This is a genomic window from Oceanobacter mangrovi (assembly GCF_019740315.1).
In the GTDB taxonomy this organism is placed as follows: Bacteria; Pseudomonadota; Gammaproteobacteria; order Pseudomonadales; family Oceanobacteraceae; genus Oceanobacter; species Oceanobacter mangrovi.
Window position 1 is genome coordinate 57,672 of record NZ_JAHXZR010000007.1, and the last position, 211,567, is coordinate 269,238.

At 54.2% G+C, this 211,567-nt stretch carries 195 protein-coding genes, 1 tRNA gene, 1 other RNA gene and 1 pseudogene (1 of these 198 running past the window's edge); 69 read left to right on the plus strand and 129 right to left on the minus strand.

Translation table 11 applies throughout. The features are described 5' to 3' along the window. The 6 genes from lepA to rpoE form a co-directional block, all read right to left on the minus strand. Positions 1 to 1,430, minus strand: the 5' portion of a protein-coding gene (gene lepA, locus K6123_RS14840; protein ID WP_221799083.1) for a translation elongation factor 4. Its footprint begins 370 nt before the window's first position; 1,430 of the gene's 1,800 nt are visible here — the first part of the coding sequence; it begins with the start codon at positions 1,428 to 1,430; the stop codon falls past the left edge of the window. Between the two features lie 185 nt (positions 1,431 to 1,615). After that, positions 1,616 to 3,019, minus strand: coding sequence for a DegQ family serine endoprotease (locus tag K6123_RS14845; RefSeq protein WP_221799085.1), 1,404 nt, complete (start codon positions 3,017 to 3,019; stop codon positions 1,616 to 1,618). Positions 3,020 to 3,067: 48 nt separating this feature from the next. After that, positions 3,068 to 3,481, minus strand: a complete 414-nt coding sequence (locus K6123_RS14850; protein WP_221799087.1) for a SoxR reducing system RseC family protein — start codon at positions 3,479 to 3,481, stop codon at positions 3,068 to 3,070. A gap of 18 nt (positions 3,482 to 3,499) precedes the next feature. Next, positions 3,500 to 4,567, minus strand: coding sequence for a MucB/RseB C-terminal domain-containing protein (locus K6123_RS14855; RefSeq protein WP_221799089.1), 1,068 nt, complete (start codon positions 4,565 to 4,567; stop codon positions 3,500 to 3,502). Then, on the minus strand, positions 4,564 to 5,250 hold the full coding sequence (locus K6123_RS14860; protein WP_221799091.1) for a sigma-E factor negative regulatory protein: 687 nt from the start codon (positions 5,248 to 5,250) through the stop codon (positions 4,564 to 4,566). The genes K6123_RS14855 and K6123_RS14860 overlap by 4 nt, the downstream gene beginning before the upstream one ends. A 20-nt stretch (positions 5,251 to 5,270) precedes the next feature. Further along, positions 5,271 to 5,858: an RNA polymerase sigma factor RpoE gene (gene rpoE / locus K6123_RS14865; protein WP_221799093.1), complete on the minus strand. Its 588-nt coding sequence runs from the start codon at positions 5,856 to 5,858 to the stop codon at positions 5,271 to 5,273. Between the two features lie 191 nt (positions 5,859 to 6,049). On the opposite strand from rpoE, the gene nadB reads away from it, so the two are divergent. After that, positions 6,050 to 7,675, plus strand: a complete 1,626-nt coding sequence (gene nadB, locus K6123_RS14870; RefSeq protein ID WP_221799094.1) for an L-aspartate oxidase — start codon at positions 6,050 to 6,052, stop codon at positions 7,673 to 7,675. Between the two features lies 1 nt (position 7,676). On the opposite strand, the gene K6123_RS14875 is transcribed toward nadB, so the two are convergent. Together K6123_RS14875 and K6123_RS14880 are read right to left on the minus strand one after the other, a co-directional pair. Further along, complete coding sequence (locus K6123_RS14875) at positions 7,677 to 8,096, minus strand: hypothetical protein (protein WP_221799095.1); 420 nt, start codon at positions 8,094 to 8,096, stop codon at positions 7,677 to 7,679. Next, complete coding sequence (locus K6123_RS14880) at positions 8,071 to 8,334, minus strand: FAD assembly factor SdhE (RefSeq protein ID WP_221799096.1); 264 nt, start codon at positions 8,332 to 8,334, stop codon at positions 8,071 to 8,073. Before K6123_RS14880 ends, K6123_RS14875 begins: the two co-directional genes overlap by 26 nt. Positions 8,335 to 8,459: 125 nt before the next feature. Between K6123_RS14880 and ygfZ the strand changes: the two genes are divergently transcribed. Continuing rightward, the gene (ygfZ, locus tag K6123_RS14885) at positions 8,460 to 9,329 is read left to right on the plus strand and encodes a CAF17-like 4Fe-4S cluster assembly/insertion protein YgfZ (RefSeq protein ID WP_221799099.1); all 870 of its coding nucleotides are present in this window, start codon (positions 8,460 to 8,462) and stop codon (positions 9,327 to 9,329) included. Between the two features lie 7 nt (positions 9,330 to 9,336). On the opposite strand, the gene K6123_RS14890 is transcribed toward ygfZ, so the two are convergent. After that, positions 9,337 to 10,452, minus strand: a complete 1,116-nt coding sequence (locus K6123_RS14890) for an enoyl-CoA hydratase/isomerase family protein (protein WP_221799101.1) — start codon at positions 10,450 to 10,452, stop codon at positions 9,337 to 9,339. 75 nt (positions 10,453 to 10,527) lie between these two features. Here K6123_RS14890 and K6123_RS14895 point away from each other — a divergent pair, with 75 nt between their 5' ends. Further along, positions 10,528 to 11,202 (plus strand): hypothetical protein, encoded by a 675-nt coding sequence (locus K6123_RS14895; RefSeq protein WP_221799103.1) that lies wholly within the window; start codon positions 10,528 to 10,530, stop codon positions 11,200 to 11,202. Between the two features lie 250 nt (positions 11,203 to 11,452). On the opposite strand, the gene K6123_RS14900 is transcribed toward K6123_RS14895, so the two are convergent. The 9 genes from K6123_RS14900 to K6123_RS14940 all read right to left on the minus strand — a co-directional run bounded on the left by K6123_RS14900 (position 11,453) and on the right by K6123_RS14940 (position 22,803). Next, the gene (locus K6123_RS14900; RefSeq protein WP_221799105.1) at positions 11,453 to 12,751 is read right to left on the minus strand and encodes a tetratricopeptide repeat protein; all 1,299 of its coding nucleotides are present in this window, start codon (positions 12,749 to 12,751) and stop codon (positions 11,453 to 11,455) included. A 1-nt stretch (position 12,752) separates the two neighbouring features. Next, positions 12,753 to 13,382, minus strand: coding sequence for an energy transducer TonB (locus K6123_RS14905; protein ID WP_221799107.1), 630 nt, complete (start codon positions 13,380 to 13,382; stop codon positions 12,753 to 12,755). A 1-nt stretch (position 13,383) separates the two neighbouring features. Continuing rightward, entirely contained in the window at positions 13,384 to 13,794 is a 411-nt protein-coding gene (locus K6123_RS14910; protein WP_221799109.1) for an ExbD/TolR family protein, read from the minus strand. A 17-nt stretch (positions 13,795 to 13,811) separates the two neighbouring features. Then, a complete protein-coding gene (locus tag K6123_RS14915; RefSeq protein WP_221799111.1) occupies positions 13,812 to 14,333 on the minus strand; it encodes a MotA/TolQ/ExbB proton channel family protein in 522 nt (173 codons plus the stop codon). A gap of 5 nt (positions 14,334 to 14,338) precedes the next feature. Further along, positions 14,339 to 15,709 (minus strand): MotA/TolQ/ExbB proton channel family protein, encoded by a 1,371-nt coding sequence (locus K6123_RS14920; RefSeq protein ID WP_221799113.1) that lies wholly within the window; start codon positions 15,707 to 15,709, stop codon positions 14,339 to 14,341. Then, positions 15,709 to 16,467, minus strand: coding sequence for a DUF3450 domain-containing protein (locus tag K6123_RS14925; protein WP_221799115.1), 759 nt, complete (start codon positions 16,465 to 16,467; stop codon positions 15,709 to 15,711). Before K6123_RS14925 ends, K6123_RS14920 begins: the two co-directional genes overlap by 1 nt. 230 nt (positions 16,468 to 16,697) lie before the next feature. Continuing rightward, entirely contained in the window at positions 16,698 to 18,278 is a 1,581-nt protein-coding gene (locus tag K6123_RS14930) for a hypothetical protein (RefSeq protein WP_221799118.1), read from the minus strand. A gap of 87 nt (positions 18,279 to 18,365) precedes the next feature. Continuing rightward, positions 18,366 to 21,440, minus strand: coding sequence for a TonB-dependent receptor (locus K6123_RS14935; protein WP_221799120.1), 3,075 nt, complete (start codon positions 21,438 to 21,440; stop codon positions 18,366 to 18,368). A 310-nt stretch (positions 21,441 to 21,750) separates the two neighbouring features. Further along, positions 21,751 to 22,803 carry a DUF2333 family protein gene (locus K6123_RS14940; RefSeq protein ID WP_221799122.1) on the minus strand — a complete coding sequence of 351 codons (1,053 nt, stop codon included), beginning with the start codon at positions 22,801 to 22,803 and terminating at the stop codon, positions 21,751 to 21,753. Between the two features lie 143 nt (positions 22,804 to 22,946). Here K6123_RS14940 and tsaA point away from each other — a divergent pair, with 143 nt between their 5' ends. From tsaA to K6123_RS14955, 3 genes are all read left to right on the plus strand, one after another. After that, entirely contained in the window at positions 22,947 to 23,684 is a 738-nt protein-coding gene (tsaA, locus tag K6123_RS14945) for a tRNA (N6-threonylcarbamoyladenosine(37)-N6)-methyltransferase TrmO (protein WP_221799124.1), read from the plus strand. Further along, the gene (locus K6123_RS14950) at positions 23,599 to 26,115 is read left to right on the plus strand and encodes a putative bifunctional diguanylate cyclase/phosphodiesterase (RefSeq protein WP_221799126.1); all 2,517 of its coding nucleotides are present in this window, start codon (positions 23,599 to 23,601) and stop codon (positions 26,113 to 26,115) included. Before tsaA ends, K6123_RS14950 begins: the two co-directional genes overlap by 86 nt. A 70-nt stretch (positions 26,116 to 26,185) precedes the next feature. Then, positions 26,186 to 27,505 carry an RsmB/NOP family class I SAM-dependent RNA methyltransferase gene (locus tag K6123_RS14955; protein ID WP_221799128.1) on the plus strand — a complete coding sequence of 440 codons (1,320 nt, stop codon included), beginning with the start codon at positions 26,186 to 26,188 and terminating at the stop codon, positions 27,503 to 27,505. Between the two features lie 209 nt (positions 27,506 to 27,714). Here K6123_RS14955 and K6123_RS14960 read toward each other — a convergent pair whose 3' ends face one another. Beyond that, positions 27,715 to 28,878, minus strand: coding sequence for a type III PLP-dependent enzyme (locus K6123_RS14960; protein ID WP_221799130.1), 1,164 nt, complete (start codon positions 28,876 to 28,878; stop codon positions 27,715 to 27,717). 337 nt (positions 28,879 to 29,215) lie between these two features. Here K6123_RS14960 and K6123_RS14965 point away from each other — a divergent pair, with 337 nt between their 5' ends. Further along, positions 29,216 to 30,535 (plus strand): acetyl-CoA hydrolase/transferase family protein, encoded by a 1,320-nt coding sequence (locus K6123_RS14965; RefSeq protein ID WP_221799132.1) that lies wholly within the window; start codon positions 29,216 to 29,218, stop codon positions 30,533 to 30,535. Positions 30,536 to 30,695: 160 nt separating this feature from the next. Here the strand turns inward: K6123_RS14965 and K6123_RS14970 are convergent, their stop codons facing one another. Beyond that, entirely contained in the window at positions 30,696 to 31,964 is a 1,269-nt protein-coding gene (locus K6123_RS14970) for a gallate dioxygenase (protein WP_221799134.1), read from the minus strand. Positions 31,965 to 32,187: 223 nt separating this feature from the next. Here K6123_RS14970 and K6123_RS14975 point away from each other — a divergent pair, with 223 nt between their 5' ends. Then, positions 32,188 to 33,111 (plus strand): LysR family transcriptional regulator, encoded by a 924-nt coding sequence (locus K6123_RS14975; RefSeq protein WP_221799136.1) that lies wholly within the window; start codon positions 32,188 to 32,190, stop codon positions 33,109 to 33,111. 110 nt (positions 33,112 to 33,221) lie between these two features. Further along, positions 33,222 to 35,066, plus strand: coding sequence for an ABC transporter ATP-binding protein (locus K6123_RS14980; RefSeq protein WP_221799449.1), 1,845 nt, complete (start codon positions 33,222 to 33,224; stop codon positions 35,064 to 35,066). A 61-nt stretch (positions 35,067 to 35,127) separates the two neighbouring features. On the opposite strand, the gene K6123_RS14985 is transcribed toward K6123_RS14980, so the two are convergent. From K6123_RS14985 to hemH, 3 genes are all read right to left on the minus strand, one after another. Next, positions 35,128 to 35,952 (minus strand): crotonase/enoyl-CoA hydratase family protein, encoded by an 825-nt coding sequence (locus tag K6123_RS14985; RefSeq protein ID WP_221799138.1) that lies wholly within the window; start codon positions 35,950 to 35,952, stop codon positions 35,128 to 35,130. Between the two features lie 155 nt (positions 35,953 to 36,107). Then, complete coding sequence (locus tag K6123_RS14990) at positions 36,108 to 36,383, minus strand: RNA recognition motif domain-containing protein (RefSeq protein ID WP_221799140.1); 276 nt, start codon at positions 36,381 to 36,383, stop codon at positions 36,108 to 36,110. A 217-nt stretch (positions 36,384 to 36,600) separates the two neighbouring features. Further along, positions 36,601 to 37,596: a ferrochelatase gene (gene hemH, locus K6123_RS14995; RefSeq protein ID WP_221799142.1), complete on the minus strand. Its 996-nt coding sequence runs from the start codon at positions 37,594 to 37,596 to the stop codon at positions 36,601 to 36,603. A gap of 293 nt (positions 37,597 to 37,889) precedes the next feature. Here hemH and K6123_RS15000 point away from each other — a divergent pair, with 293 nt between their 5' ends. Beyond that, complete coding sequence (locus K6123_RS15000) at positions 37,890 to 38,633, plus strand: proteasome-type protease (RefSeq protein WP_221799146.1); 744 nt, start codon at positions 37,890 to 37,892, stop codon at positions 38,631 to 38,633. Between the two features lie 649 nt (positions 38,634 to 39,282). Here the strand turns inward: K6123_RS15000 and K6123_RS15005 are convergent. The 7 genes and pseudogenes from K6123_RS15005 to rsmI all read right to left on the minus strand — a co-directional run bounded on the left by K6123_RS15005 (position 39,283) and on the right by rsmI (position 44,570). Next, a complete protein-coding gene (locus K6123_RS15005) occupies positions 39,283 to 39,837 on the minus strand; it encodes a hypothetical protein (protein ID WP_221799148.1) in 555 nt (184 codons plus the stop codon). Between the two features lie 356 nt (positions 39,838 to 40,193). Beyond that, entirely contained in the window at positions 40,194 to 40,739 is a 546-nt protein-coding gene (locus K6123_RS15010; RefSeq protein ID WP_221799150.1) for a recombinase family protein, read from the minus strand. Positions 40,740 to 40,792: 53 nt separating this feature from the next. Beyond that, the gene (locus K6123_RS15015) at positions 40,793 to 41,350 is read right to left on the minus strand and encodes a hypothetical protein (protein ID WP_221799151.1); all 558 of its coding nucleotides are present in this window, start codon (positions 41,348 to 41,350) and stop codon (positions 40,793 to 40,795) included. Between the two features lie 246 nt (positions 41,351 to 41,596). Continuing rightward, positions 41,597 to 43,024, minus strand: coding sequence for a tyrosine-type recombinase/integrase (locus tag K6123_RS15020; protein WP_221799153.1), 1,428 nt, complete (start codon positions 43,022 to 43,024; stop codon positions 41,597 to 41,599). Positions 43,025 to 43,075: 51 nt separating this feature from the next. Next, a pseudogene (locus tag K6123_RS23510) lies at positions 43,076 to 43,204 on the minus strand (DUF6538 domain-containing protein); the annotation flags it as partial. A gap of 69 nt (positions 43,205 to 43,273) precedes the next feature. Then, positions 43,274 to 43,628, minus strand: an RNA gene (gene rnpB, locus K6123_RS15025) — RNase P RNA component class A. Positions 43,629 to 43,709: 81 nt separating this feature from the next. Further along, on the minus strand, positions 43,710 to 44,570 hold the full coding sequence (rsmI, locus tag K6123_RS15030) for a 16S rRNA (cytidine(1402)-2'-O)-methyltransferase (RefSeq protein WP_221799156.1): 861 nt from the start codon (positions 44,568 to 44,570) through the stop codon (positions 43,710 to 43,712). 37 nt (positions 44,571 to 44,607) lie between these two features. Between rsmI and K6123_RS15035 the strand changes: the two genes are divergently transcribed. The 3 genes from K6123_RS15035 (at position 44,608) to K6123_RS15045 (ending at position 47,486) form a co-directional block, all read left to right on the plus strand. Then, complete coding sequence (locus tag K6123_RS15035) at positions 44,608 to 46,404, plus strand: penicillin-binding protein activator (RefSeq protein WP_221799158.1); 1,797 nt, start codon at positions 44,608 to 44,610, stop codon at positions 46,402 to 46,404. A 36-nt stretch (positions 46,405 to 46,440) separates the two neighbouring features. After that, the gene (locus tag K6123_RS15040; protein ID WP_221799160.1) at positions 46,441 to 46,815 is read left to right on the plus strand and encodes a YraN family protein; all 375 of its coding nucleotides are present in this window, start codon (positions 46,441 to 46,443) and stop codon (positions 46,813 to 46,815) included. Positions 46,816 to 46,901: 86 nt separating this feature from the next. Beyond that, positions 46,902 to 47,486 (plus strand): phosphoheptose isomerase, encoded by a 585-nt coding sequence (locus K6123_RS15045; protein WP_221799162.1) that lies wholly within the window; start codon positions 46,902 to 46,904, stop codon positions 47,484 to 47,486. 295 nt (positions 47,487 to 47,781) lie between these two features. On the opposite strand, the gene K6123_RS15050 is transcribed toward K6123_RS15045, so the two are convergent. The 5 genes from K6123_RS15050 to hemA form a co-directional block, all read right to left on the minus strand. Then, the gene (locus K6123_RS15050; protein ID WP_221799164.1) at positions 47,782 to 49,065 is read right to left on the minus strand and encodes an NAD(P)/FAD-dependent oxidoreductase; all 1,284 of its coding nucleotides are present in this window, start codon (positions 49,063 to 49,065) and stop codon (positions 47,782 to 47,784) included. Positions 49,066 to 49,275: 210 nt separating this feature from the next. Continuing rightward, the gene (locus K6123_RS15055; RefSeq protein ID WP_221799166.1) at positions 49,276 to 50,040 is read right to left on the minus strand and encodes a HesA/MoeB/ThiF family protein; all 765 of its coding nucleotides are present in this window, start codon (positions 50,038 to 50,040) and stop codon (positions 49,276 to 49,278) included. A 10-nt stretch (positions 50,041 to 50,050) separates the two neighbouring features. Then, a complete protein-coding gene (prmC, locus tag K6123_RS15060; RefSeq protein ID WP_343224003.1) occupies positions 50,051 to 50,911 on the minus strand; it encodes a peptide chain release factor N(5)-glutamine methyltransferase in 861 nt (286 codons plus the stop codon). Further along, positions 50,901 to 51,989 (minus strand): peptide chain release factor 1, encoded by a 1,089-nt coding sequence (gene prfA, locus K6123_RS15065; RefSeq protein ID WP_221799168.1) that lies wholly within the window; start codon positions 51,987 to 51,989, stop codon positions 50,901 to 50,903. The genes prmC and prfA overlap by 11 nt, the downstream gene beginning before the upstream one ends. Positions 51,990 to 51,992: 3 nt before the next feature. After that, positions 51,993 to 53,273 carry a glutamyl-tRNA reductase gene (gene hemA, locus K6123_RS15070; RefSeq protein ID WP_221799170.1) on the minus strand — a complete coding sequence of 427 codons (1,281 nt, stop codon included), beginning with the start codon at positions 53,271 to 53,273 and terminating at the stop codon, positions 51,993 to 51,995. A gap of 197 nt (positions 53,274 to 53,470) precedes the next feature. On the opposite strand from hemA, the gene K6123_RS15075 reads away from it, so the two are divergent. From K6123_RS15075 to K6123_RS15120, 10 genes are all read left to right on the plus strand, one after another. Next, positions 53,471 to 55,258: a tetratricopeptide repeat protein gene (locus K6123_RS15075; RefSeq protein ID WP_221799172.1), complete on the plus strand. Its 1,788-nt coding sequence runs from the start codon at positions 53,471 to 53,473 to the stop codon at positions 55,256 to 55,258. A gap of 1 nt (position 55,259) precedes the next feature. Beyond that, on the plus strand, positions 55,260 to 55,829 hold the full coding sequence (lolB, locus tag K6123_RS15080; RefSeq protein ID WP_221799174.1) for a lipoprotein insertase outer membrane protein LolB: 570 nt from the start codon (positions 55,260 to 55,262) through the stop codon (positions 55,827 to 55,829). Next, positions 55,822 to 56,700, plus strand: coding sequence for a 4-(cytidine 5'-diphospho)-2-C-methyl-D-erythritol kinase (ispE, locus tag K6123_RS15085; protein ID WP_221799176.1), 879 nt, complete (start codon positions 55,822 to 55,824; stop codon positions 56,698 to 56,700). Before lolB ends, ispE begins: the two co-directional genes overlap by 8 nt. A gap of 3 nt (positions 56,701 to 56,703) precedes the next feature. Then, positions 56,704 to 56,778: transfer RNA gene (locus K6123_RS15090), tRNA-Gln, on the plus strand. 51 nt (positions 56,779 to 56,829) lie between these two features. Next, positions 56,830 to 57,771, plus strand: coding sequence for a ribose-phosphate pyrophosphokinase (locus tag K6123_RS15095; RefSeq protein WP_221799177.1), 942 nt, complete (start codon positions 56,830 to 56,832; stop codon positions 57,769 to 57,771). A 112-nt stretch (positions 57,772 to 57,883) separates the two neighbouring features. Further along, positions 57,884 to 58,486, plus strand: coding sequence for a 50S ribosomal protein L25/general stress protein Ctc (locus K6123_RS15100; protein ID WP_221799179.1), 603 nt, complete (start codon positions 57,884 to 57,886; stop codon positions 58,484 to 58,486). Between the two features lie 137 nt (positions 58,487 to 58,623). Next, positions 58,624 to 59,211 carry an aminoacyl-tRNA hydrolase gene (pth, locus tag K6123_RS15105; RefSeq protein ID WP_221799181.1) on the plus strand — a complete coding sequence of 196 codons (588 nt, stop codon included), beginning with the start codon at positions 58,624 to 58,626 and terminating at the stop codon, positions 59,209 to 59,211. A gap of 41 nt (positions 59,212 to 59,252) precedes the next feature. Further along, the gene (ychF, locus tag K6123_RS15110; protein ID WP_221799183.1) at positions 59,253 to 60,344 is read left to right on the plus strand and encodes a redox-regulated ATPase YchF; all 1,092 of its coding nucleotides are present in this window, start codon (positions 59,253 to 59,255) and stop codon (positions 60,342 to 60,344) included. A gap of 307 nt (positions 60,345 to 60,651) precedes the next feature. After that, positions 60,652 to 61,221 (plus strand): TetR/AcrR family transcriptional regulator, encoded by a 570-nt coding sequence (locus tag K6123_RS15115; protein ID WP_221799185.1) that lies wholly within the window; start codon positions 60,652 to 60,654, stop codon positions 61,219 to 61,221. Between the two features lie 26 nt (positions 61,222 to 61,247). Continuing rightward, positions 61,248 to 61,439: a hypothetical protein gene (locus K6123_RS15120; RefSeq protein WP_221799187.1), complete on the plus strand. Its 192-nt coding sequence runs from the start codon at positions 61,248 to 61,250 to the stop codon at positions 61,437 to 61,439. 36 nt (positions 61,440 to 61,475) lie between these two features. Here K6123_RS15120 and K6123_RS15125 read toward each other — a convergent pair whose 3' ends face one another. Together K6123_RS15125 and K6123_RS15130 are read right to left on the minus strand one after the other, a co-directional pair. Beyond that, positions 61,476 to 62,072: a hypothetical protein gene (locus K6123_RS15125; RefSeq protein ID WP_221799188.1), complete on the minus strand. Its 597-nt coding sequence runs from the start codon at positions 62,070 to 62,072 to the stop codon at positions 61,476 to 61,478. Between the two features lie 152 nt (positions 62,073 to 62,224). Next, a complete protein-coding gene (locus K6123_RS15130; RefSeq protein ID WP_221799190.1) occupies positions 62,225 to 62,563 on the minus strand; it encodes a DUF1820 family protein in 339 nt (112 codons plus the stop codon). A gap of 126 nt (positions 62,564 to 62,689) precedes the next feature. On the opposite strand from K6123_RS15130, the gene miaB reads away from it, so the two are divergent. From miaB to K6123_RS15160, 6 genes are read left to right on the plus strand one after another with little or no spacing between them, the layout of a single operon-like run. Next, positions 62,690 to 64,051 (plus strand): tRNA (N6-isopentenyl adenosine(37)-C2)-methylthiotransferase MiaB, encoded by a 1,362-nt coding sequence (miaB, locus tag K6123_RS15135; RefSeq protein WP_221799192.1) that lies wholly within the window; start codon positions 62,690 to 62,692, stop codon positions 64,049 to 64,051. A 48-nt stretch (positions 64,052 to 64,099) separates the two neighbouring features. Then, positions 64,100 to 65,215, plus strand: a complete 1,116-nt coding sequence (locus K6123_RS15140; protein ID WP_221799453.1) for a PhoH family protein — start codon at positions 64,100 to 64,102, stop codon at positions 65,213 to 65,215. Next, positions 65,215 to 65,691: an rRNA maturation RNase YbeY gene (gene ybeY / locus K6123_RS15145; RefSeq protein ID WP_221799194.1), complete on the plus strand. Its 477-nt coding sequence runs from the start codon at positions 65,215 to 65,217 to the stop codon at positions 65,689 to 65,691. Before K6123_RS15140 ends, ybeY begins: the two co-directional genes overlap by 1 nt. Then, positions 65,688 to 66,524 (plus strand): CorC family transporter, encoded by an 837-nt coding sequence (locus K6123_RS15150; protein ID WP_221799196.1) that lies wholly within the window; start codon positions 65,688 to 65,690, stop codon positions 66,522 to 66,524. Before ybeY ends, K6123_RS15150 begins: the two co-directional genes overlap by 4 nt. Positions 66,525 to 66,553: 29 nt before the next feature. Then, entirely contained in the window at positions 66,554 to 68,089 is a 1,536-nt protein-coding gene (lnt, locus tag K6123_RS15155) for an apolipoprotein N-acyltransferase (RefSeq protein ID WP_221799198.1), read from the plus strand. Continuing rightward, the gene (locus K6123_RS15160; RefSeq protein ID WP_221799200.1) at positions 68,089 to 68,427 is read left to right on the plus strand and encodes a DUF6164 family protein; all 339 of its coding nucleotides are present in this window, start codon (positions 68,089 to 68,091) and stop codon (positions 68,425 to 68,427) included. Before lnt ends, K6123_RS15160 begins: the two co-directional genes overlap by 1 nt. A gap of 10 nt (positions 68,428 to 68,437) precedes the next feature. On the opposite strand, the gene mutT is transcribed toward K6123_RS15160, so the two are convergent. The 20 genes from mutT to mraZ form a co-directional block, all read right to left on the minus strand. Further along, on the minus strand, positions 68,438 to 68,848 hold the full coding sequence (gene mutT, locus K6123_RS15165) for an 8-oxo-dGTP diphosphatase MutT (RefSeq protein ID WP_221799202.1): 411 nt from the start codon (positions 68,846 to 68,848) through the stop codon (positions 68,438 to 68,440). Then, on the minus strand, positions 68,848 to 70,065 hold the full coding sequence (gene argJ / locus K6123_RS15170) for a bifunctional glutamate N-acetyltransferase/amino-acid acetyltransferase ArgJ (protein ID WP_221799204.1): 1,218 nt from the start codon (positions 70,063 to 70,065) through the stop codon (positions 68,848 to 68,850). The genes mutT and argJ overlap by 1 nt, the downstream gene beginning before the upstream one ends. 19 nt (positions 70,066 to 70,084) lie before the next feature. Next, entirely contained in the window at positions 70,085 to 72,814 is a 2,730-nt protein-coding gene (gene secA, locus K6123_RS15175) for a preprotein translocase subunit SecA (protein ID WP_221799206.1), read from the minus strand. 107 nt (positions 72,815 to 72,921) lie between these two features. Next, on the minus strand, positions 72,922 to 73,851 hold the full coding sequence (locus K6123_RS15180) for a M23 family metallopeptidase (RefSeq protein WP_221799208.1): 930 nt from the start codon (positions 73,849 to 73,851) through the stop codon (positions 72,922 to 72,924). Positions 73,852 to 74,065: 214 nt separating this feature from the next. Then, the gene (gene lpxC, locus K6123_RS15185; RefSeq protein ID WP_221799210.1) at positions 74,066 to 74,980 is read right to left on the minus strand and encodes a UDP-3-O-acyl-N-acetylglucosamine deacetylase; all 915 of its coding nucleotides are present in this window, start codon (positions 74,978 to 74,980) and stop codon (positions 74,066 to 74,068) included. Positions 74,981 to 75,078: 98 nt separating this feature from the next. Then, on the minus strand, positions 75,079 to 76,254 hold the full coding sequence (gene ftsZ / locus K6123_RS15190; RefSeq protein ID WP_221799455.1) for a cell division protein FtsZ: 1,176 nt from the start codon (positions 76,252 to 76,254) through the stop codon (positions 75,079 to 75,081). 60 nt (positions 76,255 to 76,314) lie between these two features. Then, positions 76,315 to 77,550, minus strand: coding sequence for a cell division protein FtsA (gene ftsA / locus K6123_RS15195; RefSeq protein WP_221799212.1), 1,236 nt, complete (start codon positions 77,548 to 77,550; stop codon positions 76,315 to 76,317). Then, complete coding sequence (locus K6123_RS15200; protein WP_221799215.1) at positions 77,550 to 78,326, minus strand: cell division protein FtsQ/DivIB; 777 nt, start codon at positions 78,324 to 78,326, stop codon at positions 77,550 to 77,552. The genes ftsA and K6123_RS15200 overlap by 1 nt, the downstream gene beginning before the upstream one ends. Continuing rightward, positions 78,313 to 79,248, minus strand: coding sequence for a D-alanine--D-alanine ligase (locus tag K6123_RS15205; protein ID WP_221799217.1), 936 nt, complete (start codon positions 79,246 to 79,248; stop codon positions 78,313 to 78,315). Before K6123_RS15205 ends, K6123_RS15200 begins: the two co-directional genes overlap by 14 nt. Then, positions 79,241 to 80,671: a UDP-N-acetylmuramate--L-alanine ligase gene (gene murC, locus K6123_RS15210; RefSeq protein ID WP_221799457.1), complete on the minus strand. Its 1,431-nt coding sequence runs from the start codon at positions 80,669 to 80,671 to the stop codon at positions 79,241 to 79,243. The genes K6123_RS15205 and murC overlap by 8 nt, the downstream gene beginning before the upstream one ends. A 34-nt stretch (positions 80,672 to 80,705) precedes the next feature. Next, on the minus strand, positions 80,706 to 81,794 hold the full coding sequence (gene murG, locus K6123_RS15215; protein ID WP_221799218.1) for an undecaprenyldiphospho-muramoylpentapeptide beta-N-acetylglucosaminyltransferase: 1,089 nt from the start codon (positions 81,792 to 81,794) through the stop codon (positions 80,706 to 80,708). Beyond that, positions 81,791 to 82,999, minus strand: coding sequence for a putative lipid II flippase FtsW (gene ftsW, locus K6123_RS15220; RefSeq protein WP_221799220.1), 1,209 nt, complete (start codon positions 82,997 to 82,999; stop codon positions 81,791 to 81,793). Before ftsW ends, murG begins: the two co-directional genes overlap by 4 nt. Further along, positions 82,996 to 84,369, minus strand: a complete 1,374-nt coding sequence (murD, locus tag K6123_RS15225) for a UDP-N-acetylmuramoyl-L-alanine--D-glutamate ligase (RefSeq protein WP_221799222.1) — start codon at positions 84,367 to 84,369, stop codon at positions 82,996 to 82,998. The genes ftsW and murD overlap by 4 nt, the downstream gene beginning before the upstream one ends. Positions 84,370 to 84,385: 16 nt before the next feature. Further along, on the minus strand, positions 84,386 to 85,468 hold the full coding sequence (mraY, locus tag K6123_RS15230; RefSeq protein ID WP_221799224.1) for a phospho-N-acetylmuramoyl-pentapeptide-transferase: 1,083 nt from the start codon (positions 85,466 to 85,468) through the stop codon (positions 84,386 to 84,388). Between the two features lie 6 nt (positions 85,469 to 85,474). Continuing rightward, positions 85,475 to 86,866, minus strand: a complete 1,392-nt coding sequence (locus K6123_RS15235) for a UDP-N-acetylmuramoyl-tripeptide--D-alanyl-D-alanine ligase (RefSeq protein WP_221799226.1) — start codon at positions 86,864 to 86,866, stop codon at positions 85,475 to 85,477. After that, positions 86,856 to 88,373: a UDP-N-acetylmuramoyl-L-alanyl-D-glutamate--2,6-diaminopimelate ligase gene (locus K6123_RS15240; protein ID WP_221799228.1), complete on the minus strand. Its 1,518-nt coding sequence runs from the start codon at positions 88,371 to 88,373 to the stop codon at positions 86,856 to 86,858. Before K6123_RS15240 ends, K6123_RS15235 begins: the two co-directional genes overlap by 11 nt. Then, positions 88,370 to 90,094, minus strand: coding sequence for a peptidoglycan D,D-transpeptidase FtsI family protein (locus K6123_RS15245; protein ID WP_221799230.1), 1,725 nt, complete (start codon positions 90,092 to 90,094; stop codon positions 88,370 to 88,372). The genes K6123_RS15240 and K6123_RS15245 overlap by 4 nt, the downstream gene beginning before the upstream one ends. Continuing rightward, entirely contained in the window at positions 90,091 to 90,345 is a 255-nt protein-coding gene (gene ftsL, locus K6123_RS15250) for a cell division protein FtsL (RefSeq protein WP_221799231.1), read from the minus strand. Before ftsL ends, K6123_RS15245 begins: the two co-directional genes overlap by 4 nt. Continuing rightward, complete coding sequence (gene rsmH / locus K6123_RS15255) at positions 90,342 to 91,277, minus strand: 16S rRNA (cytosine(1402)-N(4))-methyltransferase RsmH (protein WP_221799233.1); 936 nt, start codon at positions 91,275 to 91,277, stop codon at positions 90,342 to 90,344. Before rsmH ends, ftsL begins: the two co-directional genes overlap by 4 nt. Next, on the minus strand, positions 91,274 to 91,729 hold the full coding sequence (gene mraZ / locus K6123_RS15260) for a division/cell wall cluster transcriptional repressor MraZ (protein ID WP_221799235.1): 456 nt from the start codon (positions 91,727 to 91,729) through the stop codon (positions 91,274 to 91,276). Before mraZ ends, rsmH begins: the two co-directional genes overlap by 4 nt. A gap of 871 nt (positions 91,730 to 92,600) precedes the next feature. Here mraZ and K6123_RS15265 point away from each other — a divergent pair. The 8 genes from K6123_RS15265 to K6123_RS15300 all read left to right on the plus strand — a co-directional run bounded on the left by K6123_RS15265 (position 92,601) and on the right by K6123_RS15300 (position 98,532). Further along, positions 92,601 to 93,575: a hypothetical protein gene (locus tag K6123_RS15265; protein WP_221799237.1), complete on the plus strand. Its 975-nt coding sequence runs from the start codon at positions 92,601 to 92,603 to the stop codon at positions 93,573 to 93,575. Next, complete coding sequence (locus tag K6123_RS15270) at positions 93,572 to 94,111, plus strand: GTP-binding protein (RefSeq protein ID WP_221799239.1); 540 nt, start codon at positions 93,572 to 93,574, stop codon at positions 94,109 to 94,111. Before K6123_RS15265 ends, K6123_RS15270 begins: the two co-directional genes overlap by 4 nt. Continuing rightward, positions 94,104 to 94,526 (plus strand): roadblock/LC7 domain-containing protein, encoded by a 423-nt coding sequence (locus tag K6123_RS15275; protein WP_221799241.1) that lies wholly within the window; start codon positions 94,104 to 94,106, stop codon positions 94,524 to 94,526. Before K6123_RS15270 ends, K6123_RS15275 begins: the two co-directional genes overlap by 8 nt. Before the next feature lie 21 nt (positions 94,527 to 94,547). Continuing rightward, positions 94,548 to 94,907: a hypothetical protein gene (locus tag K6123_RS15280; protein WP_221799243.1), complete on the plus strand. Its 360-nt coding sequence runs from the start codon at positions 94,548 to 94,550 to the stop codon at positions 94,905 to 94,907. Positions 94,908 to 95,009: 102 nt separating this feature from the next. After that, a complete protein-coding gene (locus K6123_RS15285; protein WP_221799245.1) occupies positions 95,010 to 95,843 on the plus strand; it encodes an ion transporter in 834 nt (277 codons plus the stop codon). Between the two features lie 18 nt (positions 95,844 to 95,861). Then, positions 95,862 to 96,491 carry a DUF502 domain-containing protein gene (locus K6123_RS15290; RefSeq protein ID WP_221799247.1) on the plus strand — a complete coding sequence of 210 codons (630 nt, stop codon included), beginning with the start codon at positions 95,862 to 95,864 and terminating at the stop codon, positions 96,489 to 96,491. Positions 96,492 to 96,610: 119 nt separating this feature from the next. Further along, positions 96,611 to 97,603 (plus strand): cyclic nucleotide-binding domain-containing protein, encoded by a 993-nt coding sequence (locus tag K6123_RS15295; protein ID WP_221799249.1) that lies wholly within the window; start codon positions 96,611 to 96,613, stop codon positions 97,601 to 97,603. A gap of 140 nt (positions 97,604 to 97,743) precedes the next feature. After that, positions 97,744 to 98,532, plus strand: coding sequence for a transglutaminase-like domain-containing protein (locus K6123_RS15300; protein ID WP_221799251.1), 789 nt, complete (start codon positions 97,744 to 97,746; stop codon positions 98,530 to 98,532). 31 nt (positions 98,533 to 98,563) lie between these two features. Here K6123_RS15300 and flhB read toward each other — a convergent pair whose 3' ends face one another. The 35 genes from flhB to K6123_RS15475 form a co-directional block, all read right to left on the minus strand. After that, positions 98,564 to 99,706: a flagellar biosynthesis protein FlhB gene (gene flhB / locus K6123_RS15305; RefSeq protein ID WP_221799253.1), complete on the minus strand. Its 1,143-nt coding sequence runs from the start codon at positions 99,704 to 99,706 to the stop codon at positions 98,564 to 98,566. Positions 99,707 to 99,713: 7 nt separating this feature from the next. Next, positions 99,714 to 100,490 carry a flagellar biosynthetic protein FliR gene (fliR, locus tag K6123_RS15310; protein WP_221799255.1) on the minus strand — a complete coding sequence of 259 codons (777 nt, stop codon included), beginning with the start codon at positions 100,488 to 100,490 and terminating at the stop codon, positions 99,714 to 99,716. A gap of 93 nt (positions 100,491 to 100,583) precedes the next feature. Continuing rightward, the gene (fliQ, locus tag K6123_RS15315; RefSeq protein WP_221799257.1) at positions 100,584 to 100,853 is read right to left on the minus strand and encodes a flagellar biosynthesis protein FliQ; all 270 of its coding nucleotides are present in this window, start codon (positions 100,851 to 100,853) and stop codon (positions 100,584 to 100,586) included. Positions 100,854 to 100,867: 14 nt separating this feature from the next. After that, positions 100,868 to 101,677 carry a flagellar type III secretion system pore protein FliP gene (gene fliP / locus K6123_RS15320; protein WP_246624825.1) on the minus strand — a complete coding sequence of 270 codons (810 nt, stop codon included), beginning with the start codon at positions 101,675 to 101,677 and terminating at the stop codon, positions 100,868 to 100,870. Continuing rightward, positions 101,674 to 102,126, minus strand: coding sequence for a flagellar biosynthetic protein FliO (gene fliO, locus K6123_RS15325; protein WP_221799259.1), 453 nt, complete (start codon positions 102,124 to 102,126; stop codon positions 101,674 to 101,676). The genes fliP and fliO overlap by 4 nt, the downstream gene beginning before the upstream one ends. Then, positions 102,101 to 102,583: a flagellar motor switch protein FliN gene (gene fliN / locus K6123_RS15330; protein WP_221799261.1), complete on the minus strand. Its 483-nt coding sequence runs from the start codon at positions 102,581 to 102,583 to the stop codon at positions 102,101 to 102,103. The genes fliO and fliN overlap by 26 nt, the downstream gene beginning before the upstream one ends. 37 nt (positions 102,584 to 102,620) lie before the next feature. After that, positions 102,621 to 103,589 carry a flagellar motor switch protein FliM gene (gene fliM / locus K6123_RS15335; protein ID WP_221799263.1) on the minus strand — a complete coding sequence of 323 codons (969 nt, stop codon included), beginning with the start codon at positions 103,587 to 103,589 and terminating at the stop codon, positions 102,621 to 102,623. 9 nt (positions 103,590 to 103,598) lie between these two features. After that, positions 103,599 to 104,138: a flagellar basal body-associated FliL family protein gene (locus tag K6123_RS15340; RefSeq protein ID WP_221799265.1), complete on the minus strand. Its 540-nt coding sequence runs from the start codon at positions 104,136 to 104,138 to the stop codon at positions 103,599 to 103,601. Between the two features lie 396 nt (positions 104,139 to 104,534). Continuing rightward, on the minus strand, positions 104,535 to 105,815 hold the full coding sequence (locus K6123_RS15345) for a flagellar hook-length control protein FliK (protein ID WP_221799268.1): 1,281 nt from the start codon (positions 105,813 to 105,815) through the stop codon (positions 104,535 to 104,537). A 133-nt stretch (positions 105,816 to 105,948) separates the two neighbouring features. Further along, a complete protein-coding gene (locus tag K6123_RS15350; protein ID WP_221799270.1) occupies positions 105,949 to 106,308 on the minus strand; it encodes an Hpt domain-containing protein in 360 nt (119 codons plus the stop codon). Between the two features lie 38 nt (positions 106,309 to 106,346). Further along, complete coding sequence (locus K6123_RS15355; RefSeq protein WP_221799273.1) at positions 106,347 to 108,074, minus strand: ATP-binding SpoIIE family protein phosphatase; 1,728 nt, start codon at positions 108,072 to 108,074, stop codon at positions 106,347 to 106,349. 22 nt (positions 108,075 to 108,096) lie between these two features. Then, positions 108,097 to 108,402, minus strand: coding sequence for an STAS domain-containing protein (locus K6123_RS15360; RefSeq protein WP_221799274.1), 306 nt, complete (start codon positions 108,400 to 108,402; stop codon positions 108,097 to 108,099). A 149-nt stretch (positions 108,403 to 108,551) separates the two neighbouring features. Next, complete coding sequence (locus K6123_RS15365) at positions 108,552 to 109,592, minus strand: protein-glutamate methylesterase/protein-glutamine glutaminase (RefSeq protein WP_221799276.1); 1,041 nt, start codon at positions 109,590 to 109,592, stop codon at positions 108,552 to 108,554. 48 nt (positions 109,593 to 109,640) lie between these two features. After that, a complete protein-coding gene (gene cheD / locus K6123_RS15370) occupies positions 109,641 to 110,288 on the minus strand; it encodes a chemoreceptor glutamine deamidase CheD (RefSeq protein WP_221799278.1) in 648 nt (215 codons plus the stop codon). Continuing rightward, the gene (locus tag K6123_RS15375; RefSeq protein WP_246624826.1) at positions 110,288 to 111,142 is read right to left on the minus strand and encodes a CheR family methyltransferase; all 855 of its coding nucleotides are present in this window, start codon (positions 111,140 to 111,142) and stop codon (positions 110,288 to 110,290) included. Before K6123_RS15375 ends, cheD begins: the two co-directional genes overlap by 1 nt. 24 nt (positions 111,143 to 111,166) lie before the next feature. Then, a complete protein-coding gene (locus tag K6123_RS23395; RefSeq protein WP_221799280.1) occupies positions 111,167 to 113,542 on the minus strand; it encodes a methyl-accepting chemotaxis protein in 2,376 nt (791 codons plus the stop codon). A gap of 36 nt (positions 113,543 to 113,578) precedes the next feature. Further along, positions 113,579 to 114,067, minus strand: a complete 489-nt coding sequence (locus tag K6123_RS15385; RefSeq protein WP_221799282.1) for a chemotaxis protein CheW — start codon at positions 114,065 to 114,067, stop codon at positions 113,579 to 113,581. Positions 114,068 to 114,069: 2 nt separating this feature from the next. Beyond that, positions 114,070 to 116,313 (minus strand): chemotaxis protein CheA, encoded by a 2,244-nt coding sequence (locus K6123_RS15390; protein WP_221799284.1) that lies wholly within the window; start codon positions 116,311 to 116,313, stop codon positions 114,070 to 114,072. 6 nt (positions 116,314 to 116,319) lie between these two features. Next, entirely contained in the window at positions 116,320 to 116,682 is a 363-nt protein-coding gene (locus tag K6123_RS15395; protein ID WP_221799285.1) for a response regulator, read from the minus strand. 77 nt (positions 116,683 to 116,759) lie between these two features. Then, positions 116,760 to 117,044, minus strand: a complete 285-nt coding sequence (locus tag K6123_RS15400; RefSeq protein WP_221799287.1) for an STAS domain-containing protein — start codon at positions 117,042 to 117,044, stop codon at positions 116,760 to 116,762. Positions 117,045 to 117,886: 842 nt separating this feature from the next. Continuing rightward, positions 117,887 to 118,357, minus strand: a complete 471-nt coding sequence (locus K6123_RS15405) for a flagellar export protein FliJ (RefSeq protein ID WP_221799289.1) — start codon at positions 118,355 to 118,357, stop codon at positions 117,887 to 117,889. A gap of 15 nt (positions 118,358 to 118,372) precedes the next feature. Further along, positions 118,373 to 119,707, minus strand: coding sequence for a flagellar protein export ATPase FliI (fliI, locus tag K6123_RS15410; RefSeq protein ID WP_221799291.1), 1,335 nt, complete (start codon positions 119,705 to 119,707; stop codon positions 118,373 to 118,375). Then, positions 119,694 to 120,950: a FliH/SctL family protein gene (locus tag K6123_RS15415; RefSeq protein WP_221799293.1), complete on the minus strand. Its 1,257-nt coding sequence runs from the start codon at positions 120,948 to 120,950 to the stop codon at positions 119,694 to 119,696. Before K6123_RS15415 ends, fliI begins: the two co-directional genes overlap by 14 nt. Before the next feature lie 169 nt (positions 120,951 to 121,119). Beyond that, positions 121,120 to 122,130 (minus strand): flagellar motor switch protein FliG, encoded by a 1,011-nt coding sequence (gene fliG, locus K6123_RS15420; RefSeq protein ID WP_221799295.1) that lies wholly within the window; start codon positions 122,128 to 122,130, stop codon positions 121,120 to 121,122. Then, positions 122,120 to 123,817 (minus strand): flagellar basal-body MS-ring/collar protein FliF, encoded by a 1,698-nt coding sequence (gene fliF / locus K6123_RS15425; protein ID WP_221799297.1) that lies wholly within the window; start codon positions 123,815 to 123,817, stop codon positions 122,120 to 122,122. The genes fliG and fliF overlap by 11 nt, the downstream gene beginning before the upstream one ends. A gap of 62 nt (positions 123,818 to 123,879) precedes the next feature. Next, entirely contained in the window at positions 123,880 to 124,116 is a 237-nt protein-coding gene (gene fliE / locus K6123_RS23555; protein ID WP_246624847.1) for a flagellar hook-basal body complex protein FliE, read from the minus strand. 1,053 nt (positions 124,117 to 125,169) lie between these two features. Beyond that, entirely contained in the window at positions 125,170 to 125,907 is a 738-nt protein-coding gene (locus tag K6123_RS15435) for an alpha/beta hydrolase (RefSeq protein ID WP_246624827.1), read from the minus strand. Positions 125,908 to 126,010: 103 nt separating this feature from the next. Beyond that, on the minus strand, positions 126,011 to 126,361 hold the full coding sequence (locus tag K6123_RS15440; RefSeq protein ID WP_221799299.1) for a hypothetical protein: 351 nt from the start codon (positions 126,359 to 126,361) through the stop codon (positions 126,011 to 126,013). Between the two features lie 140 nt (positions 126,362 to 126,501). Continuing rightward, positions 126,502 to 126,966, minus strand: a complete 465-nt coding sequence (locus tag K6123_RS15445; RefSeq protein ID WP_221799301.1) for a hypothetical protein — start codon at positions 126,964 to 126,966, stop codon at positions 126,502 to 126,504. 76 nt (positions 126,967 to 127,042) lie between these two features. Further along, entirely contained in the window at positions 127,043 to 127,588 is a 546-nt protein-coding gene (locus K6123_RS15450; RefSeq protein WP_221799303.1) for a hypothetical protein, read from the minus strand. Between the two features lie 94 nt (positions 127,589 to 127,682). Continuing rightward, complete coding sequence (locus K6123_RS15455) at positions 127,683 to 128,486, minus strand: hypothetical protein (RefSeq protein ID WP_246624828.1); 804 nt, start codon at positions 128,484 to 128,486, stop codon at positions 127,683 to 127,685. A 1,029-nt stretch (positions 128,487 to 129,515) separates the two neighbouring features. Continuing rightward, positions 129,516 to 131,195, minus strand: coding sequence for a group II intron reverse transcriptase/maturase (ltrA, locus tag K6123_RS15460; protein WP_221799305.1), 1,680 nt, complete (start codon positions 131,193 to 131,195; stop codon positions 129,516 to 129,518). A gap of 994 nt (positions 131,196 to 132,189) precedes the next feature. Then, complete coding sequence (gene groL / locus K6123_RS15465) at positions 132,190 to 133,830, minus strand: chaperonin GroEL (protein ID WP_221799306.1); 1,641 nt, start codon at positions 133,828 to 133,830, stop codon at positions 132,190 to 132,192. Positions 133,831 to 133,884: 54 nt separating this feature from the next. Beyond that, entirely contained in the window at positions 133,885 to 134,178 is a 294-nt protein-coding gene (locus tag K6123_RS15470) for a co-chaperone GroES (RefSeq protein ID WP_221799308.1), read from the minus strand. A 200-nt stretch (positions 134,179 to 134,378) separates the two neighbouring features. Then, a complete protein-coding gene (locus K6123_RS15475) occupies positions 134,379 to 134,864 on the minus strand; it encodes an FxsA family protein (RefSeq protein ID WP_221799310.1) in 486 nt (161 codons plus the stop codon). 418 nt (positions 134,865 to 135,282) lie between these two features. Here K6123_RS15475 and K6123_RS15480 point away from each other — a divergent pair, with 418 nt between their 5' ends. The 4 genes from K6123_RS15480 to K6123_RS15495 all read left to right on the plus strand — a co-directional run bounded on the left by K6123_RS15480 (position 135,283) and on the right by K6123_RS15495 (position 138,464). Next, positions 135,283 to 136,041: an SDR family oxidoreductase gene (locus K6123_RS15480; protein WP_221799312.1), complete on the plus strand. Its 759-nt coding sequence runs from the start codon at positions 135,283 to 135,285 to the stop codon at positions 136,039 to 136,041. A gap of 115 nt (positions 136,042 to 136,156) precedes the next feature. Further along, complete coding sequence (locus K6123_RS15485) at positions 136,157 to 136,492, plus strand: MGMT family protein (protein ID WP_221799314.1); 336 nt, start codon at positions 136,157 to 136,159, stop codon at positions 136,490 to 136,492. A gap of 47 nt (positions 136,493 to 136,539) precedes the next feature. Beyond that, complete coding sequence (locus K6123_RS15490) at positions 136,540 to 137,103, plus strand: NUDIX hydrolase (protein ID WP_221799316.1); 564 nt, start codon at positions 136,540 to 136,542, stop codon at positions 137,101 to 137,103. A gap of 551 nt (positions 137,104 to 137,654) precedes the next feature. Continuing rightward, a complete protein-coding gene (locus K6123_RS15495) occupies positions 137,655 to 138,464 on the plus strand; it encodes a hypothetical protein (RefSeq protein ID WP_221799318.1) in 810 nt (269 codons plus the stop codon). A 3-nt stretch (positions 138,465 to 138,467) separates the two neighbouring features. Here K6123_RS15495 and K6123_RS15500 read toward each other — a convergent pair whose 3' ends face one another. From K6123_RS15500 to fliS, 4 genes are all read right to left on the minus strand, one after another. After that, positions 138,468 to 139,874, minus strand: a complete 1,407-nt coding sequence (locus K6123_RS15500; RefSeq protein ID WP_221799320.1) for a sigma-54-dependent transcriptional regulator — start codon at positions 139,872 to 139,874, stop codon at positions 138,468 to 138,470. Between the two features lie 26 nt (positions 139,875 to 139,900). After that, a complete protein-coding gene (locus K6123_RS15505; RefSeq protein WP_246624829.1) occupies positions 139,901 to 141,187 on the minus strand; it encodes a sensor histidine kinase in 1,287 nt (428 codons plus the stop codon). Between the two features lie 223 nt (positions 141,188 to 141,410). Next, positions 141,411 to 142,895, minus strand: a complete 1,485-nt coding sequence (locus K6123_RS15510) for a sigma-54 dependent transcriptional regulator (RefSeq protein ID WP_221799322.1) — start codon at positions 142,893 to 142,895, stop codon at positions 141,411 to 141,413. A 388-nt stretch (positions 142,896 to 143,283) separates the two neighbouring features. Next, entirely contained in the window at positions 143,284 to 143,733 is a 450-nt protein-coding gene (gene fliS, locus K6123_RS15515) for a flagellar export chaperone FliS (protein ID WP_221799324.1), read from the minus strand. A gap of 350 nt (positions 143,734 to 144,083) precedes the next feature. Between fliS and K6123_RS15520 the strand changes: the two genes are divergently transcribed. Further along, complete coding sequence (locus K6123_RS15520; RefSeq protein ID WP_221799325.1) at positions 144,084 to 146,174, plus strand: class I SAM-dependent methyltransferase; 2,091 nt, start codon at positions 144,084 to 144,086, stop codon at positions 146,172 to 146,174. 605 nt (positions 146,175 to 146,779) lie between these two features. Then, positions 146,780 to 148,261, plus strand: a complete 1,482-nt coding sequence (gene mqo / locus K6123_RS15525; RefSeq protein ID WP_221799327.1) for a malate dehydrogenase (quinone) — start codon at positions 146,780 to 146,782, stop codon at positions 148,259 to 148,261. Positions 148,262 to 148,341: 80 nt separating this feature from the next. Here mqo and K6123_RS15530 read toward each other — a convergent pair whose 3' ends face one another. The 4 genes from K6123_RS15530 to K6123_RS15545 form a co-directional block, all read right to left on the minus strand. Continuing rightward, a complete protein-coding gene (locus K6123_RS15530) occupies positions 148,342 to 149,697 on the minus strand; it encodes an APC family permease (RefSeq protein ID WP_221799329.1) in 1,356 nt (451 codons plus the stop codon). A 165-nt stretch (positions 149,698 to 149,862) separates the two neighbouring features. Further along, the gene (locus tag K6123_RS15535; RefSeq protein ID WP_221799331.1) at positions 149,863 to 151,050 is read right to left on the minus strand and encodes a sodium ion-translocating decarboxylase subunit beta; all 1,188 of its coding nucleotides are present in this window, start codon (positions 151,048 to 151,050) and stop codon (positions 149,863 to 149,865) included. Positions 151,051 to 151,061: 11 nt separating this feature from the next. Next, complete coding sequence (gene oadA / locus K6123_RS15540; RefSeq protein WP_221799333.1) at positions 151,062 to 152,825, minus strand: sodium-extruding oxaloacetate decarboxylase subunit alpha; 1,764 nt, start codon at positions 152,823 to 152,825, stop codon at positions 151,062 to 151,064. A gap of 62 nt (positions 152,826 to 152,887) precedes the next feature. Then, positions 152,888 to 153,139 (minus strand): OadG family protein, encoded by a 252-nt coding sequence (locus tag K6123_RS15545; RefSeq protein ID WP_221799335.1) that lies wholly within the window; start codon positions 153,137 to 153,139, stop codon positions 152,888 to 152,890. A gap of 355 nt (positions 153,140 to 153,494) precedes the next feature. Here K6123_RS15545 and K6123_RS15550 point away from each other — a divergent pair, with 355 nt between their 5' ends. After that, complete coding sequence (locus K6123_RS15550; RefSeq protein ID WP_221799337.1) at positions 153,495 to 154,505, plus strand: tRNA dihydrouridine synthase; 1,011 nt, start codon at positions 153,495 to 153,497, stop codon at positions 154,503 to 154,505. Positions 154,506 to 154,526: 21 nt separating this feature from the next. Here the strand turns inward: K6123_RS15550 and K6123_RS15555 are convergent, their stop codons facing one another. Then, positions 154,527 to 156,425 (minus strand): putative bifunctional diguanylate cyclase/phosphodiesterase, encoded by a 1,899-nt coding sequence (locus tag K6123_RS15555; protein WP_221799339.1) that lies wholly within the window; start codon positions 156,423 to 156,425, stop codon positions 154,527 to 154,529. A 390-nt stretch (positions 156,426 to 156,815) separates the two neighbouring features. Here K6123_RS15555 and K6123_RS15560 point away from each other — a divergent pair, with 390 nt between their 5' ends. The 5 genes from K6123_RS15560 to K6123_RS15580 all read left to right on the plus strand — a co-directional run bounded on the left by K6123_RS15560 (position 156,816) and on the right by K6123_RS15580 (position 160,705). Beyond that, positions 156,816 to 158,060, plus strand: coding sequence for a hypothetical protein (locus K6123_RS15560; RefSeq protein ID WP_221799342.1), 1,245 nt, complete (start codon positions 156,816 to 156,818; stop codon positions 158,058 to 158,060). Then, positions 158,060 to 158,485: a hypothetical protein gene (locus K6123_RS15565; protein ID WP_221799343.1), complete on the plus strand. Its 426-nt coding sequence runs from the start codon at positions 158,060 to 158,062 to the stop codon at positions 158,483 to 158,485. Before K6123_RS15560 ends, K6123_RS15565 begins: the two co-directional genes overlap by 1 nt. A gap of 379 nt (positions 158,486 to 158,864) precedes the next feature. After that, positions 158,865 to 159,338, plus strand: a complete 474-nt coding sequence (locus K6123_RS15570; RefSeq protein ID WP_221799346.1) for a Dps family protein — start codon at positions 158,865 to 158,867, stop codon at positions 159,336 to 159,338. 509 nt (positions 159,339 to 159,847) lie between these two features. Beyond that, positions 159,848 to 160,243 carry a globin gene (locus tag K6123_RS15575; RefSeq protein ID WP_221799348.1) on the plus strand — a complete coding sequence of 132 codons (396 nt, stop codon included), beginning with the start codon at positions 159,848 to 159,850 and terminating at the stop codon, positions 160,241 to 160,243. A gap of 120 nt (positions 160,244 to 160,363) precedes the next feature. Continuing rightward, positions 160,364 to 160,705, plus strand: coding sequence for a PilZ domain-containing protein (locus K6123_RS15580; RefSeq protein WP_221799350.1), 342 nt, complete (start codon positions 160,364 to 160,366; stop codon positions 160,703 to 160,705). A gap of 85 nt (positions 160,706 to 160,790) precedes the next feature. Here the strand turns inward: K6123_RS15580 and ampE are convergent, their stop codons facing one another. Then, positions 160,791 to 161,765, minus strand: coding sequence for a regulatory signaling modulator protein AmpE (gene ampE, locus K6123_RS15585; RefSeq protein ID WP_221799352.1), 975 nt, complete (start codon positions 161,763 to 161,765; stop codon positions 160,791 to 160,793). Further along, positions 161,762 to 162,316, minus strand: coding sequence for a 1,6-anhydro-N-acetylmuramyl-L-alanine amidase AmpD (ampD, locus tag K6123_RS15590; protein WP_221799354.1), 555 nt, complete (start codon positions 162,314 to 162,316; stop codon positions 161,762 to 161,764). The genes ampE and ampD overlap by 4 nt, the downstream gene beginning before the upstream one ends. Before the next feature lie 242 nt (positions 162,317 to 162,558). Here ampD and nadC point away from each other — a divergent pair, with 242 nt between their 5' ends. After that, positions 162,559 to 163,422, plus strand: a complete 864-nt coding sequence (gene nadC, locus K6123_RS15595; protein ID WP_221799356.1) for a carboxylating nicotinate-nucleotide diphosphorylase — start codon at positions 162,559 to 162,561, stop codon at positions 163,420 to 163,422. 55 nt (positions 163,423 to 163,477) lie between these two features. Further along, positions 163,478 to 164,143: a hypothetical protein gene (locus K6123_RS15600; protein WP_221799358.1), complete on the plus strand. Its 666-nt coding sequence runs from the start codon at positions 163,478 to 163,480 to the stop codon at positions 164,141 to 164,143. 57 nt (positions 164,144 to 164,200) lie between these two features. Here K6123_RS15600 and cmoB read toward each other — a convergent pair whose 3' ends face one another. The 3 genes from cmoB to K6123_RS15615 all read right to left on the minus strand — a co-directional run bounded on the left by cmoB (position 164,201) and on the right by K6123_RS15615 (position 166,534). Then, the gene (cmoB, locus tag K6123_RS15605) at positions 164,201 to 165,247 is read right to left on the minus strand and encodes a tRNA 5-methoxyuridine(34)/uridine 5-oxyacetic acid(34) synthase CmoB (RefSeq protein ID WP_221799360.1); all 1,047 of its coding nucleotides are present in this window, start codon (positions 165,245 to 165,247) and stop codon (positions 164,201 to 164,203) included. A gap of 35 nt (positions 165,248 to 165,282) precedes the next feature. Next, positions 165,283 to 166,023 carry a carboxy-S-adenosyl-L-methionine synthase CmoA gene (gene cmoA / locus K6123_RS15610; RefSeq protein WP_221799362.1) on the minus strand — a complete coding sequence of 247 codons (741 nt, stop codon included), beginning with the start codon at positions 166,021 to 166,023 and terminating at the stop codon, positions 165,283 to 165,285. Positions 166,024 to 166,111: 88 nt separating this feature from the next. Beyond that, positions 166,112 to 166,534, minus strand: coding sequence for a GlcG/HbpS family heme-binding protein (locus K6123_RS15615; RefSeq protein ID WP_221799364.1), 423 nt, complete (start codon positions 166,532 to 166,534; stop codon positions 166,112 to 166,114). A gap of 482 nt (positions 166,535 to 167,016) precedes the next feature. Between K6123_RS15615 and K6123_RS15620 the strand changes: the two genes are divergently transcribed. Further along, positions 167,017 to 167,955, plus strand: coding sequence for a DUF808 domain-containing protein (locus tag K6123_RS15620; protein WP_221799366.1), 939 nt, complete (start codon positions 167,017 to 167,019; stop codon positions 167,953 to 167,955). An 89-nt stretch (positions 167,956 to 168,044) separates the two neighbouring features. Here K6123_RS15620 and K6123_RS15625 read toward each other — a convergent pair whose 3' ends face one another. The 4 genes from K6123_RS15625 to K6123_RS15640 all read right to left on the minus strand — a co-directional run bounded on the left by K6123_RS15625 (position 168,045) and on the right by K6123_RS15640 (position 172,502). Next, entirely contained in the window at positions 168,045 to 169,271 is a 1,227-nt protein-coding gene (locus K6123_RS15625) for an RDD family protein (protein ID WP_221799368.1), read from the minus strand. An 8-nt stretch (positions 169,272 to 169,279) separates the two neighbouring features. Then, the gene (locus K6123_RS15630; RefSeq protein WP_221799370.1) at positions 169,280 to 170,980 is read right to left on the minus strand and encodes an Hsp70 family protein; all 1,701 of its coding nucleotides are present in this window, start codon (positions 170,978 to 170,980) and stop codon (positions 169,280 to 169,282) included. 135 nt (positions 170,981 to 171,115) lie between these two features. Beyond that, positions 171,116 to 171,517, minus strand: a complete 402-nt coding sequence (locus tag K6123_RS15635) for an acyl-CoA thioesterase (protein ID WP_221799372.1) — start codon at positions 171,515 to 171,517, stop codon at positions 171,116 to 171,118. Positions 171,518 to 171,617: 100 nt separating this feature from the next. Beyond that, positions 171,618 to 172,502 carry a LysR family transcriptional regulator gene (locus tag K6123_RS15640; RefSeq protein ID WP_221799375.1) on the minus strand — a complete coding sequence of 295 codons (885 nt, stop codon included), beginning with the start codon at positions 172,500 to 172,502 and terminating at the stop codon, positions 171,618 to 171,620. Between the two features lie 165 nt (positions 172,503 to 172,667). On the opposite strand from K6123_RS15640, the gene K6123_RS15645 reads away from it, so the two are divergent. The 6 genes from K6123_RS15645 to K6123_RS15670 all read left to right on the plus strand — a co-directional run bounded on the left by K6123_RS15645 (position 172,668) and on the right by K6123_RS15670 (position 180,254). Then, positions 172,668 to 174,104 carry a coniferyl aldehyde dehydrogenase gene (locus K6123_RS15645; protein WP_221799377.1) on the plus strand — a complete coding sequence of 479 codons (1,437 nt, stop codon included), beginning with the start codon at positions 172,668 to 172,670 and terminating at the stop codon, positions 174,102 to 174,104. A gap of 38 nt (positions 174,105 to 174,142) precedes the next feature. Beyond that, positions 174,143 to 175,048 carry an HlyD family secretion protein gene (locus K6123_RS15650; protein ID WP_221799379.1) on the plus strand — a complete coding sequence of 302 codons (906 nt, stop codon included), beginning with the start codon at positions 174,143 to 174,145 and terminating at the stop codon, positions 175,046 to 175,048. Then, positions 175,048 to 176,046 (plus strand): DUF2955 domain-containing protein, encoded by a 999-nt coding sequence (locus K6123_RS15655; RefSeq protein ID WP_221799381.1) that lies wholly within the window; start codon positions 175,048 to 175,050, stop codon positions 176,044 to 176,046. The genes K6123_RS15650 and K6123_RS15655 overlap by 1 nt, the downstream gene beginning before the upstream one ends. 174 nt (positions 176,047 to 176,220) lie before the next feature. After that, positions 176,221 to 176,703: a hypothetical protein gene (locus K6123_RS15660; RefSeq protein WP_221799383.1), complete on the plus strand. Its 483-nt coding sequence runs from the start codon at positions 176,221 to 176,223 to the stop codon at positions 176,701 to 176,703. Further along, positions 176,687 to 177,901: a leucine-rich repeat-containing protein kinase family protein gene (locus K6123_RS15665; RefSeq protein WP_246624830.1), complete on the plus strand. Its 1,215-nt coding sequence runs from the start codon at positions 176,687 to 176,689 to the stop codon at positions 177,899 to 177,901. Before K6123_RS15660 ends, K6123_RS15665 begins: the two co-directional genes overlap by 17 nt. Positions 177,902 to 178,040: 139 nt before the next feature. Continuing rightward, entirely contained in the window at positions 178,041 to 180,254 is a 2,214-nt protein-coding gene (locus K6123_RS15670) for an OsmC domain/YcaO domain-containing protein (RefSeq protein ID WP_221799385.1), read from the plus strand. Positions 180,255 to 180,328: 74 nt separating this feature from the next. Here the strand turns inward: K6123_RS15670 and K6123_RS15675 are convergent, their stop codons facing one another. The 6 genes from K6123_RS15675 to rpe form a co-directional block, all read right to left on the minus strand. Further along, positions 180,329 to 181,858, minus strand: coding sequence for a cryptochrome/photolyase family protein (locus tag K6123_RS15675; RefSeq protein WP_221799387.1), 1,530 nt, complete (start codon positions 181,856 to 181,858; stop codon positions 180,329 to 180,331). A 55-nt stretch (positions 181,859 to 181,913) separates the two neighbouring features. Then, complete coding sequence (locus tag K6123_RS15680; protein WP_221799389.1) at positions 181,914 to 183,764, minus strand: GGDEF domain-containing protein; 1,851 nt, start codon at positions 183,762 to 183,764, stop codon at positions 181,914 to 181,916. 143 nt (positions 183,765 to 183,907) lie between these two features. Continuing rightward, positions 183,908 to 185,413 carry a DNA recombination protein RmuC gene (locus K6123_RS15685; protein WP_246624831.1) on the minus strand — a complete coding sequence of 502 codons (1,506 nt, stop codon included), beginning with the start codon at positions 185,411 to 185,413 and terminating at the stop codon, positions 183,908 to 183,910. Further along, complete coding sequence (locus tag K6123_RS15690; protein WP_221799391.1) at positions 185,413 to 186,072, minus strand: hypothetical protein; 660 nt, start codon at positions 186,070 to 186,072, stop codon at positions 185,413 to 185,415. The genes K6123_RS15685 and K6123_RS15690 overlap by 1 nt, the downstream gene beginning before the upstream one ends. A 35-nt stretch (positions 186,073 to 186,107) precedes the next feature. Further along, positions 186,108 to 186,830: a phosphoglycolate phosphatase gene (locus tag K6123_RS15695; protein WP_221799393.1), complete on the minus strand. Its 723-nt coding sequence runs from the start codon at positions 186,828 to 186,830 to the stop codon at positions 186,108 to 186,110. A gap of 43 nt (positions 186,831 to 186,873) precedes the next feature. Then, positions 186,874 to 187,557, minus strand: coding sequence for a ribulose-phosphate 3-epimerase (gene rpe, locus K6123_RS15700; protein ID WP_221799394.1), 684 nt, complete (start codon positions 187,555 to 187,557; stop codon positions 186,874 to 186,876). A gap of 106 nt (positions 187,558 to 187,663) precedes the next feature. Here rpe and K6123_RS15705 point away from each other — a divergent pair, with 106 nt between their 5' ends. From K6123_RS15705 to K6123_RS15725, 5 genes are all read left to right on the plus strand, one after another. Next, positions 187,664 to 188,860, plus strand: coding sequence for a DUF3530 family protein (locus K6123_RS15705; RefSeq protein ID WP_221799395.1), 1,197 nt, complete (start codon positions 187,664 to 187,666; stop codon positions 188,858 to 188,860). A gap of 115 nt (positions 188,861 to 188,975) precedes the next feature. Continuing rightward, on the plus strand, positions 188,976 to 189,566 hold the full coding sequence (locus K6123_RS15710; protein ID WP_221799398.1) for a hypothetical protein: 591 nt from the start codon (positions 188,976 to 188,978) through the stop codon (positions 189,564 to 189,566). A 40-nt stretch (positions 189,567 to 189,606) separates the two neighbouring features. Beyond that, entirely contained in the window at positions 189,607 to 190,341 is a 735-nt protein-coding gene (locus K6123_RS15715) for an oxygen-binding di-iron domain-containing protein (RefSeq protein WP_221799400.1), read from the plus strand. A gap of 174 nt (positions 190,342 to 190,515) precedes the next feature. Continuing rightward, the gene (locus K6123_RS15720; RefSeq protein WP_221799402.1) at positions 190,516 to 191,706 is read left to right on the plus strand and encodes an MFS transporter; all 1,191 of its coding nucleotides are present in this window, start codon (positions 190,516 to 190,518) and stop codon (positions 191,704 to 191,706) included. A 193-nt stretch (positions 191,707 to 191,899) separates the two neighbouring features. Continuing rightward, entirely contained in the window at positions 191,900 to 192,802 is a 903-nt protein-coding gene (locus K6123_RS15725; protein ID WP_221799404.1) for a methylated-DNA--[protein]-cysteine S-methyltransferase, read from the plus strand. Here the strand turns inward: K6123_RS15725 and K6123_RS15730 are convergent. Further along, positions 192,791 to 193,327 (minus strand): DUF924 family protein, encoded by a 537-nt coding sequence (locus K6123_RS15730; protein ID WP_425517711.1) that lies wholly within the window; start codon positions 193,325 to 193,327, stop codon positions 192,791 to 192,793. The genes K6123_RS15725 and K6123_RS15730 overlap by 12 nt on opposite strands. A 386-nt stretch (positions 193,328 to 193,713) precedes the next feature. On the opposite strand from K6123_RS15730, the gene K6123_RS15735 reads away from it, so the two are divergent. Next, entirely contained in the window at positions 193,714 to 194,334 is a 621-nt protein-coding gene (locus K6123_RS15735; RefSeq protein ID WP_221799406.1) for a cyclic nucleotide-binding domain-containing protein, read from the plus strand. Positions 194,335 to 194,577: 243 nt separating this feature from the next. Then, on the plus strand, positions 194,578 to 195,834 hold the full coding sequence (nhaD, locus tag K6123_RS15740) for a sodium:proton antiporter NhaD (RefSeq protein ID WP_221799408.1): 1,257 nt from the start codon (positions 194,578 to 194,580) through the stop codon (positions 195,832 to 195,834). A 48-nt stretch (positions 195,835 to 195,882) separates the two neighbouring features. On the opposite strand, the gene K6123_RS15745 is transcribed toward nhaD, so the two are convergent. The 3 genes from K6123_RS15745 to dnaE all read right to left on the minus strand — a co-directional run bounded on the left by K6123_RS15745 (position 195,883) and on the right by dnaE (position 201,800). After that, the gene (locus K6123_RS15745) at positions 195,883 to 196,599 is read right to left on the minus strand and encodes a hypothetical protein (protein WP_221799410.1); all 717 of its coding nucleotides are present in this window, start codon (positions 196,597 to 196,599) and stop codon (positions 195,883 to 195,885) included. A gap of 113 nt (positions 196,600 to 196,712) precedes the next feature. Then, positions 196,713 to 198,284 (minus strand): tRNA lysidine(34) synthetase TilS, encoded by a 1,572-nt coding sequence (gene tilS, locus K6123_RS15750; protein WP_221799412.1) that lies wholly within the window; start codon positions 198,282 to 198,284, stop codon positions 196,713 to 196,715. A gap of 15 nt (positions 198,285 to 198,299) precedes the next feature. Then, complete coding sequence (dnaE, locus tag K6123_RS15755) at positions 198,300 to 201,800, minus strand: DNA polymerase III subunit alpha (protein ID WP_221799414.1); 3,501 nt, start codon at positions 201,798 to 201,800, stop codon at positions 198,300 to 198,302. A 172-nt stretch (positions 201,801 to 201,972) separates the two neighbouring features. On the opposite strand from dnaE, the gene K6123_RS15760 reads away from it, so the two are divergent. Beyond that, the gene (locus K6123_RS15760; RefSeq protein ID WP_221799416.1) at positions 201,973 to 203,040 is read left to right on the plus strand and encodes a hypothetical protein; all 1,068 of its coding nucleotides are present in this window, start codon (positions 201,973 to 201,975) and stop codon (positions 203,038 to 203,040) included. A gap of 20 nt (positions 203,041 to 203,060) precedes the next feature. Here K6123_RS15760 and K6123_RS15765 read toward each other — a convergent pair whose 3' ends face one another. From K6123_RS15765 to K6123_RS15790, 6 genes are all read right to left on the minus strand, one after another. Beyond that, positions 203,061 to 203,510 (minus strand): DUF3106 domain-containing protein, encoded by a 450-nt coding sequence (locus K6123_RS15765; RefSeq protein ID WP_221799417.1) that lies wholly within the window; start codon positions 203,508 to 203,510, stop codon positions 203,061 to 203,063. 73 nt (positions 203,511 to 203,583) lie between these two features. After that, entirely contained in the window at positions 203,584 to 203,889 is a 306-nt protein-coding gene (locus K6123_RS15770; RefSeq protein WP_221799419.1) for a hypothetical protein, read from the minus strand. A gap of 1 nt (position 203,890) precedes the next feature. Next, positions 203,891 to 204,367: a hypothetical protein gene (locus K6123_RS15775; protein WP_221799421.1), complete on the minus strand. Its 477-nt coding sequence runs from the start codon at positions 204,365 to 204,367 to the stop codon at positions 203,891 to 203,893. Beyond that, entirely contained in the window at positions 204,357 to 204,902 is a 546-nt protein-coding gene (locus K6123_RS15780; RefSeq protein ID WP_221799423.1) for an RNA polymerase sigma factor, read from the minus strand. Before K6123_RS15780 ends, K6123_RS15775 begins: the two co-directional genes overlap by 11 nt. Next, entirely contained in the window at positions 204,835 to 205,656 is an 822-nt protein-coding gene (locus K6123_RS15785; RefSeq protein WP_221799425.1) for a hypothetical protein, read from the minus strand. The genes K6123_RS15780 and K6123_RS15785 overlap by 68 nt, the downstream gene beginning before the upstream one ends. 194 nt (positions 205,657 to 205,850) lie before the next feature. Further along, a complete protein-coding gene (locus tag K6123_RS15790; RefSeq protein WP_221799427.1) occupies positions 205,851 to 206,948 on the minus strand; it encodes a cation diffusion facilitator family transporter in 1,098 nt (365 codons plus the stop codon). A gap of 174 nt (positions 206,949 to 207,122) precedes the next feature. Between K6123_RS15790 and K6123_RS15795 the strand changes: the two genes are divergently transcribed. Beyond that, complete coding sequence (locus tag K6123_RS15795) at positions 207,123 to 208,178, plus strand: succinylglutamate desuccinylase/aspartoacylase family protein (RefSeq protein WP_221799429.1); 1,056 nt, start codon at positions 207,123 to 207,125, stop codon at positions 208,176 to 208,178. Between the two features lie 108 nt (positions 208,179 to 208,286). Continuing rightward, entirely contained in the window at positions 208,287 to 208,838 is a 552-nt protein-coding gene (locus tag K6123_RS15800; RefSeq protein WP_221799431.1) for a mechanosensitive ion channel family protein, read from the plus strand. A gap of 46 nt (positions 208,839 to 208,884) precedes the next feature. Here the strand turns inward: K6123_RS15800 and K6123_RS15805 are convergent, their stop codons facing one another. Further along, complete coding sequence (locus tag K6123_RS15805) at positions 208,885 to 209,898, minus strand: YeiH family protein (RefSeq protein ID WP_221799433.1); 1,014 nt, start codon at positions 209,896 to 209,898, stop codon at positions 208,885 to 208,887. A gap of 279 nt (positions 209,899 to 210,177) precedes the next feature. Here K6123_RS15805 and K6123_RS15810 point away from each other — a divergent pair, with 279 nt between their 5' ends. Continuing rightward, positions 210,178 to 210,474: a hypothetical protein gene (locus K6123_RS15810; RefSeq protein ID WP_221799435.1), complete on the plus strand. Its 297-nt coding sequence runs from the start codon at positions 210,178 to 210,180 to the stop codon at positions 210,472 to 210,474. A gap of 269 nt (positions 210,475 to 210,743) precedes the next feature. Here K6123_RS15810 and K6123_RS15815 read toward each other — a convergent pair whose 3' ends face one another. Both K6123_RS15815 and K6123_RS15820 read right to left on the minus strand, forming a co-directional pair. Beyond that, positions 210,744 to 211,172, minus strand: coding sequence for a hypothetical protein (locus K6123_RS15815; protein WP_221799437.1), 429 nt, complete (start codon positions 211,170 to 211,172; stop codon positions 210,744 to 210,746). Between the two features lie 207 nt (positions 211,173 to 211,379). Beyond that, the coding region (locus tag K6123_RS15820) for a 4Fe-4S dicluster domain-containing protein (RefSeq protein WP_221799439.1) at positions 211,380 to 211,567 on the minus strand (188 nt) is incomplete at its 5' end.

Here is a 211,567-nt window from a genome sequence, read left to right on the forward strand (position 1 = left end):
CGCTTGAAGTTGTAGTCCAGCGAGGCAAAACCACGGCTGCAGGATTTCAGACGGTCGAAGAAGTCCATCACCACTTCAGCCATCGGGATTTCATAACGCAGGGAAACCTGGCTGCCGGTATATTGCATATCCATCTGCACGCCACGCTTTTCGATACAGAGGGTAATCACGTTACCCAGGTATTCCTGTGGCACCAGAATATTACATTCGGCAATCGGCTCATGCATTTCGTCGATACTGCCAATATCCGGCAGTTTTGACGGGTTATCCACACTGAGGGTCTCACCCTTGCGGGTAACTACTTCGTAGATAACCGTCGGGGCCGTGGTAATCAGGTCGAGATCGTATTCACGCTCCAGGCGTTCCTGAATGATTTCCATGTGCAGCATGCCAAGGAAGCCACAGCGGAAACCAAAGCCCAGGGCGTCGGAATTTTCCGGTTCGTAGAACAGCGAGGCATCGTTCAGTGACAGCTTTTCCAACGCATCACGGAAATCTTCAAAGTCATCCGAGCTGACCGGGAACAAACCGGCATAAACCTGCGGCTTGACCTTCTGGAAGCCAGGCAGCGGGGCAGTATCAGGAAACTTGCTGGAAACAATGGTATCGCCCACTGGCGCACCATGAATGTCCTTGATACCGGCAACCATGTAGCCCACTTCACCGGTACGCAGTTCGGTTTTTTCATGGCGTTTGGGTGTAAAGATACCCACACCATCAACGATATGATCCTTGCCGGTACTCTTGATACGAATCTTGTCACCCTTGCGAATCACACCATTCTTGACCCGGATAAGAGAAACAACGCCCAGATAGGAGTCAAACCAGGAGTCAATAATCAGTGCCTGCAGCGGGCCATCCACTTCACCTTCCGGTGCTGGAATGTTGGCCACCAGATCTTCCAGTACATCTTCGATATTGAGGCCACTCTTGGCGCTGCAACGTACGGCAGTAGTGGCATCCAGGCCGATAATCTCTTCGATTTCCTGAGCAACCTTATCCGGATCGGCCTGAGGCAGGTCCATCTTGTTGAGTACCGGACGTACTTCCAGCCCTTGCTCAATGGCGGTGTAGCAGTTGGCAACCGACTGAGCTTCAACACCCTGAGCCGCATCCACCACCAGCAGCGCACCTTCACAGGCTGACAACGAACGGGATACCTCATAGCTGAAGTCAACGTGCCCCGGCGTATCAATAAAGTTCAGCTGGTAGGTCTTGCCGTCCCGGGCCTTGTAATCCAGCGTCACGCTCTGGGCCTTGATCGTAATACCCCGCTCCCGCTCGATATCCATGGAATCCAGCACTTGTTGCTGCATCTCACGATCGCTGAGACCACCACAGGTCTGGATAAAACGATCCGACAAGGTGGATTTACCATGGTCGATGTGGGCAATGATTGAGAAATTACGGATATGGTCCAGGTGACTCACAGAAATATTTCCAGGAGAACAAATAAAATGGCCGAAAATTCTACTCGAATCGGCCTGCCAAAGCTAACGCCAACTGGATAACAAATGGCCAAACAGTAAAAAAGCGGCCGAAGCCGCTTTTCTGTTAACAATCTGATTGCCAGCCTGGCTGGCATTGTCAGTGCTGTTGTTCGTGCTCTCGCAGCTTACTTGGGAATCCTCAGCGGGATAAACAGCGCTGAGCCACGACGAACGATGCGCATCGGCACGCTACGATCGGTCGGCAGCTTGCCGACAGCGGCCTTGAAGTCATCAATACTGCTGATGGTTTCACCATGAATCATGGTAATCACGTCGCCTTTCAGCAGACCGGAAACCGCTGCCGGACCGTCAGTCACGTCCTGCACCACCACTCCGTCAAAGCCCAGTTTACGACGCTGCGTATCATCCAGATTGGATACCACAACACCCATTCGATCGCTGGCGTATTCATTTGGCGGCAGTGTTGACGCCAACGCCTGGGAATCGTCGTCTGCCAAGGTGCCAATAGTGACATCCAGACGCTTGCGTTTACCGTTACGTACCAGATCTATTTTGGCAGTTTCACCCGGTTTCACCCGGCCAACCTGATGCGGCAGGTCGGATGACAGGTAAATGGGTTCGCCATTGAAAGCGGTAATAATGTCACCGTTTTTCAGGCCCGCCTTGTCAGCGGGAGAATCCGGTACCACCTGGGCAACCAGTGCTCCGGCGGCCTTATCGAGACCAAAGGACTCAGCCAGGTCCTTGTTTACTTCCTGAATCACGACACCTAACCAGCCACGGGCAACCTTGCCGTTCACTTTCAACTGGTCAGCGACATCCAGCGCTACATTGATCGGAATCGCAAAGGAAACCCCCATGAAACCACCGGAGCGGGTATAGATTTGCGAGTTGATACCAACCACCTTGCCATCCAGATTAAACAGTGGACCACCCGAGTTACCCGGGTTAATCGCAACGTCAGTCTGGATAAAAGGTACATAGTTTTCGTTTGGCAGGCTGCGACCCTTGGCACTGACAATACCGGCCGTCACTGAGTAATCAAAACCGAACGGCGAACCAATGGCAACCACCCACTCCCCTACTTCCAGCTTGTCGGAATCGCCCAGTTCAACGATTGGCAGATTACTGGCTTCGACTTTCAACAGCGCCAGGTCGGTGGATTCATCTGCACCAATCACCTTGGCATCGAGTTCACGGCGGTCATTCAGACGCACCACAATTTCGTCGGCATCGGCGATGACGTGGTTATTGGTGAGAATATAACCATCTTTGGAAATGATAAAACCGGAGCCCAGCGAGGTTTTTTCCTGTTCGGCCCCACCGCCACCGTGCGGAGAAGGCATTGGTGTACCAAAAAAGTGACGGAAGATTTCAGGCATGTCTTCTGGCAAACCATAACGTTCCGAATAGGCCGTAGCCTGAACATGCTGCACCGTGCTGATATTCACCACCGCCGGCGAGGTTTCTTTCACCAGATCACGAAAATCCGGCAGGCTGGCATTCGCCAGAGAAGCAGTAATCACCAGCACCAGGCTGATCAGATATTTGGAATATTTGTTGTTCATTGGCAACCCTTCAGAGACTCCAAGGTTGTAATCAAATACGGACGTCACTCAATACACGGTTACAATGACTGGCGACCAGCGCTTGCGGTAACGATTGGAGAACCAACGGGCTGCTGCAAAACCGAACAACAGACCACCGCCCCCAATCAGCATAGACGCCGTTTCACCACCTGCTGCCTGGCCGACGACTGCGCCTCCAATCAGGCCTGCCAGCGGCAAGCCGTAAAGCGTCATCGAACTCAGCAACAAACTGCCTTCCGGCAGGTCCAGTACCACCCGCTGGCCAACAGCCAGGGATTCTGTGGTATCAACCCACAGCCGCACAGGACGACCAATCTTTTCCAATGCTGACTGACCGCAGCCAGACTTTGCCTGACAGCCGCCACAGGAGGATTTCTGTTCGGATTCAACCCAGACTCCACCTTCGCCAACATCTGCTACTAGGACAGTTTCTTGCGCCACCAGCTCACTCCGGATTCGTCATTTTTTGTCACGGTAATTGACCGACCAGGCAATCTTTTTGGCCGTTGCCATAGGAACTTCACCCACCACAGTAATACGCATATTGCGGTCGCCATGCTGCTGATGCCTTACCACTGCAGAGGTTGCCCCCCAGCGCTTGCTGAAGTCGGGCATGGAATCTTTTTCGATATAATCGATAAACAAGGTGTAGGCAGACAAGCCATCGCTGTACATCAGCGCCTGCCCTTGTTCGAGTAATTCAGGATGATCGGTTTTGGCAAAACCTGGAGGCGTCCAGTCAGCCTGCCAGCCGCCGACCATATCTGTCGTCTGTTCAGCATCTGTCGCCTGGGCCGTCGCAGCGGTCACAGGCACTGAGTCAACATGAGCTGCCAACGCAGCCGTTTCAGAGGGTAATTTGAATTCCGGCAGCGGCACCGGCTTGCCAATATCGATCTGGGCAAACTGGTAGCGCTCCAGCACCTTGCCATTACGGTCAACCACGTCTGACCGCAACAACAGCCCGGAGTCTTCATCAAGCCAGAGATTCTGGCCAAAACGGTAGTCATCCAGTGGCTGTAAACGAATCTTGCGACAGCCATGACCGGCAATACGATCACGTCCGGCAAGCCGCAGGTCATAAAATTGTTCCAGCAGGGAAGTATCCGGAGTGACACCGGCGAGCATTTTCTTGGCCGGATCCACCAGCGCCGCCGGGCCACTATTGCCCGCTTCAGCCAGCGGACCACTGCGAATCAGTTCTTTGGGACGGCCGGTGAGGTGAGAAATTTTTTCATATTCCATACCATCCAGCGCGGTGTGGCTGATGGTCAGCGTGTGCCAGTTGTCTTCATCGCCAAACACCAGCACGCCCTGATAGCTGGTTTGGCGAATCGCCCTGGCCATACGTTGCAGCCACTGCTGGGGAGTTGCTTGCGCACCAGCAGAGCCTTCTTGAGAATTCTCGGGCGGTAACTGCGGCGAAGCAGAATTCGCCGCCTGATCGTCTCTTGGTTGGTTCCCGGCCTGCACTGTCGTGGCCTGCAACAACACCCACAAGGTACAACAGAGCCAGGCTAATCTCACTGCTGAGCTTCTCCTTCCTGCTCAAAGCTGGTCACCCGGGCATACGGCATCAGACCACGACCATTGTTAAGAGAGGCATTTTCACTGTGTTGCAGCACATATTCCTGCAACCGCTGCTGGGCATCGCGCAGCTCGGATTCAGACAACTGGCTGTCAGCCATCGCTGCTGAGTCAGAGTTAGCCGCAACCAATTCAGCAGGCGCACTGGCTACCGTTGACATAACGGGCGCTGCCGCCGGAGCTGCATTGATCGTCACAGCACTGGCAACTTCGGTACCACCGGCAATCATGGATTCGTCAACAACCCGCACACCCAGCAAGACAGCCAGGGTCACGGATGCAGCAACCGCTCCAGAAGCAATCCAGCCATTTTTCCAGGAGGCCGAAATCTTGCGCTCTTCATCAGCAACGGCCGGTACTACGTCGGTTCCGACGACGGCAGCGGAGGAACGAGCCGGGACTTCGTCCATCGGTTCACCATCGATAGCTTGCATGATGCCCTTTGACAGATCGACCGTCATGGCTTGCTCATCACGCAGCAAGGCCCCCATCAGCTGATAACGAGACCAACGCTCACGCAGCTCATCGTCTTCCTCAATCTGATTCAGAACACGGCGGACTTCCAGTTCGTCGGCTTCGCCGTCTACCAGAGCCGACAGGGATTCATTCATACGATCATTCATCACTGTTACCTTTCCGACCGTCAAGCTGTAGCCACCAGCAGTGGCTGCATTTTTTTGTCTATCGCCTCACGCGCCCGGAAAATACGGGAGCGCACCGTGCCAATAGGACAGTCCATCGCCTCGGCAATTTCTTCGTAACTCAGGCCGTCCATCTCACGCAGGGTGATGGCCATACGCAAATCTTCCGGCAAATCCTCGATTGCCTTGAACACCACCGCCTGCAGCTGGTCACGCTGCAGCAAGCCGTCCGGTGTATCAATATCCTTCATCGGGCTGTAGTCGCCAAAATACTCAGCATCGTCTGGATCAATGTCCTGGGTCGGGGTTTTACGTCCGCGACTGACAAGATGGTTTTTGGCGGTATTGACCGCAATACGGTACATCCAGGTATAAAACGCACTTTCGCCACGGAAATTAGGCAGTGCCTTGTATGCCTTGACGAAGGCTTCCTGGGTAACGTCCTGAGCTTCTGCGAAATCAGAAATGAAACGACCAACCAGAGACAGAATTCGATGCTGATATTTCAGCACCAACAGATCAAAGGCACGCCGATCACCCTTCTGAACTCTTGCGACCAGTTGTCGATCCGTATTTGTGTGATCTGTCATGCCTTGTTCCGACGCCTTTGTAGGCTGATTCTTCAATATTGCTGCGCTGGTCACTTTGCAGGCCCTCCATTGTGGCTTCAAAGTTTCAGACTGCAACCCCGTTGAAAAGTTCAGCGAATTTCCACAGTCATTGTTTCCGGGTGTGGTTGGCTGGCATTATAAGACGAATTATCAGCAAACATCCTACAATCATGAGCGAACACCTGACCTACGACGTCCTTATTATCGGCAGCGGTGCTGCTGGCCTGACACTGGCGCTGTCGCTGCCGGAGCACTGGCAGATTGCCGTGATCAGCAAGGAGCGACTCGACAGCGGTTCAACCCGCTGGGCCCAGGGCGGTGTTGCAGGTGTACTGGATGAAACCGACAGTATTGATGCCCACGTCAACGACACCCTGGTGGCCGGTGCTGGCCTGTGTACGGAAAGCGCGGTGCGCTTTACCGTCGAAAACTCCGCCTCGGCCATCCAGTGGCTGATCGACATGGGCGTTCCCTTCACGCTGGACGGCATTGCCGAACAGGGTGGCGATCATCGTTATCATCTGACCCGCGAAGGCGGCCATAGTGCCCGTCGCATTATCCATGCTGCTGATGCCACCGGGCTGGCCATTTCGGCCACTTTGATTGAGCGTGCCAAAGAGCGTCCGAACCTGCATTTGCTGCATCAATATATCGCCGTCGACCTGATCACTCGCGACAAACTCGGGTTGGATGGCCAGGGTTGTGTTGGCGCTTATTTCCTCGATAAAACCACCCAGCAAGTGGTTTCCATCACCGCCCGCGCCACCGCGCTGGCAACCGGTGGTGCCAGCAAGGTTTACCTCTACACCACCAACCCTGACACCGCTTCCGGTGACGGTATTGCGATGGCCTGGCGGGCGGGCTGCCGGGTCGCCAACATGGAATTCAACCAGTTCCATCCGACCTGTCTGTATCACCCGGTAACCAGTCCGTTCCTGATCAGCGAAGCGGTACGTGGTGAAGGCGGCAAGCTGCTGTTGCCGAATGGCGAACGTTTTATGGATGAGTTTGACGCCCGTGGGGAACTGGCCCCGCGCGACATCGTCGCCCGTGCCATCGACCATGAAATGAAACGTCTGGGGGCTGACTGTCTGTATCTGGATATCAGCCACAAACCGGCCGAATTTATTACCCAGCATTTCCCGACCATTCACGAGCACTGTTTGCAGCTCGGCATTGATATCACCAAGGAACCGATTCCGATCGTCCCAGCATCTCACTACACCTGCGGTGGCGTCGTAACGGACAACTTTGGCCGAACGGATATTCAGGGTCTCTATGCAGTTGGCGAAACCGCCTGTACAGGTTTGCATGGTGCCAACCGCCTGGCGTCCAACTCGTTGCTGGAATGTCTGGTGTACGCTCGTTCGGCCGCAGCCCACATCAATGAAATGCTCGACTCTGCCAAGCCGATTCCAGACGTACCTCCCTGGGATGCCAGCCTGGTAACGGACTCCGACGAAGACGTGGTGATTTCCCACAACTGGGAAGAATTACGCCGCTTTATGTGGGACTACGTTGGTATCGTACGCACCACCAAACGCTTGCTGCGCGCCCAGCACAGAGCCCAGTTGCTGCGTCAGGAAATCCAGGAGTTCTATCGTAATTACCGCATCACTGCGGACTTGCTGGAGTTACGGAATCTGGTTGATGTTGCCGATATCATTATTCGATCAGCACTGACCCGCAAGGAAAGCCGCGGCCTCCACTACAGCCGCGATTACCCGGATGCGCTGCCACGGGCCTTTGATACCGTCATGACCACCAAGCGCCAGAATGAATTGGGCGAACTCTGATTCAAACCTCACCATATAAGGCACGTTTGAGCGCCTTGAAATGTGCAGCCGAAACACAACTGGCCTGGCGAATCAGCAGTATTTGCCAGGGCCAGTGACCATACCGCAACAGCAACAGGTGCTGCCGCCGAACACTGCCCGCGCGCCAAACCACATTGCGTACACGGCCATTGGCCCATTGTAATTGCCACAGCGGCCGGGATGGTTCCGAGGGGTCCGGCAACAACCGGATCATGATGATTTGACGTTGGACAGATTGATAAAAAACGCCAGCCATTAACGGCAAAGCCAGCAGCCATGCCCAACTGCCGAAGCAATAAAGCAATATCAGCTCAACCAGGAACAAGGCAGCCAGATCCAGTCCAAACTGACCGGCAGACTGCCACAAGCGCCACTCAGGTGCGTTTGGTTGATCGGGCATGCTCCAGCACCAGATTGACGATCCGTTGCAGATCGGCGTTATCCGGTACTACACGCTCCAGAAACCAGGCGAACAAATCCGTATCTTCTTCTTCCAGCAACTGCTGGTAACGCTGTTTGTCCGCTTCGTCCAGACCGCTATAAGCCTGTTCAACAAAGGGCACCAGCAACACGTCCAGCTCCAGCATGCCACGGCGGCTGTGCCACCAGAGTTTCTTTACTTCAGTATTTTCGCTCACAGGGGTCTCCTCTCGATGGCGGCATTATAGCGCGACAAGTGGTTGAATTTAATCCGCTCAGGGCATATATGGGGTAACAGAGGGGATGAGACACAATCGCAACGGCTTAAGCCATCGGAGACATTATGACTATTCCAGCGACACAGGAAGCATTTGGCTTACTGGTCATCAAGGGCCCGGACGCCAGCAAACTGCTGCAAGGCCAGTTCACCTGTAACGTTAACAGCATGACCAACGAACAGTGGCAACTGGGTGCCTGCTGCACTGCTAAAGGCCGTATGGTGTCCAACTTCGTCATCGCCCGCCACGACGACTGCTTTTACCTGCGCCTGAGCCAGAGCGTGCTGCCAATCCTGCAAAAGCACCTGGCCAAATACGCCGTTTTCTACAAGGTCAATATCGAAGCCAGCAGCAGCCCGGTGTGCCTGATTGCACGCCCGGCTCTGTCCGGGACTGAACAGGCGTTTGAGTGGAAGGAACAATCTGCCACCCTCTATTGGCCAGATGGTCTGGCCGAATACTGGGCTTTCGACGGCCAGCTGCCAGCGGAGCCGCAACTGAGCGCTGACGACTGGCAGCAGGCCGACATCAAGGCTGGCCGGGTGTGGGTTTGTGAGGCTACCAGTGAACACTGGATTCCGCAGCATGTTGGCTGGGACAAGGCCGGTGGTGTCAGCTTTAACAAAGGCTGCTACACAGGTCAGGAAGTGGTTGCGCGGGTGCAATACCTTGGCAAAGCCAAAAAACAGCTGGTGCTGTTATCCAGTGCCGCTGCCCCAGCCAGCGCTCCCGAATTATTGGCCGCAGTGACCAGCCCGACCACCGCCAAAGCGGTTGGCGAACTGGCCAGCTGGAATGGTCAGACCGGTCTGGCGGTGTTTAACAATGCGCCGGAAGAAACCAGCGCTGCGTTCAGCGTTGCCGAACAGGCGTTCGAAGTTGCAGTAGAAGCGCTTGAAGAAACGGCCGAAGCCGCTGCCGAAACAGAAGCCTGATCGTTGCTTATCCCTTCTCAAGATCCGCCAGCGGATGATGGTCCGCCCGCCACGGCGACGCCATCAGCTGATCCAGCCAGTGTTGAGGCACACTGGCCGGGTTGGCATGTTGCCACACCGGCTGGCGGTCCTTGTCGATTACCATGGCGCGAATGCCTTCAATCAAATCCGGATGCCGACAAGCCTGCCAGGCCATGTCCAGATCCATCCGGGTAACTTCATAAATGGTCATATTGGCTCCCAGCGCCAGCTGCTTTTCAGCCAACCGGACCGTTGCCGGGCAACCCTGATGAAAACTGTCCAGCCCTTGCTGAATCCAGCCAATACCTGCCTGGCACGGCAAACTCAGGTGTTCGTCAAACTCTTCCATCAAAGCGCGGATCTCAGTACGTGACGACTGCCAGTCACTGACGGGCATTTCACTTTCCGGCAGCTGGGCCGCCCGCAGCAACTGACGTACCTTGAGATGATTGGCAGGCAGATGTTCAGACCAATCCTGCTGACGCAACTGTTGCAATAACTCCGGCCACTGCGACTGACCAACACAATAATCAGCCAGCCCCTGTGGAATAGCGTCGGTGGCGTTAAGCGGTGAGCCGGTAATCGCCAACCAATGACCTAACGGCTGTTCCATGCGAGCCAGATACCAGGCCCCCAATACATCCGGAAACAGACCAATTTTGACTTCAGGCCAGGCCAGTTTGGCGGATGTACAAACCACCCGGTGGCTACCAGTCAGAAACAGCCCTAGTCCACCGCCCATGATCAGGCCATGACCCAGAGTAATCAGCGGCTTGCCAAATTTATGCAGCTCGGTATTGGAACGATACTCCTGCTCGAAATAGTCATCAGCACCAGCAACACCACTATCCGTTTGGCCGGTAATACTCTGGTAGAGGTCTCGAATATCGCCGCCACAACTGAAACAACGGCCACTGCCTTGCACCACCACCGCAGCAATCTTTGGACTTTGCTGCCAGCGCCGCAGCCGCTGACGAATGGATTTCACCATCTCAAAGTTGAGCGCGTTGAGCGCAGCATCACGATCAAGCGTGATCAGGCCTATGCGATAGCCCTTGCGGGCAGACAACAATTCAAACGTCACCAGGTCGGACTGTTTCAAACCTTTTCCCCAAAGCCAGCTAACAAAACGCCCTGATGGTACACTCGTCAGCAATCTGACACAGCCTACCTTGATATGATTTATCTGTTCACGCTTCTGATTGTAGTTGGCGCCACTGCGGCTCTCTGGTGGTTGCTGACGGTAACCCAAAGCCCGCGCGGACGAGCCTTACGGCAATTGGCCGACCAGCTGGGGGCCGAGTATCGGCAATATGCGGCGCTGGATCTGGACGTCCGTCAGGCCGGTTTTGATCTGGTGCACCAGAGCCAGATCCGTCATGGCCGTCACCAGTTGCATGGACTACAACAGCAGCGGACTTTCAAGATCCTTGATCTGCCGACGATTGAGCAGCAAGGCATTCTGGAGCAAACATTGATCATTCTGGATTGCCAACAATCCCATTGTGGCGATTTCAGCCTGCAGGTCCGCAAGCGGCGTAATCGGTCCGATCATTTTGTGGATGAGCAACCAACCGCTCTGAAAGATATTCTCCGGCAGGAGTTGCCAGCGGAACTTAATGGTTATCGGGTACGGGCCGCCAAGCCCCATGCACTGGAGATTCAATTACTGCGACCTTTGGCGGAATGGCTGCAACAGCATCCGGATACCTGTATCGAGCTGCGCCACCCGCTGCTGCTGATCTACAAACCAGCCACCCTGCTGGAACCCGATAGCCTGCTATATGCGCTGCAGCAATCCATCACGCTGGCCGAGCGAATTGAACATCACGCTCATAATCATGCGGAATAAATCACGAGTAATAAAAAAGCCGCTCACCGGGAGAAATGTCAGTCAGTTAAGAAGAAATCGTTGAAAATAACGTCGTTCCGGACGAGCCTGCGAGATCCAGAATCCATACGGCGATGAAAAATTCACCGCCGGATGGATCCTGCATCGCTGCGCGTCCAGGATGACCAATTATATTCGTCGACACCTTAACTGACCGGCATTACTCACAAGGAGCGGCTTTCGATTGCCGGATCAGCCAATCTTTACGTCTTCAGGAAGAAGCAGCCATGTATTCACGACGCTTTTCTTCACCTTCGATGTAATCGATCCACTGAGATGAAGTCTTGGAGGCTTCATCGTATTTGCCAGCCTGAGCGAAGGCTGCCTTGGCATCCTTCAGCTCATTCATGTTGAACAACACCAGTCCCTTGAGGATCAGCGCCGAAGATTCCTTCGTCAGCCCGCCTTTGGCAATCGCATGGTTGACGTTCTTCAGTGCCAGATCCCATTCCTGTCGTTCGGTGTGGATCTGTGCCAGCTTGAAGTAGTCACTGCCCTTGCCGGACAGTTCGGCGGCCTTGGTCATTACCACAATCGCCTTGTCGTACTCTTTCGCCAGCATCCAGGCATCACCCAACAGCGACATATTGCGAGCGTCTTCCTTGATCACTCCCTGCTTGATACCGCCTTCAATGATATCGGCCGCCTTGTAGGGAATTTCCTGGCCCAACAACGCCTGGGCGTAGTTCACCAGTTCACTTTCCTTGGTCAGCATATGCTGTTCAAAAGCGGTTTCCAGGGTTGCCAGCTCACGCTTTGGCTGACCCAGTTCGGAATACACGGCTGCCAGCTGGACCCAGTACTGGGACTTCGGATACAGGGTTGCCAGGTCTTGCAGACAGCGCGCCAGATTGTTGAAGTCCTTGTTCTGGTAATACACCGCCCGTTCCAGCATCAGCCAGTTTTCACGCGGTACATTGCCCTGCTTTTTGACCATCGCAATGGCCGTCTTCACATCCGGCAAGGCCTTGTTGTATTGCTCGATCTGGAAGTATATCTGGGCACGCAGCACGTAGGCTTCGGCACCCGGCTCTTCCACAATGGCAAACCACTTGTTCAGAGGAACCAGTGCCTGCTTGTAGTTTTCCTGGATCAGGTACAACTTGGCCAGACTGTACAGCGTGGTCTGCTCCAGGCTTTCCGGGATATTCTCGACTTTCAGAACTTCCTCATACGCCTTGGCAGCCCCCTTGTAGTCTTCCTGATTGAAGTGGACGTAGGCGACCATATTGTAGGTCATCGCCGTTTCGTAAGAGTTACGACGAATCTTTTCCATGTCCTGCAGGGCTTCCATCGCCTCTGCATACTTCTTCTGGTCCGCCAGTTCGCGAGCAGCATCCAGCTTTTTGTAGATCTGCGGGCGCATGGTCGCCGAGCGCTTTACCCGTTTATTGTCAGTGGCAGACGAGTCCGGCTTGTCCGCCGCCTGCGCTGACTGGGCACCCGGTCCAATGCAGGACAACGTGAATACCATCAGGCTGGCACTCAACATAGCCATTGGTTTTTTCATGTTATCTCCCGGAGTTCTTTTCGAGCTCAAAGCGGATAATGTTACGAACACCCGATACTTCAACCGGCTTGCCGTTCACGATCTTGGGTTTGTACTTGAACTTCTTCACCGCAGCCAGGGCTTCACGATCGAAGATACTCGGTGGTGCCGCTTCAATAACTACCGGGTTTGTTACTGTACCCAGCGTTGTTACTGTGAACTCAACCACGACATAACCTTCGATACCCTTCTGGGCCGCTCGACGTGGATAGTTCGGCGCAACCTTGACGATTGGCAGGTATTCACCGTCGCCACCGCCACCCGACAAACCGGCATCGACGTTGAGGTCGGCACCAATATCAAAGCCACCCACATCAAAACCTTCGGTATTGGCCTTGGCCACTTCCGGTTTTGGCATTTCTGGTTTTGGTGGTTCCTTCTGGGCCACCGGAGGCTTCTCTGGCTTGCGTTCCTTGGTCTGCACCTCGTCATCCGGCTTGTCCATAACAAAGCTCTGGAGACGGCCGTAGTCCTGCTCGTTCAGTACAGAGCCGCCACTGTTAATGAGGCTCTGCATGACCCAGAACACTGCAAAGGTCGCAACCGCGGCAACTGCCAGTGCACCACTCCAGCGTAGCAGGGATGGAAACATATCAGCGCTCCTGTGTTGACAGGGATACGTCGTATACACCCGCTGCACGGGCTGCATCCATAACGGCGACCAGGGTTTTGGTTCTGGCTTCCTGGTCTGCCTGAATCACCACAGTACCCTGTGGGTTTTCGGCATGCATACGTTCGATGTTGGCGCGTACCTGACTTTCATCAACCCGACGCTTGTCGATCCAGATCTCGTTGGTATCACTGATGGCAATCAGGATATTGGCGCGAGGCTTGGCCGATGACGTACTGGCATCCGGACGATTCACTTCAATACCGGTCTCTTTCACGAAAGAGGCGGTAACAATGAAGAAGATCAGCATGATGAACACCACGTCCAGCATTGGCGTGATGTCGATTTCGCCTTCCTCGGCTTGTGGAGTCAGATTTGAAAAACCGCGTCTCATAGCAATCTTCTCTTGTATTAGTGATCGAAGGTCAGCTGGTCTTCGATTCGGATCTTTTCCCGCTTGATATAACGATCAAGCAGCGATTGTGCAAATACACCGGTAATCGCACCTACCATCCCGGCCATGGTCGGAATCGTGGCTTTGGAAATACCGGACGCCATGGCTTTCGGGCTACCACTGCCGAGAAAGGCCATCACGTCGAACACTTCAATCATGCCGTATACGGTACCCAGCAGGCCGAACAACGGCGCCAGACCAATCAGCATCTTGATGGTGCTCATGTTGGAAGACAGTTCGTAGGACAGCGTGCTCAACAGATCCTGACGGATCTGGTGCGCTGCCCAGGAACGACGTTCGCTACGAGCTTCCCATTCAGCCACCGCCGCCTTGACGTACGAACGGTGCACAAACAGAAAGTAACCAACGCGCTCCAGAACCAGCAACCACAGAATAAATACCAGCCCGAGGATGGCGTAGAGGACTTCGCCCCCACGCTCCATGAACAGGTAAACAGGTTCGTAGAGTTGCCCAAACATAGTGATCAGGCCGCTTTAGCGTGAGACTGTTCAGACTGACGCGCCAGGATACCAGTCGCGCGTTCTTCCAGAATCATCAGCAGTTCACGGCTACGGTTGTTGGTCAGGGTATGCAGGAACACACATGGAATCGCTGCCACCAGACCCAGAACGGTCGTCACCAGAGCCTGGGAAATACCACCAGCCATCAGTTTTGGATCACCAGTACCAAACAGGGACATGGTTTCGAACACGTCGATCATACCGGTTACCGTACCCAGCAGACCCAGCAGCGGGGCAACCACGGAGATGATCTTGATCCAGCCGATAGCGCGGGTCAGACGTGGGATTTCGGCTGAGATCGCTTCACCCAGGTGCAGTTCCAGCGTTTCGATATCGGCATCCTTGTTAGCCTGGAATACCGCCATCACACGGCCCAGAGCATTGTCTTCACGTGGAGTTTCAGAAGCCATCTGCTTGCGGATCTTCATGCTTTCCAGCTGCAGTACAAACATACGCCACAGGGCAACCACGATACCGATCGCACCCAGTACCAGAATGATGTAACCAACCACACCGCCCTGATCCACACGCTCGCTCATTTCAGGAGACTGGCCCAGAATCTTCAGCAGCTGACCACGTGCAGGGTCGATCCAGAAGTTGGTCAGGGTTGCACCAGAAGCGGATTCCAGCTGCACAATCGGGTCGGTGTAACGGGAGCCAGGTTGCTTGTCGAGTTCAACCAGACGGCCGGATTCCAGATCCCAGTTCAGGTACTTGCCATCGGATACCGCGTTGAAACCACCAATACGAACAACTTTCTTCTGTACAGTGTCACCGGAAGGTACCACTACGTCAGCAGTGTATTCAGAAACACGGCCGCTGTAGGTTGCTTCGCGCTGCATTTCAAACCACAGCTGTTCCAGCTGGTCGATAGAAGGCAGTTTGGAAGAAGAACCGGCAGTCACAATCAGATCACGCAGGAATTCGTTACGGCCTGGCAGCTCGGAGCTGACCACAGAACCTTCGAATACCGCGCTGGTGTCGCCCGCAACCTGTTGCAGCACACCAAACAGTTCTTTCAGGGAGCCCATACGCTCGGTCAGACGCGCCTGCTCTTCAGCGATTTTGGCGTCGTTATCGGCGAATTTGGCTTCCTTGGTTTCACTTTCCTTGATCAGGCTGTCGCGCTCATTAATCGCGGCAGTGAGCATTTTTTGCTGCTCAACCTTGTCAGAGTTGAAACGCTTCAGACGCTGCTGGAACTCCGCGTTATCACGGGCCTGACCCTGTTTCACCAGGTTCAGCAGATCGTCGACAGACAGAGTGTCCGCGGCGGAAGCTGTGTTAAAACCGAACGCCAGTGCAGCGGACAGTACAATAGCCTTGAATTTCATTATTTGGACTCCTGTGGGGCTGCAACGGGTACCTGAATCAGAGCAGGAGCAGCCTGCTCACGAGCAATACGGATACCGGCGATCAGCTTGCCCTTCATACCCTGGTCGAGAGCATCCCACTGCTTGCTGGTGCTGTTCCAGACACCCAGGCTGTTGCCATCAAGAGATTGGTACATCAGCGAAATACGACCAACGCGCAGGAAGTCCACTTCGCGGCCTTCCAGCGTGCCGCGATAGGATTCGATAGTACGGCCGTAATCAATCTCGGCCTGGTAAGCTTCCATTACCTTGCGGTATTTTTCCGCCACAGTAACGTCTGAACGGCCCATCAGGGACTTCAGGTTTTCAACACGCTTGCTACGCTCTTCAACCAGGAAAGGCACGTCGGCTTTCACAAACTGGTCGATGGAGTCGATCATGCGCAGCATCAGCGGGGTGATCTGACGTTCAACCAGAGTCACCTTGTCGATGCTATCCTGAATGGAAGTCAGCTCGTCTTCCTGCGCAGCCAGCTGCTTGTCCAGCTGCTCAATGTATACTTTCAGACCGTCGGCTTCTTTAACCACGCCACGGTATTCACGCTCAGCGGCACGAATGCTGTTGTCGATGGAATCAATCTTCTGCTGTGATTCCTGAGCCTTGTTCACGCGGCTCACGCCCTTGTCGATGGCAGTGTTCACATCAGCTGCATTTACACCAGAAACGGCACCAACGCCGATGATGGCAGCAGCCAGCAGATTTCGAGTTCGCAGTAGCATATTCTTTACCTGTTAGACTCCGATTTGCCTGTGTTTCTGCAGGCCCTCAATAATGAGCCCGCACATTACTTCAATCTCATGACACCTTTGTTACAGGGTTTCCATGGATTTTTCCATACCAAATGATAAAAAATCTCAATTTCATTAAGTTTTTTGCGGAACTCTCTGTCCCAAAACGCAAAACGGCGCCCGAAGGCGCCGTTTTAGGCTAACACCGTTAAATCCGGCTATTACTCAGTGATAATAGTCTTGGATTCGATGGTGTAAGCAGTTGCAGGAGTTGCAGTCAAAGCCAGGTTGGAGTTGACAACGACATAGGTAGAGTCATTGGTCAGCTTGTCTTCAACACCGTCATACAGAGACTCGGTTACACCACTGGCAAAAGTCAGAGTAGTGTCAGTTGAGCAGTAGATACCATTGAATGCATCAGCGCGATCGTCGTATGAAGTTTCGACGTAATCGTCTTTGATGTAAGCACAGGCGTTGATATCACCAGCCATGAAGATGTTGAAGAACTGACCTTCAGTACCTTCTTTCAGCATGATGCCGTTGCTCTGGGAACCGCCAGTCTGACGAGAAGTGAAGGCAGTTACGTTAGCAACAGTTGGGTTGGACTCCAGGTAGGCAGACTCATAGTCGTCACCACGGGTATCCAGCTCGAACACTTCGTTAGAAGTAGCGTCAGAAGACTGGGACCAGGTTTGAACAATCAGAGCGTACTGGATGTTACCAACGAAGCCTTCGTCCCAGTCGATGCTGTCGTCTTTGGCGCCGGTGATTACCAGGTGAGTTACGTCTGGCGCACCACCGAAGAATTCAACACCATCGTCATAGTTGTTGTTGATCTGGATGTAATCCAGAGTAGTACCGTAACCAACGGACTGGAAGCTGATACCGTTCAGCTCATCACCGTCTGCACCAGTTTGAGCACCGGCTTCGGTCACGATCACATACTTCAGGGTACCAGTGCTGTCAGAGTTGTCGTAACCACCGAAGTAGCCCGCATCACCTTCACCAACCAGGTTACAGTAATCGTTCTCAGAAGAATCGCCACACTTGTTGTTGTAGGCGTAACCTTGCAGAACCAGACCACCCCATTCGCCGTCGCCACCAAAGTCTTCGGAACCAGCGAAGGTTTCAGTTGCATCACCAGAGAAGATGATTGGCTGATCAGCAGTACCTACAGCATTAATGGAGCTGCCACGAGTAACGGTCAGGGACGCACCGGAATCACTCATGAAGATGGTGCCAGCTGGAATGGTCAGAGTGGCGTTATCAACAGTGTTATCAGAAGAAGTCAGCTTCTTGTTGCCATCGCCAACGTAAACCTGACCGGCCAGGTTCCAGATAACGTCGTTGGTCAGTTCGGTATCTTCATCGATAGAGCCAGACAGACGACACTTGATGAAATCCTGACCATCCAGAGTAACAGTTTCGCCGGTGTCGAAAACGTTACCAGAAGCCAGAGAAGGACATTCAGTAGCTGCAGTGATGCCATCCATGTTTGGAGTGAAATCTTCAGCGATAGAATCCTGCCAGTTGGTAACTACGGCACCACCTGAAACGATGTCAGTAGCAGCCGGAATAGAACCAGCCAGTGCAAAGGAGTACCAGGCATCAGTTGCAGATGGGTCTACAGCACCAACATAGGTAGTCTGATCGAAAGTGAAGTCAGGGTTGGAGCTCAGACTTTTGGTTGCAGAAGTAGAATCAGAGCTACCACCGCTGCTGCTGCTACCGCCACCACAAGCAGCCAGAGAAGCCGCAGCAATTGCCAGAGGCAGTACTTTATACAGGGTTTTCAATTCCATGTTGTCCTCGACACATCGTTTTAAAAGAGACCTGACTAAAATAATCAGGTCTCATTACATTGATATTACATTCAGATAATATTTTGATTAGAACTGGTAACCGAGGCCGATATTAAATTCACGACCTGGATAATAGCTACGAGTCAAACGGCCACCCTGTTCCTGACGAATTTCAGAATCTGTCAGGTTTTTAATAGAGGCACTAATTGTCATATCTTCAATAAGAGGATATTTGGCATTGATATCTACCACAGCCCTTGCAAGACGTTTCTCATCCGGCTTGTTAGCCTGATCTTCCGGAATTGCGTAGAGGGACTCACCGGTATAATTCATTACCAGAGTGGCTTCCAGGCCGCTTTCGTAATCATCAAATGCGACCTGCAAGTTAGCCAGGCTGGACGGCTGTCCCTGCATGTCGCGACGACGAATGACACGACCAGAGCTGTTCATCTGTTCAACCTGAGTGCTGAATACAGAGAAGTTACCCGACAAACGCAGACCGTAGTCCATACCCAGTTCAAAGTCCTTCGCCGCACTCATTTCAACACCTTTGGCAACAGCATCGCCGGAGTTGTCATAGCTGTACACAAAGTCTTCAGATGAACCAGCAACAACAGAAGTTACACGCTCAATGGCATTGTCAATCGCCTTGTGGAATACCCCCAGGCTGACACTTTCACTATCAGAGAAGTAGTACTCAGCACGGGCATCAATGCTGGTGACATCTGCCGCAGTCAGATTTTCGTTACCGATATAAAGTTCGCCGGTTGAGCTGTCGCGGAACTGGGCTGGAGAAATTTCACGGAAGTCCGGACGGTTCACTGATTTGTAGTAAGACAGACGGAACTGGGTATCTTCCAATGCCATCACAGTGACGTTCACACTTGGATAGAAATCGTCATCCTTAACTTCAGCAGATACCTGACTGCCCGTGGACTGATCCTTGTCAGTCTCAACACTCAAAGTACTGCTCTCGTAACGGCCACCGGCCTCGACCTTGACCACATCAAACAGTTCAAAGGACGGCATCAGATAAAAAGCAGAGTAATCCCAATCACCTGTGTAGCTGGCCTTGTAATCCGAGTTGGAAGACAGACTGAAGGTACCGCTATCAAATGCAGACTGCAGCAGAATATCAGACAAGTCGCGCTGGTAAGCGAGACTGTCGGAAACAACACCGGTAGTACCATAGCTGTATGAATAGCTGTTGGAATCACGTGAACGAGTCATCAACGACAGACCCGCAGCAACGTTCAGTACATAGCTATCGGCTTGCAACGGAGAGATTTTGCCGTCCAGAGTGAAGTTTGCAGCGCTGTCATCCATTTCCAGCCACTCACGGGTCGGCTCGTCATTGGAGAAGAAACGCAATCCATCGGAATAATCATTTGCCAATGGATTAAATGAGTTATCTGCAGCAACCTGGTTAATAGAGTCCGGGTTATAACGGCTATATGAAATAGCATCCGGCATATCCAGGCTGGCATCGGAATAAGTTACACCCCAGTTAACCACAGCATCCATGAATTCCGGAAAATCGATATCACCGGTAAACTGCTGCATAAAGAACTGACGTTCCTGCCAGCTGTAGCGATATTTCTCTTCAAATGTACGGTTTTCACCAAACAAACCTGTCTGAATATCACTTTCGTTCTGGGTATTGCGCAACAGCATGGTATTTGAAGTAACAGAATAATCACTTCCGGACAGGGTAAATACCAGAGCACCGCTCAAATCAATGTTATTGGTTACGCGAACATCTTCAAATTCAGACTGTTCAGACAGTTCACCCGCTGCAAGTGCGTAACTTTCACGATCCTGATCCTGACGGTCCCACTTGTTGCTGTAACGTACCGTCGCCTTATAAGACAGATCGCCAAAAGAATACTCACCCAACAGGTCGCCGAAAGAACCTTCCAGAGAAAGGTTTGGCTTGGCTGTCGTATTGTCTGCTTCCAGTTGACCAAGATCCAGCATTTCGCCCGCTTCGGAGCCAGAAACGCTGGCACTGGAAGAAGAGCCGAATGATTTGGCAGATCCACTCAGGTCACGATCCGATGAACCGATACCCAGCAGTTCCAACCCGGAGGTTTTCTGCATCCGTACAGTTTCACCAGTCGTACCAGACTTGTAACCGATCGACAGCTTCAGACTGCCTTCACGTTCAGGCTCTGCGTCTTTCGACAGGATATTGATGGTTGCACCAGCTGCATCACTTGGCAGATTGGCAGAGCCGGTCTTGGCAACATTGAGGGAAGAAATGACCGCCGACGGGAAAATGTCCAGTGGTACCACCCGACGGGTTGGATCCGGGCTTGGCATCATTGCACCGTTCATCAGTACGGTGGTGTAACGTTCGTTCAGACCACGTACCACCGCATACTTGCCACCGGAAATGGTAACACCAGCAACACGCTTCAGGGCTGAGGCCGCATCAGAGTCGCCGAAACGGGAAAATTGCTCAGAGCCAATCGCATCCAGTACGCCAGAGGCATCACGCTGCTGTGCGGTAGTGGTGTTCGGGATATAAGAACCAACAGCGACCACTTCTTCGATCACGCCGTTGCCAGACATACCCAGAGTCAGGTTAACACCAGTGTTGACGTTAGACATCACGCGTACGCCCTTGATGTCTTGCTTACCGTAGTTCGGGTGAGCAATGGACACTTCGTACTGGCCACGTGGCAGTTCAAACGCAAAATAGCCTTCAGCATCGGTTACCACCGCCATGTCGGTACCAACAATGGAGATGCTGGCGCCAGCAACCGGGCCACCGGTTTCTTCTGACTGCAGATAGCCAGAAATCTGGCCAACGGCTGGCGCTTCTTCCTGACCCGGGGTGTAAACCAGCACGTCTTCCAGCGCTTCGCCGCCAACCACTTCTACCTGGATCTCGGCATTCTGGGCACCGTTGTCGGTGTTGAACTGGAACTCACCCAGCCACTCGCCGTATTTGGACAGTTCAACCGAGTGGTTGCCAGCATCGATGTTGAAGCTGACAAAGCCGGTGTTACCAATCAACTGCTTCTGACCGTCTACGCTGACCGCGACGTCGCGCATGGAAGCGCCATCTTCGGTGATGTAGAACACGGCTTCACCAGCCATAACCTGAGAAACGAAAAGAGTAGACGCTGCGGTGAGCATGACTCGTGTCGGTTTCATTGAGCCCCCTGGAAGGAAATGAAAATATTGTTGGTGGCTGATGAACGACACTCCGGGTCCCCAGACCCCGACGCACTGGCGTGAGAGATTTGTCATCAACCACCGGCACCAAACTTAGGGGGGGCAGTATGTTTCTGAAATGTGACAAGCCGGTTGCCACTAGGTGACAGATATATGACAAGCTTTTACACAGTCGCAGGAACTCTGTAAGAAGTTGAAAATTCAGGGATTTAGATCGACTCCCCGAACAGTCATGTGCATGACTGGCGGGGACAGAAGAAGAACGTCAGGCGAGACTTGCAGGGCTGGATCAGCCCTGCGAAAGCAGGATACGCAGGTCAGAAATCGCCGCATTGGCACGGGAAATATAAGACGCCATCACCAGTGAATGGTTGGCGAACAGGCCGAAGCCACTGCCATTCAGAATCACTGGCGACCACACAGCCTCCTGGGTGCCATCCAGCTCGCGAATAATCTGCCGCAGGCTGACCAATGCTGCTTTTTTCTCCAGCACATCGTGGAAGTCGATCTCGATTGCCCGCAGCAAGTGTGCCAGCGCCCAGGCCGATCCACGCGCTTCATAGAACACATCATCAACCTGATTCCACGGTGTTTTCACTTCCTTGTCGGCATCGTTGGGGGTCGATTGACGGGCACTGCTGTCGCCAGCCAGATCCGTATTGAGGCGCCGTTTGCCTACCGAAGCACTGAGGCGCTGCGACAAACTGCCAAGGCGGGTTTCGACGTCCATCAGCCATTGTTGCAGGTTGTCAGAGCGGGCATAAAACTGGGCATCGGTTTGTGTCGGATCTGCCAGCCGCTTCAGATAGCGCTGCAGTGCTTCGACACCACGACGGTATTCCGACTCAGATGAGGGAATCGCCCAGCTGTTGCTATCGAAATGGAACTGCGGCTCGGCAATCGCCAGATCCTTGTCTTCCGTAGACTGACTCTGGGAACGGCTGAAGTCCTTGCGCAGCGCACGGCTGAAATCACGCACCTGAACCAGCACGCCGAATTCCCAGTTGGGAATATCATCCAGCCAGACACCCGGCGGGAAAACGTCGTTGGAAAGATAGCCGCCCGGCTTGTTCATCAGGGTATCAGCTACCTTGATCAGGGTCGCAGTGGTGGTAAAACCCGTCACAGGCTTGACACCGAGGCTTTCGGCCTGGGCTGCAGCGTTATCACGAATCGAAAACTCAGCCGGTTCACTGCTCCAGAGAAACCCCATCACCAGTGACACCAGCAGATAAACCAGCAGGATCACCACCAGTCCGGTTCCTATCAGGCCGGATTCACTCCAGCGATCACGAAAATTTTCCTTCATGGTTTGCCAACGATTGCCACCGTCCTGAGCCATAACTTTACATCCTCACCAATATTGAACTGTCTGTAGCACAGCATATGACTGCAACTATGCCATGAGCCTGTGCCGAGTTCAGCAACTTGCGCGGTTCAGTTGTATCATTCGCTCACATTTACAGGCCAGCCGACCCGCAAACCATGAACGACTTTGAACCAACCAGCTTTACGCTGAACACCATCGCCATCGCCCATACGCCGTTTCAGGAAAAATTTGCGGTGCCCCGGCAGCCGCGCCTGGCCCCTGCCGCCACCGGTTATATTGAATTATTGCCGCCCTACGATTCAGCGGAAGCCTTGCAGGGACTGGAGCAGGTGTCTCATCTGTGGCTGGTGTTTATGTTTCATCAGGCGCTGCCCGACCCCGACCAGCCTCCGCGCCTGCGGGTACGGCCACCGCGTTTGGGCGGTAACACCCGCCTTGGCGTATTTGCGACCCGCAGCAGCCATCGCCCCAATGGTCTGGGCCAGTCATTGGTCAAAATCGAAGGAATCGAAGGCTGTCGTGTACGAGTGTCCGGGCTTGATTTGGTCAATGGCACGCCAATTGTGGATATCAAGCCCTATGTGCCCTACGCTGATTGTGTCAGCGATGCCCGGAATGCGATTGCCAGTGAAGCGCCGGAGCCGGTGGTGGTTGAATGGCAGGATGATGTCTATCAGCAAGCGGAGCTGATTCAGCAAGCCGACGAGCTTGAGCTGATCGCGCTGGTCGAACAGTGCCTGGCACAGGATCCCAAACCGGCCTATCAGACACCATCACCGGAGCGTCAGTACGGCACTCGTTTCTGGCATGTTGATGTGGGCTGGCATTACCCGGAACCCGGGCGTATTTGTATTAATCGTATCGGGCGTGATTCCGACAGCAGAAAGTCATAGGCAGTCGACGTATGGTTGCCAGCCTGTTGCTGGCTGCTTCCCGGGCCAGGAAACGGACCTTCCAATCGCCGGAGAAACTTTTATCAAGCATTTCTTCCTCAAGCTGCTGACCTTCACCCGTCAGCCCAATACAGTCACTTCCGAACCCGCTGACGACATCGAGCAGGAAGACCGTCTGCGTGCCCGTCGACTGCTGGCAATAACCGCCATGACGCCCGCCAATACCATTGGCTCTATCCTCAACCTGCTGTTGACCATGCTCGTCACCGATGGGCTGGTCAATCGCTGGCTGGCCGCCATCTGGGTTATATCAACCGGCTTGCTGATGCTGATGGCGGTACTCAGCTGGTTGCGTATTTTACAGCGACCGAGTCTGCCGGAGCGCACCCCAGCGCGAGTTGAGCGCCGCGCTGTCGCCCATGCTGCGCTGCTGGCCCTGTGCTGGTCGTTGCCTTCGTTATCACTGTTTAATATCGCTGCCCCTGAGCAACAATTATTTATCGCTACTATTACGGCAGGCATGATTTGCGCCGGTGGTTTTACTCTTTATACCCTGCCTCGGGCAGCACTGACGTTCGTCGGGATTCTTGGCACCGGCTCAGCAATCACCCTGCTGCTATCCGACCTCGAATCGGCTAAATACCTGCTGATGTTGCTGCTGGTATACCTGTCCATTTTAATGATCAGCATTGTCCACGCTTCGGAGTCATTCAAAGCCCAGGTGATCGCCGAAATCGTCTCCGAGCAGCAAAAACAGGTCATCAGCCTGCTGCTCAACGACTTTGAGCAAAGCACCGCTGATGTCTTGTGGGAAACCGATCAGCAACTCACGCTGCGCCGCTCTACTGTACGGATGTCAGAAACCCTGGGCGATCCGGCTGCCGATTTCAGCGGCCAGAATCTGCTTGAACTGATTTTGCAGAGTCAGCGCCAACTGCCCGATGAGATGCAGGAGCTGGCCCAGCGGCACTTTGATGAACTGCAGCAACGCCTGCAGGATGGCAAGCCATTCCGCGACCTCGAAATCCCCTTGTGGGTCAACCGCCAGCAAACCTGGTGGACGCTGACAGCCAAGCCGGTCGAGGCCGGTTGGCGTGGCGTTATTTCCGATATCACTCAAACCCAGCAAGCCCGCCAGCAAGTCTGGCGCCTGGCTCACGAGGATACCGTCACCGGCCTGGCCAACCGCCGCCACTTCCAGAATGAACTGGGCCTGGCACTGAAAAAAACCGAGCGTCAAAAGGGCCTGCTGAAGGCACTGCTGTTTATCGATCTTGACCGCTTCAAGGCGGTTAATGACACCTTCGGCCACGACGCCGGTGACCGCTTGCTGGCGATTATTGCCGAACGCCTGAAAACCAATATTCGTCCGAAAGATCTGGTCGCCCGCATGGGTGGTGACGAATTTGCCGTCTTGCTACGTAAGCTCGACAGTGAGCAACAGGCACTGGAGATTGCCGACCGCCTGATCAGCAGTCTGCAGCAACCTTGTGATCTGGGTAACGCCACCGCCAGCGTCGGTGCCAGTATTGGCATCGCCTTTATCCCAACTGATGGGCTGCGTACCGAAACCCTGATGAAGCACGCCGATCTGGCGCTTTATCGAGCCAAGGGCAATGGCCGCGGTCAGGCCGTCACCTTCCAGCGTCAGATGGCGGAAAATGCCAGAACCAGCTCGCGCATAGAACAGGCGTTAGCCAACGCCTTGCGCGGCGGCCGCATCAACCTGGCATATCAGCCCCAATGCAACCTCGATGGCGGTCAGATCATTGGTCTTGAGGTACTGGCACGCTGGACTGATGACGAACTTGGCAGTATTCCTCCAACACGCTTTATCAAGATAGCGGAGGAGACCGGTATGATTCACGAACTGGGTAAGCAGGTGCTGCAGCAAGCCTGCTTGCAAGCCAGACTCTGGTCGGCGGACATCACCATGGCCGTCAATATTTCGCCGATTCAGCTGGCCAGCCCAGGCATTGTTGATGAAATTGCCGATGTGCTGCGCAGCTACCGCATTGATCCTTCCCGTATCGAACTGGAGATCACCGAAACCGCCTTGCTCGACGACAGTTTTTCTATTCAGGACAAACTGATGCAGCTGAAAGAGCTTGGCGTCCGCATCTCACTGGATGACTTTGGCACCGGCTACTCCTCACTGGCCTACTTGCGCAACCTGCCATTTGACAAGATCAAGATCGACCAGTCGTTTGTGCAGCAAATTTGCAGCGATCCGAAAGCGGAAATTATGGTCAAGACCGTCATTGATATGGCCAATGCCCTGAAAATCCAGGTGGTTGCCGAAGGCATTGAAGACCAACCGACACTGGATCGGCTACGTCAGATGGGTTGCGACACCGGCCAGGGTTTCCATCTGTTTATGCCAATGACCCCGGAGCAGTTCGGCAGCCTGCTGGTCCACAAGCAGGCCTGACTGTAAACAGCCAAGCCAGCCAGCTGGCTTTACGCTAGAATAATGCCCTTTGAACCACAGCAAGCAGACCATGAGCCAAGCCCTGATAACCTACTCCGATCTGATCACCGTCTGGCAGGAGTGGCTGGACGCCCCGGCCAACACCGCCCTTGACCGCTGGCTGAAGCTGCGCGCCAAGGCCAACAAGCGCCTGCAAGGCCGTTACCGCATGGCCCTCGACAACGCCATGATGGACGCCTTGCGCTATATGCAGCTGGCTGACGCACTGGAAAAAAGTTTTCAGGACCCGGATTTCGACGACTGGCCGGGATGGGATCGCCAGTGGCAGCCAGACCAACCCCGGCTGGCGGCACCACAGCACTTCTGGTTCTGGATTCAGCTGCGCACCCAATCGGAATGGCGCAGCGGCGACATCGTTCAGCAAAAAGCCCGCGAAAGCCACTTTGCTGCCTTCAGTCAGCAACTGGAAGCCGCTGACAGCAACAGCCTGCTGATGCTCTGGCACGGCCTGCGTCCCGGGTTTGAAAAATCCCTCTGGCAACGAGCCGAATTGTCTGGCTGGAGCGATGAGCAGGTACGTCACTGGGTTGAGCAGCAAAGCCAGCGGCCACCACTGTGGTTGCGTGCCTGTGGCGAGAGTTCTCTGGAAACATTACATCAGCAACTGTCTGACGAAGGCGTTCGCAGTCGCCTGATCAAGGTAACCGAACAACAACCACCGTTACTGGCAGCGCTGGGCGGCACCGACGTTACCCGCAGCCAGGCCTGGAGCAAGGGCGAACTGGAAGTTCAGGACGCGGCCAGCCAGCTGATCTGCCAGCTGGTCGATGCCCAGCCGGGTAACAAAATCTGGGATGCCTGTGCCGGTGCTGGCGGCAAGACCCTGACGCTGTCTGCCATGCTGGGTAAAAAAGGTTCAGTTACCGCCACCGACCTGCACCAGTACAAACTGGATGAACTCAAGCGTCGCGCCAAACGCGCCGCTGCGCTGAACATTCGCAATTTTGTCTGGGATGGTGAAGCAGAACTGCGCTTGCCAAAAGAAATCGCCCAGCAACAGGGCTTCGACCGCATTCTGGTCGATGCTCCCTGCACCAATGCCGGTACCTGGCGCCGCAACCCGGATGCGCGCTGGAAACTGACTCCAGCTAACACCCGTGAGCTGGCTGCCCTGCAGCTGAAATTACTGACCCTGAGTTCTGCCGCCCTGCGCCAGAATGGCAAGCTGGTATACGCCACCTGCAGCTGGCAGGTAGCCGAAAACGAAGCAGTGATAGAAGCCTTCCTGCAACAGCAACCAGGTTTTGAGCTGGTTAGCCAGACCATTCTGGGTGCCCCACTGCTCGACAGCGACACCATGTTCTGCGCCGTCCTGCAGCGTAAGAGCTGAGCCAACGACAGAAACGAAAAAGCCACCTTTGCGGTGGCTTTTTACTGCTTGTCGAACGGCAGGAACCGGGTTGCCCGGCAACTGGGTCTTGAAGCGATACCTGCAGAGCGGTACCGATGGGAAGCCTGTATCGGGAGGCAGAGCCTCCCGTTTGTTCAAGACGGCAACTGGTCCATCAGGACCCCACCTTCAGCGAAGCTGGACGGCCGTCAGATACAATAGCTTTTCAGCGGCGGGAAGCCGTTGAATTCCACAGCACTGTAAGTGGTGGTGTAGGCACCGGTTGAGAACCAGTACAGACGGTCACCCATCGCCAGGTTCAGTGGCAGCTCGTACTTGTAGTTTTCGTACAGAATATCCGCGCTGTCACAGGTCGGGCCTGCAATCACACACTCTTCACCTTCACCATTTTTCTCCACGTACAGTGGGTACTTGATGGCCTCGTCCATGGTTTCAATGAAACCACCGAACTTGCCGATATCAGTGTACACCCAGCGATGCAGACCAAAACGGGTCTTGCGGCTGATCAGCACCACTTCGCTCACCAGTACACCGGCATTGGCTGCCAGTGAACGGCCAGGTTCCAGAATCACTTCCGGGAAATCGTCACCGAAGTCTTCCTGCAGGTAGCGGGTAATTTCTTCCGCATAGGTTTCCAGGTCATTGGTACGGCTGATGTAACTGGCCGGGAATCCACCGCCCATGTTGATCATCTTCAGGTCGATACCATCTTCTTCCTGCAAACGTTCGAAAATCCACTTCACCTTGGCAATAGCAGAGTCCCAGGTACCAATTTCACGCTGCTGTGAGCCAACGTGGAAAGAAATACCGTAAGGCACCAGACCGAGATCACGAGCCAGAATACACAGGTCCAGCGCCATGTCAGTCTGACAGCCGAACTTGCGTGACAGAGGCCAGTCAGCGGTTTGTGCACCTTCAGTCAGGATGCGTACAAACACGCGGGCACCAGGCGCAGCACGGGCAATGTTGCGCAGGTCTGCTTCGCTGTCGGTGGCAAACAGGGTGACACCTTTTTCAAAGAAGTAACGGATGTCCGCTGACTTTTTGATGGTGTTGCCATAGCTGATGCGGTCGCCGGTTACGCCCTGCGCCATCACCTTGTCCAGTTCGTAGCGCGAGGCCACATCGAAATTACAGCCACGGTCATTCAGAATATCCAACAGTTCTGGAGCCGGGTTCGCCTTCACCGCGTAATAGGTCTTGGCGTACGGAAAACAATTTATCAGGGCATCGAGCTGCTTCGCAAACAGCTGTTTATCGATAATCAGACAGGGGGTTTCCTGCTTGTCTGCAAATTTCTTGATGCGCGCAAAGGTTTCGGCGTCGTAATAATCTTGTGGCTGAGTGAGCATCAGGCTCGCTATCTCCTGGTTGGAAGGAACAACGGTATGCTGTTCAGAAAGGCGCAAAGATAGTGCTTTCGCGCCCTGATGAAAGCAGTATTTTTTTGTCCTGACGATCATAAAAAATCATCAAGCTTCATACAAACTTTTGATTCCTCTGGCATGAATTTTCGGAACCAGGCCCTCAGCTGTAAACCTCAGCTACGCCGCAATTTCTGCCAGCTTTGGCAAATAACTGCAGGATTGACCGCTAAAAACCGATTGTCTGCCATAGACCCGACTCTGCAACATGCTCAATGGTATAACTGGCCTATAAAAAACGACCACTCACTGAAAGGACGTCAACATGAGTTGGAACGACCTCTACCAGCAAAAACTTTTATCATCAACGCAGGCCATTGAGCGCCTGAGCGACTGTAATAACCTGATCCTGAGCATGGGCGTTTCCCAGCCAGCGGCCTTGATACAGGCCCTCGCCGAAGGCTATCGCAACGATACTGTCGCAGCGCTCAACATTTATTACATGCACGGCTCCAAGGCTCTACAGGAACACCTGCTGATCCCTGAACTGCGAGGCAAGTTTGTCCCCCGCTGCCTGTTCCTCAGCGGCAACGACCGGGCTGCGCTCAAGGCCAACGCCGAACATCCCTGGATTGAATTTGTGCCATCCGCCTTTCATCAGGTCGGCCGCATGCTGACCGAAAACATCGAACCGGACTGTTTTATGGTGACGGTCTCACCGATGGACAAGCACGGCTACTTCAGCCTCGGCACCAACGCAGACTACGGCGCCACCGTGATTCGCAAGGCTCGCAAGGTGATTGTTGAAGTGAATCCGTATATGCCAAGGACCTTTGGTGAGTGCTCGGTGCATATTTCGGAAATCGAAGCCCTGATTGAAGCCGATATTCCGCTGGCAGAAATTCCCGATGCCGAAGGCTCCGAACTCGACTGGGCGATCGCCCGCCAGGTTGCCGAACGCATTGGTGATGGCGACACCCTGCAAATGGGCGTTGGCGGAGTACCCAATGCAGTGCTGCAGATGCTCGAAAACCACCAGAACATGGGGCTCCATTCCGAGCTGTTTTCCCCCGCGATGGCGCGACTGATTGAAAAAGGCGTGCTTAACGGTCGTCTGAAACACGTCATGCAGCACAAACACGTATTCACGCTGGCGCTGGGTGATCGCTGGATGTACGACTTTATGGACGACAACCCGTCGATTGTTGGCTACCCGGCCACCTGGGTGAATAATCCCAGCGTGATCAAGCAGAACCCCAATATGGTGTCGGTAAATTCGGCCATTGAGGTGGATATCACCGGCCAGATCAATGCCGAACAGATTCTCGGTACGCCGTTCTCCGGCACGGGTGGCCAGCTCGACTTCGTCCGTGGTGCCTACGGTTCCCGTGGTGGCCGGTCCTTTATTGCATTGCACTCGACCGCCAAGAACGACAGCCTCAGCCGGATCGTGCCACAACTCACCGGCGGTGCCGTCACGGATACCCGCATGGACGCCCACTACGTCGTCACCGAATATGGCACTGTGTGCCTGAAAGGATTGTCATTGCCACAGCGGGTACGCGCCCTGATTAGTATCGCCCACCCACACTTCCGCGAGCAGCTCGAGCAACAGGCATATCAGCTCGGTTATCTATATCACTGAGACGACTGCGACAGATAAAAAACGCCGGAGACTGTTCCCAGTCTCCGGCCTAACTGCAGCTGGTCAGCAACCGCTGCAGAAGCCCGGGCTGATGGATTTGACCCGGACCCGATCGAGCGGGGAGGTTGCCCACCCCGTGTGTTGCTCTTTGAAGAATCCCTTACACGCCAGCACCCGGCTTATGAGAAACGGAATACTTGATGGCGACATTACGGGTCTGCTGGAATGCTTCCAGCGTCATACCACGGAACGCGGCATACACTTCCGGGTTGGAAACACCCAGTACCGCCGCCATTTTTTCGACTGAGAAGAAAATCACGCCATAACGGATCAGCTCGATCCACTTGCGCTCACGCAGCATATCCTGCTCTTCGTCAGACAAACCAAAGGCTTCAAACAGCACTTCCGGTTGTTCAACAAACGCCTGACGGTGTTCCGGAATAATCAAACGGTGAAGGAAATCGTTCAGTCTCCAGGCACGGTTGCTGACGGCGTAGCTGAATGGGTAGGTACCTTTCAGTTGCTCAACGCCCGCCAGCTGCGCAACGGCCTGCTGACGAATCAGCTTCAGTTCTGCTTCAGCAGGCTGGTCGCCCAAATCTTCCAGTACCAGAGTCGCAATATTGGTCATGGAGGGCAGATAGGTGGCGCGGTGAACACGTTTCACTTGGGCCGACAGGGCACCCCGCATGATCAGCCACATAATGACTTCGGCACCTTCCCAACCACCGCGTTTGGCGTACTCGGCAATGGTGATGTCCGTCAGTTGTTCCGGTGCGGTTTCCAGCAGATCGAGGAATTCGTCATCCCAGGCAGTATCAGTAAAGCCACAACGCTCACCATGCACCTGATGAGACAGACCACCGGTCGCCACCACAGCCACACGAATATCTTCTGGATAAGACTGAATCGCCTTCCGCAATGCCTTGCCAAACTTGTAGCAACGGGAAGCACTGGGCACCGGCCATTGCAGCACGCCAACCTGCAGAGGCACGATGGAGCCTTTCCAACCATCTTCGTCCAGCGCAATCATCGACAGCGGCGAGAAACAGCCATGGTCGATGCCTTTCTTCTGGAAGAACGACATATCGAACTCTTCGGCAACCATCACATGGCCGATATGGCGCGCCAGTTCGGCATGGCCCGGAATAGGCGGAATCGGAATCGCACCACCGCCTTCGTCGGCTGGCTGGTATTCATCATCAACACCCATCGCAAACATCGAATAATGATCAAAAAAGAACGAGGTGATGTGATCGTTGTAGATCATAAAAATGGCATCAACTTGTTGCTCGACCAGCCATGACTTCACTTCAGCAAAGTTTTCGAAAATCGGTGCCCAGGCAGGATCTGCCGCCTTGTTATTCAACTTGCCGGATACGATGGTAGGTGAATGGGACAAACCCAGTCCGCCAACGATAGTTGCCATGCCGTGCTCCTGTCTTTCTTGTCATTGTTTGCTGGCAAGGTGGTGCGCCGAGGCGATAAGTCGTGCGACCACCTTACTTGTACAAAATTTGCCAACATCCTAACCAGCGGCTATCGTTTCCAACAACATCCCAAATGAAAACCTGCGTTTCCGATAAGAAACAAAAAAACAAGCGACAATAGTGCATCACCAACCCGCTTGTTTGCCGGAAACGCCCCAACCGATGCGCATCATCATGCAGTGGAACCTCGACGACTTACCGATTTTTGTTGCTGTTGCCGAACATCAGGGCATCTCGGCTGCCGCTGATTACCTTGGTATTGCCAAGTCGTCTGTCAGCAAAGCCATTGCCCGACTGGAAAAGGGGACTGCAGTACGGCTATTCGAACGCAACAGCCGCCAGTTCCGCATCACCCACGAAGGCGAATCCTTCTATCAGCATGCGGTCGCGGTGCTGGAACGGGCGCGCGAAACCGATGCCGCCATGTCGGAGCTGTCCGGCAAGCCGTCCGGTAAACTGGTGGTTTCCATGCCAATGTCGTTTGGACGGGAGATTTTCTCGCCGCATTTGCCCAGATTCCGTCGTCAGTATCCGGAAATTGATCTTGAGCTGATGATCTCCAGCCAGCCAGTCGATGTGATTCGCGACGGTCTGGATATCGCGGTGGTAGTCGGTGCGCCAAAAGATTCTGAACTGATCCTCAAGAACCTCTACACCAGTCAGCTGCTGTGTGTGGCATCGCCTGAGTACCTGGCCGGTTTGGCGATCCAGAACCCGGACGACATCACCTGTCACATCCAGGTGATTGAAAAACGTTATGCCCAAATGGCCTTGCCCTGGCGCCTTGGTGATCTGAACGGCCGTATTCGGCCGCCCCTGAATACCATCAAGATCAACGATCCTGGCAGCGTCCGTGACGCCATTGCTGCGGGCTGCGGCATTGGCCTGGTACCGGACCAGTATTGCCACCAGATGCTGCAGGATGGCCGCCTGCTACGGGTGTTACCTGAACTGGAGTTTCACCGCGATATTTCGGTGATTTCGGCGGTCTATGCCAGCCGCCGCACCACCGAACACAAAACCGCCCTGCTGCTGGAATTCCTCGGTGATATTTGTCGTCAGTTGCCGAAAGTGACCAACGGCTGACGGCGCAACCGGGAACAGAACAACAAGATCCAGCCAACGGGCTTATCAGCGAAGCGCTGGTGGTTTATGGTGCACAGCAAAATAGAACCACCAGCCCAGCCGGTAACCTCATGCTTAGCCTGTTCGAACGAATCATTGACCCATTTCCGCCGGAGCATCCGCAACAGCCGCCCAAAGGCCTGCTGGCGTTTTGTCGCCATTACAGCCGAGGGGTCGAGATTCCGCTGCTAAGCATGTCGCTACTAACCGCTCTGGCAGCCATTCTGGAGGTTTCACTGTTCGGTTTTATGGGCGACCTGGTCGACTGGCTGTCCAATCGCGACCGCGCCACCTTCCTCGAAGAAGAATCCATGCGGCTGATTGGCATGACACTGGTAGTACTGGTCGCCATGCCACTCACCAGCTTTCTGCATTCAGCGCTGGTGCATCAGACCTTGCTGGGCAATTACCCGATGAAAATCCGCTGGCTGGCGCACCGCTACCTGCTCAACCAGAGTCTGACCTTTTATCAGGATGACTTTGCTGGCCGGGTTGCCACCAAGGTGATGCAAACCGCGCTGGCGGTGCGTGAAACCGTGATGAAACTGCTCGATGTGGCGGTCTATATCCTGGTCTATTTCACCGCCATGCTGGTTGCCGTGGCTCTGGCCGACTGGCGTTTGATGCTGCCGTTACTGGGCTGGCTGCTGGCCTATATCGCCATTCAGATGTATTTCGTACCTCGGATGAAAAAAGTGGCGACCGATCAGGCTGACGCCCGTTCCAAAATGACCGGCCGCATTGTCGATAGCTATACCAACATCCAGACAGTGAAGCTGTTTTCCCACAGCCAGCGTGAAACCTCTTACGCCCGTGAGTCGATGGATGAGTTCATGATTACTGTGCACCGCCAGATGCGGCTGGCAACCTGGCTCAACGTTTCCGTCCAGAGCATTAACTATTTGCTGGCGTTTACCATTGCGGCACTGTCGATCTGGCTGTGGCTCGACAACGCCATTACCGTCGGTGCCATTGCCATTGCCGTCAGTCTGGCACTGCGGATTAACGGGATGTCGCAGTGGATCATGTGGGAAATCGGTGGCCTGTTTGAAAATCTTGGCACGGTTGTCGACGGCATGAACACCTTGTCGAAACCCCAAACCATTGTCGACGCCGATAACGCCAGAGAGCTGCAGGTCAGCGCCGGAGAGATCCAGCTGAAGCAGGTGGATTTTCATTACAAGGGCATCGACAGCGATACTCACAGACAAGTGTTTGAGCAACTTGACCTACACATCAAGCCGGGTGAAAAAGTTGGTCTGGTGGGGCGTTCCGGTGCTGGCAAGTCCACACTGGTGAATCTGCTGCTGCGCTTCTACGACATCGATAGTGGTGAGATTCGTATTGACGGCCAGAATATTGCCGCCGTAACCCAGAACAGCCTGCGTGAACACATTGGCATGATCACCCAGGATACTTCGCTGCTGCATCGTAGCGTGCGGGAAAATATTCTTTACGGCCGCCCGGATGCCACCGAAGCGCAAATGCTCGACGCCGCCCGCAAGGCAGAAGCGCTGGAGTTTATTGAAGGTCTGCACGACCCCGATGGTAACCGCGGTTTTGATGCCCAGGTTGGTGAACGTGGCGTCAAACTGTCTGGCGGCCAGCGCCAGCGTATCGCCATCGCGCGGGTGCTGTTAAAAGATGCGCCAATCCTGATTATGGACGAAGCGACGTCCGCGCTGGATTCCGAAGTCGAAGCGGCGATTCAGGAAAGCCTCTACAAGCTGATGGAGAACAAGACCGTGATCGCCATTGCCCACCGGCTCTCCACCATCGCCGCCATGGACCGGCTGATTGTGATGGATCAGGGCCGAATCGTTGAGCAAGGCAGCCACCAGCAGTTACTGGAACAGGGTGGCATTTACGCCCAGTTGTGGGCCCATCAGACCGGTGGTTTTATCGGCGAACACTAATGATCCCGTGTAAGGGCAAGGCAAAGATGCCATGCCCTTGCCCATGCAATCCAACATGCGACTAACGGTCGATAAACGGCTTGCGTTTGGCCGGATCACGCGTGAGGCCATTGTGCATGGCAATCTTCTGATTCGCGCGCCCCAGCAAGCCATACTGAATCCAGCGCTCCAGCCGCAAGGCGGCGCGGTCTGACAGTTTCCAGCCCTGATTAAACAGCCGTTTGGCAGCCACCACCGTATTGGGAGACTGTGCAGCGATTTTTTCAGCCAACTGCTGCGCCCGCTCTAACGGCTGTTCATCAACCGCTGTCAGCAAGCCATATTGCAGCGCTTCCGCAGCACTGAACTCGCGGCCAGTCATGGTCAGCTCTTTGGCGATGTCTTGCCGGGTCAGGGTTGTCAGACTGGTGAGGATACTCATATCCGGAATCAGCCCCCACTTGATCTCCATGATCGACAAACGGGTATCCGGATGGGCGAAGCGAAAATCGGCAGCCAGCGCCATCTGCAAACCACCACCAAAACAACAGCCATGCAGGGCGGCAATCACAGGCACCGGCAGGTCGCGCCATACCAGCGCAATCTTCTGGGCCAGGTTGGCCTTGCTCCAGGGCCATTTGATCAGCAGCTTCGGAATCATGGTGGCGTCACCAGCGACGGCCTTGAAATCCAGCCCGGCACAAAAAGCATGGCCATTGCCGGCCAGAATCACGACCCGAATCTGCCGTTGCTGGCGTATCCGACGAGCACATTCGAGGGTTTCCCGAAACATCGCCAGATCCAGACCATTCATCTTTTCAGGTCGGTTCAGACGCACCTGGGCAATATGGCCATCGAGCTGGCAAACAATACGACTACCTTGAAACAGTGGCGACTCAGACTTCATACCGGCAATTCCAGTAACTATTCAGACCTGCCATGTTTCCACAGCGCCCAGATCCGCACTATGACCACAGAGCACAGAAATGAGGCTTTGCTGCACAGCCGGTGCAGATAGCAAAACGGCTGCCTGAAGCAGCCGTTATACGGGAAGTGCTGAAATCAGCGAGGTGTACGCGGCGTACGTGGACGCTCTTCGCGTGGGCGGGCTTCGTTAATACGTAATGCCCGGCCGTGCAGTTCGGTATTGTTGAGCGCCTCAATGGCTGCAGTGGCAGCAGCATCATCTGGCATTTCGACAAAACCAAAGCCTTTTGAGCGATTGGTTTCACGGTCCATCACCACAGAGGCACGTCCAACTTCACCAAACTCTGCAAACAGGGCAGACAAATCTTCTTTGGTCGCAGAATAAGGCAAATTGCCTACATAAATATTCATACTTGATTCCAGCAGCAAAACGACGGTGTGATTTGTTCGTCCAACACCGGCAAACAATTCAAATCACAAGATCATTTGCGGCGGTATCCGACTGTCCGTGCCGAACTACAGGCAAGCACATTATTAAGCGATCTGGCCAAAGTCCAAAGAAGTTTTTATTACATCCGTCAATGACAAAGCCCGTATTAACGGGCCTTATCAACAGCAATTGCGGCGTTTAATCCCAGCCAGCGGTATTGTCCAGCACCAGCCGCACCAACAGGTCGATATGGTCCGGCCGATCATTGAGACAGCCAATATAGTGATAATCGCTACCACCGGCTTCAAGATAGGTTGCCCGGTTTTCCACCGCCAGTTCTTCCAGGGTCTCCAGACAATCAGCAGCAAACGCCGGACTGATGATATCCACCCGCCCGGCGGCCTCCTTGCCCCACTGCTGCAGCGTCATATCGGTATAGGGTTTGACCCATTCCTCCTTGCCAAAACGGGACTGGAATGAACAGATCCATTGATCATCTTCCAGCTCCAGTTCCGCCGCCAGCAAGCGTGCGGTTTCACGGCACTGGGAAGGATAAGGGTCACCGTTATTTTCGTAACGCTCGGGGATGCCATGGAACGACATCATCAGCCGGTCACCACGGCCGTGTTGCTGCCAATATTCGCGCACCGAATTGGCCAGCGCCTGAATATACAGCGGGTGATCGTAATATTGGGTGATCCAGCGGGTTGCCGGGATATGCGGACAACGCGCCAACCCTTTGGCCAGCCGGTCATACACAGCGCCGGTAGTTGAACCCGAATTCTGCGGATACAGCGGCAGCACCAGAATCCGCTCAACACCCGCCTTGCGCAGTTGCTGACTGGCCTGCTCCATGGTCGGCTCACCGTAGGTCATTGCCAGCGCCACCGGAATCGACTGGCCGGTTTCTGCCAGCAAAGCCTGTTGTAACGACTGCTGTTGTTTCAATGACCAGCTCATCAATGGCGACCCTTCATCCTGCCAGATCGACTGGTAGGCATGAGCCACTCGACCAGGGCGAGTACGCAGAATAATGCCGTGCAGAATCAGCCACCAAAGCGGCCGAGGCGCATCCACCACGCGCCGATCCCACAAAAACTCCGCCAGGTATTCACGCACTGCCGCTGCCGTCGGCTGTTTCGGAGTGCCCAGATTCACCATCAAGACACCAAATGGAGCCGTGGCTTTGGTCATCACGCTTTTCCTCATATTCCTTAAAAGCCTCTGATCCGCCCACTTATGTCTTTTCAGAAGCCTGTTTGTACAGGTTTTGCGTAAGTTTAACCAAACTATTCGGGCCGGTCATGATACCGCTGTTATACAAAGCTGACGGCCCTCATAGAGAGAAACGATCAGAATCTTATTGACGAATGATGCTTGCATATTGACCACTTCAGAACGCCCTCTACAATGGGCCGCCCCATCTCCAGATGGGGTCTAGACTCAAATCTGCAACACCGCTTTTTTAAACCACCGGGACACTATCCATGACTTATTGCGTTGCGTTGAAACTTGATGATGGTCTTGTACTGACCTCCGATTCCCGCACCAATGCCGGAGTCGATCACATTGCCAGCTTCCGCAAGTTGCATGTACTGGAAGTGCCGGGAGAACGGGTTATTTTCCTGCAAAGCGCAGGTAACCTGGCGACCACCCAAAGCGTGATTACTCTGTTACAAACCTCGATTCGCAACGCTGAGCGTCACTGCCTGAATGTTCCGACCCTGTTCGACGTTGCTGAACTGGTTGGCAAAACCATGCGTGAAGTAATCAAACGCGATCAGGGCCAGAATCAGGGCGTCGATTTCAGCTGCAGCATGCTGGTGAGTGGCCAGATCAAAGGCGAACCGCACCGACTGTTCCACATCTATCCGCAAGGCAACTTTATTGAAGCCGGTGAAGACACCCCGTATTTCCAGATTGGTGAAAGCAAATACGGCAAGCCCATTCTCGATCGCATTATCGACAGCAGCACTTCACTGGATCGCGCCATGTTGTGCAGCCTGATATCGATGGATTCGACCCTGCGCAGCAACCTGTCGGTTGGCATGCCACTGGATCTGATTTGTTATCACAAGAACGAGATCAAGGACCCGGGTATTATCCGGCTACAGGAAGATGACGAAGTCTGCCGTCAGGTACGTCAGGCATGGTCTGAAGGGATCAAGGATCTGTTTGATGGACTGCCACTGTTCACCAGCGAATTGTGCCAGCCAAAAGCCAAAGATTAATTAGCACTGTGCTGCGGTTATTTGTCAGTATTCGAGACCGATAACCGCCAGACAACAGGCCATAGCCATACATGCCGAATGGCTGCTGTAGATGACCACCACAACAGAAAGCCTGGGAAAGTTATTCGAGGAAGATAAAGAAAAGATCTGAGTCGACCGATAAGCCGGGTTCTGTCGTAGACAGTCATTCATCTAGGCCAGCAATCACTCACTGGCTCAAGCGACCTACCCGTTCCTGCACTTGGGGAACATGTTTGCACGCTATCAGCTTGTACTGGTTTTTGTAACATCTCAAGAATTATGACGTACATAATGCGTCAAATTCATGGTTGCAAAGACCCATACATGAGAAAATCTCTCAATTACATCAGAATAGCCTCTGTAAGCTCCTGTAAAGCCCATGATGCTGTTTTTTGCTTTAGGTAGCACCTACCCAAACCAAAACACATCACAAGCCATACAGGATCACTCAGGGCGCTTGAGGCTCTTATGTATCTATATCCACTCACCTTTAAGCAGAACTCCGATACCTAATCGCATTCCTATAAACATCAAACCGAACAAAACTTTATTGTTCTAGGCTCATTTCTCCAACAGTGAGTAGAATCACCGCAAAGTCCGAATACTAAAATCTATATATAAATAATAGCTATTCATAACCACAATTGGATACATAGAATTGCCTTGCACTCTCAGGGTCACCATCTCCTAAGAATAAAGCTCTTCTATCTTTAACTATTGGAGAAACAAATGCCTTGTCGTACTCAGCGTAACTCACTAGACATTTTTGAAAAGAATCAGAGGACAAAAAACCCTCAGGAGCCTTTTTCAGGTCATCAAAGCATAAATCCTTAAGAACCCCATTAAATTCTTTCGCATTCAAATCCCCCTTTTCTTTTCGAAGATTATCTGCAATAACACAACTACCTGCCATTACAATTTCTTCAGACAGATCACATTTCCTATACATGGAAAGTGAAGCGACTTTTATAGAATAGTAAGCTGCTCCTCTTGCTGCGAGATCAGGAGTGACACTACTCATATTAGTCGCCGCCTCAAGGCAAAGATTATATTGAGCCATTCGTTCTCTGAATAACTGATTATCTAATTCTCTAATTTCTGACAAATCGGTCTTATTCGAATCATCACAACCGACTAAGTTAAGACTGAGAATCACCAAGCTTAAAGTCAGACTAATCTTCACAAACGCTCCCTTTTCAGATAAGAAATATACTTGAATACCATATTCTAATGATTAGCCACACGGCTACTAGTACACACAATAATGGTTACCTCACACCCTCCAGCTACGGCAAAGAGATTCTATGAATAAAACAACCATACTATAGCTATATATCATAATCACACTCTCCTGCATAGACCTCCACACCGTTTTGGATTCTTATATATCGGCGTCCACTATAATACGATAAACAAGATCGTACTATTCCCTGAGCTTAACACCAGAAACGGGGGGCTATCAGAATCGTTAGAAAACAAAAATATCATCTCCCCCCCCAAACAGATCATTAGCATTAAGTATTAATCACGCCAGAATAACTATTCAACATATCTCATGATTGTGGCCCGGCTTACACCGTATTGCTTCGACAGAGAAAGCTTGCTCTGTCCTGCCTTATACTTTGCCTTGATCTCTTGTATCTGCGCCTCTGAAAGCTTGGTAGGACGTCCACCGTAGTTCCCCGAATGCTGTTTACCTTCCATCATCCGGGTAGTGATAAAGCTTCTCTCCATCTCGGAGAACATCCCCAAAAGCTGCACCATAGCCATGCTCATCGGATCGTTCTTGCTGGTATCTACTGGCTGATCTAACGCCCGCAGCGACACTCCCCGGCTCTTCATCAGGTCAATGGTCTGGAGTACCTGAGAAAGCGATCTACCCAATCGATCCAGCTTCGTTACCAGTACAGTGTCCCCATCTCGAACATAGTCCAGCAACTCAGATAGAGCTTTCTCGTTACTTTCAGCTTTCCCCGAGTGTTTGGACTGGAACACCTTCGAACAACCTTCGCCCACCAGCCTGTCTACCTGTGGGGTTAAGTCTTGGTCTGTAGTGGATACACGAGCGAAGCCAATCAACGACATGATGGATACCTGTTCAAAACTCTTAAGTTATGAACAGTTTAGTACCAACGCGTTCAAAACTCAATAAACCTTGGTTTTGAACACTGTTCATCTCCTGTTGTAAGTTTTGAACATGGCACCAAGCTCTTTTCATTAATCAAGTGAAACCTGTTGATCTTGCCTGTGATAGGGAAGAGAGTTTTAAAGTCATGGGATTTCTGTCTCTTGATAGCATTAGCAGCACTTTGAACTTTCGTTCTATCGATAGTTGTGGACTTAATAGACTGAACGCTCTCTAGCGCTTCCTTCTTCAAAAGGGAAACCATTGCACGAACTTCAGCTTTATCCCCGCATACGTAAGCCGTCCAATATGGCATCGTTACTTTGATCCCCTCAGCAAACCAATGGTAGTGATATGCTTGAATGCGCCATAGGGAAGGTACGCCCGGAAACTTTCTTCGACACCTCTCGCGAATCCGCTTACCCGTATTAAAGAATTCATCCTCGTCTACTTCAAGGTCACAGAGTAAAACCTCAGGGTTATAAAAGACTGTAATTTGGTGAGTCCATTCATGATTTAGCAGGTGACCCAAGAAAACTCGTTTGGATCGTTCTTCGGCTGTTTCCGACACCTGTTTCCCCCTATGTTTGTAGTGTTAATATTGGTATCAAACTCTTTCCTTATACTGGCCTCAGAAAACGTTCACCATCAAGATAGAAAAACCCCCATAGAATGCGGCCTTCAGAGACAAACGCTCAGCTTTCAAGAGAAATTCCAAGTCGTACTTTAACGGTAAAATCTGGATAACATTTCCCAATAATTTTCCGTATCAGGAACCACTTAATACAGAGGCCAGGTTAAACAAACGGAGCATTTACTACTCCATTCCATAGTCAATTGCGTTAACAGCAGGAACAAGATCTTCAATTGGAAACCTATGTGTATATCCATCTGTTATTGTTGGCCTCTGCTCTTTATGGCCGACCACTTGCTCGACTAGACTATCCCCAATGTTTTTGGATTTCATCTTTGTCACACAGGTATGTCTGAAAGAATGGAAAACCCTCCTTTCACCCAATTGATTTAGTTTATCAATGCCACAATCAGATAAAAAGCCAGCAAACCATTGAGTACAGTACTGCTCTCTATTTGTGAACAAACGCTCTCCTGCGCTTAACTGATCAACGTATTCCATTAGTCCATAATCAACTAGTTTTTGGTGAATAGGGACACTACGCAAGGAGTTATCATTCTTAACCTTCTTTCCACCCTCCTTGTTAACAGATATATACATAACGCCAGAATGTGTATCCCGACGAAAGTCCTCCTTCCTCAACTGGTGAATCTCCCCCAGCCTCATGCCTGTATAAGCTCCAAGCATTACAAGCAACTCTCTCCATTTGAAACTATTTCCAGAAACTTTGCGAATAAGTGTTCTGACCTCCTCATCAGTGTAATCAGAATATCGAGTGCCCCCTTTGGGAAATACACGAGTGAGTCCATCAGCGGGATTCTTATTCAAATATTCGGATTCAACTGCAAAATTAAACACCGAGACCAACCACTTAACACATGAGTGAACATATCTGGGAGATACCAAGTCAGAGTCAGGTATATTAATTTTTAATAATTCAGTTTCAGCAACCCCTTTATAGCGATTCAGATTCATCCTAGGCAACTTCTTAAAATCATATATAAAGCTTCTCAAGAACACCTTATTAATCCCATTGACATCTGAATCCCCCCTCATGTTAACAAAGCGTTTATTATACCGTTCATAATCCTCCAGAGTGCTTTCCTTGGTGCCTTTTTCCCGCAGATGATCGATATATTCCTTATGCAGTTTAGAGAAGCAGACACCTTCTATCTTCAGGGGTTCGATTTTGTCTTCTGGTAGTGGTTTATTCTGCAGCCCCCCACCAAGATAAGAAGGCAAAGGAGGTATATTAGTTTCAGGATTCAACATCTCCTGACGCTGATCTGAGACGTGGTATATCATTGATCTCATATCATCAAGGAAACGCCTACATTCTTCTGGATTATTATATATTGGGCTAAAATCAGCTTCAGGCCAAACAATCTCAATAAAAGATTTAATTATATCGTCAATTCTTCTATGATAACCATCGATCTCTCCTTTCTGGTTAAGAGCTGATTCAGTAATCATCCTCTTAACCTCGCCCATCTTATATCGTTCTTGTTTGTATTCCTGTCGATCTGCAGGTATGTCCTGATTATCCCTAAGCAGTTGATCCCACAGGGTTTTCATTAATCCTTCATAGCCAGCGTTGTCCGTATCAGACATTCCAAAGTGTTCCTTGTGTGCTCGAACCAAAGTACAGAATCTATAGGAACGAACTCTTGCAGTGAAGATACATGAGGTACGGAGAGAACGAACAAGCTCACGACGACCAAATATGGGCCGCAGATGTTCAGGAATTACCCAACGGAAGTAATAAATCGAACCACGTTTTTGTAGCAGCATCTGTAACACCTCATTGACGAGGTGCAGGAAGGATAGCCGTAAGCCTTATATTTCAAAGACTTACAGCATCGACTGAGTCGACCGATAAGCCGGGTTCTGTCGTAGACAGTCATTCATCTAGGCCAGCAATCACTCACTGGCTCAAGCGACCTACCCGTTCCCAGCGCGGGCCGCGCCTGTAGGGAACCTATTTGGTCTTGCTTCGGGTGGAGTTTACCGTGCCACGAACTGTTGCCAGCCGCGCGGTGCGCTCTTACCGCACCCTTTCACCCTTACCTGATCCTCTTGCGAGGCCATCGGCGGTTTGCTCTCTGTTGCACTGGTCGTAGGCTCACGCCCCCCAGGTGTTACCTGGCACCCTGCCCTTTGAAGCCCGGACTTTCCTCCCCCTGCCAAAGCAGGCGACGACTGTCTGGTCGACTCAGGCAGCGGAATCTATCACAGAACTGTCATATCTGCGAGCAGCAGACACAAAAAGCCACGATTCCAGCGCGGGTCAGCCACTTCAGGCTTCGTCCTTCCACTCCAGCGCCTGCTGGTAGAGATCCTTTTTGCTCTGGCCAGTCAGTTCCGCCAGAACGGCTGCTGCCTTTTTCGGTGGTAATTCTTTCAGCAACAGCTTGAACAAGCGTTCGAAATCAACCTCCGATGCCGTTACCGGTGCCGGATTACCCGCCACCATCACCACAAACTCGCCTTTCTGATGGTCGTCGTGACTGGACAGCTGTTCGATCACCTCAGCCAGACTACCACGGTAAAAACTTTCGAAAGTTTTGGTCAATTCACGAGCGACCACAACCGGCCGATCTGCTCCGAAGGTTTCTGCCATATCTGCCAGTGAATCCAGAATCCGGTGTTTGGACTCATAAAACACCAACGTGGCGGTCTGCTGGGCAACATTCTGTAAGCGTTCCACTCGCCCTGAGCGTTTATGCGGCAAAAAACCTTCAAACAAAAAGCGGTCGGTCGGCAATCCGGCCGCACTCAGCGCCGTGATCATGGCACTGACTCCGGGAATCGGAACCACCTTGTGTCCGGCATCGGCAAGCGCCTGCACCAATGGATAGCCTGGGTCGGAAATCAGCGGCGTTCCGGCATCAGACACCAGCGCCATATTGCGGCCCTGTGACAGATGCTCGATCACCTGATCAATCCGATCGCGTTCGTTGTGATCGTGTACCGAAATCAGCGGCTTACGAATCCCCAGGTGCTGGAGTAATTTCTGGGTATGTCTGGTATCCTCGCACGCAATCAAATCGACAGACGCCAATACCTGCCGGGCCCGCTCGGTCAGATCGGCCAGATTTCCAATCGGGGTAGCCACAACGTACAAGGTGGCTGACACAGTATCGGGATGAGAATTCATGCGAGGAAGAGTACCTGGGGTTTGCAAAATCGTCTCCATGGCAGCAGTTATCACCGCCATGGGGCTGGCAGGCTGTGCAACGGCACCACAATCAACCCCAACCCAAGCTGCCGCAACCGAGCAGCAACCAGCAATAACCGAGGTATTCCGTGACGCCAGACAAGCCCTTGAAAGCGGCGAGTTTGGCAACGCCCGCCTGCATTTGCAACAGCTCGACCCGCAACAGCTGCCAGTTAATCAGCGAATTGAGTGGCTGTTACTGGCAACAGAGATAGCCCAGGGTAGTCAGCAGAGCGACGAAGCAGCGCTGCTGTTGCAACAGCTCGACGGCTACCTGGAGCAGGTTACGCCTTCCCAGGATGCCCGAATCAGTTACCTGAAAGCCCGCCAGTATGAGGCTGACGGTGAATATTTCGCCGCCGCCCGAGAGCGCGTTTTTGTCGCTTCCCAGCTGCCAGCCAATCTGGGCCAGCAAAACCACGAAGCCATCTGGCAGGATCTCAGCCAGATGCCTTACGAGGAAATTACCAATCGGCTGCAACAAAATGCCGGCACCGAGCTGGGGCAATGGCTGCAGCTGGCGGAACTGGCCCGTCGACCGGATCTCGGCCTTGATGATCAACTGCGTGCGCTGCAGCAATGGCAGCAGCGATATCCGCTGCATCCGGCGGCGCGCCAGCTGCCCGGCAACCTCGCGCATCTGTCTGAAATCGCTGCCCAGCGCCCACAGCGGGTCGCCGTTGCCTTGCCATTATCCGGCCCGCTGGCCGCTTCCGGTGAAGCTATTCGTGATGGTCTGCTGGCCAGTTATTACAGCGCCCAGGCTAAACAGCAACCGACACCTGACCTGACTTTTATCGATACCCTGAGCGCCGACTCCATTGATGCCGTCTACGCCGAAGCCTTGATGGCTGGAGCCCAGTGGCTGATAGGCCCGGTCAATAAACAACAGGTGCAACACCTGCAAGGTCTGCCCACGCTGTCGCTTCCAACCCTGGCACTGAACTATGCCGACCTGACGCCAGCAACAGAACTGCCGGTCGATGCAATAGAACCAGCTCAACAACAAACCATTGCCAGCAACCTGTATCAATTTGGCCTGGCACCGGAAGATGAGGCCATTCAGGCTGCCGACCGAGCCTGGGCCGACGGTTATCGCCGTGCGCTGGTGATGGTGCCGGAAGGTGACTGGGGCGAGCGGATTTTTGAAAGCTTCCGCGACTACTGGCTGCAACTGGGTGGCAAGATCAGCGAAACCCGCTTCTACAAAAACCAGAACGATTACAACCCGGACATCAAGGCGTTGCTGAACGTTGACGAGAGCAACCAGCGTTTCAAACAAATGCGCCAGTTATTACGCCAGACGACCGAATTTGAACCGCGTCGCCGAGAAGATGCCGACTGGCTATTCCTGGTAGCGCAACCGCAACAGGCTCGTCAGATCAAACCTACGCTGGCGTTCAACTTCGCTGGCAACCTGCCGGTTTATGCGACCTCTCACGTTTATAGTGGTTATCCAGAAGCGGATCACGACCGCGATCTGAATGGCATCCAGTTCTGTGATTTGCCCTGGGTGCTGGAAAAAGGCGAGCTCTATCAGCAGGTCGAAAAAAGCCTGCCGCGTGGCCAGGGGCCGTATCTGCGGCTGTACGCGCTGGGCGTTGATGCCTATCGACTGTTACCCCGTTTGCCACAGCTACAGGCATTCCCGGACAGCCAGATCGGCGGCGTGACCGGCCAACTGACACTGGATCCACAACGGCGGGTTCGTCGGCAGACGGAGTGCGCGGTATTCCGTGCCGGTGAACCACAGTTGATTGGCAGCGCCGACTGACATTCGAGACCACCTCATAACGACAAGGACGTCGATATGTATTCCGCTCCAGACAAGCCCGCACGCACCGACACGGTTGCCCGCGGGCAGCGGGTCGAAACCCTGGCCTGTGAGTATTTGCAGCAACAGGGTCTGCAGATCCTCCAACGTAACTACCACACCCGCTATGGCGAGCTTGATATCATTGCTCAATCAACTGCTACGCTGGTATTTGTGGAAGTGCGTTACCGCCGCCAGACAAACTTTGGCTCGGGAGCCGAGACCGTCACCGCCCACAAACAGCACAAGCTGCAACTGGCCGCCCAACACTATCTGCAGCAGACCGGCAATACGGAACAGGACTGCCGTTTTGATGTCCTATCCGGTACTGGTGAACCGGTCGTGTTCGACTGGATCACCAATGCATTTTGATAATTGACCAGATATTCAGTGACCGCGTTGGAACTGGCCTGACGATGCATTAGTATGACGGGGCAAGCCAGTTTCGGAGATTATTCGTGCAAGACCGCATCATTGGCCATTTCGGCAGCAGTATTGAAACCAAGGCCCTCGCAGCAGAACAGCTGCCGCCCTTTATTGAGCGCGCTGGCCAGGCAATGGTTAATTGCATTCTCTCTGGAGGCAAGATTCTCAGCTGTGGTAATGGTGGCTCGGCTGGCGATGCCCAGCATTTTTCTTCCGAACTGCTGAACCGCTTTGAACGTGAACGCCCAGGGCTGCCAGCTTTTGCACTGACGACCGATCCGTCGACCATGACTTCGATCGCCAACGACTACAGCTACAATGAAGTGTTCTCGAAACAGATTCGCGCCTTGGGTAACCAGGGCGATGTATTGCTGGCTATTTCAACCAGTGGTAACTCTGCCAACGTGATTCAGGCGATTCAGGCCGCTCACGAGCGTGAAATGACGGTAATAGCCCTGACCGGTAAAAACGGCGGCAATATGGCGTCGCTGCTGACGACCGACGACGTTGAGATACGTGTGCCATCGAATGTGACGGCACGGATTCAGGAAGTACACCTGCTGGTGATTCACTGCCTGTGTGACTATATCGACTGTTCGATGTTTGGTGAGGAGTAAGACTAGCCTTCCCACTGCCAGGGTAAGAGCCCGGCACAAAGTCCAGCTCAATAAAGAAGAGAGCCAAGGTTCTAACACTGATCAGTTAAGCGCCGAAGTCGACTATTACTCGTCATCCTGAGCTAACCGGGCCGCGTAGGCTCAGGATCCATACGGCGGTGAATTTCCCATCACCGCGCATGGATTCCAGATCTCGCAAGCTCGTCTGGAAAGACGTTATCTTCAGCGTTTTCTCCTTAACTGACTGGCATTAGAGTCAAGGCTCCTTTTTTGATTTCCTACCACCTGACTTCTGTCAATCCTCTTCTTTCAGACGATTAATCCCCAGCGCCTTGAGGGTGTATTTTTCATATACAGGCTCGGATGACCCTGTCTTCATCTTGCGAATAAAGTATTTCTCGAAGGCAATTTTGGCCAAGTGCACCCACTTGCCCTTCTTGAACCAGGCAACGTTGCGAGGCGGGATTTGCGGGATCGCTACAAACGCTGCGCCGGTATCGCCCATGTCCGCCAGACAAATGGCGCTCCAGGTGCCACGGTGATTGGCCTCGCCCTTGCCTTCAATATCTGCCAGCAGGTTGTGGGCAATGGCAGTCATCATGGATTCAATCATATAGCCGGTTTTGGGTGTGCCGGTCGGTACCGGGGTGTCTTCAACCGGTGGAATCGCCACACAGACACCAGCGCCGTAGATATTCTGGAATTTTGGATTGCGCTGGAATTCGTCGATCAGCACAAACCCTTTTGGATTAACCAGGCCTTCAACGGCGGCTATCGGATCAACACCAGCAAAAGCAGGCAGCATCATCGAATGTTTGAACGGTAGCTCATGTTGACGCTTCAGATTCCCCATGTCGTCCAGCTCATCAACGTACATGGTGTGCTGCTCAACTTTGGTCACCCTGGCGTTGGTGATCCACTTGATGTGATGGTTGCGCAGTTCACTTTCCAGCATCGACTTGGAGTCACCAACACCGCCCAGCCCGAGGTGGCCAATATAGGGTTCGCTGGTGACATAGGTCATCGGAATTCGATCGCGAATCTTGCGTTTACGCAGCTCGGCTTCGATGGTGAAAGCATATTCATAGGCAGGGCCAAAACAGGAAGCGCCCGGCATTGCACCCACAATCACAGGGCCTGGCTCTGCAATCAGCTCTTTGACGTTTTCATAACAGGCTTCCGAGTGATCCAGAGTACAAACCGATTGGGTGAAACCACCGTGTGGGCCCGCACCTTCGACAGCAGCAAAGTTCAGTTTGGGGCCGGTACAGATCACCAGATAGTCATAGGCTTGCTCGCTGCCATCTGCCAGCTGAATCACACTGTTTTCAGCGTCCAGTTTCACTGCTGCTGAGGCGATGAACTCAATGCCTTTCTTTTCCAGATAGGGGCGAATCGGAAAACTGATCTCGGAGCGTTCACGCCAACCAACGGCAATCCAGGGATTGGATGGCACAAACTGGAAATCCTCCCGATTATTAATCACCGTCACCTGGTGCTCTTTATCAAGGATTTCACGAATCTCATACGCACCGGCCATGCCACCGGTTCCCGCACCCAGCACAATTACTCTGGCCATACCCGCCTCACTTGTTATTGGATAATCATACAAGTCATGCAGCAATACGGATGCCAATAAATTACAAAATAACCATACAGCTATATAATGGTCGCAAAACATCCTGTGCCGCGAACTGTCGTCAGAGGAAATCCCCTCTCACCAGAATCAGTCTAGATCAAAAAACAGTCAGAATATAAGAGATACTTGAGAAGCGAATAGCAGGCTGAATCAATCAGCCTGCCTGGAAGATAAACCCTGACAACTTTGACAGCCAGGATCGACATTCAACTGCCAGCTTTGCCAGTCGGAATGCAAGGCATCATAAGTCATCAGGCGTCCCAGCGGAGCTTTACCCGCCCCTGTCAGCAGCTTCAGCGCTTCCATCGCCTGCAGACTGCCAATAACCCCGACTAACGGCGCTGCCACACCGCTTTCGGCGCAACCCGCCGGGTCTGTTCCAAGCTGAGGATAGAGACAACGATAACAAGGCGTATTGGCCTGGCGGGCATCAAAAACCAGCAGCTGACCAGCCCAGCCAGTCGCTGCAGCAGATACCCAGGGAGTCCGGGTTGCGATACAGGCATCGTTCATTTGGTAACGAATGCTGCTGTTGTCTGTGCAGTCCAGTAACACATCGACCTCTGGAAGTTCAGCCGTCAGCCACTCCAGTGTGGCTTTTTCGGTGACGCAACAAATCTCGATTGCCGGGTTCAGCTGCCGCAAGGTTTCAGCTGCCGACTCTACCTTGAAGCGACCAACATCCGCGTCAGTATGGGCAATCTGGCGCTGCAGATTGGAGACTTCAACCCGGTCATGATCAACCAGCGTGATCTTGCCAACCCCGGCCGCCGCCAGGTACATGGCCACCGGGCAACCCAAACCGCCGAGGCCAATAATCATGGCGTGGGAGTCCAGCAAGGCCTGCTGGCCATCCAGATCGATTTGCGGCAGTAAAATATGGCGGCTGTAGCGCAGCAGATCCTGATCGTTCATGGGCTTGACCTTATGCCAGACGGGTTACGGGCCAGCGGCCGCCGGTCACACGAGGATTACCAGCCAGATCAACCCGACTGGAGACGTCCGCGAATCCTGCCGCCCGCAGAGCAGCGGCGACCAATTCTGCTTGCTGATAACCATGCTCAAACAGCAGCCAGCCATTATCGTTAAGGACGTGCTGCGACTGCTCAATCAGCTGCTGAATATCAGCCATGCCGTGATCCTCGGCCACCAATGCTGAAGCAGGCTCAAAACGCACATCACCTTGCGACAAATGCGGGTCACTGGCATCGATGTAGGGAGGGTTGCTGACGATCAGATCAAAATGCCCGCTAACCTGAGAGAACCAGTCGCTCTGAAAAAACCGCACGGTCGTTAGTTGATTGCTCCGGGCATTCTGCTGAGCCAGCGCTACGCTGTCGTCACTGTAGTCCACACCAGTGACATGCCAGCCCGGTTGCTCGGACGCCAGCGCCAGCGCGATAGCGCCAGTACCTGTGCCCATATCAATCACCTGGGCGTTAGCCGGGAGCGGCAGTTCAAGCGCCCATTCCACCAGGGTTTCAGTATCCGGACGTGGAATCAGGGTCGCTGGCGAAACCGCCAGCCGCAATGACCAAAAATCGCGGTACCCAAGAATATAGGCCACCGGCTCACCTTGCAGACGCCTTTGCAGCCGCTGATCCGCCTGACTGACAGCCGTTGCATCGAGCAACTTGTCTGACCAGGTAAACAGCCAGGTGCGGTCTTTCTGCAGCACATCAGCCAGCAGCAATTCGGCATCCAGTTTCGGACTTTCAGAACCACTGGCCTGCAGCCTGACAGCCGCTTGTTTGAGCCAGTCAGTAATCTGCAACTCAGTTGCCACCGGCCATTTCCGCCAACAGGTTGGCCTGATGTTCCTGCAGCAGCGGCTCAATAACCGGTGCCAGATCACCCTGCACAATTTCCTCCAGCTTGTAGAGGGTCAGGTTGATGCGATGGTCGGTAACCCGGCCTTGTGGGTAGTTGTAGGTGCGAATCCGTTCAGAGCGATCGCCGGAACCAACCAGGCTCTTGCGGGTTGCAGCCTGTTCAGCATGGGCAGCCTGCAGCTGGGCATCACGCAAGCGGGTCGCCAGCAAGGCCATCGCTTTGGCGCGGTTCTTGTGCTGCGAACGTTCGTCCTGACACTCCACCACCATGCCGGTTGGCAAGTGGGTAATCCGGATGGCCGAGTCGGTTTTGTTAACGTGCTGACCACCGGCACCAGACGCCCGGAAGGTATCAATACGCAAGTCGTTCTTGTTGATATCGACCGCTTCTTCCGCTTCCACTTCCGGCATCACCGCCACGGTACAGGCGGAGGTGTGAATACGGCCCTGACTTTCCGTTTCCGGTACCCGCTGCACGCGGTGGGCGCCGGATTCAAATTTCAGCCGGGAGTAAACATCAGTGCCACTGATGCGGCTGATGATTTCCTTGTAGCCGCCATGTTCGCCATCGGAGGCACTCAGTACTTCGGTACGCCAGCCAACGGTTTCAGCAAAACGGCTGTACATGCGATAGAGATCACCGGCGAAAATCGCTGCTTCGTCGCCGCCGGTACCGGCACGGATTTCCAGAATCACGTTACGGCTGTCATCCGGGTCTTTTGGCAGCAGCAGGATTTCCAGCTGCTGGGTCAATTGTTCCAGCCGCTGTTTGGCCGCCTGCTGTTCTTCCTCACCCATGGCCCGCATATCCGGGTCACTGTCGGTGGCCAGCAGCTCAGCTTCCTGCAAATCAGACTGGGCCTGCTGGTAGCTGCCAAACGCCTGGGCAATGTCTTCCAGTTCGGCATATTCCATTGAGAGGCTGCGAAACCTGTTTTGGTCGCCAATGATGTCAGGGTCTGACAGCAGATGGCCAACCTCCTCGTAACGTTCCGCGAGGGTTTCCAGTTTGAGCAGAATTGAAGCTTTCATGAATTATTCGTCGTCGTTGCCAGCGATGTCGTCGTCACCCAGCTGGAACAGCTCGCGGGTGGTATCGAATATTTCCATTCGACCCTCCGCCGCGGCCTGGCGCAAGGCAATCGTCGGGGCATGCAGCAATTTGTTGCTGAAAGTATGAGCGAACTGGCGCAATACCTTTTCGGCATCACTCCCGTTCTGTAATTGTTTGATGGCCTTGAGCAGCTGTTCTTCACGCACCTGATCCACATGAGCACGCAGGTCAGTTACGGTTGAAACGGCGTTCAGCACCTTCAGCTCACGCATATAGTGTTCAACACCGGCACTGATCAGCTCTTCAGCCTGACGGGCAGCATCTTCGCGGGAGCGCACGTTTTCTTCGATAATGCTGCGCAGGTCATCAACCGTATAAAGATAGACGTCGCCCAGCTCGGCGACCTCTTCCTCGATGTCACGCGGGACCGCAATGTCGACCATAAACATGGGTTTGTGGCGGCGGCGCTTGAGCGCTTTTTCCACGGTGCCCTTGCCCAGTACCGGCAACGGACTGGCGGTAGAGGAAATCACCACGTCGGCATCAGACAGATGCTCGGGAATGTCTTCCAGCAGAATCGCTTCGGCGTGAAATTCTTCCGCCAGATGTTGGGCCCGGGCCAGCGTCCGGTTGGCAACAATTATGCGGCGAATACCGGCCTGCTTGAGATGGCGGGCCACCAATTCGATGGTTTCACCGGCACCAATCAAGAGTGCGGTGCTGCTGCGCAGATCGGCAAAGATATGCTGGGCCATACGCACAGCGGCAAACGCCACCGATACCGGATTCTCACCAATGGCAGTGTCTGTACGCACCCGCTTGGCAATCGAGAAGGTTTCGCGGAACAGTCGGCCCAATTCAGAACCCACCGTTCCGGCTTCCTGCGCCACCGCATAGGCAGACTTCATCTGGCCCAGAATCTGCGGTTCACCAAGAACCAGTGAATCCAGACCACTGGCTACCCGCATGGTGTGCTGCACCGCCTGGTCCTGTTCCATAATATAGAGGGCACTTTCCAGATCAGCACGGTCAATACCGTGGTGCTGCGCCAGCCAGTCGCGTACGCGCTGCCAGTCGAACGCACTGGAAGAACCGTAGATTTCGGTACGATTACAGGTAGACAGGATGACCGCTTCTTCGGCCGCCTTGACGTTGCAGAGCTCCAGTAAAGCTTGCGGCATACTGGCAGGATTAAAGGCAACCCGCTCGCGCACCGACACCGGCGCGGTTTTATGGTTGATTCCCAATGCCCAGATAGCCATGTTGCCTTGCGTCACCCCAAATCGAAAAGCGCGGATTATAAACATCCGCGCGCGGTTTTGCTGCCTAAAACTTTGACTTAGTGTGGCATCTAACCCTAAATAGACGCAAAACTTTATCGCCGGGTTGCGACTCCAAGCTGGCCAGACTCACAGAATTCGGTAGGAACAGAGTGTTCATTCCCAAAACAGTACCTAGCATGAATATCAAACCCGGCATTCTCAGCATGGCTGTTCGTTCCGCCACTGCGATGCTGGCCACCCTGTTGGTCAGCGGCTGCGCCCAACTGGCCAGCAAGCCGAACGACACTGCAAACATTGAGCAGGCCGCACCGCCTGTAGAAACCTCTGATACTGCGGCGACTGCCGCCAAACCGGCGCTACCCAAAGGCAATTTCAGCCAGCAAGAGTTGTTTGAGCTGTTAACTGCGGAGTTTGCTGGTCAACGCCAGCAATTTGATGTCGCTCGCCAGGGCTATCTGTATCAGGCCCAGCAATCCGGTAATCCGCAAATTGCCTTCCGCGCCATGCAGGTTGCCCAGTTTACCGGCGATATCGACAGCGCCATCAAGGCTGCCGACATCTGGCTCCAGGCAGAGCCGGACAACGCCGATGCTCACTGGAGTCTGGCCCAGCTGTATATGTCGCGTCAGCAATTCAGCCTGGCACTGGATGAAATCAATGCCGTTCACCAGCTTAGCGGTGTCAGCCATTACGAATTACTGGCCAGCACTGCCGCAGTCGCCAGCGAAGACAAACGCAACGATTTGCAGGAAGCCCTGCTCCAGCAAACCGGCGAAGATCCATCCAACGCATCCGTCTGGACCGCACTGGGCATCATCAACCAGAGCCTGGGCATGGACGGCGTAGCTCTGCGCCAGTACGAACAAGCCCTGACACTACAGCCAGATCTGCTCAGCGCTGCGGTATTCAAGGCCCGTTTGCTGGCCAATGGCGAAGACAAGACAGCCGCACTGGCCTGGGTCGAACAGGTTCTGACCTTGCATCCGGAACACAAGGGCATGAAAGTCCTGCGTGCCAGGCTGATTCTCAATCAGGGCGATATGGCAGCGGCGCTGCAGGCATTCGAACAGCTGTATCAGGAATATCCGGACGACAACACCTTACTGCTGTCGCTGGCCCTGATCGAATACGATATGGAACAGGATGACAACGCCCGCCAACACCTGCAGGAGTTACTGAGCAACGGTGCCCATCGCACCCAGGCACTTTATTATCTGGGACAACTGGAACAGCGGGCGGGCGAGCAGAAAAAGGCTCTGACCTACTATATCCAGGTCACCGGCGGCCGCGAATTTATGCCCGCCCAACTGAGCGCAGCCCAGATTATTGCGGATCAGGACGGCCTGTCCGCGGCCATCAACTATCTGGGCAAGATCGCCAATCTCAATCCGCAGAAAGCTGATGAACTAACCCAGCTGCAGGCCAGTCTGCTGTCGGACGGCGGCGAATATGATGCGGCGATGGAGCGCTACAACTTCCTGCTCGACAAACACCCCAATGACCCACAAATCCTCTATTCCCGCGCCATGCTGGCTGATCGCATGGGCAACCTGGATATGCTGGAAGCTGACCTGCGTCAGGTGATCGAACTGCAACCGGATAACGCAGAAGCCATGAATGCCCTCGGTTACACCCTGGTTGATCGCCTTGGCCGCAGCGAAGAAGCCCTGCCAATGCTGCAAAAAGCCGCCGAATTACGTCCTGACAGTCCGGCTGTGCTCGATTCACTCGGCTGGGCCTATTTCCATTTGCAGCAATACGATCAGGCCGAACCCTTGTTAAAACAGGCGTTCGATATTGTTCACGACCACGAAATTGCCGCCCATTACGGTGAGGTTTTGTGGAAACTCGGCAAACAATCCAAAGCCAGACAAGCCTGGAAAGCGGGCCTGAAAAGCGAAGCCAACAGCCCAATCCTGCTGGATACCCTCAAACGTCATGGCCTGAACGCGGACGACCTCTGAGATGATTCGCGCACTTGCCATTGCGGCACTGGCGTTATTTGCCAGTGCCTGTGCTCTGCTACCGGGCGCCGATCAACCCCAACAGCTGCAACAGCTCAGCAGCTGGCAGGTACAGGGAAAACTGTCAGTTCGTAACAGCAGCGACAGCGTGACCGGCTACATGACCTGGAAACAGGACGGTGACCGCTACAACCTGTTTGTCAGCGGGCCGCTGGGACAAGGTTCCTCCCGCCTCAGCGGTGATCGTCAGCACGCCAGCCTGACGCTGCCGGATCAGGACACGCCAATGCAGGCCGCCAACGCCGAACAGCTGCTGTATGAACAACTGGGCTGGAGCATTCCGGTTGCCGGGCTGCCCTACTGGATCAAGGGCATGGCAGCGCCAGACTCACAAGCGGCCGAGCAGCGCGACAATTATGGCCTGCTGGCAGAGCTGCAGCAGGACGGCTGGACTATCAGCTACAAACGTTATCAACAGTATCAGGGGGTCTGGTTACCCGGCCTGATCAAACTGACCGGCTACGACTATAAACTGACACTGGCGATCAACGACTGGACCCTGTATGACTGACAACGCTGGCCACGCCTGGCTCCGTATTCCCGCCCCCGCCAAACTGAACCTGATGTTGCACATCACCGGGCGACGTGCGGATGGTTATCACAACCTGCAGACGCTGTTTCAGTTCATTGATCACTGCGACTGGCTGTCTTTTCAGCTGCGTGATGACGATCAATTGACCCTGCAACCGGCTATCGACGGCGTCGCTGAACAGGACAACCTGATTATTCGTGCAGCCCGAGCCTTGCAAGCCAAACAACGGGAACGTGGTTTGCCTGTCAGTGGCGCCAATATCCAGCTCGACAAACGCCTGCCAATGGGTGGCGGACTCGGTGGCGGCAGTTCCGATGCCGCGACCACCCTGTTGACTCTGAACCAGCTCTGGCAGCTGCAACTGTCATTCGATGAACTGGCGGCCATTGGCCTGACCCTGGGGGCCGATGTACCCGTGTTTGTGCGTGGCCAAGCAGCCTTCGCAGAAGGTGTGGGAGAGCAACTAACGCCTGTTCCAACATTGGCAGAACCCTGGTTTGTGGTGATACACCCGGACGTCCACGTAAATACCGGCAAGATATTCACTCATAAGGATTTGACAAGGGATACAAGCGCCATTAGTATTCGCACCGCGCTTGAGCAGGGGGGCAGAAATGACTGCCAGCCAGTGGTCGCCAGACTCTACCCGGAGGTAGCGAAGGCCTTGAAATCACTGGACTATTTTTCTCCTGCCATGATGACGGGAACAGGTGCATGCGTATTTGCACACTTCGACTCGGAAACAGAAGCACTCAGTGCTGCTGCGCAATTGCAGGCTGAATTTCATGTATTTGTAGCAAAAGGTGTTAACCAATCACCAGCGCATAAGGTACTATTCAGCCCATCCTGATGCTGGGGTGTCGCCAAGTGGTAAGGCAACGGGTTTTGATCCCGTCATTCGTAGGTTCGAGTCCTACCACCTCAGCCAATTCTTTTATATTCCCATCGCCGAATCTATCTACTCTTAAAGGGGACTGTCGTGTCTAAGTTGATGGTATTTACCGGTAACGCCAACCCTGAGCTGGCTCGCCTTCTCGTTGAGCGTCTGGACATTCCTCTTGGCAACGCACATGTAGGCAAATTCAGCGATGGTGAAATCACCATCGAAATCGACGAAAACGCACGCGGCAAGGATGTTTTCATCATTCAGCCAACCTGCGCACCGACCAATGACAACCTGATGGAACTGCTGCTGATGGCTGACGGCCTGCGTCGCGCCTCTGCTGGCCGTATTACCGCAGTTGTTCCATATTTTGGTTACGCCCGTCAGGATCGTCGCCCTCGCAGTGCCCGTGTACCTATCTCTGCTCGTGCGGTTGCCGACATGATGGCTGGTGCCGGTATCGACCGTCTGCTGACTGTTGACCTGCACGCCGACCAAATCCAGGGTTTCTTCGATATTCCGGTGGATAACGTTTACGGCTCACCAGTACTGCTGGATGACCTCGAGCGTCAGAACTACGAAAACCTGATCGTTGTGTCTCCGGACATCGGTGGTGTGGTACGTGCCCGTGCGATTGCCAAGCAACTCGACGTTGACCTGGCCATCATCGACAAGCGTCGTCCAAAAGCCAACGTTGCCGAAGTCATGAACATCATTGGTGATGTTAAAGGCCGTACCTGTGTACTGGTTGACGACATGGTTGATACCGCTGGCACCCTGTGCCACGCCGCCAAGGCATTGAAAGAATTCGGTGCAGAAAAAGTTGTGGCTTACTGTACACATCCTGTACTATCCGGCCCCGCAATTGAGCGCCTGAGCAACACCGAGCTGGATGAGCTGGTCGTTACCGACACCATTCCGCTGTCTGAAGCTGCTCGCGCTACCGGCAATATCCGTCAGTTGACCATTGCCGGTCTGTTGGCTGAAGCGGTACGCCGCGTCAACAACGAAGAATCCATCAGCGCCATGTTCCGTTAATCTGCGGATTAACCATTGGCACTGACGCTGTTTGCCACAGGCAAGCAGCACAAGCCGCCCAGGCTGGTCGCAAGCCTCGGCGGTTTTTTCTATCAATAATGAGGTAAATAAAATGTCAGATTTCTCAGTATCTGCTGTTCTTCGCGAAGATCAGGGTAAGGGTGCGAGCCGCCGCCTGCGTCGTGAAAATGGTGTTCCAGCTATCGTTTACGGTGGCGAAGCTGCACCAGTAGCCATCACCCTGAAGGCTAACGAACTGAACAAACTGCTGGAAAGCGAAGCTTTCTACAGCAGCGTTATCACTCTGGATGTTGCTGGCAACACCGAAACTGTCGTTCTGAAAGATCTGCAGCGTCACCCATCCAAAGCCATGATCTGGCACGCCGACTTCCTGCGTGTATCTGCTGATTCCAAGATCAAGGCTCACGTACCACTGCACTTCATTAACGAAGAAAGCTGTGTTGGCGTGAAAACTGGCGGCGGCAAGGTAACTCACCAGCTGACCAGCCTGGACATCGTGACCACTGCTGATCACCTGCCAGAATTCATCGAAGTTGACTTGGCTGCCGTTGAAGTTGGCACAGTGGTTCACTTGAGCGACCTGAAACTGCCAGAAGGCGTTGAAGCTCTGGCTCTGACTCACGGTCCAGAGCACGACACTGCTGTTGTATCTGTACTGGCTCAGAAAGGTGCAGAAGAAGAAGCCGCTGAGTAATCAGCCCTTCGCTTCAGGCATTTGATAAAAGCGGGGCCCTGCGTCCGGAATATCCGGATTCAGAGGCCCCGTTTTTTATTTGCGGCAAGCAAACGTACAATGCGGCAACTGAATTCCCCTCATTGACGAGATATCGAGTGACCAACAAGATTCAATTAATCGCAGGCCTGGGCAACCCGGGCGGCGAATACGAAAACACGCGCCACAATGCCGGTTTCTGGTTGATTGATGAATTGGCAAAAATGCATGGCATTCGCCTCAGCCCGGACCGCAAGTTTCACGGCCATGTCGGCAAGGGACGCATCCAGGGCCAGGAAGTCTGGCTACTGAAGCCTGCGACCTTTATGAACAAGAGTGGTCAGGCCGTCGCAGCGCTCGCCAACTTCTACAAAATTCCGGCTGAAGCCATTCTTGTCGCCCATGACGAACTGGACCTGCCACCCGGCATCGCCCGCTTCAAACAAGGTGGCGGTCACGGCGGCCAAAATGGCCTGCGCGACATCATTGCCCAGCTCGGCAACAACAAGGATTTTCACCGCCTGCGTGTTGGCATCGGCCACCCGGGTGACAAATCCCTGGTAACCGGCCATGTGTTGGGTCGGGCACCAAAATCCGAAGAGCAACAGATTCAGGCCGCTATTGATGAAGCCTGCCGGGTCATTCCGGATGCACTTTCAGGCGATCTGGCCAAGGCCATGAATCGACTTCATACATTTAAAGGGTAAAATACCCGCCCTCAAACTTTGTTCAATTACAGGAAATTCACATGGGCTTTAAATGCGGTATCGTTGGTTTGCCCAACGTCGGTAAATCCACTCTGTTCAACGCACTGACCAAAGCGGGCATCGACGCCGAGAACTTTCCTTTCTGCACCATCGAGCCCAACTCCGGTATCGTGCCAATGCCAGACAAGCGTCTGGATGAGCTGTCCGCCATCGTCAAACCAGAACGCGTGGTGCCAACCACCATGGAATTCGTCGATATCGCCGGTCTGGTAGAAGGTGCATCCCGTGGTGAAGGTCTGGGTAACCAGTTCCTCGCCAACATTCGCGAAACCGATGCCATTGCTCACGTAGTACGTTGTTTTGAAGACCCGAACGTGATTCACGTCGCCAACCGAGTATCGCCAGCTGATGATATCGAAATCATCAATACCGAACTGGTACTGGCCGATATGGAATCCTGTGAAAAGCAGCTGCAGCGTATCACCCGTACCGCCAAGGGCGGCGATAAAACAGCGATTGCCCAGAAAGCCCTGCTGGAGCGTCTGCTGCCACACTTCGAAGCTGGTCATACCGCTCGCATGCTGGATATGAACGAAGACGAGCTGAAGCTGGCCCGCACCTTCCACCTGCTGACCACCAAGCCAACCATGTACATAGCCAACGTCGCAGAAGATGGCTTCGAGAATAACCCCTACCTCGACACCGTGCGTGAAATCGCCGCTTCTGAAGGTGCCCAGGTGGTTGCCGTGTGCAACAAGATCGAATCTGAAATTGCCGAACTGGACGACGAAGACAAGATGGAATTCCTGTCCGAAATGGGCATGAGCGAGCCAGGTCTGGATCGTGTGATTCGCGCCGGTTACGAATTGCTGGGTCTGCAAACCTACTTCACCGCCGGTGTTAAGGAAGTTCGTGCCTGGACCATCAAGATTGGCTCCACTGCACCACGTGCTGCTGCAGCTATTCACACCGACTTCGAACGCGGCTTTATTCGTGCGGAAGTGATTGGCTACGACGACTTTATTCAATACAAGGGTGAAGCCGGAGCCAAAGAAGCCGGTCGCTGGCGTCTGGAAGGCAAGGAATACATCGTCAAGGACGGTGACGTGGTGCACTTCCGCTTCAACGTCTGATTGGCCAGCAACGTTCAATAACGCCCAGCGTTATTGAACGTTCATTCCGATTTTACCCATCTTTACTCAGCCAGAACTTTCATTTCCCGCTATTTTCACAGCAAATCACTTCAGCATACGATCTCCTCAAACCTTGAAATCTGATCAAATCCTGACACTGATCAGAATCCAGTCGGCCACAAAACGCCAAATACCGAACAAATCGTCCAATTTAAAACAGACTATTTTAATTTGATCACCAATCAGCCATTGCAACCATTCGTTTCAAAAAGCAGAATGAACGTTCAGTCACCGCCTGATAGTTAGCATGATCGACAAGCGACAACAAATTCTTGATGCCACGGCCGATATGATCGTGGAATACGGCCTGCAAGCCTGCCCGATGTCGAAGATTTCGGCCCGGGCCAACTGCGGTGCCGGAACCATTTACCGTTATTTTGAAACCAAACAGGATCTGGTATTTGCCCTGTTTATCGACCTGTTTCAAAAACTGACAGTCGCCTGTTCAGAAGGCTATGACGAAACCGCACCTCTACGGACGCGCTTTGAACGGCTGTGGGGGAATTATTACCGTTACATCCTCGCCAACCCGAACCAGCGAGCCCTGATGGAGCAGTTGATTTCATCGCCAGCGATCTGCCAGCAACAGAAGGACGAAGCCATCAACGGGATGATGCAGCAAATTGATCATTTGCTGGAGGATGGCAAGCAACAAGGCGTCTTCAAGGAGTTACCGAACTCCTTACTGAACACAGTAACGTTTGGCACTCTCTCAATGATGGCCAAGAAACAACAGCAATTTCCGGATACCCATCCCTGTGGTGCCTGTACCGAAGGTGAAATCATCGGTCTGTGCTGGGATGCACTGAAACGATAGTAAACAGCACCAGGAGATCAGCAGGCATGACCTTACTTTCAACCGTGCAAGAGGAACAACAAAAAATGGAAGCTCAAATCGAGATCAGCCGTGAAGTGCCTCGTCCAATGGCAGCGGCCCCAAAAGCCAAGAGCTCTGGTCAAATGACCAGCTTCTATTCAGCTCTGACCAAGCTGGTACTGAAGCAGAAGCAACAACGGCTGACCAACGGCAGGTAATCACCTGGCCGCTGGTCGGCAGCCGTTATTCAGCACTCAATGCAGTACCTCATGTTGGCCATCATCGGAATCGGCAAACACCGCTGGTAACACGCTCAAGCGGTCCACGCTGAACAGGGTATTTTCGGCAACCATCACCTCACCCTGCAAATCCTCAACCGGCTCCAGCAATACACAGGTGGCTTCAACAGAGTCCATACTGACCAGAATTGCCAATACGAAACTTCCACTCGTCCGTACCGATATCAGATCACCAACATCCATTTCTTCACGATAGACATTCAGCTCCGGGTCGAGATATTGATCCAGCCGCATGGGCTTTTTGAAACGCGCCAGTGCAACCAGCTGGACGATACCCTGCACAACACCATCGTTGATATCGAGAGTAATATCCTCGTCTTTTTCAACATCAACAACTCGATCCAGCAAACTCATAAACAGGTCTGAGTCTTCGTCGGACCAACGCAGGTCAACGGGCTGTTTCTGGTGGCGATTGGATTGAAAACACACTTCTGTGGGGAATTCAGCGGGGGACTCACCAGCATTGGCTGGCATTAACAGACTGACGGCTTCCTGACCGTTATGTTCATGTCCGGCGATTCGCCAGAACAGTGGCATCATCTCTGCACTCATGAGGCTTACTCCCTGGATTGGGTGGAATTGGCAACGCCATAGCGTGGAACTGCACAAGCCTCCTTTCACAACTGCTGAAGCCCTGAACATAGCAGGGCAACAAAAGGCTGACAAGACGACAAAGCTGTCAACCGTTCGCAATTATGGCAATACTATTTACTGCTGCCAGGGCCTCCCGGCACCGGGAAGAAAGCAACGTTTGAGCCTTCATTAGGAGTTACCTTCGCCATCCCCTGCTTGCTCACCTCATCAATACGAATCACCGCCTGCATGGGGATAAAAGTACGTTTAACGTCCTGAAAGGTCGTTTTCAAACGTTCCTCGCCAGGATCCACAACCAATTGTGAACGCTCACCAAACAACAGCTCTTCCACTTCAACAAAGCCGTATAAATCGCTTGGGTAAATGTAACGGGCATAAATCTCGAACACTTCGGATTGCTGCATGAAGACAACCCGATAGATAGGGTTGTTATCGTCTTTCTGGGACATGATCAGGCCTGCGCCTCAAACGGATTGGAAAAACAACGAATCAGCCGCCGCTGGCATCGACTGAAAGCGGGTCGCGAAGTATAATGCCGCCCCCTTATTTTCGCGATACCGGAGGCCACCTACTCCATGACTACTTCCGCACCTAACCAACCGAAAAAGCTGTTTATCAAGACCCACGGTTGTCAGATGAACGAATACGATTCATCGCGAATGGCGGATATGCTCGAATCCAGTCATGAAATGGTGATGACCGATAATCCGGAAGAAGCCGATGTGATTCTGCTGAACACCTGCTCCATCCGCGAAAAAGCCCAGGAAAAAGTGTTCCATGAACTGGGCCGCTGGAAATCCCTGAAAGCCAAAAACCCCAACCTGAAAATCGGTGTTGGCGGTTGTGTCGCCAGTCAGGAAGGTGATGCCATCATCAAGCGTGCGCCGTTTGTTGACATGGTCTTTGGCCCGCAAACCCTGCACCGCTTGCCAGGCATGGTCGACAAGGCTGCCAACGCGATTCAGGTGGTGGACGTTACCTTCCCGGAAATCGAGAAATTCGATCACCTGCCGGCACCCAAGTCCGACGGCTGCAGCGCCTTTGTCTCCGTGATGGAAGGCTGCTCCAAATACTGTACCTTCTGCGTGGTGCCTTACACCCGTGGTGAAGAAGTCAGTCGCCCGCTGGCCGACGTGCTGAAAGAAGTCGCTACCCTGGCAGCCCAAGGGGTTCGTGAAGTCAACCTGCTGGGTCAGAACGTCAACGCCTACCGTGGTGAGACTGCCGACGGTGAAGAAGCCGATCTGGCCGAACTGATTACCCGGGTGGCTGAAATTGACGGCATTGACCGTATTCGTTTCACCACCTCACACCCGGTAGAATTCACTGACAGCCTGATCGACGTGTACGCCGAAGTACCCGAACTGGTGAGCCATTTGCACTTGCCAGTACAGAGCGGTTCCAACCGTATTCTGGCAGCCATGAAACGTGGTCACGAAATCGATCTCTACACCGACAAGATTGAGCGGCTGCGCAAGCTGCGTCCGGACATTTCGATTTCATCCGACTTCATCATCGGCTTCCCGGGCGAAACCAGCGAAGACTTTGAAGACACCATGAAACTGATCGAACAGATCGGTTTTGATACCTCTTTCAGCTTTATCTACAGCGCCCGTCCGGGGACACCGGCGGCCCAGCTGGATGACGACACCCCGGAAGAGGTGAAAAAGGAACGCCTGCACATCCTGCAAGCCCGTATTGTCCAGCATGCCCAGCAGATCAGCCGTCGCATGGTGGGTGGTGAGGAAACCATTCTGGTTACCGGCGTATCCCGCAAGGATCCGGGCGAGCTGCAAGGCCGTACCGAAAACAACCGGGTTGTAAACTTCCGCTATGAAGATCACAGTCTGATTGGTAAATTCGTTAAGGTAAAAATTGAAGATGCCTACCCCAACAGCTTGCGTGGTAGTGTCATCAATCCGGAAGTGGCCTACTAAACCGGGCCACTTCCGCCAGACAGGAGCCATTGCTTGACCGACACATCCATGCCCCCGGCCAGCCCAGATAACATTGTCACACTTGATCTGCAGCCTGAAGATACCCACAGGCTCGCCAACCTCTGCGGCCATCTGGACAGTCATATCAAGCAGATTGCCCAGCACTTCCAGCTCAACATATTCAACCGCAGCAACCAGTTCACCCTCGAAGGGGATCCCGAACCGGCTGCTCGTGCGGCCCACATGCTGGAACGTCTGTATCTGGAAACCGCTTCTGGTACTCCGATTACCCCGGATCTGATCCACCTGCTGCTGTCGGAAGACGCCATCAAGGTCAAGGACGCCGAAGAAGCGGCTGCGGCCAATGCAGGCGAAGCCCAGACAGAAGCAGCGGCTGAAGATGATGTCGCCGCCCAGGTTCAACAGCACGACTCCCTGCTGATCAAAACCCCGCAAACCTACGTCAAGGTTCGTGGCAAGCATCAGAAGGAATACATTGAGCAGATTCGCAGCTTCGACATCAACTTCGGTATTGGTCCGGCCGGTACCGGCAAGACCTTCCTGGCAGTAGCCGCGGCCGTTGAGGCGCTCAGCCGTGATGAGGTCAAACGTATTTTGCTGGTACGCCCGGCGGTTGAAGCGGGTGAAAAACTCGGCTTCCTGCCCGGAGACCTGGCCCAGAAAATCGACCCGTATCTGCGCCCCCTGTACGACGCTCTCTACGAAATGATTGGCTTCGAACAGGTTGGCAAGCTGATGGAACGCAACATCATCGAAGTTGCGCCACTGGCCTACATGCGTGGCCGTACCCTCAGCCATTCCTTTGTAATCCTCGATGAAAGCCAGAACACTACCAAGGAACAGATGAAGATGTTCCTGACCCGGGTTGGCTTTGGTTCCCGCGCCGTGATTACCGGCGACCTGACCCAGGTCGACCTGCCGCGTGGCGTGCCGTCCGGCCTGCGTCATGGTCTGGAAGTGCTCGACGGTGTCGAAGGTATTGGTATCACCCGCTTTGATAACCGCGACGTCGTCCGTCACCCTCTGGTACAGCGTATTGTTGATGCCTACGACCGTTACGAAGAAAAAGTCGAAGCCGAGAAAAAAGCCCGTCAGGCTGAACAAAAAGCCGCTGCAGACAACAACTCCGGAGCAAACTCCTGATGGAAGTGTTTCTGGATATCCAGATCGCCGACGAACTGGAACAGTATCAGTCGCTGCCAACTGATGAGCAGTTGCAGTTGTGGGTGGAGTCCGCCCTTGCCGACCGTTGCCCGTTCGACGAACCGGAACTGACTGTTCGTCTCAGCGCCGAAGCCGAAATTCAGGAACTCAATCGCGACTATCGCGGCAAGGACTACGCCACCAATGTGTTGTCTTTCCCGTTTGAAGCGCCGCCTGAAGTACCGCTGCCGCTACTGGGCGATCTGATTATCTGCGCTCAGGTAGTGGACCGCGAAGCCGCCGAACAAGGTAAAAGCAGCGAGGCCCACTGGGCACATATGGTCGTGCACGGATGCTTGCATTTGCTTGGCTACGACCATATAAATGACGACGAAGCCGAGGAGATGGAAGGACTCGAACGTGAGATTCTGGCCCGCCTCGGATACGAAGATCCTTATCAAGATGAGGCACCATGAGCGAAGACCGATCGGGTCAGCCCCGAAGTTGGCTGGAAAAGCTGTCTGACCTGTTCTCTGGCGAACCACAAAATCGCCAGGATATTAAAATGATTGTTCGCGAAGCCGCTGAACGCGGCATCGTCGACAGTGACACCCTGAACATTCTTGAAGGCTCCCTGCAGGTTTCCGAAATGCAGGTACGGGACATCATGATCCCGCGCTCTCAGCTTGTCTCCATCCAGATCGATGAGTCGATCAAGGATTTCCTCCCCCGCGTTATCGAATCCGCCCACAGCCGATTCCCGGTACTGGACGATGAGCAGTCTGAAGTGCTCGGCATTATGCTGGCCAAAGACCTGCTGCCCTTGCTGCTGACCGATAACGTCGACGCCAGCTTCCGTCTCAAGGAAATTCTGCGGCCAACCACCTTTGTGCCGGAAAGCAAACGCCTTAACGTACTGTTGCGTGAGTTCCGTTCCACCCGCAACCATATGGCGATTGTGGTCGATGAGTTCGGTGGCATTGCTGGTCTGGTGACGATCGAAGACGTGCTCGAACAAATCGTTGGCGACATCGAAGACGAACACGATTACGACGAAGAAGAAAGTCTGATCAAGGAAGTCGAGCAACAGATCTATATGGTCAAGGCGCTGACGCCGGTGGAAGACTTCAACGATTTCTTCCAGTCCGAATTTTCCGATGAAGACTTTGATACCATTGGTGGCATTGTGATTCACCATTTCGGCCGGGTGCCGGAATGCAATGAGAGCATTACCATTGATAACTGGCGCTTCAAGGTGGTCAACGGCACCAGTCGTCAGATCAACCTGCTGGAAGTAACTCCGGTCTGACCCAACGCACACAGCGGCTAGCCCACGGCATGATTAAATTCTGGACTTCGCGACTTTCACTGCTGGCAGCTGGTGCCATTTTCCCGCTTTCCCTGGCGCCGCTTTACTGGTGGCCGCTGGGGCTGGTATCTATTGCCGTCTTCTGCTGGTTGATGTGGCGTCCAGCCTCTCCAGCGCAGGCATTCGGCCGTAGTTGGTGGTATTTCTTCGGCCAATTCGCAGCCGGTGTTTCCTGGGTCTACGTCAGCATGCACGATTTTGGTGGCACTTCGATGCCACTGGCCGTGCTGATGGTCGGGCTGTTTGCCGGCGCACTGGCTTTGGTGCCTGCTATCGTATTTTCTGGCTATGCCCGCCTTCGGCGGCCTAACAGCAACACTCCCGTACTGCCCTGGTTACTGTTGCCGGTATTCTGGTTTCTTGACGAATGGCTGAGGTCCTGGCTGTTTACCGGTTTCCCATGGTTATTTGCCGGTGATGGCCAGCTTTACACCTGGCTGGCCGGTTGGGCACCTGTGATTGGCAGTTATGGTATTTCCGTCATTCTGGTGCTGACAGTAACCACGCTGATTCAGGCCTGGTACAGCAAACGGCTGGTATTCCTGCTCCCGCTGTTGTTATGGCCTGCTGGGCTGTGGTTGCAGCAGTTCGACTGGACCCATGTCGACGGCAAGATCACTGTCAGCGCGGTCCAGGGCAACATCGACCAGAATATGAAGTGGAAGCCGGACATGGTCGGCCCCACCATCAATCTGTACGTCAAACAAACCCAGAAACTGTGGGACAGTGATCTGATTGTCTGGCCGGAAACCGCAGTGACGCTGGTCTATGATCGCTTCCTGCCGTATCTGGAAGAGCTCAATGCCCAGGGCCAGAAACACAATTCGACAATCATTACCGGCATCGCCTATCGTCATCCGCAGGATGATCCATTGGCGGGTGAATACCACAACAGCGTGGTCGCAACCGGCATGGGCCATGGCCTTTATCACAAGCAGCGTCTGGTTCCATTCGGTGAATTTATTCCGTTCGAGAAATTCCTGCGCGGGGCAATTCCCTTCTTCGATCTGGATATGTCGAGCTTTCTGGCAGGCCGCAGTGACCAACCTCTGATTCAGATGGAAGCCAACAACCAGTTGTACGACGTTGCGACCTATATCTGTTACGAAATTGCCTATCCGGATCTGGTCAGCCGCATGGCCAAACAGGCAGAGATTCTGGTGACGGTCAGCAACGACGCCTGGTTTGGTGACTCGCTCGGCCCCAAACAGCATATGGGACTGGCACAGATGCGAGCGCTGGAAACCGGCCGGTATTTGTTGCGCTCAACCAATACCGGCATCACTGCGCTGGTCAATAATCGTGGCCAGATCGTCGAACAGCTGCCGACTGGCATCCGCGCCAATCTGACTGCCCGTGCCGAGCTACGCAGCGGCCAGACGCCGTATATGCAAACCGGTCTGCTGCCTCTTTACATACTTTCAGCCATTGCCCTGTTGATTGCACTGGGCATGAGCATGACCCGACGTCCGCAAGGCCGTTCCCTGCTGGATGATCTGGATTAATGGCAAAGCTGGTTTTTCATCTTAATGGCGTCCCGCAAGAGGAAGCTGATCAGGTACGTACAACGCTGGATCAACATGGTATTTCGTATTACGAAACCAACGCTGGCCGCTGGGGCATTTCAGTGGCCGCCATCTGGCTGCATCATGACGAGGAGCTGGCACAGGCACGTGCGCTGATCGAAGAGATTCAGGCGGAATTGCATAACAACCCGCCTGCAGTGCCGTCGTTTCGGCAGAAGTTCTGGCAACGGCCAGTCGATGTGGTACTGGCGATGATCGCCGTATTGATCGTACTCGGACTGAGTCTTTGGCCGTTTCTGACGGCTTTCAACGACTGATCAAAACAACTCAGCCGCTGATCAAGGCTGCCAGAATCGGACCGTTGGCAGCCGGAAATTCAAACTCCGCCAGCTCAGCCAATGGCACCCAACGAACTGGCTGACCTTCAGCACCGTGCGCAGTCGCAGCTTCCGCAGCCGTTACCAACACCCGGTAAACATCCAGTCGTACCGACTTGTCGGAGTAGTCATGGCAGATTTCCAGTAACGGCGACATACAGTCAGAGCCCAATCGCAGACCAAGCTCCTCATCCAGTTCACGCACCAGCGCCGCCGCAGTAGTTTCGCCCGCTTCAATCTTGCCGCCGGGAAACTCCCACAAACCGCCCTGATGTTTATCATCTGGCCGCTTGGCAATCAGGATGCGCTGTTGCGCATCCTCGATTACCGCTACTGCGACATTGATCTGGCGAGTCGACATCAGGAACGGTAGTCCGCGTTGATAGTGACGTACTCGTGCGACAGGTCGGTGGTCCAGAGCGTCTCTTCAACGTCACCACGTCCCAGCGCAATCGTCACCACGAACTCGGACTGGGCAAACACAGCGGCACCCGCGGCTTCGGTGTAACCGGCGCAGCGACCGCCGTTTTCAACGATACGTACATCGTCCAGCCAGATCTGGATTTTTTCCAGATCCATGTTTTTCACACCCGCGCGACCAACCGCGGCCAAAATCCGGCCCCAGTTGGCGTCAGATGCAAACATCGCGGTCTTCACCAGTGGTGAGTGAGCAACCGTGTAGGCAACATCCAGTGCTTCCTGCTGTTCAGCCGCTTCCAGTACCTTGATGGTGACGTACTTGGTAGCACCTTCACCGTCGCGGACGATGGCCTGGGCCAGAGTCTGGAACGCCTGCTTCAGTTCAGCAAACAGGGTTTCCGCTTCCACAGAATCTGCATCGCCGATCACCAGGCCAGACTGGCCGGTAGCCATCAGGATGCAGCTGTCGTTGGTAGAGGTATCACCATCGATCGTGATGCGGTTGAACGAGGAGTTTGCCAGTCGTTTGCACCAGTCGTTGAGAATTTCCTGCTCCACGGCAGCATCCGTGGCAATAAAGCCCAGCATGGTAGCCATGTCCGGCTTGATCATACCCGCGCCTTTGGAAATACCGGTCAGAGTGACGCTTTTGCCAGCCAGCGTGAGGGTCTTGCTGTAACCTTTTGGCAAGGTATCCGTGGTCATGATGCCACGGGCAGCTCGCGCCCAGTTAGCTTCATCCAGCGCTGCCAGTGCTGCCGGAATACCGCGCTCAAACGCCGCCATGTTCAGAGGCTCACCAATCACACCGGTAGAGAACGGCAAAATCTGCTCTACCGCCACACCAGCGGCATCCGCCAGTAATTGGCAAGTGCGCTCAGCATTGGCAAAGCCATCTTTGCCTGTACCGGCATTGGCGTTACCAGTGTTGATCAGCAAGTAGCGCGGTGACGTCTGCTGCAAATGAGTCCGGCAAATTTGTACTGGTGCCGCACAAAAGGCGTTGCGGGTGAACACACCGGCAACATTGGTGCCTTCAGCCAGTTCAAAAATTACCATGTCATCACGATTGGCATAACGCACGGCGGATTGGGTGATCCCGATCCGCACGCCTTTAACCGCAACAAAATCCTCAAATACCGTCAGGTTTACGGCCATATTCAACAGTCCTTCCGACTCACGACAGAGTGCCGTGGCAATGTTTGTACTTTTTACCGGAGCCGCACGGACAAGGATCGTTTCGACCAACTTTTGGCAGGTCACGAACGAATGGCTGGGCCGCTTCCGGATCTTCCTCTGCAGGTTCGGCTGCGCCCATGGCGGTGGCCGACTCATGCTGGTACTGCACCGCGCGTGCCTGGGCTTCTGCTTCGGCACGACGACGTTCTTCCATCTCGCGAACATCTTCTTCCTGACGCACTTTTACGTGTGACAGGACACGGATGGTTTCGCGTTTGATATTGGTCAGCAACTGTTGGAACAGGGTAAAGGATTCACGCTTGTACTCCTGTTTCGGGTTCTTCTGGCCATAACCGCGCAGGTGAATACCCTGACGCAGATGGTCCATGGTTGCCAGGTGTTCTTTCCAGAGGTTATCAACGATTTGCAGCATGACCTGCTTCTCGAAGATACGCAGGGTTTCACGGCCAACCTGCTCTTCCTTGCTGCGATAAGCCTGTTCAACCGCTTCAACGATACGCTCACGCAGTGTTTCTTCAAACAGCTTCTCTTCGCTGTCGAGCCACTGCTGGATTGGCAATTCGATATCAAATTCGGCTTTCAGGTGGGCTTCCAGACCGGCAATGTCCCACTGTTCCTCCAGACTCTGGGCTGGAATGTAGTCGGTAATGGCTTCTTCCACCACGTCCTTGCGAACGGTGCTGATGATATCGCCAATGTCTTCCATCGCCATCAGATCGTTACGCTGTTCGTAGACAACCCGACGCTGATCGTTGGCAACATCATCGTATTCCAGCAACTGCTTGCGGATGTCGAAGTTACGGCCTTCAACCTTGCGCTGGGCTTTTTCTACCGCGTTGGTCACCATCTTGTGTTCGATGGATTCGCCGTCTTTCATACCCAGTGCCTGCATCATGTTACGCATGCGATCAGACATAAACAGGCGCATCAGGTTGTCTTCCAGCGACAGGAAGAAACGGGTAGAACCAGCATCCCCCTGACGGCCGGCACGACCACGCAGCTGGTTATCAATACGACGGGATTCGTGACGCTCGGTACCAATGATGTGCAAACCACCGGCCGCCAGCACGCCTTCGTGACGCTGTTGCCAGTCTGTCTTGATCGCAGCAACCTGCTCATCAGAAGGATTTTCCAGCATTGCCACTTCAGATTCCCAGTTACCCCCAAGCATGATGTCGGTACCACGACCGGCCATATTGGTGGCAATGGTAACGGCTCCCGGACGACCGGCTTCCGCAATGATCTGGGCTTCGCGGGCGTTTTCCTTGGCATTCAGGACGTTGTGCGGAATCTTGGCTTTCTTCAGCAGCGTTGAAACATACTCGGACGCTTCAATTGACGCGGTACCCACCAGTACCGGCCGCTGCTGGGCAACCACTTCGCGGATCTCTTCGATCACAGCGTTGTATTTTTCTGCCTGGGTGGCGTAGATCACGTCGTTGTAATCAATACGCTGGATGGTTTTGTTGGTTGGAATCACTACCACATCCAGACCGTAGATCTGATGGAATTCGAAGGCTTCAGTATCCGCTGTACCTGTCATGCCGCCCAGCTTCTCGTACAAACGGAAGTAGTTCTGGAAGGTAGTCGATGCCAGCGTTTGACTTTCTGCCTGAATACGCACGCCTTCTTTGGCTTCGATCGCCTGATGCAGACCTTCGCTCCAGCGGCGGCCTGGCATGGTACGACCTGTGTGCTCGTCAACAATTACGACCTGACCATTCTGGACGATGTAGTCAACGTTCTTCTGGTAGATAGCATGGGCACGCAAGGCGGAATGCACGTGGTGCAGCAGGTTGAGGTTCTGGGTCGCATAGAGGCTGTCGCCTTCTGGCAGAATGCCTGCTTCCATCAGCATGTTTTCAACGAACTCGTGACCTTCTTCGGTCAGTTCGATGGAGCGGCTCTTCTCATCCACCACAAAATGGCCAGAAATCGGATTTTCTTCTTCATCCAGTTCGGCTTTCTGCAGCTGTGGCGCCAGCTCATTCATACGCCGGTACAGTTCGGAGTTATCCTGCGCCGGACCGGAAATAATCAGTGGTGTACGGGCTTCGTCAATCAGGATGGAGTCCACTTCGTCGACAATCGCGAAGTAGAGTTCGCGCTGTACCTTGTCTTCCACCGAGAAAGCCATGTTGTCGCGCAGGTAGTCGAAACCAAACTCGTTGTTGGTACCGTAAACAATATCGCACTGATAGGAGGCGCGTTTTTCTTCGCCAACCTGGCCCGGCACCACCACACCCACACTGAGGCCGAGGAATTCATACAACGGGCGCATCCAGTCGGCGTCACGACGGGCCAGATAGTCGTTGACCGTGACAACATGAACACTTTTACCGGTCAGCGCGTTCAGATAGGTCGGCAAGGTACCCACCAGGGTTTTACCTTCACCGGTACGCATCTCGGCAATACGACCTTCATGCAGCGTCATACCACCAATCAGCTGGACGTCAAAGTGCCGCATGCCCATAACCCGGGTACTGGCTTCGCGACAAACTGCAAAGGCTTCCGGCAGAATTTTGTCGAGCGATTCACCTTGCTGCAGACGTTCCCGGAAAGCCAGGGTTTTGGCTTGCAGGTCAGCATCTGACAGTACTTTGATGGACTCTTCCAGAGCATTGATCTGGGCAACAACCTTGCCCATACGCTTCAGCTCACGGCTGTTCTTGCTACCGAAAACCTTGCGAAAAATATTACCAATCATGTGAACGTTTCTATCCAGTCTTGAATTCATTGAGGCCGGGCCTGGCGCTCTGATCCTTATACAGTTATTTGATGACAAGCCCGAGTGCAGCAGCAGGAGAACCTGTACTAGCGAAGGGTCCGATGCAGATAGGCGGCTGGATCAACCGTGCGTCCATTCTTGTAGACTTCAAAATGTACGTGAGGGCCGGTAGAACGGCCGCTGCTGCCCATGGCAGCAACGATATCGCCCTTGCGAACGATGTCACCAACCTTGACCTTGAGTTCCTGACAGTGGGCGTAACGGGTCTTGTAACCATTACCATGGTTGATCTCGACCATCTTGCCATAGCCGTAACGATCACCCGACCAGGTCACTACCCCCGATGCGACCGCAACAACATCAGAGCCCAGCTTGCCGGCAAAATCGACACCTGCGTGCCAGGCCAGCTGGCCGGTGAAAGGATCGGTACGACGACCATAACGGGAAGACATCCAGCCTTTGGTAATCGGTCGGCCAGATACAAAGGTATCAGCATTGAGACGGCGTTCAGCCATCAGGTCATCCAGCACCTCAAGCTGTTGCTCGCGCTGGATAATACGATCAGCAAGATCATTGAGAACCGAACGGATTTCCGGTGCCTGATAGGCATCACCCAGAGCCGCCGGGCCACCCAGTGCCGGAGCCATGGAGAAATCAAATTCGTCAGAAGACAGGTCGGCAACGTCAACCAGACGTTCACCCAAGGCATCCAGTCGCATCAGACGTGACTGCAGTTCCGCCAGCTTCACCGTCAGCGCTTGCAGCTCATGATCCGTCTGTTGGCGGATTTTTTCGATTTCCTGCTTTTGCAGGTTCAGGTCATTTTCCCAGGCTTCGGTGGCCACTGGCTCAAACGAAAAGCCTTCATCACCCAGCCATTCGCTCAGCCAGAAACCGGCAACGCCCATCGCAAAAGGCAGCGCCACCAAACAGCCGAACAGCAAGGTTTTTGCAGGAGTGGTCAATCGATAAGTCCGGGACTCACCGTGACGCTGACCAACAACAATTATATTCATGGATAACCAGGTTCAGTCATTGCCTGCCCAGAGTATAGATTCATGTTTGGTGGACAAGCTGACACGTGACAAGTCGACACATGCCTTACCTCCCATTTTGTGAACCTGTTCCGCGACTCTATTCTGCTACCAAAAGAAAAGGCCATATTACTATGGCCTTTTCTAATTACCAGCGCCTTTATCTACAAGGCATCTGAAAGCAGCTTAACGACTGTTATACCGCCGCTGCCGGGCGCATGTAGCTGATTGGTGCCGGGGCAGATTCGTCATCGAATTCAACAAATTCCCAGGCATCCTGCTGAGCCAGCAGCTCACGCAGCAAGTGGTTGTTGAGACCGTGACCAGACTTGTAGCCAACAAACTCACCAATCAGGCTGTGGCCCAACAGGTAGAGGTCACCGACCGCATCCAGAATCTTGTGCTTGACGAATTCATCTTCATACCGCAGACCGTCTTCGTTAAGAACACGGTAGTCATCAACCACGATGGCGTTCTTGACACTGCCGCCCAACGCCAGGTTTTTGGAGCGCATGTATTCCAGATCCTTGGTGAAACCAAAGGTACGGGCGCGGCTCACTTCCTTGACGTAGGAAGTTGAAGAGAAATCAAGGCTGGCTTTCTGCACACTCTGCTTCAGTACCGGGTGGTCGAAGTCGATTTCGAAAGAAACCTTAAAACCATCGTACGGCAGAAACGCTGCGTATTTATCGCCATCACGTACTTCAACGCGACGCTTGATACGGATAAAACGCTTAAGAGCCTGCTGCTCCAGCAGACCGGCAGATTGCAGCAGGAATACGAACGGGCCGGAGCTACCGTCCATAATCGGGACTTCCTGGGCACTGACTTCAACAATCGCATTATCAATACCCAAACCAGCCATCGCGGATAGCAAGTGTTCTACGGTATCGACCTTGGCGTGATCGCGAACCAGAGTCGTCGACAGCGTGGTTTCACCCACGCTGGTCGCGTTTGCAGGAATGTCGACCACAGGATCGAGGTCGACACGGCGGAATACAATCCCTGTATTCTCAGGCGCTGGCTTCAGTGTCAAATAGACCTTTTCACCGGAGTGAAGGCCAACACCGGAAGCGCGAATGGTGTTTTTGAGCGTGCGTTGAGGGATCATTCTGACAGTCCTGCCGTTACTGGCCGTCTAAAATTTGGCAAATCATAATTGACGCCGATTATAGCAGGTAACGAGAGACACGCCAGAGGCGTGTCCTGTTAGTCGGCCTGACGTCGCAAAAACGCTGGAATATCGAGATATTCCATGTCCTGCCGCGTTTTCGGCTCTACCTGGGCTGCCTGACCACCGACCTGGCGAGTTACCGCCGGGCGCTCCATTTTGGCGTAGTCTGGCGAACCATCAGCGCGTTTAGGAGTATTATCGATCACTTTTTTTGGCCTTTGTTCCCCACCAGCCGGCGCAGCTGCGGCGGCAGCGTGGCTGGTCAGACCGGTAGCAACCACGGTAACCCGCAGTTCATCACTCATTTCAGGATCAATAACCGTACCCACAACCACGGTGGCATCTTCCGCAGCGTATTCACCGATAATGTCACCCACCTCGGAGAATTCACCCAGAGACAGATCAAAACCAGCGGTTACGTTAACCAGAATACCGCGCGCACCTGCCAGATTCACGTCTTCCAGCAATGGGCTGCCAACAGCGGCTTCAGCAGCTTTGCGAGCACGGTTCTCACCACTGGCGGAACCACTGCCCATCATTGCCTGGCCCATTTCGGACATCACGGTACGAACGTCGGCGAAGTCGACGTTGATCATACCTTGCTGGGTGATCAGGTCAGAAATACCTTTAACCGCACCGTGCAACACATCGTTGGCGGAGCGGAACGCGTCCATCAAGGTAGTGCCCTTGCCCAGTACGGTCAGCAGTTTCTCGTTCGGGATAGTGATCAGCGAATCAACGTGCTCAGCCAGTTGCTTCAGACCGATCTCGGCCAGCGCCATGCGCTTCTTGCCTTCGAAAGAGAATGGACGGGTAACCACAGCAACCGTCAGGATGCCCAGCTCACGGGCAATTTCTGCCACCACTGGAGCACCGCCAGTACCGGTACCACCACCCATACCTGCTGTAATGAACACCATGTCTGCGCCTTTCAGAGCGTCAGCAATGCGTTCACGATCTTCAATTGCGGCCTGACGACCAACATCCGGGTTGGCACCTGCACCCAATCCCTTGGTCAGACCTGAGCCCAGCTGAATCACTGAGCGCGCACCAATATTCCGCAGCGCCTGCGCGTCGGTATTGGCACAAATAAATTCTACGCCTTCGATGTTGCTTTCAACCATGTGCTGGACAGCATTACCGCCACCGCCGCCTACGCCGATAACCTTGATTACCGCGTTTTCGAGCACATCATCCGCTAATTCGAACATGTCGCCTTCAGTCCCAAATGACATAACATACCCCCTCTGCTACGCATCACTAATTAAATACTAAAAATTGCCCTTAATCCATTCAGATATACGAGAAAAAACGCCACTTTGTGACCTTTCTTCGATTACTTGAGGAGCTTTATTACCGGGCTGTTTGGCCGCATATAACAAAAGCCCTACAGCAGTACTGTAGATAGGATTATTAATCACATCGGTTAGTCCGGATACGCCATGCGGACGAGCCAATCTGACCGGCATATGAAATATTTCTTCCGCCAGTTCTACTACGCCTTCCATTTTGGCTGTTCCACCAGTTAACACAATTCCGGCAGGAATCAGTTCATCATAGCCACTACGGCGCAATTCTGCCTGAATCAATGTAAACAATTCGTCATATCTTGGTTCAACAACCTCTGCCAATGACTGACGAGAGAGTTGTCGTGATGGCCGATCACCAACGCTTGGGACGTTGATCATCTCGTCATCTCGCGCCAATTGTCTCAGCGCGCATGCATATTTGATTTTTATTTCTTCAGCATGTTGCGTAGGCGTCAGTAATGCCATTGCAATATCGTTGGTAACCTGGTCACCAGCAATCGGAATAACCGCGGTATGTCTTATCGCGCCATCAGTAAAAATAGCGATATCCGTGGTGCCGCCACCAATATCTACCATACAAACACCGAGCTCGCGCTCATCATCGGTTAATACCGCATAACTGGACGCCAGTTGCTCCAGAATTATATCTTCAGTACGCAAATTACAGCGCTGCACACAGCGCTCAATATTCTGCGCCGCATTCACCGCTGCAGTTACCAAATGCACTTTGGCTTCCAGACGCACCCCGGCCATACCAATCGGCTCGCGAATACCTTCCTGGCTATCAACGATAAACTCCTGCGGAATCACATGGATGGTGCGGCGATCCTGCGGAATAGCGACCGCCTGGGCAGCATCGATCACCCGCTCAAGATCCGGCTCGGTAATTTCCGCGCCGCGCACAGCCACCACGCCATTGGAGTTCTGCGATTGCACATGGCTACCCGCGATCCCGGCATAGACGGAGTGGATAGTGCAGCCCGCCATCAACTCGGCCTCTTCCACCGCGCGACGAATGGATTGCACGGTCGATTCAATATTGACGACCACGCCTTTTTTCATGCCACGACTGGGATGACTGCCCAGTCCGACAATTTCAATACCGCCTTCGGGAGTCACTTCTCCCACAATCGCGACGATCTTGGACGTACCAATATCCAGACCAACCAGCATTTTTCCGGCTTGAGCTTGAGCCATTATCCGGTTACCCCCTCTGTGTTCCATCGTATTGCGGCGCCCTTTCCATATCGTAGGTCCACCTGCTGAACGACCTTTTGATCCAGCCTTGTCAGCAGCACCTGCAAACGCTGCAACCTTTCTTCAAAATATTGACGGCCCAGTCGAACCACCCAGCCATTACTTAGGGTGATATCAACCGACTGCACCGCGTTAACATTCATGCTTTCAACACTCACACCACTGCCCTGCAACACCTGTTGGGCACGGCGGAAATAACGCACCGAACTCTGCTTGGCAGCTTCATCACCATAAAGCCGCATCAAACCCTGATCGCTATAACCATCCGGCAAAGGCGATATACGCCCCGATGCCGTCACCAGATATTCGTCATTCCAGAGCGCCACCGGCACATCTTCATACACCAGCAGTTCCACGCTGCCTGGCCACTTCTTGCGTACAGCCACCCTGGCCACCATCGGCATGGCCGCAATCTGCTGCTGGACTTTCTCAACATCCAGCGTGAAAAAGCTTTCGTTTTTCACCCACAACAAACTGGCTGCCAGATCCCTCGGATTCAATGCATCCAGTTCGCCGACCACCACCACATCCTTGACCGGCCAGCTGCGATACATGTCATTTGCAAGCCAGCTCAAAGAACCCAACGCCAGCACTGCAAATAAACCAATCCAGACAAACCTTGGTACCCGAATGCGAAAGCTGAACCGCTGCCGTAATGGCTGTCTGGGTTCTGGACGCAGGGTTGCTCCAGCCGGCGGCAACTTATCCTTTGCCATCCTGGCGGCTCCGTACTTCTTGCAGCAGCTGGATAACCAGTTCATCAAAGGCCATGCCGACTGCTCTGGCAGCCATTGGCACCAGGCTGTGGTCGGTCATACCCGGGCTGGTGTTCACCTCCAGCAACCAGAAACCACCATCCTGATCCTGCATCACGTCAACCCGGCCCCAGCCACGACAGCCGACCATATCGAATGCACGACGGGCCAATGCCTTTAGTTCGTTTTCCTTCTCTTCATCCAGTCCACAAGGCAACAGATACTGGGTATCGTTAGCCTCATATTTGGCTTCATAGTCATAGAAGGTATGGGTCGTTTTCAGTTGAATCGGTGGCAACACCTGATCCTGCAGCACCGCGACGGTAAATTCCTTGCCACTGATCCAGCGCTCGGCCAGCACCAGCGCATCAAACTTCGAGGCTTTGCCAAAACTTTGCTGCAAACCTTCAGCATCCTGCACCTTGAACATGCCGATACTGGAGCCTTCATGCGCTGGCTTGACGATGGCATCTGAACCCAGTTCCACCATCACCTGCTGCCAGTCAGACGTGCTGTCCAGCAGTGCAGCGGGTGGTGTTGGCAAACCAGCCGCTTGCCACAACATCTTGGTGCGCCACTTATCCATCCCCAAGGCAGAAGCCATCACACCACTACCGGTGTAGGGAATCTTCAGCCACTCCAGCAATCCCTGAATGGTGCCATCTTCACCACCGCGGCCGTGCAGCGCGATAAAGGCCATGTCAAAAGACTCGGCTGCCAGCAGCTGAACCACGTCGTCACCGACATCAACACCGACGGCATCCACACCCCGGCTTTGCAAGGCTGCCAATACCGCAGCGCCACTGCGCAGTGATACTGCCCGTTCGGCAGAAGTACCGCCCATCAATACGGCAACCCGGCCAAAAGACGCCACATCAGTCATGCGATGCTCCTTCTGCAGCCAGCCAACCCGGCAAGGCTTCAGCAATTTGTAAAGACAAGGCACCAATATCGCCAGCACCCTGGGTCAGCAGCAGGTCGCCTGGTTTCAGTACACCACTCAACAGGCCCTGCAAGGATTCACCACGTTCAATAAACACCGGATCAACTTCACCGCGCTGGCGAATACTGCCGCACAGCGAACGACCGTCGGCTCCGGCAATTGATTTTTCACCGGCTGGATAAACATCCATTAGCAACAGTACGTCAGCACGGGACAGCACCTTGACGAAATCTTCGTAGAGGTCACGGGTACGGCTGAAACGGTGCGGTTGAAACAGCATCACCAGACGACGCTCCGGGAAGCCTTTACGAATCGCTTCCATGGTGACTTCCAGCTCGCGCGGATGGTGTCCATAGTCATCCACCATCAACACGTCGCCATCACCCAGCTCAAACTGGCCACAAACCTGGAAGCGGCGGCCGACACCGGCAAATTTTTCCAGCGCTGCCTGGATCGCTTCATCCGACACATCTTCGTCGTCGGCAATTGCCACCGTTGCCAATGCATTCAGCACATTGTGCTTGCCCGGCATCCGCATACGGATTTGCAGTGATGGCCGATCATTTGGACGCACCAGGGTGAATTCGGTGTACATGCCCTGCTGGCGAATATCGATCGCCCGATAATCAGCATCTTCCGAGAATCCGTAGGTCACCATTGGCCGCGAGATCGAGGGCAGAATCGAACGTACGGTGTCATCGTCGATGCAGACTACCGCCAAACCGTAAAACGGCAGGTTGTGGAGGAAATCGATAAAGGTCTGCTTGAGCTTCTCGAAGTCACCGCCATAGGTCGACATATGGTCAGCGTCGATGTTGGTCACAATTGCCACCATCGGCTGCAAGTGCAGGAAGCTGGCGTCACTTTCATCCGCTTCAGCAATAAGATAGCGACTGGCTCCCAGGCGAGCGTTGGCACCAGCACTGTTGAGCTTGCCGCCAATCACAAAGGTTGGGTCCAGTTCAGCTTCGGCAAAAATACTGGTCAGCAAACTGGTAGTGGTGGTCTTGCCGTGGGTTCCAGCTACGGCAATGCCGTAACGGAAACGCATCAGTTCCGCCAGCATCTCAGCACGACGTACGACTGGCTTGCGCTGCTCCAGCGCTGCCGCGACTTCCGGATTGCTTTCGTCGATGGCACTGGAAACCACCACCACGTCGGCGTCTTCGATATTTTCGCGCTGATGGCCAATAAAAATAGTCGCGCCCAGACTTTCCAGTCGCTGGGTTACACCACTCTCACGAATATCAGAACCACTGATGTCATAACCCTGGTTCAGCAGTACCTCGGCGATACCACACATACCGGTACCACCGATACCGATGAAATGAATGCCTCGAATACGGCGCATTTCCGGAATCATGCCTGCGTCGGCGGCATTGCTTCTCGATCTGCTATCAATCACGGGTCAACCTCATAATCTGTTCAACGGCCAGCGCGGTAGCATCCGCTTTGGCCTGCTGGCGACTGGCTGTCGCCATGGCCTGTAATCGCTGCCGGTCGGAATTCAGTTGTTGCACCGTTTCCAGCAGCCATTCAGGAGTCAATTCTTTTTGCTGACGAATCAGCGCTGCTCCGGCATCCGCCAGGTAAGCAGCATTTACGGTCTGGTGGTCATCAACCGCGTAGGGATACGGCACCAGAATCGAAGCCTTGCCCGCTGCGGCAATCTCAGACACGGTCAGCGCGCCAGAGCGACAAATCAGCAGATCAGCCCATTCATAAGCCGCCGCCATATCGTCGATAAAGGCAGACACGTCGGCTTTTACATCCGTCGCGGCATAGGCTTCGAGCATCCGTTGTTCATCACGCTTGCCAACCTGATGACGCAGCTGTGGCCGTTGCTCAAGCGGCATCTGTTGCCAACAGGCCAGTACGGCATCGTTGAGCGCAGACGCTCCCAGACTGCCGCCAACCACCAGAATGTTCAGAGGCCGCTGATGGGGAATCGGCGTTTCCGGCAGATCCACCACTTCATCGCGCACCGGGTTGCCCACCGTAATGGCCCCCTCAAGCGCGCCCGGAAATGCCTGCAAACTCACCTTTGCCAGCCGATTCAGCAGCTTGTTGGTCATGCCCGCCAGCGCATTCTGCTCATGAATCAGCAGCGGCAAACCGGCCAGCCGAGCCGCCACCCCGCCGGGCCCGGCAATATAACCACCAAAACCAATCACGATATCGGCCTTGATCTGTTTGATCACCGTCAGCGACTGCAAGGTCGCCTGCAGAATCCGCCAGGGCGCAACCAGCAGGCCTATCAGACCCTTGCCACGCAGCCCCTTGATATTCACGGCATGCAGTTCAATACCGGCTTGCGGCACCAGATTCTGCTCCATGCCATGCGGTGTACCGAGCCAGTGAATCTCAAAACCTTCAAGCTGCAACGCACGCGCAACCGCCAGCGCCGGAAATACATGACCACCGGTGCCAGCAGCCATCATCAAGGCCACTTTGGGCTTGCCTGTTGACTGATTTACGGCGCTCATACAGCTACCTCACTGGCACTATCCTTGGCTTTTCTGGATTTAAATGGGCCGCCGTTTTCCGGCAACTCAGGCTCGGCAACATCCACCGCCAGGGCTTCGTGCCGCACCCGCATCACAATGCCCACCATCACACAGGCCAACACCAGACTACTGCCGCCGTAACTGAAAAACGGTAACGTCAGCCCCTTGGTTGGCAGCAAACCAATGTTCACACCCAGGTTAATCACCACCTGCAACGACAACAGCGAGCCAATGCCCGCTGCCACATAAGCGCCGTACAACAAGCCACGCTGCTGGGCAATCCAGACGGTTTGCCATATGCGACCGATCAACCAGCCGATCATGCCGATGGCCGCCAGGGCACCAAACAAGCCGGTTTCCTCGGCCCAGATTGCGAATACAAAGTCGGTATGCGCTTCCGGCAGATAGAACAACTTCTGGATGCTTTCACCCAGGCCCACACCAAATAACTCACCACGACCAAAAGCAATCAGCGACTGGGTCAGCTGATAACCCGTGCCGTACACGTGTTCAGGGGCCCACGGATCGAGATAGGCCATCAGACGGGCGACTCGCCACTCTTCTGACGTCACCGCCACCACCGACAGCAGCAAGGCACCAATCATCAACAGAAAATACTGACCGGCTTTTACGCCGCCCAGAAACAGCTGCACCATAGCGGCACCCAGCAGCACTACCGCAGCACCAAAATCTGGTTCCATCAACAGCAGGAATACCATTGCCATCAAAATCATCAGTGGTTTTACAAACCCCCAGAAACGCTCCCGCACTTCTGGCAAGCGGCGAATCAGATAACCGGCGACGTAAAACACCGCCCCCAACTTGGCCAGCTCTGACGCCTGCAGCTTGATAATGCCGAGGTTCAGCCAGCGCCGACTGCCGTTCACTTCGTGGCCAACGCCCGGCACCAGTACCAGCACCAGACCAACCACACCAATCAGCAGCAACGGCACCTCAAACTGGCGCCAGCGCTGCAGCGGAATATTGCTGATAAACAACAAGGCGGCCGCACCAATCAGCAAATACACACCGTGACGAATGCTGAAATAGGCAGCGTTGCCAGTGAGTTTTTCCGCGATGCCGGTGGAGGCAGAAGACACCATCAGCCAGCCCAGCAGCATCAGAATCAGCCAGGGCAGGAAATGAGCGTCTTGCAGCTGCCAGCGGAAGCGCGCCAGATTCATGACAGCCCCCGCGCCAGCTGGCGGAAATGTTCACCACGAACGTTGTAGTTGGCGAATTGATCGAGGCTCGCACAAGCGGGCGACAACAACACCAGATCACCACTACGGGCCGACTGACGCGCGCAATCAAAGGCTTCGTCCAGCGTTTCAAACACAGCCGTCAAACAGCTCGACTGCAGCGCGTCCTGCAACAACAGGGCGTCTTTGCCGTAACAGCAAACCTGCTGGACACGGCCCAGACAGGCATCCGCCAACGGCGAAAAGTCCTGCCCCTTACCATCACCACCGGCCAGCAGCCAGATTTCACCGTCCATCGCGGCAAAACCTTCAATAGCAGCCAGGGTTGAACCCACGTTAGTGCCTTTGGAGTCATTGATATAGGTAACGCCAGCAACATCGGCAACCCACTCACAGCGATGCGGTAAACCACCAAACTGCTGCAAGGTAACCAGCGCCTGCGAAGGGGAAACCCCAACGGTTTCGACCAGGGCCAACGCCGCCATCACGTTGGCAAGGTTGTGACGACCACGAATTTTCAGCTGTGAGCTGTGCACCAGCTTGACGCCCGCGCGCACAATCCACTCGCCAGCCTGACCATCAAGCTCACCAGCCAGTACACCAAAGTCATCTTCCTGCGGCTGTTTGAGCGTAAAACCGGTCAGATTCACCAGCCCATCAACCGGCAGCGTCGCCGCATCGTCACGATTGACGATAATCGCTTCAGCACCATGGAAAATACGCTGCTTGGCCAAGGTGTAGTCCGCCATGCCTTCGTAACGATCCATGTGGTCTTCGCTGACATTCAGAATCGTGGCCGCTCGCGGCTTCAACGTATCCGTGGTTTCGAGCTGGAAGCTCGACAGCTCCAGCACCACCACGTCCGGGCGTTGGCTGTCTGGCTGCGCCAGCAAATCCAGCACCGGCACACCAATATTGCCAGCCATCACCGCGTTCAAACCGGCATCCACCAGAATATCGCGCACCAGCGTGGTGACTGTGCTTTTGCCGTTGGAACCAGTAATGGCAATCACCGGCGAATCGTTATGCCGGGCGAACAATTCAACATCGCCAACCACCTCTACACCCGCGGCCAGCGCCTGCTGAATCGCCGGTTCAGCCAGCGCAATGCCCGGGCTGACAATCAACTGCTGGTATTGGCTCAGCTGCTCGCCATCGAGCGCGCCCAGCGTCACTTTGGTATGTGGAAATTCCGCTTTGACCTGTTCCAGATGGCCCAGACGGGCACGACTGTCACACAAATCAAACGGCCACCCCATGCGCTGGCAATAGCGGGCTGTGGCCAGACCGGATAACCCGAGTCCAACGATCAGTCGCTTGATGTTTGCCGGTTGCTGCACGGTGGCGGTCATATCAATTCAGCCCTGATTAACGAATTTTCAGTGTCGCCAAACCGGCGAGCACCAGAATGATGGTGACAATCCAGAAACGCACGATCACTCGCGGCTCTGGCCAACCTTTCAATTCAAAGTGGTGGTGCAATGGCGCCATCCGGAAGATACGTTTGCCGGTTAACTTGAACGAAGCCACCTGCAAAATAACCGACAGGGTTTCTGCCACAAAAATACCGCCCATGATGAACAACACGATTTCCATACGAATGATCACGGCCACCACACCCAGCGCCGCTCCCAGCGCCAGCGAACCAACGTCGCCCATAAAGACCTGGGCCGGGTAGGTGTTGAACCAGAGGAAACCAATACCGGCACCAACCATGGCAGCACAGAACACCACCAGTTCACCGGCACCAGCAATAAACGGAATATGCAGATAAGTGGCGTAGTTAAAGTTACCCGCCAGATAGGCACACAGGCCCAGTGCCGCACTGACCATCACGGTTGGCATAATCGCCAGACCATCCAGACCGTCCGTCAGGTTGACTGCGTTACTGGAACCAACAATGACGAAGTAGCTCAGCACAATAAACAGTAGCCCCAGTTGCGGCATGACGTCCTTGAAGAACGGCACTACAAACTGGGTTTGTTCTGGTCCCTGGGCTGTGAAATACAGCACTCCAGCGGCGATCAGACCAAACACCGACTGCCAGAAATATTTCCAGCGGCCCGGCAAACCCCGGGAGTTTTTCTCTACGACCTTGCGATAGTCATCGACCCAGCCAATGGCACCAAACAACAGGGTCAGCAGCAACACCACCCAGATAAAACGGTTTTCCAGATCACCCCACAACAGGGTGCTGACACTGATCGACAGCAGAATAAGAACACCGCCCATGGTTGGCGTGCCAGCCTTGCTGAGATGCGACTTCGGACCGACTTCACGGATCGCCTGACCAATCTGGTATTCACGCAGTTTGCGGATTACCAGCGGGCCTAACAGCATCGACACCAGCAACGCCGTGATGACGGCGAAAATGCTGCGCAGCGACAAGTAGCCCACAACGCCAAACCCGGAATGCAAGTGGGTCAACCACTCACCCAACCATAGCAACATCTAGTGTTATTCCCCTGCGAAACGCTGTAACAGCCGGACCACTTCATCCATCCCGGCGCTACGCGAGCCCTTGACCAGCACGGTTGTCTGATCAGGAGCGGTTTGATTTATAAACGCGGCCACATCATCCCTGGCAGGTAACCAGTAACCCTGATCACCAAATGCCTCGACCGTCAGTTTGCTGAGCGGCCCGGTGGCCACCAGCGTGTCTATTCCCTGTTGTTTGGCATAACGACCAATATCACCGTGTGCCTGCCCGGCTTCCGCGCCGAGCTCTGCCATATCTCCCAGTACCAGCCAGGCACAGGGAGCGAGGCTAATTACATCAATTGCTGCCTTAATGGAAGCCGGATTGGCATTGTAACTATCGTCAATCAACATCATGCCGCGCGGGCCTGACAGGCTCTTCATGCGGCCGGAAACCGCTGTAGCCGCCTCTAGCCCGGCAGCAATCTGCTCTGGCAACAAACCAAACGCCAGTGCCGCAGCAAAAACCGCCAGCGCATTGGCCACATTGTGCTTGCCCGGAAACGCCAGAGTTATCGGCTGCTGCCAGTCCTCGCCACGACGACTGACTGTGAAACGACTGCCAGAGACCGCCAGCTCAATATCATCAGCACGAACATCCGCCTGATCAGCGAAGCCAAACGACACCACCGTCTTATCGCCAGCCCGTTCACACCATTGGGCAAACGCCGGATCATCCGCGTTCAGCACCACAGTGCCGTCAGCGGCAACAAAATCAATCAGCTCACCCTTGGTTTGCACCACGCCTTGCAACGAACCAAATCCTTCCAGATGCGCCGCTGCGGCATTAGTAATAATACCAACCCGAGGTTTCACCCATTTGGCGGTGTAGGCGATTTCGCCCAAACCACTGGCACCCAGTTCGACCACCGCGGCCTGATGCACAGGACTTAACGCCAGCAGGGTTTTCGGAGCACCAATGTGATTATTCAGGTTGCCCTGAGTCATCCAGGTGTTGAACTGCTGCGCCAACACAGAAGCCATCAATTGTTTGGTGGTGGTTTTACCAGCGCTGCCAGTAATCGCCACCAGCGGGCCGGTAAAGGCTTCACGCTGCCAACCAGCCAGTTCGCCATAAGCGTCCTGAGCACTTTTTATATTGCCTTCAGACTGCGTATCACCAAACAGCAACCATGGGCCTGACAGCTGTTCAGTTGGCGCTTCATCCAGCAACACGGCTGCAGCACCCGACCGCAACGCCTGTTCGGCAAACAGGTTGCCGTTGAAGTGCTCACCCTTCAGCGCCACAAACAGATCGCCGGGCTGAATATGACGGGTGTCAGTACTGACGCCACGACACCGGGCATCCAGCTCTGGAGCTTCCAGCCCGAGTCGTTCAGCCAACTGTGACAGCGTGAATTCAAACAGCATGACAACCTCCGGCACGGACAAAACCCAGCCCTTGCAGGACTTCAATATCACTGAACGGACGTCGCACGCCGTTAATCTCCTGATAATCTTCGTGGCCCTTGCCAGCAATCAGCACAATGGCATTTTCCTCTGCGGCGGCCAGTGCTGCAGCAATCGCTTCAGCCCGGTCATGTTGCTGCACCAGCTGTTTTGCTGCGACCGCCTGAGCAGCGCCATCCGCCGTCATCACATCGGCAAAAATCTGTGTGGGATCTTCACTGCGAGGATTGTCATCGGTGAGCCAGATACGGTCGGCACTGGCCAGTGCAGCTGCCATCATCAGCGGCCGCTTGCCGCGATCACGGTCACCACCACAGCCAAATACCAGCCCCAGGGGACGCTGCCATGGCTTGAGTGAACTCAACACAGTCGCCAGCGCATCTGGCGTGTGAGCGTAATCCACCACCGCCAGCGGGCCCTTCTTACCATCGGCACGAACATAAACTTCCATGCGCCCGGCGACAGCAATCAGCGCGGCAGCCGCATTGACCAGCTGCTGGAAATCTTCACCACAGGCAGCCAACAGGGTGATCGCCCCCACCGCATTGGCCAGATTGAATTCGCCCAACAAAGGCAATTGCAGCTCCGCTGTGCCCCATGGACTGGTCAGCTGCGCCGTAATTCCCTGCTGGGACAAGCCAGTGACGGCGTAACTGACATGCTGAGACGCAGAAAATTCAGTTTCTGCCCGACCATAACTGAACAGCTGACAGCTGAGATCATCACGCTGCAGCAACTGACGGCCGTAAGGACAGTCAGCATTTACCACGCCAACACGGGCCTGGTAATCGGTAAACAAGCGCACCTTGGCGGCAAAATAGGCTTCCATGGTGCCATGGAAATCGAGGTGATCTTGGGTCAAATTGGTCAGCATCACACCGTCGTAAACCAACCCGGCAACCCGGCCCTGTTCCAGACCGTGGGAAGACACTTCCATGGCTGCCCGCCCGGCACCTTGTTGCTGCATCTGAGCCAGTACGCGCAGCACCACCGCCAGATCCGGTGTGGTGTTGCGGGTCGGCTGCAACTCAGGCCAGAGGCCATTACCCAAAGTACCCAGCACCCCACAAGGCTGCTGCAGCGCTGCGGACAACTGCGCCAGATAACTGACACAGGAGCTTTTGCCGTTGGTGCCGGTAACGCCCAGCAGTTTGAGATCCGCCACCGCGCTATAACGGCGGTGTAACCAGCCAGCCAGCTGTTCTTTAACATCGGGTGTACTGAACACCGGAATCGCAGCGCGACTGAAATCACAACGGAAGCCGACTTCGCCCTGCTCGATCACGACCGCTGCGCCATTGGCAATCGCGGCCAGGGTGAAGTCAGCACCATGACTGCTACCACCAGCACGGCCGATAAACAGATCGCCATCCTTGACGTCACGACTATCGGTGGCGATATCGCTGAATTCACGATCCCATTCCGGCGGTACAAAAAACGCACCCTGAATCAGCTCGGATAATTTCATTTCGGGCCTCCTGCCATCCGCAGAGGCGTCGTATGGGCCGCATCATCCGGGGCGACCTGACGTAGCCGCAAAGCCTGCTCCATGATGCGCGAGAACACTGGCGCGGCGACTTCGCCACCGTAGTATTCACGGCCCTGGGGATCATCAATCACCACCACCAGTACCAGATCCGGATCACTGATCGGGGCAATGCCGGCAAACACGGCAGTGTAGGAAGAATCTTCATAACCGGTCTGACCCACCTTGTGGGCAGTACCGGTTTTGCCACCGACCCGATAACCAGGCACCCGGGCACGACGGCCAGTACCCAGATCGGAGGTCACGGTTTCGAGAATATCCAGTACCTTGCGAGCGGTCGCAGCTGACATCACTTGCTGACAGCTGTTGTCGGTGCCCGAGTCCAGCAGCAAGGTTGCCGGACGACGACAGCCATGTTCGGTAAAACTGGTGTAAGACTGCGCCAGCTGCAGCGGAGATACCGCCAGGCCATAGCCGTATGACAGGGTCGCCAGTCGCAGGTCGTCCATTTCACTCGGATAAGGTAATACGCCCACACTTTCGCCCGGGAATCCAATACCACTGGCCTGCCCCAGACCGGCAGCGGTCATGGTTTTCCAGATGGTTTCAGCACCCAGATCAGCCGATAGCAGGGTGACGCCAACGTTGCTGGACTTGGTAATTACGCCGGTCACGTCCAGCACCCCGTAGTCACGGTGATCACGAATAGTCTTATTGCGCACCCGCAGATAACCCGGTGAGGTATCCACCTTGGTGCTCGGCGTGTAACGACCGGAATCCAGTGCCGCCGCAATGGTGAAGGGCTTCATGGTCGACCCTGGCTCTACCACGTCAGCAATGGCACGGTTGCGCATTTGTTCGGGATTCAGCTCGGCACGGTTATTCGGGTTGTAGGAGGGCTGGTTGACCATCGCCAGTACTTCCCCGGTTTTGGCGTCCAGCATCACGGCGCTACCAGAATGAGCCTTGTGCTGCTGCACCGCTGCCATCAATTCACGGTAAGCCAGATATTGCAGCCGCAGATCCAGTGTCAGTCGCAGATCCTTGCCCGGCTCGGCAATGGCATCTACCGCCACCTGCTTGATCACCCGGCCATAGCGATCTTTCACGACCGTTCGACGGCCGCCAGTGCCCGTGAGGTAATCGTTATAGGCCAGCTCCAGACCTTCCTGACCATTACTGTCGATATTGACCAGTCCAACCACATGGGCGGTTACTTCGGCAGCCGGATAATAACGACGGAATTTCTGCTCCAGCTGCACGCCACTCAAACCCAGCTCGGCAACCCGATCAGCAATGTCTGGCTGTACCTGTCGCTCGATATAAAGGAAGCCACGACCGCGAGCCTGGGCTGATTCAATACGCTGATGCAGGCTGTTGGCCTTGAGCCCCAGCACTTTCGCCAGTGGTGCAGCGTTTTCGAGTTTGAACCGGGAGGGATTGATGCTGATATCCACCACCGCAGTGCTAACTGCCAGCGGCTCGCCAAAGCGGTCGGTGATGGTGCCACGACGGGCAGGTTCAACCTGACTACGAATCGTGCGTTTTTCGCCTTCTTCGTACAGGAATGGTTGATCAACCGTATGCAAGGCCACCAGCCGCACCAGAATCACCAGCAACAGCGCAGCCATCACCGCCACTACCATCCAGTAGCGCCAGTGGCTGATGCCCTGCGATGTATATTCCTGTTGTGGTTCGGTCATGGTGTCAAAGTCCGGATATCACCAGGTTCAGTCATGTTCAATTCGTTACGAGCCCGCTGATCAATGCGGGCGTAGCTGGTCAGGGTGCTGAGTTCCAGCTGCAAGCGGGTTTGTTCCTGCTGCAGCCCATCACGACGACTTTCCAGCTGCTGCCATTGCTGCACGCGCTGCCGATGCTGGTGTGCAACCGCGATCTGCGCCAGTGCAGAACCGATTACCAGAACCCAGACCAGCAGCAGCGACAGCTTCATGCCAGTCGCTCGGCAACCCGCAACACCGCACTGCGAGCGCGGCCGTTACGTTCCACTTCTTCATCGTCCGGCATAATGGCCTTGCCGACTTTTTTCATGGTTTTGCCCAGATCCTGCTCCATCACCGGCAAGCCCGGTGGCAGATCACGGCCTTTTTCCTGGGCGCGGATAAAGCGTTTGACCATCCGGTCTTCCAGCGAATGGAAACTGATCACCGACAAACGTCCGCCAGCAACCAGCAACTCTATGCTGTCGTCGAGAATCTGTTCGAGATCGCCAAGCTCGTTGTTAACGGCAATACGGATAGCCTGAAACGCTCGAGTGGCCGGGTGTTTGTGTTTTTCCCAGGCCGGGTTAGCCGCGCGCAGCAGTTCTGCCAGCTCCAGCGTGCGGGTGATCGGCGCTTTTTCACGCTGTATCACAATCGCCCGTGCCATGCGTTTGGCAAAGCGCTCTTCGCCGTATTCCTTCAGTACCCGGGCGATTTCCTTTTCAGACTCCGTCGCCACCCACTCGGCAGCAGACAGTCCGGCGTCCGGGTTCATACGCATATCCAGCGGGCCATCACGCAAAAAGCTGAAGCCCCGTTCGGCGTCATCCAGCTGTGGTGAGGAAACCCCGAGGTCCAGCAAAATGCCGTTGATCTTGTGAATGCCCCGCTGTGCCAGCAGGTTTTTCATGTCCGCAAAAGAGCCCTGGATAATGTCGAAACGGTTGTCTTCAGCATGCAACTGCTGGCCGGTTTCGATCGCACGCGGGTCCTTGTCGATGCCAAACAGACGGCCTTCTGGCGCCAGCTTCGACAGCAACAGGCGACTGTGACCACCACGCCCGAAGGTGCCGTCAACGTAGATTCCGGCCGGGTCATTGAGACAGCCATCTACGGTCGGCTCGAGCAATACGGTGGTATGTGCCAGTTCGGTCACATTCATAGCGACAGGCTCTTTAATTCATCAGGTAGATTTTCCAGCGAGATAGGTTGCTGCAGGTACGCCGCTTCACGGGCTTCCCAACTGGCCTTGTCCCACAATTCGAGTTTGCTGCCCTGTCCCATCAATACGCATTCCTTGGTCAGGTTGGCGTATTCACGGCAGGCGGCACTGATCAGAATCCGGCCACTGCCATCCGGCTCACAGTCGGTGGCGTAACCTTGCAGCATACGTTTCAGCTGCCGAATGGTTGGGTCCATGCTTGGCAAGGCATTGAGCTTGGCTTCCATCACTTCCCACTCGGCCAGTGGGTACACCATCAAACAGCGATCCTGGCTGTCGACCGTGACCACCAACGCAGACGCGCCAGTACCCTCCAGCATTTCCCGCACTCTGGTGGGGATTGCCAGACGACCCTTGGCGTCCATGTTGATGTGATGCATGCCGCGGAACATAAATGTCGCCCGTCAGCCTCTGATTATTTTCAAGGTATCCACTCACTCGCTTACTTGCTGATTGCTTCCTTTCCACTGCGTCTTCGATGTGGCTGAGGGCATGAAAACTCATGACAGAAATATGACCGTTTTCGACAGCATTTTCCGGTCTTGTTTCCCACTTTTCTCTTATTTTCGCCACATTCCGACACTTTTCGACACTATAGAAATAGCCCGGTGCCTTTGCAAGCCGAGTACCGGCTCTGAAAGATGAAATTTGTCTTACGTCACAAGCACTTAGAATGTGATGAACGATAGTTTTCTAAACAAGCGAATAGAAATACACCAGTGAGGCATAGAGGTGGGCAGCGAACTTAAAGTAAGTTCTGAAGTTTGGTTACAAAGGAGGACAATCTAGACCATTTTATTCTTAGAAGTGAACACTAACAAACCAGACTTCTGTTCAGTCTGAACATTTGGCTTGCTAACATGATCATCGCAGCGTCACAGACCCAACCTGGCTGCTGGTTCCAGCATTGCCCGCAGGCCAGATCCTCTGCCAAAGCATGACAGCCCCGGGGAAAATTCCAGAGCAGAGTTGTTCATTATTCGTTATGAGGCTTTAATCCTGAGCTGACCGATTTATTGGCTATCCCATATGCTCACCAAGGTTATTATTTAATTCACAGCCCCTTGCTAATAATAAAAATACCACCAAAAAACTTTATGAGTTTTTTGAAACACAGGTTTGATTGTCGAACAATTTAAATAACCGCTTTATTTCCAAAAATACCAAACACACTATTCCATAACGCATCTAGCACTGTGATTGATTTCACACTTTGTTTAGAATCGAAACAATCACCAGATCCGATCACCACTTGAGGAGCTCATGAATCTGTCTGTTAAAACATTTGGTTTCACACCTTATGAAGTTGAATTAATCAAGGAACAGATTCGCGTCACCAGTAACAAAACAACCGGCCAATGGAGCTTCGAGGGAGAAGGCACAGACGCCGATCTGGTACTCGCCAGAGTACCCTGTCAGGGCCAGCACAAGGTGCAGGTTCCCCTGTACGGTTTTCCACTGCCAGCTGACAGGCGTCAGCAGGATGTGGTCTACCTCAAGAGTGAGTGGCCACTCAGGATCTTTGGTCTGCTGGAGATTTTCCGTCAGGCTGAGTCGGTTTGCACAGCCCGTACCAGTCTGCCTGCCAGCAAACCGGCAGAATCAGCCGAACTACCAGCGACCATCCAACTGGCACAGCAGGCTGCCCGTATTAAAGACGGCCAATCGCTGTCAGTCGAAGCCGCCGATAACCGTTGCTACGTGCGTTTATTTGATGGCCAACGGCTGGTGCTCAGCAACCTGCCCATCGAAACGCTGGCCAGTCGTCTGGTTGCTGCCAATAGCCTCCGTTTTGAATCTGTTAAACATATCGATTCTCAATACCGCACCGTTACTCCACTGAAGTCACTGCTCTGGTCAATGCAATTACAGCAACCAGTGAGTGCCAACGATATTGATAACTGGAACAATAAAACGCACCGATTATTAGCCTGGCCAGCGCTCGGACAATATAAAACCAGCAGTTTTATGTTCCGTCTTTGTACACTATTAACAAAGCAATCAACATCAATTCAGAACGCTGCCCGTCTGGCTAATACCTCAGAAGATAACGTGGTGCGTTTTTTAACGGCCTGCCAGCTGGTCGGCACGCCAATCAGCAGCACAGAATCGCCAGCAAGGGGCCTGCCGGATCTGGCCCCTAAGATGACCGTCAACCGGCCAGTTACACCACCCGCAGAACAACAGCTTTCCCTGTTGCAAAGCTTGCGCAATAAATTAAGAAAGGCCCTGTCATGACCCCAGTACATAACAAGATCCTGTTTATCGGCCCGATGGGTGCCGGTAAAACCACCGCGATTCAGACACTCAGCGACGACATGGCTGCCAACACTGAAGTGCGCAATTCCAATCGCGATATGTACGACAAGGCAACGACCACGGTCGCGATGGACTATGGCGCCATCCAACTCGACGACGAGCAACTGGTTCACCTGTACGGCATTCCTGGTCAAAAGCACTTTGAAGCAGTCTGGCCGGTCATTGCCAAAGGTGCGATTGGCGCTATTTTGCTGGTCAACGCCAGTCAGCCCGATTGGCAAAACGACATGCTCTACTTCCTCAATGCCTTTCCCCAGCTGGTTACCAGTGGCAGCCTGGTGGTCGCCATCAACCGGGGCAGCGACCAGCAACAGTTACAGATACTGGAACTACTTAGCCAACAGAACCTCTGTTTACCGGTATTACTGACCGACCCACGAGATCGTGGGCAGCTGGTAATGACGCTCGAAATCCTGATTGCCAACCTCGAAATAGAGACGCTGATCCATGAATAATGTCGCCACGCCACTGATTTCCAACACTCTGCGGGCTGCTTGTCTGGAGCGTATTAAAGAAGCCCAAAGCGGTTCCGGCGGCATCGAATTCCTGCTGCTGGCAACGTCCGACGGTTACAGTATCTGCCACACCATTCCGGCCAGTCAGGATATTCAACCCTCCCGATTGGCTGCCATGGCAGCATCCTTTTCCGGTATCAGCGACGGCCTGGCTGCCAACGCCAACAAACAATCCGCCAATGGCAGCATTATTGAAACCGGCCACGGCCTGCTGGTGTGCCGACAAATAAAGTCGAGCCGACACGAGTTGGTGCTGTTAGCGGCTTACGACAAGAGCACCAATCATGGTCTGGCCTTGTGGTCTTTGAACAATGCTGCCAAACAAATTGCAAACGTGCTTGAGCACTACAACTAACCTCACAGCGAGACTCGTTTTATGGGAAATATGAACGAAACCCTGTCCAATCTGATGAAGGTCGACGGTGCCGAAGCTGTTGCCGTGGTTGACTACAGTAGTGGCATGCTGCTGGGTTCCGCCGGTGGCGGCCTTGACCTGGAAATTGCCGCTGCTGGTAACACTGAAGTGGTACGCGCGAAAATCAAAACCATCGAGATGCTGCAGCTGAACGAGGAAATCGACGACATGCTGATCACCCTGACCAGCCAGTACCATCTGCTGCGTCCACTCAGCACTGACCGCAGCCTGTTCATTTATTACGTGCTCAACAGCGGCAAGTCCAACCTGGCCATGGCCCGTCGCAGCCTGCGTATGGCTGAAGAAGGTCTGGTAATCTGATGCTTGCGCCCCGACCAGCAGGCCGGGGAGCAACGCCATACTGGCCAATCGCAACGGCTGGGATATGATACGCGCCATCCATTTTTCAACTGAATAATTCCCATGCGTATCCAGCAACTGCAACTGGCTTCCCAGCGACTGCGCGACAACAAGATCTTCGAGTGGTTTGTTGTCTCCGTCATTATTATCTCGGCACTGTTGATCGGCGCCCGCACCTACAGCATTCCAGCCCCCGTGATGACGGTGATTCACTGGCTTGACCTGACCATTACCCTGCTGTTTTTGTTTGAAATCGTGGTACGTTTTCTGGCGACCGATAAAAAGACCCGCTTCTTCCGCAATGGCTGGAACGTCTTCGACACTCTGGTGGTAGTAGTCAGCCTGATTCCAATTGATAACAGTGAAATGGCGCTGGTTGGCCGACTGGTAAGAATTTTCCGGGTACTGCGGATGGTCTCCATCATTCCCGAATTACGCACCTTGCTGAACAGCCTGCTGCGTGCCTTGCCACAACTCGGTTATGTGGTGTTGCTGATGTTCATCATCTATTACATCTACGCTGCAGTCGGTGCGACCTTCTTTGCCGATATCAACCCGCAACTCTGGAGCGACATATCCATTGCCATGCTGACGCTGTTCCGGGTAATGACGTTTGAAGACTGGACCGACGTCATGTACGAAACCATGGGCAGTTATCCACTGTCGTGGATTTATTATTTGTCGTTTATCTTTTTGACTACCTTCGCATTTCTGAACATGGTGATTGGTATTGTCGTCAACGTTCTGGAAGATGAGCACGCCCGCGAGCGTGAGGCGCAGGATGAAGCCGATGGCAAAGCCAGCCTCGATGACCTGATGCAGGAATTACGATCACTGCGTCAGGAAGTTGCTGAACTGAAACAGGCAGCAGTGGACCAACCAGCAACAACTCGCTGATAACCAAAGGAAAACATCATGCCGTATCTCGCCCGGGTACTGTTAAAAGGATCGATTGTTGTGCTGCCACTGGCAGTCACCATCTGGTTCCTCTGGTCGACCATTCTGTGGCTGGATGAAAGCGGTCTGATGTTGCTCGACTGGTTTGGCATTCAATTCTTTGACGGCCAGTCCGAGATTCCAGGCATAGGTCTCGCTTTCACCATTCTTGGGCTGTTTTTGGTCGGTTTGTTATTCCAGTTTGACCCTGTCAGCTGGCTTTACGAATACCTCGAAGGCACCCTGATGCGTTTTCCAGTGGTGAAAACGCTCTATGGCGCGGTGAAAGACTTTGCCGCCATGTTTGATAACCAGCAGAAGAAGCACCAACCGGTCGTTCTGGTTAACCTGCCGCAGCAAGGCACTCTGGTTGGTTTTATCACCAGTGAGAAAATGCCCGAAGCCGTCGCCAATGCTCGCCCCGGTGAGGAACTGGTCGCGGTCTATTTACCAATGAGCTATATGGTGGGCGGTTATACGGTGTTTTTACCCAGCCACTGCCTGACACCAGTTGCCTGGTCATTTGAGGAAGCCATGCGTTTTGCGATCACCGCCGGGGTTTCCCAGAACGGCCAGAAAATGGCGACAAAAACCAAATCTGAGGAATAACACGCCGGTTTTTTGTTACATTTTGCAACACGGATTCGTTGCTGTTTATCACAAGCAAAAAAGGGATGCTTTGCTATAGTTTTATTACGCACCCCCGCAATATATTCAGCAGTGAAGGTATGATCAGTACAGAGCGTCTTCAGACATTTATTCCATTCGAGGACCTGTCCGCCAAGGCATTGGAGGAACTGATTCCTCACTTCAAGACCCAACAATTCAAACCCAAGGCCGTTGTCTTCAAGCGGAACCAGCCAGATGAGTACTGTCACTATCTGTTGTCTGGCACGCTGGATTTGATTGATGAAGACTTTCAGGTCAGCCGTTACGAAGGCGAAGATGAGGCGAATATCCTGGCTCTGGATGCGACTCACCCGAGCCACAAGTTTTCTGCCGTTGCAGTGACAGACTGCGAAGTCGCGATGATTCCGCGCCGTTATATTTCGTTGATCAGTACCTGGATCGAACTGGCACTGTCAGACGATGAAAACGAAGACAACGACTGGCTCGAAACCCTGCTGACATCCGACCTGTTCAACCGCGTACCACCCGGCAATATCCAGCAGCTGCTGTCGCGTTTTGAAGAACGTGAAGTAACCCTCGGTGATGTGCTGATTCGTGAGGGCGACGAAGGTAACGAGTGTTATGTAATCAAGGAAGGTCGTGCGCTGGTGACCCGTGGTTCCGGTCGCAATGAAGAAACCCTCGCAGCCCTCAGCAATGGCGCGCTGTTTGGTGAAGATTCACTGATCAGCGAACTGCCGCGCAGCGCCACCATCACCATGACCAGTGATGGCGTTGTGATGGTGCTCAGCAAGGAAGACTTCAACACCCTGCTGAAAACTCCTGTTGTGGAATACATCAAGGAAGACAAGCTGCCCGAGCTCATCGAAGACAGTGATACCGGAGTGGTACTGCTGGACGTTCGAACCGAACAGGAAGCCGAGCAATCGCCGATTCCGCGCGCCCGTAATATTCCCCTGGCCAAACTGCGTAACCACCTCGATGATCTCAACAAGAACTTCATCTATGTGGTGCAAGGTGAAGGCCGTGCCGAAGCCGCCGCCTATGTGCTCAGCGAAGACGGTTTCAACGTGATGGTGCTGCAGCAATAGCCGTTGCCGACAGCACCGTCCGGTTTGCCCCGAACAACCGCTCGGGGCAGCAAAAATCTTCACAAAACCCTGCTGGCGCAAGCAATCTGACCACCCTATAGTGCGCCTTTACCGCTTTTGTTTTGCAAGGATGTTGCTGCATGTGGATCAGCACCAGTTGTGAGTTTTCCTTCGAAATCACTGTGCCTACGCCCTTTATTCTGATGCTGCGGGCCCGCCGCGGACACCAGCAATGGGTGGCGCGGGAAGAATATGAAGTATTGCCCAGCGTCCCGGTGGCAGAATTCACCGACCAATACGGTAACGTCTGTCAGCGCCTGGTCGCCCCGCCCGGCCCATTTTCGATTTTCTGCAGTGCCGAAGTCATGATTCCCGATCATGTGTTACAGGCACCCGGCGCACCCTTCGTTGAAATCCAGCATCTGCCGCCGCAGGAGCTGATCTACCTGCTGCCCAGCCGCTATTGTGAATCCGACCGTCTCTATCAACTGGCCAGTGAAATCACCTGGAACTGCATTCCCGGCTATGACCAAGTGGCCGCCATTGAAAACTGGGTACGCCAGAATATTCGGTATGAGCCAGGCACCAGCCCGGTACCGGTATCCGCCATGGAGATTCTTGATCGTCGCAGCGGTGTGTGTCGGGACCTGTCGCACCTGGCCATTGCCCTGTGCCGCTCACTGAGTATTCCGACCCGCATGGTGGTGGGGTATTTACACGAACTGGAACCGATGGACATGCACGCCTGGTTTGAAGCCTTTGTCGATCACGACTGGTACACCTTTGATGCCACCCAGTCCGGCCTTAAAGGTGGTTATGTCGCCGTCGGTTATGGCCGTGATGCCGCGGACGTCGCCATCTACAACCAGTACGGGCCACCGGTTTTTCCGATCGACTATCAGGTGGCGGTTGAACTGATCAACCGCTGACAAACGCCTTCCCTGGCTGCAGCCATGCAGCTCAGGACGGCTCCGGATCGACCCGCAGATCTTTTGGAATCGGCATTTCTGGCCGTTTTTCGGGCTTGGGCCCACGGCCCTTGGCAAACATATCCATCTGATAGATATAAGCCAATACCTGTGCCACCGCGACGTACAAGCCTTCCGGAATTTCGTCACCCACTTTGGTATGGGCATACAGCGCCCGCGCCAGTGGTGGTGCTTCCATTCTCGGCACGTTGTGCTCTTTGGCGATTTCACGAATCTTGAAGGCCACCTGATCCTTGCCCTTGGCGACCACCAGCGGTGCCGCCATGCTTTCAGGCTGATACTTCAGCGCCACCGAAAAGTGGGTCGGGTTGATAATCACCACGTCGGCAGTTGGTACATCCGACATCATCCGGCGCTGGGCCGCTTCCCGTTGCAACTGCCGGATACGGCCCTTAACTTCGGGTTTACCCTCGGTTTCCTTATATTCGTCCTTGATCTCCTGCAGCGACATGCGCAGCTTTTTCATATGTGAATGGATCTGCCAGGGCACATCCACCATGGCGATCAAGGCCGTCGACAGGCACAGCAGAATAAAACACCAGAGAATAATATCGACGCTACCGGCAATGGCACCTTCAACCGGCATCTGTAGCAAGGACAACACTGCCGGAAAGTAATAGGCCAGCACCAGCCAGGCCGCCAGGCCCACCACCAGCACCTTGGCCCAGGCCTTCACCAACTCCACCAGTGAGTTCACCGAAAACATCCGCTTCAACCCGGCCAAAGGATCAAGCCGGTTGAACTTGGGTTCAATCGCCTTGCTGGAAAACATCCAGCCACCTACCCCCAATGGCCCGGCCAGTGCCGCCAGCAACATCAGCCCTAACCAGGGCGCCAGTCCCAGCGCAGCGGCCTGTAAGGAAACCAGCAGATTGCGGCCCATGGTGCTGGTATCAAACACTGAGTCGCGGTCGATCTGAAATCCCAGATTGGCGACGGCTGCAATCTGGCTGCTCAGAAATGGCCCCAGCGCCAGCAAGCCCAGCGCCCCCAGTAGCAGCACGGCGGTAGTATTGAGTTCGCGCGAACGTGGAATCTGGCCTTCTTCCCTGGCCTTGTCCAACCTTCGCGACGTGGGTTCTTCGGTTTTCTCCTGACCGGTTTCTTCTGCCATGGCGCAGCTACCCCTTGATCAGTTTGTTGGCGAAGGTAAACAGGGTTTCCATATGCTGCTGAAACGCCAGCGCCATATCCGTCATGGTCAGCCAGAGAATAAACAGGCCAATCATCATGGTGACCGGAAAACCCAGCGCAAAGATATTCAGCTGTGGCGCGGCGCGGGTCATCACGCCAAAGGCCAGGTTGACCACCAGCAAGGCAGTCAGCGCCGGTAACGCAATCACCAGCGCCGCCGCAAACATCCAGCCGCTCCAGTAAATCACGCTGCCAAGATCATCCGGCGTCCAGCCGTCCATCCCCACCGGCATGGTGAAAAAGCTCTGCACCAGCACCTCAATCAGCACCAGATGGCCATTCAGCGACAGGAACACCAGCGACACCATAAACAACAGCCACTGCGACACCACCACCACCGACGCCCCTTGTGACGGGTCCACCGTGGTCGCAATACCCAGGCCGGTTTGCATAGCGATCAACTGGCCAGCCAACACAAATACCTGAGTCAATAATTCGACGATAAAACCCAGCACAATGCCGATCAGCAGCTGCTGCAGCACAATCACAAAGGAGCCGACCGAGATAGCGTCCACTTTCGGAAACGGCGGCAGAATCGGCACAATGGCCAGCGTAATAGCGACCGACAGCAGCAGTCGCACGCGCACCGGCACCATCCGGGTACCAAACAGTGGCATCACCATAAACAGGCCGCTGATACGGGCGAAGGGATAGACGTAACGGCTGATCCAGTGTCCGACTTCGAGATCGGTAAGTTCCAGCATAACCACCGTTTTTTGACGCTTGTGGAAGATATCAGTGAAATTGCAAAGGCTGTGCCCAAAGGACTCAAAGATAAGCAGGCCCTGGCGCAGATATCAGCCCACCAGGAAAGGAATATTCATATAGAGGTCGCGGGTGTAATCGATCACCATGCCCACCGCCCAGGGGCCAAGGAAGATAATCGCCAGCAGGGTGACGACCAGACGCGGCAGAAAACTGAGCGTCTGTTCGTTAATCTGGGTTGCCGCCTGAAAGGTACTGACGATCAAACCAATGATCAGACTCGGCACAATAATCGCCACCACCAAAATCAGCACCATGTACATGGCCGTGGTAAACAGATCACCAATATCATTTGGGCTCATATCGGATTCTCCCTCTAGATCGTCCCGAAGGAATTGGCCAGCGTACCCATAATCAGCGCCCAGCCGTCGATCAACACAAACAGCATGATCTTGAATGGCAGCGAGATAATGATCGGCGACAGCATCATCATACCCATCGCCATCAGAATACTGGCGACCACCAGATCGATGATCAGGAAGGGAATAAAGATCAGGAAGCCAATCTGGAAGGCGGTTTTCAGTTCACTGGTGATAAAGGCAGGAATCAGAATATGCAGCGGCGTCTGATCGGCCGATGGAATATCGTCACGGCCACTGATGCGCACAAACAGATCAAGGTCGTTTTCACGGGTCTGGCCGAGCATAAATTCGTGAATCGGCACCACTGCCCGTTCAACTGCCTGCACCGAGGTAATCTGCTCATTCAGATAAGGCTGCAATGCATCGGCGTTAATCACCCGGAACACCGGCATCATGATAAACAGCGTCAGAAACAGCGACAGCCCGATCAACACCTGATTCGACGGCGTTTGCTGCAAGCCAATGGCCTGCCGCAGAATCGCCATCACCACCATGATACGGGTGAACGAGGTCATCATGATCAGCAACGACGGCAGCACCGACAGCAGCGTCATGATCGCCAGAATCTGCAGGGTGATGGTGTATTCGCCGCCAGTTTCGGTGGTCTGGTAGACCAGTGCCGGAATGCCCAGGCCACCCAGTGCCTGCAAGCCGCCGTCAGCCGCTGTGTCCCCCGCCTGATCCGCCGCCCAAACCGGCATTGCCAACAGCAGCGGCACCAGTGCCGCCAGCCACAGCCATCCTCTGCGAACGCCTGTCATCATGCCTTGACCGCCTTTTTTAATAGTTCTTTAAAACTGGCGGGCGCTTCGCTGGCGGTTGCCAGCGGCTCATCCAGTTCGGTCAACAAATTAATTTGCTGAGCCGTAATCCCCAGCACCAGCTGTTTGCCACCCACTTCAACCACCGCAATCCGTTCCTTCATCCCCAGCGCCTGACTGGCCACCACCCGGATCGGCTGCTTGCCACCCTGAAAAGCGGCCATACCACCACGGGCACGCAGTCGCTGCGCCAGCCAGGCCAGCAACAGGATCAGTCCCAGCACCAGCACCAGAAACATCGCCACCTTGCCGGTCGCGGCCAATGGATTGGGGCCAGCTGGCTGGCTTTTGGCAACAGCGTCTTCAGCGGCCATCACCATGGGCGACAGCCAGGCAGCTGCCACGGCCAGCCAATAACAGCCGGTCTTAACGCAGGCGTTGAATACGTTCACTCTGGCTCACCACGTCCGTCAGACGAATACCGAATTTATCGTTCACCATCACCACTTCGCCGTGGGCAATCAGGGTGCCGTTGACCATCACATCGAGCGGTTCACCAGCCAACCGGTCCAGTTCCACCACCGAACCCTGGTTGAGCTGCAGCAGGTTACGGATTGGAATCTGGGTGCTGCCGACTTCCATCGAGATACGCACCGGAATATCCAGAATCACATCCAGTTCCGGGCCATCCGGGTTCAGGGTGTGGCGGCGCCCCTCATCTCTCAGTTCTTCCAGCTCGACCCGCTCACCTTCAAATTCTTCTTCCTCGTCCGGCATATCATCACCAGACTCGGCCATGGCTGCAGCCCATTCGTCCGCCAGAGCCTGATCATCGGCACCGGCGGCGATTTCGTCAGCCAAAGCCTGTGGATCCAGTTCATCAGGGCCGTTTTTCTTGTCATCACTCATAGGGTACTCCCGGCAGCAAACGTGCCTTTATCGTCGGTTAGCGACGCTTGCTCTTGATTTGTTCAGATATTTTGACGGCCAGGTTTTCACCGGAAATGCCCAGACGGCCGCGCAATACCGGCACACCGTTGGCCTGTAAGGTAAACAGCTCCGGCAGTTCGATAGGAATCACATCACCCTTTTTGAAGTTGGCCACTTCGCGCAGGCTGATCATGCGTTCGGTCAAAGTGCCGTGTAGGGGCACCGTAGCTTCGAGAATGTCTTCCCGCAGCGACTGCAACCAGCGTTCGTCAACCTCGTCGACGTCACTTTGGACACCGGCATCGAGGATTTCGCGGATCGGCTCAATCATCGAATACGGGAAAGTCAGGTGCAGATCGCCACCACCACCATCCAGTTCGATGTGGAAAGTACTCACCACCACCACTTCACTGGGGCTAACGATGTTAGCCATCGCCGGGTTCACTTCCGAACCGACGTATTCGTAATCCACTTTCAGTACCGGCGCCCAGGCTTCAATCATGTCGTTGAACACCTGACCCAGCACCAGCTGCACCACGCGGATTTCAGTGGGAGTAAATTCACGGCCTTCGATCTTGGCGTGACGACCGTCGCCCCCAAAAAAGTTATCCACCAGCTTGAACACCAGCTTGGCGTCGAGAATAAACAGCGCAGTGCCGCGTAACGGCCGCATTTTCACCAGATTGAGGCTGGTCGGTACGTAGAGGGTATGTACGTACTCACCAAACTTCATGATCTGCACGCCGCCCGATGACACATCGGCGCTGCGACGCAGGAAGTTAAACATGCTGATACGGGTATAACGGGCGAAACGCTCGTTGATCATTTCCAGCGTTGGCATCCGACCACGCACAATGCGGTCGTTACTGGTCAGATCGTAGGAGCGCACTCCCTCGGCATCACTGGGATCTTCCGGCTCAACCGCACCGCCATCCACCCCGTGAAGCAACGCATCAATTTCATCCTGCGACAGTAAATCCTGCACTCTGATGTCCTACTGCATTACAAAATTGGTAAACAACACAGATTCCACATCAGCCGGCGCAGTTTGAGCCACCCGTGAGAGGGTCTGTGTTATTCGGTTGTAGATCGCCTGCTGCAAGGCCAACCGGCCCTCGTTAGTGCGCAGGCTTTCAAATTCCTGTTCGCCCAGAGCCCGCAAAATCTCGTTGCGAATCATGGGTTCGTGCAAGGTCAGCGCGTCGACAACCGTTTGCTTGCGGGTCATGACTTCGATGCTGAGCTGCAAATATCGCTGCCGTGGCCCAACCTGATAACTGACGATAAATTCCGGTTTCAGCATCACATAAACGGCAGGGATAGCGGGTTCTTCCGGCTTGGCAGCCTCTTCTGCCACCGCAGCAGATTCTTCAGCAGCGGTATCATCACCAGCCAGAAGAAAAAACCAGGCTGCCGCACCACCGCCGCCCAATACCAGCAAGGCCACCACTATGATGATGATCAGCTTGAGCTTGCCTTTTTTGCCCTTGCCTTCATCACTACCGTCGAACTTGAGGTCCTGTTCGTCTGCCATCAATTTCTCCATTCACTCCAGACAGGTTGAACCCGCTGAATGTCTGGTTGCTGTTATCTGATCAGCAATTGCTGTGCCAGCGATTTTCGTCAAAAAATTGCCACTCTGATCAGGCTCTACGCGTCAAATATCAACCTTAAAAACCGCAGGCGAGACGCACTAACAAGTGTAGTAAAGGCGCAGCAAGTTGCAGGGGAGATCAGTCGGTGAGGAGGAGAGCAGATGGGCGGACAAGCCCGGATTTATGCAGGCAGCACTACTGGATTCACGGCTGTAAAGATTCTGGAGCAGTGCGTTTTCAGGAAACGGCACAGCGGTATGCAGGTGAGACGCCTGCGCTCCCGATCTGCTTTCAGATCCAGATTGCAGGCGACCTATTGCTCAGAGCTCAAACGATCAGGCGTACGTACTAACCAGACGGTCATCCTTGAGACTCACGGTTTGCAAAGGCTCGTCCTGATCGGCTGTCAATTTACCGTCAGCGAAACCATCAGCCAACGAACCGCCGGAACCAGAATCCTCGCCCATGCCGGACTGTCCATCACTCCCCTGTTGACCGCCAGACTGTTCCGACACATCAAAGGACGCCAGTGACAGGCCCTGGCCATTCAATGCATCGCGCAAACGGTGAGCCTGGGATTCCAGTACTTCACGAACCTGAGGATTATGCACATGAATCTGCACATGGGCCTGATCATCACGGTCGACCGTCAGCTGGATTTCCAGCGCGCCCAGTTCTGGCGGGTCCAACTGGATACGGGCCTGCTGAATATCCTCGGCAATCATGGTCGCCAGACGTCCGCCCAGTGCCGGGCCCCAATTGTTCTTGTCGCTACCAAATTCGAGCATGTCATCCATATCCGCCCGCTCACTATGTAACAGCTGATCAGTTACCGGCAGATCCATATCGATCATGCTGTCGGCCGGACTCTCATTAAATGGCTGGTTATTATCACTGGCGACCGCAGCGGTTTGGGCATTATTGGAGATCAGCTGACTGGTGAGCTGGGAAGCTGCCGATTTGGTCGAGGTTGGCGTGATGCTGTCATCCAGACGAACATCGTCTGCCAACGCAGTTTGCAAATCATCACTGAAATCGTCCACCACAGCAGCAGGCTCTGGTTTGTCGGCATTAGCCAGTTTGCCTTGCAGACCAGACTGAGTCCCCTGCCCTGCAACCGCCATATTCGCCACCAACGACGATGGCCCCGATGCTTGCAGCGGGTTCTGATGCAGAGGATTCTGATTCAACTGAGCAGCGTTCGATGTGATATCCACTGGCCCAGCCGTCATCCAGCCAAACAAGACAGCGGTGCCGTCATCCTCGCCAATCTCGGTTGCGCTTCCATCAGCCTCATCAGCAGCATCGCCGGCAAGATCGGTTTCGGCCTCGCTGGCCAGGGCACCCTCAAGTGCCAGTTCACTGAGATTACCGCCAGCCTTGATCTGATTCAGCACATCTTCGCCGCTCAACAGGTTAGCAGCGGCAACGTCTGGCTCCCCAGCGGCAAGGTTTGTTGTAGGCGGCAAGGCTGCCGCTGGCGGAGTCTGGTTGAGACTGGCGTTGACCAACACTTCACCAAAACCACCAGAGCCCCCGCCAACACTGGGCTGAGCCGGATTAGCGGCGGGCTGTAGGGAGGCAAAGATATCGGACGCTAGTGAAGGCACATTCATGCTCAACTCCATAAAAAAACCGGTGCAATAGGCTATTTATGGAATCAGCAAGTTACAGGCCAGGTTGAGGAAATTATTGGGGGCGGCAATATGAATGCTGGGTACGGCCCCCGGCAGATCAAACGTCGGTATTTCACAGCCCGTCGTCGATGACCCGCCGCACCGCCAGGTATTCGGTTTCAACCTCGTCCAGCAAACGCGTCAGCAATGGCCAGTCGTATTGACTGGTTTCTGATGCACTGCGCAGATGATCTTCCAGCTGACGGTTGTATTCGGACAGGGTTACCGCACAAACATTGCCGCTGGCTCCCTTGAAGCTGTGCGCCTGCGACATCAACTCGCCCGCCAACTGTTGTTGCAGCGCGGCCTTCATCACCGGCAGTCGTTCTTCAGAGTCGGCGACAAACAAACCGATCAGCTCATCAAACTCTTCTTCCATTACATCTTTCAACAACTTGAGCGAATCTGCATCGAAGTGCACAGGTGATGACATCCTGAAAATCCTTGTGTCTGAGAGTTAACTGCCAGTGCTCAGGCTCGTGTTGCCGGTATCGGCCAATGAATCACAGCTTCGACGACGTTGCCCTTACCAAGATACTCGACCGATTCACAAATCCGGTGAATCAGCGGGATACCACGGCCACTGTACTGGCCAGTTCCTGCCTGTTGCAAGGCCGCCGCATTCGCCGCCAACATGGCTTGATAGTCAAAACCCGGACCACTGTCTTCGAAACGTACCCGCAGCAACCCGGCCAGACCATCGCCCTGATGCTCCAAATGAATTTTGACCTGCCCCTGCTGCAGCTCGGCGATGCGCTGACCACGTTGACGATAATATTCGGTAAAACCGGCCGGAGTTTGTTTGAGCGCCGAGTCCAGTTCCAGCACGCCATGCTCGAAGGCGTTGGAAAACAGTTCAGACAGCACGGTGTAGAGCTGGCCACTCATCATTTTCAGACCGGGTACTTCGCTGAGCACATGCATCACCACCGGCAGCGGATTGAAATTGGCGAGACTTTGTGACCCCAGCCGATATTCAAATGACCAGTCCATCGGGCCATTCTTGCAGGCCAGTGTGCGATCAATCTCGGGGGTGGTCTGTTCGGGTGGCTCAACCATGCAGATTTCCGCCAGCGTGATGTCGTCATCACGGGCAGAATCGCCCTGGTATTCATCCAGCGCCAGCCGGATGGCCGGAAAGATGTCATCCGCACTGGCAGCAGTACTGATCACATCAAACAAACGCGGCTGACCAAACATCTCACCCGCCGGGTTACGGGCTTCCAGAATGCCGTCAGACCAGAGTAAAAAGCGGTCGCCATTAGCGAGATTAAACTCCTGCAGCGAATCGCGAAAACGGGTATCGCTCAGTACTCCCAGGGGCAAATGGCTGGATCTCAGTTCCTCCAATTTGTCGGTTTGCTGGCGATACAGGTAGCAGTCGGGCACGCCACCCATCCAGAGACTGGCGGTCTTGCGCTCGAAGTTCATTTCGACCATCACTGCGCAACAGAAGAACCCGACTGGCAAAATTTGTTTCAGGCGGAAGTTAATCTCCCGCACGATGTCGCGCACGCCATAACCCTTGTTGGTCATGCCGTAAAAAATCTCTGCCAACGGCATAGCGCCAATCGCCGCAGGCAGGCCGTGACCCGTAAAGTCTCCCAGCAGCAGGTTCATCGAACCGTTGGGCTGGCGCGCGGCCAGCAATACATCGCCGTTAAAAATGGCCAGCGGTGATACCAGATAACGGATATTGTCGGCCGACAGACAGCCCTGATGCGCAACGTTGTCGAATACTGCCTTGGCAGCTTCCTGTTCGCGCATCATGTGTTCGTTGTGGCGAGCAATGGTGTCGCGTTGTTGCTGCAGCGTGTAATGCATTTCCCGCATGCGGAAAAAGGCGTGCACCTTGGCTTCCAGCACCACCGGGTTGTAAGGCTTGTTGAGGAAATCGTCACCGCCGCTGTCTAGGCATTCCGCCAGCCCGTAAGCGTCGGTCAGTGAGGTCAGAAAGATAATCGGGACAAAGTCTTCACCTGCAGCATCCTTGATCTGCAAGGCCGCCTGTTTGCCGTCCATTTCCGGCATCATGACATCCAGCAGCACCATTTCAGGCAAGTGCTGCCGGTACAACTCAACGGCTTCACGGCCATTAACGGCTTCAATAACCCGATGCCCCTGCTTTTGCAGAATGCGGCCGAGGATCTTGCGGTCGACCTGGTTATCGTCAGCGATCAGAATCTGTACTGAAGACATGGCCGGATTCCCCTGTCTGGTTTCAGGCAATCACAAACAGTTGTTCGAAATTGGAAATCGCGAGGATTTTTTTCACGTCCGGATTGCAGTTGGTGATGCTGATATCAGCGTTGTCACCACCTGCGTAGTCACGCAGTAACAACAACATACCCAGCGCCGAACTATCCAGATAGGAGGTGCCGCTGAGATCAATCACGTATTTACGTACCGATGAATGAGGGTTCTCGTAGGCATCACGAAATGCCTGATGGGCACTGAAGTCAAAACGCCCGGACACCTGGATTGTCAGCTGCTGGCCGTCGCCAGATACCTTGGATTCGACTGACATTCGCTACTCCTTGATTGGAATATGGATAAAAAACGGTCGCCCTCAAAAGCAGAGTCCATTGCGACCTTTGGCTGCAACAACAGCCTGCCATCAAGCAGGCAAGATTCCTATAGGTTTAGCACATCCAGAGCGGTTCGCACTGCGGATCACTAGAGTTGTGTCATGGTTATGATTTCGCCAGCCACTTTTTCCAGCGCGACCACCTTGTCAGCCGCCGCCATTTCCACCACCGCTCGTGGCATGCCCCAGACCACTGACGAGGCTTCGTCCTGGGCAATGGTGAGGGTGCCGGATTGATGTAACCGTTTCATTGCCGCCGCTCCGTCCATGCCCATGCCCGTCAGCATCACCGCCACCAGCTGCTGGGCTGGCCGCACCGCAGTAATGGCATCAAACATCACTTCGACCGATGGCCGGTGACGGTTAACCGGCGCTGCTGCCGAGAGCACACACCGCACCGTCTGGCCGTCGCGACGGAAGGTCAAATGATTGTCGCCGTGGGCGATGATTACCCGCCCCGGCCGCACTTCAAGACCATCGCAGGCCTCCAGCACTTCCGGCTCAACGGTCTGGTTGAGACGCTGGGCGAACGAGGCACTGAAGACGGCAGGAATATGCTGGGTAATCAGAATCGGCGGACACTGGGCCGGAATCCGGCTGAGAACAGCCTTGATGGCTTCGGTACCGCCAGTCGAGGCCCCCAGCACAACCCAACGCTTGAAGTCGGCCATTGCCGCCAAAGGCTGTGGTGAAAAGCGTACCTGATGGCTGGTTTGTAACGGTCGTACCCGTGCTCCAGCAGCCATTTTGACCTTGTCGACCAGTTGGCGAGAAAAACTTTCCAGCGCTTTCTCGCTGTCGATCTGGGGCTTGGCAATATAGTCAATGGCGCCGATTTCCAGCGCCTCCAGTGTCACTGGCGCACCTGCCTCGGTGAGGGTCGAAACCATCACCACCGGCATCGGCCGCAGCCGCATCAGGTTACTGAGAAACTGGATACCGTTCATGCGTGGCATTTCGACATCCAGTGTCAGCACGTCCGGATTCAGTTGTTTGATCTTGTCGCGGGCAATCAGTGGATCACTGGCGGTTCCAACCACTTCAATACCGGGCGCAGCTTCCAACACCTGGGTCAGCATTTTGCGAATCAGAATCGAATCATCGACGATCAGCACCCGTATATCAGCCATACAGCCAAACTCCAGAAGATTGCGGCAAGTACACCGCGGTAAAAACGCTTAAAACAAGTCGATGGTGCCAGCCGCCTGCACAGATTCTTTTTGTACCTGCGAGCGGTAACGCTTTTCGCGATCCAGCAGCGTGGTGTTTTTCATATCGCGAATACGACGCACCTTGGCGGAACCGGTATCCGCGAAGTACAGCACCTTGCGGGCGTATATATCGCCAACATCAGCAGCCGTAACCTTGAGCCCTTCATTGGCCAGATAATTATAGGCAAACAGAATATTGCGCTGGCCGATGTCTGACATGGCAGCAAACATCTGACCGCCGCCAAACAGTTTGACCTCGAGGTTTTCCTTGCGGCCACCGCGCTTGAGGATTTCGTTGATCAGAAACTCCATCGCCCAGTTGCCATAACGGGAAGCTGCGGTGCCCGGATTGCCACCCCAGACGTCAGACGAAAACTCGTTCTGTTCGGGCAACATAAAGTGATTCATGCCACCGATGCCGCGCACCTTGTCGCGGATACAGGCAGCAATACAGGATCCCAGCACAGTCACGACCATTTCGCCGGTGGTTGACACATAAAACTCCCCCGGCAGGATTTTCGCCGCCCACACCTGATGCACGTCATCCCAGTAGCGATTAACGTGCTCAAACCCGGAACTGACCGGGGGCTGGATCGGGCGAATGGATGCATGCATCAGTTCACCTTCCGATAAATAGTTTGGCCCAGTGGTTTAAAACGATCAGACACACCGGCGAGGTTTTCCGAATGGCCAATAAACAGCCGCCCATCCACACGCAAGTGATTGGCAAAACGGTCAAACAACACGCGCTGGGTATCCTTGTTGAAATAGATCACCACGTTGCGGCAAAAAATCAGGTCGAACGGCCCTTTCATCGGCCATTTTTCCAACAGGTTGAGGCGCTTGAAAGAAACCATCTTGCGCAGTTCCGGCACGACTTGTACCGACTTTTTATCGGCACTGAGCAGAAAGAACTGCTTGCGCAGCGCAGCATCCAGCTGAGCGGCATGGTCAGCGGGGTAAATCCCCTGATGACCGGTTTCCAGCACGTTGGAATCGAGATCCGTCGCCAGTATCTTGATGTCCCAGTCAGACGGAAATCCCGCCCTCTTGATGGTCATGGCAATGCTGTAGGCTTCCTGGCCAATCGAACAGCCAGCCGACCAGATCCGCAGCTTTTTGGTGCCCGCATTGAGCTGCCGTAATTCCGGCAGCAGCTGATCCTGCAAATAGTGAAAGTGGTGAGGTTCCCGAAACAGCGAGGTAAGGTTGGTGGTAATGGCATTGATAAAATTGCTCATTTCCTCCCGGCTGTGCTGCTCCAGATAGGCCAGATAGGCGCTGAAACTGGACAGCCCCAGCGACCGAATCCGCCGGGCAATACGGCCATAAACCATATTGCGTTTGTGCGGCCCGAGCACAATGCCGGTATGCTCACTGGCGAGCCGGGAGATCTGTTCGAAATCCCGGTCGGACATATAAAACTCGTTAGATGAGCTGCTTTCCGGCGTCGTAGTCTCTGGCTTCATTCTCCCTGGCTCGGCCCCCATACATCAGAACTCCGCCCAGTCATCATCGTCATCCATCACCGAAAAGCCGCTGCTCTTGGCCGGTGCACTGGCAGCCTTGCTGGCAGGTTTCGCAGCCACTGGCGCAGCCTGCGGTACTGCACGGGCGGCCACACTGGCATTGCCCATGTGTTCGCCGGTGGTGAAGAACTCCATCATTTCCATCATCGAGCGGGACTGCTCTGCCATGGCTTCGCCAGCGGCCGACGCTTCTTCAACCAGCGCGGCGTTCTGCTGGGTCATTTCGTCCATCTGGGCCACGGCAGCGTTGACCTGTTCAATACCGGATGACTGCTCGCGGGCAGCGGTACTGATTTCACGGATCATCTGCGATACCCGATCCACCGACTCAATGATTTCGTTGAGCGTACGGCCGGACTCGTTCACCAGCGCCGTACCGGTATCAACCTTGTCGACGCTGTCGCGAATCAGGTCCTTGATCTCTTTGGCGGCACCGGCGGAACGCTGGGCCAGGTTACGAACTTCGCCCGCGACCACCGCAAACCCACGGCCCTGCTCACCGGCCCGGGCGGCCTCTACCGCAGCATTGAGCGCCAGCAGGTTGGTCTGGAAGGCAATTTCGTCGATCACACCAATAATGTCGGCGATCTTTTTGGAAGCCGTGTTGATCTCTTCCATCGCAGTCACTGCCTTGCTGACCACAGCGCCACCGGTGGTAGCCTTGGTCTTGGCGGCCGAGGCCAGTTCGTTGGCATGCACGGAGTTGTCGCTGGTCTGTTTCACCGCACTGGTCATTTCTTCCATGCTGGAAGCGGTTTCTTCCAGGCTGGAAGCCTGCGACTCGGTTCGGCGACTGAGGTCGGCGTTACCCTGGGCAATTTCGTTGGCGCCGGTCGATACGGTCGAGGCGGCTTCACGAATGCGGGTAATAATGTCGGTCAGGCGTTCAACCGTGCTGTTGGCATCCTGTTTGAGCTTGTCGAAGGAACCTTCGTATTCGGCATCAATGGTGCGGGTCAGATTACCGTGCGCCAGGGCGTCGAACACCCGGATGGTGTCGCTCACCACTGCATCGGAAATCGTCAGCAAGCGGTTGAGACCATCACCCAGATTACGGAAGAAACCTTCCTTGTTTTTCAGCTCAATCCGGCGTGACAGGTCGCCCTTGCTGGCCGCTTCAACAATCGCGTCGATTTCCTGTTCGGTGCGCACTTCTTCGGTACGGTCGACCCACTCAACGATGGTGCCGATACGTTCGTTGCTGTCGTTGAAAATCGGGTTGGCAGACAACCGGAAGGTACGGCCGCCAACGTGAATCTGGGTATTAAAGGTCGACTTCATGGCACCGACCAAATGGCGCTGGTGAGCCGGATTTTTGTGGAAGATGTCGATGTTCTGGCCAACCAGCTTGCTGGCATTAAAGTTCGGCAAGTCGCGTTTCAGATCCGCCTCGGCATTCTGCATCATGCCCTTGATGGCCTGGTTCATGTAAATGATGTTGAAATCGTTGTCGGCGATCATGGCGTTAGTGTTCACCACATCCAGTGCCTGCTTGACCCGGGCGTTGGCGTCCGCCTCGATTTGCTCCTGCTCCTGACGACGCAGCTCTTCGGTCACATCAACCCACTCGACCACAGTTCCCAGCCGCTTGCCAGCGCTATCCAGCCATGGCGAAGCCGTCAGGCTGAAGGTCAGGCCTGAAACCTTGATCTGGGTTTTGAACGCATCCTGCAGCTTGGCCAACATGCCGCGCTGATGGGATGGCTTCTTGTGGAAAATATCGACGTTGGTACCGATCAAGCGGTCAACATCAAATTGCGGCAGCGCTGTCTTCAGCTCCTCCTCACGGCCCTTGAGCATCTCGGTGATCGAGCTGTTCATGTAGACGATGTTGAGGTCGTTGTCGGCCAGCATCACATTGGCCTGACACAGCATCAGGGCGTTAGCGATATTGGCGTCTTTCAACGCCTGCTGGGCCGCGTTTTTCTGCTGGGTCACATCCGTTGCATATTTGACCACCTTGTAGGGTTTGCCAGCGACGTCAAAAATCGGGTTGTAGGAAGCCTGAATCCAGATCTCCTTGCCGCCCTTGCCGATACGTTTGTATTCCGCCTGCTGGAACTCACCGCGATTGAGGCGATTCCAGAAGTCGGTGTACTCCCGTGTCTCGACGAAAGCCGGGTCCACAAACATGCTGTGATGATGACCCTGGATTTCATCCAGCCGATAGCCCATCACGGCCAGAAAATTCTGGTTGGCCGTCAGGATGGTTCCGTCCATTTTAAACTCGATAACCGCCTGGCTTTTATCGAGTGCATTAACCCTGGCCTCCAGCTCACGCATCTTGTCGAGTGAAGCTGTGTCTGGCTCAGCAGCAAACAGTTTGTTGAGGAAACCCATAACTTCCATCCTTCCAGCAAAACCGGAGTGTTCCGATTAGAGGTTAAGCTGACCCGGTACGCTCAGCAGCGACTCGACATCCAGCAAAATGACCATCTTGTTGTTTACGTTGACCAGCCCATCCACAAAGCGGGAGTTCTCGTCTTCTGTCAGTTCCGGCGCCCGGCGGGTGTCCACCCGCGCCACGGTGTAAACGTCTGATACGGCGTCCACCACAATGCCCATCACCCGCTCATGGGGCGTATCGACCTTGAGGATAATCACCACGGTGACCGGGCTGTAATCGACCACCTGCAGCCCAAAGCGGGTACGCAAATCCATAATTGGCACTATGGTGCCGCGCAGGTTGATCACGCCCTTGATATAGGCAGGCGCATTGGGAATCACAGTGGCGTGTTCCCAGCCACGGATTTCCTGCACTGCCAGAATATCGACGCCGTACTCTTCACCCGCCATGATGAACGTCAGGTACTGTTGTTCGTCCTGCGCCACCTCTTCGGTGGCCATTGCATCTATTGCTGTCATCGTCAGGCTGCCTTGTCGGGGCCGGACGTGCTTGTCCGGGCTTCAAGTTTTTTGCCAATGCCGGAGATATCGATAATCAGCGCCACCGTGCCATCGCCAAGGATGGTGGCGCCGGATACTCCCGCCACTTTCTGATAGTTCTGTTCCAGGCTCTTGATCACGACCTGCTGCTGGCCGAGCAGATCGTCGACCACAATGCCGATCTTTTCGTTATCGCCTTCCACCACCACCAGCATCGGATCATCAAAATCATCACCGGCGCGGCGCAGATTGAAGACCCGGTCGAGGCGCAGGATCGGAATGTATTCGTCACGCAGCTTCATCACTGGCTGGCTGCCAGAGATATTGTTGAGTTTCTGCTTCTGCAGCTGGATCGATTCAACGATGGAAACCAGCGGGAAGATGTAGGTCTGGTTGCAGACCTTGACCAGCTGGCCATCCAGAATCGCCAGCGTCAGCGGCAGCCGAATCACAAAGGTCGAACCCGTGCCACGCTGGGATTTCACCTCAATGGTGCCGTTCAGTTCGTTGATATTGCGGCGTACCACATCCATACCGACACCACGGCCGGAGATGTCACTGACCTGGTCGGCAGTGGAAAAACCCGGCAGGAAAATCAGCTGGTGAATTTCTTCTGAAGTTAATGACGCCTCGGCTGGCACCAGCCCGCGCTGTTTGGCTTTCGCCAGAATCTTGTCTTCGTTCAGACCGGCACCGTCGTCTTTCACTTCGATAACGATATTGCCGCCCTGATGGAATGCATTCAGCGTAATGGTGCCGCTTTCAGGCTTGCCCGCTGCCTTGCGTTTTTCGGTGGTTTCAAGGCCATGGTCGAGGGAGTTACGCACCAGATGCACCAGCGGATCACCGATCTTTTCCATCACGGTTTTATCCAGCTCGGTGTTTTCACCCAGCATCACCAGATTGACCTTTTTACCCAGCTGGGTGCCGAGATCCCGCACCAACCGAGGGAAACGACTGAAGGCAAAGCTGATCGGCATCATGCGGATTTTCATCACGCTTTCCTGCAGCTCGCGGGTGTTCTGTTCCAGCTGGGCCAGGCCTTCCTGAAGCCGCGCCAGCCTGCTGAGGTCAAAATCCTGCCCCAACTGGCCCAGCATCGACTGGGTAATCACCAGCTCGCCAACCATATTGATGAGGCTGTCGACCTTGTCGATGGAGACCCGAATCGAGGAGTTGTCGCCACCACGTGATGGTTTGGCTTTGGCAGCAGCCGAATTGTTGGCAGAACTGTTGGCAGAAGCTGCAGTTGGTGCGGCAACCTCTGCCACTACCGAACAGGCATCCACAGTGGGCTCGGCTTTGGCTGTATCTGTAACAACGGTGTCTTCAACCGCTGTTGCGTTTGCCACTTCATCCGCAGCTTTATTAGCCGTTTCATCAGTGCTGTCGGCAGCAGCTTGTAGCTCAGTGGCAACGACAGCATCACCTTCCTGATCGCTTTCAGATTCCTGACCTAACGGGATATAGTCGATCTGGCAGTCGTCTTCGACCCACTCAAATACGGCCCGCAAGTCGGCTTCCGCCACCTCGCCATAAACACGAATGGTCCAGCTGAGGTAACACTGCTCGGGTTCCAGCGCCGAAAATTCCGGCAAGGCACTCTGGTTGACCAACACCTCAATCGGCGTTTCGGTCAGCCCCTGCAGCTCGCGGAACATACGGAAAGGTTCATTACCGGTCTGGAGAATATCCAGCGCCGGTACAAAACGGATTTTCCAGCCACGCGGGCTGGCGCTTTCATCCTGTTCCGCTTCATCAACGCCGGCACCGCCGCCACTACCATTGCTGGCTGCGCCGTCATCGGCACCACTGGCCGAACTGACAACCGGCTGCTGGCCCGCCAGAATCGCTTTCAGCTGTTGCTTCAGCTCACCGGCACGGGTCATGTCCGGCTGATCACCATCATTCAGGCTGGTCATCATGGCCCGCAGGCAATCAACGGTCTGCAGGAACAGATCGACGTGAGTCTGGGTCAGCGCCCGCTGACCGGAACGAATTTCATCCAGCAGGGTTTCGACGTCGTGGGTAAATTCGGAAATCTGGACAAACCCGAAGGTACCCGCCCCACCCTTGATGGAATGTGCCGCACGGAAAATGGTGTTGACTGTCTCGGCATCGACACTGTCCGGTGACAGATTCAGCAGTTCACTCTCCATTGCATCCAGCCCTTCGAAGCTTTCCTCGAAGAAGACCTGATGAAATTGAGACAGATCGATGCTCATAGACACTTACCCCAATACGCGCTTGATCGTGCTCAGCAACTGTTCAGGATTAAACGGCTTCACAATCCAGCCGGTCGCTCCCGCCTGCTTGCCTTGCATTTTGACGTCACCGGCAGACTCTGTAGTCAGCATCAATACCGGCACAAACTTGTAATCGGGCAATTGGCGTAATTCTTTAACCAATTCGATGCCATTCATGTTCGGCATGTTCACATCGGACAGCACCAGGTCATATTTGCGCCGTTTGGCTTCCGCCAGAGCCGCTACGCCGTCTGCTGCTTCCTTGACGTCAAAACCGGCACCCTTGAGGGTAAACGCCACCATCTGTCGCATGGATGCAGAATCATCAACCGCCAGGATACTCGCCATATATGGCCTCCATTATTTGTTTCAGGACCGGGAAACCGGTCAACTCGCCCCTAACCGGGCTGGGGTTATCGAAAAAGTCAGTCGGTTGCCAACAGCAACGCAGAGGTAAGGCCTAGCAGTTTGCTGGTGTCACGCACCACATCAGAAACTCCTTGCCAGCTGATCTGTAATCCAGCTGCCTGGACGGTCTGAACCAACGCCAACAGCAACTGCAACCCGGCGGTGTCGCAATACTGCACGTCATCGGCCTTGAGGAAGATATCTTGAGCATCTCGCACGGCTTGCTCCATTTCTTGATGCAGGGCTTCGACGCATTCAATGCTCAAGCGGGTGCCGCAATCGATTCGAACGGACTGGCTCACTGTGACCCCCAAAACTGGTTAACCTAAAAATAAGCGTAGACCGATAACGACAAGCCGCTAGCGGTTGCGCGATGTTTTTACGTCTGAAACGGCTCTGCTGATCGGAATCAATGAGTTGAGTGATGGACGGACAATGTCAGCGAATGGGCCAGAAAAGCCCGGCTTCGCAGGGGAAAAGTGTCTCACCTGCCGGGAACAACGGTGCTTGGCTCTGGCAGGCAAGGCATGCCTTGCCCCTACAAAAGGATAATAACGTCCATTGGCCAAACGGGAGCGCAGGCGTCCCGCCTGCATGGGGTAGCCGCGCTGACAGCTGTTGCAAGGTCCCGGCATGCAGGGACTACGGCGGTAACAAGAACGCCAGCCTGAGCCGGTTCTTCGGATGCCTATGACGATGCCGCATGGATCCTGAATCGCTGCGCGTTCAGGATGACGGCGAGTGTTTCGAGGTGAGGGTCGATCAATGAACAGCGACAAGAACACGTCTTCCCGGACGAGCCTGCGAGATCCGGGATCCATGCTGCCGGTTTGCATTCAATGACGTATGGATCCTGAATCGCTGCGCGTTCAGGATGACGGAGTGCTTGAGGAGACGGGGTTGGCAAGGCATGCCTTGCCCCTACGACCATACCCTGGCAACGGAATAATACTCATATCTATTGTAGGGTCCCGGCATGCCGGGACTACGGCGGTAACAAGAACGCCAGCCTGAACCGATTCTTCGGATGCCTAGACGATGCCGCATGGATCCTGAATCGCTGCGCGTTCAGGATGACGGCGTGCTTGAGGGGGTTGGCAAGGCACGCCTTGCCCCTACAACGGGATCATAACCCCAGCCTGGATCAGCCCTGGCGATTCAGAAACGCCTTGCGGTTGGCCCATTCGTCGGCCTGACGCTGTTCCTGTTTCGCCTGTTGCTGGTGAAATTCCAGATCCAGCTTGTCCATCAAGCTGGCGAGGCCGTCGGTTTTGCTTTTGAGGGCCAGATAATGCTGCTGGGCCCGTACAATACGCGCCTTGAGCTGTTCAATCTGGCGACTCTGGGCCTGTCCCGCCTGTTCGATCTGGCCGAGGAACTGCAGCAAATTCTGGATATTCGAGCCCGTCAGCGATGCCTGCCCCGGCGTTGCCAGCTGCTGACGGTAGTCGTTGGCGTATTCCTGCAGCTGTTGCTGCTGGGCCAGCTCCTGCTGTAACTGCTGCTGCATGCGACCCCATTCCGCCAGGCCCTTTTGCTCGGCCTGCTGGGCCTGCAGCCAAACCGGAATCAGGCGTTTGGCGCGCGGATGAAAACGCGGTTCTACATCAGCCATGGCTCAATTCACTCGTTATTTGTTTTGCGGCAGGGCCGGAATCAGTTCTTTCAGGGCCGCTTCACAGGCAGCCAGATCAGAACCTTCGTCGAGCCGCTGACGCAGCATGGCCTTGATCTTCGGCATCCGCTCCATTGCCAGTTCCAGCAATGGGTCGCTGCCTTTCTGGTAGGCACCGACGCTGATCAGGTCCTGATTTTGACGGTAATGCGCCACCAGCTGTTTGACAAACATCGCCCGCTGTAACCATTCCGGCGCAACGATGTGCGGCATCACCCGGCTGACCGAGGCTTCAACGTCGATGGCCGGATAATGACCTTCTTCCGCCAGTCGCCGCGACAGCACAATGTGGCCGTCAAGAATTGCCCGGCTGGCGTCGGCAATCGGATCCTGCATGTCATCGCCTTCACTCAGCACGGTATAAAACGCCGTGATCGATCCACCACCGGGCTCGCCGTTGCCGGTCCGTTCCACCAGCTTTGGTAACTTGTTGAACACCGACGGCGGATAACCCTTGGTTGCCGGCGGCTCTCCCACCGCCAGCGCAATTTCACGCTGGGCCTGGGCATAACGGGTGAGTGAATCCATCAGCAGCAGCACCTGTTGGCCCTGATCCCGATAGAACTCCGCCACCGAGGTGCAATACTGGGCGGCGCGCAAACGCATCAGCGGTGAGTCGTCCGCTGGCGACGCTATCACCACCGAACGCTTGAGACCTTCCTCACCAAGAATATCGTCGATAAATTCCTTTACCTCCCGGCCCCGTTCACCGATCAGCCCCACCACCACGATGTCGGCGTTGGTGAAGCGGGTCATCATGCCCAGCAGCATCGACTTACCGACACCGGAACCGGCAAACAAACCAATCCGCTGGCCACGGCCAACCGTCAACATGCTGTTGATGGCGCGAATACCGACGTCCAGCGGGGTACGAATCGGGTCGCGTTTGAGCGGGTTGATCGGCACGCCGTTGAGGTGGCCTTGTTCAGGATTATCCAGCGGCCCCTTGCCATCTAACGGTCGTCCTGTGCCGTCGACGACCCGCCCCAGCAAGCCAAAACCAACCGGCACATCCGCAGCGCCGTTCAAGGGCCAGACCCGCGCGCCGGGGCGCAGGCCATCGACCTGTTCAATTGGCATCAGGAAAATACGTTGACCGTCGAAGCCCACCACTTCGGCTTCGATACGGTCGTTAGGGCCACGATCAACCGCACAGCGGTCGCCAATACGGACGTTGATGCCAACGGCTTCAAGCGTCAGCCCGACCATCCGCACCAGCCGACCGCTGCTGGCAGGCTGCCAGGCGACTTTGGGGACGTCAAACTGCGACCAGCGCTCAGACAGTTTCATCGTCGTCGGCCCTGGTAGCAGGATCAGCTGAGTCTGGCTGCGGCTTGCTGGTTGTTTCCAAATCGCTCAAGGATTCATCTAACGAGGTATCAGCAGGTTCGTCTGCAATGTCGTCCAAAGAGTCATCCGAAGCGACTTCTGTTTGAGTTTGTTCAGGCGCTTGCGGTGATGACTCTGCGGCAAGTTCGGCTGCCTGTTGTTCTGCTGCTTCTTGTTCAGCTTGCAGATGCTCGGCTTGCAGATGTTCTTCGAACGCCTGTTCTATATCGGCATCCAGCTGCTGTTCCAGCTCAGCTTCGTCCGGTACATTCTGACGCAGGGCCGGAGCCAGTTGCGTCAGCAAGGTTTGCAGGTGTTCCTGCACTCTATAATCAACCCGGCTGTCAGCCGTTTTTACCTGACACTCGCCAGCCTTGAGATTCTTGTCGATGGCGAACTCCAGCTGTTCGCCAAAATCCGCCAGTTGGCCTTCCAGATGCGAGGCATCATCGGCGGCAACATACACTTTGGCGTCGGCCTCACTGCCTTCCGGCAACTGTTGCAGCGCTTCACGAACGTACTGATACACACCACGGGCACCGTCAGCCAGTTCGTATTTGAGTACCTGCTCGCAAGCCCCCACCACCAGCGCTGCCAGCATTTCGGGCAGTTCGGCATCGCGTTCCAGCAGCGATTTACGCGCCAGCCTCTGCAAACCGGCAAAGCGATCAGCCAGCTCTTTCACCTGCGTCTGCACGGCTTCTTTGGCTTCTGCTTCACCGGCAGCAAAACCCTTGCTGCGACCTTCTTTTTCGCCCTGTTGCAGACCTTCGGTTTTACCCTTGGCCAAACCTTCCTGATAACCTTTTTTCTCGCCGGTTTGACGGCCTTCCACCAGACCTTGTTCAAGGCCTTCGTTGTAGGCTTCACGGCGGATGGTTTCGAGTTCTTCGGCGGTTGGAAGCTGTACGGCTTCAGTGATTTCTTCAGCCACTTTTTCAGCCACTTTTTCAGCTAGTTTGGCTGGGACCTGTTGCGGTTGCCGTTGCGGTTCAGGCGCTGCTTTCTGGGCTGATTTGGCAACGACAGCAGCGGCTGCCGCTGCCATCCGCGCGACACTGCGTTCAGACAAGGCCAGCGCGGTGCTGTCGCGCTCGACCTTGTGCACCACGTCTTCGGTCCAGAACGGCAGTTTCCAGGGACGCGCCTGGCTGCCGCCGCCCTTTTCCAGCAAAGGCTCTTTGGTTTTTTCTTTGTCAGCCATGCACTAACCCCTTACTGACCTTAATGCTGTTTACTCAAGCCCCTTTAGCCCAAATCATCATCCTGAACTGCTTGAGCCGCGCTGGCTCAGGATCCCAAAGCCCAATGGATCCCGGATCTGCTTCGCGTCCGGGATGACGTATATTTGTTAAATGAGCAGTAAGCTGCTTTTACAGCATGGCCTCGCCACCACCACCCAGGTTGATTTCGCCAGCATCGGCGAGACGGCGGGCAATGGTGAGGATTTCTTTCTGGGCCGCTTCCACTTCGCTGACCTTGACTGGCCCCTTGGCGTCGAGGTCGTCACGCAGCAGCTCGGCAGCACGTTTGGACATGTTGCGGAAGATCTTTTCTTGCAAGGTGGTGTCGGCACCTTTCAGCGCCACCACCAGCAGGTCGGTAGAAATTTCTCGCAGCAACGCCTGAATGCCACGGTCGTCGACGTCGACCAGGTTGTCGAACACAAACATCAGATCCTGAATCTGGGTTCCCAGGCCTTCGTCGATTTCGGTAATACGTTCCAGCAGTTCCGCCGCCATGGCACTGTCGACCATGTTGACGATATTGGCCGCCACCTTGACGCCGCCCATGGTGGTGGTCTGGGTGCCGGTCTTGCCAGAGAATTGACGCTCGAGAATATCGTTCAGCTCTTTCAGTGCGGCTGGCTGCACCGCTTCCAGCGAGGCGACGCGCATGATGATGTCGAGGCGCACCTTTTCATCGAAGTTGGAGAGGATTTCAGCCGACTGATCGGCGTCCAGATACGACACCACAATCGCCTGGATCTGCGGGTGTTCGTGACGGATAAGGTCGGCTACCTGACGGGACTCCATCCACTTGAGGGAATCCAGACCCGAGGTGTTACCGCCCAGCAGAATACGGTCGATCAGGGCACCGGCCTTGTCGCTGCCAAGCGCCTGGGTCAGCATGTTGCGAATGTAGTCGTCGGAACCCAGCCCCATACCAGTCTGACCGGATACGGCTTCCAGAAACTCCGCCACCACGCCTTCAACATGGTTCTGTTGCACGTTGGTGAGCCCAGCCATTGCTGTACCCACCTTCTGAACCTCTTTCGGGCCCATGTGCTTGAGAATTTCGGCAGCGTCTTTTTCGCCCAGACTCATCAGCAGAATCGCTGCGCGTTCAACTCGAGTCAGGTCACCCAGTTCATTATCGGCCATTGTCTTCGTTCACCCATCTGATTACGACTTGTGCCACGCGGGCAGGGTCTTCAGCGATCAGGCCTTTCAAGGCGTCGAGCTGGCGTTCATAACTTTCTGACGCACCGGGCAGCAGCAGCTGGTCCATCCCGGCGATGGTGACGCGTTCGTCATCCATACCGGAGTCGGCATCTTCCAGTTCTTCCAGCAGCACAGCGTCGTCCTGCTCGCCCTTGTTGGCGAGGCTTCTGATGGTTGGGCGCACGACACCAAAGATCAGAATCAGGATAAACAAGCCAGCTAACACCTGCTTCATGATTTCCCAGAACCAGGGTTGGGTCCAGAAATCCGGCTCGGTGGCCTCAAGCTGGCCCTTGCCCATGAACGGCGAGTTGATCACGTTAACGCTGTCGCCACGGGAAGCGTTAAAGCCCACCGCGTCCTTGACCAGAATTTCCAGTCGCTGAAGATCATTATCTGTCCATGGAGTGTAGACGGTTTCGCCGTCGGCATTGACGCTCTCGCGATCATTGACTACCACAGCCACTGTCAGACGTTGCAGGCGGCCAACCTGATGCTGTTTGAAGCTGAGAGTACGGTCGATTTCATAGTTACGGGTCGCTTCAGAACGGGAGCGGCCAGTTGACGAACCTGCAGCGCCAGTACCACGAGCCTGCTCCGGCACGGTTGGATCGGCTGGCGGCTGGTTCGACAGCGCACCGGGAATACCGCCATTAACCTGGCCCGCATTGGATTCGTCGATCAGCTGCTCACTGCGCAGCGCAATCAGATCCGGGTTATAGAGTTCTTCCGCCTGTTCCAGGCGGGTGAAGTCGATATCGGCAGACACTTCGGCCTTGTAGTTATCGTCGCCCAGCACCGGTTGCAGAATATTGTTAACCGCCTGAATAACGTTGTTTTCAACTTTCTGGGTGTATTCCAGCTGTTTGGCGGCCAGCATTTCTTCGCTGGCCTGCTCTTCTTTTGACAGCAGGTTGCCGTACTGGTCGACCACAGAGACATCATCGCGGGACATTTCACTGATGCTCGACGCCACCAGATTGACGATGGCTTCAACCTGATCCTTGCTCAGGTCACGACCCGGAAACAGCTCCAGAAACACCGACGCGCGGGGCTTGCGCTGGTCACGTACAAACACCGACTGCTTCGGCAAAGCCAGATGCACGCGGGCGTTACGAATCGATTTAACACTGGCAATGGTGCGCGCCAGCTCACCTTCCAGACCACGGCGATAACGGGCGTTTTCAATAAACTGGCTGGTGCCCAGCGAGCTGTCCTTATCCAGCACTTCCATACCAACGGTTTTATCGTCGATCAGCGCCGCTGCCGCCAGTTTCATACGAGCTTCGTGTAAATCACCGGCTTCCACCATCAGAATCTGGGTGCCCGGATCAATTTCAAACGGAATCCCCTCACGCTGCAGGACTTCAATAATTTCCTGGGCGTTATGATCCTGCAGACGGTAAATCAGCGGCTTGTAGGAAGGCTCCTGCGACCAGATCATAATTGCCGCTGACAGCGCAATCACCAGCGCAACACCCGCGATGGTCGCAATCTGGCGCGCCATCGGCAGCTTGTTGAAACCCAACAGCACCGGGTGACCGGAATTCGCCGCCAGCTGGTCGGTCTTCTGGCGATCATTGTCGCCTGCTGGCACGTCGTCAGCCTTGGCAGGTACATCAGCCATGGAAGCTCCTCCGCGATGGGTTAATGAATGGGGTCTGGACAGCGGTCATCGTCGGCATTCCGTTACAGCGGCATATTCATGACGTCTTTATAGGCTTCGACCAGCTTGTTACGAACCTGGGTCATAGCCTGAAAAGACACCGATGATTTCTGCATGGCGATCATCACTTCCGGCAGATCCACCTGAGGATCACCCTGCTCGAAACGGGTCGCCAAATTTGTGGCGGCTTGCTGGGTGCGGTTCACCGAATTGATGCCGTTGGCAAACATGGTCTGGAAATCCGGTACCGTCTCGTCCATACGTGGACGCTCGGTCGCTGGCGCGGCATTTACCGCCTCCAGCTGCTGCGCCAACTGCGCCTGAAAACGGCTCGGATTAATACCGCCAATCTGACTGCCAGGAGTCACAGAATTGACAGCCGGGTTGGCAACACGATTCACCTGGTTGTTCTGGCTGCCAACCAACTGCTCCTGCTGCGCCAACAGCTGGCTTTTCACCTGCCGCATCTGCATCAGAACCGAGTTCACATCCACACGATCAACCATAACTCTCCCCTTGAATTCGTCGTCGACTCTTTTTTGACGTCCGCCAGAAACCGGCGAAGTTTTAAGCTGAAGATCGACGTCTTTTTGGCGTTTATGCCGAAAAATTTATCTACTGAGAGAGATAGAGCAACTAACTTGCCAGCTTTGCCGCATGGCAATCAGAAATGGGCAAGGATTCGCCGCTGATCAAAAAATCCCTATATAAATCAGTCAATTACAGGGTGAAATTTTTTCAACCAAAAGACCGAAGGTTGACGCCAGAACCACTATTTTCACAGCCTTGCCGCTGCCTAAGGAGATTTTGACGAAAGGACTTCACCGGCGGACGCTGGCTGAAATGGAATGCCATCCGTTTAATAACCGAGCCTGAAAGCCGAACCTCTGTAGGAAGGAATTTATTCCCGAAACCCGAAGTGCCCGCCCTGTAGGTCTGATAAACGAGCGCAGCGAGAGCCGTCTGACAACGGCAATAACCGATTCGACAGCGCCGGAAGACAGGCATAAAAGCCGAGTCTGTATAGGAGGGAATTTATTCCCGAAACCCGATGTGCCTGCCCGTAGGTCTGATAAACCAGCGCAGCGAGAGCCATCTGATAATGGCGATAACCGAATCGCCAACGCTGGAAGGCAGGCATAAAAGCCGAACCTCTGTAGGAGGGAATTTATTCCCAAAATCCAAAGTGCCCGACCCGTAGGCCTGATAAACGAGCGTAGCGAGATCCATCAGACAACGGCAGAGACGGAATCGCCAGCGTCGAAAATCGCGGCCTCAATCAGGTTCGCCGTAGGCATCACCTGAATCTATTTTTACACCCGCAATTGGCACGATGTATTAGTCAACCAGCCACGAACAATACGCTGAATACTCGTTTTGAGCCATTTCGGCCCCAGATCTGAAATATCATTATGCCGAGCGTTCGGAATTTTTACGATACAGCTTCCATATTGGGTTTGTTCAGCTTCAGATGGTAAAACGCCAGCATCAGCCTCAAAATCGCTGGCACGGACGGACAGAACAGCAATTGATCCGGATCGTGGCAGAGGAACCCGTCGGTGATCCAGAGTTATAAGACCGCCAATAAACTCAGGTGATTCGTTAGCCAGCCAGGCAGATATATCGCCACCATTCGAGTGTCCAGCAAGCAGAAGATGATCGAAGTTGTACTCTGGATTTTTGCCACGAAGAACATTTCGAACAACTTTCAACGTGTCAGAGCCACGTCGCCAATTCTCCGACCGGGTTTCAAGCAGATTTCCTGATACAGACAGAGGAGGATCACCAGGAAGTTCATGGCCTATAGCAACAACCAGATATCCAAGTTCAGCGAACAGATCTGAGAGAAAATGATATTTGGTGTGAGAAACACCATAACCCGCACTAAAGAAAACAACTGGACATTGCGACTCTACTGAGCAGTTGGATTTTTCCAAAGGAAAAGATATTTCAATTGGTATTACTCTATGTCTGTCCGTATCAACAATGCTTTCTTCGGCACTTATATGTGAAGACATCCCAAAAATCATTACAGCAAATATTCGATTCATACTATTCCTTGTAGATAATACGTCCAGAACACAGGCCCAATGTAAGCACGAGGCGCTGAATTACAGGTCTAGTCCCCAAATGGATAGCGTAGTTTTAATGTTTTTATAGCTGCCAGAAGATTTCATTGCGCAAGCTTCTAACAACCTCGACTTTAGGTCCTGCTACGGCAGCATATACAAAAGTTCCTTCGGGAACCTCAACGCACTTTATAGCTGCTCGGTTATTGCTGAAATTACCATATACGTAGGTTCCATTTCGAACGACCTGCGAGAAACCCAATGAACTCAATATGGACTCCCCTTTTGTGGCGCATAAATCAGAGGTAGTTTTAAGGAGCTTGTGATCAGACCACAAATGGGGAGAAAACTCCTTTTGCACCGTAACCGTTTCTATTTCTTTATTGCTTGCGCAAGCTGTCAAAAAAATAGCCAACCCCACCACCAGATATTTCATTTCTTTCTCCTTGAAAATAAATAATTCAATGTTAAATGGTGAGCAACACTAACCAATAAACTTAATTCTTTGTACCCCATACACTAAAATTAATTGTGACTGATGTCACCAACTCTTGATTGTGATCTTGCCGTTGCTTGTTATGAGTTTTTAACATCACTAATGTGCTTGCAAGTACGAACATATAGAAAAGCAAGCCAGATTTGAAATGGTATTGTATCGGCTGGTGTACTGACAATATATTGATCCCCGGGAAACGTATACATGTAGTAAGCAACCAAAGCTATAGACATCGGTATTAGCAGTGCGATAAACCTGATTGCGACCACAAAGTTAATGCTGAAAAAACGTCCGAGAAAATCAGAGCCATTGGCACCACCATTTGCTTTGTACGCGAAGAAAGTACCTGCAATAGGAATTATGATATTACCAATTGAATCGACTAAATCCCAGATATTAGGATTTTCAACTGGCATGTACATCATAACTTCCATACCGATAGCACTCAGACCTAAGTATAGGAATGCATAGATGAAGCGATCATTTTCCCTGAAATCACTTGCTCTTATATCTTCCTTTAATTCTTCTATTTTCCAAAAGTACATCGATGCTTCCTATGATTCATAACGCCGAATTTTCGCCCTGGCCTGGAGCTCAGTGGAAAACCGTCTCCATTGATTTTTACAACTCAATTTCAAATACAGGATCTGGTATCCAATCATCATTAATACCCATTTTCAAAACAAAACGCTCTATCTCTTTTTTAGGATATTTATGGAACCTGCCACTAATCAGACTCTTGCAATTCTCTAGCTCGGAAAGCTCTTTACTCTCTGGCCTTACACCGAACAATTGAAGCTTTTCTATATTTAAGCGACCTATAGGCGCTAATGAATCAACTATTGTAACCTTGCCAGATGAATCCCAACTAGGCAAAGTCTCCAATGACAAATATTTAAGTTTCATCAACGCACCAAGCGGCTCAAGTGAACGAACTTTGGGCAGATGTATAATTCTTAAGTGTTCCAACGCCTGAAGTTCACCTATTGGTTCTAAGTCATCATCAGGATATGTTGCTATAACCAATTTTTTTATGTTTTCGTACTTTGATAAAATTCCAAGAGACTTATATTTACAATGCCAGATTCTTGCTGTTTTTATCTCTTTATACCCATCGACAACATCAAAATATTTATCCTTACATCTAAGTCTTTCCAAATGTTTCATAAGGCCCTTCTTTAGTTATAACGCCTCAATAACCGGCGCAGCTTTGCTGCGTCCGGCGCCGAAGGCGCGTAGTTGATTGACTTGTTACATGCGGCTAGCACGGAACAACCGAAAACGCTGAGCCAACCGCGTTTGCTATGCCATTAATAATTTCAGTTGTGACCCTAGCCTTATTAAAGGTTATGTCGACCAAAAACCCGAATATTGTTGCTATATAGAGCAGATAGCCAAAGCCCATATAGTCATTGTACAGAATGGTATAAAACCAATCTTGACCAAAAATATATATGCTTGAAGATATTATTGTTGCTACGGCTAATAACATCCCTGGAAGGAATAAATACTGCACTGCTCTAGGCTTTAAAAATGATATTGTGATGAGAACAAAGAACATTGCCAAATTTGAGCCGAGAAATATTCTGAGATCAAGCTTCAGGTTGCTCACGATTTCAAGGTATTTCCCCTTTACGACATCGCTTAACGTGCTTTCAGCAACTTGAATATTCTTGATCCGCTCCATGTAACCCGTGGCTATAGATTGAGCCAAGGCTTTCTTTTTTTCACAATCATACCCACATATAGCCGCGACTATGCTGGCAATTTTTTCAGGCAGTTTATTATCTAAATCAGCCTGTATTTTCTCTTTTTCAAGGCCCAGCCTGCCGGCAATATTTAAAGCGGCTTCTGCTACGGGCGATTCGCTCATAGCTTGTTGCTTTTCACGGATTTCTTTCTCAATCTGGCTTTTCACGAACCCTTTGGCGGAGTCTTCGACCTTCTCAGGTGAAACGAACGTCACCGAGAATAGTGCGCCAAATAGCAATATCCCGAATATGCCAATTAACTTTAAACTTGTACTCATAGCTTCCCTAGCATGTAACAGATTATTAGTGCGCATGCGCGGTTTCTGAGTGAGGTAAATTCCAGAAAACAGTGACAACTATTTGATTTTAAGAGAAAAACTTCCATTTCCAGCCACCTCCTTGTCCGGTAAAATGCGCATGCGCATTAATTCCCTGAGGAGTGCGCATTAACTTGTAAACCTTACCAATAATATCCCTGATTTCAGCTACTTACAGTAGCAGTGGCTGACAAAGCGAGCAAGCAATCCGGGAAAGTGAGCGCAGATTTGGAAGATTTCAAAATTATACTGGTTAGGCATACATAGAATCTCTCTCCGACCTATGCAGGTTTTGCTGGTTACTAACCAATAAAAACCCAACAAAAAAACCCGCGCTGATTACTCAACGCGGGTTTCTTTAAGGCCTGGTAGCCGGAGAATAATGGAGGTTAATTACCTGTCGGGTAGCAGCAGCACATTACTGTGCCGCCGCCCCCTAAGAACCGGACTTGCGAGTTTCCCCGCATCCGGCTCAAGCCTCTGTAAGCCCGTCTAAGACGGACCAGCACCTTAAGCAAAGCGCCTACTCAGACCTTAAACTCTCTGAATAAGACCTCGCTACAAATGCAATTAAGAATGCTTGCACATGCTGAAGGTCTACCTCCCCATCGATAACGTAGAGATACGTTATTAAAATGGGAAGAAACAGCGTCAGGTCTACCACAACGTCTATCACCTGCATTAAGCGGTATTCTGCTCTATCTGCAGCCCGATGTAACAGTCTCCGATGAAGTCCCATACGGGACTGATTGGCGGCTGTCCCCACTGAACCATCTAGCATACAACTCGCAACTGAGGTACGAATTCGAACTTTCGTATCACCCAACGGCTGGAGGACCGTAACGGCACTCCTTCGCTGCAAGCTACCAGATTCAGCATGATTGCCATCCGTGACCCTGAAGTAGAGATCGTGTCTGATGACAATTTCCTGATCTAGCATGTAGACAGTGTTTTGACGCGTAGTATGCATAACAGATTACCTGTTTATTGCTTGAGCAAGCAGAATAATCGATAGTATTTTTACTATCAACCATCACCAACTGATAATCCAAGTAGATTACCATTGTGCAACTGCCTATGGCAATTCGGATGCAACAGCACCAGATTCGACAGTTCATCAGAACCACCCTTTGCTCGCTCGACCACGTGGTGAATGTTCCACCCCGTATCAGGCGTGATCAATTGATCACACATCGGACAGCGCTTCAGTTGTCGAATCCATAAAGACGTCAGCTTCTTCCTGCCTCCCAGAGACTGCTTCCAACGGTAGTCAAGAAGACTCTCGAAATACTGCTCGAACTCTGGCAGATATGGATTGGCCTCGGCCTTGATCTTACGGTGCCGCTGGATTTTAGTGTCCATGCTTTTGACCTGACGAATCGTCTTGCCGTCTGCATAAACCGCCTGGAAGACCCACTTCTCGTTTTTCACTGTGTGAAAATATCTTCTTTTCACCCAGCGCTTTTTACGATTTCCATGACGACGGCATGACCATCGCCACAGGAGCCTCCACATCCTGTAGTCCACATATTTGAACGTTTCACTCGCAACAATGTGCTGGTGATAGTTCGCCCATCCCCTGATTACTGGGTTGAGTTGTTTTATTAGCACGCCTTGTTCCGACGTGTAATGTTTGCGGACTAGCTCTTTGAGCTTCTGAAGATGATTACGCAGGCTTTTGTGGCTTGGCTTGATAAGCAGTTTGCCACTGTACTTGCGCAAGTTTTGTCCCAGAAAGTCAAAGCCATCATCAACATGCGTCACTAGCGTCTTTTCAGGCGATAGTTGCAGCCCACGCTCAGCCATAAAGGCTTCGACGACGGGTTTAACTTCGTTTTCCAGCAGCTCTTTCGAGATACCAGTGATGACAAAGTCGTCTGCGTAACGCACGTAATTGACCTTGGTCTTGTAGGAGGCTTTGGTGTTCTTTTGCCCGAATCGAGCCAGCAACACCTCTTCCAGTCCATCAAGTGCCAAATTGGCCAGCACCGGCGAGATAATCCCCCCTTGCGGAGTTCCTGCCTCGGTCGAGTGCAAATGGTTGGATTCCATAAATCCAGCTTTCAGCCATTTCCTGAGCACTGTCTTATCCAACGGAACGTTGGCCAGTAACCACTCGTGACTGATGTTGTCAAAACAGCCTTTGATGTCGCCTTCCAGCACCCATTGAGCCGAATGTTTGCGACTGAGATTGACGAACAATTGCTCAATTGCATCGGCTGTAGAGCGCATGGGACGAAACCCGTAGCTGTTACGATCGGCCGTTGTCTCAGACACAGGTTCGAGCGCCAGCAGGTATAACGCCTGCATTGCCCGATCCAGCATCGTTGGAATTCCGAGCGGACGGCGTTTGCCGTTCGATTTCGGAATGTAGACACGCCGCAACGGTTTGGGTTGATACCCTTTTCGTTGCAACCGACCAATCGCTTGCCATTTCGTATTTGGTGTACTCCACAGCTCACCATCTACGCCCGAGGTACGCTTACCCCGGTTTTCAGTTACTCGCTTCACAGCCAAGGCTTTGGCCGAAAAAGAACGAGTCAGCAGTCGTTGCAAGGTTTTCACCTTGCGCCATTGCTGTGCTTGAGTTGCCTTCGCGATTCGTACCTGCAGCTCTCGAACCGTTTGGCCGACCAGCTTCCAATTAATGGTATGCCAGTCGTCCGCCCAGTCGGAGAACGCAGGTGTTTCAAAAGATTCACTCATCTTGCTGCTCTCCTTATTCCTGTTACCAAGACGGAGAGCACATGACTCCCTGACGGGAGATGTACTTCCCGTCCGGGCTAAAGATCGTCGCCGAGGCTCAGATCTGTTTCAGTTGATTGCTTTGCACGTTTTCACGCGATCAGAGACCAGTTGGACGTGGGCAACCGTTTCCGGCGGAGGAACATTTAACCCCCTATCCAGACCATTACAGCCTGGCATTCGCTTTTTCCAACCTCCCAAACCCGCACTCCCAACAGCGTCCCTTGCGGTCGGCCTGCCCTGCAAAGCAAGGCGGAAATACGGGGTTTCCGAGTTCCATATCAACAACACGAGTAACGTAGGCTCCGCGAATACACCGAGGGTTTCGTGGCAACGCATTCCCAGATGCAAAAGGAATGTCCAACCCTGTACCTTTTGGTCAAAGCGCATCAATCACATTTCGCTTTATGCGGCTGACGGTGCTTATAAGCGGTTCACTTGTGTTAGCCATATTACCCAGCCTAGCCTCTCAGTCGCTTGTGATTAGCGAAATCCATGCATCCACCTCACGGCGAAAACACACCCGTGAGGGGAGTACATTGTCAGGAAGCTTCATACCCCGCCGTTACTGGCGACGCACTATCCCTAGGCTACTGAAAGTTGCATTTCAGGTTCCGCTCCAAATGAGAGTTGCGGGTTACTTCCGCGCATGACATTGGTGGAACAATTGCTGATACAGCTTCACACCGGCAGGTGCTATAGCTGCCAATAGACACGACTATTCCCACTTCCTCACAACCAATATTGCAGTTGCTTCAGTGTGAGCCGTCTTTTGAACGGGCAGGCCGAGCCCGTGTTGGTATCTCCGGAGAGAAACCGACATTCGGGGGTGGCCCGAATGTCGGGTAATTGGTGCTATTTTCTACTGGAGGGAGTGGTCAAAAACTTGTATAAAGTTAGTGACCACTATGGACGTAACCCAGTCAGGCTAGCTACCTGCGCGACTCTCGTCGCATCACATCATTCCACCCATGCCACCCATACCGCCCATGCCACCCATATCTGGCATGCCTGCATCTGCCTTAGGCAGTTCAGCAACCATGGCTTCGGTGGTGATCATCAGACCAGCAACGGAAGCGGCAGCTTGCAGGGAAGAACGGGTTACTTTGGCTGGGTCCAGAATACCCATTTCGATCATGTCGCCGTATACGCCGGTAGCTGCGTTGAAGCCGAATGCGCCTTCGCCAGCTTTTACCTTGTCTACAACTACAGAGCCTTCAGCACCGGCGTTGGCAGCGATTTGACGGATTGGAGCTTCCATCGCGCGCAGTGCCAGGGCGATACCAACGTTCTGGTCTTCGTTGTCACCTTCAACAGATACGTTGGTCAGTGCACGAACCAGCGCAACACCACCACCAGCAACCACGCCTTCTTCTACGGCAGCGCGGGTTGCGTTGAGGGCGTCTTCAACGCGGTCTTTTTTCTCTTTCATTTCAACTTCAGAACCGGCACCAACCTTGATAACGGCTACGCCGCCAGCCAGTTTGGCCACACGTTCCTGCAGTTTTTCCTTGTCGTAGTCAGAAGTGGAGTTGGCCATTTCTGCGCGGATCTGTTCAACACGGGCAGATACAGAAGCTGCATTGCCAGCACCGTCTACTACTACGGTGTTTTCTTTGCTGATGACTACTTTCTTGGCAGTGCCCAGCATGTCCAGAGTAGTGGTTTCCAGAGACATACCCACTTCTTCAGAAACAACCGCGCCACCAGTCAGGATAGCGATATCCTGCAGCATGGCCTTGCGACGGTCACCGAAGCCTGGTGCCTTGACCGCAGCAACCTTGAAGGTGCCACGCAGGTTGTTCACAACCAGTGTTGCCAGCGCCTGACCTTCAACGTCTTCTGCAACGATCAGCAGTGGACGGCCGGATTTGGCAACGGCTTCCAGTACTGGAATCAGTTCTTGCAGGTTGTCGATCTTCTTGTCTACCAGCAGGATGACCGGGTTTTCCAGCTCGGCAGTCATTTTTTCCTGGTTGGTTACGAAGTATGGAGACAGGTAACCACGGTCGAATTGCATACCTTCAACCACGTCCAGCTCGTCGGCGAAGCCTTTGGCTTCTTCAACGGTGATAACGCCTTCTTTACCTACTTTTTCCATTGCTTCTGCAATGATGGCACCAACGGTTTCGTCGGAGTTGGCAGAGATGGTACCTACCTGGGCGATGGCTTTGGTGTCTTCACATGGCTTGGCTTGAGCGGCCAGTTGTTCAACAACGGCGGCAGTTGCCTTGTCGATACCACGCTTCAGGTCCATTGGGTTCATGCCAGCTGCAACGGCTTTCAGGCCTTCGTTAACAATGGCTTGGGCCAGAACGGTCGCAGTGGTGGTGCCGTCGCCAGCCTTGTCGTTGGCCTGGGAAGCAACTTCCTTAACCATCTGTGCACCCATGTTTTCGAACTTGTCTTCCAGTTCGATTTCCTTGGCTACGGATACACCGTCTTTGGTGATGGTTGGGCCACCGAAAGACTTTTCCAGTACCACGTTACGGCCTTTAGGACCCAGGGTTACTTTTACAGCGTTGGCCAGGATGTTTACGCCAGCCAGCATTTTGACGCGGGCGTCGTTACCAAATTTGACTTCTTTAGCAGCCATGATGTTCTTTCCTCAAAACTTGTTTCGTTAACGATGTGAAAAATGGAGCGCTTATCAGGCTTCCAGAACGCCGTAGATTTCGCTTTCGTTCAGGATCAGCAGCTCTTCACCGTTGATTTCGATGGTGTTGGAACCAGAGTACTTGCCGAATACCACGGTATCGCCAACGCTGACTGCCAGTGCCTGCACTTCACCGTTATTCAGAACGCGACCAGTACCGACGGCTACCACGACGCCCTGATTTGGCTTTTCAGCGACAGAACCTGGCAGCAGGATACCGCCAGCAGTGGTTTGCTCTTCTTCCTTACGGCGAACAACGACGCGATCGTGTAGAGGACGGATATTCATTTGAGGTTCTCTCCAATATGAAGCATGTTTTGCTGTTTTTAGCGGGAAAGCAGGACTCAGCCCGGCTGCCCCAAATTTTACGTGTTTGATAGATAGGGCCGTGAACGGTGTTTTCAACGGCAGTTAAGTAAAAACTTTTCTATCAAATACGCCGTGTTCAAAGTTTTAGTTTATAGCTCTGCAAATGCCAGACAAAACCATCAGTCTTCGCGACGATATTCACCGTCGATGGTTTCCGGCCGATGACCATGAACGCCCTGTTTTGGCTGTTCAGACCGCGGCTGCTGAAATGGGTCGGCTTGTGGCCGCTGACCAAAACCACCGCCAACAACGACGCGTGGTTTGATCACTTTCATGACGTTGCCGAGCATGGAGCGGCGAATCTGTGGCACCAGCAGAGCGAAACCAACGGCGTCGGTGACAAAGCCTGGCGTCAACAACAGCGCACCGGCCAATGCCAACAGGAAGCCTTCGGCCAGCTCGGAAGCGGGCAAGGCACCTTCGTTCATTTTCTGCTGGGCCCGCATCAGGACACCCATGCCTTGCTGTTTCAGAATCCGCACGCCCAGTACGGCGGTGAGGAAAATAATCAGTACGGTCCACAGCACGCCAATGTAGCTGCCAACCTTGATGAGCACCGCCAGTTCGATCAGCGGTACTACGATAAAAATCAGAATTAATGGCACTCGTAGCCTCCCGATGTGCATTTTCAACTTTCGGTTGGATGCGCTCCTGTCCGAAAATTCCCGTAAACACGTTAATCCCTGTGATTCTTCATTTATTAGGGTGATTTGCAGGATTACAACCCTGTGACAGCGTAATGCAGTTTACTTAACCGATTTGGTCTGGACCGGGAGTGCATGCAAACCGTGTGTAAACATTCAGCATGAATGACGGTACGTGTATGGGAGCCGGATTTGCTGCCACCAAAGTAGGGATGACGCTACGCCGGGCATCTAACACACTGGCCGGATAAGCCACATCTGTGGTTATACTTTTCACGATTATTCGCCCAGCCCGAATACCATCAGGAAGCGCATGCTGCCTATTCGACGCTGCCCACGACTTTTGACTTTTCAATCAATGTTACCGATGGAGCCAATTATGAAGCTGCAAGACAAGGTAATTGCCATTACCGGTGCTGGTCAGGGCCTTGGCCGTGCCATGGCGCTGTATCTGGCCGGTGAAGGCGCTCGTATTGCCATTATTGATATCAACCCGGATCACATCAGCGAAACACTGGCGCTGGTTGAACAGGCCGGCAGCAGCGGCAAAACCTATTGCTGTAACGTCGCCGATGAAGCTGCCGTTGAAGCCACTTTCGAAGCGATTGCGGCGGATTTTGGTGGCCTCGACGGGCTGGTGAACAACGCCGGTATCGTGCGCGACGGTTTGCTGGTAAAGGTCAAGGATGGCCAAATGACCAAGATGTCGCTGGCCCAGTGGCAATCCGTGATTGATGTGAACCTGACCGGCGTCTTCCTCTGTGGCCGTGAAGCCGCTGCCCAGATGATCAAGACCAACAGCCAGGGCTGCATCATCAATATTTCCAGCATTACCCGGGTTGGTAACGTCGGCCAGAGCAACTACTCCGCCGCCAAGGCCGGTGTCGCTAGTCTGGCCACCGTGTGGGCAAAGGAGCTGTCACGCTTTGGCATTCGCGCCAACGCCATTGCACCTGGCTTTATTGCCACTGAAATGACGGAAAGCATGCCTGCGGCGGTGCTGGAAAAAATCACGGCCGGTATTCCGCTCAAGCGTATGGGGCAGCCGGATGAAATCGCCCAGACGGTGTCTTTCCTGCTGACCAACGACTATGTGTCTGGCCGGGTGTTTGAAATCGACGGTGGCCTGCGCATCTGACCAGAGCGTCCACTGAAAACCGGCCTGATGCTAGGAAGCGTCACAATAATGTGTTAACTAATGTTACAGACGCATTTGTAAACATTATCGAAAACATTGGTGACAGATACGCAGAATGGCCAGCCAAGCTCAGCCACAACCTGTGGCGACTGCCAGTGACATCCGGCTCTATACCATGCTCGCCAGCGTACCCGCCGGGCGAGTAGTCACCTATGGCCAACTGGCGGAGCTGGTTGGCTTTCCCCGCCGAGCCCGCTGGGTCGGCCAAATCCTGCGCAACCTTCCTGATGGCTCCAGTCTGCCCTGGCACCGGGTGATTAATGCTCGTGGCCAGATTTCCCTACCGCCGGAAGACGGCGGCCAGCGACAAGCGGAGCTGCTACGCGCTGAAGGAGTGATGGTGACCCCGGATGGCCGTGTCAACCTGGCTGATTTCCGCTGGAGACCCTGACGATTTCAGACACCGACGATTCACCCACAGCACCCCGGAAAGAATTGATGCTCACCGCCCTGCTGATTGGTTTTGTATTGTTGCCGCTGCTGGTCAGTGGCTCGATTGTGGTGTTCGCCGAACCACCAGCCGGGGTCATTGCCTATGCCTGCCATGACCACAAGGCGCTGGTGCTGCTGGCCTACGACAAGGGTCCGAATCGCAACGGCTGGGCTGCCTTCGGTGGCCATGGTGAGAAAGGTGAACGTATTGTCGATACCGCTGCGCGGGAGTTTCGTGAAGAAACCCGCTGTCTGTTTAACGGCCCGGACCCGGACGATTTACTCAACCAGAAACGCTCGGCCGTCGGGCCTTTTTACAGCTATGTGTCCCAGGTCGAATACATTGGCGCTGCCGCGATTGAAAAGTCCCGCTGCGGAACCCCGAACGAACGTAATCAGTTTATCTGGGTAGAAGCACCGGTGCTGAAGCAGGCGCTGACTCGCAACAAGCCACTGACTGCCTTTGATAACCCCGATAAGGAATATCCGTTCTGGTTTGCCGGCCGGTTGTCGTTGCAGCAGGCGCTGGAAGATGGCTTGTTGCCGACGGATAACAAGGTTTGTCAGTAGCTAGTGCAACCTGTGCAGGCGGGACGCCTGCGCTCCCGTCCCTGCTGACAGCGTTCGGAATAGCATTAAAATCCATCATCCTGAACGCGCAGCAACTCTGGATCCATGCAACCCGGCAATCATCAACTCCGCATGGATCCCGTATCTCGCGGGCTCGTACGGGATGACGCGATACTTCGGCGAACATTCAACCATGTCGTCCTGAGCGCGCAGCGACTCTGGATCCATGCAACCTGGCAACCATAAACTCCGCATGGATCCCGTATCTCGCAAGCTCGTACGGGATGACGCGATACTTCGGCGAACATTCAACCTTGTCGTCCTGAGCGCGCAGCGACTCAGGATCCATACGACCAGGCAATCATCACCCCGCCTGGAACCCGTATCTCGCGGGCTCGTACGGGATGACGTGATACTTCGGCAAAAATTAAACCTTGCTACTTTGAACACTCGGTTAGCAACCCGTTCTGAAGTCTGATTGCCGCCAGCCACTTTGGGCGGCATCATCGCGACCTTATGACAACAATAACAAGTTCGTTGAAGGTTCCGCTTTGTTAATTCTCGCCAAGATTCTGGTGACATTTCTCACCGTTGTACTGCTGGCTGTGGTGGCTGAACGCCTCGGCCCAAAACATGCCGGTTTACTGGCAGGTTTTCCGCTCGGCACTGCGATTGCGCTGTATTTCTTTGGCTGGCAGCTGGGGCCGGAGTTTGCCGCCCAGAGTGCTGTGTATACCTTGTCCGGGCTGGGTTCGGCTGTGTGTCTGGCAGCCGGTTATTGGCTGGTGATCCGGCGTTTGCCGCAGTTGCGTTATTTGCCCTTGGCCATCGTCAGTGGGCTGGGCTGTTTTATGTTGAGCGCCACCCTGCTGCAGTTTTTACCGTCTCATCGCGGTCTGGCGCTGGCGGTGGTGGTCGCAACCATTTTGTTATTCCGCACGCTGTTCAAACAGATTCCAGAGCAAAAAGTGGCGTTGGAACAGGATGATCGGATTCGTTCCGGCTGGTTTCATAATCGCTGGGGCAAGCTGTTGTTTCGGGCGGTGATGGCGAGTTTGACCATTCTGATGATTACCGGGCTGGCAGACTGGCTGGGGCCAACCCGTGCCGGTTTGTTGGCGGCTTTCCCGGTGAGTTTTTTCCCGTTGATGCTGATTCTGCATCTGAGCCAGGGCGCTGGTGTGTTGTCGACCAGTATTCGTCATTACCCGGATGGTATTGGCGCTCTGGTGGTGTACGCCCTGGGTGTCAGTTATTTGTACCCGCTTGCTGGTTTGCATTGGGGCACCTTGCTGGGGTTATTGGCGTCGGTGCTGTATTTGCTGGTGTATCAGCAAGTGACCAGCCGACGCCGTGCCTGATCTTCAAATCATGGCTTCGACATCAACACCTTCGTCACGCAACCGCGCCACCTTGTAACGCAGGGTGCGCGGGCTGATGCCCAGCCGTTCGGCGGCTTCCTTACGGCTCGGTTCTTCCCGGATCGCCTGCACAATTAGCTCGACTTCGCGGTTTTTCAAATCCTGACCCAGACGACCGTCATCCAGAATGGACACGGCTTCCGCCACGTCATCACGCGGACGCGAATCCGTGATAGTGAAGTTCGGCATACTGCTGACAGAGGCCATGCCGCGTTGGCCGGGCACTGGTGTCAGCAGCAGGTCGTTGGCAAACAGCTGTGCTCCGGTTTGCAGGATCAGGGCCCGTTGCATGGTGTTGTCGAGTTCGCGAACGTTGCCAGGCCAGCTGTGTTGCAGCAATTTGCGTTCAGCTTCCGGCATCAACACCGGCGCGCGGCGTTTCATTTTGGCAGCGTGATGGGCCAGCAACCGCTGGGCCAGTGGCACAATGTCTTCCTGTCGTTCACGCAGTGGCAGCCAGTGCAGCGGGAACACGCTCAAACGGTAATACAGGTCTTCACGGAAGTTGCCTTCGGCAACGTATTCGGCCAGATCGCGGTTGGTGGTGGCAATGATCCGCACATCGAGGTTAATCACCCGCTTGCCGCCCAGCCGTTCAACCTGGCGTTCCTGTAATACGCGCAGCAGTTTGGCTTGCAGACCGGCGTCCATTTCGGTGATTTCGTCGAGCAGCAAGGTGCCGCCCTGAGCCTGTTCAAACTTACCGGCTGACGACTGATAGGCTCCGGTATAAGCGCCTTTCTCGTAACCAAACAGCATGGCTTCGAGCATGTTTTCCGGAATCGCAGCGCAGTTGATCGCCACGAATGGCTGGTCGGCACGGTCGGAATGCTGGTGAATGTAGCGCGCCAGCACTTCCTTACCGGTACCGCTCTCGCCGCTGATCAGCACGGTAGAATCGGTTTGGGCAACCCGTTCGGCCAGCTGGAATAGCTGCCGACTGGCAACCGAGTTGGCCACCGGAGCCTCTTCCTTACGACTGCTCGGACGACCCGGTTGCTGGTCGAACGGCTGCAAGAGAGCATCCAGTTCACCGGCTTCAAACGGCTTCATCAGGTAATCGTTGGCACCGCGCTGCATTGCCTGCACCGCCTGGCTGACATCGCCATAGGCCGTCATCAGAACCATCGGCAACCAGGGATGTTCTTCGCGCACCCGACCCAGCAGGGTCAGGCCGTCCATACCCGGCATGTTAATGTCGGACAAAATCAAATCGGGGGTTTGTTGCTGCAACGCCACACAGGCGTCCAGTCCGTCACAGGCGGCAATGACCTGATGGCCCTTGATTTCCAGGCTGTCGACAACGGCTTCCCGCAGTTGTGGATCGTCTTCTACTACCAGAATCAACATAGTGGTATTCCTCAATATACTGCGGGTTAGTGGCCAGGCTGTGCCATAACCGCCGGGATTCGAATGCTGGCACAGAGGCCACCAACGGCGCTGTCTTCAAGCGTCAGCAGGCCACCGTGAGCACGAGCGACGGCTTGTACCACCGCCAGCCCAAGGCCGGTGCCATTGGCTTTGGTGCTGTGAAAGGGTTCCAGCACCTGTTGTTTTTGTTGGGCTGACAGGCCCGGGCCGTTGTCAGCCACCGAAATCACAATGCCGCCAGCGTTCTGCTGGCCGCCCGGGCGCGCTGCAATCGTCAGTTCAATCTGGCGCTGACGGGCGTCGCGACAGGCTTCCAGGGCATTATTGACGAGGTTCATCAGGCTGCTGACCAGAGCGTCGCGGTTGCAGCGGATACGGCTGTCGGTGCAAAGATTGGTGATCTGATATTGCGCCTGGGACTGGCCGACCGGCACTTCCATCGCGGCTTCAAGTTCGTAAAGCAGCTCGTCGATGCTGATTTCGTCGTGTAATGGCAGATCGCCGCGGGCGAAAATCAGCATGTCACGTACCTGATGTTCGAGGTGGCGCAGACGCTCCATCAACTTGCCAGCGAAACGTTCGCGGGCAGACTGATCAAGATCCGGGTTGGCCAGGTGACCGGCATACAGAGTGGCGGCAGACAGAGGGGTACGAACCTGATGCGCCAGCGAGGCAACCATTTTGCCCATCGCCGAAAGCCGCTGGTGCTGTGCCAACTTGGCTTGCAGCGCGCGGGTTTCAGTCATATCCGTGAGCAGCACCAGCTGACCCGGTTGCTGAATCATGGGCGTGGTACGAATCAACAACCGGCGGCCATCTACCAGCGATACTTCGTGGCCATCATCGTGGCGCGGTGCAAAGCACTGGTTGATCAGCACTCGCCAGCGCTGGCCAATCAAACTGTTGACGCCTGCCAGCGCTGCCAGCAGTTGTTCGGCAACCGGGTTGGACTTGGCTACGCAGCCATTCTGGTCCAGCAGCAAGACACCGGCAGGCAACATGGTCAGTAACAGTTCCAGCTGATTGGCCAGGCGTTCTTTTTCGGCCAGTTCGGTAATGCGGCGGGCGGACAGCTGGGCCAGTTCACCGTTCAGGTGTTCGACCTGGCTTTCCAGTTGTTCGTAGCTGTCGGTTAACTGCCGCGACATCTGATTGAACAGATTGAGGGTGCGATCCAGTACCTGACGTTCTTCACTGATGGCAGCACGATTTCGCAACGGCACAGCCATATCAGCCAGATGCGGTTTAAGCTCTGGTTGTGGTTCTATCTGCCGGGCTGTGGAAATCGTCATAAACACCTCGCCAATTCTCTGATATATCGCCAAAAATCTAGCGTTTATAGGTATTTAGCAAAGGCTGGGCCAACTTTTAAATTTAAAATAAAGCATTGATTTATATAGGTTTATCCAGAATTTTTGGAGCATGTGCCAAACTTCAGGCATAAAAAAACCGGCGCAGTGCCGGTTTTTCATCCTGGTTTCGCTGGGCTTTTGACTATCCCGCGTTAGCAGCCGCTCAGGCGAAATCTTTCTCTTTACGCTGCAGGTTGTATTTGCGCATTTTCTCCACCAGCGTGGTGCGACGAATGTTGAGTTTCTCGGCAGCACGGGCCACCACGCCGTTGGCATCGTCGAGTGCCTGCTGGATCAGTGATGATTCCAGATCTGACAGATACTCACGCAGATCCAGACCATTCACTGGCAGCAGTGCGGCGTTATCCAGCGTCACCGCTTGCAAAGCAGCCGTTTCCTGCGCTGGCTCACTATTGAAGCCGACAGCTGTTTCCAGCGATTCCAATGCTTCTTCTTCACCATCGTCAAAGTGACGGAATTTTTTCGGCAGTTCGTTAACACCGACCACGCCATAGGGATACAGGATCGCCAGACGTTCCACCAGGTTGGCCAGCTCACGGACATTACCGTGCCATTCGTGGCGGCACAGCGACATGATGGCAGCAGAGTTGAAACGAATAGAGCCGCGCTTTTCGTGTTCCAGCCGTGAAATCAGCTCGTTCAGCAACAGCGGCAGGTCTTCAACCCGCTCACGCAGTGACGGCATTTCAATGGGGAACACATTGAGGCGGTAATAGAGGTCTTCACGGAAGGTACCCTCTTCAATCATGTTCTCAAGGTTCTTGTGGGTAGCGGCAATGATGCGCACGTTAGCCTTGAGGGTTTTGTTGCTGCCAACCCGCTCGTAAGTATGCTCTTGCAGAACCCGCAGAATTTTCACCTGCATGTTAAGCGGCATATCACCAATTTCATCGAGGAACAGGGTGCCGCCTTCCGCCAGTTCAAAACGACCAGGTCGGCTGGAAATAGCACCGGTGAAAGCACCTTTCTCATGGCCAAACAGTTCGCTTTCCAGCAATTCTGCCGGAATCGCGCCACAGTTTACCGGTACAAAAGGTTTGTTACGGCGGTTGGAATGGTAATGCAGGTTACGGGCAACCACTTCCTTGCCGGTACCCGATTCACCCAGAATCATCACGCTGACGTCTTTGTCGGCAACCTGCATGATCAGCTCGCGAACTTGCTGGATCTGCCGGCTGGTACCGACCAGGCTGCGGAACAGCTGAATATCGCGACGCTCGCCACGGCCTTCGGTGCCGGAAAAATGATCACGGAACAGCTGGCAACGATGCAGGCTGTCGAGCAAGGCGTTGTAGCTTGGCGGCATGTCGATGGAAGACAGCACGTTGCGACGCAGCACTTCTGGCAACGCATCCTGATTGGAGTCACCGACAAGGCTCAGCATCGGAGCACACTGATCCCACTGGTAAACTTCTTTCATAATGGCCATACAGGATTCGGTATCCTTGCCGCCGACCAGAATCGCCGCCAGCTCTTCACTGGATTCGACCCGTTGTTCGACTTCGGCACGCCAGTTTTCCGGGCAGCAAACGATGATTTCCTCGCCCAAAAATTCCAGGATGACCTTCATATCATGACGACGTTGTTGATTATCGTCGATCAACAGCAGTTTGATTTCTCTCCACATAGCAATCGCCTTCCGCTCCGAAACGTCGTCGTAAAATTTTTTTGATTATTATTCCGTCAAGACAAGCTCACTTTTTTTTATAAGAAACGCAAAATGAGAATTGCGTCACTCCTTTGACTCTTTACATCAGTTAAGAATCAAATTTCAGCTATGTCAATTCTTTGTCGCGGAATTAATCAAAGACGTCAGGTTTTTCCCTATGGATCTGACAATTTAGAACAAAGCAGATACAGAAGTTACATATTAATTACTGTGTAAAAGCCAAAACGAACCATATTAACCACAATAAAATAATGGCCTTATGGTTCGCATATGACACCTTCATGACGTTATCAGTCACCGTGTCATTCCCTGACGCGGTCTTTGCCAGCCAATTCGCCTAACGCTATTAAACGGAAATATGGGTGGCCACCTGACGAGGTTCCGTATTTTCGTTTTTACCCTGTGCCTGGGAGAGATAATCTTCACGAATGCCATCCCAACCTCGCTTGACTTCCAGCAGCAGGCCCATGACTTCTTCGATCATCTCGACATCATTGGCAATGCTGGCCTGCAACAAGCGACGATTCATGTAATCGTACAAACGTTCCAGATTCAGTGAGATCTCACCACCAGAACTGTGATCCAGGCTCGACTGCAAGGTACCGATGATTTCGATAACCCGGCCCAGCAGATTTGCCTTGGTTTCCATGTCCTTGCGTTCAATCGCTGACTTGCTCTGGGCCATCCGGGTCAAGGCTGCTTCCATCAACAGCTGGATCAAACGATGGGGATCGGCATCCAGCACCTCGGATGTCACATTGACTCGTTGATATTGCTTGGCACCTGAATGATACATGGAGCCATCTCCTCTATACGTTATACGACAGTGCATCCCCATTAACGGCTGGCAGGCCGATTACTTTAGAGGCTTTTAGTCATCCTGATCGTTTTTAACGGTCTTTTATTCAACCCTGAATAAATCCTCTTCGCTGAAAACCTTCTTGCCCTGGCGGCCACAACAGACCTCTGTCGCTCGCCATCGACCGGCAAGAGATTTCCTCTCACTTCCGAAATAAAAAATAAACATATAAAAATCAATAGCTTACAAAATGGCATAAGACGTGCTTTGAGAGTTTGATCAACAGCGGGAACCAGCGTCCGCTGCAACCCGGATTCGGACCTGCCGTGCGCGGCAAGGAGTACGTTATGGCCAGTGCCATTCTGAAAAGCCTGTCTCAACCGACCCCAGACACAGGCAAATCGCAGTCACTGTATGTGCTCGCCAGCACCTTTTACAGCAAGGCCAGTGAGCTGGATGACCCTCATCAGCTTGCCCAGGCCCTTGGCTACGCAGAACAATCGCATCTGGCCAACCCAACCAACCTGCAAACCCTCAATCTGCTGGCACGAATCCATCTGAAACAGGGGAACCACGACCAGGCCGCCACCTGGGCACAGCTCGGTTTACAGCAAAAGCCCAACAGTCCGGCGCTGCTGTATACCGCTGGTCTGGTTGCGCTGGAACAACACGACTTTGAACAGGCTGAAAGCTGCTTCAGTCAGTCTGCGGCGATTTCCCGGGTCGCCACCCGGGCACCACAATCACTGGCGCACCTGCATTTGTTGCAAGGTCGCTATCAGCAGGCTTTTCAGGAGTTTGCTGAACTGCTGCGCAGCCAGCCGGGCGACCGCCACCTGCAAACCAAGTTGCTGGAAGCCGCTGCCGGGGTAACCCCGAATCACTATGACGCTGGTCTGGCCGAACAAGTGCTGGCCTGCTTTGAATTTGACGGTGACATTGGCCTGCTTGACCGCATCAGCATGGCGTTGCTGAAACATCGCATGGCACTGCTCGAACAGCAGCAACAACTGACATTGGAACAGCTGCAACAGGAGCCCCTGCTGTTGCAGTCCTGTCGTCATTTTCCGATTGCCGACACCCTGCTGGAACAACTCTTACGCACTGCCCGCTTCAGTTTGCTGCAGGCCAGTGTCAAAACCCTCAGTTTCGATGCCAGTCAACAACCATTGATTCTGGCACTGATCCAGCAAACCGAACGTAACGAAGGTTGCTGGTCTGAAAGTGAGGATGAAAGCCAACAGCTGCTGCGCCTGCAGCAACTGGCCGACCGGCTGCTGCAACTGGGTGACGAGGCGATGCCATCGGCCGTTGCCGTAGTCAGCCTGATTCTGATGTATCGGCCATTGTCCGCCACCCAGCTGCGCCAACGCCTGAGCCCGGCCATCCTGATGGATGCTGCCTGGCCAACAGAACTGCAATCTCTGCTGGCGGATTTGCTGGGCCAGCAACAGGCGCTGGAACTGCACGCCAGCGTGATTCCGCTGTTGCCGCCTGATCAACACGACGCTGAGCACCCCTCAGCAGCCAGTGACGATATTCAGGCGCTGTACCAGAGCAACCCCTATCCGCGCTGGCAATATCTCGGCAATTATCCACAATCCGGTTATATCGATACCGTGCAACGCCAGTTTCCCCATCGACTGGCGCATTTACAGCCCGGCAAAACGGCCGATGTGCTGGTTGCTGGTTGTGGCACCGGTCGCCAGGCCTTACGGCTGGCACGCTTCTTTTCGGATCTGCAGGTCACCGCTATCGACCTGAGTCTGCCATCGTTGGCCTATGGCCGGTCGCGCCAGCTCGACTATGGCGTTTCTATCGACTGGCTGCAGGCCAACCTGCTTGATATTGAACGCCTCGGACAGTCGTTCGAAGTCATTGAATGTTCCGGCGTGCTTCATCATATGGCCAACCCTCTGGCTGGTTTGATGACGCTGGCAAGCGTGCTGAAACCTGGCGGCATTATCAAACTGGCGCTCTACAGTCGCACCGCCCGCCAGGGGATTCTGCAACTACGCCAGCAGCTGCATAGCAGCGAGATCAGCAGTCGCACGGAAATCCAGCAATTGCGTTATGGTTTGATGGAGGGTGATCTGGCCAGAGTCGCCGGACTGAACGACAGTCAGCGCCGTGAAATTCTCTCATCACGGGACTTCTATACCGTCAGTGGTTGCCGTGACCTGCTCTGTAATCCGGTCGAACACCTGTTCGATATCGCCGATATCGAGCACTGGCTTAGCCGCGCTGGCCTGCAGTGGGCCGGTATGCTGGCACGTGGTGACGCAGTGCAGCTGGCGCAGCAGGTATTTGGTCTTGCAGCCAATGAACTGACACCTGCCCAGTGGCAACAACTGGAAGCGGAAGCGCCAAAACTGTTCGCAGGCATGTACCAGTTCTACGCCTTCAAACCACTGGAATCGGCGCTACACGTTTTGTGAGCGTTCAATCACAGGCCTGAAACACCAGTGCAGTCATCGGCTGCACTGGTTTGCTGGTATCCATATCTACCAGAATAGCCTGCTGTCGCAGGCCATTTCACTGGTTTATATAGTTGGCGTTATATTCACTATTTCGTAACCGAATTGACATTAATGGCACGGTTCTCTAGATTCTCTGCGCCGCCAAAATAACAAACTGAACGCCAAGTAGTCGATTTACCCATATCCAACTTGTCGATTTCAGTACCCATAAACGCGTGGCATTACAGACAAGCATACGAACGTTGGTGAAGTTTCTGGCGGCCTCAAATTGGCCGTTTGACGTTCGCTACCCACCTGGTAGTAACACCACAGTTCCTGATCCCTCTTCAGGCCAGACGTTAGTAGGAAGCACCCCGTTTTCGGCTTGTCTGTGTGTTTGTGGCTATGTATAAAGCCCTCCGGTTTCGAATCATCTCAGCTCAACCAAAACAGCATATAACTGTCACACAGTTGTGCTTGTGGCCGGGTCTGGACCAAAAGTCCGCGAGGTGGTGTGGCCCCCGGAATGCGCGATGAACACGCGCATTCTGATAACGACTTTCAGATAAAAAGGCGAAATCGTAATGACTACTCAACAGGTCGATGTCCTCCTGATTGGAGGCGGTGTCATGAGTGCGACGCTCGGCACTCTGCTCAACAAGTTGGATCCCTCTCTCAAACTCACCATGGTCGAACGTCTTGACCATGTTGCCCACGAAAGTACCGATGGATGGAACAACGCTGGCACTGGCCACGCCGGATATTGCGAACTGAACTATACCCCGCAGGACTCCAGCGGCACCGTCAGCATTGAACGCGCCCTGAAAATCAACGCCAATTTCGAACTGTCTCTGCAACTGTGGAGCACCATGGTTGAAAACGGCGAGCTGCCTGAACCAACCCAGTTCATCAATACCACACCACACATCAGCTTCGTCTGGGGTGAAAAGAACGTTGCTTTCCTGCGCCAGCGCGCTGAAAAGCTCTCTGCCCACCACCTGTTCGAAGACATGGAATACAGCGAAGATCCGGAAGTTCTGCGGCAGTGGATTCCACTGGTTATGGAAGGTCGTGATCCGTCTGAAAAAGTGGCCGCGACCAAAATTCCTTATGGCTCTGATGTCGACTTCGGTTCCCTGACCCGTAATCTGGTTAATCGCCTTACCCAGAACGGCGGCCTGGATCTGAAGCTGAACACTGAAGTGGTTGATTTTGAGCGCAACCGCAGCGACAAGCGCTGGCTGGTTTCTATCCGTGACCGTCAGTCTGGCAAAACCAGCATGATTGACGCCGGTTTTGTCTTTATCGGTGCTGGCGGTGGCTCACTGCCATTGCTGCAGGCTTCCGGAATTGAAGAAGCCGACGGCTACGGTGGTTTCCCGGTATCTGGCCAGTGGCTGGTATGCAAGGACGAGAAAATCGTTTCCAAGCACCACGCCAAGGTCTACGGCAAGGCTGCCATTGGTGCGCCCCCAATGTCCGTACCACACTTGGACACCCGTATCATTAACGGCCAGCCTGCACTGCTGTTTGGCCCTTATGCCGGGTTCACCACCAAGTTCCTCAAGAAAGGCTCCAAGCTGGACCTGATCAAGTCCGTCAGTACTGACAACCTGTTCCCGATGATGTCAGTGGGTATCCACAACATGGATCTGACCAAGTACCTGATCAGCGAAGTGATGCAGTCTCACGATGACCGCGTGGCAACCCTGCGTGGCTATTTCCCTGAGTGTAAATCCAGCGACTGGACCCTGGCTCACGCCGGTCAGCGTGTACAGGTCATCAAGAAAGACGCCAAGGGCAAAGGCAAGCTGGAATTCGGTACCGAGCTGGTTGCCGCTGCAGACGGTTCTCTGGCAGCTCTGCTGGGTGCTTCTCCAGGCGCTTCTGTGGCGGTATTCGCCATGCTGGAAGTACTGGAGAAATGTTTTGCCGACAAGATGTCTGGTGGCTGGAAACAAGCGATCAAGACCTTTATCCCGTCTTACGGTGAATCCCTGATCGACGATGCCGCGCTGCTGAAGCAGGTACGTGAGCATACGCTGAGCACGCTGCGCCTGAAATAATCAGCGCCTGCGAGTCACCAGCAAATTAAAACGGCAGCCAATGGCTGCCGTTTTTGTTGCTGCTACCTCATTCTGAAACCCTAGCGGGTCGCCCCCGTCTGGCGCTGCTTGCGAGCAGCATAGAACCAGGCTCCAAGCGTCAGCAGCAAATACAGTCCAAAGATAAAATACAGCTGCTCAGGTTGATGGCTGGCCTCATAGACAATAATCAGCACCAGTCCCATCACCAGTACCGCCAGTGAAATCAACGTAACCGACGTCGATGAAGCGGTTTTATCCCGTAAGCGGAAGTTGGCCCAGGCCATCAGAATCGACACCAGCAAGAAGGTAAAGCTGGCAAACTCCAGAATCACTACCAGCCCCCCACTGACCACCAGCGCCATTGCCAGGAAAGCCATCGCCAGAATGGCAAAGGTCGGAATACGATTGTTGCGATGAGCCAGCAGCGCCGGGAAATAACCATCGCGGGCGATTACCGCCATCTGCCGCGAAGCGCCAAACACGGTGCCACTGATTGCACTACTGGTCGCCAGCAAGGCACCGACGATTACCAGCTCGGTGCCCCAATGGCCCAACACCTTGCCAGCCCCCGCCGCCAGGGCGTATTCCTGGTTCTGGATAATATCGTCGAACGGAATCGCCAAAATCGCCCCCAGCGCGATCACCACATAAATGAGCGTCGCCAGCCCCATGGCGGAATAAATTGCCAACGGAATATTGCGCTCCGGCCGTTCCATTTCATTGACCGCATTGATCACCAGCTGGAAGCCTTCATAAGCCACGAAGGTTAATGCTGCCAGCATCATCATGGATAACAGTGACGCCTGCTCAGCTCCTCCTTCGCTGGCCTGCCAGAGCACAGGTAAGGTGGTGGTGCTGTTATTGATCAGCACAAAGGAAATAATCGCCAGAATCACCAGTTTGGAATACACCATCAGGTCTTCGATTTTACCCATGCCCCGCACACTCCAGACATTGATCAGGGCAAATACCAGAATAATGCCGCAGGCCACCGCCTTGCGGACCCAGTCGCTGTCAGCAAAGGCAAAACCACTGATGGCGTAGGAAGCAAAGGTGTAGGCGTATAACGCCAGTGTGCTGATGTAGCCGAAAATCACCCACCAGCCGATCAGAGAGGCGGCAAACTGCGAACGCGGAAAGGTACGACAGAAAAACGAATAGGTCGCTCCTTCGTCGCGATAATAGACGCCCAGTTTGACGTAGGAATAAGCGGCAAAGGTGGCGATCACTCCGCCAACAGCGATTACCAGCGGCGTATAAACCCCCACCATCGCCACCGAAATTCCCAGAATGGTAAAGATGCCGCCACCGACCATGCCACCCAGCGCAATCGCGATCAGCTCGGCAACACCAAGTGCCTTGTCGCGCGGTCGATGAACCTGATTGTGAAAGGGATTTGGAATCGGTAACTTCACGGTAGCTGTCCATAATCTAACGGGAGTTGCATTGTACGAATCCAACGCCTCTCAAAGCCAGTAACAAGCATCCAGATTTGTCAATGCAATGCAGGAATCAACCGCAGCCAGAAACAAAACAGCCGCGACAAGCGCGGCTGTTTGGCAGAACTGGCGGCTTAACGATCAACCACCAGCACCGGCGCCGAAGAAGCTGATCATCACACCAGCAGCCACGGCAGAGCCGATAACACCAGCCACGTTCGGACCCATGGCGTGCATCAACAGGAAGTTCTGCGGATTGGCTTCCAGACCCACCTTGTTGGATACCCGCGCTGCCATTGGCACCGCAGACACACCGGCAGAGCCGATCAGCGGGTTGATAGGATCCTTGCTGAACTTGTTCATTGCCTTGGCCATCAGTACACCAGCAGCCGTGCCCACACAGAAGGCCAGCATGCCCAGCACCAGGATGCTAAGAGTATCGACGTTGAGGAACTTGTCAGAACTCATTTTCGAACCCACGCCCAGACCCAGAAAGATGGTCACGACGTTGATCAAGGCGTTCTGGGCAGTATCGCTCAGACGATCAACCACGCCAGATTCCTTCATCAGGTTACCGAAGCAGAACATCCCCAGCAGCGGTGCTGCCGATGGCAACAACAGCGCAACCAGAATCAGCAAAGTGATCGGGAAGATGATCTTCTCGGCCTTGCTGACAGTACGCAGCTGCGACATCTGGATCTTGCGTTCTTCAACGGTAGTCAGCGCCTTCATGATCGGCGGCTGGATCATTGGCACCAGTGCCATGTAGGAGTAGGCCGCTACCGCAATTGCACCCAGCAGTTCAGGTGCCAGCTTGGAGGCAATAAAGATCGAGGTCGGACCGTCCGCACCACCGATAATACCGATCGCCGAAGCCTGTTGCATGGTGAAGTCCATCACCCCCATGTCGGTAAAGAAGGCCGCCCCGAACAGGGTGCCGAAGATACCGAACTGGGCAGCAGCGCCCAGCAGCAGGGTTTTCGGGTTAGCCAACAGCGGACCAAAGTCGGTCATCGCACCTACGCCCATGAAGATCACCAGCGGGAACAGACCCGTCTCGATACCGGCATGGTAGATGTAGTACAGCAGACCAGCTGGCGACTCCACATGGCCGTGCGCATCAATCACGGGGGCGGCATAAAAACCGGCCCCTGGAATGTTCACGAAAATGGTGCCCACAGCGATTGGCAGCAGCAGCAGAGGTTCAAACTGGAACTTCGGATGAATGGCCAGGAACAGCAGGCCACAACCAATGATAATCATGGCCAGTTGGCCAAATTCCATTTGGTATAGACCGCTGTCGTGCCACAGGTTAATCAAACTTTCCATGCTGGCACTCCTTACGCAAGGCTATACAGAGTGTCGCCTACTTTAACCGCTGAGCCTTCTTTGGCAGCTACAGCCGTTACAGTACCAGCACGAGGAGCACGGATTTCGGTTTCCATTTTCATGGCTTCCAGAATCACCACTACGTCACCTTCGTTAACCAGGTCACCCGGTGCTACCAGCACTTTCCAGATGTTACCGGCCAGTGGTGCAGAGATTGGGTCGCCATCTCCGGATACCGGAGCCGCAGCACCTGCAGCAGAGCCACCCAGACTGGTAGGAGCACCGTTCAGCGCGCCCAGCTGGGTCACGTCGCCACCTTCGTTCACTTTCACAACGTATTCGTTACCGTCGACAGTGATGGTGAAGGTATCTTCTGCATCGCCTTTTGGCGCTGGTTCAAACGCTGCCGGGTTACCACGGTTTTCGAGGAACTTCGGCGCAATTTGCGGGAACATGGCGTAGGTCAGGGCGTCGTCGATCTTGTCCGCAGACAGCTTGATGCCTTTCTCGGTAGCCAGTTTTTCAACGTTGGCGATCACCTTGTCCATTTCCGGCTCGATCAGGTCAGCCGGACGACAGGTGATTGGCTCTTTTCCTTCCAGCACACGAGCCTGCAGCTCGGCGTTCATCGGCGCAGGAGCAGCACCGTATTCGCCTTTCAGAATGCCCTGGGTTTCTTTCGAGATCGACTTGTAACGCTCACCGGTCAGTACGTTCAGTACCGCCTGAGTACCAACGATCTGGGAGGTTGGGGTTACCAGCGGGATAAAGCCCAGATCCTCGCGCACACGCGGGATCTCTTTCAGTACTTCATCAAACTTGTCGGAAGCGCCCTGCTCGCGCAGCTGGTTTTCCATGTTGGTCAGCATGCCACCCGGCACCTGGGCAACCAGAATACGGGAGTCCGTGCCTTTCAGGGCACCTTCAAATTTTGCGTACTTCTTGCGCACCTGACGGAAGTAGGCAGCGATTTCTTCCAGCAACAGCAGATCAATGCCGGTGTCACGTTCGGTACCAGCCAGCGCCGCAACCACGGATTCCGTGGCGGTATGACCATAGGTCATGGACATGGAAGAGATCGCCGTATCAACACGGTCAATACCGGCTTCAACCGCTTTCAGGATGGTCATGTCGGACAGACCGGAAGTGGCGTGCGCGTGCAGCTGAACTTCCAGATCAGTCTGGCCTTTCAGGCGGCTTACCAGTTCATAGGCATCGTATGGAGTCAGTACGCCAGCCATGTCCTTGATGGCAATGGAGTCAGCACCCATGTCTTCGATACGTTTGGCCAGGTCAACCCAGGCTTCCAGGGTATGTACAGGGCTGGTGGTGTACGACAGGGTACCCTGTGCGTGTTTGCCCTGTTTCTTGACTGCTTTCAGTGCAGTTTCCAGGTTGCGTGGGTCGTTCATCGCGTCGAATACGCGGAACACATCCACACCGTTGGTCGCCGCGCGCTCAACAAATTTCTCGACTACGTCGTCAGCGTAGTGGCGGTAGCCCAGCAGGTTCTGACCGCGCAACAGCATCTGATGCGGAGTCTTTGGCATCGCTTTCTTGAATTCGCGGATTCGATCCCATGGGTCTTCGCCGAGGAAGCGAATGCATGAGTCGAAGGTGGCTCCACCCCAGGATTCCAGCGACCAGTAACCTACCTGGTCCAGCTTGTCGGCAATCGGCAGCATGTCGTCAATGCGCATGCGGGTTGCCAGAATCGATTGGTGGGCGTCGCGCAGTACGACGTCGGTAATTCCAAGTTTCTTAGAATCGGTCATGGATGATGGCCTTTTCTTCCGTTAACGTCTGTGGACGTTCTGGTTATTATGATTCGTGCTGGTTACTTTTGGCGCGCACGATGTTCTTTTACCGCAGCAGCCAATACTTTCAGCAGTTGCGGGTCCACTCCCTGTTGAGGAGCAGCCGGTTTTCTGGAGGGTGCAGGTACCGGTGCTTCTTCCGGAGCATATTTACTCACCAGTTTGGACATGTAGCCGGTGACGAATACCAGCATCGTCAGAAAGACGAATACGGTACCCATACCAAAAACCATCAGTTCCAAACCTTGCGTGACGAGTCCTGGCTCAGACATGCAAGAGGCTCCTTTTTTATAAAATTTTCATGATGGAAACGGGTTCTCCCTGATTGGCCAATCTTTTGGAAAAGCCTGTTTAATACAGGAAAAACCGAGCCAGACTACTTAAACCAAAGTCCCCTTTCAACTGAGGGAGATCAAGCAGCATGCGGGTTGGAGGCGATATTGGCCGGTAGCCCAATAACCACAAGGACATTCTTCGTATTTATAGATGCTATACAATTGATGAATGAAGAAAGTCGCAAAACGAATGTTATTCCCTTGCTGGCCATTCAAATCCGCTTGACCATTACTTATAAAAGTGGTGAATTTCCGCGCTTCTATTATTCCCTCCGAGAGACCCTGAAAATCCATGAATTCCCCTGTTCTGCCATTTGATCCGGCCAGTGATCTGTATATCGCCCTGGCCCCCATGGAAGGATTAATGGATCACCATTTTCGGGAATTATTAACCGCCGTCGGTGGAATTGATCACTGCGTTACCGAATTTATCCGGGTCAGTCAGAACGTATATCCGGATCGGGTGTTTTATAAATACTGTCCAGAATTAAAAAATAGTGGCAAGACACTTGCCGGTACCCCGGTGCACGTTCAACTGCTCGGAAGTGACCCGGATTTGATGGCTGCCAACGCCGCCAGAGCAGCAAAACTGGGGGCTCCAGCCATTGATCTGAACTTTGGCTGCCCCGCCAAGACGGTCAATCGCAGTCAGGGCGGCGCCGTCCTGCTGCAATACACTGACCGCTTGCATGATATTGCCAGCGCGGTTCGCAGGGCGGTGCCATCGCACATTCCGGTGAGCGCCAAAATGCGCCTGGGTTACCTCGACAAGGAACTGGCTCTTGACAACGCAGCAGCCTTGGCAAGCGCTGGCATTCAATGGCTGACCGTACATGCACGCACCAAAACCGAAGGTTACAAGCCACCGGCCTGGTGGGAATGGATTGGTAAAATTACGGAAATTATCAACATCCCGGTGCTCGCCAATGGTGAGATCTGGACGCCTGAACATGCTTTTCAGTGTCAGCAACAGAGCCGGACGCCGCTGTTGATGATTGGCCGCGGTCTGGTTTCAACACCGGACCTGGGTCTGCAGATTCGCGCCCGTAAAAACGGCACGCTCTATCAGCCGATGAGTTGGCAGGACAATGTTGCCCTTGTGCAGAAACTGGCAGGCCAATTGACCTGGCTGGACGATAAACAGATCACTGATCGGATGAAGCAGTGGCTGCACTATTTTTCAATCCGTTCCGCAGAAATGAAGACCCTGTTCACGCTGGCCAAACCCCACCGAAGCCGTGAGGAATTTTTCGGCGTACTGGAACAGGCGGTGTTGCATGGTCTTCCTGCAACCCAACAGTAAGTTCTGCAAACCAGCCTGTTGTCAGGCTGGCTTCTGACCGTCTGCCCCCAGTACAACCCGGAAATCAGCCAGCGTCATTGGCTTGTGGAACAGGTAACCCTGAAAAGTCTCACAGCCGTGCCGGTGCAGGAACTGGCACTGCTCTGCGGTTTCGACCCCTTCCGCACACAGATCCATGCCCAGCCGTCGGGCCATATCAATAATGGTGACAACCAGCGCATCGTCGCGCGGACTCAGGCCAATGTTGTCGACAAACTGCTTGTCGATCTTGATCACATCAATGGGAATCTTGGTCAGGTAGCTGAGTGATGAATAACCGGTGCCGAAATCATCCAGCGATACCTTGCAGCCCATGGCGGTAATTTCACGGAAAAAACGGTTGGCGACATCAAGGTTGTCGAGATAGGAATACTCGGTAACCTCAAACTCTACCAGCCCCCTGGGCAGCCCATATTTGATAAAGGCCCCCTTGATAAAACCAATCATGTGGAATTTTTTGAGGTCATTGGCCGACAGGTTGATCGACACCCGAAACGGCCCCGGCACATACTGGAACACGTCGCGGCAATCGGCACAAACCCGCTCCACTACCCATTGGGTGATTTCTGAAATTTTACCGGACTGCTCGGCAATCGGAATAAATTCGGCCGGAGAGACAAAGCCCAGCTGCTTGCTGTTCCAGCGCACCAGCGCCTCGGCCCCTACCCGGCTGCCATCAGCACGATTTTTTTGCTGGTAAAAAACGGTGAACTCGCCGTCCTTCAAACCCGCTTCAATAAAGTTGGCAATGTCCAGCCGCCGTTGATGGCGAATCATCATTTCGCTACTGAAGAAACAATAACGACTCTTACCCAGGCTTTTGGCATTGAACATGGCGACGTCGGCATTACGAATCAGGTTACGACCATCAGCACCGGAGTCGAAGGTGGTAGCAATGCCAATACTGGCGGACACCCGCACTTCCCAGGTGGAAATCAGGTATTTTTGCATCAAGCCCATCACCATCATGTCGGCCAGCGACTCCAGCTTGCTGCGATCCGGACAGTTTTCGATCATCACCAGGAACTCGTCACCGCCGTGACGCGAAATGGTCGAGTCTTCCGGCACAATCGCCTGCAGACGCTGGGCGACAAGCTCCAGCAAGCGGTCACCGACTTCATGGCCAAGCGCATCATTCACCACCTTGAAGCCATCCAGATCCACATACATGATAGCGACATGGCGGTGATGCTCATCCAGCCGGGCCATGGCGGCATCTACCAGCTTGCGAAAACGGCTGCGGTTGGCCAGTCCGGTAAGAACATCATAGTTGGCCATGTACTCCATTTCTGCCCGACGCTCTTCCAGCAAGGTCACGTATTCGGCGTTAACTTCGGACTCTTCGCGGATCACCCGCATCATGGCATTGATGTTGTCTGTCAGGGCCGCAACTTCAAACTGACCGGCTTCCGGCAACTCGAGTGAATAGTCCTTGGTTTTCTCTACTTGCTGGGCAAACAGCGACAAGCGGGTCAAGGGCGACAGCCACCAGTTACCAATAAAATAATAAGCCAGTGCCACCAGCAGCAGTAAAACCAGCGCCGCTGGCAGCACATGCAAAAACAGATTATGGGTGCTGTCAGTCAAGGGCCCCTGCAGATCATTGACGATGACCAGATAACCGTTGAGGTAGCCGGGATCACCAATCAGCTGAATGCTGATCAGGTCATCACCCTGCTTGTGAATGCCTTCGCCGAGACTGGCAACCGCGCTCATGTCTGGCTGATGCACCCGCTTGTCTGCATCAATACTGGCCTGACCAAGATACAGCTCCTGCTGACGCCAGTTGGCGTCATAAATAGCCGCCGCCCTCACATGGGGGTATGGGTCCAGGCTCAGCAACAGTTTTTTGATATCAAAGGCATGATCCGGCTTATTCACTAACGGGACCAGGTCATTCGCCATATTTTCAGATAAGGCAGTTAAGTCACTTTGTACATATCGGGAGTATAACGATTCGTGTTCTCTCAATGACAGATAGAACACCGCAATCGCAACGATCAGGATAAACAACAGGCTTAATAATATAACAGCCGTACGAATACTTTTTACGAGCATGAATCTCCTCATGTCGCTCTGGGTGAGGCTTTGTCAAGCTACTAGTCTAGCTCGCTTTCTACCGAAGTGGCGGGCTTGTTTGATTCATTTGTTACTTTCTGTGTCGCATCCCGATATACAAATCAACACCATAACCCGCCTGCCCGGCAAATATCAGAATCACATCTATAATCCAGCTATCTGCTTTTATCAGTTATATCAATATCGGAGTTTATGCAGGTGCGAATATATTCCGGCATGGCGCTGACAAGTGCTGCAATGCTGACGGGGTTGAATATGATAGCGGCCGACGTCTGCGCCAATACTTCGGACAGATTTGAGCTGTCCGGCTTTGCCCGCCTCGTCGGTGGCTATCTCGACAGTCATCAGCAAACGGTGGAAGGCTATGAAAACAGCTTTGCGCTGGATCAGCAGTCATTGCTGGCGCTGCAACCGACCTGGCATCTCTCCGACCAGCTGGCGTTAACGGCACAATTGCTGGCTCACAGCAGCGACAGCCGTCGTTCCGGTGTCGAATGGCTGTACCTGTCATGGCAACCGGAACCAGCCTGGCAATTCAGGGCTGGCAAACTGCGCACGCCCTTCTTCAGCTTCAGTGACAGCCTTGATGTTGGCTACAGTTACCCCTGGATCACGCCACCTGTACAGCTTTACAACTCACTGCTGTTCCCTACCTTCAAAGGTGCCAATGCCAGCTACACCTGGTCTGGCCCCGATCTGGCCGTACAACTTGAAGGCTTGTATGGCTATTACAAGGGCGATGTCGTGATGGCTGGCTCGCGTATCGATGCACAGACCGAAGTTTCCAACATGACCGGTTTCAATCTGAACCTGTCGCGCAATAACCTGCGCCTGCGCCTGTCCTGGAATAGCGGCGATAACCACACAGAAATTGCCAGACTGCAGCCTTTGCAGGATGCACTACAACAAACCGGAATGGACGACAGTTACAACAGTCTGCAAGCCGATGGCAAAATCCAGGTGTATGGCGCTGGTTTGAGCTATGAAGACGTGAGCAGCTTCTATCGGGCAGAATGGGTTAAAATAGATACCGAAATGGATCTGGCTCCCCAGCTTACCAGCTGGTACGCCTCTGCCGGACAGCTGTTCGGCCGTTGGAGCGGCCATCTGACCTTTGCCCGCAGCAGTTACAGTAGCGCTACACCAGCCGATGAACTGGCGGCTTTTCGCGACGACCCTGCTTCACCACTTTACCCTCTCGCCGCAGGCTATTACCAGGCTTATGCCAATATTCCCCGTGGAGGGCTAGACAGCTACACACTGGGGCTACGCTGGGATTTCCGTCTTAATATGGCCCTCAAGGCCGAGCTGACCGAGTTGCGAGAACACAACCCTCATAGTGGATTTTTTAGTCCCGCTGTAGCGATGGATGACAGCAGCAGCAATGTCAAACAGCGCGCCACCCTCTACCAGATTGGCTGGGAGTGGGTATTCTGATGAAAAAATCATGGCACCTCACAGCTCTGGTCTTACTGACTCTGGCCAGCGGCCTCAGTCGGGCCGAACCCGCTTTACTGGTGATTGGCCACCCGCTGGATCAAAAACCGCTACAGCTCAATCAGGAGCAAATCCGTAACCTGTTTATGGGCATTCCTGTTGCTCGCGGCCTCAAGCCAGCCGGACTCACAGCCGATAATGAACTGCATTTTCTGTTCAACAACGAAGTGATCGGACTGGCCGAAGCCCGAATCCAGTCCTATTGGGCGCAAATGAAATTCACCGGCCGTAAATCGCCACCGGCCGAATTTTCCAGTGAACAACAATTACTGGACTACATCCGCCAGACGCCGGGGGCAATAGGCTATGTCTCAGCCGACATTCCGCTGCCTCAGCCTGTGCAGATATTGCTGAAAATTGATTAACCCGCAGCATTGGCGGGCTCCTTGGTGATTGCTCAGATTGCTGTCTGGGCAATCACCATGCCGAACCAGCGGACTATCCTCTGACGATAGTCTTTAGCCATAAAACCCATAAATCCAATCAAATTCTAAAAATAAATAGCTAGCGGCTATTATGATTCATCAAGCAAACAAACCTGAGTAACTGCCGACAAAGAAGACTGTTTCTCATTCACAACCAATCCTTTGATGCAGAACAAGCGGATTGCAACCTCTACATGCAAGGATCATCGAGCAAAGGTAGAAGTCCGGCATTGGCAGACCACAGGTACTGCCACCTTAAATAACAGTCAGGCTGTCAACCACGGCCAGACACAGACATTCGCAACACAGGGAGATCATCATGAGCATTAATATCGGTATCAGCGACAGCCATCGTGAACAAATTGCGACCGGCCTTGGACGCCTGCTGGCAGACAGCTACACACTGTACCTGACCACCCATAACTTCCACTGGAACGTGACCGGCCCAATGTTCAACAGCCTGCACACCATGTTTATGGACCAGTACACCGAACTGTGGAACTCACTCGACACGATCGCCGAACGCATTCGTTCTCTGGGCCACTACGCACCAGGCTCCTACAGCCAGTTCGCCGAACTGACCTCGCTGCCGGATGTGCCTGTGGTACCGCCCAAAGCGATGGAAATGGTAGCCACCCTGGCGCGCGGCCATGAAACCGCAGCCCGCACTGCCCGTGAACTGTTTGATCTGGTTGGTGAAGCCAACGATGAAGCGACCGCAGATCTGCTGACCCAGCGTCTGGCTGTGCATGAGCAAACCGCCTGGATGCTGCGCGCCTTGCTGGAAGAATAAATTTCCACGAATAGCAAGGAGGACAGCAAGCCAACGGCTTGTTGTCCACTCCTCACTTTCTACTACCCTCTTTCTATCTATTCAGCAGCGTCCGGTTTGTTCAAAATCAAGCTACCTTGCCTACCTTACCAAGCAGCAATCAGCTGTCCCAAATGCTTTGCCCGGGTCTGCAAATGCATTGATCAAGTATTCAAAATCAATATACCCAGTGTTAAAACACTCAATTGCAATCTGCAAAAATTGCCAAAATGTAATACTTTTTTGCTGCAAATTTGAACTGAATACTTAATACGTTATGGCAATATTCTGGTAACATTGCGCGCCTTCTGGCCCTGCCCTCCCTCCAATGCAAATATTTCCGCTACGGCATTCAATGGTGCTGATACGAGTTGCTAATTGGTCGGACCAAAAGCCAAAATACACCTGGCCATTTTAGCCAGGGAGAGCTTCCGCGAGAGAGGCTTGATGGATGAGACCATCCTACTCAGCGCAAATATCAGGAGTGACTAATGAGCAATGATGCCGACATGGTGTTCCAGAGCTACGGCCGTAGCTGTAACAACATTGTCTTTTTTGAAGATTTCTACAACATCTTCATGACCAAATCGAAAGACGTTCGAGATATGTTCAAAGACACCAACATGGAAGCCCAACGCGCCCTACTGCGCAGCGGTATCCTGTGGCTGGTGATGCACGCCCGTGGTATGCCAGACACCAAGATCCGTGCTCTGGGCGAGAGCCACAGCCGTGGCCGGATGAATATCAACCCGACTTATTACAACCTCTGGCTCGACGCCCTGATGGAAACCCTGGCACGTCACGACCCCAAGTTCAGCAAGGAACTGGAGCAAACCTGGCGCCGGACACTGGGTCCTAGCATAGATCTGATCAAAAGCATGTATTGATCAATTTGTAGTCTGAAATGCAAAAATAATCTAATCAAGGCTTAACTTGAGGATTGACCTCCGGGTACAGATGCAAGCAGTCTGGAGCTAATGCTCTATCACCCAGTGAAGGAGGTCTTTATGACCGTCATGCAGGAATTGCGCGAAGCGCCCCGTACCGAAGTTCTGACCAATGTCAGCGTCTTCAAACGAGACGACTTGTCCTATTTGGGACTGCTGCTTAATTGCTCTGACAACGGCCTGATGATTTCAACCTACGAAGCCATCCAACCTGGCACTCGTCTACAGCTGGAACTGGTCGATGTCAGACCTGAGACAGAGCTGCACAGAACCGGGTTCTGCGACATTGAAGTTGTCTGGAGTCGTCCACTGACACCCAGCCTGTTCAGCGCTGGCTGTCGTCTGGAAGCTCCATGTCCGACCCTCCACAACATGCTGCGAGGCTACCAGCAGGCTTCCTGATCATTGCATTTTCCACAAGACTACAAACAACAACGGGCCTGACGGCCCGTTGTTGTATTTACTCGTTACGTATCCTGCATTTCGCTTACAGCAGCCAGCCGCCAATAGTTGCGACCGCAATCACCACCAGCCACACAGAACCGCTGCGAATATGTAACTGGTGCCACTCTTCCAGCTCCTGTGCTGCGGCGCTGGCATCCGTAGCAGCGCTGTGCCAATGGCGGCCTTCATACCCAACCGACAGCGCAGCAGACGCAATCCGGTCAAGCACTTGCTGGCTATGAATAGCGGATTTCCACAGCAAACTTTTCCAGACCGGCAACGCCAATGTCATATTGCCAGCCAGACAATAGGTCAGACCAAGCAAACGGGCTGGCGCCCACTCCAGCCAGTGCAAGCAATTAACCGCAATACAAGACAGCGGCTGCACCACGGGTTTACTGGCGGGCTCGATTTCGCTCTCCGATACGACTTCTTCAGCATCCGTTTTGCCAATATCGTCAGCTACAGCCCCCTGCCGCTGCTGACGACGCACATAATTGAGTGTCAACCAGGCCAGAATCACCCCGGCAACATCTGCCACCACATACCAGAACACGATCAGGAAAAAATACTCAAACCAGCGATACATCACCGCCTGCAGCACTTGGCGATTCATTGACTCCGCTTCATCCGACAAGGCAGATTCCGGCAGCGCGATGGCTTGTTCGGCACAAAACCAGGCTCCCTGCACATCGCCAGTACCAAGGCAGTCACGATACTGGCGCAGACTGCGACCAACATTGGCTTGCGATAACAATGCCAGCAGCAACAGAATTTCCCCGGCAAAGGCCGGCAGCCCCCAGGCAACCGAACCCAGCAGCCAGAAGCCAACGCTGACCAGTACCGCCGGGATGATCACAGCGACCAGAAAACGCCAGCCATCCGCCCAGCGATTGACCGCCAGCGTCGCCTCCAGCATCGTCATCCAGCGTTCAAAAAAACGTCGACCGCCCCAGCTACGCTTACGCGGAATTTGTTGCTGTAGCAAAATCGCCAGAAACAGAACCAGAAACTTCATTGTGAAAGCTCTCCCCCGACAGCCGCCAGATAGGACGGCCAGTCAAAAAATGGACCTGGATCGGTCTTGCGTCCCGGTGCAATGTGTTGGTGCCCGGTGATATTGTTTTTAATTAGCGGGAAACCCTGCTGCAAACAGCGGGTTACCTCAATCAGCCGTTGGTATTGCTGGCTGGTAAAAGGAGAATAATCATCACCTTCCAGCTCAATACCAATCGAAAAATCATTGCAGTTGTCACGCCCCTGAAAACTCGATACACCAGCGTGCCAGGCACGCTCCAGCAGGTTAACGAACTGGGTCAGCTTGCCATCCCGTTCGATCAGTAGATGACTCGACACCTGTAACGAGTGGATCTCGGCAAAATACGGATGCAGACTGGCATCGAGGCGGTTCTGGAAAAACGGCTGCACATACCCACCGCCAAACTGCCCCGGTGGCAAGCTGATGTTGTGGATCACCAGCAAGGAAATATCTGCCTGCTCAGGCCGCGGACCAAAGTTAGGCGATGGTACCCATTCAGCGACATCAATTCGCCCATCCCGCAGTTTCATCAACAACCCCGTTTACCACACCTAACTGCAGTATCGCGTCAGAAACAGCCCTTTGCAAAGTTGCCCATACATGAGCCTGCCAGTCTGGCCGGAAAATCTGCGCCAGAGCAGCCACTGACGTCACAAGCTGGCCAACCGGTTTCTCTGACTATCCCGAACTGTAGTACCATGCCGACCTTGAAATTGACCAGCCTGCTACCATTTCGCAGCTGTACCTTTATTCCGGATCGTACGAGCCAGCCATGAATCTGACAGAACACCAACAGGACATTACCACTTCCGTTTCCCTCGCCCTGGCAGAGGACGTCGGCAGCGGTGATATCACGGCCCAGCTGATCCCGGCTGAACGCCAGTCCCAGGCACGTATCATCAGCCGTGAGCGTGCCATCATTGCTGGCAAGGCGTGGGTTGATGAAGTGTTCCGCCAACTCGATCCTGAGGTTGTGGTGAGCTGGAAAGTCAACGAAGGCGACTGGGTTGAAGCCGATCAGGTGCTGTTTGAATTACAAGGTTCTGCCCGCAGCCTGCTGACCGGTGAACGTTGTGCGCTGAACTTCCTGCAGACCCTGTCTGGCACTGCGACCCGTTGTCGCCATTATGCCGACAAGGTTACCGATACCAGCGTACGTCTGCTGGACACCCGTAAGACCATTCCCGGCCTGCGCATTGCCCAGAAATACGCCGTCAGCGTCGGTGGCTGTTTTAACCATCGTATCGGCTTGTTCGACGCCTTTCTGATCAAGGAAAACCACATCATGGCCTGTGGTGGCATTGCCGCAGCCATTGCAGCAGCTCACCAGATTGCCCCCGGCAAGCCGGTCGAAGTGGAAGTTGAAACCATGCAACAGCTGGACGAAGCCATTGCTGCCGATGCCGACATCATCATGCTCGACAACTTCAGCCCGGAACAAATGACCATTGCTGTTGCCCATACCCGCGCAGCGACTTCAGAACGAACCAAAGGCCCGATCAAGCTGGAAGCCTCTGGCAACATCACAGATGCCACCTTGCTGCCTTATGCCCAGACCGGCGTGGATTACATTTCCATCGGCGCGCTGACCAAGGACTGCAAGGCCATCGACCTGTCCATGCGGGTAACGCTGTAACTCACAACCATCAGATGCGACCAGCCAATACAGGCTGATACAAGGGAGAAACGCGATGCATCTAGCTTCATTTAATCGTTATCAGGCATTTGGTATTCACTTCGGACTCAGCCTGCTGATATTTCTGGGGCTGGTCGCATTGGTATTTACCGTCTGGTATCCCGGCGTGTTGTTTGATGCCGACAATGGCTGGCAACAAGCTCTGCTTATGATCGCCGGTGTCGATCTGGTACTCGGTCCACTGCTGACCTTACTGGTCTACAACCCGGCCAAAAAAAGCCTGAAGATGGACCTGTCAATCATTGCCGCCTTTCAGTTCTGTGCACTGGTAGGGGGGATCTACACAGTCAACAGCGCCCGCCCGGTCGGCTTGTACGTCGCATTTCCACCAGCCGGTTATGAAATTCTCTATGCTCGCTCACTGGCGCCAGAAACGCTGGCGGCAGTCGAAAAATCGGATCAGCGAGTGTTTTATTACCAACCTGGTGCAGGCGGTTCACCGTTCGGCCCTGAACGGCAGCAGGATTTGAAACCGGCAGAGCTCAAGCCTGTTGATGACGGTGGTTACGGTGATTTTATCAATCGTTTGACGAACGACCCTATCTTCAAAAAAGACAACACATTACGAGTGCCGGTAGGTCCTCATAAATGGGTGGTGACCGATGATCAGGGCAAACAGATTCAGGTGCTGCCAGAAAGCGCGATAAAGTCGGCTTCCTGAATTTCAGAAATCCCGGCACAGCAATCGCTCAGCTGCGCCGGGCAATGCGAGGCCTGATCAGGCCTCGGCAATAATCACCGCCCGCAGCGGCGCCGGATAACCTTCGGCAGTTTTTGTAACGTCGGCAGGATCCAGAAAATCCTGTAGCGAGTTATAACGCATCCAGTCCGTCGCCCGTTGTTCTTGCAGCGAAGTCTGGTTCAGATCCACCAGCCGGGCATTTTTGAAGCCGGTACGACGGCACCATAACAGCAGGGTTTCCACCGTCGGAATAAACCAGACGTTACGCATCATGGCGTAGCGGTCTTCCGGCATCAGTACCTCACCGAGTGGCCCCTCAATCACTAGGGTTTCCAGCACCAGTTCCCCACCCGGCTTGAGTACGCCTCGCAGTTCTTCCAGATGCTCAATGGGCGACTTGCGGTGATACAGCACCCCCATAGAGAACGCCGTATCAAAGGCTTTCAGATTGGCGGGCACGTCTTCCATCTTGAACGGCAACAAATCGGCCATAGGCATCTTGCCCTGAGCCGCGGCAACGTAACGCTTGATGGCGTTGAACTGCATCAGAAACAGTCGTGACGGATCAACACCAACGACCCTGTGCGCACCATCGCCCAACATGCGCCACATGTGATAACCGGAACCACAACCGACATCCAGCACAGTGCGCCCTGTCATATCACTCAGGTGCGGCGCAACCCGATCCCATTTCCAGTCACTGCGCCATTCGGTATCAATAAAGCTATCGAACACCTGAAACGGCCCTTTGCGCCACGGCATCAGGCCGCGCAAACCGGCTTCAACGTCGGCTTGCTGTTCAGCACTCAAGGCAGCAGCACCAATTCCGAGGTCATATGCATCGAGGTCACAATGAACATCCGCGACCTGAGGCAGCTGACACAAGGCTTCGACCCAGCGCTGCTGATCACCATGCTCAGCAGTCACCAGCAGATCCTGCAGCTGGCCGGGCAACACCTCCGCCCAACGCTGCATACGGCTGCCATCTGCAGCCATCATCGCCAGCAGCTCGTCGAACAGCGGCAACAGGGTCGAAGCGTTGGCCGGATCCAGATCCGGAAACAGGCGGGAGTCAGCAGACATGCAACAATCTCGAACGGCTAAGGAAGAACAAGCGGTTATTTAACCGCCAGGAAAGAAGCGAAGTTAAAGCACTGGTGCCAACGAATGACCTTGCTGAAACCGGCGTCCAGCAAGCGTTGCTTGTGGGAGGCTTCGGTCTCCGGCACCAGATAATCTTCGATTGCGGTACGCTTGCGGGCGATTTCCATTTCGGAATAACCGTTGGCGCGTTTGAAATCCAGATGCAGCTCATTTTGCAGTTGCTGCTCGGTTGCATCAAAGATAATTTTTTCCGACAGCACCAATGCCCCGCCGGGTAACATGCCCTTGCAGATATGACTCAGCAAGGCCAGCCGATCAGGCACCGGAATAAACTGCAACACATAGTTAAGCGCCACCACTGAGGCCTTTTCCAGCTCCAGCTCGGTAATGTCATCACACCAGAGTTCGACAGCAACCGGATTACCCGCCATCGACTGGTCATCAATGGCGATGTAGTGATTGGCGCGCTCCAGCATCGACTCGGAATTATCCACCCCGATCACCTTGCAGCCAGCGGCCTTGACGCCGTGACGCATCGCCAGTGTTACCGCACCCAGCGAACAGCCCAGATCATAGAGGTTGGAATTGGCCGTCGCATAACGTCCAGCAATCACCCCACACATGGCAACGGTTTCGGCATAACCCGGTACTGAACGCTTGATCATATCCGGGAAGACTCGCGCCACCGCATCGTCAAAACGGAAGCTGGCTACTTCAGTCGGCTGGTTCTGGAAAATATCGTCGCGGTCGGTCATGGGCGTGATCTGGCTGGTATAAAACGGGAGCGGAGTTTACCACAAAGACGGAAAACTCCGTCACCGCCAAGCGGAGTATCGGCGCAACTCAAAGGCTGGCGTAAAAGCGCTCCAGCGCATATTCGGCTATTTCAAGATCCTGCACCGCCGTGCCACCGGCAACCCCCAGACCACCCACCACCTGATCGTCGATTACAATCGGCACACCACCTTTAAACAGCGCCAGGCCACCGTTGAAGTTCTCAATGCCAGTCAATGGACGTGCCCGTACAACATCGCCAAAAGCACCACTTTCCGCACGGAACAAGGCGGCAGTAACGGCCTTGCGCTGACACACTTCAATGGAGCCCAGCGTTGCGCCATCCATGCGGGAAAATCCCAGTAAATGACCGCCACCATCAACCACGGCCAGGTTGAAATTCACTCCCATGTCAGCAGCACGCGCTTCACACAAAGACAGAATCTGTTTGGTATCCGCGTTCGACAGAACAGCAACGTAGGAACGGGCCATCGGTATTCTCCTGGAAAATCGGCAAAAGTCGCAGTGTGCCAAGCATTGCCCGACAGGCATAATCAAAAATCCGCAACGCTGAATTCGTTTCCAAGCCAGATTCAGAAAATACAGCACAAGAGAAGCAATACAGCGGGAATTTCACAGCATCTAACGGGTCTGCCCTGTAGGGGACATCTGTTTAATCCTGCACGGCTCTGCGCGAGTGTTGCCAGTGTTCAGAGCAAGGCGGCGAATGCAGCGAAATGCCAGACCTGTCCGGCCGAGTCTTTTCAAATTCGCCAACACAGCTCTGGGCGGTGGCAACTCGCGCCCTGCGGGGGCTGCCGGATGATTCCGACTCGGTGTCGCCGGTTTTTGACTTGACCCGTCAGGCCTGCAAACCGGCTTCGTGATTCGAAACCATCCGGAAGCCCAGAGCGGGTACCGGATTAAATAAATGCCCCCTATACTTGCCGACTTCACCTGACAGGAGTTCAACCGTGGCCGGAGCCAGCCTGCTTACCCTTATCGACGACATCGCCACCCTGCTGGATGACGTCGCCACCATGACCAAGGTTGCCGCCCAGAAAACCGCTGGGGTACTTGGTGACGATCTGGCCCTTAATGCCCAGCAAGTCGCAGGCGTGCGTGCCGAACGCGAATTGCCGGTCGTCTGGGCCGTGGCGCTCGGTTCGATCCGCAACAAGGCGATTCTGGTGCCCGCGGCGTTGTTGATCAGTGCCTTTATTCCCTGGCTGATTACACCAATGCTGATGCTCGGCGGTGCCTTTCTGTGTTTCGAAGGGGCTGAAAAACTGCTCCACGCCATCCTCCATCGTGGCCAGAAAAACACCGATCACAGTCAGATTCAGGCGCTCGCCAACGACGAAATCGATCTGCTGGAATACGAGAAAAACAAGATCAAGGGCGCGATTCGCACCGACTTTATCCTGTCTGCCGAAATCATTGTGATCACGCTGGGGACGGTCTCAGACGCCACTTTCTGGGAACAACTGGTGGTTCTGAGTGGTATTGCCGTACTGATGACCGCCTTTGTCTATGGTCTGGTCGGCGGTATCGTCAAGCTCGACGACGTCGGCCTGTACCTGAGCCGCAAGTCATCAGCCCTGCTGAAGTCCATTGGTAATGTCTTGGTCGCGGCTGCGCCCTGGCTGATGAAGGTGTTGTCTGTTTTGGGGACCGCCGCCATGTTTATGGTCGGCGGCGGTATTCTGGTGCATGGACTGCCGTGGATTCATCACCTGGTCCAGCACTCAGCGGAAACGGCCGAACAGGTGTCTCATCTGCCAGCAATCAGCAGCATTCTTGGCGGCCTGGTGAATGTGTTACTCAATGCAGTGACTGGCATTATCGCTGGCGGCCTGCTGGCCTCAATCGCGCTGGGCGTTGCCAAACTGCGTGGCAAGCCTGCTCATTGACCCCCTCCCCCTATTCAAGCAACCGGAGCCGTTGATGTTTTACTCAACGGCTACCTTTCGACTGCAGGCCCAATTCTGCTGGCGGTTTTTCAGCTGCGCTCCACCACACTACTGCCACTGAAACGGTCATGCAGATAACGCCCATCCCGGATAAACAGATTCACAAAGATCAGCACCTTGATCGCCACCAGACTCAGTAAAAACATCAACTGTCGCCAGAAAGCCTGCAATGGATTCATTCGTTTGCCTGATTTCGAAACCACTTTCAACCCCAGCAGGACCTGACCCGGACTACCCTGCATGGGTGACGCCTCCAACAAGGTTTTCAGAACCGGAAAGAGCCCAACCATAATCAGAATATTGATCAACACGTCTAGAGACGGTAACCACAGCGACATCAAAACCCCGTAGCCAATCAGATCCAGCGCTGTTGCCGCTACGCGGGTAAAATAATTACCAATCACCAATGGGCCCCGATGTTCTTTCTCAACCCGCCATCTCACTTTCTTTTGGGATCTGGCGGACATATCCCAGGAGGCAGAAGCCAGCACCACATTGATCACCGGCGCCAGATAATCATAGTCCCAACGCTCTTCCAGCATCGGCAGCTGGCCCTGCCAATCGAACAGCTGGTCGAGATATTTCAGCGTCAGGCTGCGCTGTTCCAGCAACCGGCCATTGAGTTTATGCAGCCCCAGTAACTCTTCCAGCACATAAAGACCAAACCCCATTTTGTAATCCAGGTCATACAGGGCTTCCGAAGTTTCGAGAAAGCGCCAGTTTTCTGGTTGATCCTGCATCAAGGTTTTTTCCAAGGCTTCCTGCGTAGCAGCAAGCAACGTCAGTCGTGCTGCTCGGGAATCATCCTGGTGCTCTGGCACATAACGCTCTGATTCTGGTGTTTCCTCCCACTGCCAACCCATCTCCAGTGCTGGTACCGGGGCTGGCGAAGCATCAGGCTCCGTTGATAATGGCTGATCTATGTATTCCACAGACAAAGGCTCTGCCTGACGTTCGACATGCGTCTCAAGACCAGGAGCGCCGTCGTTACTGGCATCTTCCGTAACATCAGGCTCAGCCGATGGCATTTCAGCAGAGCTCTCTAACAAGGCTTCTGAGGGCGGGATTGCTGGCGGCTGCAAACCCGAACGCTGCTGTTTAGCCTCCGCCTGACAGGCTTTATAGGCCTTGTGCAAGCGTGCAAAACCTTGCGGGTCTTCATCCGGCTTGTGAGATTTCAATAAACGGGCGTAAGCCTGTTTGACTGCTTTTAAATCACTGCCGGGCGCTAACTCCAGTACTTGCCAATGATTCATTGCCGACCTCAGAAATATCGACCAGATTCGTACATATCGAGACGCTCAGACAACTGCTCCCGCAACTTGCGAATGTCGTTTAATTGCTGCCGCTCCAGCACAGCCTCAAACTGCGAAATCATTCGGCTGATGTACTCCCGTTCATCATCAAGAAGACTTTCATAAAGTCGTTCCGCACGCGCAATCAGTAGCCGATTCTCTTCGCTATCGCGGGGATGAAACTTGAGTTCCGACAGGCGCGCACGCGCCCTGGCAATCTCCTCTTCAGACAGCTGCCCCGGTGCATTAACAATCGCCTTACTGACTTTCTGGCCCGTAGAGGTAATCGTGACGTCGACTTCCAGCAAACCATTCATGTCATAGCTGAAACGAATCGTCGCACTTTCCTTGCCACGCGGTCCTCGTGGTACCGGCGCTTCCAATTCGCCCAGATAAACGTTGTTTTTTACCAGACGCGACTCACCCTGATAAACACCAATCAAAATACGGGTCTGGTTATCTGCGGCAGTCCAAACCATTTTTTCAATACTGGTAGGAACGGTTGAATTACGCTCGATGATTGGCATAAACAGCTGCCCCTGCTTGCCATCATGATCATGCTCATTGATGACGTCGGTTCCGAGGGAATAAGGGCACACGTCGGTCAGCACCACGTCATCCAGATCCGAGTTCTTTTCCTTCAGCCCAGCCTGAATCGCAGTTCCCATGGCGACAACCAGGTCTGGATCGACGTTCGCGGCAGGCAGTCGTCCGAACATACGACTAACGAGCGATCGAATCGGCAGCATACGGGTCGAGCCGCCGACCAGTACCACTTCATCAATGTCATTCGGCTTCATTTCGCTATCACGCAGTGTTTTTTCCACCGGGTAGCGAATCCGTTGTAGCAAGGGAGCTATCAACTCTTCAAAACGGTCACGGGATAACAGCCAGTCCTGTTGCTGCTGGGGAAGACAGGGTTTAACCGCCACGGTCTGGTTACTGGCTAACGCATGTTTGGCGTCGTTGAGAATGCTGTAAAGATGTTGCTGCTGGCGGCTATCGAGATCAAACAACGTCAGGCCATTATCACGTAAATAATGTTCGACCAACGCTTTGGTAAAATCTTCACCGCCCAGAAAGTTGTCCCCCGACGAAGCATGCACCTCCAACACGCCGGCAAAATATTCCACCAGCGTGACGTCGAAAGTGCCGCCACCGAGATCCAGAATCAGAAAAGAGGTTGAATCATCAGCTTCATGCAATCCGTAAACCATGGCAGCTGCCGTCGGTTCATTAATCAGCCGTTCGACTTCCAGACCGGCAAGCTGGGCAGCCTGGCGGGTCGCCTTGCGTTGCAGGTCGTTGAAATAGGCAGGAACACTGATGACGGCCTGCTGCACAGGTTCATTCAGAAAGGCTTCCGCATCTTCCTTGAGGCTTTGCAGCACCAGCGAAGAGAGCTCGATGGGCGAAATTGATTTTTTACCAAGTCTGAATGTTTGCTGGCTTCCCATCGCCCGCTTGAACACGGCTACAGTCATGGCAGGGTGGCTGATCAAACGTTCGCGGGCGGTTTCACCAACCAGAATGTTACCGCCCTCATCAATCCCGACTACCGATGGCGTGAGGAATTTCCCCAGCCGATTGGGAACCATCACAGCCTGCCCCTGCTGCCATACCGCACATGCGCTGTTCGTAGTCCCCAGATCAATCCCTATGATTGCCATTGCGTCATCCCTGCCGAAGTCGAAAGCCGGATTATGGCTAACTCAATCAAGCAGCAGAACAACTGCCGAACAGCGACTCCCAAAATTGAGAACTGCTACAAACAAGCACAAATTGAATGTAAGGATTGGTTTGTATTACTCGCCAGCCAGCCGCAGATGTTGCTCCAGTTCCGAGCGAATCTCCGCTGGTACCGGCATCGATGATTTGCTGTTGTGGTCATAATGAATCATGACCGCCTTGCCTCGTGCAGCCAACTCACCGTCTTGCCAGGCTTCGTGACCAATGGTCATTGAGCTGTTGCCCAGTTTGAGCACAAAGGTGCGAATTTCCACCGGTTTGCCGTAAAACAGCTCACCAACATAATCAACTTCGATACGGGCAATAATCAGCGGCCAGTTGTTGGGGTCCAGCTCGGGGGCAAACAGTTTAAAGATGGGGGTTCTGCCGGTTTCAAACCAGACTGGTAACACTGTGTTGTTGACGTGCCCCAGGGCATCGGTTTCAGAAAAACGCGGCTGACAAATTTCTGTCCACATAAATGACTTCCTTAAGACTTACTTATAGTTATAAGGGGTCATACTAACAGCAGTAGCAAAGAATTCAGTCGGGCCGTTAGTGAAAAACGGCGCAATTTCATTAACCGGCACAGGAACGTAATAACGTCTGCCGGGCATGAGCGACCCGCAGCTGCCGCAAGGCGGAGTGCATCCAGACCAGATAATAAGTGAGTTCATGCGTGCCCACCGGCGACGGAATTTCCGCCAGCTCACCACGGGCAATCTGCTGTTTGCAGAGAAACTCCGGCATAACCGTCCAGCCAAACCCGGCTATCAACAAGCGGGTATGCGCTCGTAGCTCCCGGCTCACCATCGCCGGTACCAGATCTTTTGCGGCAATATGATTTTTCACCAGCCAGGGCTCAATCAAGGCCAGATCCAGGTTGTAGGCCAGCACCGGCTCAGCCGTCAGCGCCGAGGCAAAATCCTGCGCCTGCATCAGCTTATCCACCAGCGCCGGAGCCGCCACCGGTAACAAGCGGGTGGTATAGATTTTTTCGCATTTGAGCCGTTCATCCAGCGTCGGCGAGGCTGAAATTCCCAGATCACAATGACCTTCCAACAGCATGCTGGTGATCATCTCGCCGTTGCCTGCGTGCATCCTCACCCGCATACCGGATTCCAGCAGGGGCAACAGCTTGTCGCTGAGAATCTCTGCCATAAAGTCCGCATGCCCAACAATTTGCAGCACCCCGGAAATATCAATCGAACGGGCTCGAGCGGCTGACAGTGCCGCCTCGGCAGCATCCAGCTTGTCGCCAATGTCCCGGGCCAGTTCATCTGCCGCCGCCGTCGGTTCAACGCCACTGGCGCTGCGCTCAAACAGCGGCCGACCAATCGTCACCTCCAGCGCCGCGATATGCTGTGACGCGGCAGGTTGGGTCAGATTCAGTGAGCGGGCAGCACGGCTGATCGAACGCTGGCGATACACCTCAATAAAGGTGCGCATGCGGGTTAATGACATGGAAAATCCTGTTGCTGTCGCTGGATCAGGCCAGGCCCATAAATTTATTTATAGCCAGACCAAAATAGCACTGTTACCAGTCCCGCCTCAATCATCCCTATCATCCGCTCAGTAACCAGGTTCGTGGCCACGACTTTTCCGAACTGTTTTTCACCGAGGCATTTTATGACTTCTGCTACCCTTTCAAACGCCAGCGCAACGGCAACCGAACTGCAACAGGTATTGCAGCGGATGAAAAAGCAGCATCTGCAAGCAGGCCCTGCCAGTGCCGCGCTGCGCAAGGACCGACTGGCACGCAGCATCAAGCTGATTCGCGACAACCACAAGCAGCTGACCGCCGCTATGAGCGCCGACTTCGGTCATCGCAGTGCCTTCCACTCTGGCGCTGCCGATCTGGCTGGCACCATCCGTTTGCTGCAATACGCCATCGACCATCTGGATGAATGGATGCAGGATGAGCACACCCCGGCACCGGCTGCGGGCATGGAAACCTATATTCGTTACCAGCCGCTCGGTGTTGTTGGCGTTATTAGCCCCTGGAACTTCCCGGTAAACCTGGCCTTTGGGCCTCTGGCCAACGTGTTTGCAGCCGGTAATACCGCCATGCTGAAACCCTCGGAATTAACCCCCAACACCTCTGAATTATTGGCCGAACTGATCGGTCGTTATTTTGATCCGGAAGAACTCAGCGTTGTGTTGGGGGATGCCGATATCGGCCAGTTGTTCAGTGCCCTGCCATTCGATCATCTGGTATTCACCGGCAGTACTGCTGTTGGCAAACACGTTATGAGGGCGGCCGCAACCAATCTGGTGCCAGTGACGCTGGAACTGGGTGGCAAGTCGCCGGTACTGGTGGCACAGGACGGCAACCTCGACAAAGCCGTTGAGCGCACGCTCACCATCAAGACCTTTAACGCAGGTCAGATCTGCATTGCCCCGGATTACGTGCTGCTGGACGAGTCCCAGACACAGGCCTTCACCACCAGGGCACAAGCCTTTATCCAGCGCACCATGCCGACGATTCAGGATAACCCGGACTACACCTCGATCATTAGCCCGCGCCATTACGAGCGGTTGATCAGCTTGCTGGAAGATGCCCGCACCAAAGGCGCTCACATCATTCCATTGGCACCGGACAATGAGCCCGCGTTTGATTCAACGACTCGCAAAATCGCGCCGCATCTGGTGATTGGCGTCAACGATGAGATGGCCATCATGCAGGAAGAAATCTTTGGCCCGCTGTTGCCGATCAAGACCTATCAACAGCAGGCTGACGCCATTGATTACATCAATGCCCACGACCGTCCGTTAGCGGCCTACTATTTCGGCGAATCTGCTGCTGGCCAGCAATATTTTGTTGATCACACCACTTCCGGTGCAGTCGTCATCAATGACCTGATGACCCATGTCAGCATCGATGAATTACCATTCGGCGGTGTTGGTCCATCCGGCATGGGCGCTTACCACGGCGTGCATGGTTTCCGCCGTTTCTCTCACGCAAAACCGGTGGTGAAACAGAGCGAACAGGCAGAATCCAACCTGCGCTTGCGGGCTCCGTATCAGGAAAAAGAAGCAGCACTGGCAGCGTTTTTTAACAGCTAACGCCAGATTTTTCCCAGGCTCCCAAGCAACGAGGCTTTATGAAACGAGATATTTACGCTTATCTAACGACTGCTATCTTGATAGCTGCCATCAGCTTCAGCCTGTTTCTGGTGATCAGTGATAACCGTATTCCGTTCACTACCCAGGCAACGGTAAAAACCAGTGCTATCGAAGTGATTACAGAAGTTCAGGGCTATGTCGAAGCTGTAATGGTAACCGAGGGCCAGCCAGTCGAGTCTGGCACCCCATTGCTGCAAGTTGACCGCAGCCTTTACCAGCTTGCGGTCGACAAGGCGGTCGCCAGTCGCAACCAGGCTGACAGCCAATTGCAGCAAAGCCAGCGTTATTTCAAACGGATGGAAGCCCTGCATCAGCGCGGCACCATCAGCAAGGAGCAGCTGGATGAAGCCGACAGTGCCCATCAAACGGCAGCGGCCCAGTTGCAACAGGCGCAAGCGGCTTTGAAACAGGCTGAACGGGATCTCAACAATACACTGGTAGTCGCCAAACACGCTGGCACTGTCACCAATCTGACTCTCAAGTCAGGCATGTACGTCACACCGGCATCCCCAGTCATCCACCTGATCGATAAAACCAGCAGCTGGATTGCCGCTGACTTTACCGAAAAGGGGCTGCCCGCGCTGACGCCCAACCGGGCGGTCAATATTGTCTACGACGCCGACCCTGCCCGCGTCCACCCCGGCCATATCGTTTCGGTGGATTCTGCCATTCTGTCAGGAATCACCAGCCCCGGCCAGCTGGCCAGTATCACAGATGAAACCCGTTGGATTCGTTCTCAGCAGAAAATCCGGGTACGAGTCGAACCCGACACTCCAGTCGAACACCTGATAGCTGGCGGCCGTGCCAGTGTAATGGTTCGGGACAGCTACCATATCTCGGACATCTGGATGACCATCCTCAGCTGGATGCGTGTGGTGTACTGATGTACGAACTGATTCGCAAGGCGCTGATCATTGTGCTGTGTTTGCTGCTCAGCAAACTGCTGCACCTGACCGTGTCGGTATTTTTGGTGCTGTTTGGCATCGTGCTGGCCAGCACCACTTTCTCGAAGCACTTGTCGGATTTGCTGGCGCGCTTGCTGCCCTCAGTGGTCGCCACTCTGGCCGCCTTGCTGGTAAACGAATTTTTCAGCAGCCACCCGTTTGTAATCTGGACCTGTGCCGTGGTCTATTTCGACCACGTCCGGCGCTACGCCACCAACAACCTCAAACTGCGTCAGGCGGTGCTGCCGCTGTTTCTGATTATCTTTGTCTGTACCTATCACAACAGCGAGCTGTACAAGGATGCCATCCCGTCGATGGTGTGGGATCTGGTGCTCAGCGCATTGCTTGCGGCACTGGTAGCGAGCGCTGTTAACCACCTGATGCCGATTAAGGTCGATGTTCCCAGGGCTACCGTGATAACAATTCCGGTAGCCGGTGCTGACCGCCTGAAACTGCTGTTGCTGGTTGGTGGCGGGCTGGCCTTTATCATGATCAATGAGGTCACCACCGCCGTGTTCTGTCTGGTGCCACTGATCACTTCGGCAATCCAACCGACCAACGCCCATATGAAAAACCACACCAAAGAGAAGATTCTGGCGCAAATCGGCGGCTGTAGCCTGGCCCTGTTGGCGTCGGCGATTTATTCCGGCACTGAAGTCAACGTCTTCACCTATACATTGGTGTCCTTCCTGCTGGTGTACCTGCTGCTGTACTGGGGCCACTATTCCGAACCCGGCGACCGCGCCATTCACGCCGACGCCCTGATGGGCTTCCTGATCCCCTACCAGCTGTACGTCGCCCATAACGGCAATGACTTTGGCTTTGTCTCCATCACCTTACGAGCGGTCGAGCTGGCTATTGCACTGATGATTATTTACGTCGCCGCCCACTGGCTGGATTTGCTGGAACAGCGGCGCGGCAAACCCAAACCCGCTTAATTGCAAACGAAAGAGATTGCATACAATGCTGTTATCAACGCAATCATCTATTGATTAATGCCCATCGAACGATGGCAATCAATCGATTACATTTCATTACTTGGGTACTATTCCTCCTGCCCGTTTCTCTAACATCTGACAGAAACTTACGGATTTAAAAAGGAATATTAAAGGATGAAACTGAACAGGATTCTCGCCGCCACAGCTCTGGCTGCAACTACTCTTTCCGCTCCAACCCATGCTGCAGGCGACAGCCGGATTGCCTTGAACGCAGGAATTTCAAACTTTACCGCCGGATTAGGACTGGGGATGGAAGTCCATCTAACGGACAAGTTCGCTCTCTCTGCCGGAGCTGGCACCCTGGGCAGTCTGGTTGTTGGATCACTTTATTATGTGAATGGCTATAACAGGGGTCTGTATCTGGGCGCCGGTTACGGTGTTGTCGAGAAGTCGGAAACCCGGGTCAATGACAACTGGGAAACACAGAAACTCAAGGGCGCTATTGGTGTAGTTGGCTACAAACTGACACTTGCCAACGATAACTACTGGCGATTTGGTGGTGGACTGGTCAAACGTCTGGACGATGACAAATATGATCCCGAAGACGATAAAAAGCTGCGGATGGCCATGGATATAACCTTTGGTCACCGCTTCTGATATGCACTCCCTTGCCCAACTTCGCAGCGGTCAGCTGGCCGATACCACTCGCCTGAAACTGTCGGAAAATCTCGATGAATTTCCGGCTGAAATCTATAGCTTGACCGATACCCTCGAAGTACTGGACCTGTCTGGCAATCGCCTCCGCGATTTGCCAGACGACCTGCATCGTTTCAGCAAACTCAAAATCCTGTTTGCCTCCGACAACCAGTTCGAGCATCTGCCAGAAGGCCTTGGTCGCTGTGTTTCATTGACCATGGTCGGCTTCAAGCACAACCGGATTCGCACGATTTCACCAACCTGCCTGCCACCCAATATTCGCTGGCTGATTCTGACCGACAACTGCATCGAACAACTGCCAGATAACTTCGGCGAACGGAGACAGCTGGAAAAACTCATGCTGGCCGGCAACCGCCTGACCGAACTGCCGCGCAGCATCAACCAACTCGACAAGCTGGGGCTGCTGCGAATCTCCGCCAACCAGCTACAGCAGTTTCCCGATCAGCTGTTAGATCTGCCAAAACTGGCCTGGCTGGCGTTTGCCGGTAATCCGTTCTGCCCTGCTCACGAAGCCCACAACGACATTATCACCATCAGCCATGAGCAACTGACGGTCGGCGAAGTACTGGGGCGCGGAGCCTCTGGTTTGATTTCCAAAGCCCATTGGTCTGCTGCGGCTGACACAGCTCCGGCAGGAACTGCGCAGGAATTCGCCATCAAGGTATTTCATGGCGGCATTACCAGCGATGGCTACCCGCAAGATGAACTGGACGCCTGCCTGTCAATCGCGCCGCACCCGAATCTGGTGACGGCACTGGCACAGGTACATAACCCCAACGGTCTGCTGATGAAACTGATCCCGGATGACTACCGCAATCTTGGCCAGCCGCCCAGCCTCGACAGCTGCACCCGCGACACCTTTAGCCTGCAGCAGTCTTGCAGCCGTGAATTGGCTGACGGCCTGATCCAGCAAATGACCAGCCTGGTCGAACATCTGGAAGCCGCCCGGCTCTGCCATGGCGACCTCTACGCCCATAACACATTGATTAACAACGACGGCCATCTGCTGTTTGGGGATTTTGGCGCCGCTTCGCGTTATCACAACCTGAACACGGAACAACAAGCCGGGATTCGCCGAATCGAACGACGGGCGTTGGAGTATTTTGTGGAAGACGTTGAGAGCTTGATCCGCAAGTAGGGTGTAATAGCCGAAGGCGTATTACACCGCAGTATGGTCTGTCTGGCATTGATCCCACCGCGACACCCCACCTTAAAATCTGGATAATGGCGGCCAGTTTTTACGTCCCAGTGTTTCACCTCTCAACCCGGTGCCTCTCATGCAAATCAAGGTCAACTTTCTCGATAACCTGCGGCTGGATGCCAAATTCGATGACTTCACGGTCATTGCCGACCAGCCGATCCGGTACAAGGGAGATGGCTCGGCACCGGGTCCGTTCGATTATTTTCTGGCATCGTCGGCCATGTGTGCGGCCTATTTTGCCAAGATGTACTGTCAGTCACGCGGCATTCCGACCGAAGACCTGCGGCTGGTGCAGAACAATATTGTTGACCCGGAAGACCGCTACAAGCAGACCTTCCGGATTCAGCTGGAGCTGCCGGAAGGCATTTCCGAAAAGGACCGGCTGGGCATTTTGCGTTCGATGGAACGTTGCACGGTTAAACGGGTGATCCAGAACGGGCTGGATTTTGATATTCAGGTGGTTAACGACCTGCAGGATTCAAACGCCCTGTTGGAAGGTTTTGATGACGTTTTTTCCGGAGAACGCGAAACCTTTATCGAAGGCAAGGACGTACCGCTGGAGCAGACCATCGCCAAAATGACTGGCCTGCTGGCTGATCTGGGTATGAAGATCGAGGTGGCGTCCTGGCGTAATATTGTGCCGAACGTTTGGTCACTGCATATTCGCGATGCCGATTCGCAGATGTGTTTTACCAACGGCAAGGGGGCCAGTAAGGAAAGCGCGCTGGCATCGGCGCTGGGTGAATTCCTTGAACGTCTGAACTGCAACTTCTTCTACAACGACCAGTTCTTTGGTGAAGAAATCGCTAACGCCGAGTTCGTCCATTACCCGAACGAACAGTGGTTCCAGCCGGGCCCGAACGACGAACTGCCAGAAGAGATTCTGGACGAGTACTGCCTCGATATTTACAACGCCGATGGCGAGCTGCAAGGCTCACACCTGTTCGATACCAACTCCGGTCGTACTGACCGCGGAATCGTATCACTGCCGTTTGTGCGCCAGTCCGACGGCGAAACCGTTTATTTTCCATCTAACCTGATCGAAAACCTGTTCCTCAGCAACGGCATGAGCGCTGGTAATACCCATGCCGAAGCCCAGGTTCAGTGTTTGTCAGAGATTTTCGAACGAGCAGTCAAACGCCAGATTCTGGAAGAAGAGCTGACCCTGCCGGATATGCCACAGGAGTATATCGACCGTTACCCGGGCATTGTTGCGGGCATCCAGGAACTGGAACAACAAGGCTTTCCGGTGCTGGTGAAAGATGCTTCTCTGGGCGGTATGTACCCGGTGATGTGTGTGACCCTGATGAACCCGCGCACCGGTGGTGTATTTGCATCTTTTGGAGCACATCCAAGCTTTGAAGTGGCACTCGAACGATCACTGACCGAACTGCTGCAAGGCCGCAGTTTTGAAGGCCTGAACGACCTGCCACAACCAACCTTCGACAGCATGGCGGTAACCGAGCCAAACAACTTTGTTGAACACTTCATCGACTCCACCGGGCTGGTGAGCTGGAAATTTTTCAGCGCCAAAGCCGATTTCGACTTTATTGACTGGGACTACTCTTCCGAGCTGGAAGACCGTAAAGCCAAATCTGCAGAAGAAGCCGAGACTCTGTTCGGCATTCTGGAAGAAATGGGGCTGGAAACCTACATGGCCGAGTACGAAGAACTCGGCGTACCGGCCTGCCGGATTCTGGTGCCAGGCTACTCCGAGATCTATCCGGTTGAAGACCTGATTTACGACAACACCAACAAGTCTCTGGCCTACCGCGAAGACATTCTTAACCTGCATCGTCTTAACGACAAACAGCTGACGGCGCTGGTCGAACGCCTGGAAGACAGCGATGAAGATGACTACACCAAGATCATCACCCTGATTGGCGTTGAATTTGACGATAATACGGTCTGGGGCCAGCTCACGATCCTTGAGCTGAAACTGCTGATCTATCTGGCGCTGGAACGTCAGCAAGACGCCAAGGAACTGCTGGAAATGTTCCTGCAATTCAATGACAACACCGTCGATCGTGGTCTGTTCTATCAGGCGTTGAATTGTGTGCTGGAAGTGGTGCTCGACGATGACCAGGATATCGCCGATTACCTGCCGAACTTCCGTCGCATGTTTGGTGACGAACGTATCAACGCAGCGGTTGGTTCAGTTACCGGCGCGATTCGTTTCCACGGTCTGGAGCCAACCGACATGCAGCTGCAAGGTCTCGACAAGCACCAGCGACTGATCAACAGCTACAAGAAACTGCACGCAGCACGGGCCAAAGCGGCGGGCTTGTAAAACCCATGACGTCCCCACTGGAGTGTGGGGACGAAAACTCCAACACTTGCCAATACAGCTCTGGTTTAACGGACCTACAACTCATCCAGATGAGCCAGTAGCCACTCTGCCCTATCCCACAGCGCCTGTTTCCTGTCGTCCTTTTGTTTTTCCAGATTGCGGTAAATCATGCTCATGCGGTGATTGCCCTGGAACAGCTCCTTGTGACGCATGATGAAATGCCAGTAGAGGCTGTTGAACGGGCAGCTGTCGTGGTCGCTGGCCGTTTTGACGTTATAACGGCAGCCACTGCAATAGTCGGACATTTTGTGAATATAGTTGCCGGATGCCGCATAGGGCTTGCTACCCAGATAACCGCCGTCGGCGTGCATCACCATGCCGAGAGTATTCGGCAATTCAACCCAGTCGAAGGCGTCGGCATAGACAGCCAGATACCAGTCGCAAATCTGTTTGGGTTTAACGCCTGCCAGTAAGGCGAAGTTACCGGTCACCATCAGCCGCTGAATATGGTGGGCGTAGGCATGCTCGAACGTGTTGCGGAATGCTTCACTCATGCATTTCATGCCAGTCTGGCCATCCCAGTAATAACGCGGCAAGTCGCGCACATTGCCGAGCCGGTTCTGTTCGGCATAGTCCGGCATGTGCCGCCAATAAATTCCCCGCACATATTCTCGCCAGCCAATGATCTGGCGGATAAAACCTTCTACTGCATTCAGCGGAGCAGCACCGCTCCGCCAGGCTTGCTCAGCCGCTTCACACACCTCTAGAGCGGTCAGCAGTCCAACATTCAGATACGGCGACAGCAAACTGTGAAACATAAAGTCGGCGCCACTGCTCATGGCGTCCTGATAGTCGCCAAAGTAGGGTAAACGCTGCTGCAGAAAATGTTCTAACGCCTGTCTGGCCTGCGCCCGGGTAGTGCCCCAGCGGAAGTCATCGAGGTTACCCGGATGATCAGCGAATTCCTGTTTCACCAACGTCAGTACCTCTCGGTCAATCTCATCGCGCTGGAATGTCAGTGGTGCGGGCAAGGGGGGCTGACCGTCGTAGCGCTGGCGGTTGGCCGCATCAAAATTCCATTTGCTGCCCACCGGCTGTTCGCCTTCCATTAACAGGCCGGTTTTACGACGCATCTCGCGATAGAAATATTCCATCCGAAGCTGCTTCTTGCCCTCAGCCCAGCGGCCAAATTCGGTGCTGTCACAGACAAAACGGTCATCGGCATAAACCTGCACCGGAATTCCCAGCTGCGCCGACCATTGATTGTCCATCGCTTGCTGCAGACGGTATTCACCGCACTGGGTCAACACCAGTTCGCTGGCGCCACTTTGCTGCATGGCTTGCTGCACCACCTCCAGCAGGCTTTGGCAGTTCGATTGGCTGTCATAGTGATGGTATTGAACACGCCAGCCAGACTGTTGCAGCTGACAGGCAAAGTGACGCATGGCCGAAAAGATAAAAGCGATTTTCTGCTGGTGATGGCGGACGTAGCTGGCTTCATCACGGACTTCTGCCAGCAGGATCAGGTCCGTTTGTTTGGCAAGCACTCTCAGACTGGCCAACTGGCTGGATAGCTGGTCGCCGAGGACCAAACCGATTTTCACGTTGTTTTAATCCCGTATCGATATTGCATCAGTTTTGTACAGGATTTATAGCAAATCAGGTAGAAGGATCAAATTCCTTTGAATCCGGGTCGGCCAGCCAGTCGGCGCAGACATAACGATTGCGGCCCGCCTCCTTGGCCTTGTAGAGCGCCTTGTCAGCCAGTTCCAGTGCCTGTTCCGGGTGATCCTGCTCATTGGTATAAAGTGCGATACCAATACTGCAGGTCACCGGGATCGAATCCATACCGACGTCTATCGGCATAATCCGCAAGGCTCGCAAGATACGTTTGGCGACTGCTTCGGCCTGCGCCAGCTCCTCACAGTTAACCAGTGCCACAAACTCTTCGCCGCCGTAACGGTACAGCAGGTCACCGTGACGCAAACAGGCGTGCACCCGCCGTACAAAGCTGGTGAGTACGGTATCACCAACTCCGTGGCCATATTTGTCGTTGACCCGTTTGAAGTGATCAATATCCAGCATCAACATCGCCATTGAAGTACCTGAACGGACCCCGAAGCGCGCCAACTCTTCCATCCGTTTGTCGAACGCCTTGCGGTTCTGGGATTTGGTTAGGCTGTCGATGGTGACTTCCTCGATCAGCCGATCCATGCGACTGGCAAGCTTGTCAATCCGAACCATCACGGCACCCAGATACAGTACGCCGTCGATGTAGTGCTTGCTGACGGAAATCACCATCGGCACCTTTTCGCCGTGGCGGTCAACGCCGTAGATGCGTTCCGGATCGTCCATGGTCAAACGTTCAACCGAGCTGTCATGGATGGTGTTCTGCAGAATAATATCGTGGCGCTGACGTGATTCCTGCGGCAAAAATTCGCGCAGATTCATGTTTTTCATTTCGGCCACACTCCAGCCGAAAAAAACCGCCGCGCCAGCGTTGGCATCCAGGACATCACCCTGCTCGTTAAACCACATCACGCCAGCCTGCTCGGACTCCCACACCAGTGACATCCGAATTTCTGCTTCTTTCAATGCCCGTTTCTGACGGGTGACTTCGTCATACCATTCATCACGCCGCGTCGCACTGCGTATCAGGCTCACAACGATCACCAAAAAGGCAATAAAGGCAAAAATCGACACCGCAAAACCGGCGTCTATCCACTGAAAAGACACCAGTCGCTGCAAAACCATCCCAAATACCATGGGAACAGCAACAATCAGCAGCAATGAGTTACGCAAAAAACGACCACCTTCGGTGTTCCGGAACAGGATTTCCTGCAAGGGGCCATGCTGGAATTTCATCGAAGCAGCAAAAAAGAACGCCAGAAAACCAAGGCAGGTATGTATCGCCATCGACTCAAACGGCCGGGTCTCGAACAAAGAGTCAGGGGAATAGACGTAAGCAAACAGGCCGATCAGCGGAGCTGCAACGCCCGCCATCAGCACCAGATTAAACAGAATGGAATCTCGTAGCGGCAAGGCAGCATTTTCGCCTTGCGGGCTGGCATCACGAAGTCGTACACGTCTGCTCAGCAACAACAGTGTGACACCCGCCATGAAAGCACTGAACGCCGTCGCCAGCGATGGCCTGCCAGGTTCAAGCTGACTGATATCGTCGCGGACAAAAAACTGGTCAATGCCAAGGCTGTTCCCCAGCCAGTACTCAATCAGAGTCGTAACACTGAAATACAACAGGATGGTCGCCACCACGGTGGTACCAATTGCCAGTCGATACAGCACAGCCAACAAGCCGGAACTGCATAGAAACAGGAACAGTGCGGTATTGAATTTCATACTGGGGAAGCCCGGCAACACCGTGGTCACCTGAAACCAGCCACCCAACCAGCCAACCATAACCACAGTCGCCAGCAGCAGCAGCATGATGGCGATCAGCTGGATCAGCAAGCGCCCGGGGGCTGTGATTGTGCGGCGTGGTGCACGGCTCATGCAGAGATGATCTCCATCGTTTCGTTCCAGTATAGGTCGAAACAAGAACAGACATCGTTGCCTGGCGGATTTTGATACAGCCCGGCTACTGCACGATGGGACCAGAGCGCCACTCAAGGGTAGCGGCGGTAGTCGACTGCTTGTTAGTGCGGGTTGCGTGGTCCAGCAGGACTTTGCTGCAAGGACTCATACAGTTCGGCCTCGGCGTTGGCTTCTTCAACCAGCGGGCCCGACAATTCCTTTTTCACCCGTACACCCAGTTTGCGGAAGCCGTCGGCCTGACTGAGTAAATTGCCACGGCCAGACTTCATCGAGTTCCAGGCATCCTCATAACTCTTGTTAACCGTTCCCAGCTGGCTGCCGAGACGCTCAAATTTTTCCACTACCACCACCAGCTTGTCGTACAGCTTGCTGGCCTGATCGGCAAGTTTTTCGGTGCTCTGGTTACGCCGCTCAATCGCCCACAAACTGGCGACCGTTCTCAGGGTTGCCAGCAAGGTCGTTGGTGTAACCACCACGATCTTTTGCTCAAAAGCCATCGAGAACAAGCCTTCATCCTGCTGGAAAGCCAACATGAAGGCGGGTTCCACCGGCATAAACATAAATACAAAATCCGGCGAGTTTAGTCCATTCAGATTTTGATAAGCCTTGTTCCCAAGCCCTCTCACATGATTACGAACGGACTCAATATGCCGTTTCAGCGCGCTTGAGCGTGCTTCTTCTGTCACTGCATTGACATAGTCCGTATAGGCCGTCAGGGAGACCTTGGAGTCCACCACGATATGCCTGCCTTCTGGCAGTTTGATGATGACATCTGGCCGGTAACGCTGGCCGCTGCCATCTTCGTGACTCTGTTCCCGTACGTATTCAACGCCACGCCGCAGACCTGAACTGTCGAGCACGGTTTCGAGCACCATTTCGCCCCAGTTGCCCTGGGTTTTATGCTCCCCTCGCAAGGCGGTGGTGAGGGCATGGGCTTCGGAACTCATTTGCTGGTTAAGCTTGTGAAGCTCGAGCATTTGCGCCTGCAGGGCGGCGCGGTCTTTGGCATCGGACAGATGCACGTCTTCGACCTTTTTACGCAAACCGTCCAGCTGTTCCCGGAACGGCGTCAGCAGGCTGTTGAGCCCTTGCTGGCTTTGCTGGGTAAACTGCTGTTGTTTGTGTTCAAAGATTTTTTGCGACAGCTGCTCAAATTCCTGCAACAACTGCGCACGATTCTGCTGCAACAATGCCAGCTTTTCATCGGCGTGTTGCTGCTGCAGTTCACGTACCTGCTGTTCGCTGGCCAGCCGGCTGTGTAGCTCCTGCAGCTGGCGCTGTAACTCGTCATTGCGCTGTTGCCAGTGCTGCTGCAACTTCGCACGTTCCTGTTCGAGCTGCTGTTTCTGTTGCAGGGCTGCGGTGCTACGCTCCTGCCAGCGGGCCGCCTCGGTACGGATTTCCGCCAGCTGTTGTTGCAGCCCTCGTGCAGCATGTTCGTATGCTTGTTGCTGTTCGAGCAATTGCTGCTGATGGTCTTGCCGCAGCTGCCGCTGCAGACGCTGGCTGTGTAAGGCCATGGCCAGCACGCCAGCGGCCACACCAACCAGCGCGGGTAATAACATGGGCAATAACGGATTCAGCCAGGACAGGCTGTCAGCAGCCATCAGAAAGATCCTCGCAGACCAATGTTGAAGCCATAGGCCGAGACGTCTTCAAAGCGGGTACGGCTATATTCGAGAATAAAACGCTGATGACTGGCCGAGTTACGATCGAGTTGAAATGCCAGCCCGGTGCGCCACACCGGCGAGCAGCCGTCCATATGACTACTGTCGCTATCGGTTTCCAGCCGCACTGACCAACAATGGCGGCCAATATCAAACCAGGGTTCAATCAGCGGGGTTGGTAATACCGCTCTGACATACCAACCGGCGCTGCTGCCATGAAAGCGGTTCTCATCGCGGCTGATATCGTCGTCATTTGGCTTGCCCCAGAGGTTCAGGCCAAGTCCGGCAAAGAGGAAATTCTGCACGCCCAAACCGGCTTCGAGGTGATAGTTGATGCCCGCTGCGTACTCGTGATCCTCGTTACGGCCACGACTGTCGACGTATTCCGGGACTTTCCATTCAAAGAAGGAGTAGCCGATGGAGCCATCGGCATAAGGGTAAAACCAGTCCGACGAAGACGAGGCATCGTTACGCCATTGCCGTTGCAGGCTGTCGAGATTTGGGCCAGGCCCCTGCACGCTGATGTCCAGCGCCTGCACCATCGGGGTTACCAGCAACGCCAGCCAGATCAGCCGCCGCTGTAAACCTTGCCATACCATGGACGTCCCTCCCCTTACAGCCTGCGGCCGAATTGTCAGTCACGCACCAGCAGATCTTCCAGCGAATGGATAATCAGGTTGGGCTGGGCTGTGGCAATGTTTTCACCATGGTTATAACCATAGGGAACCGCTACCGTCATACAACCGGCGGCCTTGCCTGCAAACATGTCATTGCGGGAATCGCCAACCATCACACAGCGCTGCGGATTAACCCCCAGTTCCTCACAGGCAAACAGAATCTGCGCCGGGTCCGGCTTGCGTTGTTCGAGGTCGTCACCACAGACAACAAAGTCGAACACTGTGCCCCAGCCCAGAGAGTCGATCAGCGGTTCGGTAAACAAGCGGGGTTTGTTGGTCACCAGCATCATGCGTACGCCCATGGCGGCCATCCGCACCAGGGTTTTCTGCACACCGGGATAAACACCGGTGGCCGTCCGCAGGTTGTGCAGATAAACCTCGTCGAAATGCGCCCGCGCTGGCGCAACATCTGCTTCATCGAGCGCCTGGGCACGCATGTCGTTGCCATCACACAAGGCCCGTCGGACCAGCATGTCAGTGCCGTTGCCTACCCATTCAGCCACCAGCACCTCACCGGCAGGCTGGCGGCCAAGCGACACCAGCATGCTGTCCACCGCTCGCGCCAGATCCGGCACGCTGTCGATCAGGGTACCGTCGAGATCAAACAACACGGCTTCAGGTTTGATTTCATCACCACGGGCGGTAAAAAAATCACAGATCACACTATTCCAGATCGACATCGGGATTCCCTTTCAGCGGATACACGTCAGTTGGCGGCCAAAATCAGCGTTTGGCAGCAGCCAGTTCGACACGCATCTGGTCGATCACGGCCTTGTAGTCCGGCTTGCCGAAAATAGCGGAGCCCGCCACAAACATGTCGGCACCGGCTTCAGCGATTTCACGGATATTGTCAGTCTTGACGCCACCGTCGATTTCCAGGCGGATGTCGTAGCCGGAAGCATCAATGCGCTGACGAGCTTCACGCAGCTTGTCGAGGGTGCCCGGAATAAACGACTGGCCACCAAAACCCGGGTTCACCGACATCAGCAGGATCACGTCCAGCTTGTCCATCACGTAATCGAGGTAGTGCAGTGGTGTCGCCGGGTTGAACACCAGGCCAGCTTTACAGCCATGGGATTTGATCAGCTGCAGGGTGCGGTCGACGTGGTCGGAAGCTTCCGGGTGGAAGGTAATGTAGCTGGCACCGGCTTCGGCAAAATCGCCGACGATGCGGTCAACCGGCGACACCATCAGGTGGACGTCGATCGGTTGCTGGTAGCCGTTGGCGTCCATGTATTTTTTCAGCGCCTTGCACACCATCGGGCCAATGGTCAGGTTCGGCACGTAGTGATTGTCCATCACATCGAAGTGAACCACGTCGGCACCGGCGTCCAGCACAGCGGCAACGTCCTCACCCAGACGGGCAAAATCAGCAGACAGAATCGAAGGAGCAATCAAATCAGACATGGTCGGGCACACGGTTTGGAAATGAGATTCCATTGTAAGGGTTAGGAACGGCTTTTGCAGCCTTGCCAGTAATGGATTCCCCCAGCCAATTTACTGACGCCTGTTTATGACTGCTGTTTTACGCCACCAGCCCTTGTTGCGCCTGTTCTGCCAGCTGATCAGCCTGCTGCCAGCGGCACTGTTGCCGCTGCCAGCCCTCGCCGCTGACAACCCAGCAGACGGGCAAGCCACTGCCGCTTCAGACAGTCAGTCCAACACGGATGCCAGTACTTCGACCAGCGAGACGGAAGCGCAAGCGGCTGCACCCGAGCGCGTGCTTCCCGATGAAGTACGCGAGCGCCACGCCGCCGTGCTGGAATATCTGCAACTGTTTCAGCGCAGTGACGAAATCATCACCCTGAGCGCCGATGACCAACCCTTCTATGGTTTGTTTCTGCAGGAACGCAGTGGCCAGCCGCAGGGCGGCGCGCTGATTCTGCACGCCGAAGGAGAACACGGTTTATGGCCACAATCGACTGGCATGTTACGGGAAGTATTGCCGGACTACGGCTGGTCGACCCTGACCCTGCAGCTGCCTGATCCGCCCGCCCTCCCCGTGCCACCAACCTCGGTGTATCAGCCACTGGACTCAGCCGCCGCGGGTCAGCCAGACCAAGCTGTAGATCAAACGGCAGACCCGGCAGCAACGACCTCAACAGCGGCTGAGCCACCCCAGGCTGATGGCGAGCCAGCCACCGCACAATCGAACGATCCCAAAACCGTCGCCGAGCCGATCAAGGTCGATCCGGTCAAACAGCAACAGGCAGAGCAAACCACCCGCTTCGAGCTCGCCAGCCAGACCTATCGGGCCACTACGGTCGAGCGTATTCGTCAGGGGGTTGCCTACCTGAATGGCCAGGGCCAATACAATCTGGTGGTGATTGCCTATGGCAACAGTGCCAACGCCGCCGCCCAGTGGCTCAACGAAACCGTACGCATCAACGAGTCCGGTAAGGCTGCCAAGGGGCTGGCGCTGATTATGATCAACGCCCGCGAAGACACTGCCGCCAAGGTGCCGCTGAACCAGCAACTCGGCACTTTGCTGATCCCGATGTTTGACCTGCTGACGGAAGACAATCAGCTATCGGCTTACCAGCTGCATCAGCGGGCGGGCCTTATGCGCCATAAAAATCGCCTTGGTTACCAACAGTTTCAGCTGAAGACGCCGATAACGGATACAGACGCCGACGCTGCCATGATCCGTCGTATCCGGGGCTGGTTACGCGCCAATGCTGCTGGGACCCGGGTAGGGCTGAATCGCTGAAGCGGTATGGCCCGGCAAAACCGCAGACGGCTTCTATACTGCAAATAGATTCAGGCGACGGCATCAGCAACAGCCGCAAACGCCTGCACCGGCTTATTGCACAAGGATAACGTCCATGGCGACACCGATATTTGTCACCGCAGCCAGTATCGCTGCCGAGCTGCACCAGGCCATGCTGGAGGCCAAGGGGCTGGCGCTGACCGCCAAGAATGCCCGCGCGCTGGCAGTACGGGCAGGCTCCAAAACCGTTGGTTTCAAGGCCATCACCCATTTTATTGATGAACTGGCCAGCGACATTATTCGCCAGAGCCAGTACATCAATGGCGTGTCGGAAAGCCTCTCCCAACAAGCGGTCGCCTTGTGGCGCGCCAATACCGCTGCCAGCAAGTTTGAATGGCTCGAACGCCAGCAGCTGCCGTGGGGCGAGTCGCTGCGGGAATCCATGCAGACCTGCTATGAGGAGCGGGAACGGCTGTCGCAGCTGTTGCACCGCGGCCTGCGGGAGCTGGAAGCCCAGCTCGAAGAAGGCGACAAACACATCCGCACCGCCAACCTGATTGCCACCTCGAGCAAGGTTGAAGCGGCGTCGGCCGGTGATTTCCGCGCCCAGCTGGAGGTGATTGCCCACAACATCACCATCACCGCCAGCCAGATTCGCCAGCATCTCACCAATGCCCGGCGCTTGCTCAACCAGAAACAGGTGTGAGCCACCAGCCACAGTTGATACAGCCAAACCGGGGGATCCCATGCAGGCCACAGTAATTTACGAAGATGGTGACCACCGCTGGATTATGTTCGGCCGCGATGCCAACAAGTCTGGCGGCATTATTGATACCAACCAGTACATGATCCAGAGCGGTGACCAGGCGATTCTGCTCGATCCGGGCGGTATCGAGTTGTTCGCACCAATGCTGTCAGCGGTGCTGAAGTTTGTCCCGGCGGACAAGATCACCCATCTGTTCGCCAGCCACCAGGACCCGGACATTATTTCGTCGCTGGGATTGTGGGATCAGGCCCTGCCCAAGGCCAAACTCTATTCGCCGTGGCTGTGGGAAAGCTTTATTCGTCACTTTGGTATGGAACGGATTCAGTTTTGTCCGATCCCGGACGAAGGCCAAACCATCAGCCTGGGGAGGATTCAGCTGCAGTTTGTGCCCGCTCACTACCTGCATTCTTCCGGCAACTTCCACGTCTATGATCCGAAAGCCAAAATCCTCATGAGTGGTGACGTTGGTGCCGCGCTGGAAGAACCGGATGCGCCTCTGTATGTCGATAATATGGCGACCCATACGCCGAAGATGCGCAAGTTCCACCAACGCTGGATGCCCTCCAATGAAGCCAAACAGGACTGGATTCGACGAGTACGCCAGCTGGATATCGATATCATGGCGCCACAGCATGGCCGCCTGTTTCAGCAAAAGCAGGTCGGTGAATTCCTCAACTGGTTTGAAGAGCTGCCTGTCGGTATTGCAGTACGCTGAGCGGCGCGACAGGTCAGCAAACAACAGCAACAGAAAACGTCGTCTGGCCTGCGGCGACGTTTTCCGGTTTGTTCAGCATATTTGCAATTAACAGTTTTTTTGCCCATCCGGCTTGTGGTCAGTAGACTCTGCGCCCTTTCCCCTCCCGCTTTGCCAGTCGTCCCGGAGCTTTTTGTGTCCAGCAGTCTCAGTCAATTGATCCGCAGCCTCGCTTTGCCCGTTTATATCCCCGGCCTGTTGACCGCCATGTCACAGACCTCGGTGCTGGTACTGTTGCCACTGTACGTCCTGCAACTCGGTTATGGGCCCTCGGTTGCTGCACTGATGCTGGCTTCGCGTGGGGTTGGCCAGCTGCTCGGTGACGTACCTGCTGGCATGGTCGCCGGCCGCTGGGGCGACCGTACCTGTCTGATTCTGGGCAACGCCGGTTATGTGGTTGGCTATAGCCTGATCACCCTCACCAGTGATATCTGGTTACTGGGACTGGGCGGTATTATCACCGGTATGGCGATGTCGTTTTCGCTGCTCGGACGGCAGTCCTACATCAGTCATCGAGCGGCCCCCAATCAGCGTGGCCGGGTGATTTCGCTGATGGCTGGCGGCATGCGGATTGGCTCCCTGATTGGTCCGGCCGTTGGCGGTTTGGCAGCCGCCCAGCTGGGCTACCAGATCACCTTTGGCGCCATGGTGGTGCTGGCCTTAACTGCGCTGCTGATCGTGTTGTTCAGTGCCGAAAAAGGTGAGCGCGAAAGCAGCAAGATTCCCCACGGCCTGCGCGCCATTCGCGACGTAATTGTGGAACACAAACACGCCTTCTGGACCGCCGGGCTGGCGATGATTGCGCTGCAATTTATGCGTGCTGGCCGAGTAGCGCTATTGCCACTGGCCGGTAATGCCATGGGACTGGATGTTGATGAAGTGGGTCTGGTGGTCTCCGCCGCCGCGCTGATGGACAGCCTGATCTTTATGCCTGCGGGTATTGCCATGGACCGTTGGGGCCGCAAGGCCGTGGCGGCTCCCAGCCTGCTGTTATTTGCCATTGGTCTGGCACTGTTGGGCTGGGCCGACACCTTCCCGTTGCTACTGGCTGCGGCACTGCTGATTGGTACCGGTAATGGTCTCAGTGCTGGCGTCGTGATGGTACTGGGTACCGATTTTGCCCCCCAACATGGTCGCGCCCGCTTTATGGGCGTCTGGAAGCTGGTGTCAGATTCGGGCCAGGCGGCTGCGCCACTGGTGATCAGTGGTCTGCTGTCCTTTGCCAGCCTGTTGCTGTGCTCCCAGCTGGTCGCCCTGACCGGGCTGGCTGGCTTCTACTGGATGAAAACCCGAGTTACCGAAACCCTGGTGAAAGAGCCTCGATAACCCCAAAGGTTGAAACCAACGCTGGAATAAACGGACAGGGAGAAAACGCCCGTTCTATAAAACTGTCTGAATCAAGAAATTGTCAGACAGTCCAAACAATGCAGGGCTATTCGGGTCAGAGGGGTATGACCGGATGCGCCAACTGGCTAGAATGGGCGCGTCTTATAACAATTACTCCAGACACGGCAGCCTGATGCATTCCAACAGCGGTTATACCCAAGTGATCATCGATTATCGGCAACGACAAGCCAACTATCAGGCCATCGCCTGTCTGGTTGGACCTGCGGACCAGCCACTGGCTGATTTATCCGCACCGGAGCTGGAACAGCTGGCTGGCTGGAACAACTGCAGCACAGCTGACGTCCAGCAATTGTTTCCTGCCCATTGGCTGGCGACCGCCTTGCAACAGCAGCTACTGGACTTACAATCCTCTCCAGCCCCAACCAGCGGCGGGCCACACTACTCGCTATTGCGACTCGACGCCCCCAGTGCGATCACCTCGATAGAGTACGGCTCAGGTTTTACCCCCTTTGGTGAAGCCTTTATCGCTTGGTGCGGCGACGGCATTTGCCAGCTGTGTTTTCTAGACAGCAGCCTGCTAATGCCGGAGCAAGACAGCGCTCACGACAGTCCCCAGGACAGCCTCTACGAAGCTTCGCCATTTTACGAGTCCATTGAAGCCCTGCTGCGACGCTGGCCAGCCGCCGACCTGCAGGAAAACAATGCCAGTGCCCAGACTCTGCTGGACCAGATTCCCTGGTTTGGAGCCCGTCAGCATAGCCCGGCGCTACGTTTATTGGTGCGTGGCAGTGACTTCCAGCTGCAGGTCTGGCAAACCCTGTTATCCATGCCTTACGGCAGTCTCAGCAGTTATGGTGATCTGGCAAACTCAGTTGGCCGTCCCAATGCCAGCCAGGCTGTAGGCAACGCCGTCGGCGCCAACCCGATTGGCTGGCTGATTCCTTGTCATCGTATCGTCCGTGCCAGTGGTGAACCCGGCGGCTACCGTTGGGGGCTGCGACGTAAAATGACCATGTTAATGAGCGAACGTTGCCGCAGTTTTCAACGTGGTCAGTTCAGTCTGTCAGAAAGATGATCCGGGCTGTTTGAGGAAGGCAACTTCTTCTTCGGTCGAGCTGCGTCCGAGAATCCAGTTACGATGGGGATAACGGCCAAAGCGAGCGATGATATCGCAGTGCAGGTGCTCAAAATGCAGCCGATTTTCCAGCCCGGGCTGGTCAAATAACAACAATGCCTGTTGGTGAATCAGCATGGATTCGCTGTGCATATAAGGCATGTAAAGAAAGCCCCGTTGTACCACCGGCAGTTGTTGATCATCTCCACAGGCAACCGCCTGTTGCGCCAACACCAATGCCAGGCTGTCATAAGCAAAGGCCTGCCGCGTATCACGAAACATATTGCGCGACATCTGATCCAGCAGAATCACTTCCGCCAGCCGTCCTTCCGGTTGCTCACGCCATTGCCATAATTCACCCACAGCAGCCTGCTGATGCAACTCCCCAAAGCGTTCACGCAGCAAGGCGTCAAAATGAGGGTCCTTGTAAAACCACTGACGCGGTTCAATTTCGTCGAACCAGAAATTCAGAACGGCCTGATACATTTCCATAACTCCCTCAATCATTTCCATATCGTCAATTATGCTGGCAGAATCCGCCATCCTGACGTCACTCCAACAGCCTCAAAGCTGTCAGTAATCCTGTTTTGTCGCAAGACTCATCTACCACTCATGGCAGGGCAAGGGTTTCACCTGAAACAGTCGAAGCTGGACTGTAAAAAATACATCACCATGACGCAGATGAAGTTTTGTGACAGAAATGTGCAAGCTGAACGCTTGATGTATACAAATGTGAACTTGGTCAACATTCTTGCAAATCTTGACATTCCCTATAACACATCAGTCAATAGATGGGAGGATTACAACTGGCCCAGCGGTGGCGCCGTGATATAGTCCGCGCATCTTTAAACACTCTACACTCAGGAAGCTGTATGAGACCAATCACCCGGGAAGAGTGCCCTCCAGACACCTTGCATCGCCTGCTTGGAGGCGTGACCTTCTACAAGGAACTGATTCTTGCAGATCAAGCCCAGTTTGAATTATTGATGTCGATGACCCGTTTCGGCATCGCGGATCAGGGTGAAATCATTCTCCACAAGGGCGAACCCGCCAACGTACTTTATTTCCTGCTGCGTGGAGAGCTGGAAGTCCTGGCCGACGATGAAACCACGCTGAACCTTATCTCCGCTGGTGAAATCCTGGGTGTTATGGCGATGGTCATGAACGATACCCGCTCGGCTTCGCTGCGAGTCAAAAGCCGTAATGCAATTCTGGCCGGTGTTGAATACGCCAATTTCCGTGACGCCGAAGAAATGTCGATGTTTTCGCTGGAAACCAAGATTCGTTTCTTTCGCATGATCAATTCCAACATCCGCTGGAACATCGAAAAGAACCGTTTCGCTCATCCGGACCACCCTCTGGTTCACCGGCTGCGTACCATTCCACTGTTCACCGGCCCAAGAGATACCGAAGCGGAACTGGAAGCCCTGCATCACCAGTCTGAAGTACTGGCCCAGCTACTGTGTGACTGGAACTCTGCTTCCATCGATTAGCTGACCAGCTGAAACACCGGTCTGGCGACCAAACCGGTGTTTCTTTTTCCACCCACGATGTTAAAAAAGTCCCATTATTGAATCCAAAGTATCAATGTATTCATACATTGGATACTAGGACACCCCTAATAACTGCTCTAGAATGGCCGCCCCTACTACTTTTTGGTGATAAAGACACCGTCCGTCAACGCTCGCTTCGTTGATTCCGGACATTGTGCCCTTGTCGTTCCTCTGGAGTTTTTAATGTCAGAAGTTCTGAACTATCTGCTGGTAGCACTCGCTATCCTCGGCCTGCTTTCGGTCGTCCTCGAAGAAGTGATCCACGTAAACAAAGCCCAGTCGGTGCTGTTTTTTGGCGCCTTGTCGTGGGTACTGCTGTTTATTTTCTCAACTGGCCATGAAGCCGAACACCAATCGGTATTGACCGGCCTGCAAGAGAACATCGGTGAAATTGCCGGGCTCTGGCTGTTCCTGTTATCGGCGATGACCTTTGTGGTGTATCTGAACCAGAAAGGCATGATTGAAGGCCTGATCTACAAGATCCTGCCAGAGCAGGTATCCGAACGAAAACTGCTGTTTATGACTGGCATTTTTGCCTTTGTGTTTTCTTCTCTGGCCGACAACATTACCGCCACACTGATCTCGATTGCACTGATCCTGTCGCTCAATCTGGATACCCGCAAAACCCTGCGTTTTGCCACGCTGGTGGTATTTGCCGTGAACTCCGGTGGTGTAGCCATGATTACCGGTGACGTCACCACCCTGATGATCTTCCTCGAAGGCAAGGTATCGATCACCAACCTGATGCTGCTGTCATTACCATCCCTGTTAGCAGTACTGCTGCTGGCCACCCTGCTGTCGCTGCCGTTGAAAGAAACCGCCGTGATTCGTCGCAAGCACCATGAGCCGGCCAAAGTCGATTTCGCCATCGCGCTGATCTTTGTATCCACCATTCTGACCACCATCCTGATGAACGTCTTCTTCAGCATTCCGCCGGTGCTGACCTTCCTGTTTGGCCTGTCGATTATGTTTCTGGTGGCCCGCGCCTTCCGCGAAGATACCGAACACAGCCCGATCATGGACTACATTCGCCATATCGAATTCGACACCCTGATGTTCTTCCTCGGTATCTTGCTGTTGGTTGGTGCGCTGAAGGAAATCCACGCCCTGGATACCTTCGTCAGCCTCTACGAACACATGCCAGCCTGGGGTGCCAACTACCTGATGGGGCTGCTGTCGTCGCTGATTGATAACGTACCTCTGACCGCTGCCCTGCTGAAAGCGGACGTTTCCATGAATCTGGCCGAGTGGCTGGCACTGACCTATGCCGTTGGTGTGGGTGGCTCGCTGCTGATCATTGGTTCAGCCGCCGGTATTGTGGCGATGAGCAAGGTGGAAGCGCTGACTTTTGGAACCTACCTGAAGTTCCTGTTTGCACTGGCGCTGTCTTACAGCGTTGGTTACATCGCCGTACTGGGTCTGGGCGCACTGGTTTCGTGAGCCCCCCCTGGCCACCAGGCTGGAAAACCAACAGAAAAGCTGCCCGTCTCAGGGCAGCTTGATCTGCAGCTCGACTTCGGCGCCGGTGATGGTTTCATTAAGCGGTTTGGTCTGGGCCTCTTCCGACTCATCCCAATACAGCTTGCCTGACCACCCCATCGCCGATTCCGGTGTTTTGCTCTGGAACATATTCGGCAAACTCGCACGAGGGCCAGTGGTGGTTTGTTCGGTCTGCCACTCCATTTCCGGCAAGGTCAGGTTCAGCGGTTGATGCGGTTGCAGCTCTGCCTGTTGCTCGGTTGGAGACTGCCATTGTTCCGTCAAGCCCGCTGCTGTTCTGTCATCAACCCTTGGTTCGGCAAGTGTTGCTGGCAACGGTGAAGCAGAATCAACACCAGTCGCCTCGGCTTCAGCCTGCACTGACTCAACCGGCTGGACTTCAGCGTCAATCGCGACGGCCTCTGGCTGCGTTTCACTTGCCGGAGCAAGCTGCTGCTGACTTTGCAGCTGCTGTTCAAAAGCCTGTTTGATTTGCTGGCCAACACCTGATGGTCGCTCTGCGGGAATGGAGGAGCTGGCCTGCTTCGACAGGGAAACTGTCGACTGAGGCTGATCGGGTGTTAGAGAACCAGCCCCCATCTGTTCAAGCGACGTTTTAAACACGCTCTGCCAGCTACCGGTCGTCCAGTAGGAATAGCCGCCAACTGCCAGAGCGCCGAAAACCGCTATCACAACAACGGCAGCGATCCCTGAATAAATTTTCATAACAAACTGATATTCCAACAAATAAGTGCCAGCGGCGCTGTAACCAACCGTTGTAAGCATAAGCAACTGTATTTTCTGCCAATTTTGATTGGATAACGAGACGCCGGTTCCGATCAATTGAGGTCTTTTCTGGCCCAGCGCAAGCGGACTGCAGTTTCACAGCCGGAACCATCAACAGACTGATCAAGCGCAATACCAACCACCGCCACCAGCTGTTTCTGTTCATTCAGCAACAGCGGCCAGCGCTGTCGCAGCCAGACAGGAATTCCCGCTTCCTGCCACAGATGTTTGAGTTTTTTGGTTGGTCGGCCCATTGGCCGCAGACTCAAGGCGGTAATAACGGATAACTCAGCCAGACAGCTGAGCTGGTAACAGCCGGGTTTTATTAGCAGTTGTGTTAATGCCAGCTGGGCAGGCTTGACGGCCTCGCAGCTGAGCAGACCGCATTGCCAGGGCTCATGCACGACTTGATCAGCCTGCGGCACAACCAGCTCAAGCCAGTGTTTTGCCCTGCTATCAACTTCGCTGCTCCCAACTTCCCTACTATCAACTTCCCTACTATCAACGTCACTACTATCAACACCAATGCCTGCAGCAGAACGCTCTTCCAGCAGATACAAGCTCTGCTGATGCCGCTGCAGCCACAGGATTTGGCCATGCTGATCGACCAGCTTGAGAGCCAGCTCAGGTTCCCCCTGCTGCAGTTGCCGCTGACATTCGTCGAGCTGACTGCGATCCGGATTCAACACCCCATGACGGTCCAGCCAGCCGCGCAGAATATACGACTGCAACAATTGCGGCTGACAGCGCCAGACGTCCAGCTCAAGGCTGGTTGATCGGGTCGCAGGCCAGACAGAAGGCTGACAACATTGCTGCAGCAATGGTTGTAACAACAACTCAAAGGCTTGCTGATCCTGCTGCAACTGGTTGGCACTGCGATATAGCGCCGCCTGACGACCGGGAAAACGTTGCTGGATTTGTGGCAACAGCTGCTGCCGCCACCAGTTACGCTCAAGGAGGGTGTCCTGGTTGGAAGGGTCTTCAATCCACTCGAGCTGCCAATAGTCTGCCCACTGTTGCAGCTGAGCCCGTGAACATTGCAGCAGCGGTCGCAGGATCTGGGCACCATCCGCCTGGCGACGATCCAGCAAACGACGGGCAGGAATACCCGCCAAACCGGCCAGACCCGAGCCACGACTCAGACGACTAAAAAGGGTTTCGAGCTGATCGTCGGCATGATGAGCCAGCAACAGCAGCTCACCTGGCTGACAATGCTTTTGAAAGGCCGCGTATCTGGCCTGACGCGCCGCCTGTTCAATGCCGTCGCCCTGCGACTGCACCGCACAATGCTCAACCGTGAGAGGAATATCCAACGCGTCACACAACTGCTGGCAGAACTCCGGCCAGTCGTCGGCAACCGTCTGCAATCCATGATGAACGTGAGTCGCACCAAGCGAAACCGGCGTTGGCTGCTGCGCCTGCCAGCAAGCGGCCAAATGCAACAGCACCACGGAATCCAGCCCGCCGCTCAAACCTATCCGGATACGACAGTCCGGCGCAGCGCGGTTATTTTGCGTCTGATCAAGCATCTGGCCAAGCGTCTGGCTGAACACCTGATAGACAGTCTGTAACGCCGCTGGCAGTGCCTGCCATTGGGCCGCTTCAGGCGCCGACAACCATCTCATCGCTGACGAACCAGCCTAGTTAAACACCAGCTCAACCGACTGCTCGCCAAATTCATAACGCAGTTGCAGCAGCTGGTCGTCCGTCGGTTCCACCCGCCATTCATCACCCAGGCGGATATCACAGCGGGCGGTGTCGTTGCGGTAGTCAATCACAATCGGGCAACCATCCTGCATTGGCTGCAGGATCTTACTGAGTGACTGGCAGAAACGCTCGTCGAGTTGTTCGCCATTCAGACGGATACGAATTGAGTTGGCAAATGCCAGTCGCGCCTGGCTGATTTCCATCGCATTACGGCCGGTTGCCTTGAGGCCACCAGAATAGGAATCGTGGGAAATCAGTGCTTCCACCACCAGCACCTTGTCTTTCGCCACCACTTCACGCACCTGTTCATAAACATCCGAGAACAGTGCGACTTCCATACGTCCCGAACGATCGTCCAGAGTGACAAAGCACATGTTGTCGCCGCGCTTGTTTTTCATCAAACGCATATCCACCACCAGACCGGCCAGCTTCTGTGGCTTTTTGCTTTCCTGCAGGTTGACCAGCTTGTGCGGTGCCAGCTGACGAACTTCGGCTTCGTATTCATCGAACGGGTGGCCGGTAACAAACAAACCGAGGGTATCTTTTTCGCCTTGCAGACGCTGTTTCAGGGTCCAGTCACGCTCGCCGCGATGACGTTCGTATGGATCAGTGGTCGCTGCGGCTTCGGCTTCCACTTCACCAAACAGGTCGAACATGCCTGCGGCTTCGTTGGCAGCCGACTGCCCGGCACTTTTCATGGCGTCTTCGATGCTGGCCATCAACACTGCACGGGTAGTCTGAACCGGCAGATTGTCGAAGGCACCGCAACGTACCAGGGCTTCCAGTACCCGCTTGTTGAGCTTGCGCGGTTCGACCCGCTGGCAGAAATCAAACAGATCCTGGAACGGCCCGCCGCTTTCGCGGGCAGCAATAATGGCGTCGATCGGGCCTTCACCGACGCCTTTTACTGCGCCCAGGCCATACACCACAGCACCGGCATCGTTGACGGTAAAGCCGAAAATCGACTGGTTAACATCTGGCAGCACGATCTCCAGACCCATTTCCCGACACTCTTCAATAAAGATCACCACCTTGTCGGTGGTCTGCATATCGGAGGTCAGAACCGCCGCCATAAACGGCGCCGGGTAGTGCTGTTTGAGCCAGAGTGTCTGGTACGACACCACCGCATAGGCAGCTGAGTGGGATTTGTTAAAACCGTAACCGGCGAACTTTTCCACCAGGTCGAAAATCTTCATTGCCAGTTCAGGATCAACGCCCTGGCTGATGGCGCCTTCGCGGAAGGTATCGCGCTGTTTGGCCATTTCTTCCGGCTTTTTCTTACCCATCGCCCGCCGCAGCATGTCCGCACCGCCGAGGGTATAACCGGACAGCGCCTGGGCGATCTGCATTACCTGTTCCTGGTAAACGATAACGCCATAGGTCGGTTCAAGAATTTCCTTCAGACATTCATGCTGGAAATCCGGGTGCGGATAAGCCACTTCAGCACGGCCGTGTTTACGGTTAATGAAGTCGTCCACCATGCCGGATTCCAGCGGACCCGGGCGGAACAGCGCCACCAAAGCGATCATGTCTTCGATGTTATCCGGCTGCAGACGGCGGATCAGATCCTTCATACCACGCGATTCAAGCTGGAACACCGCAGTGGTCTGGGCCGCTTTCAGCAGCTTGTAGGAAGGTTCGTCGTCGAGCGGAATTTCTTCAATTTTGACATCGGGCAGACCCAGCTTGCGCTGCTTCTTGTTGATCGTCTCTAACGCCCAGTCGATGATGGTCAGGGTCCGCAGACCCAGGAAGTCGAACTTCACCAGACCGGCTTCTTCAACGTCGTTTTTATCGAACTGTGTCACCAGACCAGAGCCGTCATTTTCACTGGCGGTGGCGGAGAAGTCGGTCAGCTTGGTCGGTGCAATCACCACACCACCGGCGTGTTTACCGGTCTGGCGGGCGATACCTTCGAGCTTGAGGGCCATTTCCCAGATTTCCTGGGCTTCCTCGTCTTCGTTAAGGAATTCCTGCAACGGTGCTTCGGCCGCCAGGGCCTTTTCCAGCGTCATGCCGGGGTCACCCGGAATCAGCTTCGACAGCTTGTCGGCCAGACCAAACGACTTGCCCTGGGCCCGTGCCACGTCACGCACCACCGCCTTCGCCGCCATGGTACCGAACGTCACGATCTGGGATACCGCCTGACGACCATAGTTGTCGGCCACGTAGGCAATTACCTTTTCGCGGTCTTCCATACAGAAGTCGATGTCGAAGTCGGGCATCGAAACCCGTTCCGGGTTGAGGAATCGTTCGAACAGCAAATCGTATTCGAGGGGGTCCAGATCGGTAATTTTCTGCGCATAGGCCACCAGCGAGCCGGCACCGGAACCCCGCCCCGGGCCCACCGGAATATCGTGATCCTTGGCCCATTGAATGAAGTCCATCACGATGAGGAAATAACCGGGGAATCCCATCTGGATAATAATATCCAGCTCGAACTTGAGGCGATCGTCGTAGGGTTTGCGCTTTTCAGCATACTCCGGCGAGTCTTTCGGGATACCCGCCAGAATCACCTCAAGGCGTTCTTCCAAACCGACGTTGGAAATCTTGCGGAAAAAATCGTCTTCGCCCATGCCTTCCGGAATCGGATAGTCCGGCAGGAAGTATTTGCCCAGCAGCACTTCCACCGAACAACGGCGCGCAATTTCGACAGTGTTTTCAATTGCCGACGGAATGTCACGGAACAGCTCAGCCATTTCCCCGGCGCTGCGCAGGTACTGTTGTTCGCTGTAGTTACGCGGACGACGCTTGTCTTCCAGCGCATAGCCCTGGCCAATCGAAACCCGGGTTTCATGGGCTTCAAAGTCATCCGCCTTGATAAAGCGCACATCGTTGGTGGCGACAACCGGCACCTGCAGTTTGGCGGCCATGACAATGCTGGCACGGATCAGGGCTTCTTCGCCCTGGCGACCGGTGCGTTGCAGCTCCAGATAAAAACGATCACCAAACACCTCGCGGTATTGTTCCAGCAGCGCTTCGGCAGCATCCAGCTTGCCTTTCAGCACCCGCTGGCCAATATCACCATCACGGCCGCCGGAGAGAATAATCAGGCCGTCGTTCTGTTCGAACAGCCATTCCTTTTTGGTGATGGCCTTGTCATCGGTCTGGTTGATGTAGCCACGGGAAACAATTTCGCGGAGATTCAGATAACCGGCCGGGGTCTGGCACAGAGCGGTGATACGAAACGGCTGACGCGGGTCTTCGAGGTTTTCGAGCCACAAATCCGCACCCAGAATCGGCTTGACCCCTTCCCCCAGACAGCCCTTGTAGAACTTCACCAGCGCGTACATATTGGCCTGGTCCGTCAGCGCCACCGCAGGCATGTTCATGCCCTTGACCGCACCGATCAGTTTTTTGACCCGGATGGTACTGTCGTAGAGAGAGTATTCGGAGTGAACACGAAGATGAACAAAGCTGGCAGGCGCAGACATGGCAAAAATCCGGGCTGGTGTATTACGGTCAGCCAGTTTACAACATCCGCTCGTCGGCTTCCGCCCTACGCTGATGATTGTCTGGCTGGATTCACGGCTTTTCTGCCAGTAGGCTTGGCGGGCTGCAGTTGTAAGCTTCAATAGCTACTCTGCAATCATGATTTGCACAAGGATGAACATGCCCTGCCCGCACTTTGATCGACCTGGTCATTCCCAACCGCCCGCACCTTCCCCGGCGTGTTCCCGGCTGCTCGCCAGGCGACCGCTTGTTGCTGGCATACGGCTGCTGACAGGACTGGCCATTGGGCTGGCACACAGCAACACAAGCTCAGCGGCACAGCTCGGGCTGGACTGGAACTACGCCCGCCAGAGCATCAGCGAAACCTACGATGACTACCGCTTCTACAGCTCGGGTCCACGCCTCTATATCAGCAATAATTTTTGGCAGCACTGGAGCTGGTCGGCCTCTATCGCCCGTGCCAGTGGCAGTGACGACGGTGCAGACTACCTCTATCACAACTGGCATGGCGGGCTGAGCTGGAACGGTGAGGACAACTGGCTATCACTGCGTTATTCCAGCAGCCGCAGTCGCTTGCAAGTGACAGGCGAAGGCAGCGATTTCACTTACCAGACCAACAGCTGGAACCAGAATCAAACCCTCAGCGTCGAGTTCGGTCAGGATATCTGGCTGAGTGACCAATGGCTGCTCAGTGGCTGGCTGAACCTCGCCCGGGCCTGGGGCAACTACAACCGTAATGCCACCGTCCTAGTGACCAGCACGGACACGGGGTCAGATACTGGCAGCGGAACAACAGACACTGCTACAGCCGATACATCGACAGACGTTAATACGGCGGCAACCAGCAACAATAACTATGCGCCCGCTGCCAGCCAACAGCTCAGTCAGTACAGTAACGACCGTCAGACCGGCATTGATGCCGGTGCCGGATTGACCCTCACACGTTTGTTTGAAGATTCTGCCGGGCGCCTATGGGCGCCGGGAATCGGGCTGGATTATCAGAAGACGGTAAAAGGCGAGCTACTCAGCTCGGATGTTGGTGAGTCGAGCCAGTACAGCAGTCAAAGCAGTGACTCCAGCAGCGTCGCCAACAGCTGGAGTGCCGTGTCGGTGCTGATCAGCGTGCTGGGGCAGAACTGGCAAACCAGCCTGACACTGAGTAAACCATTAACTGAGCCTTATGACCCGGCGCTGAGCTGGTCAGTTGGTTATCAGTGGTGATGCAACGCCCCTGACATCGGTCAGGGACGACGTTCGTGCAACCGTTCGCGAATCTGATCACGCTGACCATTCGACAGTTGCTGATAACGTTGCCGCAATGACTGCCGCTGCTCTGGTGACAACGACTGGAAAGTACGCCAGGCATCGCGAGTACGCTGACGCTGATCTGGCTCCATGGCCTTGAGGCTGTTCATTTTTTCGCGCAGTTGCTGGCGCTGGTTTTCCGGCAAGGTTTGCCAGCGCTGGAAGCGTTGCTGCACTTGCTGACGCTGCTCGGAAGTCATGGCCTGCCAGCGGTTGGCTCCTTCAATCAGCTGTTGTTGCTGGCTGCCATCCAGGCTATCCCAGCGTTCGGCTACAGCGCCGAGAATCTGCTGGGTAGCAGCAGGCAAATCAGTAAACTCATGTGCCAGTAGCGGCCGACTTGCCAGCACTGCAAAGATCACCAGCAACAGTAAGGCTCGGGTCAACGTCCTGACTGACAGCCGTCTTGTTACAGCAGTTACTGACGCTGTTGAATGTAGCGCTATAGAAAATACCTGACTAGTCATGCTCATTGGCCGCCTCTTGCTCCGGCCGTTCGGCTTGGGTTTTCGATGTTTGCCCAGAGCTGGTCTGGCTGGCCAGTTGGGCGTTGTCGGCAGGCTCGGTTAACACCGGCTGGTCGACCAGATCAACCAGGTCGATCCAGTCATCGCCTTCACGCACCTGCTGGGCCAAAAACAACAGCAGCTGCGGGTCAACTGCCGCTTCCGTTTTACGGTTGTCAGCGCTGGCAGGTTCCGCCGCCGATGCCGGTAATATCAACCCGGCTGTCAGGGCAGAACTGATAGAAGTCAGCATCATCATATTAGCCAGCCTTTTTCCCGGCCTGAATCTGGTCATCAGGTAACTCGCTCAACCAATAGGCAAATTCAAGATCCTGAATCATATCCCAGTCAGCCTCATCCAGCTCGGATATCACCAGCATGTCCTGTAACGCCGGGTTCGCTGTATTAACACCGGTATCAATCTGAGTTGAATCAGCCGCCACTCGCTGCTGTTCCGGCTCAGACGGTTGTGACCACCACACCAGCCCCACCAGCAGTACCGCAGCCATACTCCAGCCTGCACCCGTTTGCGGCAGCAGCCAGTATTTTTTGTGTGGCCGTGCCGACACGGGCGGATGTTGCTGCAGCGCGTTACGAAATGCCTGCGCCCGCCGACTCGCAAGCTGATCCTGCAAGCGGCGCTCAAGGCGCTGTTCCTGCTGCTGCAAACTGTCACGCAGCAGTTGATCAATTGGCTGGTCAGCCTTGTCTGATGTTGCAGTAGCTTCAGTTTTCATAATTGGCGACCACCTCATTGAGTTTCTGACGCACACGGGACATATGGGTCTTAACCGATCCTTCGGATATTTCCAGCACAGCGGCTGTTTCCCGCACACTTAAACCTTCCCAGCAGCGCAGCAAAAAACATTGCTGTTGCTGGGTTGGCAACTGACGGATCACCGCCAGTGCTGCCTGTTGCTGCCGTTCCCGGGCAATACGCTGGTCTGGTTGCCAATCATCGTCGCTGACAAGCGAATTGATGACGCTGTCGGATTCCCAACCAATGCTCTCATCATGCAGCTCCGGACTGTTGTCGGAGCGCCAGAACACCAGCTTTTTCCAGCGATTCTGATGGCGCAGCAAATCTGCCAGACAATTTTCCAGAATCCGGTAAAACAGCGGTTTCCATTCCTGCTCAGGCCGATCACGGTAATGGCCTATCAGCCGGGTCATGGCTTCCTGCACCACATCAAGCGCATCGTCATCATTGCTGGTTGCCATCCGCACCATCAAAAACGCCCGTCGCTCGACAGATTTGAGAAACTCGTTCATCAACAGAAGTACCCGGCGGGTTTTGGCATCTGGTCCTTTCCACTTTGGTGTTGGCGGGTTCGATCTGACGGTTGGCAGACCACCCGGGCAATTTATCGAGCAGGCCATCCGCCCCTTCGGGGCTGGCATCAGCGACCATGACAGCGCTGGCAGCGGCCAATCGCACCACAATTGTATCGGCGTTCAGTGAACGGCTGACGGCATTATATTGCCCCATCACGCTCAAGTGAGTGATGCTTTCGTCACGTGCCTGGGCTGCACTCAAAGCCGCCAGAAATTCCTGGTAGCGAGTGTATACCAATACCGGGCCAGCAACGCGGCCAGGCTGGTCAGCAGATGTCGGCTCAGACAACGAGCTATCGCTTACTACAATCTGGCTAACAGCCTGACCCGACAGCAGCAACCCATTGGCTCCATGTATCGTCAACCGTGCTGCGGCATCGCGGCTGTCCGGCTCAAGGCTGTTACCACGGATTTGCAGCCGGGCAGCAGCAGGCTTAACAGCGTGCTGGTTATCCCAATCGGCATCATAGCTGGCGAGCTGGCCGTTCTGTAGCGGCGTCAACAAGGACTCCCCGCCACCTTGGTATACCAGCGCAGTTTCATTGTTATTCACCGGCAAGGACGCCTCCAGAAACAGCTGGCCAAGCGACTGAAACTGGGCCAGATCGCCTTGGCTACGAGCGTTATGCACCAGGCCAAGATTGACTAACACCAGTAGCAACAACAGCGCTGTAATTCCCTTGAATTTCATTCCGTCTCCTGCGGCGGCGACCAGGCGATGGGAGACAAACCACAGTCTCCTGAACACATCACAACAACCAAAACGCTGGCGACTGACTTCGGTTGACACAAAAACAAATTTTTTTGCGACCCCAAACAAAACGGGCCGCTTCCTGAGGGGAAGCGGCCCGTTGCTATTAACAGCCATGCAAACCAGCGTGAGCGTCAGCCTTTGATTTCAACCGTGCAGTGCCTGATCTGGCTGAAACTGTCGAGCTGGCGGTGAATCGCTTTCACCAGAGCCGGGTCCGTCGAATCAACGCTGACCACCACTGCGTAATGATCGGCCGATACTTTCCAGATGTGCAGGTCTCGAATACGGGCACCGGTTTGCTCAATCGCTGCCACAATACGTTTACGACTGCCGGCACCAATGCTGGCATCCAGCAAAATGGTACTGGTTTCTTTCAGCAGACCTTTGGCCCAGATGGTGATGATGGCGGCACCCACAATGCCCATCAGGGCATCGAGCCACAACCAGCCCAGCGTCATCGCCGCCAGCAGCGCCACAATCGCCAGAATCGAGGTCAAGGCATCCGCCAGCACATGCATATAAGCAGCGCGCAGGTTGTGGTCGTGGCCGTGCTGCTCATGGCTGTGGTGAGCGTGATCATGATGCTCATGGCTGTGATGTGCGTGATCGTGGTGTGCATGGTCATGGTCGTGATGCTCATGGATGTGCTGAGCCTGTACATGTGCGTGGTCGTGGTCGTGGTCGTGGTCGTGGTCGTGGTCGTGGTCGTGGTCGTGGTCGTGGTCGTGGTCGTCATGATCATGGCCATGTCCATGGGAGTGACCATGATGATGGTGGTGGTGATCTTTCAGCAGCCAGGCACTGACCAGATTCACAATCAGACCAATAACCGCCACCAGAATGGATTCGGAAAAACCAATTTCATGCGGCATAAACAAGCGCTGAACCGACTCGATCACCATCATCAGCGCGACCACACCCAGCGCCACCGCACTGGCAAAACCGCCCAGCACCGATACCTTGCCGGTACCAAAACTGAAGTCCGGATTGGCGGCGTGTTTGCGGGCATAACGATAGGCAAACAGGGTAATCGCAAACGCCGCGACGTGGGTCCCCATGTGCCAGCCATCCGCCAGCAACGCCATTGAACCATAGATAGAACCAGCGCCAACTTCGGCAATCATGGTAAACAGGGTCAACCACAACACCACCAGGGTACGGCGTTCACCATCGTTACGATCCGGCAAGGCAATCGGCTGATAACAATGACTGGCGGTCATATTGCTCATATAGAAAACTCCAACGTCAGGACGCTCGTCAGTGCATCAAAAGCCGTTGCCGGATTCCGATACGACGCGCACAATCCTTCCACCTGTTACTGGACAGGCGCTACCCTGTCTGCGTGATAATAATGAGAATGAGAGTCACCTCACAAGAACCCGATTCTAACACGGAAATTTCGCATGAAGCGCGGCCGTTCAGCTTTGCCCGAATTAGTCATCGCTGGTGAAAAAATAGAACCTGGCAAAAACTATCGCCTGCAACTGCCACTTGGCAGCCTGTATACCAGCACTGATATGACCATGCCGGTGTACGTCAAACGCAGTAACCACCCGGGGCCAACCCTGTTTATCAGTGCCGCCATTCATGGCGACGAACTCAACGGTGTGGAAATCATCAACCGGCTGATTCACGGCACGCGCCTGCGTTACCTGCGCGGTACGCTGATTTGTGTCCCCATCGTCAACCCCTTTGGAGTGATTAACCACAGCCGCTACCTGCCCGACCGACGCGATCTCAACCGCTCCTTCCCCGGCTCATCCAAAGGTTCGCTGGCGAGCCGCATGGCGGATCTGTTTCTGAGCGAAATTATTGCCCGCTGCGACTACGGCATTGACCTTCACACCGGCGCCATCCACCGCTCTAACCTGCCACAGATTCGAGCCGATCTCGACGACGAAGTCACCCGTAACATGGCGCTGGAATTCGGTGTGCCGGTGGTACTGAACGCCAACCTGCGCGACGGCTCGCTGCGTGAAGCCGCCCATGAAATGGGCGTCAAGATTCTGCTTTACGAAGCAGGCGAAGCCCTGCGTTACGACGAACTCTGCATTCGTGCCGGTGAACGGGGTATCCTCCGGGTGATGCGCCATCTCGGTATGTTGCCGCCCAGTCGTCGCAAGAAATACCCCATCGAACCGCTGGTCGCCCGTTCCAGTGGCTGGCTGCGAGCCACCGATTCCGGCTTTGTGCGAACCTTCAAACAGCTCGGCGACAAGGTTGAAAAAGGCGACGTTCTGGCCAGTATCTGTGATCCGTTTGGTGATGAACTCGACCGGGTAATTGCCAGCAAGGACGGAATTATTATTGGCAACCAAAATCTGCCACTGGTACACGAAGGCGATGCGCTGTATCACATTGCCTATTTCGCGGAACCCGATGACGTGGTGGAAAGCATTGAGAACATGCAGGACAGCCTGCTGCCGGACGACGAACTGCTTGTACCGCCCTACAACTAACCTGAATAGCCGGGTCCCGGCGCTTGAGCGTCAGGGCCTGGTGCAAAAATCGATATAATAATCCGATAAAAAGACCCAATTAAAAAACCCGATGTTAAGACAAGACTCATGCTAAAGATTTTGATCGTCCTTGCCACCGTGATTGGCTACGCCTGGCTGAACCACCATTTGATGAACCTGATTGAACGTCAGGGCGCCAAACGCCAGGTAGTACAAGCGCGCATTTTCTACCTCCAGAAAGCCGTTCAGCTGACCCTCTTTCTCGTTATGTTACTGGTCGCTGGCATGGTGGTTGGCTTTGGCTACAATCAGCTGACCTTTGCGCTGTCGTCAGCCGCGGCCCTGTTGGGCGTAGCCCTGTTTGCCCAATGGTCGGTGCTCAGCAATGTTACCGCCAGCGTACTGATTTTCTTCTTTTTCCCCTACCGCCCCGGTGACCGAATTCGGATGATCGAAAACGATTGCCCGGAAGGCGTGATCACAGAAATCACCCTGTTTCATATCCTGCTGCGTACCGACGAAGGCCACGAACTCAGCCTGCCCAATACCATGGTGTTCCAGAAAGCCGTGGTGATTACCAAACAGGGCCCGCACTGGTTGTCCATCAAGCCAGCCGAGCCGGAAGCGCACAGCGCCATTAAACGGGAAGGCAGCCTCTAGGGCTGCCTGAATGCTTCGTCTGAAAATGTGCGGATCAGCCGCTGGCTTATTGCAACAAGCCGCCAATCACCAGCGTTAGTGCCATCAGCAGCAACCACAAAATCGTGCCCAGAATCAGAGGCCCGGCACCAGCTCGCACCATTGGCTGCCAGCGGGTATTCAAACCCAGCCCGACCATCGCCAGCGTCATCAGCACCAAGGCAGCGGTTTTGACCAGCTGCAACAACGCTGCTGGCAAGGGCACCAGGCTGTTGAAAATCACCACTGCCAGAAAGCCCAATACAAACCACGGAATCGGGAGTTTGCGCGGCTGATCCACCTGTTGCTGCAAGGCTTCGGGTTGACGTTTTTCGAGCCAGACAGCCAACAGTAACAAGGTTGGAATCAGCAACAGGACCCGCATCAGTTTTACCACCACTGCGGTTTGCATCAGGCTGTCGGCTGCTTCGTTCGCCGCCAGCCCCTGACCAATCGCCACCACCTGAGCCACTTCATGCACCGTGCTACCGACAATCAAGCCGGTAACTCCAGCATCGCCAGCACCACCCAGCCAATATGGATACACCAGCACACTGAGCGTGCCAAACAATGCCACCATCGCCACCGCGATACCAACATGCTCCTGTTTGCGATTCAGCAAGGGGGCTGCTGCCATTACCGCCGCCGCACCACACACTGCGCTACCAATGCTGACCAGAATCACCAGCGTGACAGGCATTTTCAGCCAGCGCATACCAATCCAGCCACCGATCAGCATCACCAGCGTGATAACACCAACATCCGTCACAATCGCCTGCCAGCCAGCCGCCTGAATATCCGCCAACGTCAGGTTGAAACCGAACAATACAATGCCGCTTCGCAACAGCTGCTTCTGCGCCAGCCCAAGCACCCGATGACCGCCAACCCGTTCGCTCAATTGAGCCACAGGCGCTATCAGATTCGTCACCAGCATACCGAGCAAAATTGCCAGTGGCAGCATCCCCAGGCCCAGAGATTGTACAGATGACAAGCCAGCAATCTGGCTGGCGACAAAACTCACCAGCAGCAGAACCACTAGCATCCAGAACACATCCTGCTGGCGGAAATCCCCGCCTCTTGCTGTTGCCGCCATAACCTTTGCTGTCACTGTGCTTACTCCCCTATCACGGATTGGCTATTGTTAACCTGCAAGGCCAATATAGGCGGCAGCGACTATTCGGTTAAACAAGATATATCTATATAACTAATCAGATTTATAGAATTGCATCTGTTACATGGCGCTCCTGCGCCAGATCAAAATCAGCGGTCAGACCCGGTATTACACTGGCCTCCGTTTATCTCTTTGCAGTAGTCAGTTGTTATGTCGTACCGAAAACCCGTCAGCCAGCAGGCCATGCTGAGTCTGGCCACCCAGGTCCGTTCCGGCCTGCCGTTCCACATTCCCCCCAAAGACCTGTGCCAACACAGCTGCAAGGGCTGCCCAAAAAAGCTGATGGAATTCCTCGATACCGAACTGGAAGATGTTGAACGTCGACTGGAACTGGGCGACGACTTTTCATTGGGCGAAATCAGCAAACTGGCGCGTACCAGCCAGAAGATTTATCGGGTGATGGAGAAGAACGGTTTGCTGAAGCAGGAGATGCAGGCAGTGTCGTGATTTGATCAGCAGGTATTTTGTTTTGAATACGCAGCAAGACTTTACGTTCGAAACTTATAGTCTGGCAGCCCGGACAAATTCCACCGCTCCGAATTGCTGAAGTGGTATCCCACCACACGACCCATGCGGCGATTGATGATGCGTTGGGATTGTGAAAGATCTTTGATCAAGCAAGGATAAGTGGCATCCCGGTGGATGTTACGGAAGCCTGACCCAAAGGAATAGCCTGGCATTTTGCCAGGCAGTACAAACAGCCTGCCTGGCCCCCATTACGCCCGGGACCCAATATCCACATCAAGAGACTTGTTCTGTTTCCTCAAATAGAGAGCCGATTGAAGGGCTGACGCATACAGAAAAAAGACCACTCCACTAAACGAATCAAAGAAATTACCAGACTCCATGTAGCCCACAGCAACATCCGCTGTTTCCACTGCCAGCAACGCCACAGCCGCCCAGACCTTTTCCTTCAGCAAAAAGTAAAAGAACATCAATGAAATCAATCCCAGAACAATAGCCATCCATTTATCACCCTGGCGTTCACCTATGGCACTCTGCAATGGTTCATAGGGAATGAAAAAAATGGCGACGCCCAATGTCACCGTAATAAATCCGTATATGGCGACAAATTTAGTCACCTTCCTTGCACCTTCAGGATTCTTCGGTCCCGTAAACAATGCATTAAACAAACCTTGCGACATAAAATATTCCTTTCCTTTGCTGAATAGCCCCCGGGGCTGGTTGACTACTACAATTCAACCAGAACAAATCCGCTCTTACAGGTGTTGTGTCGGATGGCGCAAGCTTATCCGACCTACGATCCCAAATTCCATAAGCAACAAAGCCCGCGGGTGCGGGCTTTGTTGTTTCGGCAACATACAGATGCTTTTTACATCTTCAGCTGCTTTTTACATATTTGGATAGTTAGGACCACCAGCACCTTCCGGTACGACCCAGGTGATGTTCTGGGAGGGGTCTTTGATATCACAGGTTTTGCAGTGGACGCAGTTGGCGGCGTTGATCTGGAACTTCGGATCGCCGTTTTCACCATCCACTACTTCGTATACACCGGCCGGGCAGAAGCGCTGGGCTGGTT

What these genes read in the sequence shown, in the direction of transcription:
- K6123_RS15350 (WP_221799270.1), bottom strand. Translation starts at nt 106,308, where the DNA reads ATGTCATCACCTGTGCACTTCGATGCAGATTCGCTCAAGTTGTTGAAA.
- K6123_RS15290 (WP_221799247.1), top strand. Translation starts at nt 95,862, where the DNA reads ATGCCGTATCTCGCCCGGGTACTGTTAAAAGGATCGATTGTTGTGCTG.
- K6123_RS15010 (WP_221799150.1), bottom strand. Translation starts at nt 40,739, where the DNA reads ATGTCGTTGATTGGCTTCGCTCGTGTATCCACTACAGACCAAGACTTA.
- K6123_RS15600 (WP_221799358.1), top strand. Translation starts at nt 163,478, where the DNA reads ATGCATCTAGCTTCATTTAATCGTTATCAGGCATTTGGTATTCACTTC.
- groL (WP_221799306.1), bottom strand. Translation starts at nt 133,830, where the DNA reads ATGGCTGCTAAAGAAGTCAAATTTGGTAACGACGCCCGCGTCAAAATG.
- K6123_RS15245 (WP_221799230.1), bottom strand. Translation starts at nt 90,094, where the DNA reads ATGACCGAACCACAACAGGAATATACATCGCAGGGCATCAGCCACTGG.
- K6123_RS15390 (WP_221799284.1), bottom strand. Translation starts at nt 116,313, where the DNA reads ATGAGCATCGATCTGTCTCAATTTCATCAGGTCTTCTTCGAGGAAAGC.
- nadB (WP_221799094.1), top strand. Translation starts at nt 6,050, where the DNA reads ATGAGCGAACACCTGACCTACGACGTCCTTATTATCGGCAGCGGTGCT.
- murG (WP_221799218.1), bottom strand. Translation starts at nt 81,794, where the DNA reads ATGAGCGCCGTAAATCAGTCAACAGGCAAGCCCAAAGTGGCCTTGATG.
- K6123_RS15375 (WP_246624826.1), bottom strand. Translation starts at nt 111,142, where the DNA reads ATGAAGCCAGAGACTACGACGCCGGAAAGCAGCTCATCTAACGAGTTT.
- K6123_RS14920 (WP_221799113.1), bottom strand. Translation starts at nt 15,709, where the DNA reads ATGAAATTCAAGGCTATTGTACTGTCCGCTGCACTGGCGTTCGGTTTT.
- K6123_RS15505 (WP_246624829.1), bottom strand. Translation starts at nt 141,187, where the DNA reads ATGACGATTTCCACAGCCCGGCAGATAGAACCACAACCAGAGCTTAAA.
- secA (WP_221799206.1), bottom strand. Translation starts at nt 72,814, where the DNA reads ATGATTGGTAATATTTTTCGCAAGGTTTTCGGTAGCAAGAACAGCCGT.
- murC (WP_221799457.1), bottom strand. Translation starts at nt 80,671, where the DNA reads ATGATTCCGGAAATGCGCCGTATTCGAGGCATTCATTTCATCGGTATC.
- K6123_RS15055 (WP_221799166.1), bottom strand. Translation starts at nt 50,040, where the DNA reads ATGAACGATCAGGATCTGCTGCGCTACAGCCGCCATATTTTACTGCCG.
- mraY (WP_221799224.1), bottom strand. Translation starts at nt 85,468, where the DNA reads ATGTTGCTATGGTTGGGTGAGTGGTTGACCCACTTGCATTCCGGGTTT.
- K6123_RS15040 (WP_221799160.1), top strand. Translation starts at nt 46,441, where the DNA reads ATGTATTCCGCTCCAGACAAGCCCGCACGCACCGACACGGTTGCCCGC.
- K6123_RS15630 (WP_221799370.1), bottom strand. Translation starts at nt 170,980, where the DNA reads ATGGCAATCATAGGGATTGATCTGGGGACTACGAACAGCGCATGTGCG.
- K6123_RS15800 (WP_221799431.1), top strand. Translation starts at nt 208,287, where the DNA reads ATGCTAAAGATTTTGATCGTCCTTGCCACCGTGATTGGCTACGCCTGG.
- K6123_RS15355 (WP_221799273.1), bottom strand. Translation starts at nt 108,074, where the DNA reads ATGTCTTCAGTACAGATTCTGATCGCTGACGATAACCAGGTCGACCGC.
- K6123_RS15435 (WP_246624827.1), bottom strand. Translation starts at nt 125,907, where the DNA reads ATGAATCGAATATTTGCTGTAATGATTTTTGGGATGTCTTCACATATA.
- K6123_RS14975 (WP_221799136.1), top strand. Translation starts at nt 32,188, where the DNA reads ATGCGCATCATCATGCAGTGGAACCTCGACGACTTACCGATTTTTGTT.
- K6123_RS15635 (WP_221799372.1), bottom strand. Translation starts at nt 171,517, where the DNA reads ATGTGGACAGAAATTTGTCAGCCGCGTTTTTCTGAAACCGATGCCCTG.
- K6123_RS15710 (WP_221799398.1), top strand. Translation starts at nt 188,976, where the DNA reads ATGGCGACACCGATATTTGTCACCGCAGCCAGTATCGCTGCCGAGCTG.
- K6123_RS15660 (WP_221799383.1), top strand. Translation starts at nt 176,221, where the DNA reads ATGAAACTGAACAGGATTCTCGCCGCCACAGCTCTGGCTGCAACTACT.
- ychF (WP_221799183.1), top strand. Translation starts at nt 59,253, where the DNA reads ATGGGCTTTAAATGCGGTATCGTTGGTTTGCCCAACGTCGGTAAATCC.
- flhB (WP_221799253.1), bottom strand. Translation starts at nt 99,706, where the DNA reads ATGGCAGAAGAAACCGGTCAGGAGAAAACCGAAGAACCCACGTCGCGA.
- fliP (WP_246624825.1), bottom strand. Translation starts at nt 101,677, where the DNA reads ATGATGACAGGCGTTCGCAGAGGATGGCTGTGGCTGGCGGCACTGGTG.
- K6123_RS15745 (WP_221799410.1), bottom strand. Translation starts at nt 196,599, where the DNA reads ATGAAAATTTATTCAGGGATCGCTGCCGTTGTTGTGATAGCGGTTTTC.
- K6123_RS15360 (WP_221799274.1), bottom strand. Translation starts at nt 108,402, where the DNA reads ATGTCAGTCGAATCCAAGGTATCTGGCGACGGCCAGCAGCTGACAATC.
- K6123_RS15500 (WP_221799320.1), bottom strand. Translation starts at nt 139,874, where the DNA reads ATGTTGATTCTGGTAGTAGAAGACGATCCACAACTGCGGGAAGCCGTT.
- K6123_RS15440 (WP_221799299.1), bottom strand. Translation starts at nt 126,361, where the DNA reads ATGAAATATCTGGTGGTGGGGTTGGCTATTTTTTTGACAGCTTGCGCA.
- K6123_RS15130 (WP_221799190.1), bottom strand. Translation starts at nt 62,563, where the DNA reads ATGTCCCAGAAAGACGATAACAACCCTATCTATCGGGTTGTCTTCATG.
- ftsL (WP_221799231.1), bottom strand. Translation starts at nt 90,345, where the DNA reads ATGAAGCTGTCGCTGCTGCTGGTCTGGGTTCTGGTAATCGGTTCTGCA.
- K6123_RS15520 (WP_221799325.1), top strand. Translation starts at nt 144,084, where the DNA reads ATGGCCAGTGCCATTCTGAAAAGCCTGTCTCAACCGACCCCAGACACA.
- K6123_RS14845 (WP_221799085.1), bottom strand. Translation starts at nt 3,019, where the DNA reads ATGAACAACAAATATTCCAAATATCTGATCAGCCTGGTGCTGGTGATT.
- fliI (WP_221799291.1), bottom strand. Translation starts at nt 119,707, where the DNA reads ATGAAACTGTCTGAGCGCTGGTCGCAGTTTGACGTCCCCAAAGTCGCC.
- K6123_RS15115 (WP_221799185.1), top strand. Translation starts at nt 60,652, where the DNA reads ATGATCGACAAGCGACAACAAATTCTTGATGCCACGGCCGATATGATC.
- K6123_RS15770 (WP_221799419.1), bottom strand. Translation starts at nt 203,889, where the DNA reads ATGATGATGCTGACTTCTATCAGTTCTGCCCTGACAGCCGGGTTGATA.
- lolB (WP_221799174.1), top strand. Translation starts at nt 55,260, where the DNA reads ATGATTCGCGCACTTGCCATTGCGGCACTGGCGTTATTTGCCAGTGCC.
- K6123_RS14875 (WP_221799095.1), bottom strand. Translation starts at nt 8,096, where the DNA reads ATGCCCGATCAACCAAACGCACCTGAGTGGCGCTTGTGGCAGTCTGCC.
- mutT (WP_221799202.1), bottom strand. Translation starts at nt 68,848, where the DNA reads ATGTCGACTCGCCAGATCAATGTCGCAGTAGCGGTAATCGAGGATGCG.
- K6123_RS15690 (WP_221799391.1), bottom strand. Translation starts at nt 186,072, where the DNA reads ATGGTATGGCAAGGTTTACAGCGGCGGCTGATCTGGCTGGCGTTGCTG.
- K6123_RS15405 (WP_221799289.1), bottom strand. Translation starts at nt 118,357, where the DNA reads ATGGCTGATGTAGAACCGCGTTTTCATCCGCGCGCCAAACGCCTGATT.
- K6123_RS15385 (WP_221799282.1), bottom strand. Translation starts at nt 114,067, where the DNA reads ATGACAGCAATAGATGCAATGGCCACCGAAGAGGTGGCGCAGGACGAA.
- mqo (WP_221799327.1), top strand. Translation starts at nt 146,780, where the DNA reads ATGACTACTCAACAGGTCGATGTCCTCCTGATTGGAGGCGGTGTCATG.
- K6123_RS15815 (WP_221799437.1), bottom strand. Translation starts at nt 211,172, where the DNA reads ATGTCGCAAGGTTTGTTTAATGCATTGTTTACGGGACCGAAGAATCCT.
- cmoB (WP_221799360.1), bottom strand. Translation starts at nt 165,247, where the DNA reads ATGTCTGCTGACTCCCGCCTGTTTCCGGATCTGGATCCGGCCAACGCT.
- tilS (WP_221799412.1), bottom strand. Translation starts at nt 198,284, where the DNA reads ATGAGATGGTTGTCGGCGCCTGAAGCGGCCCAATGGCAGGCACTGCCA.
- K6123_RS14940 (WP_221799122.1), bottom strand. Translation starts at nt 22,803, where the DNA reads ATGGCTCAGGACGGTGGCAATCGTTGGCAAACCATGAAGGAAAATTTT.
- K6123_RS15790 (WP_221799427.1), bottom strand. Translation starts at nt 206,948, where the DNA reads ATGAGCAATATGACCGCCAGTCATTGTTATCAGCCGATTGCCTTGCCG.
- K6123_RS15685 (WP_246624831.1), bottom strand. Translation starts at nt 185,413, where the DNA reads ATGGCTGCTGACAGCCTGTCCTGGCTGAATCCGTTATTGCCCATGTTA.
- fliS (WP_221799324.1), bottom strand. Translation starts at nt 143,733, where the DNA reads ATGTATCATTCAGGTGCCAAGCAATATCAACGAGTCAATGTGACATCC.
- rsmI (WP_221799156.1), bottom strand. Translation starts at nt 44,570, where the DNA reads ATGAATTCTCATCCCGATACTGTGTCAGCCACCTTGTACGTTGTGGCT.
- murD (WP_221799222.1), bottom strand. Translation starts at nt 84,369, where the DNA reads ATGACCGCCACCGTGCAGCAACCGGCAAACATCAAGCGACTGATCGTT.
- K6123_RS15280 (WP_221799243.1), top strand. Translation starts at nt 94,548, where the DNA reads ATGGGAAATATGAACGAAACCCTGTCCAATCTGATGAAGGTCGACGGT.
- K6123_RS15240 (WP_221799228.1), bottom strand. Translation starts at nt 88,373, where the DNA reads ATGAAATTATCCGAGCTGATTCAGGGTGCGTTTTTTGTACCGCCGGAA.
- fliN (WP_221799261.1), bottom strand. Translation starts at nt 102,583, where the DNA reads ATGAGTGATGACAAGAAAAACGGCCCTGATGAACTGGATCCACAGGCT.
- K6123_RS15295 (WP_221799249.1), top strand. Translation starts at nt 96,611, where the DNA reads ATGATCAGTACAGAGCGTCTTCAGACATTTATTCCATTCGAGGACCTG.
- K6123_RS15445 (WP_221799301.1), bottom strand. Translation starts at nt 126,966, where the DNA reads ATGTACTTTTGGAAAATAGAAGAATTAAAGGAAGATATAAGAGCAAGT.
- fliE (WP_246624847.1), bottom strand. Translation starts at nt 124,116, where the DNA reads ATGGACGAGACGGTACCGGATTTCCAGACCATGTTTGCCAACGGCATC.
- K6123_RS15625 (WP_221799368.1), bottom strand. Translation starts at nt 169,271, where the DNA reads ATGAATCATTGGCAAGTACTGGAGTTAGCGCCCGGCAGTGATTTAAAA.
- K6123_RS15235 (WP_221799226.1), bottom strand. Translation starts at nt 86,866, where the DNA reads ATGCTGTTTGAATTCACGCTGTCACAGTTGGCTGAACGACTCGGGCTG.
- K6123_RS14990 (WP_221799140.1), bottom strand. Translation starts at nt 36,383, where the DNA reads ATGAATATTTATGTAGGCAATTTGCCTTATTCTGCGACCAAAGAAGAT.
- K6123_RS15035 (WP_221799158.1), top strand. Translation starts at nt 44,608, where the DNA reads ATGGCAGCAGTTATCACCGCCATGGGGCTGGCAGGCTGTGCAACGGCA.
- K6123_RS14980 (WP_221799449.1), top strand. Translation starts at nt 33,222, where the DNA reads ATGCTTAGCCTGTTCGAACGAATCATTGACCCATTTCCGCCGGAGCAT.
- K6123_RS15535 (WP_221799331.1), bottom strand. Translation starts at nt 151,050, where the DNA reads ATGGAAAGTTTGATTAACCTGTGGCACGACAGCGGTCTATACCAAATG.
- K6123_RS15670 (WP_221799385.1), top strand. Translation starts at nt 178,041, where the DNA reads ATGCAAATCAAGGTCAACTTTCTCGATAACCTGCGGCTGGATGCCAAA.
- K6123_RS15180 (WP_221799208.1), bottom strand. Translation starts at nt 73,851, where the DNA reads ATGAATATAATTGTTGTTGGTCAGCGTCACGGTGAGTCCCGGACTTAT.
- K6123_RS15550 (WP_221799337.1), top strand. Translation starts at nt 153,495, where the DNA reads ATGAATTCCCCTGTTCTGCCATTTGATCCGGCCAGTGATCTGTATATC.
- nhaD (WP_221799408.1), top strand. Translation starts at nt 194,578, where the DNA reads ATGTCAGAAGTTCTGAACTATCTGCTGGTAGCACTCGCTATCCTCGGC.
- K6123_RS15760 (WP_221799416.1), top strand. Translation starts at nt 201,973, where the DNA reads ATGAACATGCCCTGCCCGCACTTTGATCGACCTGGTCATTCCCAACCG.
- K6123_RS15730 (WP_425517711.1), bottom strand. Translation starts at nt 193,327, where the DNA reads ATGTATCAGGCCGTTCTGAATTTCTGGTTCGACGAAATTGAACCGCGT.
- hemA (WP_221799170.1), bottom strand. Translation starts at nt 53,273, where the DNA reads ATGGCTATCTGGGCATTGGGAATCAACCATAAAACCGCGCCGGTGTCG.
- K6123_RS15560 (WP_221799342.1), top strand. Translation starts at nt 156,816, where the DNA reads ATGCAGGTGCGAATATATTCCGGCATGGCGCTGACAAGTGCTGCAATG.
- K6123_RS15365 (WP_221799276.1), bottom strand. Translation starts at nt 109,592, where the DNA reads ATGGCTGATATACGGGTGCTGATCGTCGATGATTCGATTCTGATTCGC.
- K6123_RS15450 (WP_221799303.1), bottom strand. Translation starts at nt 127,588, where the DNA reads ATGAAACATTTGGAAAGACTTAGATGTAAGGATAAATATTTTGATGTT.
- K6123_RS14935 (WP_221799120.1), bottom strand. Translation starts at nt 21,440, where the DNA reads ATGAAACCGACACGAGTCATGCTCACCGCAGCGTCTACTCTTTTCGTT.
- K6123_RS15545 (WP_221799335.1), bottom strand. Translation starts at nt 153,139, where the DNA reads ATGTCTGAGCCAGGACTCGTCACGCAAGGTTTGGAACTGATGGTTTTT.
- K6123_RS15300 (WP_221799251.1), top strand. Translation starts at nt 97,744, where the DNA reads ATGTGGATCAGCACCAGTTGTGAGTTTTCCTTCGAAATCACTGTGCCT.
- K6123_RS15345 (WP_221799268.1), bottom strand. Translation starts at nt 105,815, where the DNA reads ATGAATGTGCCTTCACTAGCGTCCGATATCTTTGCCTCCCTACAGCCC.
- lpxC (WP_221799210.1), bottom strand. Translation starts at nt 74,980, where the DNA reads ATGATCCCTCAACGCACGCTCAAAAACACCATTCGCGCTTCCGGTGTT.
- K6123_RS15695 (WP_221799393.1), bottom strand. Translation starts at nt 186,830, where the DNA reads ATGTCGATCTGGAATAGTGTGATCTGTGATTTTTTTACCGCCCGTGGT.
- K6123_RS15565 (WP_221799343.1), top strand. Translation starts at nt 158,060, where the DNA reads ATGAAAAAATCATGGCACCTCACAGCTCTGGTCTTACTGACTCTGGCC.
- K6123_RS15705 (WP_221799395.1), top strand. Translation starts at nt 187,664, where the DNA reads ATGACTGCTGTTTTACGCCACCAGCCCTTGTTGCGCCTGTTCTGCCAG.
- lnt (WP_221799198.1), top strand. Translation starts at nt 66,554, where the DNA reads ATGATTAAATTCTGGACTTCGCGACTTTCACTGCTGGCAGCTGGTGCC.
- ygfZ (WP_221799099.1), top strand. Translation starts at nt 8,460, where the DNA reads ATGACTATTCCAGCGACACAGGAAGCATTTGGCTTACTGGTCATCAAG.
- K6123_RS15650 (WP_221799379.1), top strand. Translation starts at nt 174,143, where the DNA reads ATGAAACGAGATATTTACGCTTATCTAACGACTGCTATCTTGATAGCT.
- K6123_RS15075 (WP_221799172.1), top strand. Translation starts at nt 53,471, where the DNA reads ATGAATATCAAACCCGGCATTCTCAGCATGGCTGTTCGTTCCGCCACT.
- ampE (WP_221799352.1), bottom strand. Translation starts at nt 161,765, where the DNA reads ATGAAGTTTCTGGTTCTGTTTCTGGCGATTTTGCTACAGCAACAAATT.
- ftsA (WP_221799212.1), bottom strand. Translation starts at nt 77,550, where the DNA reads ATGGCTCAAGCTCAAGCCGGAAAAATGCTGGTTGGTCTGGATATTGGT.
- K6123_RS15485 (WP_221799314.1), top strand. Translation starts at nt 136,157, where the DNA reads ATGGCCAGCCAAGCTCAGCCACAACCTGTGGCGACTGCCAGTGACATC.
- rpe (WP_221799394.1), bottom strand. Translation starts at nt 187,557, where the DNA reads ATGTCTGATTTGATTGCTCCTTCGATTCTGTCTGCTGATTTTGCCCGT.
- K6123_RS14900 (WP_221799105.1), bottom strand. Translation starts at nt 12,751, where the DNA reads ATGAAAAAACCAATGGCTATGTTGAGTGCCAGCCTGATGGTATTCACG.
- argJ (WP_221799204.1), bottom strand. Translation starts at nt 70,065, where the DNA reads ATGGCCGTAAACCTGACGGTATTTGAGGATTTTGTTGCGGTTAAAGGC.
- rpoE (WP_221799093.1), bottom strand. Translation starts at nt 5,858, where the DNA reads ATGACAGATCACACAAATACGGATCGACAACTGGTCGCAAGAGTTCAG.
- fliQ (WP_221799257.1), bottom strand. Translation starts at nt 100,853, where the DNA reads ATGAGCCCAAATGATATTGGTGATCTGTTTACCACGGCCATGTACATG.
- mraZ (WP_221799235.1), bottom strand. Translation starts at nt 91,729, where the DNA reads ATGTTCCGCGGCATGCATCACATCAACATGGACGCCAAGGGTCGTCTG.
- K6123_RS14970 (WP_221799134.1), bottom strand. Translation starts at nt 31,964, where the DNA reads ATGGCAACTATCGTTGGCGGACTGGGTTTGTCCCATTCACCTACCATC.
- K6123_RS15615 (WP_221799364.1), bottom strand. Translation starts at nt 166,534, where the DNA reads ATGGCCCGTTCCTACGTTGCTGTTCTGTCGAACGCGGATACCAAACAG.
- K6123_RS14895 (WP_221799103.1), top strand. Translation starts at nt 10,528, where the DNA reads ATGATTTATCTGTTCACGCTTCTGATTGTAGTTGGCGCCACTGCGGCT.
- K6123_RS15715 (WP_221799400.1), top strand. Translation starts at nt 189,607, where the DNA reads ATGCAGGCCACAGTAATTTACGAAGATGGTGACCACCGCTGGATTATG.
- K6123_RS15795 (WP_221799429.1), top strand. Translation starts at nt 207,123, where the DNA reads ATGAAGCGCGGCCGTTCAGCTTTGCCCGAATTAGTCATCGCTGGTGAA.
- ltrA (WP_221799305.1), bottom strand. Translation starts at nt 131,195, where the DNA reads ATGAGTGAATCTTTTGAAACACCTGCGTTCTCCGACTGGGCGGACGAC.
- K6123_RS15275 (WP_221799241.1), top strand. Translation starts at nt 94,104, where the DNA reads ATGAATAATGTCGCCACGCCACTGATTTCCAACACTCTGCGGGCTGCT.
- K6123_RS23395 (WP_221799280.1), bottom strand. Translation starts at nt 113,542, where the DNA reads ATGGGTTTCCTCAACAAACTGTTTGCTGCTGAGCCAGACACAGCTTCA.
- miaB (WP_221799192.1), top strand. Translation starts at nt 62,690, where the DNA reads ATGACTACTTCCGCACCTAACCAACCGAAAAAGCTGTTTATCAAGACC.
- ampD (WP_221799354.1), bottom strand. Translation starts at nt 162,316, where the DNA reads ATGAAACTGCGGGATGGGCGAATTGATGTCGCTGAATGGGTACCATCG.
- K6123_RS15100 (WP_221799179.1), top strand. Translation starts at nt 57,884, where the DNA reads ATGTCAGATTTCTCAGTATCTGCTGTTCTTCGCGAAGATCAGGGTAAG.
- K6123_RS15285 (WP_221799245.1), top strand. Translation starts at nt 95,010, where the DNA reads ATGCGTATCCAGCAACTGCAACTGGCTTCCCAGCGACTGCGCGACAAC.
- K6123_RS15810 (WP_221799435.1), top strand. Translation starts at nt 210,178, where the DNA reads ATGTCGTACCGAAAACCCGTCAGCCAGCAGGCCATGCTGAGTCTGGCC.
- K6123_RS14955 (WP_221799128.1), top strand. Translation starts at nt 26,186, where the DNA reads ATGAGCCAAGCCCTGATAACCTACTCCGATCTGATCACCGTCTGGCAG.
- K6123_RS15120 (WP_221799187.1), top strand. Translation starts at nt 61,248, where the DNA reads ATGACCTTACTTTCAACCGTGCAAGAGGAACAACAAAAAATGGAAGCT.
- dnaE (WP_221799414.1), bottom strand. Translation starts at nt 201,800, where the DNA reads ATGTCTGCGCCTGCCAGCTTTGTTCATCTTCGTGTTCACTCCGAATAC.
- K6123_RS15020 (WP_221799153.1), bottom strand. Translation starts at nt 43,024, where the DNA reads ATGTCTGATACGGACAACGCTGGCTATGAAGGATTAATGAAAACCCTG.
- cmoA (WP_221799362.1), bottom strand. Translation starts at nt 166,023, where the DNA reads ATGACCGACCGCGACGATATTTTCCAGAACCAGCCGACTGAAGTAGCC.
- K6123_RS15775 (WP_221799421.1), bottom strand. Translation starts at nt 204,367, where the DNA reads ATGAAAACTGAAGCTACTGCAACATCAGACAAGGCTGACCAGCCAATT.
- K6123_RS15780 (WP_221799423.1), bottom strand. Translation starts at nt 204,902, where the DNA reads ATGAACGAGTTTCTCAAATCTGTCGAGCGACGGGCGTTTTTGATGGTG.
- ispE (WP_221799176.1), top strand. Translation starts at nt 55,822, where the DNA reads ATGACTGACAACGCTGGCCACGCCTGGCTCCGTATTCCCGCCCCCGCC.
- ftsZ (WP_221799455.1), bottom strand. Translation starts at nt 76,254, where the DNA reads ATGTTCGAATTAGCGGATGATGTGCTCGAAAACGCGGTAATCAAGGTT.
- K6123_RS14930 (WP_221799118.1), bottom strand. Translation starts at nt 18,278, where the DNA reads ATGGAATTGAAAACCCTGTATAAAGTACTGCCTCTGGCAATTGCTGCG.
- tsaA (WP_221799124.1), top strand. Translation starts at nt 22,947, where the DNA reads ATGAACGACTTTGAACCAACCAGCTTTACGCTGAACACCATCGCCATC.
- K6123_RS14915 (WP_221799111.1), bottom strand. Translation starts at nt 14,333, where the DNA reads ATGTTTGGGCAACTCTACGAACCTGTTTACCTGTTCATGGAGCGTGGG.
- K6123_RS15265 (WP_221799237.1), top strand. Translation starts at nt 92,601, where the DNA reads ATGAATCTGTCTGTTAAAACATTTGGTTTCACACCTTATGAAGTTGAA.
- rsmH (WP_221799233.1), bottom strand. Translation starts at nt 91,277, where the DNA reads ATGAATGTGACCGAACTGGCACATACCACCGTATTGCTCGAGCCGACC.
- K6123_RS15415 (WP_221799293.1), bottom strand. Translation starts at nt 120,950, where the DNA reads ATGGCTGACAAAGAAAAAACCAAAGAGCCTTTGCTGGAAAAGGGCGGC.
- K6123_RS14910 (WP_221799109.1), bottom strand. Translation starts at nt 13,794, where the DNA reads ATGAGACGCGGTTTTTCAAATCTGACTCCACAAGCCGAGGAAGGCGAA.
- oadA (WP_221799333.1), bottom strand. Translation starts at nt 152,825, where the DNA reads ATGACCGATTCTAAGAAACTTGGAATTACCGACGTCGTACTGCGCGAC.
- K6123_RS15735 (WP_221799406.1), top strand. Translation starts at nt 193,714, where the DNA reads ATGAGACCAATCACCCGGGAAGAGTGCCCTCCAGACACCTTGCATCGC.
- K6123_RS14860 (WP_221799091.1), bottom strand. Translation starts at nt 5,250, where the DNA reads ATGAATGATCGTATGAATGAATCCCTGTCGGCTCTGGTAGACGGCGAA.
- ftsW (WP_221799220.1), bottom strand. Translation starts at nt 82,999, where the DNA reads ATGAATCTGGCGCGCTTCCGCTGGCAGCTGCAAGACGCTCATTTCCTG.
- K6123_RS15680 (WP_221799389.1), bottom strand. Translation starts at nt 183,764, where the DNA reads ATGAGCCGTGCACCACGCCGCACAATCACAGCCCCCGGGCGCTTGCTG.
- K6123_RS15270 (WP_221799239.1), top strand. Translation starts at nt 93,572, where the DNA reads ATGACCCCAGTACATAACAAGATCCTGTTTATCGGCCCGATGGGTGCC.
- K6123_RS15725 (WP_221799404.1), top strand. Translation starts at nt 191,900, where the DNA reads ATGCATTCCAACAGCGGTTATACCCAAGTGATCATCGATTATCGGCAA.
- cheD (WP_221799278.1), bottom strand. Translation starts at nt 110,288, where the DNA reads ATGCATGCATCCATTCGCCCGATCCAGCCCCCGGTCAGTTCCGGGTTT.
- K6123_RS15050 (WP_221799164.1), bottom strand. Translation starts at nt 49,065, where the DNA reads ATGGCCAGAGTAATTGTGCTGGGTGCGGGAACCGGTGGCATGGCCGGT.
- K6123_RS15470 (WP_221799308.1), bottom strand. Translation starts at nt 134,178, where the DNA reads ATGAATATCCGTCCTCTACACGATCGCGTCGTTGTTCGCCGTAAGGAA.
- prfA (WP_221799168.1), bottom strand. Translation starts at nt 51,989, where the DNA reads ATGAAAGCTTCAATTCTGCTCAAACTGGAAACCCTCGCGGAACGTTAC.
- K6123_RS15000 (WP_221799146.1), top strand. Translation starts at nt 37,890, where the DNA reads ATGACTTATTGCGTTGCGTTGAAACTTGATGATGGTCTTGTACTGACC.
- fliF (WP_221799297.1), bottom strand. Translation starts at nt 123,817, where the DNA reads ATGGCTGATGTACCTGCCAAGGCTGACGACGTGCCAGCAGGCGACAAT.
- K6123_RS15395 (WP_221799285.1), bottom strand. Translation starts at nt 116,682, where the DNA reads ATGGCGAGTATCCTGGCGGTTGATGATTCTGCATCCATGCGACAGATG.
- K6123_RS15645 (WP_221799377.1), top strand. Translation starts at nt 172,668, where the DNA reads ATGACTTCTGCTACCCTTTCAAACGCCAGCGCAACGGCAACCGAACTG.
- K6123_RS14965 (WP_221799132.1), top strand. Translation starts at nt 29,216, where the DNA reads ATGAGTTGGAACGACCTCTACCAGCAAAAACTTTTATCATCAACGCAG.
- K6123_RS15340 (WP_221799265.1), bottom strand. Translation starts at nt 104,138, where the DNA reads ATGGCAGACGAACAGGACCTCAAGTTCGACGGTAGTGATGAAGGCAAG.
- K6123_RS15125 (WP_221799188.1), bottom strand. Translation starts at nt 62,072, where the DNA reads ATGAGTGCAGAGATGATGCCACTGTTCTGGCGAATCGCCGGACATGAA.
- K6123_RS15490 (WP_221799316.1), top strand. Translation starts at nt 136,540, where the DNA reads ATGCTCACCGCCCTGCTGATTGGTTTTGTATTGTTGCCGCTGCTGGTC.
- K6123_RS15570 (WP_221799346.1), top strand. Translation starts at nt 158,865, where the DNA reads ATGAGCATTAATATCGGTATCAGCGACAGCCATCGTGAACAAATTGCG.
- ybeY (WP_221799194.1), top strand. Translation starts at nt 65,215, where the DNA reads ATGGAAGTGTTTCTGGATATCCAGATCGCCGACGAACTGGAACAGTAT.
- K6123_RS15455 (WP_246624828.1), bottom strand. Translation starts at nt 128,486, where the DNA reads ATGCGCACTAATAATCTGTTACATGCTAGGGAAGCTATGAGTACAAGT.
- nadC (WP_221799356.1), top strand. Translation starts at nt 162,559, where the DNA reads ATGAATCTGACAGAACACCAACAGGACATTACCACTTCCGTTTCCCTC.
- K6123_RS14985 (WP_221799138.1), bottom strand. Translation starts at nt 35,952, where the DNA reads ATGAAGTCTGAGTCGCCACTGTTTCAAGGTAGTCGTATTGTTTGCCAG.
- K6123_RS15580 (WP_221799350.1), top strand. Translation starts at nt 160,364, where the DNA reads ATGACCGTCATGCAGGAATTGCGCGAAGCGCCCCGTACCGAAGTTCTG.
- fliG (WP_221799295.1), bottom strand. Translation starts at nt 122,130, where the DNA reads ATGGCCGATAATGAACTGGGTGACCTGACTCGAGTTGAACGCGCAGCG.
- fliR (WP_221799255.1), bottom strand. Translation starts at nt 100,490, where the DNA reads ATGCTGGAACTTACCGATCTCGAAGTCGGACACTGGATCAGCCGTTAC.
- K6123_RS15575 (WP_221799348.1), top strand. Translation starts at nt 159,848, where the DNA reads ATGAGCAATGATGCCGACATGGTGTTCCAGAGCTACGGCCGTAGCTGT.
- hemH (WP_221799142.1), bottom strand. Translation starts at nt 37,596, where the DNA reads ATGACCAAAGCCACGGCTCCATTTGGTGTCTTGATGGTGAATCTGGGC.
- K6123_RS15805 (WP_221799433.1), bottom strand. Translation starts at nt 209,898, where the DNA reads ATGCTAGTGGTTCTGCTGCTGGTGAGTTTTGTCGCCAGCCAGATTGCT.
- K6123_RS15140 (WP_221799453.1), top strand. Translation starts at nt 64,100, where the DNA reads ATGCCCCCGGCCAGCCCAGATAACATTGTCACACTTGATCTGCAGCCT.
- K6123_RS15160 (WP_221799200.1), top strand. Translation starts at nt 68,089, where the DNA reads ATGGCAAAGCTGGTTTTTCATCTTAATGGCGTCCCGCAAGAGGAAGCT.
- K6123_RS14905 (WP_221799107.1), bottom strand. Translation starts at nt 13,382, where the DNA reads ATGTTTCCATCCCTGCTACGCTGGAGTGGTGCACTGGCAGTTGCCGCG.
- K6123_RS14950 (WP_221799126.1), top strand. Translation starts at nt 23,599, where the DNA reads ATGTTGATGTGGGCTGGCATTACCCGGAACCCGGGCGTATTTGTATTA.
- K6123_RS15785 (WP_221799425.1), bottom strand. Translation starts at nt 205,656, where the DNA reads ATGAAATTCAAGGGAATTACAGCGCTGTTGTTGCTACTGGTGTTAGTC.
- K6123_RS15480 (WP_221799312.1), top strand. Translation starts at nt 135,283, where the DNA reads ATGAAGCTGCAAGACAAGGTAATTGCCATTACCGGTGCTGGTCAGGGC.
- K6123_RS15150 (WP_221799196.1), top strand. Translation starts at nt 65,688, where the DNA reads ATGAGCGAAGACCGATCGGGTCAGCCCCGAAGTTGGCTGGAAAAGCTG.
- K6123_RS15640 (WP_221799375.1), bottom strand. Translation starts at nt 172,502, where the DNA reads ATGTCATTAACCCGCATGCGCACCTTTATTGAGGTGTATCGCCAGCGT.
- K6123_RS15200 (WP_221799215.1), bottom strand. Translation starts at nt 78,326, where the DNA reads ATGGCAAAGGATAAGTTGCCGCCGGCTGGAGCAACCCTGCGTCCAGAA.
- K6123_RS14925 (WP_221799115.1), bottom strand. Translation starts at nt 16,467, where the DNA reads ATGCTACTGCGAACTCGAAATCTGCTGGCTGCTGCCATCATCGGCGTT.
- K6123_RS14960 (WP_221799130.1), bottom strand. Translation starts at nt 28,878, where the DNA reads ATGCTCACTCAGCCACAAGATTATTACGACGCCGAAACCTTTGCGCGC.
- K6123_RS15655 (WP_221799381.1), top strand. Translation starts at nt 175,048, where the DNA reads ATGTACGAACTGATTCGCAAGGCGCTGATCATTGTGCTGTGTTTGCTG.
- K6123_RS15205 (WP_221799217.1), bottom strand. Translation starts at nt 79,248, where the DNA reads ATGACTGATGTGGCGTCTTTTGGCCGGGTTGCCGTATTGATGGGCGGT.
- K6123_RS15510 (WP_221799322.1), bottom strand. Translation starts at nt 142,895, where the DNA reads ATGTGGAGAGAAATCAAACTGCTGTTGATCGACGATAATCAACAACGT.